This window comes from Allorhizobium sp. Av2 (genome assembly GCF_021462805.2).
GTDB classification, from domain to species: Bacteria; Pseudomonadota; Alphaproteobacteria; order Rhizobiales; family Rhizobiaceae; genus Allorhizobium; species Allorhizobium vitis_G.
In genome coordinates this window covers 2,472,797-2,703,482 of the sequence record NZ_CP192696.1, presented here as the reverse complement: position 1 = coordinate 2,703,482, position 230,686 = coordinate 2,472,797, and the positions used below count along the sequence as shown (strand labels likewise).

Below are 230,686 nucleotides of genomic sequence, written 5' to 3'. Positions count from 1 at the left end.
TGGCGAAAAATCCGCGGTGAATGGCTGGCTATCCACCTGGATACGGGCCTGAAGGCGAATATCCAGTTTGTCATGGGAAGAGCGATAGGCGAAAGTCGTAGTGGGATGCGCGAAAAAATCGGCAAAGCCGGTACGCTCATCCGGCTGCGGCTCGATGGAAATCGAACCGGCAATCAGCCTTTGCCGCTCCGGCAGCGAGATCGGCATGATGCGCAGGATGTGGCGTCCGCCAGCCGCCGCCACGTCGTAATCATAGCCCATGTGCAGTGTCAGATCGTATAGCATCGATAGGTCTCTGCTCATCCGAGATAGGTTTGCGCCAGAAGATCAGACAGCAATTCCAGTTCTTTTTCCAGATGATTGTAGATCTCAGGCGTCATCATTTCCGGCGTCATCACCGCCACGCTCGAATGCAGCCGCACGGTTTCACGCAGGAAGCGCGACATCTGGCCGTTGACCTTGGCATTGGGCAATTGTTCCACTTCGTTGTGGATCTCGTTGAGCTGGAACAGGATGGAGCGCGGGTTGAGTGGGTCGAGCGCCAGAAGATCGGTCACGGTCAGGTGGGCGGTGTTGACATTATAGCGCCGCCGATGGGTCATGACGTTGTCACCGATCTCCAGCAGCATGTCGAGCGCGCCGTCTGGTGCGTCCTGCCCCGCCATATGGCCAAGCAACCGGGTCATATGCATGCCGCGTTCCAGATAGCGGCCGATGGCGAGGAAACGCCAGCCGGTGAAGCGATACATGTTTTCATGCACCAGACCGGCAAAACCCGCCAGCTTGCGCAGCAGGATGGTCATGGCATGCGAGGCGTCGTCGCCGGGTTTGATCTTTTCGTGGAAGCGGCGTGCGGTCTTGGCGAGATCATTCAGCGCCAGCCATCCATCCGGCGAGAATCGGTCGCGGATATTGCTGGCTGAATAGACGGCGCTGTTGATATTGCCGAGCAGGCTTTCCGGCACGCCCTGGTCGGTATCGATGTCCAGCGCTTCCAAATATTCGCTGACAAAGGCCAGAAGCGGCTGTTTCGGATCAGCTGTTTCGGCAAAGCGGGCATTCCAGGCGCGCAGAATTCTGAGCGCACCTTCGGCCCGTTCGATATAGCGGCCAAGCCAGAACAGATTGTCGGCGGCGCGGCTGGGCAGGCTGCCCGGCATGTTGCGGGTAAATTGTTCTTCGGCTGGCAGCAGCGTGATCCGCTCGACCGGCTTTTCGGAAACGATCCACACATCGGCAGCGGACCCGCCAGCCTGCATGGCCATCGCCGCCACATCGCTGCCGCTGCCGATCCGCCCGAACCCGCCCGGCATGATCTGCCAGCCGTCCCTGGTGCGGGCCGCAAATACCCGCAGGCTCATCGGTCTCGGCTGTAGCCTGCCATCGACCATGGCGGGAGTGGTCGACAGCGTCACGGCTTCCTGGCCGACCAGCTTGGCGCCGTCGGTTTCCAGCCAGCTGGCAATCGAGTGCTGGGCGGTTTCCCGCAGGGTTGCGCCCAGGACCGATTGCCTGTTGTCATCGAAAAACGGCTGGCGCGAATAGGCCGGGCCGATCACCATTTTCTCGATATTGCGGGCCACATGGTCGCGTTCCTGTTTTTGCCCGCACCACCAGGTGGCAATCGAAGGCAGCAACAGGTCCTCGCCCAACATATGGCGACAGATGGTCGGCAGAAAAGCCATCAAGGCCCGGGTTTCGAGAATGCCGGAACCAAGCGCGTTGACGAAGGTAACTGCCTGATTGCGCAGTGCCTGGACCACGCCCGGCGTGCCGATATGGCTGAGCTGGTTCAGTTCCAGCGGATCGGCAAAGGCCGCATCCAGACGGCGCCACAGCACCCCGATCGGTTTCAGCCCGGCCACGGTGCGCACCATCACCTTGCCGTTGACCACAGTCAGATCCTCGCCCTCCAGCAGCATGATGCCGAGATAGCGGGCAATATAGGCATGTTCGAAATAGGTTTCATTGGCCGGGCCGGGGGACAGCACGGCGATCCGGTCATCAGGGCTTTGCTTATGGCCTTGAAGCGCATCACGAAATGCCCCGAAGAACGAGGCAAGCCGGTGGACATGGGTTTCGGCATAGATATCGGAAAAGGCTCGCGCCGTGGCTACCCGGTTTTCCAGCGCAAATCCGGCGCCGGAGGGGGCCTGCGTGCGGTCGGCCAGCACCCACCAGGCACCATCTGGCCCACGGCCGATCTCGAAGGAACAGAAATGCAGGTAATGGCCACCCGCAGGCTTTACCCCGACCAGCGGCCGCAGAAATTCACCATTGGCGGCAATCAGTGCGGGCGGAATGAAGCCTTCCTGCACCAGCCGGTTATCACTGTAGATATCGGCGACAACCTGTTCCAGCAATTCGGCCCGCTGCACCAGCCCGCGCGCCAGAACCTGCCATTCGGCATCGGCGATCAACACCGGAATATGGGAAAACGGCCAGGCCCGTTCGGTGGGACCGGCAGACCCATAGGCGCGGTAGAAGACCCCGGCATCGCGCAGATAGCGGTCGGCACGGGCAAAGCGCTCGTGCAATTGCTCTTCATCCATGCCGTTGATGGCGGCGACGAAATTCTGCCAGACCGGACGGATCTTGCCATCCCGGTCCAGCATTTCGTCGGCAGCACCGGGCAAGGCCCGGTAGCCATCGGCAAATGCCGCTCCGGGGTCCTTCTCCAGCCTGTCCATCTCAATGGCCGTACGCTTGGTCATCTCTATTCCTGCCGAAGCATGTCGTCTTCGTAAAACCGTTTCACACTTTTACGCGACATAGCTTCTTGTTGGCGCATGTCGTCTTCATAAAACCGCTGTACACTTTTATGCGACATGCTTAGATCCCGTGTGGTCGCCGCAAATCCAATGTGTGCGGAAATTCCGGCGAGACGGTTTCCGGCCACAGCGGATAAGAACCGGCTGTATGACCCCAGGGTTCGAACCGCGCAAGCCGCCTAGCCTCCGCTTCATTGCCATTCACAGGGAAAGTATCATAACTGCGACCACCGGGATGCGCGACATGATACACACAACCACCGATCGACCGCCCTGTCCATATATCATAAACGTCGAATGTTAGCGGTGTGTTTACAGGCAGCACCGGATGCAGGCCTGATGCCGGTTGCCAGGCCTTGTAGCGGACCCCGGCGACGGCGACGCCATTGGTGCCGCTGCTCTTCAGCGGCAGGCGGCGGCCATTGCAGGCAATGGTGTAACGGTCGGGATTGGCGGTCTCCAGCTTGACCTGCAAACGCTCGACGGAACTATCGACATAGCGCACCGTACCGCCGATGGCACCTTCCTCGCCCATCACATGCCAGGGCTCCAGTGCCTGGCGCAGCTCCAGCTTGCTGTCTTGGTATTCCACCTGTCCGACGAAGGGGAAGCGGAATTCCAGCTGAGCGGCAAACCATTCCGGCTTGAAATCGAAACCGTGTTCGCGCAGGTCGGACAACACTTCGAGAAAATCCTGCCAGAGATAATGCGGCAGCATGAAGCGGTCGTGCAGCGCCGTACCCCAGCGCACGAAATTTCCACCAATCGGGTTCTTCCAGAACCGCGCAATCAGCGCCCGCACCAGCAATTGCTGGGCCAGCGACATGCGGGCATTCGGCGGCATTTCAAAGCCACGGAACTCAACCAGACCCAGTCTGCCTGTTGGCCCATCCGGCGAAAACAGCTTGTCGATGCAGATTTCCGAGCGATGGGTGTTGCCGGTGACATCGGTCAGCAGGTTGCGAAACAGCCGGTCAACCAGCCAGGGCAGGGGCGGCAGAGTTCCATTGCCCGGCATGGGTATCTGGGCCAGCGCGATTTCCAGCTCATAGAGCGTATCATGGCGGGCCTCGTCAAAGCGCGGCGCCTGGCTGGTCGGGCCAATGAACATGCCCGAGAACATATAGGACAAAGCCGGATGGCGCTGCCAATGCAGGACCAGGCTTTTCAGCAGATCCGGGCGACGCAGGAACGGGCTGTCGCCGGGATTGGCGCCGCCAACCACCACGTGGTTGCCACCGCCGGTGCCGGTATGGCGGCCGTCGATCATGAACTTGTCGGCGCCAAGCCGCGTCTGGCGGGCCTCTTCATAGATGATATCGGTGGTGGCCACGCAATCCTGCCAGCTATCGGCGGGGTGGATATTCACCTCGATGACGCCTGGATCGGGCGCGACGCGAATGACATTGATGCGCTCGTCCTGCGGTGGCGCATAGCCTTCGATATGGATCGCCAGGCCAAGATTGCGCGCTGCGGTCTCGGCGGCAGCCACCAGTTCCAGATAGTCCTCGATCCGCTCCACCGGTGGCATGAAGACGCACAGCCGGCCATCGCGCGGCTCGACGCTCATGGCCGTGCGCACCGCGCCGGTGATATCCCCAGCCGATCCGGCAATATTCTGTTCGTTGCGGTCCTGCTGGCTGTCGCTGGTCTTGCGCGAGGCTTCCGACAGCGCCCGGCCTTCGCGGGCATCCGGGCCGAAATCCGGCAGCGGTGTGCGTGGGATGGACGGGTCAGCCGTGTGGATATAGGGATATTGCGAGGGCGGCACGTAGGGCAGGGTGCCGAGGGGCATACGAAAGCCAACGGGACTGTCGCCTGGAATGAGGAAGATCTTGCCGCGCCGGGTGCGCCATTTCTCGCTGATCCAGCGCCGACCGCTGGCCTTGGCGTTCCAGGCCTGGACCGGCAGGATATAGCCGGTCGGGATCGTCAAACCGCGCTCGAACACCTTGGCGATGCGGGCGCGCTCTTCCGGGCTTTCCAGCTTGGAATTGGACGGATCGACATTTTCCGGCAGGCTGCCTTCCTTGATGATCCAGGCTGCGGGATCTTCATAGGCCGGCAGGATCATGTCCGGCTCGATCTCCAGCTCGGTGGCAATGCCGGCCATCAGCGCCTGGGCCTGCTCATGGCTCACATTGGTATCGGCTGTCTCCGTGGCAATCAGCTCCGGATTATGCCAGATCGGCTTGCCGTCCTTGCGCCAGTAGAGCGAGAAGGTCCAGCGTGGCAGGCTTTCGCCCGGATACCATTTGCCCTGCCCGTAATGCAGGAAGCCGCCGGGGGCAAAGCGGGTACGCAGCTTGCGGATCAACTGATCGGCCAGCGCCCGCTTGGTCGGGCCAACCGCATCGGTATTCCATTCCGCCGACTGGAAATCGTCGATCGATACAAAGGTCGGCTCGCCGCCCATGGTCAGGCGCACGTCATGGGCCTTCAGATCACCATCGACCTTCAGGCCAAGCGCGTTCAGCGCTTCCCAGCTTTCATCGGAAAATGGCTTGGTGATGCGCGGATGCTCGGCAACCCGTGTCACCTTCATGTCGAAATCGAAATCGGTCTTGGCTTGCCCGAAATAGCCGCCGGAAATCGGCGCGGCGTTTTTGTAATGCGGCGTGGCGGCCAGCGGAATATGGCTTTCGCCGGTCATCAGGCCGGAGGTCGGGTCAAGGCCAATCCAACCGGCGCCGGGAATATAGGCTTCCGCCCAGGCATGCAGGTCGGTGAAATCCACCTTGGTGCCGGAAGGTCCATCCAGCGCTTCCAGATCGGGTTTCAGCTGGATCAGATAGCCGGAGACGAAGCGGGCGGCAAAGCCCAGATGTCGCAGGATCTGCACCAGCAGCCAGCTGGTATCGCGGCAGGAGCCGCGCGCCGAGGTCAGCGTTTCATCCGGTGTCTGTACGCCCGGCTCCAGGCGGATCACATAGCCGATTTCGCTTTGCAGGCGGGCATTGAGCCCGACGATCATATCGACCGTGCCTTGGCCCGGCGTTATGTCCAGGGTCTTGAGATAGGCGTCGAGGGCGGGGCTGTCCGGCTCCGGCTTTTTGTAGATCGCCAGATCCTCGCTGATATCCTCCGGGTATTCGAAGGGCCAGGTGACGGCCTCTTCCTCCGTGAAGAAATCGAAGGGATTGTAGATGCTCATATCGGCGGTGAGATCGACCTCGATCTTAAACTCGGTAACCGGATCGGGAAACACGAAACGGGCCAGATAATTGCCGTAAGGGTCCTGCTGGAGATTGACGAAGTGGTTTTCGGGGGTGACCTTGAGGGAGTGGCTCAGAACCTTGGTTCTGGAATGGGCCGCCGGTTTCAGGCGAATGATCTGCGGCCCCAGGCGGATCGGCGTGTCATATTTATAATGGGTGAGATGATAAATGCTTGCCTTGATCGCCATGAAACCCCTCGTCCGTGATCCGGACCTAATGCCATTCTGATTGTGCCTGATCTTGTGCAATGCACAGAAATAAAGCAAGTCAGCTTCTTGGGAATTTGGTAGGCAGTGTTTTGAGAGGCTGCAAACCGTCGCCCGAGCCACGGTTGTTGGCATCTGTGCTCAGGGATGACTCCATAGCCTCATCCTCGGGCTTGTCCCGAGGATTTGTCTTCAGCAGAGGAATGTTCGACGGTAGGGCGAGCCGCCTAGCGTGTCCAACCTCATTAAAATCCCTCAGGTCCGCCCAAATTCATCGACCAGCCGGACGATGTCGTCTTCACCCAGATAGGAGCCGGTCTGGATTTCGATCATTTCCAGCATGATCTTGCCGGGATTGCCGAGCCGATGCACCGCCCCTTGCGGAATATAGATCGACTGGTTTTCGTAAAGCATCGTCACCTTGTCGTTGATCGTCACTTCGGCGGTGCCGCGCACGCAGATCCAGTGTTCGGACCGATGGAAGTGCTTTTGCAACGACAATTTCTTTTCGGGATGGACGAACAGCCGTTTCACCTGGAACCGGTCGCCGTTGAGGATCGACGTGTAGCCGCCCCAGGGCCGAAGCGAGGTCGGGTGGGTCTCGGTGAGGTTCGCCGTCTTCTTGTTACCAGCCAGAAGCTTGACCAGATTGCCGACCTCCTGGGCCTGGTCGAGCCTGCCGACAAAGACCGCGTCTTCGCTGGCAATCACCGCGACGCCGTCCATGCCCTGTACGGCCATGTGGCTGTTGCGCGAGATAACCAGTGAATTGCGGGTGTTATGCACCGTGGCATTGCCCTTGACGACATTGCCATCGGCATCGGCCTCGCCGATCTTCCACACAGCGTCCCAGCTGCCGAGATCCGACCATTGGATGGCGGAGGGAACGATGGCGGCATTGGCGGTTTTTTCCATCACCGCATAATCGAGGGAAATCGAAGGTGCTGCGGTAAAGGCCTCGGTATTGAGCCGGATGAAATCGATATCCTTGGTGGCCTTGGCAACGGCCTCTGTCGCGGCGGCCATCACCTCTGGCGCGTAGCGTTCCAGCTCGTCGATAATGTTTGTCGCGCAAAACAGGAACATGCCGGAGTTCCAGTAGTAATTTCCGGCATCGATCAGGGCTTGCGCCTTTTGCGCATCCGGTTTTTCCACGAAACGGCTGACGGCATGGGCGCCATTGCCGAGATCGGCACCCAGTTCGATATAGCCATAGCCGGTGGCCGGTTCTGTCGGAGTAATGCCGAAAGTGACAAGCTTGCCGCGTCTTGCGGCGGTGGCCGCAGCGGTGATCGAGGCCAGATAGACGGCATCGACGGTGATGGCGTGGTCGGACGCCAGCACGAGCAGGGCCGCATCAGGCCCGAACCGGTCCGCAACGACGCGGGCGGCGACGGCAATGGCGGCTGCCGTGTTGCGTGCCACCGGCTCCAGCAGGATGCCCGAAAGCGCCACGCCCTGTTCGCGCGCCTGTTCCGCCACCAAAAAACGAAACTCCTCATTGGTCACGACCAATGGAGCTTCATAGACACTGGTATCGCTGACGCGCTGCAATGTGGACTGAAAAAGCGTTTCCTCGCCCACCACTTTCAGGAACTGCTTGGCGGCGGTGGCGCGTGACAGTGGCCACAACCGTGTGCCTTTGCCGCCTGCCATGATGACGGGGACGATTTTATCGGTCATTCTCGGTCCTTTCTGCAGAAAGCGCGCGGCCGCGATCCGGAAGGATCTGGTGGCGAAAGGCATGAAAGCGCTCCGGCCTCATAGCGGGTCTGGCGTGAAGGGGTTGTTGCATTTTTCTGCAAAACATCCAAGCGCTTCAATGGCGGCGATTGCAGAATTCCTTAAATTGGACAGGGATTGCGATCTCGATCAGGCCGGGAGTGAAAAATGGAGCTGAATGGCCCATTATTGCGGACAAGGGTTGTGCCTGTTGGCTACCGGTCGCCGTATGTCAGGCGTCGATTTTCTGAGGCCGAGCGGTTGCACCGGGCTGCATTGGTGGAAACGACCCATCCTTCAACGTCTCTGGCTTTTCCTGGTGAATGCGCAGGCGCGGCAAGGCATCGGGATAGTCCTTCTGGATGAAGTCCATCAGCTTTTCGCGCACATAGCAGCGCAGGTCGAAAGCCTTTCCGGCGCTGGCGGCCGACACCAGAATGCGGATTTCCATCACCTGATCCTTCAGGTCGGTGACGGCGAGGTTGAAGACATTTCCATCCCACAACGGCGCTGACCTGACGATATCCTCGGTTTTTCGGCGCAGGGTGGAGACCGGAACGGAATAGTCCATGTAGAGCATGACCGTGCCGATCAATGCCGCGCCTTCGCGGGTCCAGTTCTGGAAAGGCTTTTCAATGAAATAATTGAGCGGCAGGACCAGTCTTCGCCAATCCCAGAGCTTCACCACCACATAGGTGGCGGTTATTTCCTCGACATGGCCGAACTCCCCCTCGACAATCAGCGCGTCATCGATGCGGATTGGCTGGGTGATGGCCAATTGCAGCCCGGCAAACAGATTTTTCAGCATCGGCTGCAAGGCGAGACCGAGAACGATACCCGCAACACCCGCCGAAGCCAGCAGGCTGACCCCATATTGGCGCACCGCCGGAAAAGACATCAAGACAGCTGCCGCCGTAAGGGCGACGATGCCGGTGGCGGCCACCCTTTCCATGATGCGGGATTGGGTGACGTGCTTGCGGGCCAGCAGATTGTCTTCGGCATCAAGCTTGAAGCGGCGAAGATAGACGGTGACCCAGATATGCAGGGCGGTGCGGGTCATCCATCCGACAACAATGACGAAGCACAGCAGCAGAGCATGGCGCACGATGCTGGCTGCCGCATCGCTCAAAGGTGCAAGCGTGACACCGATGGAGAGCGTCCAGGTCAGGATGGCGAGCCGCAAGGGTCGTCGAGTGCGCTGCACCAGTGAGCGCCAGAAAAGATCCCGGTTTTCCGTCAGCCGTGTCAGGATGCGGAAGCCGAAGCGCTGAATTAACATGCCCGCCAGAAAAGCAAGAAGCAGGACACAAAGCGAAACAGCCCAATCCGGCATCCATGCGATGGCATGTTGCAATGTTTCAAAAATAGTCTGCATCCAAACCCATCTAGGGTGCAATGCGGTATAGAAAATAGGGAAAGGGCAAAAAAATGCCCGGGAACGGCTCTTACAGACCAGCGCGGCGATGGCGAGCGAGGCAGTAGGCGACGATGAACCGGCCTAGGGTCTTGATATGAACCAGGCTTGTCAACGCTATAAAAGGGAGGAAAATCGGATGGTGGGCGTGACAGGGATTGAACCTGTGACCCCTACGATGTCAACGTAGTGCTCTCCCGCTGAGCTACACGCCCATCCGATGGCGGGGGTAAACCATGAAACCGCCGGTTCCGTCAATAGCTATTGCGCGGTTTGGGCCAAGAATTCGGCAAGCGGCTGTATCTGCTGGCTTTTCCGGGTTTATGCGTAAGCGCTTCACTGTCGTGATCTTCCATGCGCCAGGGCTTGGCGCATGCATCATTTGCCGAGCCGCTTGCGATGCGACGCATGATGGTCGCAAATCGCTGCCGATTGGAGGAGTCCAATCTGGGTGGCTTAGGTCTTGGAACCAGGCGGTCTCAAGCGGCGGTCAGCAGCTTGTTGACCTCGTCTACCAGGTCGCGCAGGTGGAAGGGCTTGGACAGGACCTTGGCATCCTTGGGAGCCTTGGAATCGGCGTTCAGCGCCACGGCGGCAAAGCCGGTGATGAACATCACCTTCAGGTCCGGGTCGAGTTCGGTGGCGCGGCGAGCCAGCTCGATGCCGTCCATTTCCGGCATGACGATGTCGGTCAGGAGCAGCGAGAAGGGTTCTTCCCGAAGCCTGTCATAGGCGCTGGCGCCATTGTCATAGGAGGATACTTTGTATCCGGCCTTTTCCAGGGCTTTCACCAGGAAGCGGCGCATGTCGTTGTCATCTTCGGCAAGAAGTATTTTCTGAGTCATTGCTGGACCGTTACTCAACTGGGATCATGGTGTTAAGCTTTCCCAGATATTCCAGCCCGTGTAAACAGCAGGTGAAGACGGGAAAGCCGGGTGTGATTTTTCGCCACTACAGCGACCTGTCCGCGTCTTTGGCGGCGCAGACAGGTCGCTGTAGCACATTATAACTGCTGCATAAGTGCTGCATGATTCTCTTATCATGCCGTATTCGGCTTCAAGATTAATGCAGTATGGACTTCGCGGTGGGCAACTGGCAACATATGTTTCATTATGAATTGCTGATTTGGTAAAGAAGGGGTGAGATGCAGCCGGAACGCGACGATTTCGAGCTGTTTGACGTGCGCGAACCCGAACAGCATAGCATTCCCTTTGTTTACAATTCCCCCCATAGCGGCAGAGATTATCCACAGGAGTTTCTCGCCCGTTCGCGCCTGGACCGGCTTTCTATCCGCCGTTCCGAAGATCACTTCGTCGATGAGCTGTTTGCGGCGGCACCCGACCATGGCGCCCCCTTGCTCTACGCGAAATTTCCACGCGCCTATATCGATGTCAATCGTGAGCCCTATGAGCTCGACCCGAAGATGTTTTCCGGCACTCTGCCGCCTTACGTCAATGCCCATTCAGTGCGTGTTGCCGGGGGACTTGGCACCATTGCGCGGATTGTGGCCGAAAATATGGAAATCTACCGGGAGCGGTTGAGCGTGGAGGAGGGGATTGCCCGGATCGAAACGATTTACAAGCCCTATCACGCCTGCCTGCGCCGGCTGATTGCCCGCACCCATGCCCATTTCGGGGCGGCGATTCTGATCGATTGCCATTCGATGCCGGGCAATATCCGGTTGAGCGGTAGCGCCATTCGTCCTGATTTCATCATTGGTGACCGATATGGCACCAGTGCTTCGGCCGAACTGACCCATGCGGCCATGCAGGTGCTCAGCGATTTCGGATTTACGGCGGTGCGCAACAAGCCCTATGCCGGTGGCTTCATCACCGAGCATTATGGTCGCCCCGCCAGGGGCCTGCATGCTCTGCAGATTGAAATCAACCGGGCGCTGTATGTTGACGAGGCTACGTTGGAAAAACGACCGGATTTCGCCTTGCTTGCAGCCACGCTGTCGCGGTTCATTGGTCAGATGGCGGAGCTTTCCAAAGGCATTGCCACGCCCGGCCTCGGAGATGGCGCGCTCGCTGCCGAATAGCGCATCATTCTGAAAAGTGGAAGCCGGCCGAAAAGCGGAAACCGGTTCTGGATCCCCGCAGCGTACAGCGCGATAGGGCAAAAAAAACCGCGCTCGAGGCGCGGCAAGTCTAGGGAGGAAACACCCAAGGAGGGTATTTACAGTCGAAAGACTGTAAGACGTATAATATTTTGCATTGCACAAATGTCAAGTCGATTTTGACATTTTTTTAATCATGATTATTATTTAGGCATTTGCATCGCAGAAATGCTCGAATGGCGTGCAATTCGGCGCTCTGCCTGTCGTCCCAATAAATTTATGCTGGAGCGAATTCCGATCCGGCGTTTTATGCCGTAAGAAACCTGCACGTTCACCCTACCGAGGAAGCCGCATGCGCCCCGAGAAGACGTTTTTCGACAGCCTCGCCGAGGCCGCCAAGGCTGAGACACTGCCACGCTTTCGCTCACGGCTGGATGTCGTCAACAAGGATGCGGGCGGTTATGATCCCGTCACCGAAGGCGATAAGGCGGCGGAAACGGCGATCCGTCTGCTGATCGAGGCCGAGTTTCCCGATCACGGCATTCTGGGCGAGGAACATGACAATGTCGGCCTTGGCCGCGATTGTGTCTGGGTGATCGATCCGATCGATGGAACGCGGGCGTTCATTTCCGGTTTGCCCACCTGGGGAACGCTGATCGGTTTTCAGGAAAACGGTCACGCGGTGATGGGCATGATGGACCAGCCTTTTACCGGCGAGCGTTATTTTGCCGATGGGGAGAAAGCCTGGTACAGCGGGCCGGATGGCCAGCGGCAGATCGCAACGCGGGCCTGCAAGGGCCTCTCGGATGCGGTGCTTTACACCACCTCGCCGGATATTTTTCTGGAAGACGAGCGGCCGCGTTTCGATGCGGTGCGGGCCAAGGTCCAACTGACGCGCTATGGCGTGGATTGCTATGCCTACGCGCTGCTGGCGGCAGGTTTTGTCGATCTGGTGATCGAAACGGGGCTGAAGCCTTATGATGTCGGCGCGCTGATCCCGATCATCGAACAGGCTGGCGGTATTATCACCACATGGGAGGGTGAACGGCCGGAAGCGGGTGGCAAGATCATCGCCGCCAGTTCTGCGGCTGTCTACGAGCAGGCGCGGGCGATTTTGATCGATTGATCGCTACCGGTGTCCATGAATTTCCATGGCCACCGGTAGCATTCTATTGTGTCGTTGTGTTTAGCCAAGCACTGCGACTTTGCTTTCGATGGCTTGGATTTCGTTGGGAACGTCGCCCTGCTGCTCGGACATCTTTAGGCTGGCATGGAACGGACATCCGGCAAATTTCGGATCGTCCTTGTAGAGCGAAACGTAATGCTCTGGAAACGCCTTATCGAGGGCTCGGATGCCAGCTTTGATGTCTGCCTTTTCATCCTTGTTCAGCTTGTCTCGTGATTCGATATAGCTTTCTGTCGGATCGTCCATTTGGGTTTCCAGATACCAGAAAATCAGACCCATCAATTTGGGTAGAACCTCCTGCGCCATGGGATAGGCAGGTTCGATCTGCATGGTTTCAAGGGTCGTGGGCAGCGACAGGGAGCGGAGCAGCTGGTGTCCGAGCCAGTGCATTTCCTTGGGGAAAAAGCGGAAGACGAATTGTTCGTGAATCGCTGTCGTGATCAGGTTGCCGCGCTCGGGCTTAGGCCTGTCCGTCTTTTCTACCGCCTCGCAATAGGCGATCAGCCCCGCGAAATCCTCGGGATAGCCATGCAGCGGCTGATTGTTTTCGGCAACGAACAGCTTGGACATTTCCAGCCAGAACCGATGCGCTGCGATCTGTTCCTTTTCCGAAAACCCTGGCAGCCCCATGCGCAAGCGCAGGCGATGCATGGTTACCGCCGTGAAGGCACAGGTGTAGATGTAATCTTCATTGTAGGAAAACGCACCCGGATATTGCTTTGCCCAATAGGCATGCAGGTTGTTGATGCCCTCGACGGATTTCTTGGTCCGCTCATCATGCGGCCCATAAAACCACCACAGGGCATTGGCGCTGCCGGTCTGCTCGACACGGCTGGTAGAGCGATCCACCACCTTGCCGCCGTCCTCGCGCCACACCACTTGCGACCCCCATTCCGTGACGACAAAGTTCGGAAAGGTCAGTGCATAGATGAAATTCTGCATGAAGTCGTTGAGGCCATAGCTGCTCGACAGCCGCCAGATCCGCACATAGTCCTTCTCAGGATCCAGAGATTGGATTTCGTTCTGGATCCATTTCTTAGGCGCATTCATAATCTTTCTCCTCCCAGAAAAGCAAATTGGGCGCTGAAGGTCAGCACCCTTCTTCGCTTAACAATACGAATATGTACATTATTGACGTTCTGAATTCTGTCAATTCGGATCGGTCGCCAGCGATAAAAATGTCTTAAGGAATGCCAGGAGAAGGCCCGGGAAGCCGTGCGGTGTTATCAGGGACGGTTGCGGGACGCCCAAGAGGAGGGGCGTGTCAAAGACCGACGAGTTCTGCCTGGCCTTCGATCTGCATCGGGTCGCTGCCAGGAATGAAGGCATGGATGGCGGCCAGCGCCTGTTCGCGGTAGCGGTCCTGTTCCTGCAACACTTCATGACGGGCGCCGGGAATGGACAGCAATTGCGCGGCGCGGAAATGCCGGGCCAGATGTTCCTGGGCGCTAAAGGGCACGACGCCGTCCAGCATCGGGGCAAGCAACAGGGTGGGGATGGTGATCCCCGTCAGGTGAGTGGGATCGTTGACCCGCCGGATGGCTTTTGCACATTCATGCAACCAGCGGGCCGACGGCGCACTGATCGACAATTCCGGCACGGCGGCAAAAATCGCCATATTGCGGTCGAAGCGGGCGGCATCCGAGGTCAGAACATTGGTGGCGAAGGTGTGCGGCTTGCTGGCTGATGACAAGGGCCGGTTGCCGAGCCCGAGCGTTGATGCCAGCCGCGCTAGCGCAAACACTTTTGCCGCCGACAGGGCTTCGCCATGCAGACCGACAAATGGGGCCGACAGGACCAGTCGCGAAATGCGCCCGGATAGCCGTGGCGCTGCGGCAAGGGCGATCAATCCACCGGTGGAATGGGCGATCATCGAGAATGGCAGGCGGCAATCCGGCAGCACGACCTGTTCCAGGAACTGCTCCAGATCCTGCTCATAATCGGAAAAGCGCCGCACATGGCCCCAGCGTTTTTCCTTATCCCCTCTGGATTTCAAGGAATTCTGCTGGAGTGTCCAGTCAGACAGGCCCTGGCCGCGCAGATCGAAAGTGGCAACCCAAAGGCCCGCTGCGGTCAGGTCCCGGATGGTTTCGAAATATTTCTCGATGGATTCGCTGCGGCCATGCACCAGCACCACCGTGCCCTTGGCCGGGCTGATATCGCTCTTGAAGATCGCATAGCGCAGGCGAAGGCCATCGTAGCTGGTGAAGAAGCCGGCGTGATGATTGTCGGGAATGGGATTGCCGTCCACGGCATGAAGCACGCTATCCATGGCCTTGCCTTTCCAAGCACAATCTTCGGGTGTTCATACCGCATATTTGCGCGGACCGAAATCGGGTCTTGGGAAAAAAGCCGCCCATTGCTTGAAGACGATTGGGCTTCAAGGCAAATGGGCGGCAACAGGCACTGAAGACGCAGGGACGATATTCTTCAGCCACCAGGATCACTCCTGATCGGGCGACGCTAGTGCGGCCAAGGTGAACCGATGCCAAACCCGCCATTCATCAAAAATTCAGCCACAAAAAAATCGGCTGTGATGTTGCGTGCATGGTGAAGGGTCTTGAACTCGCAAATCGCCTTTCCCATCTCTCTGTTGCAGGCGCCGGAAGGGCCTGCATCATCCGGCAGACACCGCCATATCAGGGGTCTCTGTCTTGTCATTATCGCAACCGTCGCTTCTCAGGAGGACTCCATGCGTCACGTTGATTTTTCCCCGCTTTATCGCTCCACCGTCGGCTTCGATCGCCTGTTCACCATGCTGGACAGCCTGGGTCAGCCGGATCAGGCCCAGAGCTATCCGCCCTATAATATCGAGCGGACGGGCGACAATACCTACCGGATCACCATGGCCGTTGCCGGTTTTGATGAAACCGAACTCAGCATCGAGGCCCATGCGCATGTGCTGGCGGTCAAGGGTGAAAAGGCCCAGGACGATCAGGCCGAACAGACTGAGTTTCTGTATCGCGGCATTGCCAAGCGCGGGTTCGAGCGTCGTTTCCAGCTTGCCGACCATGTCGAGGTGACCAATGCCTCGCTGAAGAACGGCCTGCTGCATATCGATCTGCTGCGCAATATTCCCGAAGCCATGAAGCCCCGCCGCATCGCGATTGCCAGCGAGGCGGTCGAAGCGCCAAAGGCCATCGAGTCTCGCGTCGTCTGATCCGGGTCTGGAAGACATGAAGAAGGGCGGCTTGGGGCCGCCCTTTTGCGTTTGGGGTGTTCTCGTAGCTGTCGGTCTTGAAATGTTCACAGGATGTCGAGAAACTGGTCGACGTCCTGCTCTGTCGTGGCAAAGCTGGTGACCAGCCGGATCAAGACATTGTCTTGCCCGACCAATTCGGGCTCATCGCGGGGCACCAGCCATTCGTAGAATTTCGCGCCACGAGCCTCGGCCTGCTTGGCGGCATCCTTGCCAATCACCGCGAAGACCTCATTGCTCTCGGTATTCCAGGCCAGGCGGGCCTTGTTGTTTTTGCTGAGACCGGCGCGCATCCGGTCGGCCATGGCATTGGCGTGGCGGGCCAGATCCAACCACAGATCATCCTTGAAATAGGCTTCCAGCTGGGCGGACACAAAGCGGGTCTTGGAAAACAACTGCGCCGAACGCTTGCGGATATAGGGCATTTCCTCGGCCATGTCAGGGTTGAAGAACACGATGGCCTCCACGCACCAGCAGCCATTCTTGGTGCCGCCAAAGGAGAGAATATCGACGCCGCGCTTCCAAGTCATTTCGGCGGGTGTGGCATCAAGCGCCACCAGCGCATTGGCAAAACGGGCGCCGTCCATGTGCAGAGGCAGGGATTTGGCGCGGGCAATGGCGCTGATCGCGGAGATCTCGTCCAGTGTATAGATGGTGCCGGCCTCTGTGGCCTGCGTGATCGTCACTGCCATCGGCCGACCCTGATGGACGGAAGGCGTGTCAAAGCGTGAAACGGCGGTGTGAAGGGCTGCCGCACTCATCTTGCCGCCGCCGCCCTCAACCGGATAGAGTCGGCTGGCACTTGCCAAATATTCAGGCGCGCCACCCTCGTCGGCATTCACATGCGCGTCGAAATGGCAGAAGGTGACGCCACCGGCCCGCGCTACACTGGCCAGCGCCAGCGAATTGGCCGCCGTGCCGGTGCCAACGAAGAACACCGAGACGTCGCGCTCGAAAATCTCATTGAAATGCGCTTCGACGCGCCGGTCGAGATCGCTGGTGCCATAGGCGCTGGCATAGCCCGCCGCTTCCTTCATCAGGCTTTCGGCAATGGCGGGATGGGCTCCGGCCCAATTATCGGATGCAAAGAACATGATGGCTTCCTGATTGGCTGTAACGCTTGTTTATGGCGTGATGGAGACCCTAACGATTTTGCTGCCGTGTTCAATCCGGCCTAGTCATCCGTCGCGGGCCTGACCGATTATCACCAGCACAATTGTCTTCGTATTCACCGCTCCAGATTGGTTTCCTGCGCAAACACCTCAACGGACGAAAGAATCATGCGGCAGATCGCTAAAAAAGACAGATTCTGTCGCGTCACCACCCGGCTTTTTGAGCCGATGGCTTGCGAAGCCGATTTGTTTCTGCCATATAGATTGCAGAAATAGGTCAATGAAACTGACATATTTTCGGAAATCGAGTGGCAGGTTTTGGTTTTCTAGGCCTTTCGTCCTGGCTCTCTTGCGCTATACTCACCGGGATATCTGCTTTTGCAGCGGTCGAGAGAAGCTGTGCAGAAAGGTCAGGTTTGTGACCTGTTTTGCATACGGCAAGCGGGGCGCCTTTAAAATCTGGCCCCTGGTTTGGGCAGCGACAAGCCCCCGTCGGTATTCGATTTTGTCAAATAGCTGTGTGCCGGATCGGATAGTTTCGACCGGACGGTTCAACTGGAGGGAAAACGATGACGCAGATGATGCCATCCGAAGCAATCGTGGCGGCCGATGCGACGCAGGCGAACGCCGGTGCCGCTCCGGTAAAGCGTTATGGTCTTCCGCAAAAGCAAGGCCTCTACGATCCGCGCAATGAGCATGATGCCTGCGGCGTCGGCTTCATCGCCCATATGAAGGGTGAGAAGTCGCACCAGATCGTCCGCGACGGCCTGTTCATCCTTGAAAACCTCACCCATCGCGGTGCGGTCGGCGCCGATCCGCTGATGGGCGACGGTGCTGGCATTCTGGTGCAGATCCCGGACCGGTTCTTCCGTGAGGAAATGGCCGCCCAGGGCGTCATCCTGCCCAAGGCTGGCGAATATGCCGTCGGTCATTTCTTCTTCCCCGCCGACGAAGAGCAGATTGCCCATTTCAAGAAGGTGATCACCGATGTCTGTCTGGCCGAGGGCCAGCATCTGCTTGGCTACCGTGACGTGCCGGTCGATAATTCATCGCTGTCCAAGGCCCCGGACATTGCCGCCACCGAGCCGCGCCAGATTCAGGTGTTCATTGGTGCTGGCCGCGATGCAGCCACGCAGGACGCTTTTGAGCGCCGGCTGTTCTTGCTGCGCAAGGTGATTTCCAACCGGATCTATGACGAGTTCGGCGGCCAGGAAACCGGCTTCTATCCGGTGTCGCTGTCGTCTTCGACCATCGTCTACAAGGGCATGTTCCTCGCCTATCAGGTGGCTGCTTATTATAAGGATCTCGCCGATCCGCGCTTCGAATCGGCTGTGGCCCTGGTGCATCAGCGCTTTTCCACCAACACCTTCCCATCGTGGAAGCTGGCGCATCCTTACCGGATGGTCGCCCATAACGGCGAAATCAACACGCTGCGCGGCAATGTCAACTGGATGGCAGCCCGCCAGGCGTCGGTCTCTTCACCGCTGTTCGGCGATGATATTTCCAAGCTCTGGCCGATTTCCTACGAGGGCCAGTCGGACACCGCCTGTTTCGATAATGCGCTCGAATTCCTGATCCGTGGCGGCTATTCCATGGCGCATGCGGTGATGATGCTGATTCCGGAAGCCTGGGCTGGCAACCAGTTGATGAGCAAAGAGCGCAAGGCGTTTTACGAATATCATGCCGCGTTGATGGAGCCATGGGACGGCCCTGCCGCCGTGGCCTTCACCGATGGCCGCCAGATCGGCGCAACGCTGGACCGCAACGGCTTGCGTCCGGCCCGCTATCTGGTGACCGATGACGACCGCATCATCATGGCGTCGGAGGCCGGTACGCTGCCGGTGCCGGAAGAGAAGATCGTCAAGAAGTGGCGGTTGCAGCCGGGCAAGATGCTGCTGATCGATATGGAAAAGGGCCGGATCGTTTCCGATGAGGAAGTGAAGTCGGATCTGGCCGGAAGCCTTCCCTACCGGGAGTGGCTGGATCGGACCCAGCTCATTCTCGAAGATCTGAAGCCGGTCGAGCCCCGGGCGCTGCGGCGCGACGTGTCGCTGCTCGACCGTCAGCAGGCCTTCGGCTACACGCTGGAAGACACCCGTATCCTGATGTCGCCGATGGCGACCACCGGCCAGGAAGCCATTGGCTCGATGGGGACGGATACGCCGATTTCGGCCATGTCATCGAAGTCGAAGCTGCTTTATACCTATTTCAAGCAGAACTTCGCTCAGGTCACTAACCCGCCGATCGATCCGATCCGCGAAGAGCTGGTGATGAGCCTGGTGTCTTTCATCGGTCCGCGCCCAAACATTCTCGACCATGAGGGGGCGGCCCGCGCCAAGCGGCTGGAAGTGCGCCAGCCGATCCTGACCAATGGCGATCTCGAAAAGATCCGCTCCATCGGTCATACGGAAGACCGGTTCGACACCAAGACGCTCGACTTCACCTATGACGTCGATCGCGGCGCCGAAGGCATGCCTGACATGCTCGACCGGCTCTGTGAGCGCGCCGAAGCGGCGGTGCGTGGCGGCTATAACATCATCGTGCTGTCGGACCGGCAGATCGGCCCTGATCGTATCGCCATCCCGGCGCTGCTGGCCACGGCTGCCGTGCATCATCACCTGATCCGTAAGGGCCTGCGCACATCGGTCGGCCTGGTCGTCGAGACCGGCGAGCCGCGTGAAGTGCATCATTTCTGCTGTCTGGCGGGCTATGGCGCCGAAGCCATCAACCCCTATCTGGCCTTCGACACGCTGCTCGACATGCACAAGCATGGCGAATTCCCCAAGGAAGTCGATGCCAGCGAAGTGGTCTATCGCTATATCAAGGCGGTCGGTAAGGGCATTCTCAAGGTGATGTCCAAGATGGGCATTTCCACTTATCAGTCCTATTGCGGCGCACAGATTTTCGATGCCATCGGCCTGAATTCCCAGCTGATCGATCAGTATTTCTTCGGCACGGCTTCGAACATCGAAGGCATCGGCCTTGCCGAGATTGCCCAGGAAACAGTGGCGCGCCATCATTCCGCCTTCGGCAAGGACCCGATCCTGGCGACTTCGCTGGATATCGGCGGCGAATATGCCTACCGTCTGCGTGGTGAAAACCATGCCTGGAGCCCGGATTCGATTGCCTCGCTGCAACATGCCGTGCGTGGCAATTCTCAGGAGCGCTACCGCGAATTCGCGGAAATGGTCAATGAGAGCGCCCTGCGCATGAACACCATTCGCGGTCTGTTCAAGATCAAGAAGGCCGCCGATCAGGGACGTCAGCCGATTTCAGTGGATGAGGTCGAACCAGCGGCTGACATCGTCAAACGCTTCTCCACCGGCGCTATGTCGTTCGGCTCGATCAGCCGTGAAGCGCATACCACGCTGGCCATCGCCATGAACCGGATCGGCGGCAAGTCCAACACGGGTGAGGGCGGCGAAGAGAGCGACCGCTACCTGCCCCTGTTCAATGGTTCGCCTAACCCGGAACGCTCTGCCATCAAGCAGATCGCCTCTGGCCGGTTTGGTGTGACCACTGAATATCTTGTCAATGCCGATATGCTGCAAATCAAGGTGGCGCAGGGTGCCAAGCCCGGCGAGGGCGGACAGTTGCCAGGTCACAAGGTGGATGCGACGGTTGCCAAGACCCGACATTCCACGCCGGGCGTCGGCCTGATTTCGCCGCCGCCGCATCACGACATCTACTCCATCGAAGATCTGGCGCAGCTGATCTACGACCTGAAGAACGTCAACCCGGCTGCCGATGTCTCGGTCAAGCTGGTGTCGGAAGTCGGTGTCGGCACGGTGGCCGCAGGCGTTGCCAAGGCCCGCGCCGATCATATCACCATCTCCGGCTTCGATGGCGGCACGGGTGCCTCGCCTTTGACCTCGCTGAAGCATGCCGGTTCGCCCTGGGAAATCGGCCTGGCCGAAACCCAGCAGACATTGGTGCTGAACGGCTTGCGCTCGCGCATCGCCCTTCAGGTCGATGGCGGTCTGAAAACCGGACGCGACGTCATAATCGGCGCACTTCTGGGCGCTGACGAATTCGGCTTTGCTACCGCACCGCTGATTGCCGCTGGCTGCATTATGATGCGCAAGTGCCATCTGAACACTTGCCCGGTTGGCGTCGCCACCCAGGATCCGGTTCTGCGCAAGCGCTTCAAGGGTACGCCGGAACATGTCATCAACTACTTCTTCTTTGTCGCGGAAGAAGTGCGCGAAATCCTCGCCTCGCTGGGCTTTGCCAAGCTGGATGACATTATCGGCGCCTCAGAGCTTCTGGAAAAGAACGATATGCTGGCCCATTGGAAGGCCGAGGGTCTCGATTTCTCGAAGATCTTCCACAAGGTCGATGCGCCCAAGGAAGCCACCTACTGGACCGCGCGCCAGCATCATCCGATTGAAGATGTGCTGGACCGCAAGCTGATCGAAAAGTCGATGCCCGCGCTGGAATCCAAGCAGCCTGTGGTGTTCGAAGTCGATATCAAGAATGTTGACCGTTCAGCCGGTGCCATGCTGTCGGGTGAACTTGCCAAGCGCTGGGGCCACAAGGGCCTCAAGGACGATACTGTTCATGTGACGCTGAACGGCACGGCAGGTCAGTCCTTCGGGGCGTTTCTGTCGCGCGGCATCACCTTCGATCTGGTCGGTGACGGCAATGACTATGTCGGCAAGGGTCTGTCCGGTGGCCGGATCATCGTGCGTCCGCCGGAAAATGCGCGGATCGTTGCGGAACACTCGATCATCGTCGGTAACACCGTGCTCTACGGCGCCATTGCCGGGGAATGCTATTTCCGCGGCGTGGCGGGCGAACGGTTCGCGGTGCGCAATTCCGGCGCGATTGCGGTTGTCGAAGGTGTCGGCGATCACGGCTGCGAATACATGACGGGCGGCGTGGTTGTGGTGCTGGGCGAAACCGGCCGCAACTTCGCAGCCGGTATGTCCGGCGGTGTGGCTTACGTCCTTGATGAAAAGGGCGATTTCGCCAAGCGTTGCAACATGGCGATGGTGGAACTGGAACCGGTGCCGGAAGAAGATGACATGCTGGAAAAGCTGCATCACCATGGCGGCGACCTGATGCACAAGGGTCTGGTGGACGTGTCGGAAGACATGACCCGCCATGACGAGGAGCGGCTCTATCAACTGATCTCCAACCATCTGCATTATACCGGCTCGAACCGCGCCAAGCAGATCCTCGACAACTGGGCCGATTACCGTCCGAAATTCCGTAAGGTCATGCCGGTCGAATATCGCCGGGCGCTGGAGGAAATGGAACGGATGCGCATGGGCGTTGCCGCCGAATAGTTTTATGTTTAGCAGTCTTGTGATATGACATTGTCATATCACAAGATGGAGGTGGCCATGTTTCCGGTATCAAAGGAGCGTAAGGCAAAGATATTCATGAACGGGAGAAGCCGTGCTGTGCGGATACCAAGCGACTTCGATCTCTCCGGAGATGAAGTCGTTATCCGACAGGAGGCGGATGGCGTAATCACCATTCAACCCGCTCGTCAGAAGCGATCACCAGGCGGGTTGATAGAGTGGCTTCGACAAGCGGAACCGCTCGGCCAAGACTTTCCTGAGATAGATGATCAGCCTCTTCAGGAGATTGATCTGGATCTTCCCGAATGAGTTACCTGTTCGATACCAACGCGATTTCGGAATTCATCCGAAATCCAGATGGCAAAACCGCGAAAAAGGTGGCTGCTCTCAAAGAGGGTGAATTGAGAACGAGCCTGATCGTGGCGGCCGAACTGAGATACGGGGTAGCCAAGAAGGGCTCAGAGCGTTTGGTCCGGCTCATCGAGACAGTTTTGTCCGAATTCGAGGTTATGCCTTGGGAGGCGCCGGCCGATGTTCACTATGCTGCGCTCAGGGACAGTCTGAGCCGCCGTGGGCAACCGATAGGCGATATGGATATGCTGATTGCGGCACACGCACTCGCCTTGGATGCTGTGCTTGTGACGGATAATGAAAGAGAATTTTCCCGAGTTCCGGGATTGAAGATCGAGAATTGGCTGCGATAGCGGCGGAGAAGAAGCAGAATGCGCAAGATGCACGTCTTTGTTTCCATCATGCTTGGCTTAGCGGTTCCGACCTTTGGCTATCTAGTCAACGGTTCGATTGGACTGGAGTTCATTGTGTTGGGGGCGATTATCGGCCTCGCCTACTGGTATTGGGGGCCTCTGGGCCTACCGTTTTGAAAGGGTAAGACATGGGCAAGGTTACAGGTTTCATGGAAATCGACCGGCAGGTGGCGAAGTATCAGCCGGCCTCCGACCGCATCCGGCATTTCCGCGAATTCACTATTCCGATGTCAGAACCGGAAGTACAAAAGCAGGCGGCGCGCTGCATGGATTGCGGCATTCCCTATTGCCACGGCCCGACCGGCTGTCCGGTGCATAACCAGATCCCCGACTGGAACGATCTGGTCTATAACGGCAAGTGGGAAGAGGCGATCCGCAACCTGCATTCCACCAACAATTTTCCGGAATTTACCGGTCGCGTTTGCCCCGCGCCTTGCGAGGAAGCCTGCACGCTGAACCTTGAGGATGCGCCGGTCTCGATCAAGACCGTTGAGCAGGCCATCGCCGACAAGGCCTATGAACTGGGCTTTATCGTGCCGCAACCGGCCACGGTCCATACCGGCAAAAAGGTGGCGATCATTGGGTCTGGCCCATCAGGCATGGCAGCCGCCCAGCAGCTTGGCCGTGCCGGGCATGATGTGCATGTCTATGAGCGCGAAACCAAGCCGGGCGGTTTGCTGCGCTACGGCATTCCCGACTTTAAGATGGAGAAGAACTTCATCGACCGCCGCGTCGAACAGATGAAGGGCGAAGGCGTCACCTTCCATTGTGGCGTCAATGTCGGCGTCGATGTAACGGTGGAAAAGCTGTTGGCCGATTACGATGCCGTCCTCTATTGCGGCGGCTCGGAAACCCCACGTGAAGCTGGCATTCCCGGCGTCGATCTGCACGGCGTCTATGATGCCATGCCCTATCTGGTCCAGCAGAACCGCAGGGTCGGTCGTGAAAACATCGACAGCGTCGGCTGGCCGTCGGAGCCGATCATTGCCGGTGGCAAGCATGTCGTGGTGGTCGGTGGCGGCGATACCGCGTCTGACTGCGTCGGCACGGCTTTCCGTCAGGGCGCTGTGAAGGTTACCCAGCTCGACATCCGTCCGCGTCCGCCGCAGACCGAAGACAAGCTGGCCGTCTGGCCGTTCTGGGCCACCAAGATGCGCACCTCCTCCAGCCAAGCCGAAGGCGCTGTGCGTGAGTTCCAGGTGGGAACGCTCGGATTCGTTGGCGAAGACGGCATGCTGACCGGCGTCAAATGCTGCCAGGTGGATGACCGTCGCCAGCCGATCGCTGGTTCGGAATTCATCATCAAGGCCGATCTCGCCTTTATCGCCATCGGCTTTTCCGGCCCCTTCACCGACAGTGTCGTCAAGGAGCTCGACGGCAAGCTGGACCTCAATACCGACCGGCGCGGCTCGACCAATGTTATCGCCAATGACAAGGACTACCGCACCTCCGTCGATAAATTCTGGGCAGCCGGCGACGTGCGCCGTGGCCAGTCACTGGTGGTCTGGGCCATCCGCGAAGGCCGCCAGGCAGCGCGCGCCATCGACGAGGCGCTGATGGGTACGACGGTTCTACCGCGCTGAGATTGGCCGGTTCCGAGTTCTATAAGGGGGGGCTTTCGCCCCCCTTTTTTCGTTGGAATTTGGGAAGATCTTGCACGTTTGCAAATGGATTTCTAGGGGTAGAATACAACTTAAGAGTTTTATTTTATTCAGAAATATCTATGCTTTATTTTGCGCGTATTTAAAAAATATCGAGGAATATCAATTGTAAACTCCGTATATTTGCAGTGATTTCCGGTTTGATCCGGCATATTTACTTTTAATAAATTAATGCCTTTTAAATCTTGTATACAACCTATTGTAGCCCTCATGATGAGATGCTTTTCCTGTAGCAGCCAATCCAGATGCTTGGATCCCTGCCGACATGAGATCCCAAATGTCATTTCTCGACAATCTGAAAATTAAAACGAAGATTTTGTCTGTCGTGGTTTCAATTTGTGCATTGGGCATTGGCGCTTCTGTCATGCTGTCCCAAAGCTTGAATGCTGTTGATAAGGAGTATTCCGCTTTTATCGATCAGGACGCAGGTTCGCTTATGATGGTGGCGCGTTCAAGTCAGAGGCTGATGGCACTCGGCTATGACGCTTACCAAATCTTGGTTTATGACGATTCAAGTCTGGAAATTGTCAGGGCGAAAAAGGACTATGATGAGAGCGTCAAGCGCATTATCACCATGATCAATGAGGCAATCGCCCTTGATCCTGCGAAGGCCGACCGGCTCGCGGCAATTCGTACACGGTATGAGGCGATCATCACGATAACATCCAAAGTGATTGACCTGGATGCTAGAAAACAAGATACCGAGGCCCGCGCCGAATTAAGGCAGGCAGATAAGCTGATCGCCGAGACAGCCGATGAGACCCGCCGATGGGTGGTCGATGGTGCAAAAGAACTTTCCGATAAAAGTACGTTGATCTCGAATGAGACGCGCAATACAATTATTTCTACACTTGGCGGCCTGCTTGTCGCTTTCATTCTGGCGATTTTTGCAGCTTTGTGGATCGTCTCCCATGGCATTACCCGACCGATCGAACGGCTGCGGCTGCGCATGACGTCCCTGGCCAAGGGCGAAACGCGGGCGGAAATCGATGGCGCCGGACGCGGAGACGAACTCGGACAGATGGCCGCCGCCGTTGCGGTGTTTCGAGACAATGCACTGGACCGTGAGCGTCTTGAAGCCGAGGCCGAAGCCAGCCGTGGCTTGTCGGAAAAGGAACGGGCCGAGCGTGATGCGCAGCGGGCCAAGGATGCCGCCGACACCAAATTTGCCGTGGAGGCTCTGGCAGAGGGTCTGACGCGCCTGGCTGATGGGGATGTCAGCTATCGCATTACCGTGCCATTCGTGGCTGGCCTTGATGGGTTGCGGTCGAATTTCAACAGCTCTGTCCAGAAGTTGCAGCAAGCGCTGGTGACCGTCAGGCAGAATGCGCGTGGCATTGATGCAGGTGCCAATGAAATCCGCTCTGCCGCCGACGATCTTTCGCATCGGACGGAACAGCAGGCGGCTTCCGTGGAAGAAACGGCAGCAGCACTTGAGCAGATTACCACGACGGTCAAGGATTCGACCCGGCGCGCCGAAGAAGCTGGCATTCTGGTGTCCAAAACACGCGATGGTGCGGAACGCTCCGGCGATGTTGTGCGCAAGGCGGTTGCCGCTATGCAGGAGATCGAAAGATCCTCTGGCGAAATCAGCAATATCATTGGTGTTATCGATGAGATCGCTTTTCAGACCAATCTTCTGGCGCTGAATGCCGGTGTCGAGGCAGCCCGCGCGGGGGAAGCCGGCAAGGGTTTTGCTGTGGTGGCGCAAGAGGTACGCGAACTGGCGCAGCGCTCCGCCAATGCGGCAAAGGACATCAAGGGCCTGATCGTCTCTTCCGGGCAGCAGGTGCAGGCCGGTGTGCAGCTGGTGGCTGAAACTGGCTCTTCGCTCGAAACCATTGTTGGTGAGGTTCAGGAGATTAACCGGCATGTAACGGCGATTGTCGAGGCTGCACGCGAGCAATCGGTCGGGCTTCAGGAGATCAATACGGCAGTCAATACTATGGACCAGGGTACCCAGCAGAATGCTGCCATGGTGGAACAGACAACGGCGGCAAGCCACAGCCTGGCGAAGGAAGCGGCGACGTTGAGCGACCTGCTGTCGCGCTTCAAGCTTGAAGATCAAGGCAAGGTTGTTGCGTTCGCGCAGACGAATGACGTTTCCGCATCTCGTCCCGCACCGTCGCCTGCCCGGAAACTGACGGAAAAGCTCCGGGGCGCCTTTCATGGATCGGCTGCGGTAAAAGAGAAGGATTGGCAGGATTTTTGACGAGAACCTTTCCAGGAAGACGGATGCCCCGTCTTCCTGGAAAGAACCACTGGGCGCGTGACACGGTCTTTGACCGGTACCATTTTGGATAGTTCGATACGTCTTACGTCAGCCCTTGTGAAACCGCCTTTGGTTTTCGGAGAGGACTAACGGTTTGCATTGGCGTCTGTCAGGTTTCATCTAAACCTCACAGACGCTCGTATTATTGTTTCGGCACAGCCAAATTTATATTTGATGGGGACGCTAGCCGGTAATCGTCTACCCTGCCTTTTGGCGGTTCCGGCATGATGCCGGTCGAGACCAGAAGGTCGCGGGGCGAGGGGGGCGTTTGGGGGGCGGGCTTTTCAGCGCCGCCCAACAGGTGATCTGCGCCATCCAGCGCCGGATCGGAAATTTTCATCGGGGCAATACGGTCGGGGCCGTCAAGCTGTTCTGGCCCGGTCAGGTCGGGCAGGCTGGTCGCATCGAGCCGCACCAGCCCGGGGCTTGCCATATCGCCCAGGAATTTGCGGGCGGATTTTTCCAGGTAGAAGGCCATCTTGCGCTTGCCGGCATCGGTCATGCTGATGCCATCGGGACCGCGCAACCGGGCCTGCTGGCCGTTGATGTCGGAGCCAGTCAGCACGAAGCCGCCGTCCGCATCGACGAAACCGTCCCAGATGTCGATAAATTCACCGCCTGCCGCTTCCGCCGCCTTGCGGTAGAGCGCGTTGAACTTGATCAGGTCCGCCGACATGCCCGGCGATTTCACCGGCGGCAGGCCAACCCAGATCAGCGGGATCTTTTTTGCCGTCACCAGCTTGGCGATGGTATCGATCCGCTTTTGATATTCGGCAAACCAGGCGTCTGAGGGAAAGCGCTGGTCGCCTCCGCCAGGGGTCATCTGCTGGCGGTCATTGGCGCCAAGCTCGACGATCACCAAAGCCGGTTTGGTTTCCTCGAGCATTTTCGGCAATTGCCGCCGCCAGTCGAAATAATCGTCCCGCACCAGGCCGGAGGAGCCGTTGCTGCGGGTCTCGATGACAGTTCCGGGCGCATCGGCAAAGGCCTGCTGTAAGCCATCGCCGATGGCGCTGGCAAAGAAATCGCCGACAACAAGGATTTTCTGGGCATTGTCTATCTTGGCCGGAGCCGCCTCCTTTGGCGGGGCCGAAACCGGAACAGGACGTATCCGTGCCGGTGTGGCGGGAGCGGTGGCGGCAGGTTTCTTGCGGCTGCGCGGCCCTGCCGGACGTGGCGCGGCGGGATATTGCCGTTCATAGCGGCTGTCGTCCGAGCGGCTGCCGAACAGCATGTCGAGCAGGGTGCGGCGGCGGGGATAATCCTGTGCCAGGGCAGGGCCACCGACGCTTGTCGCAGCCACGACGATTGCAAGCGCAAAGGTCACATGTCGCCGCACGATCCGGTCTCTGTCTTCACCAGGCATAAGCAGTCATCCCGTCGCGGCCCGTCAACGGCCGATCGCTCCCCATCAATGCCGTCTGAGCATTTCCAGCAGCGGCTTTGAAGGTTCGCCATCGCCCTGCATGCCCAACCGTTGCTGGATGGCGGAAATCGCCGCTTTCGAGCCGGAGCCGAAATTGCCGTCCACTTCGCCATTATAATAGCCCAGGGCCTTCATCCGGGTCTGCAACTCGAATTTTTCCTTGATATCCAGCGTACCGTCAGGACGTGGCCATTTCTGTTGCATTCCACCATAGCCGGCGATTTCGTCGGCAAGAAGACCGACGGCCAGCGCATAGGTATCGGCTGCATTGTATTTCTTGATGGTGAAAAAGTTGGATGTCATCAGGAAGCCCGGACCATTGGCACCGGCCAGCAGCTTTAACTGCGCCCGTTCGCCCGGATTGCGGAAAGCCTTGCCGCCAGGGCGGGTGAAGCCCAGCTTCTGCCATTGGCCCAGCGTCAGCGTCTTGCCGGCATATTTGCCAGCTCCCGCAGGCACCACGGCTTCATAGCCCCAGGTCCGTCCGCTGTCCCAACCGTTCTTGGCCAGAAGATTGGCAGAAGTGGCCAGCGCATCGGGAATTGAATTCCAGATATCCTTATGGCCATTGCCATCGGCGTCCACCGCATACAGCAGATAGCTGGTCGGGATGAATTGTGTATGGCCCATGGCGCCCGCCCAGGAGCCGGTCATTTCCTTCGGGCTCACATCGCCGTTTTGCAGGATTTTCAAGGCCGCAATCAGCTGTTTACGGGCAAAACCGGCGCGCTTGGGATCGGCATAGCCAAGGGTGGCCAGGGCCTGCGGCACGTAATGCAGCCGGTCGTCCTTGGCGAGAACCGCGCCGTAATTGCTTTCCATCGACCAGATCGCCAGAAGGATATGGCGGTCGACACCGAAATATTTTTCCAGCGATGCCAGCGTGCGGCCATGCTTGGCCAGCATTTCCCGACCGATCTTCACGGTATAAGGATTGACGCGGCTATCGAGGTAATCCCAGATGTCAGACTTGAATTCCGGCTGATAGGCGGCCTTGCGCAGCACTTCGGGGTCCGGGTCCTTGATCCCGGCAAAGGCGCGGTTATAGGTTTGCGCGCTAATGCCCGAGGCGGCCGCCGTGGGATAGAAATCCCGGATCCATTTCTGGAAGCCGGCATCGGCATGGGCATGAAGCGGCGCAAGGCTCGCCATGAGGGAAAAGGCAAGCGCGCGAAGATGGCGCGAGGCGCGTTCTCTGGTCATTGGCATCGTCGTCCGTTCAGCTGGCTGTTGGCTCATCTGTCTATGCTGGTCAATGCCATCTGGTTGTGGCAGTGCGGCAATACCGGTCAGGAATTGCACGGACCTGACCGGTCTGGCTCAGTCTATGACCATAGTCTCAACAAATTCTTTACCAATTTACCAAAATCGCAAACAGAATTGTAATTTCGTTGCAATTCTTTAGTAATCGGCGTTTGTGCGATTGCGTGCATATGTGAAAAATCCTCTAGGAGGGATGTGTGGGACAACTGAAAAAAATTCGTAAAGCCGTGTTTCCGGTTGCCGGTCTTGGAACTCGTTTCCTGCCCGCCACCAAGGCCGTGCCGAAGGAAATGCTGACTGTTGTCGATAAGCCAGTCATCCAATATGTGGTGGATGAGGCCGTGGAAGCCGGGATTGAGCATTTCGTGTTCGTCACCGGGCGCGGCAAAGGGGTGATCGAGGATTATTTCGATATCCAGTATGAGCTTGAACAGACGCTGAAATCGCGCAACAAAAATGCAGAATTGACGCTGCTGTCCGAAATCCTGCCCAAGGCAGGCGCCACCAGCTTCACCCGCCAGCAGGAGCCGCTGGGTCTCGGCCATGCAGTATGGAGCGCGCGCGAAATCGTTGGCGATGAGCCTTTCGCTGTTCTGCTACCCGACATGATCATGCGCGGCGAGACCGCCTGCATGAAGGGCATGGTCGATCTCTACAACAAGGCTGGCGGCAATATCCTCGCCGTCGAGGAATGTGCGCCCGATCAGGCGCATAAATACGGCATCGTCGGTGTCGGTGAGACGCTGGATGGCGGCTTCAAAATCACTGAAATGGTGGAAAAACCAGCCAAGGGTACCGCGCCCTCGAACTTCTTCATCAATGGCCGCTATATCCTGCAACCGGAAATCTTCTCGATCCTGGAAACCCAGGAACGCGGCGCTGGCAACGAGATCCAGTTGACCGATGGCATGTTGAAACTGGCCAAGATCCAGCAATTCGCCGGCTATCACTTCAAGGGCGAAACCTTCGATACGGGCGCCAAGGACGGGTTTATCCTTGCCAATGTCGCCTTCGCTCTGTCGCGTCCCGAACTTCGTGGCTTGGTGGAAGAGCCGATGAAGGCGCTGCTGGCCGCTTTGAAGTAAGCGGTTTTTCGAACGGACTGAAACTTAAAACGCCGTGCGTCCAACGCGCGGCGTTTTCTCGTTTACCGCCTGAGTTTCAGGCCAACGCCTGCCGTTAGGGTCTTTTCGTCGGAACTGCTGTCGCTGGTGGATTTTTCCCAGGTCAGATCGGCGGTGAGATCCAGCCAGCGGTTGACTTTGTAAACCAGCCCGCCACCTGCCGTATAATACATGCCCGTACTCAGGCTGCCGCCGCGATAATTGCGCCAGGTGGTGCCGCCCGAAAGCTTGGCAATCAGGTTGTCGCGCAATTCATGGGTCACGGCGGCCGTCAGTGCATAGGCGACATCGCCGCTGACGCCTGCACTGGTGGACGGTTCGATGGAGGTGGCAAGACCCAGATCGACATTGGTGCCGCGCAACGGTGACCACGCGACATTGCCGTCAACAGTCATCGCACCCAGATCGTCCAAGCGGGCATCGTCAAAATTGGCCTGCTTATAGCCAAGGGCGATTTCGCCGCGCAGCTTTTCGCCCATGTCCGAGCTGATCCCGGCCTTGGCACCGTAGATATTGCCGGAGCGGCGATAGCCTGCGCTGTCCTCAGTCTGGTCATAACGGGTCTTGCCGGTGGAGACTTCGATAAAGGGCGTCAGTGCCGGTGAGATTTCATAGCCCAGCCGTGAAGACAGGGTGACGGCATTGCGGTTACGGTCGGAATTGGACAGCATGCTGCCATCGGAAAGCTTGGCATCGGTATAGACCCAGCGTTCGAAATCCAGCCCAAGCGAGCCTTTTAACGGACCAACCTGCCGTTCCAGCACAGCACCGGCGCTGAACTGGTTGACGCCCGATTGGACCGTGGCATCGCGCACGGCATTGGGGTCGGTGGTGCTTTCGCGGCTGAAGCCATAGCCCGCCGTCAACCGGGCGGCCATGTCATTGGCAAAATCCAGCCGCAATGCGGCATCGACGCGACCGGAAGGATCGCTGTCGCGGTCACCCGCAATGCGTTGCCGCCATTGCCCGTCACCGGTGATGACCAGTTGATGGCGTGACCAGTCGGAGGTCAGCGTGCCTTTCAGTCCGTTATCCCAATAGGTGGTGTTCTGCTTGTCGTTGCCGGTCGATTTGCGTTCGGTGCTGATGCCTTGCGACAATTCCGGTCTGAGAATCATCGTGCCGACATGAATGCCGGTGCCATCATCCTCAGTCTTGCGCAGTTGACGCCGTTCATCGACCGGCGATTCCCTGAGGTTGATGCGGTTGGCGTCCAGCGCGTCATTGGTGATACGACGGAAACTGTCGGTATCAAGCGTATCTTCGCTGGTATCCGACTTGGTTTTGGTCGTTGACGTGGCAGTGCCTGTTGCCGTCGTGTCGGTGGTTGTTGCCGCGTCGTCGGTGCTCGTTGTGGAGCCGCGCAGGGTCGCAAGGCCCGCGCTTTGCTCAGTCGATCCCGACGTCAACTGCTGGGAGAGGGCAGGACCCGCCCCAGCCGCGACCAGGCAGGCTGCCAGCAAGCCAGCGGACACCATCGGGCAAAAACCCGCGCTGTGCTGCCGATCAGGGGAATGGGTCTGGCTGTCCGTCATTGCGGCCTGTTGAAATCTGTCTTTCGGCGGTGATGCCATTACCGAAAGGTAAATTCCCATGGTTAATTATTCGTTGCGATCAACGATTTGCACAGGTCAGCTTGCCAGAAACACCGGCCAGTCGTCATTTCTTACAGACTGTAGGCAAGGGTGAATGGACAGTTAAGTTCATTAGCGCTATGGACATTGCCATGAACAAGCTGGCTGTAAAACTCGTGGAAGCAAGCGCCATCAAGGCTGCATTGCGTGTTGTCGCTACCGAACAAAGCGGGCTGGCGGCCCTGGAAGAAGCTTTGGCAGGATATCTTGCCGGGCCGTTTTGCAACGCAATCGATGTTATCGGCAAAAGCTCGGGGCGGGTGATCGTCTCTGGCGTCGGCAAAAGCGGCCATATCGGCGGCAAGATCGCGGCGACCTTTGCTTCGACAGGCACGCCGGCTTTCTTCATCCATCCGGCGGAAGCCAATCACGGCGACCTCGGGATGATTGCCCGTGACGATGTGGTCATCGCCTTGTCCTGGGGTGGTGAAAGCACCGAGTTGAACGGTATTCTGTCCTTCACTCGCCGGTTCTCCATTCCGCTGATCGCCATTACCGCTGGTGAGCAATCCACGTTGGCGCGTGAAGCCGATATCGTGCTTTTGATGCCCAAGGTACAGGAAGCCTGCCCGCACGGGTTGGCGCCCACCACCTCCACCATGATGCAGATGGCGCTGGGCGATGCCTTGGCGCTGGCGCTGCTGGAAGCACGTGGCTTCGGGCCGAACGATTTCAAGACCTTCCATCCGGGCGGCAAGCTTGGCGCGATGCTGACCCATGTCGGCGACATGATGCATATAGGCGAGGACGTGCCGCTCGTGCCGGAAGGTACCTCGGTGCCGGAAGCGATTATCATGCTGTCGCAGAAGCGTTTTGGCTGCGTCGGCGTGACCGATAGTGCCAACCGCCTGGTCGGCATCATCACCGATGGTGATATTGCCCGTAACCTCAACCGCAATCTCGGTGAGCGGATGGTGGAAGAGGTGATGACCCGTCATCCAAAGACGGTGCATACCGAAACGCTCGCCACCACTGCTATGGCAATCCTCAACCAGCACAATATTTCGGCGCTGTTTGTGACCGATGAAGACGGTGTGCCTGGCGGCATTATCCACTTCCACGACCTGTTGCGGATTGGTGTGGCCTGAGCCAGGGGCCGGTCGCTTTTCGATCTTCACACCTTGTTTTAGTGATACGACGGGCCTGAACGACACTTAAAGCTGCTGAACTTTCCGTGTCCACGGTTCGTCACCCTCGGGCTTGTCCCGAGGGTCTGCTGCTGTCGAATAAGATGTTGACATCATTAATAAAAATTATTGCTTAATAGGGCGCACGGCGCTGTAGCGTGGTTAGATGCTCGGCACAGGGCCAAGCATGACGTTGACTATGTGTCGTGCCGCCTTGGTCTGGCTTTTTCCCTGGTGCCCGTCAAACCGCATCCACGGTCAAATCGCGCCCATGGGCGGCGATGATCTTGACCTGTGTTCCGGTCTCCAGATCCGGTCCTGATACCGTCCAGAATGTATCATCCAACCTGATCCGGCCACGACCCTCGCGGATCGGTTCCTGGAGGGTAGCGGTTCTCCCAACAAGGCTTGCGGTGCGCTGGTTGAGCAGCGGTTCGTCGCTGCTTCTGGCGTCGGAGCGCAGATATTTACGCCCGATCAGGATGGCGGCGATCGAAAAGGCGCAGAACACCAGCGCTTGAACCTGCCAGGGCCAGAAGGCATCGCCCCAGAAGGCCAGCGAGAGAAGGCCGGTGGCAATGGCGCCCAGCCCGATCCAGATCATGAACATGCCGGGCATGACCAGTTCGACGGCCAGCAGTGCCAGTCCCAGCACCAGCCAGCTCCACGGTCCCCATTGATCGACCAGCGTGGCGAACATGGCGGTTTATTCCTCCGACTTGGCGAAGGGATTGATCACGGGCGTGGTGCTGACTGCGGTGGTTTTCGGAACGCTTCTGGCGGAGGTGCCAGAGGCACGAGCCGGGTTGGAACTCGCCTGTGGGGCATCGCCGCCAAACACTTCACGGGCGATGGCGCCAATGCCGCTCAGCGAACCGATCAGCGATGAGGCTTCCATCGGCATCAGCACGATTTTCGAGTTGGAGGCGGTGCCGATAGCGGTCATCGCCTCGGTATATTTCTGCGCGACGAAGTAGTTGATGGCCTGGACGTCACCGGCGGCAATTGCCGCCGAGACCAGGGCTGTCGCCTTGGCTTCCGCTTCAGCCAGACGCTCGCGGGCCTCGGCCTCGCGGTAGGCAGCTTCCCGCTGGCCTTCGGCTTGGAGAATGGCAGACTGTTTCGCGCCTTCGGCCCGCAGAATCTGGGCATTGCGGAAGCCTTCAGCTTCCAATACCAGGGCGCGTTTTTCGCGCTCGGCCTTCATCTGGCGACCCATGGCATCGACCAGATCCTTGGGCGGCTGAATATCCTTGATCTCGACGCGGGTGACCTTGATGCCCCAGGGCCGCACGGCTTCATCCACCACCCGCAGCAGGCGGTCATTGATGACTTCGCGGTTGGAGAGCAGTTCGTCGAGGTCCATCGAGCCCATGACCGAGCGGATATTGGTCATGGTCAGGTTGAGAATGGCGTTTTCCAGATTGGCGACCTGATAGGCGGCTTCGGCGGCGTTCAAGACCTGATAAAAGGCCACGGCATCGGCGGAGACGCTGGCATTGTCCTTGGTGATGACCTCCTGGGTCGGAACATCCAGCACCTGTTCCATCACATTCATCCTGGCACCGATGGTCTCGATGAAGGGAGTGATGATGTTCAGGCCCGGTTCCAGCGTGCGGGTATAGCGCCCGAAGCGTTCCACGGTATAGCGAAAGCCCTGCGGCACGGTCTTGATCCCGGCAATCAGCACCAGGATGACGAAGCCCACCAGGGCAATAACCAGAATATCGAAGCCGGACATATCTTCTCCCCACCGTCATTTTGTTGAGCTCTATGTAAGCTTGGCCCCACCCCGTTACCAGTGGCATGGATAATCTAGGGTCGTTCTCGGGGCAATTACCCGTTCAGGCGGGTTTGCAAAGCCTCACTTCTGCGCTATCAGGGCCACGGTTTTCACCACCGGTCGCAGCCTACCCGGAAAAAACAAGGACTAGAACCATGAAAATACTCGTCGTCTGCTCTGGCGGACTCGATTCCGTTTCGCTTGCCGACAAAATGGCAGCGGAGCATCAGCTGATCGGCCTGATCTCCTTCGATTACGGCCAAAGGCACAAAAAAGAACTGGATTTTGCAGCGCTTGCGGCCAAGCGGCTGGGCGTGCCGCACCAGATCATCGACATTACCGCGATTGGTGCCAGCCTGACCGGCTCGGCGCTGACAGACGATCTCGACGTTCCCGACGGCCATTATGCCGAAGAGACGATGAAGATCACCGTCGTGCCGAACCGCAATGCCATCATGCTGGCGATTGCCTTCGGTGTGGCTGCGGCCCGCAAGGCCGATGCGGTGGCCGTTGCCGTGCATGGCGGCGACCATTTCATCTACCCCGATTGCCGCCCGGGCTTCATCGATGCGTTCCAGACCATGCAGGCTCATGCGCTGGAAGGCTATGCCGATGTCAAGCTGATGGCGCCGTTCGTCACGGTTTCCAAGGCCGATATCGTAACCGAAGGGGCGAAATACGGCACGCCGTTTGACCAGACCTGGTCCTGCTACAAAGGTGGTGCGCGCCATTGTGGCCGGTGCGGCACCTGCGTGGAGCGGCGCGAAGCCTTTCATCTGGCCGGTGTTACCGATCCGACTGCCTATGAAGATCCGGATTTCTGGGTGAGCGCCACCTCCGGCTTCCAGGCCAGGGAGGTTTGAGACCATGTACCGGATCACCAAGGAGTTTCATTTTTCCGCCTCGCACCAGCTGAAAGGCCTGCCCGACGATCATCAATGCTCCCGGCTGCATGGGCATAATTATATTGTCGAGGTCGAGCTTTCGGGGGAGGACCTGAACGACCATGGCTTCCTGCGCGATTATCATGAGCTGAAAGTGCTGAAGACCTATATCGATGAGGCCTTCGATCATCGCCATCTCAATGATGTCCTGGGTCACGACAAGACCACGGCGGAATGTCTGGCCAAGCACTTCTATGATTGGTGCAAGCAGTATTTTGCCGAGACCTCTGCGGTCCGGGTCAGCGAAACCCAGAAGACCTGGGCGGAGTATCGTCCGTGACGCAGTCTCAGATCTTGGGCGATGCCGGGCTCCGGGTCAGTGAAATCTTCGGCCCGACCATTCAGGGCGAGGGGGTGCTGATCGGCCAGCCGACCGTGTTCGTGCGGATGGGCGGCTGCGATTATCGCTGTTCCTGGTGCGATAGCCTGCATGCGGTGGAAAGCCGCTTTCGCCACGAATGGCTGCCAATGAGCGTCGAGGCGATCTGGTCCGAGGTGGAAAACCTGTCCGGGGGCGTACCATTGATGGTGTCGCTGTCGGGTGGCAATCCGGCGATCCAGCCGCTGGGCGGGCTGATTGCCCACGGTCATGAGCGAGGCTACCGCTTCGCCCTGGAAACCCAGGGGTCGATTGCCCGCGACTGGTTTGCCGATCTGGATGTGCTGGTGGTGTCGCCGAAACCACCGTCGAGCGGCATGGAAACGGATTGGGATGCGCTGTCGCTCTGTCTGGAGAAAGCCGCAGCGCGGGGCGCGCAGCAAAGCCCACTCACCGTGCTGAAGTTCATCGTTTTTGATGAGGCCGACTATGCCTATGCCCGCGACGCCAGCGCCAGGCATCCGCATCTGCCGGTCTATCTCCAACCCGGCAACCATACACCCCCGCCGCCGGAAGACGATGACGCGCTGATCGATATGGACGGGATCATGACCCGGATGCATTGGCTGGTTGACCGGGTGGTCGAAGACCGCTGGTTTGCCGCCCGCGTGTTGCCGCAACTGCATGTGCTGCTCTGGGGCAATAAGCGTGGGGTGTGATTCCAGCGGTCGTTGAATAATGACCGCTGGAATTGCTCGACCTGAAATAAGCCCCCCTCATCCGAGGAGGATTATTTTATCAAAACTCTTCCCACTGATCCCGGGATTGAGCGGCAGCTGCACCGCCGCCAAAGGCCTTGGCTACGGCCTTGACCCGTTCACGGGCTGGAGAAGGAGCCGGGCTGCGGGCGGTTAGGTTTGCCGACACAGGCTGCGGAGCGCTGCGTCGAAGCTCAGGCGCAACCTTGCTTTGCTGCCCGGAAATCTTGAAGTGGCTGAGCAGGCCGACCAGGCTCTGCGCCTCATCGGAGAGTGAATGGGTAGACGCCGAGGTTTCCTCGACCATGGCGGCATTCTGCTGGGTCACCTGATCCATCTGGTTGATGGCGGCGTTGATCTCATGCAGTCCGGTTGCCTGTTCCTTGGCCGCATTGGCGATGGAATGGATATGATCGTTGATCGTCAGCACGCGGCTTTCGATCTTTGCCAGCGCCTCGCCGGTTTTTTGCACCAGCTTGACCCCGCCTTCGACCTCCTGGCCGGATTTGGTGATCAGCGCCTTGATGTCCTTGGCGGCATTGGCGGAGCGTTGCGCCAGTTCGCGCACTTCCTGGGCAACCACGGCAAAACCCTTGCCGGCTTCACCGGCACGAGCTGCTTCGACACCTGCATTCAGGGCCAGAAGATTGGTCTGGAAGGAAATCTCGTCGATCACGTTGATGATGGTAGAAATTTCCTTGGAGGCATTTTCGATCCGGCCCATGGCGTCCACGGCCTCGCGCACCACGACGGCGGACTGAGCGGCATTTTCCGTGGCTTCCGTCACGATCCGGCTGGCTTCCTGGGCACGTTCCGAGGAACTGCGCACCACGACTGTGATCTCGTCGAGTGCCGCCGAAGTTTCCTCCAGAGCGGCGGCCTGCTTTTCGGTGCGCATCGACAATTCGTTGGTGGCATTGCTCAATTGGCCAGTGCTGCCGCTGATGGCGTCCGTCTTGTGGCGGATACTGGAAATCGTGTCGCGCAGGCGCTCAAAGGTGGTGTTGACATTGGCCTGCAATTCGCCGAACGCGCCTCTGAACTGGCCTTGCATTTCCTGGCTGAGATCGCCGCTCGCGAGATTGGCGATCACCCGGCGGGTTTCCGTCACCCCGCGCTCGACGCTTGCGATCAGTTCATTGATATTGTTGGCGAAACGGTCAAGATTTGGATCGTCGTAATGTTTGTCGATCCGCTTGCTGAAATCGCCATCGGCGGCGGCTGCGACGACAACGGACATGCTGGATTGCAGGTCATCGCTTTTTGCGCGCAGGGCGGCTTCCTGGGCATTCATGCGGGCGACGTCCTGGCCATTGCGCTTGAAGGTTTCGACCGCCAAGGCCATGTCGCCGATTTCATCCTTACGGGTGGCGCCGGGCACGTCGGTTTCGAAATCGCCATTGGCGACACGCTTGATGGCCGCGGTGAGCTGAACGATCGGGCGGCTCAATTGCTTGACGCCGATATAGATCCCGAGGCTGACGCCGATCAGGATCGAGATGACCGTCACCGAGACGATCAGGATCATCATTGTTGTCTGGAAGCTGGCGACCGATGCCGTGACCGCCTGGAGTTCTTTCTTGTCGGCGCTGACGACGGCATCCACCTCGGTCTGGAAGGCTTTTCGGTTGGCGCGGTTGGCTTCGTTATTGCCCTGCTCATTGGCCGCCTGCGGACCGACTTCGGTGCCCAAACGGACTGTTTCCGTGCGGAATGTCCGGAATTCCGCTGCCTTGGCAACCATGGATTGAAAGGCTTGCAGCTGGGTTTCCGGTATCATTTTCCGCCAGCTTTGAAGCGTGGCATCCATATCATCAAGGCTTTTTGTCAGCCCCTTGCCGAACTTGTCGGCATCTTCCTTCGATTTCGCCGCGTAGATACCCCGTGATTCCATCACGACCGAAGTGATCAGGCGGTTGAGCCGCTCACCCTGGAAGGCGCGCTCGGATAGATTGAGAACCTGTGCGGTCTTGTTGTCATATCGCAATGTCACGAAAATCCCGATCGCCCCGATCAGGGATGCGGCAAAGCCGAGAATGAAGACAAGTAGATATATTTTCGCATTGATACGCATAGATTCCCCCTCCGCTGAGCCGCGGCAATCTCCTTCGATAGGCCCAATGTAGGGTGGAACAATTAATTATTGCTTTGATTTGCACCTGTGGATTACACAATTCTTAGATTGTAGATTCTTGATTTTACAATCAAGTTCACCATGAATGAACAGTGCGGTAGGCAAGGGCGGAGAAGCTCATTTCAATATGGACTCATCAAGAACGGCATTTTAAAAACAATCTGTATATTTGAAGTATGCAATAGAAATTTTAAGCGGAGTCAGTATCCCACGGTGGCTAAAACGCAGGATGCTGAAGGGGAACGGGAACTGGTTTTCCCGAAACATGTCGTGAGAATATGAAAATGCAGCCCAGTCAAAGCCATAGGATAACTTCACTTGAAGGTCTGCGAGGTATCATGGCATGGTGGGTGGTGCTGGGGCATGTTTCCTTGACATTCGGCTGGGGTTTGCCAATTGTCGACCGCAATGTCTTGGCGGTGGATGTGTTTATCATCCTGTCCGGCTTCGTGATCGCCCGTCTGATCGACCGCAAGGCTGAGCCGCTAGGACTTTATATTGCGCGTCGTGGGTTCCGGCTGTTTCCGTTATATCTGGTTGTTCTTGCTGTTTCGACATTGCTGTTGCAGGTGCAGGTGTCGGCTTGGCAAGACATTCCCTTCAATACGCCCGCCAATGCCAATCGGCTCTCTCTGGCGCAACAAAGTCTGGATTCGCTTGGTCAGCAGCTTCTCGTCCATGTTCCGCTGCTGCAGGGCCTGGTGCCGGACCAGGTGCTGGATAACGCCGCCTTTACGATCGTTGGCCAGGCCTGGAGCATTTCCATGGAATGGCAGTTTTATTTGCTGGCGCCTTTCTTTCTGTGGGCATTGGCAAAAAAGCAGCGCTGGCCATTGGGGGCTGCTGTCTTCCTTGGGCTGAGCCTTGCGACGGATCTGCTGCCGGGTGGTTTCATCGGCTATAAGCTTGACCGCTTTGCCATCGGTATATTCAGCTATATGGCCTTTGACCGCAGGCAAGAATGGCGGGGATGGCTATTGGCAACGCTGGGCGTTGCCGCGGTTGTGGTTGCCAGCGAAGGGCTTGCACAATTGCTGCCGCTTATGATTTGGGCTGGCGTCCTGCTCTCGGCAGCGGCATCCGCAAATCACGTTATCGACCTGCCAGCGCGGCTGCTGGGGTCGGCACTGCCGACCCATCTCGGGCAGATTTCCTATTCGGTCTATCTTGTCCACATGATCCCGCTCTACGTGTCAATTGACATATTGACCGACTTGGGCGTCTCAAACTCTGCCTTCCAGGCTGGAGTTCTGGTCTTCACGGTGGTCGTGACATATCTGCTGTCTCTGGTCACCTACCGCTTCATTGAGAAGCCGGGGATAGATCTTGGTGCCCGATTGACCCGGCCAGCGGTACCGCAAATCGCTTGATTCCGGCTTAAGGTTTTACGCTGCCCTGTCATACTTTCATTGCAGGCAATGCAAATATCTCAAATGCATCAGGAGCATGAGATATTTGCAAAAGGAATACGAAGGTCATTTTCAATGACACTTCGTATCAGACCCAGCCCTGCAACTCCCGGCGCACGACATTTTCCAGCACGCGCATGCCGTCCGGGCTGTCGTTCAGGCAGGGGATATGGCTGAATTTCTCACCGCCATTGTGGTGGAAGATTTCGCCCGCTTCACCGGCAATTTCCTCCAGCGTTTCCAGACAATCGGAGACGAAGCCTGGATTGATCACGGCAATGCGCTTGACACCGTCCTTTGCCAGTTTTTCCACGGTCTTGTCAGTATAGGGCTGTAGCCATTCCTCAGGCCCGAAGCGGGACTGGAAGGTGACCATCAGCTTTTCCTTCGGCCAGCCCAACCGCTCACGCAGCAGGCGTCCGGTCTTGTAGCACTGGCAATGGTAGGGATCGCCCTTCATGAAATAGGACTTCGGAATGCCGTGGAACGAGGTCAGTACCAGTTCCGGTTCCCAGTCGAGGCTGGCGAGATGGGATTCGATGGAATTGGCCAATGCATCAATATAGACAGGATCGTCGCTATATTGCGGCACGGTGCGCAGTGCCGGTTGCCAGCGCATCTTGAGCAATGCCTTGAAAGCTTCGTCATTGACAGTGGCGGTGGTGGCGGCGGCATATTGTGGATAGAGCGGAAACAGCAGAATTTTTTCGCAGCCGGCCTTTTGAAGCGCGTCCATGCGCGATTTGATCGATGGCTGGCCGTAGCGCATCGCCCAATCCACCACGACATTTGGCATATCGGTGAGCGATACGGCCATTTTCTCGGCCTGGTTGCGGGTATAGGTCCGCAGATAGCTCTCGTTCAGGTCATTGTTCCAGATCTCGGCATAGGCCTTGCCGACCTTGCCCGGACGGGTGTTCAGAACGATGCCATAGAGGATCGGGTACCAGAACAGCCGCGACCATTCGATAACCCGCTTGTCGCTGAGGAATTCCTTCAGGTAGCGGCGCATCGAGGTGTAATCGGTGCCATCAGGCGTGCCGAGATTGACGAGCAGCACGCCGACCTTGCCGAAATTGACCTTGGGATGTTCGGCAGGAAGATGGTTGACGATCGCGCTCATATTTGGACTACCTTGGTCAAGAATTTGATGCTGCTGTTACGCTTTTGGACCGAGATGAGATCACTGTCCAGAATGAAAAATGGCCCGGATCGCTCCGGGCCGGACCTTTTGTCGCATGCGGGAGGTTGGGGTCTCCCGCAACTGAAAGTTACTTTGCCGGAACGGTCAGAACTTCACCGATCTCGATATGGTCGGGATGGCGCAGCTTGTTTGCACCGGAAATCTTCTTCCAGTCCTCGCCATTGCCATAGGTGGTTTCGGCGATTTTCCACAGGCTGTCGCCCTTAACCACGGTATATTGGGTCGGCTGAGCGGCGGCAGGCGGTGCGGAAACGGCTGGAGTTACGGGAGCCGGAGCGGCGGGGGCAGGGGTTGCCGGAGCAGGTGCGGCAGGCGCTGTTGGGGCAGGAGCCGGTGCCGTGGCTTGGGCCGCCGTCGCCGTCTTCGGCTGGGCAGCAGGTGCGACATAGCCAGCTGGCGTGACTTCGCTGACGCGGCCATCGGTAAATGGCTTGTAAGGCGAATTCTTGGCCAGGAAGTCAGCTGTCACATCGGCGAGATCCGGGCCGTAATCATAGGCGTTCTGCCCGGCTGTCGCAAAGATCTTGTAGCCGTCGCCGCCGGTGCGCATGTAATTATTGGTGACGACACCGTAGAGCTTGCTGGTATCGAGCGGCACGAAGCCGTCGCCGTCCTTGACCTGCACGTCAACGATCCGGCTGCCGACCGGCTTGGAACGGTCGAAGCTGTATTTCAGACCGGCAACCTGTGAGAACCGGCCCGCGCCGTCGTCCACCTGGCTCACGCCGTTTTCAAGCGCCGCAATCACGTCGGAGCCCTTGAGCTGGAAGGTCGCAAGCGTGTTCTGGAAGGGCAGGACCGTGATGACGGAACCCATAGTGACCTTGCCGCCGCCGATCGAGGCGCGCAGGCCGCCGCCGTTCTGGATGGCGATGCTGATGCCCTGGCTGCGGGTATGATCCAGCATGGCCTCGGCCACCAGGTTGCCCATGGGGCATTCCTTGGCGCGGCAGGAGGTGGAGGCGCCATCGATAGGTCCGGCGCTTTCACCGATTTCCTTCTGGCGCAATTCCTGGATCGGACCGGCCAGTTCCTTGACCTTGGCGGTCATCGCTTCATCAGGCTTGAATTTCGAGTCGATCAGGATCGGGTCGCCCTTGGCGCTTTTCACCACACCGTTATCGTCGAAAACAACAGTGAGATCGCCGAGATATTTGCTGTAGGAGGCCGCTGTTACGACCGGCACCTTGTAGCCGCCGGGATTGTCGACCAGCGTTGGGTAGGGGCCTTCGGCCTTCGGATCACTGTTTGATAACAGCGTGTGGGAATGGCCACCGACCACGACGTCGACGTCAGGGATCTTGGCGATTTCCATGTCACGATGATAGCCGACATGGGTGAGAGCGATGATCTTGTTGACGCCTTCGGCCTTGAGTTTCTTCACTTCTGCGGTGATGGCAGCAACATCATCGGTGAATTTCACATTCGGTCCCGGCGAGGCGAGTTCGACTGTCTCAGGGGTAACGGCGCCGACAATGCCAATCTTCTGGCCGCCGATTTCCAGGATTGTGGAGGGCTTGAACTTGTCCTTCAACTTCGATTCGGCATTGACTTCCAGATTGGCGACCACGACCGGAAACTGCACCTTGTCAAGGAAGGGACCGATGGCCGTCTCACCATCGTCGAATTCGTGATTGCCAAGCGTCATGGCATCGAACTTCAGGATGTTCATCACATCCAGTTCAGCGGTGCCCTTGTATGTGGTGTAAAACAGCGATCCCTGGAAATTGTCGCCGGCATTCAGCGACAGGACATTCTTGCCAGCTAGTGCCGCGCGGGTCTGGTCGAACGCGGTCTTCAGGCGAGCGGCGCCACCGAAGCACTGGTTCTTGCTTTCCTCATCTGCCGAGCAGGTCGAATCATATTTGTTGATCGACTCGATCCGGGAGTGAAAATCGTTGATATGCAGGATGTTCAGTTCGAAATCGGCAAAGGCCGCCCCCGACGACAGGATGAGCACCGAGGCGCTCAATAGGCCAAATTTAAATCTTTTTAACATCCGTAACTCCTGATTTCATGGAACACCCGCTCTGGTTACCCCTCTTTTATGACGTTCTTATCGGGCTTTTGCGGAAGGTTGCATGTTTCCATCGTGCTTGGTTTATCGCAAGCGAAAATACGCCAGAACAGCAAAAAGCCGGCCCCATGGACCGGCTTTGCCAAGCGTGGATGCGTTGAAGCGTCAGATTTTGCGGCGTAGCGAGAAATTCGAGCCAGCATCCGTGGTGCAGTTCAGCTGTTCTGGCGAAACCAGCGCGCAATTGACACGCGACTGGGTCTTGCGCACCAATGAGGTCATGTTGATCTCCACCAGCGTCGGCGAGCTATTGGTATAGGTGCCGGAGGCCAGAAGCGCGTTTGTGTCGCTGGAGCGGGTGGCAAAGGTGCCGCCCTGGAAGGTGGAAACGATGCCGTTCGGATCGACCCAGGCGCCATCGACGCCCTGCGGCTGCGGCGCATTATACGCGACCTGGCGCGGCGGCGGCGTGCCCACGCAGGATGACACGGCAAAGGCCGCGACGAGCAGAATTGCGATGCTTTTGACCTTCATGACACTCTCCATCCGGCAGGACATTATGGCCGCCTATGTCTCTGGCCTCTTTCGGCCGCCTCGGCCAGAGAGGTCCTTTACGCTTCATATTCCCGGTTGGTAACAACCGATATCCTGAAATACCGCCAGGGCCGATCAGGTTCCATACTGGCGACCATGCCGCGAAGATCGAACGAAAGCAAGGCTTTCAACCTCTTCCCGGCCACTTGAACACAATCCTGGTATTGATGTTCCACAGGAGCATGAAAGGCGTGCCATGGCAGTCTTGATGTCGGCTTGGGGCCGCGCGGTCTTTCGATGCGCGGCACCATTACTTCAGTCTGGTGTTTCAAATCGGCAGATGGATATTGCCATCCGCCGTTCTGCTGCAGTTAGCGTACCAGGATGTTCTTGAACTGCCAGGCGTCCTTGGTGTCGAGTTCTTCCGGGAACAGGCCGGGACGACCGTCGAGCGGGGTCCAGTCGGTGTAATGGCCTTCGACCGGGCCGAGATAGGGCGACTGCACTTCCAGGCAGCGCTTGTAATCGACTTCGTCGGCCTCAACGATCCCAGCCTTCGGGTTCTCGATGGCCCAGACCATGCCAGCCAGAACGGCGGAGGTTACCTGCAAGCCAGTGGCATTCTGGTAAGGGGCGATGCGGCGGGTTTCTTCCAGCGACAGGCGCGAACCATACCAGTAGGCGTTCTTTTCGTGGCCATAGAGCAGCACGCCCAACTCATCGATGCCGTCAACCAGCTCGTTTTCGTCGAGAACATGCAGAACCGGCTGGGCGGTGCCGCCATTGCCGAACATTTCATGCAGCGACAGAACTGCGTCATTGGCCGGATGATAGGCGTAATGGCAGGTTGGGCGATAGGCGACTTCGCCATCCTTCTCGACGGTGAAGTAATCGGCAATCGAGATCGACTCGTTGTGGGTAACGAGGAAGCCGTATTGCGGGCCGGGCGTCGGGCACCAGGTGCGCACGCGGGTATTGGCGCCCGGCTGCTCCAGATAGATCGCCGCCTGGCAGCCCTTCTTGTGCTTCTTGGCATTTTTCGGCATCCAGTTTTCATGGGTACCCCAGCCAAGTTCGGCTGGCTGCAAGCCTTCGGAAATAAAGCCTTCGACCGACCAGGTGTTCCAGAACACGTTGAGCGGCTTCGGTGTCTTGGCGAGCTGGGTGTCGCGCTCGGCAATGTGAATGCCCTTGACGCCGACCTTCTTCATCAGCTTGGCCCAGCCTTCGCGGTCATCGACCGAGGGCTCTTCGAATTTCAGGCCGATCTCGTTGGCGATATTGACCAGCGCCTGCTTGACGAACCAGGAGACCATGCCCGGATTGGCGCCGCAGGTGGAAACGGCGGTGGTGCCGCCTGGGTTCTTTTTCTTTTCCTGGCGAACGGTTTCGCGCAGCGCGTAGTTAGTGCGCTCAGAGTTCTTCATGTTCTTGTCGAAATAGAAGCCCAGCCAAGGCTCGACAACGGTATCGATATAGAGCACGTCGAGCTTGCGGCACAGCTTCATCAGGTCGAGCGAGCCGGTATCGACCGACAGGTTGACGCAAAAGCCCTGGCCTTCGCCTTCGGTCAGCAGCGGCTTCAGCAGGTCCTTGTAGTTTTCCTTCGTCACATGCGCCTGGATGTGCTTGATGCCATGCTTGGCCAGCAATTCTGCCTCGTCATTGCGCGGGTCGATGACCACCATCCGGCTCTTGTCGAACTTGAAATGGCGTTCGATCAGCGGCAGGGTGCCACGGCCGATCGAGCCGAAGCCGATCATCACGATCGGGCCGGTGATCTCGCCGTAAACCGGATAGGTCTGGGTGGTCATAAAGTCTCTCCTTGGAAGGCCGTTTTGCCATAGGCGTATTGTTCACGAACGCGGTCTTGCTACGGCCGGGTTCTTTCTCTTCCTAGAGCATAATTCAGCGACAGAATAAAGACGGCGTTTCGAGAGATTGCCTCCGGGCAATGGTGACTTGCCCGAAGCTATTCGATCAGGTGGCTGACGCCGCGCGCTTGCGTTCTCGCCGGCCCAGCACGACGGCGAAGATAAAGGTGATGGTGAGGATCAGCGCTGCTACCAGCCAGAGGAGCAGCAAGCTGGCCAGATCGTAATCACTGGAAAGGCCTCGCGTGGTGCCATCGCCATAGGCGAAATTCCAGCCGCCGATATAAGCGATGCCGGTGACGAACAGCGCGGCGAGATAGATAAGAGGCAGAAGCAACGCTCGGTTCAGGGCAGGTTTATGGGTGAGATTGACCGTGGCCCCGACCTGGCCATTGCCTTTCCAGATGGTGATGGCCAGAACCGCGATGATTGGAAAATGTCCAACCAGATCCACCCGGCCGAATTCCAGCACGGCGGAGCCGAAGATCATCAGCAGTGCAAAGGCCGATAGCCGGCTGGCAACGGGGCCGCCCAACAGCAGCATGGCGGCGGCACCAAATTCAAACCAGCCGGAGAGGCTGAGAAAGACTTCTGGCGTCAACCCCATCGTCAAATAGGGCCGCGCGCACAGCAGCGTCAGCGACCAATCCGCGAAAGCCCATTTTTCCATAGAGGCCCACATCAGCGTCCAGGACATTGTTGCGCCGAGAAGGCCGATCCGGTGGGCGGTGAAGCTCGCCAGAGTCCGAACCCGAAACCTGTCAAGGCTGATGCAGATCAGGCAGACGGCAAATCCCAGAAAGAGAGGGTAATCCAGCAGGTGATAGGTCCCATATTGCCGCGCCGCGCCAACCCATAGGCCAATCAGGCCAAGCCCGGTCAGACCGGCACCCCTGCGCGAGAGGCAAAGTGCAGCCAATCCGAGCTGTATCCACTGTATGCTGGGATCCGGGGTCTTGAGCTCGGGCGTCAACCAGATCGGCTCCGGCAGCATCCAGACCCAGGACAGCCAAAACGCAACGGTGAGACGGATCAGGTCGTCGGCCTTGAAGCCAAAGGGTTGCCGTATCAAAGACAGAACCCAGCCAAGCCGGGAGTTTTTTCCTGCCGCGTCAAGCGCTACACAGGCCCAAAGCGCAGGCAGGCTCAGGGCGAGGCCAAGCAACCATGTTGGTGTCTCCATGAATTGGCCAGGTGATATAGGTTGCTCTTGAATATTAAAGGATTGAAACCACTTTATATGGGCAAAAGAACTGTTAGCGCTAACTCCAATAATAAATATTGAAGCTAATATAGTACATATTAAATTTCCTATTTTCTCGTAATAAATATTATTTTTCATATTGATTTACCTATTTAAAATAATCAATACGTATTTTTATCTATCAATTCTCTTAATATGACAATTTAAGAAATTTTACTCATGATATTTGCAATAATTATAAATTGATTTTCAATCTAAAATTTACAATTCAATTTTAGATTATAAAATTAAAATCGTAAAAACCACCAGGATCATCCATTCGATGAGGCGGTCGATCATGTTGTTGCTGTTGTTTTTTTAGTTTATGAGGATTAAGCGACAGCCTTGTGCTGTTCTTCTACCAGGTCGGCGCGGATCAGGCCACGCAGGCTGTTGCCGACGAAGATCGCTCGTCCATTCAGGCTTTCCGGTTTCAGCAGATCGGCGCGGGCCTTGCGGTCCCGGATCAGTTCGGCGCGCAGGATGCCAGGAATGAGCCCGCTGGTCAGCGGCGGGGTGATCAGCATGCCATCCAGTCCCTGCACGAAGACACTGGTGAACGTTCCCTCACAGATTTCACCACGCTCGTTCAGCAGCAGAACCTCGTCTGCTTCCTCGGTAGAAAACTCGGCGCGGGCAGCCTCATAGGGATCACGCCGCGAGGTCTTGTGGCGATAGAGCGTGTCCTCTGAATTCAGCCGGGTCTTTTGCGCAATACGAAGACGCCAGATGGTGTTTTCGCCGATGGAATCGAAGGGAACTGCCGCTGCTTCCAGCTTGCCGCGAAAGTTCATGGCGAGCCGCACTCGAAGCGGGCTATCGCCACTCACCACTTCTTTTAATGCCGCTTCGGGCTTGATCGGCTGGCGAAAACCCAGCGCATCGGCAGAGCGCGAGAGCCTGCGCAAGTGCTGGTCGAGCCTGACAAAGCCCTGGTCCGGCTCCCAGCGGAGCGTTTCAATCAGCGTGAAATCCATTGATCACCTACCGCAAAGCGCGCCTTGAGCAGACATTCCTGATATTCCTGTTCGGGCTTCGAATCAAAAACAATTCCGCCACCGACATTGAAAACCGCCCGGCGGCTTTTGAAAAGCCCCTGTTGTTCGGAGAAGTGCTGCTGCACAGCCTGTTGATCAAATAAAGTCACGGTTCTGATGGCAACGGAAAACCGCATCGGGCCTGCCGGATCGCAAAAACCGATGGCGCCGCAATAGATATCGCGCGGTCCTTGCTCCAGCCGATGAAGGATCTGCATGGCGGCGAGCTTGGGTGCGCCGGTAATCGAGCCACAGGGAAACAGCGCTTCGAGAATGTCGCCAAGGCCCATTCCGGGCAAAAGCCTGCCGCGCACATGGCTGACCAGCTGGTGCAGCGTCGGATAGGTCTCGATGTCGAACAGTTTTGGCACGGTCAGGCTGTCAGGTTCGATGATCCGGGAGATGTCGTTGCGCAGCAGATCGACGATCATCCGGTTTTCGGCCTGGGTCTTTTCGTCCGTCAGCATTGCCGCCTTGATCGCCTCGTCCTCGGCATCATCAGAGCCGCGTGCCGCCGTGCCCTTCATCGGATGGGTCTCGATGAAGCCGTCGCCATCCACCTTGAAGAACAGTTCCGGCGAGCGCGAGACGATGGCCGGACCGCCGAGCTCCACCAGCGCACCGTAAGAGACCGGCTGACGCGCGATCAGCGACCAGAAGACGTCGCGAGGGCTGCCCCGATAGGCCGCCTCGATAGGCATGGTCAGATTGGCCTGGTAGCAATCGCCCTGCCTGAGGTGCCGATGCAGGGTCTCAAACTTCTGCCGATAGGTCTCGAAATCCCAAGCTGCAACCGGGTTTCCCAGCAGGTGGGTGTTGCTTTCGGGGTGATGCGGGTTCCCCAATGGATGAGCAGGGTCGGCTGGCGCGTTGAAAATGCCAAACTGGAGGAGCGGCACGTCCCGCCCATCAGGGATCAGCGGCCTCAGCTTGTCTTCAAACACAAAGCCCGCTTCATAAGCCAGTGCCCCCGCCAGCCAGTAACCCTCCTTGCGGGCGCGTTCCAACTGAGCAAGCGCCGGCAGAACGTCACCGCCCCGCCGGGCGACGACGATGTCCACCGGATCGGTAAACACCAGCGTTTCACCGCTTTTGTCATTCCGAAACAGGATCGACGGTTGAAACGGTTCGGATTTCGCCATCGTGGCTCGATCTGTCCGTTCAGACTTTGGCGTCAAGCGCTTCCAGCTCGTCGATCAGCCCTTCGATCATCGACAGGCCCTTGGCCCAGAAGGATGGGTCGGTGGCATCCAGACCGAACGGCGCGAGAAGTTCGGAATGATGCTTGCTGCCGCCAGCCTTTAACAGGTCGAAATACTTCTGCTGGAAGCCCTGTTCGGCATTCTGGTAGACCGCATAGAGCGAATTGACCAGGCAATCGCCAAAGGCATAGGCATAGACATAGAAGGGCGAATGGATGAAATGGGGGATATAGGCCCACCAGGTTTCATACCCCTCGGACACCTTGATGGCCGGTCCAAGGCTCTCTTCCTGCACCGATAGCCACAGCTCGCCAATCTTTTCCGCCGTCAGCTCGCCCTCCTTGCGGGCGGTGTGCAGCTTGCGCTCGAATTCGTAGAAAGCGATCTGGCGCACGACCGTGTTGATCATGTCCTCGACCTTCTGGGCCAGCATGGCCTTGCGCTCCCGCGCATCACTGGCTTTTTCCAGCAGCGCCCGGAAGGTCAGCATTTCGCCGAACACCGAGGCGGTCTCGGCCAACGTCAGCGGTGTCTGGCACATCAGCGCGCCCTGTTCGCCTGCCAGAACCTGATGCACGCCATGGCCCAATTCATGGGCCAGCGTCATCACATCGCGCGGCTTGCCGAGATAGTTGACCAGGACATAGGGATGGGCAGACGGCACGGTCGGATGGGCAAAGGCGCCCGGCGCCTTGCCGGGGCGGGCGGGCGCATCGATCCAGCCGCCATCAAAGAAGCGACCGGCAATCTCTGCCATGTCAGGCGCAAAGCCGCCATAGGCCGACAGCACGGTCTGGCGGGCTTCGTCCCAGGGAATGATCCGATCGATGCTGTCGGGCAGGGGCGCGTTGCGGTCCCAGAAATTCATCTGGTCCATGCCAAGCCACTTGGCTTTCATCTTGTAATAGCGGTGCGACAGGCGCGGATAGGCATCGCGCACGGCAGCCGCCAGCGCATCGACCACCGGACGTTCGACCCGGTTGGACAGATGACGGCTATCGGCAATGTCGGCAAAGCCGCGCCAGCGATCGGAAATTTCCTTGTCCTTGGCGAGCGTATTGGTGACCAGCACGAAAATCCGGATATTGTCCTTGAAGGTCTTCGACAGCGCCATGGCTGCCTTTTCACGCACCGCTGGATCGGCTTCCTGCAACATGGTCAGAACCGGCTCCAGCGTCAGCTGCTCGCCGTCGATCTCAAAACGCAGGCTTGCCAGGGTCTCGTCGAACAGCCGGTTGAAGGCCGCCGAACCGGTCTGGGATTTTTCCAGGAACAATTGTTCCAGCTTGTCATCCAGCTGGTAGGGCTTGTCTTGCCTGAGATCAATCAGCCAGGGCTTGTAATGGGCGGTGGCCGGATCGCGGGCAATGGCGGCATCGATAACCGCATCGTCCAGCCGGTTCAGCTCCAGCGTGAAAAACAGCAGGTGGGCAGCAAGCTCCGTTAGTCTGGCCTGTACATCGCCGAAGAATTTGCCGTTTTCCGGCTTGGTCATCTCGCTATAATAATAAAGTCCGGCATAGGAGCCGATCTTGCCGAGCAGGTCTTCGAGGTCTTCGAATTCCTTCAGCGCAGCACCCAATCCCTGATCTGCGTCCTTGCTGGCGGCATCTTCCAACCGGCCCTTCCATTTGGTCTCGAAGGCCAGGCTCATCTCACTGGCCTTGGCGAGGTCGGCCTTGAAGAGATCCGAGGAGGGGGCTGGATAAAGATCGGTGAGCTGCCATTCGGGCAGCGTGCCGAGGCCTTGGTTTAGCGCTGATACGCTTGCGGATTCGGCTGCCGGAAGGCGGGTTTGGTTAACGGGGCTGAAAGGCATGATGGCACCCTTGAGGTCTTTCGGGCCGTGCCGTCACCAAAATGGAACAGGCGCCGGTCCGATGCGTTTGGCATGAGATATCCCCAGTCATAGCATGGCAAAGGCACCCGACAACAGCATATGGCAGATGTCTGTGCATTTCAGCGCTTGCCATTCTACCCGTCGATCTGGCATTTTAGGTAAAAGACGTCTGTGCCGATATTTAACAAAATCGCGGCACGGAGGAATTGGACTGTGTCGAAGGCCGGGATTCCATGGCTTTTTGCAGTCTTTTTTTTAAGGCATTGTATCGAAGCGGACAGTTTGGCGGGCTATAGATAAAATCCTAGCAAATGTTGGAACCTGTTTTTCAAAACTCCATGGCATTTTGCGGGACAAGGACGACGGTTACAGCCTTTGCTTGCGGAGGGAACCTGAAATGCGCAGCATTTTCGGGGTTTGTGGCCGGGTTCGGAAAAGGCCGAGTTCGGAAAGGCCGAATTTGGAACAGGATCGCGTTTTTGATCCTGCCGCTTACGGACATGGTCCAATGTTTCAACCGGCGCCAGACGCCATAAGGACTCGGGGAGCTAAAATTGACCGCTCATATTCTCGTTGTCGATGACGATCCGGTTCAACGCCGGTTGTTGAAGGCCGCTGTCGAAAGCCAGGGGCATGTTGCCCATCTGGCCGAGGACGGAGAGGCAGGTCTTGCCTATTTCCGTCAGCACAAGGCGGAGATTTCCGTCATCCTGCTCGATTTGATGATGCCGGGCGTATCCGGCCTCGATTTCCTGGTTGCCATCGGCGGTCAGGAGGCGGAAGTTCCTGTCATCGTCCAGACCGGCCAGGGTGGCATCGATACCGTGGTGCAGGCCATGCGGGCTGGCGCCTTCGATTTCGTCGTCAAGCCGGTCTCGCCGGAGCGGATCGCATCGGCCATCGGCAATGCGCTGCGCGTCGACCAGCGCGATGCCAAGACGCGCCCGGCACGCCGCTCGCGCACCGGGGCTGTGCATTTCTCCGATATTATTTCGGCAAGCCCGGCCATGACCCGGGTCATCGACCTGTCGCGCCGTGCGGCCCAGTCGAATATCCCTGTGGTGCTGGAAGGCGAATCGGGCGTTGGCAAGGAAATGGTCGCCCGGGCTATCCAGTCGGGCAGCGACCGTGCGTCGCGGCCTTTTGTCACGGTCAATTGCGCTGCCATTCCCGCCAATATGGTGGAAAGCATTCTGTTCGGCCATGAAAAGGGATCTTTCCCCGGTGCCACGGAACGCCATATCGGCAAATTCGCCGAGGCTGACGGCGGCACGCTGTTCCTCGACGAGATCGGCGAATTGCCGCTCGACACCCAGGTGAAGCTGCTGCGGGCCGTGCAAGAAGGCGAAATCGAGGTTATCGGCGCCCGCCAGACCCAGAAGGTCAATGTGCGGCTGATCTCGGCGACCAACAAGGATCTGATCGAAGAGGTCAAGGCTGGCCGGTTCCGCGAGGACCTTTATTACCGCCTCAACGTCTTCCCCATCACCATTCCGGCTCTGCGCCGCCGCAAGGAGGACATTCCCTTCCTGGCGCGCGCCTTTACCGAACGGTTCTCGGCGGAACAGCGTCTGACCCGTACCCTGTCGCTGGGCGCTGGCGCGCTTGCGTTGCTGACGGCCTTTGATTGGCCCGGCAATATTCGCCAGTTGGAAAATGCCATCTACCGGGCGGTGATTCTTGCCGAAGGTACGGATCTGACGGAAAGCGATTTCCCGCAGATCCTGGCACAGATCCCTGGCGGTCTGGCGCAGGACAAGTTCTGGTCGGGTCTGCCTGGCACGGCCGAAAGCCAGCCGGAACAGGTGGCGCCGCGCGGTGCAGACCGGCCGGAACTGGCCTTTATCGACCGGCTGCCAGCGCCCCGCGCCGAGGACCCACGTCCGGTGGCGTTGGACAATGTCATCATCAGCATCGACGAGAGCGGCAATGTCCGGCAATTGGCTGAGATCGAGGAGGAACTGATTCGTTTCGCGCTGAAATTCTACCGGGGCCAGATGAGCCAGGTGGCACGCAAGCTGGGAATCGGTCGCTCGACTCTCTATCGCAAGCTGAAGGATTACGGGATCGACCCGGATAATCCGCAGAAGCACGCCGCCTGAAAAAGCTGATATCCGGGTTTGTTTTAGCGCCCGGCTGAAGATTTGAACGCGCCGCGCACCTGAGAGGGTGGGCGGCGTTGTCATTTTGGGCTATAAGGACGCCGGTTTTGCTCAAAGTCTGGCCGGCTGAGTATTTCAGCCGTTACGCACAAAAGCTAAACGGATCGATAGTTGTTAACCCCCGGGTAAGGATGATTGATTACTGGTTGTCAATGGGTTGTTATGAATTGGTTCACCATATATGAATCAATTTGAACGATGTGGCAAAATTGCCATGTGGATACCGTATTTCACAGTCATGTGATAAGCGAACGATGTGACTTTCTGACGGGGACGGATTTTGCGGATATCTGGTGCATTTGTATCGCCCTCAGGGCCAGGGCGGCTTGACCGCACGGCCATGATTTGGGCGAACATATCCAAGCTGTTTCTGACAGCTCTGGTCCTGATGACGATCGCCTTTTCCGCCCTCTATGCCACGACCGGTTCGGCTTCTGCGGAAACGCGCTCGCTGAAAATCCTTTTCGTCCATACCGGCGAGAAGCAGGAAATCACCTTCAAGCGCAATGGCCGCTACGATCCCAAGGGCTTGCAGCAGCTCAACAATATTGTGCGTGACTGGCGTCGCAACGAAGCGACCAAAATGGACCCCCGCCTGTTCGACCTCGTCTGGTCGGTCTATCAAAAGGCTGGCGCCAGCGGTTATATCTATGTCGTTTCCGGTTATCGCTCGCCGGCCACCAATGCCATGCTGCGTTCGCGCTCTTCTGGCGTCGCCAAGGAAAGCCAGCACATGAATGGCACCGCGATGGATTTCTTCATCCCGGGCGTGCCGCTGAAAAGCCTGCGTGATATCGGCATGAAATTCCAGGCGGGCGGCGTGGGCTATTATCCCAATTCCGGTTCGCCTTTCGTGCATATGGATGTGGCGGGCGTCCGCTCCTGGCCGCGCGTTCCGCGCAGCGAACTGGTGCGAATGTTCCCTGATGGCAAGACCCTGCATATTCCCGCCGATGGCAAGCCGCTTCCCGGCTACCAGGTGGCGATGGAGGAATATAAGAAACGCCTGGGGTCTGAACAAATATTGATGGCGGATAATAAATCTTCGCCGCGCGGCAGGCCGCGAAATCTGATGGCTATGCTGTTTGGCAGCGGTGATGAGGACGAGGGCGACGAAGATTCAGCCCCAGCCGCACCGGTGCGGGCATCGGCTCCCGCCGCCACGCCAAGGCCTGCCGAGCTGACCAATCCAACGCCAACCAGTCCGATGCCTGTGGCCGTGGCCTCTGCGGCGCCTGATATCGCGGCTCCCGTTCCGCAATCGCGTCCTTCCCTGCGCCAAGGTGACGATAGTCTGGCTGTGGCGCTTTACTCTCCTGGCGGGCGCAATGCTGCCGAGGATGCCCTGCAGAAAGTTGCCGGCAATCCGTCGGGTGACGCTGGCGCGCCGTCAAGCGGCTATGAAGATCTGGCCGCCTACAAGGTTCCGGTGCCGACCCTGCTTGGGCCACGTGGCATGAAGGGTGATGCAGAGCCGGTGATGACCGCTTCTCTCGGATCGCCTGATGATAGCAACCCCATTGCCCAGCATATTCCGGTGCCAGCTGGCCGTCCGGCGCTTGCCGATGCCATGGCGGCCACCCTGCCGCAACAGCGTCCACAGGTGAGCGACGAGCCGTCCACGGTAGAAGAAGCCATGCTGTCTCCGGCTGCTGCCGAGGCACTGCAACAGAGCCAGGATGGCGCGCCGCTGAAGACTGTGGTGATCCCGCGTGACCGGCCAGCGCCTTCCGTTGTTCCAGCTGTTGCCGAAGTTCGGCCTGTGGCTCCCACTGAGAGACCTCAGCCGGTCGCCAATCCGGCAGTGCAGCCGAAAGCCGTCGCCGTTCTCACCCAGGGACCACTTCCGGCTCAGGGCGTGACCCAGCCGCCAGCTCAAGCTAAGGCACAGCAGCAACAGGTGGCTTCGCTTGCGCAGCCCTCTCGTACCAAGCCGAGTGCGGGCCAGTTTGGCGATGTTTTTGACCAGCCCAAATCGGCAAGCCGTGCGGGTGAAGCTTCTCTTCCTGTCAAGGGCGGACGTCCGGGACCGAGTGAGGCGGATGCGGCCAGCCGTGGCCTGACCGGCGGTACGGAATTGACCCGGACGATGATTTCGCAATGGGCGATGAACAAGAACCGCATCGAGCCGCCGGCCAAGGCTGGCCGTGGTGGCCGTGTCGTGACCCAGGCCATCACCGCACCGGTCGAGGCATCGCAGAGTGGCTTTACTCCCGGCGCCCAGGCCATCGATCCAGGCCGCTTCGGTGCGGTTCGGTAAATACATTGAGCCTTTCTCTTCGGGCAGGGCTACATAAAAAACCCGCGTAACCGCGGGTTTTTTCGTATCTGTACGTAAAGGCTTGGCTGGTTCCCGCATCTCCCGGCGCAGTTTTTCCAAGAGGAAGATGCTGTTCAGGCCCCCGAAGAGGGTAAAGAGGGGCTCTATAGCATTGGGCATGAACGTGGGTACCGGTTGTTAGGCCGGGATGGATGCGGCAAAGGTCTGTAGAACGAGCGTCAGGGTCAAGACCGTCATCAGCAGCGACACGATAATCGCCAGGGATGTTTCTTCACTGAAATAGCCGTATTTCTTGCCAAAAACATAAGCGCCAGCGCCAATGGGCTGTGCTGCCATCACAACAGCCGTGGCATACCAGATATCGATATCGGCCTTGAAGGCAAGAGCGATCATACCGAGTGTTACCAGCGGCTGTATCAGGATTTTTATCAGGACGACCGGGGTAATCCAACCGGCCATGGCGGAAAGCCGTGCTGCTGAAAATGGAATTCGGGCAAGGCCAAGACCAAGGGCAAAAAGCGCTGTTGGTCCGGCCGCCGCTGCCAGAAACCCTGCGAAGGAGGTGAGTATGGTCGGCAACGGAATCCGCAGCAGGCAAAAAAACGCTCCGGCCAAAACCGCCATCGTCAGCGGATTTTTCAAGGTCGTCGCCAAGGCGCGTCCCGCGCTGGCCAAGGGGCTGGACTGTTTTTGGCCGGTGAGGTCATGGGTGATGATCACGGTCATAATCGCTGGAATGTTATGCAATATTGTCGCAATGGCGGCAGGAACCGCGGCTTTGGGACCGAAGGCGGCAATCAGGATGGGAATGCCCATATATCCCGTTGTCCCATAACAAGCGGCCATGCCGACGATAGAGGATTGCGGTGCCGAAACCCCTTTCGCTCTGGCTAGAAACAGACCGGCAAGGTAGGCCGCAGCAATTCCGGTCAAAGTGGCCGCCATGAATGGCCACTGCGCGAGATCCGCCGGATTGGCCCGCGCCACCGCCAGAAACAGCAAGGCCGGCAGCGCGATATACAGAACATATTCATTGATCAGCTTTTCGGCTTCGGCGGCAAACTGATGCTTCCTTCCAAAACCATAACCAACGAGAATGACAAGAAAAACGGGAACAACGACCTGTAACATGAAATTTGCTCGATCTGAAAAGGACAATGGGAAAGCACGGTCAAATGGCTGGGTGATAGGCTGTAGCGATAGCAAACACAGTTGAAACATGGTGACTGGTCCACACTGCTTCCTGCCTCTGGTGGATAGTCAGAGCACCGTACGCCACTTGGGTGCACGGTGCTCCATCTCTGTCTTCTATGTTTTTTCGTGGGAAAAACCGCTGCGTATTTTTGCCGGGAATATCTTGCGCATCATGTCGTATGCTGTAATCGGCACGATGTTGTCGTTTCCCTGACGACCTCTAGGCGGCTTGCGAACGGCTCAGGCCGGTGTTCAAGTAATCGCGGGCAAGAGTGTAAACCCTGTCCGTGAACAGAACATCGTCGTTATAAAAACTTTCGATCATCCGGCATAACGAGCGATATTCGAAGGTCTTGCGCACCGTGGTCTCGTGCATCTTGTTTCCAAGAAAATCGGCAAACTCCAAAGCGCGGGCCGCCAACTCTTTTTCATCGTGGACGCCAAGATCGTTCAGGATTTTTGTCAAGGTCGGCTCGTGCAGGCCAATCCTGTTCAAAAAATAGCGCGATGCGCTGCTGGCTCCCAGGTAATCAGGGATATTGGTGACACCCATATTTTCGCAATCGGTGATCAGACCGCTGACTGGCCGGAACAAATCCGGAAGTGCCAGGAATGTGCGTTCTGCCAGGCGGGAGGTTTCCATGATGGCTTTGGTATTCAGAGCGCCAGATTTGACCAGAATGTCCTTTTCGGCAAAAATTTTATCGAGCAACTCAATTGCCGGCAGGCCGGAACGATTGCCGAATTCAGCGAAGCCGCCCTCAACCATGTTGAAGCCGTTATAGAGGGACACAAGCGTGTTCTGTAGGCCAAACCCAAGATCGTTATGGGCATGAAGGCAGAAATCGCTCACCGGATAGTCGTGCCTCAGGTTTGCAGCCAAGACCGCCATTGCCTCGGGATAAATTGTCCCGAGAGAATCATTGATTCTGATCGTTTCTATTCCGACATTCCTGGACCGATCGATCTGCGCCGTAATTCCCGCATAGGTCTTTTCATCGATTTCACTCGAGAAATTGTTCAGCAGCGAGACGCGGAAGCTGTTGAACCCAAGCGCACGAAATTGATCCACCGTCCGTTCAAACAGCCGGTTTTGCGTGTCATGGGTAATCATGCCGAAGCTGATTGTCACATGCTTGCGCAGGGATGCGGGGAATTCCGCAAATTGCTGCATCAGCGGCTGGAAGCAATTGAGAAGCAGGATGAATGAAAATTTCTGTCCGTCCAGGGCATCCTCTGCTTCAAGGCGCTCCAGAATGGTTGCCATGTCCGCGGGGTCATCCGGTCCGCTGCCGAAAATGATATCCTTTACGCCAGTCTTCAAAATGCTACGTATCAAGGGAAGCTTCTCTTCCGTTGAGACTGAGAACATGCAACGCTCAGATCCCTCCCGGAGGGTCTCATCCAGTACGCCATCAATCGAAAAGCCGGACAACCTAGTCTTATGGCCAGCTGGGAACTTCATCACCATAATCTGCTCTTCCTCTTAATGATAACCGAAATATTGTATTATTTCAAAGCTTTGCATAATTTTTTGCTGCTCAGAATTTCTATTATTTGTTGCATCTAATTCAAAATGAATTATCTTGGTAGAAAATGCGTGGGAGGCATTATGAAGCAAAGTCTGCGGTTATTGACGCTTGATCAGATCAGGGCATTTGTCTCGGTTTGCGAGCACGGCAGTTTCACCAATGCGGCGAAAGACCAGTCACGGACGCAGACCGCCGTTACCCGTCAAATTCGCGCTGCGGAAGATATTCTGGGTGAAAAGCTCTTTCATCGATGCCGTGGGCATTTCGAAGGACCGACGGAAGCGGGTGAAAAGCTGCTTCCTTTTGCCATTAAAATTCTGGCAGTTCTTGAGGATGCCTGGATGTGTCTGGAGCGTCCGGGTCTGAAAGGAACGATCAGAGTCGGTGTCATGGATGACATTGACATGAACTGGCTGCTGGAATTGATTGGCCGCTTCAAGGCGCTACATCCTGAATGCGACGTGACGGTGATTTCCGATTTTTCGACAAGGCTTGAGAAGCGGCTCGATCAACGCGAACTCGATGTTGCCATTGTCAAGACATTGATCAGGACGCAGCAGGGGGAGGTGAGCAACGCTCACAAGACGTTACGTCGTGAGCCATTGCTGTGGGCGGCGGGAGCTGGCTTTGGCTTGCGTCAGCGTGAGCCCTTGCCTCTCGTGCTGTTTCATGAGGGATGCGTCTATCGTCACCATGTCATTCAACGGCTGGAATCGGCAGGTGTCCCTTTCAGGATTGCCTATGAGGGGCAAAGCTACAGCCATTTGCGTGCTGCCGCTGCCGCAGGTCTTGGCGTAACAGCGCTTGCTGAAAGTCAAGTTGCCATGGGTGGCCTGCAAAGCCTGGTCGAGGTTGCGGGTACGCGTCTCGATCCGCTTTCTGATGTCGAAATTGCTATGAAGGCACTTCATACCCGCAAAAATCTGGCGCTATCGGGCTTCATGCGAGAAGTGATGCGATCATCCAAGCAGGATCGGCAGGCCTTTTGCACATCCGACAATCAAGTCATGACCAGATTGCAAGAGCTGGAACTGGCTTGAGGCGATAGCCTCGGCCTAACCGTCCCAGGACGTCCTCCGGCGTCACGAACCGCGTGCTGCGCCGACGGTAATTTTTCGATGGGCGGCGCAGGTGCTCCATAATTTCTTGAATCGGGACCGATTGAATGAGAAAATTATGTGGCAGATTAAGCTCCTACAGCATCGTGCGTTTGATAAAACCCACGATGCTGTAGGCAAAGGTTAGCCTTCCGGTGGGTTTTCGATCATGCCCAGCGCATGAAGATAGGTATCGAGGATCAGGTCTTCCTCCATCCGCTCCTGCTCATCCTTCTTGCGCAACGCGATGACCTTTTTCAGGATCTTGGTATCGAAGCCCATGCCCTTGGCTTCGCCATAGACGTCCTTGATATCGTCGGCGATGGTCTTCTTTTCTTCTTCAAGGCGTTCGATGCGCTCGACAAAAGCGCGAAGTTGGTCACGGGCGACGCCATGAGCATCAGACATGGGGATCTCCTTGCTGGGGATGGTCATTTGAGTGGGGGTGACGTGCCGTGAACTCCGCGCCACGTCAAGTTCTTTTGCATGACGTAAAGCCCGGCCCTTGGCGGATGGGTCAGCGGAATATCGGGTAAAACCTTGTCCAGATTGGATAATACCTTCATAGCCCCATGAAGTCTCAGGGAGGGGGCGTCAAAATTATCCGTGCCCGGTGCCATTCCCGAAGCTAGTCCTGTGGGCGAGAGGCTTCGAAATCAGCCTTCTGGGCCTCGCTCGCCTGTTTTTGATGCCGCAATTTCCATTGCTCATAGGGCATTGCATAGACATGATGGCGCGCCTCGTCGCGGGTCATCTCGACCCCCTTGGAGTCGGCTGCGTCCTGATACCAATTGGCCAGGCAATTGCGGCAGAACCCGGCCAGATTCATCAGGTCGATATTCTGCACATCGCTGCGTTCACGCAAATGCGCCAGAAGACGGCGAAAGGCCGCTGCTTCCAGTTCGGTTTGCTGTTCCTTGGTCAGTTCGCTCATCTTTTGTCCGATCATTTATCCAGGGCCGGGTAGGGCCCGGTGCGGGATGGAAATTGCCGCCATTCGTGCAGGGCAGGATCGCCGTTCAATGCGGCAAAAATCGGCTCCAGCCGGTCTGCCCAGGCGGTGATGCCCGCTTCGTCGCCGATCAGGTCCTGGCGCACTTCCAGCAGCGCATGGGGCATGCCCGACACCATGCAATGACGGTAGAGTGTATCGCCCTTCAAGGCGCCGTCATAGGGTTCATTGTCGCCGACGAGGATGTCGCCCGGCTGGCTGAGCGCGTCGATTAGTGGCCGCACGGCGCGCTCATCGCTATCCCAAAGCACGGCGGCATGCCAGGGGCGGGCCACGCCCTTCCAGGCGGGCGTATAGGAATGCAGCGAGAGCACCAGCGGTGCCTTGCCACTCGCCGAGGCAACATCGGCCAGCAACTGTTCAACAGCGCGGTGGTACGGCCGATGGAAATTTTCCACCCGATACTGCCACTCCTCCGCGCTGATTGGGTGATTGCCGGGAATGATCGCGCCATCGGAAATCTTCATGACCAGGGTCGGGTCGTCCTCGCCCCGGTTTGGGTCGATCAGCAGCCGGGAAAAACAGGACATCGCCGCCGGCACGCCGAGCCGGGCCGCCAATTGCCGGGTCAGGCCTTCCACGCCAATGTCATAGGCGATATGGCGCAGATAAGCGCTATCTGGCAGGCCAAGCGTGCCATAGCCGGCAGGCAGCCGGTTCATGGCGTGGTCAGCAAGCAGCACGAGGCCCAGGCTGTTGTCGCCGGCTATCGTCTCATAGGGTTTGAAGTCATTCATGGCTGACACATTTATGTGATGGGATTGTCTATTATGGGGGATGCGTGTGAAGCATCCTTCACCGATTATTCTAGGAGATTTCCTCTTATTCTAAGGATCCTTTGGGTCGAATTTGGACCGGCTGCCGCGCAGAAACAGGATTATCACCAGTTTTTCAAGGCTTCAGCCGTGTGGGCATTATCAAATGCACAAAAGAGGCCGTCGCACTTCAAATTTGCTGCATAATTCCTTAAATCGAGTTGGATTTAAGGAATTATGCAGCAGGCGGATTTAAAAGGATGCTTCGATGTCGCTTAACGCCTTATGATCATTCGTGTGATATCTGCTATTGCGGTTCAAGCCTGTGAGGCAAGAAGGATGTGGTTCGCTTCAAGGCGTGCTAGCGTCACCATACAGTCAAACTCATCCCTCATCATCCACGTGGGGATTACAATCGATTAGAGTTGCGTTGACTTTCTTGGTCCATAGTCGCAAGAAGGCAACACAGAAAAATGGAGTTCCGTCGGAAGCCGTGCCTCATTCCAACACACTCTCTTCCGTTACAGGTTCCGGGCGTCTTGCACGTCTCGGCCTGTTTTTGACCATTGTATTTTCACCGATTGCTTATGCCGCACCCGCGCAGGCGGATTTTCGCGTTTGCAATGGTTCGGCCAATCTCGTCGGCGTGGCCATTGGCTACCGGGCGGCGGAAGGCTGGATCAGCGAGGGCTGGTGGCAAGTGCCCGCTTCGACCTGCGCAACGCTGATCGAAGGCGAGCTGAAGTCGCGCTACTATTATCTCTACGCAGAAGATGCCGCCCGCGGTGGCCGCTGGACTGGCAATGTCAACATGTGCGTGGCGGAAAACGAGTTCAAGATCGTTGGCGTCGGGGATTGTTTCAAGCGCGGTTACCAGCAAATGGGTTTCAAGGAATATGACACGGGCCGCCAGGGGAGCTGGATGGTTCAGTTGTCCGACACGCCCGGCACGCAGGAAGGCCAGAAGCAATGAAGCGTAACCGCAAAGTCAAAATTCTCGCAACGCTTGGACCGGCTTCACAAGATGAAGCCATGATCCGCAAGCTGCATGAGGCTGGCGCCGATCTTTTCCGTATCAACATGAGCCATGCCAGCCACGATGTGATGCGCACGCTGATCCAGCGCATCCGCAGTGTCGAAGCTGCTTGCGGGCGCCCGATCGGCATTCTCGCCGATTTGCAAGGCCCCAAGCTGCGGGTCGGCAAATTTGCCAATACCTCGGTGGAATTGAAGCCTGGCCAGACATTCACCCTCGACAGCAACGAGGCTCCTGGCGATGAAAACCGGGTCTATCTGCCGCATCCGGAAATCCTGGAGGCCGTCAAGGTTGGCCATCGCCTGCTGATCGATGATGGCAAGCTGCATCTGCGTGCCGAAAAATGCGACGGCAAGACCATTGTCTGTAGCGTGGTGTCCGGCACCAAGATTTCCGACCGCAAGGGCGTCAGCCTGCCCGATACGATCCTTGCCACCGGCGTGCTGACCGACAAGGACCGCGCCGATCTGGATGCTGTTTTGGCCACCAATGACGTCGACTGGGTCGCGCTATCCTTCATCCAGCGTCCCGAGGATTTGGCCGAGGTTCGCAAGATCGCCCGCGGACGGGTCGGGTTGATGTCGAAAATCGAAAAGCCGCAAGCGCTGGAACGGATCGACGAGATCATCGAACTGTCCGACGCTTTGATGGTAGCCCGCGGCGATCTGGGCGTGGAAATGCCGCTGGAGGCCGTTCCCGGCATTCAGAAGCAGTTGATTCGTGCCTGCCGCCGTGAAGGCAAGCCGGTGGTCGTGGCCACACAGATGCTGGAGTCGATGATTTCAGCGCCAGTTCCGACCCGTGCCGAAGTCTCCGACGTGGCGACAGCCGTGTTCGAAGGTGCCGATGCCATCATGTTGTCGGCTGAATCTGCTTCCGGCCAGTATCCGGTCGAAGCGGTCTCGACCATGGCGTCGATTGCCCGCACCATCGAGCGTGAACCGCACTATCCCGGCATTATCTATGCCCAGCGCCCGCAGCCGGAAGCAACCGGCGCCGACGCGATTTCGCTGGCAGCCCGCCAGATTGCCGAGACCCTGAAGCTGACGGCCATCGTCTGTTACACGTCGTCAGGCAATACCGGGCTTCGTGCTTCGCGTGAGCGTCCTGAAGTGCCGATCCTGGCGCTATCGCCGGTGGTTCAGACGGCCCGCCGTCTGTCGCTGGTCTGGGGCCTGCATTGCGTCGTTTCCGAAGAACCGACCGATCTGGATGACATGGTCAACAGGGCCTGCCGCATTGTGGTTTCGGAAGAGTTTGGCAAGCCGGGCGACCGGGTGATCATTTCCGCTGGTGTGCCGTTGGGAACGCCAGGCGCCACCAATATGCTGCGCATCGCCTATATCGGTCCGGATGGCCTGTCCGGCGTCTGACATTGCTAAGCCCGCAAGGCGAAGATGCGGATGCATCCTCGCCTTGAAGGCCCTATGTCGTAGCGGTATTTGAAAAGAGAATGTGAAGGGTCACTTTCAGCGACCATTCTGACCGTCCATGTATCCGAAAAATTCTAGCGCCGCTTGTCAGGGATGACGGGCGGCGTTTTTCGTGACATGCGCTGCCCGGGTCTGATTTAGCGGACTGAGACCTGCGGTTCGGTCTGGGTAAAATCCGATGGGAACAGCCGCAGATGGCGTGTCCTGAGTTTTCTAAAATCCAGGGCGGATGCCGTCATGGTTTGAGTCTACGGTACCATTCCATTGTGAAATTTCATTCGATTTGCGGAATTATACAGGATTGCCTAATATTAGGAACTTGGAAATATCGCCCCGTAATATCGATAGCGCAAAATAATAAAGCCGCCTTGGGAGGGGCGACTTTATTACTTATAAATTATTTAATGACTCAGAAATATAAATAGACTATAAATTCGTCTTTGATAATATTGTCGTTTTAAATTGGTTTGTTACTATGCCTATAGTTTTGCGCCAATTTGATTGTGATGTCAAGAACACAATCCTCTTGGTTGTAGATAGCCAATGTCGGTGGTTATCGAGCTCTTAAGTAGCTGTCAATTTTATCAGTTTGTTGACATTTCAAGAGCGTCACCAATTTTCCGGGCCAAAGACCCAAGATCACGGTCGTGGCCGGCTATTTTTTCAATGGCTGCAACCGCCAGATCTGTGACGCAATAATCCGGCTTGTGGCCTAAATGTCGTACCCAGACCAACTCGGCACCTGCAATGTCGCGGGCAAGACCGATTGAGTGAATATCGGCCAGAACGATGCCGTCACTGTCACCGGTGACGATCACGGTGGGCGTCCGTATTTCCGGGTAGCGGGGCGCCATGCGGGTGACGTAGGCGTGCAAGCCGCAAACGTCGATTGCGTTGTAGCGGAAGGTGCTGGGCCGCAGAACGAGGGCAGGCGTGGTGCGGGCCATATAGTCGTCAGGACGTCGATTGGGAGCAAACACGGCCTTGGTGGCCGCATCCATCTTGGCAAGCCCTGCCAGTGGCGCAAGGGTGCGGGCAAAGAGGGGGCCGATGATTGGTGTTGCCGTCAGATGATAATGCCAATCGACCCCACCGGGCCATGGATGGGTGGCAGGGGCCAGAAAAAGCAAACCCGCCGCCTTTTCTGGATGGAGAACAGCAAAACTTGCCGCAATAGCACCGCCAAAGGAATGGCCCACGATAATGGCCCGCGACAGGCCAATGGCATCCATGGCTTCGGCAATGGCGTTGGCCTGGCCATCGGGCGTGTCGTTTTCCGGTCCGCCACGCGGTGAATAGCCATGGCCCGGCCGATCCACGAAGATCAGATCCGCGCGTCCCTCAAGCGCCGGACGAAAGGCCTCGGCCTGATCGCGCAGATTGCCACTGGCGCCATGAATGAACAGCAGCGGCGGCAGATCGGCGCTTTCAGATGCCGGAATATGCAGGAGGTTGAGATGGGTGTCTCTTATCGGGACGGGCGTGCCGATATTCGGATTGTCATCCGTGATCTGTCTTATTTTGACTGTGGAAAACACCCAGGCTACAATCAGAGGTGTAGTGATGATGGCAAGGATCAGAATTGCAGGCATGGCATACGGGTTCCTGCTGCGTCATTGCGTAAAGCGGATTAGCGATCCGATAAAATGACGCAGAAAATTTAATCAGCGACGGCCTCTCTCATCCGCATAACAAGGCACCGGGCGCGGGGAACGTAAAAGGTAAGATAGTCTTCAGATTTCCCGAAGCCACCGGTCAATTGCCGCAAAATTGGGATTAAGCATCCGCAATGGGTCATGATTACGTCCGGGCGCCTGCCAGTTTCTCGGAAAGCTCGGTCACGGTCTTCTGGGCGGCGCGGTCGGCGGGGTAGATGGCGAGGTAGCGTTGCCAGGCTTCCAGCGCCTTTTGATCGCTACCGGTCTCGGCCAGAATATTGGCGAGCATTTCCAGCGCGCCGAAATGGCGCGGTTCGATGGCCAAGACGTGATTAAGGTCGGAAATCGCCTTGCGGTAATTGCCCTGGCTATAATGCAGGCTGGCACGGTGACCCCAGCCATTGGCATAATCGGGCTCCAACACGATCGCCTGATCGAGGAAGTCCAGCGCTGCGGCGTTCTTCTTGTCCTTGATCGCCTTGTCGGCCCATTGCATCAGCAGATTGACGGTTGGGCTACCGGAATTCGACCAATCCGCCATCACGGCAGCGGCAATCGCCTTGGCTGCTTCCGGCTGGCGTTCGCGTTTCAGCTGGATCAGCAATTCGTCCGCCGGTTTGCCAGACAGCGCGGCTGTGTCGCTGCGGTCTTCCAGGCGTTCGACCCCGCCCTGCTGCGGAGACGGGCCTTGCTGCTGAGAAGAAGGCGGCTGGTCATCCTTGTCCGCTCTTGGCTCACCCGTCTGAGGATGGTTCGGCGCAGGTTGAAGGTCCGGCGTGAAGGGCAGGGCAGGCGGCATAGGCTGGCTGGGTGCAGCACCTGGCCCGTTCTGCGCAAAAGTCCTGTCCTGTGCAAAAGCCAAGGCAGCAGGCCCGGCGAGGGCGCTGGCAGACAGAATACAGGCTGTGAGAATCAGGTGAGTGAACAAACGAACAGAGCGCATGCAGGTAATCTACCGTGCATGCGCTCTGTTTCAAACCGAATTCTGCGATTGACCGAAGTCCACACATCACAGCGAGGTGATGCTGCTCTCCCGCAGGAGAGATTTCGATCAGCCCTGACGCGCCTTGAAACGCGGGTTCTGCTTGTTGATGATGTAAACGCGGCCTTTGCGGCGAACCAGACGGTTGTCGCGGTGACGTGCCTTAAGCGCTTTCAGCGAATTCTTGATCTTCATTTTTAGATCCGCATGGTTGCCAGGGAACCGTCTGGTTCCGCCGGGATGTATATCGACGAAAAACGCACCGCTGGGCGCGCTGTTTCAGGGTTGGTGGCACATACCCCGGCTTAACCCGGCATGTCAACCGGAAAACCGGGCATTTTGCCCGTTGATGGCAGGTTATTCCCGGTTCATGACCTCGGTGACATGTCCCATTTTGCGGCCGGGCCGTGCTTCGGCCTTGCCATAGAGATGGACGAGCACAGCCGGCTTCGCCAGCCAATCTGGAACAGCCTCAATGTCGGCGCCGATCAGATTGGTCATGACGCAATCGCCGTGGCGGGCCGGATCGCCCAGCGGCAAGCCGGCGACGGCGCGGATATGCTGTTCGAATTGCGAGATCACACAGGCGGCCTCCGTCCAATGACCGGAATTGTGGACCCGCGGGGCCATTTCATTGGCGATCAGGCTGCCATCGGCCATCAGGAACAGCTCGAGACCCACCACGCCGACATAGTCGAGGCCGTTCAGCAGCTTTTCCGCAGCGCTTTTGGCCGCAGCTGTTGTCTGCGGCGAAATCGACGCAGGCACGGTGGAGGTGTGCAGAATGCCGTCGCGGTGAATATTTTCGGCCGGATCGTAGCAGGCGATTTCGCCTGATGTCGAACGGGCGGCGATGATCGAGATTTCCCGCGCAAACGGCACGAAGCCTTCGAGAATCAGCGGCACGGCGCCAAGCGCCTGATAGCCGCCGCTGGCCTCGTCCCCCTTGCGATAGACCCGCTGGCCCTTGCCGTCATAGCCGAAGCGCCGGGTTTTCAGCACGCCTTCGCCACCGAATTCGGCCAATGCCTGCTCCAGGTCCGCCTGGCTGTCGACGGTGCGGAACGGGGCAGTGGGAATGCCATTGTCGTTGAGGAAGCGTTTTTCACTCACCCTATCCTGGGAGACGGCGAGTGCCTTGGCTGGGGGATAGACCGGCACGCTGCGCGCCAGGGCTTCGGCGGCGGCGACCGGCACGTTTTCAAATTCATAGGTGACCACGTCGCAACTGGCGGCCAGTTCGGCAAGGGCTGCCTCGTCAGCGTAATCGGCGATGATCTGCCGGTTGGCAACCTGGGCGGCCGGACAGTCGGCCTGCGGTTCCAGCACGATGGTCTTCAGCCCCAGCCTTGCTGCGGCCATGGCAAGCATGCGGCCAAGCTGGCCGCCGCCGATAATTCCAATGGTCTTCACGCGTGTGATCCGTACAGTTTATAAGCCTCAGGGAGCTTCGTCGGTGGGATAGTCGGCAACGGCGGCAGTCTGGTTGTCGGTCCAGTCGTCCAGCCGGTCGGCGAGATCGGCATCCTGCAACGCCAGCACCCGTGCCGCCAGCAGGGCGGCATTGACGGCGCCAGCCCGGCCGATGGCGAGCGTACCGACCGGAATGCCGGCTGGCATCTGCACGATGGAATAGAGACTGTCGAGGCCGGACATGGTTTTCGATTGGACTGGCACGCCGAAAACCGGAAGCGCCGTCATCGAGGCGACCATGCCGGGCAGGTGGGCGGCGCCGCCAGCTCCGGCGATAATCACCTGAAAGCCTTCGTCGCGGGCACCCTTGGAAAAGGCGACCATGCGGTCGGGGGTGCGATGGGCCGAGACGATGCGCGCCTCGTAGCTGACGCCAAGTGCGTCCAGGGTATCGGCAGCGTTCTTCATGGTTTCCCAGTCGGACTGGCTTCCCATGATGATGGCGACGGGCGGTCTTTCATCCTGCATCGGCGGCACCCTTTTCTCAGGCAATGATATCGGGAATGAGCTGATCTTCCAGTTTGGTCAGCCTGTCCTTGATGGCAAGCTTTTTCTTCTTCATCCGCTGGATCCGCAAGGCATCGCAGCCGACCTGAACCATGGCGTTGATCGCAGCATCATAATCCTCGTGTTCCTGACGAAGGCGTGCGAGTCGAAGCCTTGTATCCGCGTCGTCCTGATCCGGCATCTTTTGTCCCCATCTTGTCGCTAGCTGCATCTATTTCTGATGCATGGTGGAATGGCGCAAGCTCCTATCACCAAACGTCGGTAACGGGAAGTTAGCCGTTTCGCATAATTTTGCCCGCCATGCGCCTCGGCAGCGCTTCAGCAAATTCTCCTGCGTTTTGAGAAGCCTAGGTCCGATGTATGGATGCGGGCAACGGTGACGGCCTGTGCCAACATGAAATTGCCCTCATAAATTCAGGTTTTCGCCTTAGACATCGGCAAGGGATCGTGTCACACTGCTGTCGTAAACCAAGAAGCTCCAGCGATGGATGCTGGAGGTTGAAAAGGAAGGATAGAATCAAATGACCATTCAGGCTCATATTGAATCGCTTGCCAAGAAGCATGGAGTTTTGGAGGAGAAACTACATGCCGCCCTTTCCTCTCCCTCGACCGACGACAAGGAAATTCTGGAACTCAAGCGCCTCAAATTGCGCCTCAAGGATGAAATGGAGCGCCTGAAGTCAACACGACATTAAAGGCTGGATGATGCCCCCTTAAATCGGGCCCGATTTAAGGATTTCATAAAGCCAACAGGCCCTTTGCATCGTTAGGCGGCGGATTATTTGTTTCATTTGCGTTGTGCGTTTACAAAACGCACGGCCATTTAGCGTTACCGCCGCTGTCTTGATACTCTTTCCATGATCCAGGAGCGCCAAAACATTGTTGCTCTTGACCGAATCCAGGCTCCGAAGCGCCGAATGCCTTCGGGGCCTTTTTCTTGAGCTGTTTTCGCAAGTCGAATCATGCGGTGCTATAAAAGATTGGGAACGCCAGAGGCGCTGTGGCGAACGAAATATTCGCGCCGGTCATGACGATATTGGCACGGATTTATTGTCACGCCGGTCCCTGTGCGAACCGATCCCACCGTCAGTTCCAGAACTGGTCCAGCCACAGATTCAGCCGGTTGAAGCCGGAATTGTTGACCGAATAGATCCGCTTGGTGCCCTGGGTGGCGACTGTCACCAGATTGCAATCCAGCAGCGCCTTCAAATGTTGTGAGACGGCCGGCCGGCTGATCGGCAGGCCCTTGGCCAGATCGTTCACCGTGCGGGGTGCGCGGCGCAACTCTTCCAGCAAATGGCGTCGGTTGGGATCGGCAATAGCCGAGAATGGATCGATTGTCGTCATATGCGCAAGCTATGATACATCCTGCCATCCGGCAAGCGCAATTGTGCGATGCGAAAATGCAATTTTATCGGGATTTTGATTGTCGTCAATTTTGCAATCCCCTTCTGTCGCAAATGTCTAATCCCAAGTCTCGAGATGCTTGCAAAAGCAATAGGATGTCCCATCTTCAAAGGCTCACCCTATTACAGGAAAAACAAACCGTCCCAAAACAGTTTCAATCCGGCGATCAGCGTCATGGCATAGATCAGCGGATAGAAGGTCTGCGCCTTCATGCGCCGCACCACCATGGCTCCGGCCATGGTGGACAGCAGCGCCACCGGCAGCAGGCTGAGAGACAGGGTGAAATTGCTGAGATCCAGCTGGCCGAGCGCCATATAAGGAATGACCTTGATGGCATTGAGACAGGCAAAAAACCGCACGCTGGTGCCTGTATAGGTTTTTGGATCGAGCTTTAACGGCAGGGCATAGATTTCAAACGGCGGGCCGCCGGCATGCGCGACAAAGCTGCCATAACCGGCCAGCGTGCCCCAACCCGTGGCAGCCACGGCGCGCTGCGGTTTTGCCGGTCTTGCATCATGGCCTTCGCCGCGCAATCGTCGCTGGAAATAGCGCCCGGCAAACACCACCGTAATGGCACCGAGCACGAGCCGCATGGCATCGGCCGGGATGAGGGCGGATGTCGCCCAACCAAAGGCGATCCCAGCGATGGCGCCGGGCAGAAGCAGGAAAAACGTGCGCCAGTCGCCATGGTGGCGCCAGGCGTGCAGCGCGACCAGATCCATGACCAGCAGGATCGGCAGGAAAATCGCCGCAGCCGTCATCGGCGGTACGACGAGCGCCAGGATCGGCACGCCAAGCAGACTGAAAGCGCCGCCCAGGCCGCCCTTGGACAGGCCGACCAGCACGACGGCGGGAATGGCGGCAAGCAGGAATGAGAGATCTGGCAGCATGAATGTTTGAATTTCCGCGATGGTGTCTTGGGGTGCTGGTATCTTTAGGGATGGGTATCTTCCCCAGAAGGCGGCGGCTGTCTCTGACAGTTGGTGTTGATCCTTTCGTCAGTCCGGTCTATCGACTTCCTGCAAACATGGCGAGATCCTTTCGCCGCAGAGAGAGTGCCAACAAAAACGAGAGCAACAGAGGCTTCGGCATCATTCTTTAAATCACAATCCGTTTAAAGAGAAAATCATGCCGCAGGCATGACGTGCTACAGCACCTTATATGCCCTATATAAAGGGTGCAGGGCGCTTTGGCCCGGATCGCCTCCCTTGCTCTTGCCATGAAGAAGACGGAAATCGCCATGTCCAAGTCGTCAAAGTCGCCCAAGTTCCAAAGCCGCTGCCGGCTCGTTCTTATCACGCCGCAGATTGCCGATGTGCAGATGCTTGCCACGACTGTCGGCAATGCCTTGAAGGGTGGCGATGTCGCCTCGGTGATCATCCCGCAATATGATTTCGATGACGACACGTTCCAGGCCCAGGCCGAAGCGGTCGTGCCATTGGTGCAGGCGGCGGGTGCCGCTGCCATCATCGCCGACAATAGCCGGGTTGCCGGTCGCGCCAAGGCCGATGGCCTGCATATCAGCGGCGATGTCGAGGCGCTGGCCGAGGCGGTGGAAAAATTCACCCCGAAGATGATTGTCGGCTCCGGTGCGGCCCGCGACCGGCACCATGCGTTGGAGGCTGGCGATGCCAACCCCGACTACATGTTCTTTGGCAAGCTGGACGGCGATATCAAGCCGGAAGCGCATTCGAAAAACCTGGCCTTGGGCGAATGGTGGTCGTCGATGGTGGAAATCCCCTGCATCGTCATGGGCGGCGCAGATCCGCAATCGGCCCTTGCCGTCGCTGAAACCGGTGCCGAATTTGCGGCCCTCTCCAGGGCGGTATTTGACGATCCAGAGGCAGCCGACACCGTGGTTGCTCAGGTAAATGCTTTGCTTGACGAAAAAGCGCCACGGTTTGAGGATTGAACGCCTCAATGATCCTTGCCTTGCCCCGTCTTGCCCTAACCCGTTTGGCCAAATTCCGGTTGCTGTCTGGACGATCCGTCTGTGCCAGCCTGGTTTTGGCGCTGGCATGTCCGACGGTCATGGACATCGGTGCTTATGCGCAGGTTGCGCCTGCTGCATCCTCGCCCCCGGCGGCTGAGCCTGACGTGAAGACGGGTGAAGGCAAATCAGGTGAGGCGGGCAATCAGACCGCCCCTGAGACACCATCGGAAAAGACTGGGGAGCAAAAGCGAGGCCCAAAGCCGGGGAGCGAAATCGAGGTGCCGGTCGTTCGTGACGATAAAACGGCTCCCGAAAAGACCTCTGGCTCTGACGAGACAAATGGTTTTGTCAGGCCGAGCGGGCTCTCCGGTCCGGTATCCGGTGAGGACGCTGGCAAGGTACAGCGGCCGGGTATCAAGGATGCGGGACCGGCTGGCGGCATTACGCTGATGGAGCGCATGGGCATTCCGCTACCGGATCTTCCGCCGGAAAAGCCCTATACCGGCAAGGTCGATCTTGCCTATGGCGCGTTCCAGCGCGGGCTGTTTGCCACTGCTTTCGACTATGCCCTGCCGCTTGCCGAGAAGGGCGACCCTGCCGCGCAGACATTGATCGCCGAGTTGATGACCCGTGGTTTGGCGGTCAAGCGCGACATGAAAGGAGCGGCCTTCTGGTACGCCAAGGCCGCTGCGGGTGGCGATCCAGCGGCAATGTTCAAATATGCGCTGATGTTGATCGAAGGGCGCTATGTGACGGCTGACCGAAAGCTGGCCGATGACTATATGCGTCGGGCAGCGGAAGCGGGCAATGCCTCGGCCCAGTTCAATTGGGCGCAATTGCTGGTTTCTGAAAATCCCGGCAAGAAGGGATTGCTGCTGGCACTGCCTTTCTACGAGCAATCGGCGGAACAGGGCATCGCGGATGCGCAATATGCCGTCGCCCAGATCTACCGCAACCTGCCGGACGTGCCGGCGGAAAAGCGACAACTGGCGCGCGAATGGCTGGTGCGGGCGGCGCGTGCCGGTTTCGATACCGCCGAGCTTGATATCGGCATCTGGTTGATCAACGGCATTGCCGGGCCGCAGGATCTGGAACAGGGCTTCAAATGGTTGCGGATTGCCGCCAATCGCGGCAATGTCGCTGCCCAGAACCGGCTGGCGCATGTGTATGTGGCGGCGCTCGGCACCCGTCCCGATCCGGTCGAGGCGGCGAAATGGTATGTGCTGTCGCGTCGGGCGGGTCTTGCTGATCCGGCGCTTGAGGATTTCTATCTCGGCCTGCCGGACAGCCAGCAGAAACAGGCAATCGAAGCGGCCAACAAATACCGGACCGGCCAGCACAGATTGGGCCGCCCGGTATCGAAGGCGCAAGGCTCCACGCCCGGCAAAAATGGGGCGAGGGACGAGGTCAGCGACATCATCAGCAAGGCTGCAAAGCCGGTTGCGTCACCGCCCATCGATCCGACCGGGCTTCCGGGTGTCTCCGTGCCGCCAATCGGGGGGCAGATGCAAAATGGCGTCCCCAAAAATGATGCAGACAAGGATGAAAATCCGGGCGACGGCACTGATGTGCCGGATCAGTCGCCAGCCGCCCCCTGAATCGCGCAGGGACTTGAATTGCGCCAGATTTTGTGGTCTTGAACCGCTCAATCTTTGCACGCCGCTAAAAGGGCCGCGCCCGACCTCCATCCGGGTGATGGCGTATGACGGCCTGCTGCATCATTCAGTCTAAGGAAACCGCTATGGCTCGCTCAGCCCTTCTCAATGTCATGGTCCAGGCCGCCGTCAAGGCCGGGAAATCCCTGTCGCGCGATTTTGGCGAAGTGCAGAACTTGCAGGTTTCGGTGAAAGGCCCCGGCGATTTCGTGTCCCAGGCCGATATGAAGGCTGAAAAACTGGTGCGCGAAGACCTGCTGAAAGCTCGCCCCACCTATGGTTTCCTCGGGGAGGAGGGCGAAGAGATCAAGGGGACCGATGGTGCGCATCGCTGGATCGTCGATCCTCTGGATGGCACCACCAACTTTCTGCACGGCATTCCGCAATTTGCCGTCTCCATCGCCCTGGAGCGCAATGGCGAAATCGTCGCAGGCGTGATCTTCAACCCTGCTACCGACGAACTTTACACCACCGAAAAGGGTGGCGGTGCCTTTCTTAACGATCGCCGCATTCGCGTTGGCGCCCGCAAGGCGCTGTCGGATTGCGTGATTGGTTGCGGCATGCCGCATCTGGGTAAGGGCAATCACGGCAAGGCGCTGTTGGAACTGCGCCATGTGATGGGCGAAGTGGCTGGCGTCCGCCGCATGGGGGCAGCGGCCCTGGACCTCGCCTATGTCGCCTGCGGCCGGTTCGACGGTTTCTGGGAAACCGGCTTGCATGCCTGGGATATCGCCGCTGGCCTGTTGCTGATCCGCGAAGCGGGCGGCTTCGTCAGCGATATGTCGGGCGGAACCGATAGTCTTGAGCGTGGTGACATTGTCGCGGGCAATGAATATATCCAGAAGGCGCTGCTGGAAGTGGTCAAGCGGCCCTTGCCGAAGGCTTGATCGGCTCAAGCGCCAGCATGGCTTTTTCGGCGCTTTCGCAAAAGCGCCGGTTTTCGCTTCAATTCGACATGAATTTGAACTAGCCTCCGTCCACTTCATGCTGCCTGGGTCGAGCCTTTCACAGGCTTGACCCGTGGTTTGCGAAAGGGATCGACCGCTTGCCTGTAATGGAGACGTGCTGCCAATGACGGATGTGGATGTGGACGCCCCGGACGCTGAACCGGCCCGTTACGGCTCGAAACTGTCAAGCCCGGCACCCATTATTCTGACGATGCTGATCTTTCTGATCCTCATCGGGTTCATTGCGGCCATTCTGTTTCGGCAGGCCGAACAGGCATTTTACACCAATCCGGGGCTGAATGGCCTCATTCTCGGGGTGTTGGCCGTCGGCATCATCCTGATTTTCGCCCATGTGGTCGGGCTGATTTCGGAAGTGCGCTGGTTCAATCATTTTCAGCGGTCCGGCACTGCCGATAAGTCCGGACGCGAGCCAAAATTGCTGGCGCCGATGCGCTCCCTGCTGGGTAATCGTCGCTCAACCGGCCTGTCAACGACGCTGCTGCGTTCCATCCTTGATTCCATCGCCACAAGGCTGGACGAAGCGCGCGATACCTCCCGCTATCTGATCGGCCTTCTGGTGTTTCTCGGCCTGCTCGGCACCTTCTGGGGCCTGATCGGCACGATCAGCTCGATCAGCAATGTCATCCAGACATTGGATGCCGGTTCCGGTGGGCAGGGCAGCGATGTGCTGCAAACCCTGAAAAATGGGCTTTCCGCGCCGCTTGCTGGCATGGGCACGGCGTTTTCCTCGTCGCTGCTGGGCCTGTCCGGCTCGCTGATCCTCGGCTTTCTCGATTTGCAGGCTGGCCGCGCCCAGAACCGGTTCTATACGGAACTGGAAAACTGGCTGTCTTCCGTCACCGATACCGGTTCCGATCAACCCGTACCGGCGGGCGTTTCCGGTCACGACATTGAGCGGTTGCTGGAGCAGATGAAAAAGATTGCCCAGCAGCCTGCCTCCGGCTCCGACCGTTCGGCAGCAGCACTGAGCGGTTTGTCGGACGGTATCCAGGGCCTGGTCAAGAACATGCGCAATGAGCAACAAATGCTGCGTGACTGGATCGAAGCCCAGCAGGAAGACACCCGCGCCATGCGCAAGGCGCTGGACCGGCTGAACGACAAGCTCGGGAGCAAGTAAGCCATGGCCCTGGGGCGCAATCGCAGGCGGGATCGCGGCGCCGACTATTGGCCGGGCTTTGTCGATGCTTTATCGACGCTGCTGATCGCCATCATGTTCCTGCTCACCGTTTTCGTGGTGGCGCAATTCGTGCTCAGCCGGGAAATTTCCGGCAAGGACGAGGTGTTGAACCGGCTGAACAACCAGATTGCCGAACTGACGCAAATGCTGGCGTTGGAAAAAGGCGGCAAGCAGGACCTGGAAGACGCGCTGGCCAATCTGCAATCCTCGCTGGATACGTCCGAGAAGGAACGCAGCCGTTTGCAATCGCTGCTCGACACAGGCGCCGGAAATTCTGCCCAGGCCCAGGCGAAGATTGGCGAGTTGAGCGGCAAGCTCGATGAGCAGCAGCAGGTCAGTGCCCGCGCCATGAGCCAGATCGACCTGTTGAACCAGCAAATCGCCGCACTTCGCGCCCAAATTGCTGCGGTCGAACAGGCCTTGCAGGCCTCTGAGGCCAAGGACCAGAATTCACAGGCGAAAATCGCCGATCTCGGACGGCGGCTGAATGTGGCGCTGGCCCAGAAGGTCCAGGAACTCAATCGCTATCGCTCCGACTTTTTCGGACGCCTGCGTGAAATCCTGTCGGATCGGCAGAATATCCGCATTGTCGGCGACCGTTTCGTGTTCCAGTCAGAAGTGCTGTTTCCCTCCGGCGGGGCGGATATGAACCCGCAAGGCCAGGAGGAAATGGTCAAGCTCGCCAATGCGTTGATTGATCTCGCCAAGGAAATTCCCCCCGATATCAACTGGGTGTTGCGCGTCGATGGCCATACGGACAATGTCCAGCTGTCAGGCAATGGCCGCTACCCGGACAATTGGGCGCTGTCGGCTGCCCGCGCTGTCTCGGTGGTCAAGTTCCTGATTTCCAAGGGCGTCCCCTCCGATCGTCTGGCTGCTGCCGGTTTCGGTGAATTCCAACCGATTGCGCCCGGCGATACGCCTGAAGCCCGCGCCCAGAACCGACGGATTGAGTTGAAGCTGACGGAGCGGTGAGACGGGCGTATTGATGGGTGTGGCTCTTATAGGACGCAAAGGCTTTTATATGCCGCTTAACCCCCCTCTGCCTTGCCAGGCATCTCCCCCTCATGGGGGGAGATCGGCAGGAAGCACTTGCCGCACATCTTTTTAGCGACCGAATATGCTGGAAATAAAACGGTTTCTGTAGGGTAAGTGGTTTTCATATATCAATCTCCCCCCTTGAGGTGGGGTGAGACGGGAAAATTGTACGAAGAGCACAACCTCCCTCACGCTTGCTCTATTTTGACGTTCGCGTAAAAGTAAGTAAATTTTTCTGCCGAGGAGAGAATGGCAGCGAAATATGCTTGGGAGGGCGTGATGAACGAGTTCGATGTGATCGTGGTTGGCGCAGGGCTGGCGGGATTGGTTGCGGCAACCGAGGCGGCGGGGCGGGGCTTGACGGTCTGTGTCGTTGATCAGGAGGGCGAGCAGAACCTAGGCGGGCAGGCTTTCTGGTCGCTGGGCGGCTTGTTCTTCATCGACAGTCCTGAGCAACGCTTGATGCGGGTGCGTGACAGCCTGGCGCTGGCTGAGCAGGACTGGTTCGGCTCGGCGGGCTTTGACCGGCCGGAGGATCATTGGCCGCGGCGTTGGGCGCAGGCCTATTTGCACTTTGCGGCAGGCGAGAAACGGGCATGGCTGCATCAACTTGGCATGCGCTGGTTTCCGGTGGTCGGTTGGGCGGAGCGTGGCGGGCAGCTAGCCGATGGCCATGGAAATTCGGTTCCGCGCTTTCATGTGACCTGGGGGACAGGGCCAGGCGTGCTGGAACCGTTTCTCAACCTGGCAAAGACGCTGGCCGAGGCCGGGCGCATCACCTTCCGCTTTCGCCATCAGGTCGATGCGCTGGAGCGCCGGGATGGGCGGGTGACGGGCGTGTCAGGCACAGTGCTGGCCAATGATGCCGTTTTGCGGGGCGAAAAGAGCAACCGTGAGCCGCTTGGCGATTTCACCTATTCCGCCCAGGCCGTCATCGTTGCCTCCGGCGGCATTGGTGGCAACCATCAACTTGTGCGGCAGAACTGGCCGGTCGATCGGCTAGGGCAGCCGCCTGCCACCATGGTTTGTGGCGTACCTGCCCATGTCGATGGGCGGATGATCGCCATTACCGAACAGGCGGGCGGCAGTGTCATCAACCGCGACCGCATGTGGCATTATACCGAGGGTGTGAAGAATCACGACCCGATCTGGCCAGATCATGGCATTCGTATCCTGCCCGGCCCATCCTCCTTCTGGTGCGATGCGGATGGCCATCGGCTGCCATCGCCCGCCATGCCGGGTTTCGATACGCTCGGCACGCTGAAAATCCTGCGCGAGCGGGGCAGCGATTACAGCTGGTTCATCCTGACCGAGGCGATCATCAAGAAGGAATTCGCGCTGTCGGGTTCGGAGCAAAACCCGGATCTGACCGGTCGCAATATCCGCCTTCTGCTGAAACGGCTTGGCAAACGCCCGACTGGTCCGGTCCTGGCCTTCATGGAGCGGGGTGAGGATTTTGCCGTCAGCACCGATCTGGAGGAGCTGGTGGCAAAGATGAACGCGATCAGCGGTGAAAGCCGGTTGGACCCTGCCCATCTCCGCCGTCAGATTGAGGCGCGGGACCGGGAGATCAGCAACACTTTCAGCAAGGATGCGCAAATCACCGCCATCAGAGGCGCACGTCACTATCTCGGCGATAAACTGATGCGCACTGCGTCACCGCATTGGCTGCTCGATCCCGCCAAGGGGCCGTTGATCGCTGTGCGCCTGCATATCCTGACCCGCAAGACGCTGGGCGGCTTGCAGACAGACCTTGAGGGTCGGGTGCTGGAAATGTCCGGTGAGCCGGTGCCGGGCCTTTATGCGGCAGGCGAGGTCTCAGGCTTCGGCGGTGGCGGAATGCATGGCTATAATGCGCTGGAAGGCACGTTTCTCGGCGGCTGCCTGTTTTCCGGTCGGGTGGCGGGCCGCAATGTTCTCGCGGCCCGCCCGTCCTGATGGGTTACTTCGCTTCTGCCAGGAAATCCTGCGCTCCGCTCTGGAATTGCAGCCGGGCCAGCCGGGCATAGATGCCGCCCTGCTGGATCAGGCTTTGGTGGGTGCCCTGTTCCACCACCTTGCCATCATCGATGACAAGAATCCGGTCGGCTTTCAGCACGGTGGCGAGCCTGTGGGCAATGACGATGGTGGTGCGCGATTTCATCAGCTCATCCAGGGCTTTCTGCACCAGCGTTTCGCTTTCTGCATCCAGCGCCGAGGTGGCCTCGTCCAGCAGCAGGACCGGCGCATCCTTCAGGATGGCGCGGGCAATGGCGATGCGTTGACGCTGGCCGCCTGAAAGCGTGATACCGCGTTCACCAACCTGTGTGTCATAGCCACGCTCCAGCCGGTCGATGAATTCCGTAGCCTGGGCGGCGCGGGCCGCATTGATAACGGCCTCGCGGCTGGCATCGGGGCAGCTGAAGGCAATATTATCATGGATCGTGCCGGAAAAGATCGTCACGTCCTGGGGTACGATGGCAATGCTGCCGCGCAATGCTTCTGTTGACACCTCGCGCAGATCACTGCCATCCAGACAGATGCGCCCGCTTGTCGGATCGTAGAAGCGCAGGATCAGCGAGAAGATCGTGCTTTTGCCTGCGCCGGACGGGCCGACGATCGCCACGGTTTCCCCGGCATCGACGGCAAAGCTCAGGCCTTTAACGGCGGAGCGTCCCGGGCGGCTGGGATAGGAAAACTCGACATTCTCAAACCACACTTCGCCGCGCGCAGGGGTGGGCAAGGGTTTTGGATGGTCTGGCGATTGCACGGCAGAGACCTCGGCCAGCAGCTCCGTCAGCCGTTCGGCGGCCCCGCCGGCCTGCATCAATTCGCCCCAGACCTCGGACAATTGGCCAAGCGATGAGGCGGCAATGACGGAATAGAGCAGGAATTGGCCCAGGGTTCCCGCCGACATCGTCCCGCCCAACACGCTTTGGGCGCCATACCAGAGCACGCCGACAATGCTGCCGAACACCAGCGTGATGGCAACCCCGGTCAGGATCGCCCGCGAGCGTGTGGCGATGCGGGCGGCCTGGAAAGCCTGTTCGACGGCAGCGCCGTAACGGGCGCTGGCAGCGGCCTCGCCGTTGAAGGCCTGGACCGTGCGGGCAGCCCCGATGCTTTCGCCAGCAAAGGCAGCGGCTTCCGCCAGCCTGTCCTGGGCAAGGCGGGAGCGGCGGCGCACCGAGCGGCCAAAGGCAATGAGCGGAAAGACGATGACGGGAATGGCGGCCAGCACCATGATCGACAGTTTCGGACTGGTATAGATCATCATGCCCATGGCGCCGAAACACATGATGATATTGCGCAATGCCACCGAGGCGCTGGCGCCGACGGCCGATTTGATCTGGGTGGCATCGGCTGTCAGCCGCGAGACGATTTCGCCGGATTGGTTGACGTCGAAAAACGCAGGCGACAGGCGGCTGACATGATCGAACACTTCGCGGCGGATATCCGAGACGATCCGCTCGCCAATGGTGATGACATAATAATAGCGCAGCGCGCTGGAAGCGGCCATGATCAGCGCCAGAACGATCAGCATGGCAAAATACTTGTTGATGAAACCGGCATCGGCAGAGGCCATGCCGTGGTCGATCATCCGGCGCACGGCCAGCGGCAGCGCCAGCGTGGTGACGGCGGCGAGAGCCAGAAACACCAGGGCGGCCAATGCCATGCCGCGATACCGCATCAGGTAAGGGTTGAGCCTGGCGAGAGGCTTCAGACTACGGCTCGATTTTGCCTGGCGTTCTTGGTTTTCCGACACTGATCCCTACTCCGCCCCTGCCATCCCAGCTTATGCGCTGGGGGCCTTGTTATCCTTGCGACCTTCATGTATAGGCAGCCCATCAAATTGGGAAGCCCGCGACATTACCAGTCTCCGGCTTCATGTATTGAATTGGGTCGGCTGACGCAATTGCGGCAAATAGACCCCCCGGCACATCAGGAAGACCGTCATGAAGGCTAACATTCATCCCGAATACCACAAGATCAAGGTCGTCATGACCGATGGTACCGAGTACGAAACATTTTCGACCTGGGGCACCGAAGGTCAGGTCATGAACCTCGACATCGACTCCAAGTCTCACCCGGCCTGGACCGGCGGCAACCAGCAGCTCATGGACCGCGGCGGCCGTCTCTCCAAGTTCAACAAGCGTTTCGGCGGCCTCGGCCTCTAAGTCATCGTTTGCATGTCTTCCAAAAAAGCCCGGTCCTAAACCGGGCTTTTTTGTTTTGTACGGCGCGTTAATGCCTTTTCTGATTATGCATCCGCAATCCTGCATACCAACACGAAAAACCCGGCTCTGCAGGGCAGGGCCGGGTTTTAAAAATCCGAGATTACCACGCAGAACTCATCCGTCTGCATGGTGTCTAAGCAAAGATGCTCAGTTGGCGTTGAAGGCCGTGCGCAGCAGGTTCAACTGGGCCTGGACGCTGTTCTCATTGTCCGGCACAATGGATGTGTCATTCGGGCGATAGATTTCGCGGTCCAGCAGGGCAATCCGGTTCTGCAGGCGCAGCGAGCGTTCGATCAGGTCGCGGAAGGATTCCGGCAGATCATTCCAGCCTGGCGCGTTGCGGTCGACATTGAAGCCATCCAGACGGACTTTGCTCTTTTCGGAAATCACCTGATCGCGCGACATTTCGCCATTATTGACGGCGCGCTGCAACAGGAGCCAGGAAGCCATCTGCATCAGGCGCGTGGTCAGGCGCATGGATTCAGCTGCATAGAGCACGGAGGCCATGCGGGGCAGAACCTTTGCAGCCGAACGGCCGGGGCCGTCAAGATATGCGGCGGTTTCTTCGACCAGCCCCATGCCTTCTGCATAGGTCGCCTTGAACTGCGACGACGAAGCCGCGCGCCCGGCAAAGCTGACCGTATTCAATCCAAGTTCCGACATCGACATTTTCCCTGTCTTACGCATCACTTATTGACGTAGCGCGGCGGTTAACGAAGTCCAGCGCCAATTCCATGGGCGAACGATGCTACCAATACCCCAAATGCGCAAGTCGTTTCTTAAGAAAGGGTTAATTCCCACAGTTTTAGGTAAAGTCGAAAGGCATAAAAAAAGAGCCGCAAAAGCGGCTCTCAAGGTAAAACAGGGAGAAAAATCAGACCAAATCGCCGATTGGTGAAACCGTCTGAATCCAGAAGAACCGGACAGGTTATACATTCGCATAAAATGCTTAATATTAGGTTAATACTGCATCGCGATAGATCAAAACGGCGATGCTTGCCGCCGCATGAGAGGGTTTCCGGCCCGATCTTTACCATAATCAGCAGCTGTAATATTTTGAACCATAGCCTGCTACTTTAAAGGGCGAAACAGCGATTCAGCTGCCGCTTTTCCAGCCATCTTGCTGGATTTTTCCGTTTCGAGACGGACGATTTCCTGTTTTAGCAAAGTGATTCGCATCTCCAGTTCGCTTGCCGACAGGAGAGAAAGGTCGCAGCCGATCTCGTGTTCCGGCGGTTTGCGCGGGCGGTCCGGGTCTTCCATCATGGCTCATGCCTCCTTGTTTGCTGGCTCTTCACCACTGATGTCCATGCGTTCAGCTCTTGGGTCAAGTGTTGCCGATTGCGGGGTGGCCATCATGGTCGAGACCGGGCCATGGCCTGTGGAAAAATTCTCTTTTTCCTCGGATGTGAGTGTGGGGCGCAACCGGCTGCGGAAAATTGCATAGGCAACCAGCAGAGCATGGGCGGTGGCGGTGACCCCAAACAATGCATAGGGACCGAACAGCGTCATGACAGGACCGCCGATGGTCGGGCCGATAATCGTACCGATGCCAAACAGCAGCAGCAGGCCGCCGGACACTTTGACGAAATCGCCACTGTCGGCAAAGTCATTGGCATGGGCGACAGCAATTGGATAGAGCGAATTTGCCGCCGCCCCATAGAGCGCCACCAGCGGGATCAGGATAACGGCGGCCTGTGGCCGTACCACCAGAAGCAGCAGGGCGGCCATCAGGGCGACCGCAGCAATGCCAGCCAGAACATAGCGCCGATCCGTATGGTCGGACAGGCGGCCAGCCGGAAACTGGGCCGCCGCACCGGCAAAGATCGTAATGCTCAACATGCTGGCAATCATCACATCCGGCAGGCCGACGCGGGCGCCGAACACCGCCACCAGGGTGCCGTAAGCGCCGTTGGCAATGCCGATCAGCAGAATACCGACAAAGGACACCGGCGAATTTCGATAGAGTTTCGGCAGATCCAGCTTGACGGATTTCAACGGCTGCGGCGAGGCGGCGTTGGACATGGTGGTGGGCAGCATGGCCAGGCAATAGAGAATGCCGCAGATCATGAACAGCGTCGGTGTGTGAATATTGCCGAAAGCCACCATCATCTGGCCGCCGACCACCCCGAACAGGGTGACGGAAATGTAGAAGGAAAAGATCGAGCCACGGCTCTCGTTGCTGGCCCTCTCGTTCAGCCAGCTTTCGATGATCATCGAGGTGCCGGCGGTGCAAAAGCCGGTCAGCGTTCGCAGGGCGACCCATGAATATTGCTCGACGACCAGGCCGGTGATCAGCGAAATGATGGCGATAACGGCGATGAAGCAGGAAAAGGCCCGGACATGGCCGACCCGCATCACCAGCTTGGGTGCAATGAAACAGCCAAGCACAAAGCCCGCCGCCCAGGACGTGCCGAGCAGGCCGAGCACTTCATTGGAATAGCCTTCAAAGGAGCCGCGCACAGGCAGAAGCAGCCCGTGCAGGCCATTGCCAAGGAACAGAAAAAGCGTGCCAAGCAAGAGGGAGAGAACAGGAAGCAGGTTTCGGGTCATGCAAAATCACTTCGGAACGGGTCGAGGCGAAGGCCAAGCGTGGCAGGTCGCGGAATGCGTGGGGCCATTATTCCCCGGAATGGGGTCGATTTATGAATTATGGCAAACTGTCGTTACTGTGACGTTACAGCAGGTGATTTTCCAGCTATTTATGGGGTATGGCGCAAACCGCCAGATGATGGCCAAGCAAAGCCTGCTTCCCTTTGCCCGCTGATATCAGTATGACCGAGGACAAGCGCTTCATTCCTGCTAAAATGCGTTGGCTTCGTAGAGGTAGCGACCAAAGACATGAACAAGGCAATATCGGCCTTTCTGATCCTGGCCATGGCCGTGCAACTGATCCGGCCGCTCGGCTTGCCATTCCTTCGAAAGCGTAGCGACTTCTGGAAGCTTGCCGTGCTGGCCTTTATCATCTGGACTGTCACGCTGCTGGTGCGGCCTTAAGCTGTAGCGCGAGCTTTAGGATTGCTTTTCATGCTTGAGGTCTGTGGTTTATCGTAAAACCGCTGCAATTTTTTGCGCTGCCGACAGCGCCGTGTACCCACTATGGTGGATGACTGCATTCAGAATTTCTTGGGGCAGATGAAGGCGAGATATTGAGCCATAAGTCCAGTGTTTTCAATTGCGGGCATATAGGCCGTCACCTCGCATGATGCGCGACTTCCCTCGGCAGCATCGCATTGGGCAATCCCACCATTGCTGCTGCGTGGAAGCGCCTGATCCAATCGCTCCAGATCTGCCTTGGCAAGATGAGCTCTAAATTGGTCCAGCAGTTCGAGTTGATCTGCTGGCGCGGTATCGGTCGCCTTGGCTTGCGCGCAGGTGGTTGGTGGGGCAGGGAAGTCCGGCGTTTGTGCCGCAGCCAATATTATTGCCATCACAAAAAGCATCGCCTCTCCTCCAAAGCAGGACCGCCCATAAGCGAATGGAAATGAATTTTTATGGCCTTAATTTGCTGCTGGCCCGATACGAAGCATCATTCTCAATGATTTTTCCTATTTCGCTTTCTGGTTTGAGGCCTGCACCATGGCCATCAATACATCCGTTTGGGCGATCATGCCGATCAGCTTTGCCTGGGCGTTGATGACAGGCAAATGATGCAGGGCCGCTTCGGCAAAGGTCACGATGGCTTCGGACAGCGGTGCGTCGGGCGTGACGGTGCGCACCGGTGTGGTCATGATGTCCTTGACCGTGCCGTTTGGCGCAGAGGCGCCTTGCAAGGCCAGCGCCAACCGTCGGCCAAGACCGATCACCGGCTTGCCCCGTGACCAGCTTGCCTTGTCCAGCAGGTCGGTCTGGGTGACGATGCCGAGAATGGTGGCGTCTTCGGCGGTCACAGCTAAGGCCTTGACCCGGCTTTGGCGCAGGCGGTGCAGCGCCTCGCTCAGGGTTGTATCCGGGGAGAGGGCGGCAATACCGGCAATCATCACCGCGCCGCAGGTCGTATGGCTGCTGCGACGGCGATAGGCACGCAACTCGGTGCGGCGCAGGATATCCTCCAGATCGTCGCGGTCGATGTCGAGAAAGGCATCGTAATCCTTCAGGACGTCATCGAGATCGCGGCGCTGGAAGCCTGCGGTATCAGCAATGCCGGGCGTTTGCGGCAAAGCAGGCTTGGCGCGATGCGGATAACGACGGCCTGCAAGCCGGTTATAGAGCAGCGCGCTGGCCAGAAGCAGCAGGGAGTTGCCAGCCACCGGCCAAAGCACGAAGCCATAGCCCAGCGCATGAATGCCCGGACCGCCGAGCACGGCAGTCAGCGCGATGGCGCCGCTTGGCGGATGCAGGCAGCGCAACGCAATCATCGCGGCAATCGCACCGCCAATGGCGAGCGCGCTGGCAAGCAGCAGATCCGGCACCCATTGCGCTACGGTCACACCAATCAGTGCGGCGCAAAGATTGCCTCCCAGGATCGACCAGGGTTGGGCAAGCGGACTGGTGGGGACAGCAAACAGCAGCACGGCGGAGGCTCCCATCGGTGCGATCAGCACCGGCAGGCTTGCAGCTTGCTCCGGCCAAAAATATCCCAGCAAAAAGGCACTGATGACGCCGGTCACCAGAATGCCCAGCGCCGCGCCGAGGGCGGAGCGGGCCTGTTCTGAAGAACTGATCGGCGTTACGTCCGGGATCAGATGCTTCCATACGTCCCGCAGAGCTGATTGCATTGCTGATTTTCCGTTTCTGTATGGCGTGGATCAACGATCGATGCTGAGCGTGCCCTGCATGACGGTCACAGCGTGGCCTGAAATCTCGGTTCGGATGACGTTGCCGCCCACTTTCTGGATGGTGACAGTTATCAGGCTGCGGCGGCCCATTTCAACACCCTGTTCGATCACCAGCGTCTGGTCAAGATCGGCTTCCGGTGCCTGCTGTGCCAGATAGGCGGCAAGCGCCGCTGAGGCGCTGCCGGTGGCCGGATCTTCCGCAACATTGTCGAAAGGCGAGAACATCCGGGCGCGGACATGGTTTTCCGACATCCGGCAATAGAGAAAGGTCGCGCCATCGGTTTCCTGGTCGGCATGGATTTCGACCAGACGGGCGAGAGCGGCAAGATCAGGCTTGCTGCGGCCAAGGGCGGCGAGATCGGTCAACTCCGCTGCGATGAATGTCAATCCGACGGAAATAAAGGCCGGAGCATGGTTTGCTGTTTGAATGTCACTCTCAGCCAAAGACATGGCGGCGGCCAGATCAGTTGTTGCCACAGGGCCGCTGACGAAAAGAGGCTGGGGTGCCCGAATGCTGGCATTCACCAGACCATTGTCATTGCGGCTCAACTGAACGGCGACGAGGCCAGCTTTTTCCTCAAAGCGCAGATCGTCGCCAAGGGATTGGCCGAACAAGGTCGATTGGCCCGCAAGGGCGATGGCTGTGCCAACATTGGGATGACCGGCAAAGGGTATTTCCATGACAGGCGTGAAGATCCGCACCTGCGCCGTATTGGCCGCGTCTGTCGGAGGCAGGACGAAGGTGGTTTCAGAATAGCCGAATTCAGCGGCAATGGCCTGCATCGTCACATCCGACAGCCCGCGCGCATCGAGAATAACCGCCAGAGGATTGCCGCGAAACCGCTCAACGGTAAAGACGTCGAGAGTGATGAAAGGAATGGAGATCATGGCTGGCCTTCTTGCAGGTGATACGTGATGAACAACCGTGATCTCGATAGCAGTGGCGTCGCCGAAATGAAGATGAAATCCTGTCAGGGTGACAAGAAAAAAGCCCCACCGGGTGCGGTGGGGCTTCAAGATGCAGGATAAAATGCGTTCGATGCTTGCCCTCAGGCGGCCTTTTCCAGGTCCTGTTTCCAGGTGCCAGTCGCGGCCAGGCTGTTCATGCGGGCGCGGTGGGTGAAGGCGCGCTGACCGGCGGCGACGTTTTCGCTGCGGCCGCCCCACGTTTTAATGGCGCTATCCTGAAGGGCGCGGCCATAGGAATAGGTCAGGGTCCAGGGCAGGTCATAACCGGCATTCATCGCGGAGAGATGCGCGGTTGCTTCCTCTGTGCTCTGGCCGCCGGACAGGAAGGCGATGCCGGGAACGGAGGAAGGAACCGTGGCCTTCAGCACCTTGACGGTCGCAGCTGCAACTTCTTCGACAGAGGCCTTGCGGGCATTCTTGCCGTCGATGATCATGTTGGGCTTCAGGATCATGCCTTCGAGATTGACGCGGGCGTCGTAGAGATCCTGGAACACGGTGCGCAGCACCCATTCCGTCACTTCGGCACATTTGGCGATATCGTGGGTGCCTGGAGCGCCATCCATCAGCACTTCCGGTTCAACGATCGGCACAATACCTGCTTCCTGGCAAAGGGCAGCATAGTAGGCGAGCGCCTGGCTATTGGCCTTGATCGAGCCCCAAGTCGGCAGGCCATCGGCAATGGCGATAACGCCGCGCCACTTGGCAAAGCGGGCACCTGCCTTGTAGTAATTGGCGAGACGCTCACGCAGGCCGTCCAGGCCTTCTGTCAGCGTTTCACCAGGAAAACCGGCCATTGGCTTGGCGCCGGTATCGACCTTGATACCTGGGATGGAGCCTGCGGCCTTGATGATGTCAACGAAAGGCGTGCCATCGGCAGCCTTCTGGTACAGCGTCTCTTCATAGAGAATGACGCCGGAAATGTATTTCTTCATCGCCTCGTCGGAGCGAAACAGCATTTCGCGGTAGTCGCGGCGGCTGGTTTCGGTGGATTCGAGGCCAATCGTGGCGAAACGCTTCTTGATGGTGGACGTGGACTCGTCCGCTGCCAGAAGGCCCTTGCCATCGGCCATCATCTTGACGGCGATGTCTTCAAGTCTCTCACTCATGTCCTAATGCTCCCAAAAACGTTACCACTGGTTATCGCGTAACAGATGTTGTTCAGGAGGAAAATGGGGCCTTAAGTCATTGAAACGATTGAAATCGTTTCAATCGTTTTAAAATTCAATCTTTTTTAAAAGAAATTCAGGTGCGGCATTTGTTCCATGCCGCACCTCACTTTTTTCGTCGGTTGTTAAGCCGGGTGGGTCAATACGGCAACGCCGGGCAGTTCCTTGCCTTCCATCCATTCCAGGAAAGCGCCGCCTGCGGTCGAAACATAGGAAAAGTCATCAACAACGCCAGCATGGTTGAGCGCCGAGACCGTGTCGCCGCCACCAGCTACCGACACCAGCTTGCCAGCCTTGCTGCGCTCTGCGGCGTGCTTTGCGGCAGAGACGGTGGCGGTATCGAAGGGGGGGATTTCAAAGGCGCCGAGCGGGCCGTTCCAAACCAGCGTTGCCGCTTTGGTGATCCAGTCATTGACGACCGCCACTGATTTCGGACCCACATCCAGCATCATTGCGTCAGCGGGAATGGCCGAGACATTGACGGTCTCATTGGCGGCATTGGCCTTGAACTCGCGAGCGACGACGCCGTCGACCGGCAGCACGATGGTGCAGCCAGCGGTTTCAGCTTCGATCATGATCTGCTTGGCGGTTTCTGCCAGATCGTGTTCGCACAGCGATTTGCCGACAGAAATTCCTTGGGCGGCGATGAATGTATTGGCCATGCCACCGCCGATGACAAGTGCATCGACCTTCTTGACCAGGTTCATCAGCAGGTCGATCTTGGAGGAAACCTTGGCGCCGCCGACAATGGCGACCACCGGATGGGTCGGCTTGCCGAGGCCCTTTTCCAGTGCTTCCAGTTCGGCCTGCATGGTACGCCCTGCATAGGCGGGCAGAATATGGGCAAGCCCTTCCGTGGAGGCATGGGCGCGGTGGGCAGCGGAAAAGGCGTCATTAACATAGATGTCGCCGTTCTTGGCGAGTTCCGCAGTAAAGTCGGCGTCGTTCTTTTCCTCGCCCTTGTGGAAGCGGGTGTTTTCCAGAAGCAGGATATCGCCGTTGTTCAGGGCGGCAACGGCCCTTTCGGCCGGTTCGCCAACGCAGTCTTCGCCAAACGCGACCGCCTGATCCAGCACTTCTTCGACGGCGGAAATGATCTGCGACAGCGACATATCGGCAACCGGCTCGCCCTTGGGACGACCGAAATGGGCGAGCAGAATAACCTTGGCGCCCTTGGCCGACAGTTCCTTGATGGTCGGGGCGACGCGCTCGATGCGGGTTGCATCCGTCACCTTGCCGCCGGAGACGGGCACGTTCAGGTCGACGCGCAACAGTACGCGCTTGCCGGCGATATCGGTGAGATCGTCAAGTGTCTTGAAAGCAGGCATGGTGAGTTTCCCGTGTTGACTGTCGTTACGGTGTTGCGCGGGACCTTACACCGGTCTCGGCAAGAGGCAAGATTGATCGGGCTGTTGCCCGGCGCAATCAGGATATGAAGCCGAAGGCTTCAAGCCCAGAAAGCGGGTATGGTCTCAGTGAGTCGCGGGCCGATGCGCAAAGGAGCGATCTTTTCGGCAAGGCCTGTACTGTCGGAAATCTCGACGCCGACGCCGCAGATCGTCGCCGGGCCGTGCGCTGCTTCAAACCGGCCCTTGGGCATTTTCGAAATGAAGCGGTTCAGCGGCTCTTCCTTTTCCATGCCGAGCGACGAATCATAATCGCCGCACATGCCGGCATCCGACATATAGGCGGTGCCGCCATTGAGAATCTGGTGGTCGGCGGTCGGCACATGGGTATGGGTGCCGACCACGAAACTGGCGCGGCCATCAACGAAATGGCCGAAACACTGTTTTTCGCTGGTGGCCTCGGCATGGAAGTCGAAGATGATGGCGTCGGCCTGTTCCTTCAACGGGCAGGCGGCGAGAATGGTTTCCGCCGATTTGAAGGGATCATCGAGTTCGGGATGCATGAACACCCGGCCCATGATATTGGCGACCAGAACGCGCGCACCGTTGCGGGCATAATAGAGACCGGACCCTTTGCCGGGTGTCCCCGCCGGATAATTGGCCGGGCGCAGGAACTGGTCGTGACGACCTGAAAAGGTGATCGCTTCCTTCTGGTCCCAGACGTGGTTGCCCGTGGTGACGACATCTGCGCCGGCATTGATGGTTTCGAGGAAAATATCCTCGGTAATCCCGAAGCCGCCAGCGGCATTTTCACCATTGACGATGACGAAATCCAGTTTCAGGTCGGAGACCAGGCCGGGCAGCTTTTCCCAAACCGCCGTGCGGCCTGTCTTGCCAACCATATCGCCCAGAAAAAGCAGCCGCATTCCTTAAATCCAGTCAGGTCTTGAAGTTCTTGTATCCACTTTCCGTCAAAATGGCATGCAAAGCGACGTCATGGGGTTCGAAAGGCACATCTGCCACTTCCTGACAGTCAAATGCAATGCCGATCAGAAGCGGATCAAGGCCTTTCTGATGCAAACGGGCAATCGCCCGGTCGTAATGGCCTGCTCCATAGCCGATCCGGTTGCCATGCCGGTCGAAGGCGGCCAGCGGAATCAGCAGGACCTGTGGATCGACCACCGGCGCATCGGGGCCGGGACCGCGTGTGCCAAAACCGGTATCGATCAGCGGGTCGTCCGTGCGCCATTGCCGGAAGCAGATGGTCTGGCGGTCCAGAACCACGGGCAGGCAGAGATCGGCACCGCGCTGGCGCAACATCTCCATTAACGGTTGCGTGTCTACTTCGGAGCGGATCGGCAGGAAGCCGGAAACCATGGCGCTTGGGGCAATCTCGATGGCGCCGGCGCCGTGATGGACAATTGTGGCCGAATGATCGGCGCGAATGTGAGCGGGAATAGCGTCCCGACGGGCAAGGCTTTGTTGGCGCAAATGGTTTTTTGTACTGTCCAAGGGCATGTGTTCTCTCTTTGTTAGCAGTTGTTTAACCATAATCGCTCTTTGTTTTGCAAGAGCAGGTCACGATGGAACAATTTGTGTTTTAGTTACAGTTAATTTAGTCTTGTATTTATGTTGTTGTATAATCAAAGAATTGCACTTTTCTGCCGATAGATGCGCGCTGCAAGCGTCCCGCATTGGTGCTATTTCCCTTGGAATGGGACGTAAAGGCCTTGGCGGTGAAGGGCTGGAGAAAGGTTTGTGACAATCTTGCCTTAACACTCGTCAAATATTTTAGGCTCAAGGGGCCATAAATATTTGAGGGTTTGGCAATGAAATTTCTATCCCGTTTCGGGCTGGTCGGGACGATCACTGTGGTGACGACCCTGATATTGGTTGTATCTCTGGGCGCTGTTGCCTGGACGATTTCGCGGCAGGTTCATGAGCGCGTGACGCAGCAGGCCATCGACAGCCAGAACAGCAGCCTGCGGGTCGCGGCCACGTTGCTGGAGCGCGATGTGCCTGGTGTGAAGGTCAGCTGGGGTCGGGATGGCAATGTTGAACGCATTTCGGCGCAGACGCTGCCGGCGCAATTTGCCAATCATGACACGATCGATTCCATTGGCCGGATGACGGGCCAGACGGCGACGCTGTTTACCCTGGACGAAGCGACCAAGGGTTACATTCGTCGCACAACCAATATCATCAAGCCGGATGGCCAGCGCGCCGTCGGCACGCCACTCGATCCAACGGGTGCAGTCTATTCGGCCCTCATCAAGGGTGAGACGTATCGTGGTCAGGCCGCCATTCTCGGCACGGATTACTATACGATCTACAAGCCCATCATCAGTTCCTCCGGCTCGGTCATCGGCATTCTCTACGCCGGTGTGCGTGTTGCTGAAATTGCCGGTATCAGCGATCAGATGGCGCAGGCCGTGGCGATTACGGCGGGTATCGCTTTGCTGGTCTCTCTCCTGCTGATGGTGTTCATCACCCGTAAGACCATGCGCCCGATTCCGGAGCTGACAGCGGCGGCATCCAGTCTTGCCGATGGTCGGACCGATGTTGAAGTTCCGCATCAGAGCTTGCGCAACGAGATTGGCGCTCTGGCCCGGGCGCTGGAAGTTTTCCGCGAAGATGCGCTCAAGAAGCTGCAACTGGAACAGGACGCCAACGAAACGCGGGCGCGCAACGACCTGGAACGGGCCGAGCGTGAGGCTGAAAAGGATGCGGATGCCGCCAATATCCGAAACTGTGCCGATATGCTGGCGGTTGCCATGAACCGCCTGAGCACCGGCGACCTGACGACGCGGATTGACCAGTCGTTTATCCCTGAACTTGAACCGCTCCGGGTCGATTTCAACAATTCGGTCAACAATCTCAGCCTGGCCTTCGCGCGTTTGCGCAATGAGGCCATGTCGGTTGAGGCCAGCGGCAATGAAATGCGCAGCGCCGCAGGCGCGCTTGCCAGCCGCACCGAGCAGCAGGCAGCCTCGCTGGAAGAGACCTCGGCAGCGCTTGAACAGGTCACCGGCACGGTGCGCAGCGCCGCCGACCGTGCCCAACAGGCCGCGGCCCTTGCTGCCGATGCCCAGGTCAGTACCGAAGGCTCTTCCCAGGTGGTGGCCGATGCAGTTTCGGCCATGGGCCGGATCGAACAGGCCTCGAGCGAAATTTCCAAGATCATCAATGTGATCGATGAAATCGCTTTCCAGACCAATCTTCTGGCATTGAATGCCGGTGTCGAGGCCGCAAGGGCTGGCGAAGCGGGCAAGGGCTTTGCCGTGGTTGCTCAGGAAGTGCGCGAACTGGCCCAGCGCTCCGCCAATGCCGCCAAGGATATCAAGGCGTTGATCAGCAAATCCGGCACGGAAGTGGCTGGTGGCGTCAAGCTGGTGCGCGAAACCGGCGATGCGCTTGGCGCGATTTCCCAACAGGTGTCGATGATCAATGGTCTGATTGCCGAGATTGCCACGTCCTCGCGTGAACAGAGCACCGGCTTGCAGGAGATCAACACCTCCGTCAACCATATGGACCAGTTCACCCAGAAAAACGCCGCCATGGTGGAAGAAACCACCGCTGTCACCCACAAACTCGCTGAAAGCGCCACCACATTGGTCAGCCTGATTGCCGAGTTCAAGGTGCCGGGTGAGGCCGCATCCTGGGCGCCAAGCCAACAGCCAGCACCTGCACCACGGGCACCTGCCGCCAAGCCTTTGGCCGCATCGCGCATCAAGCCTGCCCAGCCCACCTCCCGCCCGGTCGGTTCTCCGGCGCGCTCGATGATGGGCAAGCTGGCCAGCGCCTTCACCGGCGGTTCTTCAGCCACCGCGGCCTCAAGCGCCTCCGGTGGTAATAATTGGGAAGAATTTTAAGCAGTAGCGGCAGCTTCCATCGTTTCGACAGGATGGAAGCTGCCGCGATATTTCTTTCCCTTTAGACTTAGCTCTTGGCGCGACGCATCAGCGCGGCCATGGCGTCGGCATGGGGCGTTTGTTGCCCGCCAAGTCCATCCAGCACGCCTTGCCGGTCGATGTCGGTTCGGTTCTGGCTGGCCTTCAGCTTGCCCTCCAGACTGGACATTTGCACTTCGATCCCGACGATGCCGCGCATCTGGGCTGCGACGAAATTGTCCGGTGCGTCATCGACAGCCCATGGGCGAGGACCGGAGGCTTCCATCTGATTGGTCAGTAACCGGACTTGCGCCAGCAGCCAGGCGGGGTCCTGATGGGCTTTTGCCATGCCTTTGACCTGCACGGTCTGGTAATTCCAGGTCGGCACGACTTTGCCGGTCTCCTGCTTGCTGGGATACCAATTGGGGGAGATGTAATGATCAGAGCCCATGAAAGCGACGAGAACCTCGTCTCCTGCGTCGATGGCCTGCCATTGCGGATTGGCGCGCGCCATATGGGCCAGCAGCCGGTCCGGCTGCGTGTCGTTACCGCGCAACAGGAAGAAGGGCAGGGGATTGGCGATCAATCCGCCGCTTCCAGAAGTGATCAGCAGGGCAAGCGGCTGTGCCATGATGAACTGGCAAAGCGCTTCGTGGTCGGTCTGGCGAAAATGAGGTGGCTGGTACATGGCTGTTTCCGAGAATTATGCAGCAGTACCATGCATTGTGCCGCGCCCGCCGCTTTGAAAGCAAGCCGTTTTAAACGAAGCGATAGCTGCGTCAAACCTGTCTGAAACTGATGAAAGGGAAAAGTGCGGTCCACGCAACCGATGGATTTTTGCGATCCTGGGAGCCTACAAAGTAGGTGGGCGCCGTATGTCCGAACCCACGGGTCCGAACAGGGACAGCTCCCTCAAGATCGGGTATGGCCCCAGGGATTGTGTGTTCCTGTCGAGAGGCGCAGACCGCATAACTGATATAGGCGCATTCCGGTCCTTGCGCCAGTGGTGCTGGCGGTTGCAGCCATGTTTATTTCAGTGGTGCTGGTTTTCAGTTGGGCTGGCCGCAGCCTGCGGCTTTTCGGTCAGTTTGCGGGTCAGGCCGTTGAGGCGCTCGGTCAATTCCGTGATGGCGGCGAGGATGTCGTCTTCACGGCCGATAGCGCCGGCTGAGGTGGCTTCGGCGGAGGCAATCCGGCGTTTCAGCTCGGACAATTCGTCCATGACCATGATGCCCGCCATCACGGTAACGCGCAGGTCGCCGATTTCACCGAACTGGCTTTTGAGGTGGCTGACATAACGGTCGAACTGGCTGGCCAGATCGGTCAGGTGGTTTTCCTGTCCTTCCTCGCAGGCCATGCGATAGGCTTTTCCATCGATGGTGACCGTGACTTGTGCCATGTCTGTCGAATGATCCCTGAGTGAGGCGAGGCTGGCCTAACGGTCCAGTACGGCCCTGATGGTTTCCATTGCGGTGACTAGGCGGCGCGAGACTTCGCGATTGACCTCTTCCAGCCGGTTGGCCCGAAATTGCGATTGGTCAAGTTCCTGGGCAAGACGGGCGCGGTCGATATGGACGCGCTTCACCTCCTGCTCCACCTCGCCATTGGCGCGTTGCAGTTCCAGTCGCATGTCTATGGCATTTTCCAGGCCGGAAATGGCCTGTTTCAATGCGCCGAGCGCAGCTTCCGCTTTATCCGTCGCCATCTCTCTCTGCCCCGGCTGATGAAGTTTTCAGGCTCTGTTCGAACCGGAAAGCCTCCAGATGCTCTTGGTCGTCCCAGATATTCTTGCTCGTCTTTGTCGTTTTGGAAAACCGGCCTCATTTTTCCCTGACAAACTCCAAAAGGCAAGCCGAATCGACCCTTTGGCCCCCATCCTTCTCATGCGACATTAGTCATTGCCTGTAGCTGGCGTCAACAAACCCCGGCTTTTCACTGTGTCATGCTTGTGGACGAGTAGACCCGCTGCCGTCCATGGCGCGCATCAATACGAGACAATGATCAATATTAAGGCAAAAACTGAAATAATGCCTTCCACGCAATCACCCGGCCTCAATTTATTGACTTGCCCGTCCTAGATGTTAAGGATCACCCACTTTCTGACGTTCGCCCGAACGGCGTTCGTCCATCGAGACCCGGAACAGGCGGAACAGTCATGATTTCTCCCGAAAAGCACAACCGGATGGCCAATGCGATCCGATTTTTGTCCATGGATGCGGTCGAAAAGGCCAATTCCGGCCATCCTGGCATGCCAATGGGCATGGCCGATGTCGCGACGGTGCTGTTTACCCGCTTTTTGAATTTTGATCCCAAGGCGCCGACATGGGCCAATCGCGACCGTTTCGTGCTGTCGGCTGGCCACGGCTCTATGCTGCTCTATTCGCTGCTCTATTTGACCGGCTATGAAGATATCAGCATCGACGACATCAAAAATTTCCGTCAGATCGGCTCCAAAACTGCGGGTCACCCGGAATATGGCCATTTGTCAGGCATCGAGACGACGACCGGCCCGCTCGGCCAGGGCATCGCCAATGCCGTCGGCATGGCGATTGCTGAAAAGAAGCTGGCGTCCGAATTCGGCAGCGATCTGATGCATCACCACACCTATGCCATCGTTGGCGATGGCTGCCTGATGGAAGGCATCAGCCAGGAAGCGATTTCGCTGGCTGGCCATCTGAAGCTCAACAAGCTGATCGTGCTCTGGGACGATAACGGCATTTCCATCGACGGCGCGATTTCGCTGGCCGACAGCACCGACCAGCATGGCCGGTTCCGCGCTTCGGGCTGGAACACGATGGCTGTTGACGGTCACGACCCGGAAGCGATTTCGGCTGCACTGTCCGCCGCCCAGCTGTCCGAAAAGCCAACGATGATCGCCTGCAAGACGGTGATCGGTTTTGGTTCTCCCAACAAGGCGGGCACCCATAAGGTGCACGGTTCGCCGCTCGGTGCCGACGAAATTGCCGCCACCCGCAAGGCGCTGGGCTGGGCCGACGAGCCTTTCCACGTGCCTGCCGATGTGCTGGACGCCTGGCGCGAAGCCGGTGCGCGTGGTGCCTCCACACGTGCCGAATGGGAAAAAGTTCTGGAAGGCTCCGATCACAAGGCCGAGTTCACCCGCCGCTTCGCTGGCAAGCTGCCTGAAGGCTTCGATGCTGCCATCGACGCCTATAAGAAGAAGCTGGCCGAGAGCAAGCCGACCCTTGCCACCCGCAAATCCTCCGAGGATGCGCTGGAAGTGATCAATGGCGTGGTGATCGAGACGCTCGGCGGTTCCGCCGACCTGACCGGCTCCAACAACACCAAGACCAGCCAGACTGCGTCGATCACCCCGACCGATTTCTCGGGCCGTTACGTGCATTGGGGCATTCGTGAGCATGGCATGGCGGCGGCGATGAACGGCATCGCCCTGCATGGCGGTCTCATTCCTTATTCCGGCGGCTTCCTGATCTTCTCGGATTATTGCCGTCCGTCGATCCGTCTGGCCTCCTTGATGGGTATTCGCGTCATTCACGTTCTGACCCATGATTCCATCGGTCTTGGCGAAGATGGCCCGACCCACCAGCCGGTTGAGCAGATGGCTGCATTGCGCGCCATCCCCAACCTGATGATGTTCCGCCCGGCCGATGCCACCGAAGTGGCGGAATGCTGGCAGATCGCCTTGACCCATACGGATCGTCCGTCCGGCATTGCGCTGACCCGTCAGAACCTGATCGCGGCCCGCACCGAATATTCGGCGGAAAATCTGTCGGCCAAGGGCGGCTATGAGCTGCTCGGCGCTGCCGATGCCAAGGTGTCGATCTTTGCCACCGGTTCGGAAGTCGAACTGGCGATCCAGGCGCGCGCGGCGCTCGCCGCCAAGGGCATTGCCGCTCGCGTCGTTTCCGTGCCGTGCTTCGAACTGTTCTTTGAACAGCCAGAGGAATACCGCAACGCGGTGATCGGCACGGCTCCGGTCAAGATCGGCGTTGAAGCGGCGATCCGTCAGGGCTGGGATGAGATCATCGGCTCGCACGGCACCTTTATCGGCATGAAGTCCTTCGGTGCTTCCGGCCCCTACAAGGAATTGTACAAGCATTTCGGCATCACCGTCGAAGCGATTGTCGAAGCGGCTGAAGCCAAGCTTTCCTGAAGAGGCATTAAAAGCGGGTCTGGCGGGCCCGCTTCTCTTCGGGCTTGCCTGAACGCCTTGACCACATGAGTGCCTTTACCCAATGCCTGGGGCTGCCCAAGGCGAGAACCACTTGGCCATCGTCGCGCCGTTCCAGACCATCACCGCTCCGGGGGCGACCCAGCAGCCCGGAGCCATCCGACAAGCGGGAGTTAAGCAATGACTGTGAAAGTTGCCATTAACGGCTTTGGCCGTATCGGCCGCAATGTGCTGCGCGGTATCATCGAATCCGGTCGGACCGACATTGAGGTCGTGGCCATCAACGATCTTGGCCCGGTCGAAACCAATGCGCATCTGCTGCGCTATGACAGCGTCCATGGCCGTTTCCCCTCGACCGTCAAGGTCGAAGGCGACAGCATCATCATCGATGGCCGCGCGCCGATCAAGGTGACCGCGGTTCGCGATCCCAAGGATCTGCCCTGGAGCAATGTCGATATCGCGCTGGAATGCACCGGCATTTTCACCGCCAAGGAAAAGGCATCGCTGCACCTGGCCAATGGCTCGAAGCGCGTGCTGGTCTCGGCGCCTGCTGACGGTGCCGACAAGACCATCGTTTATGGCGTCAACCACAACACGCTGACCAAGGACGACCTGGTCGTTTCCAACGCGTCCTGCACCACCAATTGCCTGGCGCCGGTTGCCTACGTGCTGCAAAAGCTCGTCGGTATCGAAAGCGGCTACATGACCACCATCCATTCCTACACCGGCGACCAGCCGACGCTGGATACGATGCACAAGGACCTGCACCGCGCCCGCGCTGCTGCGCTGTCGATGATCCCGACCTCGACCGGTGCCGCCAAGGCCGTTGGCCTGGTTCTGCCGGAACTGAAGGGCAAGCTGGACGGTTCTGCCATCCGCGTTCCGACCCCGAACGTCTCGGTTGTTGACCTGAAGTTCATCCCCGGTCGCACGGTCACCAAGGAAGAAATCAACGCCGCCATCAAGGCAGCGTCGGAAGGCGAGTTGAAGGGCATTCTCGGCTATACCGAAGAGCCGCTGGTTTCCATCGACTTCAACCACGACAGCCATTCCTCGACCTTCTCCGGCGACCAGACCAAGGTCATGGACGGCGGCAAGCTGGTACGCATCCTGTCGTGGTACGACAACGAATGGGGCTTCTCCAACCGCATGGCCGACACCGCCGTCGCCATGGGCAAGCTGATCTAAGCAGCCAGAATTACCGCTGGCGGGCTGCAAATGGCAATTTCTGCGCTTACCTAGGCTCACGTACTTGAGTACGCTCCGGTTCTCGAAATCACCATTTTCGCCACGCCATCGGCAATTCTAAAGCTGACCTCGCAGTTGCTTAACGACATAAGAGAAGCGGATCGGGAAACCGGTCCGCTTTTTTGCTGAGAAATCCGCGGTCGCAGCATCCTCGGGAGCGTAACCACCTCCGGCCTCAATTTCTTCCTACAGCAAGCCTTTGGCGCGCAAATCAGGGGCGAAGGTGGCGAGCGACATAACGAGGGTCAGAGGCTTGCCTTGAAGGGGCTCTGCCCCAAAAGAGGCGTACCAGTCGGCGGCGCGCTGGCTTTTGGCGTCGATCACCAGCAGAATGCCGCCGCCTTCACTGGCGAGCCGCAAACAGCGCAGGGCGGCAGCAGCAAGCAATTGCCCTCCCAGCCCTTGCCGCGCCATGGTTTGATCTGTTGCCAGTCGGGCAAGCCGGAAACCGGGTACGTCGTGCCGTGCCAGTCCCCTGGTCATTGCCACAGGCACGGTCTCATGCGCAACAGACGCTGGCGCTACGGTGTAAAAGCCAAGGATGCGATTCGGTATTGCATTGTCTATTGCGCAGAAGGTCTTGGCCGCATTCTGCTCGTGGCCTTGCCGTGCAAAGCGTTGCAGAAATGCGTTCATTGGTCCATCGCCGCAATCGAAGGAAGCCCGATCATGAGATTTCTGGATCGCTTCCTCATGCCATGGCGGAATGCTCATAGAGTGTCCGGCAGCGCTTCGATTGCCGCCCGCAGCTTGGCATTGGGCTTTGGTGGGTTTTCCAGCAGGTTGAGGATGCGCAGATAGTCGTGCTCCGATACCGTGACGGCCTCCGCTTCCGCAATCACCGCTTCCGCTTCTCGCAGGGCGGATTGGGTCACGAAATTGGTCAGGTCGGTATTGCGCAATATCGCTGCCCGCATCAGCTTGGATTTCGCCGTTGCTGCAATACGCAAGCTCATCCGCTCGTTATCTTCGACCACTGCTCTTGGCATGAAAGCCTCCATTCGTCCCATTCCTAACGTATGGGAAGTCCAGTCTTAAGTCAATCGTACGGCTTCAATACGTACAACTAGGATTACGTAAAGTATGTGACGCTGCTATTTTATCCGTGGCTTACCCCCCTCTGTCCTGCCAGACATCTCCCCCTCAAGGAGGGAGATCGGATAGGCGTTGGCGTCCATGCCTCAGAAAAGGCCGTGATTTCCGAAGCCTTCTACAGGCGATAGAAAGCGAGCGGCCATCCCCGGGCCGATCTCCCCCCTTGAGGGGGAGATGCCTGGCAAGGCAGAGGGGGGCAAACCTCACGGCAAAACCTTTCCACCGTGACGATACCGAATGCAGCCATTTTCTGACATATATTCAACAGGCTAACCCTCTACCATTCTTCCTGATGATTTCAACGGAAGTCCCTCAAAATCCGCTTCCCCTCTCCACCCGTTATACGCTAAACCAGTTGCGGGACCAGTTGTAACGCGCTGGTCCTGGAGTATCGAAACTCCTCAAACAGCGGCCGGTGTCGGTCGTTAAATGACACCCCTCAGCCATAGGTTTGTGGCTGAGGCGGTGGACTATGTCTATACGGTCCACTCTCCATCCTTCTATGGTCGGGGAGGCCTTGGTGCATGTCCAGAGCTTCGGCTTAAAGGCCAAGGCAGTCGTCTGTTTGCGGCTTTCGAACTCCCCGATCACCAGAGGGCAAAATCCTCCGGTGATCGCTTGGCTCACAAGTGCGGGAGGAATGGACGATGGCCGATTATAATGTCTGGGCCGATATTTTCGATACATGGCAATCCATGGCCGATTGGGTGAAGGCGATAGCCATCATCATGCCACCGGTTTTCGCAATGGGCGTGCTGGCCCTGCTGCTGCGCTACCGGCTGGCGCTGCGGCGAGACCTGCCACGCCCGGTCGCCTTCGACCTGCTGGAACCGCAGCCGGATGACCCGCCAGCCAGCATCGACAGCACCATCCTCGAAGCCACCACCGACCTTCAACACCGCCTGGAAGAAGCCCGCCGCAGGCTGATGCCCCCGGACGACCCGGCGCGCAGCAACCTGGAAACCCGCCAAAAAATCGAGCAAATCATCCTGGAAGAATACCACCGCAAATCCGATCCGGCTGATGCGCTGGCTCGGGTGCGGCGGTTTTTGAGGGAGGAGGGGGGTGGGCTGGGTGATCGTCCTGAGTTGGGGGATTGAGGCGTCGAGTTGGCCTGCGGAATCAAGTGCTTTATCGGATATCTGAGATGCACGATGCAAAGGGTTTTCGTTTGTCTTTTCGGGAAAATCGGGTTCCACTTTTCCCTGCCAAACTCTAGCGCTTACCCCGGTGCCGTGCGGTCAGCGGCCAAGTGAGAGCAACGAACGCCATGCCAACGCCAATTAGGACGAATGCGGCACTCAAATTCCAGTGCTTTGCAACAAAGCCAATGGTAGCGGGGCCGACAAGCATTCCAGAATAACCGATCGTGGTGATCGCTGCGATCGCTTGGCTCGGTGGCATCAGGGTTTGCTGCCCAGCGGCGGTGAACAGCACCGGCACGATATTAGAAGCCCCAAGGCCCACCAGCAGGAAACCGAAAAAAGCCAACGGTTGATTAGGAGCTAGGACTGTGAGCGTAAACCCTAGCGCGGCGAGCAGGCCACCACTCACCACGACCTTCATGCTACCGAGCGATCTGACGATCCAGTCGCCCGTCAGGCGACCGGCTGTCATTGCGAGAGCGAACATCGTATATCCAAAGCCGGCCTGAGCCGGATCGACCAGGTGGGTGCCAATGAGGAAGAGCGCGCTCCAGTCGAGGACCGCACCCTCGCCAAGAAAAACCAGGAAACATAGTAGGCCGATGAATGCGACGATACCGCGCGGCAGGGTGAATAGCGGTGTGTGCTCGGTTTCTTGATTTCCATAGGGCAGTAGGCCCTGGGTGGACAGCGCCAGCAGGACGAGCAGCAGCGCGCTGAACATTAACGTTGCTACCCATGGCGAGGTACCGGCCCCAAGCAGAAGGCTCATGCCGCCTGCGCCGACAATGCCACCCACGCTGAAGAGACCGTGGAAGCCGGACATCATGTTGCGCTTGCTATCCTTCTCGACCATGACCGCCTGGATGTTGATCGCGACATCCACAGCCCCGATGCTCGCCCCAAACAGCGCCAGTACGATCGCCATGCCCGGGATCGAGTCAACAACAGCGAGCAATGGCAGCACGAGGGCAAGAACCAGTGTACTCGCTAGGATGACGGCCCGGCACCCGAAGCGACCCGCCAGAATCCCGACCATTGGCATGGCAACGATGGAGCCAAGGCCTAAGCATAACAGCAGCAGGCCAAGTGTGCCGTCATCGACCCCAATTCGGGCCTTGGCAATAGGCACCAAAGGTGCCCAGTTCGCCATAGCTGACCCAGCAATGAGGAATCCAGCACGGGTAGCCCATTGCTGCCGTCCTCCAGAGAGAGGGCGTTCGGTACGGGTCTGTGATTGAGGCATTCAAAGTGCTCCGGAATACATAAAGTTAGATTGCGCGAAGGACACGCAGCGTTCTTTGCGCTCCACTCTTTACAGAACAAGGAACAATGTGCAAGAACGTGCAACAATGTTAATGAAGAGAATAGACCAGTGCTGACAGAAGAAAGACTCGACCGCATCCGAGAGCAGTTGACGACTAGCGGAAAGGTTTTGGCCAGCGAACTTGCCATACAGTTTGAAGTCTCGGAGGACACGGTTCGCAGAGATTTGCGAGAGCTGGCCAAGCTGGGATTTTGCCGTCGTGTGTATGGCGGTGCCTTATTGCCCACACCCGATCTAGGCACCCTGGCCACTCGGACAGCTCTGCATCAGGACCGAAAATCAAATCTGGCGCGGACTGCGGCGGGGTTGATCGAAGATGGTCAGACGATTTTTATCGACGCCGGATCAACTAACCTTGCTATAGCTAATGCGCTTAATCCAAACCAGACGCTGACGATTGTCACAAATGCACCCGTGATCGCCACTGCGTTATCTGACAGGCCGAACTACACCATCATTGTCCTGGGCGGAATGTATGATCAGGGCAAGGGCGCATGCCTCGGGCCGCAGGCGATGCGAGAAGCCGCGCAGATCTTTGCCGACATCTTCGTCATTGGCGCATGTGGCGTGGACAGCACTGTGGGTATCACGGCGCTCGACGCCGGCGAGGCCGAACTCAAACGAACTATGGTCACCCAGAGCAGCATACTGCTTGTCGCCGTTACGGCGGAAAAGATTGCTACGGTCGCGCCGTTCAAGGTTGCAGACGCGTCGATGATTGATCATCTGATCGTGGAGCATGACAATTTCGATGCCGGAGATTTTGCGCGGGCTGATGTTCAGGTGCATGTCGCCTCTGATTCTGCGCCTGCGGCGGCTTAAAACGCTCAGGCCGCCCGACTCGCTCCGGTCGTAACATTCACCCTCCGTAGAGAAGATTTTGAAAGCCCCATGCGAATTGCTCATGCTGCACTTTGGACCCGCAACCTCGATGCAACTGCCAAGTTTTTCGAGAGATATTTTGGTGCAACCTTTGGAGAATCTTACCATAGTAAAAATCGAGTTGGCTTCGTTTCACGTTTCGTGCGCCTGCCCGATGGAAATGACCAGATAGAGCTTATGACTGGACCATGGGTCTCGGATGCCTCGGATGAAAGTATTGGTTGGGATCATATCGCGATTTCTTTGGGAAGCGAGAATGCGGTCCTCACCTTGGCAGAAAGGTGCAAACGGGATGGCTGCCTGAAATCAGGACCCAGATGGACAGGTGACGGATTTTACGAAGCTGTCATTGTGATGCCGGATGGGGGTTCTGTGGAAATCACCGTTTGAATTTTGTTCACGACGTGCGCGGAAGACCACCTTTGGCGAAAAGGTCCAAGATGCTCTGATTCACTCATGTCCGCTTCGAGCAGCGGTCGTTATGACGGCCATGACCGAATGGGAAGTGCTAAGCGACCGCTCCTCTGACCATACTGGTCGCACTTGCCCACCAATCCTCGCCCCAGCAGGGCAAATCCTGCTCAAGCACTCCGCGCTAAAATCTCGTCCACTGCCATCCCGCCCGCACAATACAAACCGCAAAAATTTTTATGCGTGGCTTACCCCCCTCTGCCTTGCCAGGCATCTCCCCCTCAAGGGGGGAGATTGGTAAGCGGTTGGCTTGTCATGTCGCATTTACGCTTTGAAGATATCGGAAATCGCAACGTTATCCGTTGAAACGGGCAGTTACATCTGTCCGATCTCCCTCCTTGAGGGGGAGATGTCCGGCAGGACAGAGGGGGGTATGCGGCAAACAAAAACGCTTGTGTCGTTTACCGTAGCCCCGCCCGCCATTTTCCCCGGTATCGCCATAATTCGTTTTGTAATTTCGCCCCAGTCTGATCAATAGTATTACCGAGGAAATTCAAGGCGATTCTGCCGCCATTGCCTCCCGCTCCGTCTGTCTCGACTGTCTGGCTTTTGGCATCAGAGGTCTGTGGTCCGGCGTCGTGGTGCGCAGGCCGTTGCTGGTGGAGCGTGTCTTCGGGCTGAGTATCGTGCCAGACGGGGGCGAAAGGCCAGACGGGGGCGAAAGGCCAGACGGGGGCGAAGGCCAGAAAGGGGCGAAAGGTTGGAACATTTCTACATCGTCACGCTGGTTCTGACGGCGCTGATCCTGTTTGCGGCTTTTTCCAGCCTGATCGCCTTTCGCTTTGGCGCGCCGCTGTTGCTGTTGTTTCTGGTGATTGGGTTGATGGCCGGGGTCGATGGTCTCGGCATTCATTTCGACAATCATTCCGTTGCCTATACCATCGGCTCGCTGGCGCTGGCGGTTATCCTGTTTGATTCCGGCTATACGACCTCGCTGCAATCCTTCAAACAGGCGGCAGGGCCGTCGATCATGTTGGCGACGGTCGGGGTTTTGTTGACGGCGGGGTTGTTCGGTCTGCTGGCCTGCTGGCTGTTGAAATTGTCGCTGCTGGAAGGCATGCTGCTTGGCTCTATCGTCGCCTCCACCGATGCGGCGGCGGTGTTCTTCCTGTTGCGCATTGGTGGCATCAATATCCGCGACAAGGTGCGCTCCTCGCTGGAAGTGGAATCCGGCACCAACGATCCGATGGCTATCTTTCTCACCCTGGCGCTGGTGCAGATGGTGTCCACCGGCAAGGATCACACCGGTCTCGACTGGAGCCTGCTGCGGATGTTCGTCGAGCAGATGGGCATGGGCCTGGCGCTGGGGCTGATCGGCGGGGCGATGATGGCGATGATCGTCAAGAAGATCCCGATTGATCGCGGCCTGTTGCCGATCATCGTGCTGGCCATGTCGATGGTGATCTTTTCCTATACCGGCGCCATCGGCGGCAGCGGCTTTCTGGCCGTCTATGTCGCGGGCATCTATGCCGGTAACCGCAAGATCCCCGGCAGCGCTTCCATTGCCCGTTTTCAGGAGGGCATGACCTGGCTGGCGCAGATCATCATGTTCCTGGTGCTCGGCCTTCTGGCCACACCCTCGCATTTCATCAAGATCCTGTTTCCGGCGGTGGTTCTGGGCCTGTTTCTGGTGTTTATCGCCCGGCCCGCAGCGGTCTGGCTGTGTCTTATTCCCTTCGATTATACCCATCAGGAAAAGCGGTTCATTTCCTGGGTCGGCTTGCGCGGCGCGGTCTCCATCCTGCTCGGCATTCTGCCGATCCTCGGTGATCTCAAGGGTGGCGAAGTCTATTTCAACACCGCCTTCATCGTGGTGATGATTTCGCTGCTGCTTCAGGGCTGGACCATCAAGCCGATGGCCAAACGGCTCGGCCTGATCATTCCGCCGCGCATCGGCGCCATCGACAAGGTGGAGCTGGACCTGCCGGGTGCCGCCCATCACGAGCTGCTGTCCTACCGCGTCGTGGCGGGCAGCCCGGTGCTCAGTGGCGCGCGCATTCCGCGCTGGGCCATGCCATCGCTTGTCATCCGCGACGGTAAATCCATGCGCTACCAATATGCAGGACGACTTCGGGAAAACGATCAGGTCTATCTGTTCATTGCGCCTGGCTATCCGCGGCTGCTTGACCGGTTGTTTGCCAGCAAGGCACCTGTCGATGATGACGATAGCGAATTCTTCGGTACTTTCACCATTTCACCCTCGCGTCCCGCCGCCGAACTGGATGCGGCCTATGGACCCGGGCTTTTGAACGAGGCCGACCGGCAAAAAACCGTTGGTGAACTGATGGAAGCGCGCCTCGGCGGCAAGGCCGAATATGCCGACCGGGTCCGTCTCGGTCATATCATCCTGATCGTCCGAGACATCGGCGAAACCGGCCATATTTCCTCGGTCGGCGTCTCCATGGAAGCTGTCGCGCCAACCGATAACGCGCCCGCCTTCCTCAGCCTGACCGGCACCGCCCATTGGCTGGCGGGCCTTCGCCATAAGCTGCGAGCGGCTGTGCAAAAGTAGCGGCCAAGACCGACCCCGATGCCGGATCGCATGGGGCCGGTCACATTTCAGCATAAATTCCATGCGGCGCTTTTATACGGCGCATTCTTCGGCTACTTTGGTGTGCATATGCAACGCTGGCAGGAGCTGAGGCGGGCATGATGACGCGAATGCTGGTGATTTTCGGTATTCTTGCTGTTCTTCCGGGCTTTGCCCTGGCGCAAGACAATAGCGCTGCCGCACGGCCTCCCGTTAGCCGCCCTCCCGTCAGCCAATGCCAATTGGTTGCCAAGCAGCTTCCCGGGGCTCGATTTTCTCACGCTGAATATGCCAGCGCTCGTCCAGACAAGGGGCCTCTTCACCTCGCGGCCCTGGCGGAAAACGTCACCATCACCTTTCTAGGTCATTCCACCTTCGAAATCGAAACGCCGCAGGGCCTGACGATCGACACCGACTACAGCGGTTATCTGCGCTCCGCGCGGACACCGGATGTGGTGACGATGAACAAGGCCCATTCCAGCCATTATACGCTGTCGCCCGACCCCGGCATCGCCCAGGTTCTGCATGGCTGGAACGATGCGCAGCCGGGGGAGCCGGTTCACCACAATCTTATCGTGGGCGATGCCTATATCCGCAACGTTCCCACCGATATCCGCAATTGGGGCGGTGATTTCGAGCCGAATGGCAATTCGATCTTCATTTTCGAGGTCGCCGGGCTGTGTATTGGCCATCTCGGCCATCTGCATCATGAATTGACGGACAAACAATTTGCCGCCATTGGCCGGCTGGATGTGGTGATGGTACCTGTCGATGGCGGTTTGACGCTCGGCAGCGACAGTATGAGCCGAATGGTAAAACGGCTGCGCTCGGCACTGATCTTGCCCATGCACCGGCGCGGGCCTATCGTCAATGATTTTGTTGGGCTATTCGGTCCAGGTTTTGATGTCAGGATTGTGGAAACCAATGCCGTGACCGTTTCCATGCGCAGCCTGCCAAAAAAACCGCTGATCCTGGTGCTCAGCGGCTTCTAGACGGTACATAAAGTCCGTTAGGCAAAGGTCAGATGGTGGTGCTGCCCCACATCCGGTAGTTTTTCGCCGTCAATATTGGCCTTGGCGATTTCCCAGCCGAATTTCAGTGGATTGCCGGTCGAGGCCCAGACTTCGGCATCGTCGATATGCAGGGCAAGCATGGTGAGGTCGGGGTCTTTCTTGCCGTTGTGATACCAGGCCTCGACCACCGAACTCCAATATTCATCGATCTTGCTCGGATCGCGGCGCACATCGATAACGCCGGACAGGCTGGCATGGTAATCGTGGTTTTTGCCGACCACGCAGAAATGCGCCCGGCTGCCAGGGCGGATATTCTGGACAAAATCTGAATCCGTCCGGGTGAAAAACCACACTGTATTGGTTTTCGGATCTCCGTAAGGTGCCATCGGCTGCATATGCATGGTGGAGCCTTCCAGGCCGAGCATGCCGGCGTGAATGGCTTCGATTTCCTCCCAAAGCTGGCGGGCGGGCTCTTCGCGGGCTTGCGTGAGATTGACCATTGGCTTTCCTCTCTTCTCGCTGGTGTTCTTCAGCAGGGCAACGGAAGGAAAGCCTTATTGTTCCAGGGCAGAAGGGCTCTTCGCACCTACGCCCCCCTTGAATGGCAAGCCACAGGGCCTTATAAGGGCGCCAATTCGCGGCTGCATGAGCAAGCGAGCTCAATCCGGTTCGAAATCATGCAGCAAAGAGAGAGCGTTAAAGCGCGCCTGACGGATCACGACTGATGCCGCAGGATGCCACAAAACAGATGTCGCAGGGGTGCCATGGCCGGCCATTCACAGTTTAAAAACATCATGCATCGCAAGGGCAAGCAGGATTCCGTGCGATCGAAAATGTTCTCCAAGCTCGCCCGTGAAATCACGGTGGCGGCCAAGGCCGGCTTGCCTGATCCGACCATGAATGCCCGCCTGCGTCTGGCCATCCAGAATGCCAAGGCGCAATCGATGCCGAAAGACAATATCGAGCGCGCCGTCAAAAAGGCATCGGGCGTTGATGGTGAAAACTATGAGGAAGTGCGCTACGAGGGCTACGGCCCGGGCGGCGTCGCCGTCATCGTCGAAGCTCTGACCGATAACCGCAACCGCACAGCCTCCAATGTTCGCTCGACCTTTTCCAAGGCTGGTGGGGCACTGGGGGAAACCGGATCGGTTTCCTTCTCCTTCGATAAGGTTGGCGAAATCGTCTACAAGGCCAGTGTCGGCGATGCCGATGCGGTGATGGAAGCTGCCATCGAAGCCGGTGCGGAAGATGTCCTCAGCGACGAAGACGGTCACACGATCATCTGCGGCTTCGAGGATATGAACGACGTCTCCAAGGCGCTGGAAGCGACGCTTGGCGAGGCCGAATCCGTTAAGGCCGTCTGGAAGCCGCAAAACACCGTGCCTGTCGATGAGGACAAGGCGCAGTCGCTGATGAAGTTGATCGAGACGCTGGAAGACGATGACGATGTGCAGAACGTCTATTCGAATTTCGAGGTCTCGGAAGAGGTGATGGCAAGGCTTTCGGCCTGATGCTATTCGTGCTGCGCCGCTGAAAGCGGAGCAATGAACGCAATGCAAAAAGCCCGGCTATGGATTAGCCGGGCTTTTTCCGTTGCAATGATGAGGTTTTACGCCGCTTCGCGGCTATTGGCGATCACGCCGATCAGGTCGTTGACGATGCGCTCGATCTGGCTGCGGTCGTCGCCTTCGGCCATGACACGGATCAGCGGTTCGGTGCCGGACGGGCGGATGACAAGACGGCCGTTGCGGGCCAGTTCGTTTTCTGCATCGGCAATGGCCTGACGCACGAAACTGTCTTCCAACGGCTTGCCGCCGGAAATGCGGACATTGCGCAGCAATTGCGGCACGGGATCGAAACGGTGGCAGATCTGGCTGACCGTCTTGCCGGTGCGCTTCACCGCTGCGAGGATTTGCAGGGCGGCAACCAGACCGTCGCCGGTCGTGCCGAAATCCGACAGCACGATATGGCCCGACTGTTCGCCACCAATATTATAATGGTTTTGGCGCATATGCTCGACCACATGGCGGTCGCCGACCTTGGTGCGGGCCAGCGTCAGGCCCTTGCCACCCAGAAAGCGCTCCAGACCGAGATTGGACATCACTGTGGCGACAATGCCGCCGCCTTTCAGGGTCTGGTCATTGGCCCAGCTTTCGGCAATCACCGCCATCAACTGATCGCCATCGACGATTGCCCCGGTTTCATCGATGATGATCACCCGGTCTGCATCGCCATCGAGCGCGATGCCGATATCGGCGCGCACCTCATGGACTTTCTTTTGCAACGCAGCCGTATGGGTGGAGCCGCATTCCAGATTGATATTGAGGCCATTCGGTTCGTTGCCGATGGTCACCACTTCAGCACCCAATTCCCAAAGGGCCGTGGGCGCGACCTTATAGGCGGCGCCATTGGCGCAATCGATGGCAATCCGAAGCCCGCTCAACGTGACATCGCGCGGCAATGTGCGTTTGACGAATTCGATATAGCGATAGATGTCGCCATCGACGCGCTTGGCCCGACCGATATCCTCTGCTCTGGCCAAGGGGAGGGGTGCTTCCTGGTTCAGCAGGGCTTCGATTTCAGCTTCCAGCTCATCGGACAGCTTGTAACCATCGGGGCCGAACAATTTGATGCCGTTATCGGCAAAGGGATTATGCGAGGCGGAGACCATGACACCGATATCGGCGCGCAGCGAGCGGGTCAGCATGGCCACAGCCGGCGTCGGGATCGGGCCAAGCAAAAACACATCCAGGCCCGCGGCGGTAAAGCCAGCCACCAGCGCCGTTTCCAGCATATAACCGGAGAGGCGGGTATCCTTGCCAATCACCACGCGGTGACGATGCTGGCCGCGCCGGAGGATAGTACCGACGGCAATGCCGACCTTCATGGCGAGATCCGGCGTCATGGGAAAGACATTCGACTGTCCGCGAATACCATCGGTTCCGAAATAACGTCGTGTCATGATGTCTCCTGAGGTCCAAAGCTTTTTCGCCGTCTTTAGCTCGCGAAATGCTCTTTTCTTTGTTTTTACCTATCGCATTTACCGGCAATGCCTATGTGCGCAGGCCGTCCGCCGTTCTTTCATCGCTCATCGCATGTTTTAACGGCGCATTCACTTAAATTACCGTCAACATTGATTATAACCCGTTACCACATAAAAAAACCGCCCATTCAAAGGGCGGTTTTTCGTTCTGTGACCAATATCAAGGTCTTTTTACGAGACTTGGCGGATCAATGCGCCTGGGGTTCCAGTCCGGCTTCCGGTTCGCCACCCTTGGGTGCGTCCTTTTTACCGGTAGAGGGAACCGCAGAGCTGCGGGTTGGTCCATCTTCGCCACTGTCGCGGGTTGGCTTTTCGCCCCGGATCAGCGCCTTGATTTCTTCACCCGACAGAGTTTCATATTCCAGCAGACCTTCGGCCAGAATAACGAAGGCATCATGCTTCTCGGTGATGATCCGACGAGCCTCGGTATAGGCTTCGTCAATCAGGCGGCGCACTTCGGTGTCGATCTTCTGCGCGGTTGATTCCGAGACATTCTTGCTCTGCGAGACGGAATGACCGAGGAACACTTCTTGCTGGTTTTCACCATAGGCAACCTGACCGAGAATATCGGAAAAGCCCCATTGGGTTACCATCGCGCGGGCAAGCTTGGTGGCCTGCTCGATGTCTGAAGACGCGCCAGAGGTGATGTTTTCCTTGCCGAAGGTGATTTCTTCGGCAACACGGCCACCCATCATGATCACCAGACGTGACACCATCCACTTGTAGCTCATGGAGTAGCGGTCGCCTTCCGGCAATTGCATGACCATGCCAAGGGCGCGGCCACGCGGAATGATGGTTGCCTTGTGCAGTGGGTCGGCGACCGGCACGTTCAGCGCTGTAATCGCATGGCCAGCCTCATGATAGGCGGTCAGCTTCTTTTCGGCTTCGGTCATGGCGGAGGAGCGGCGTTCCGCACCCATCATGATCTTGTCCTTGGCATCTTCGAATTCAGCCATGGTGACGACGCGCTTGTTGCGACGTGCTGCCATCAGAGCGGCTTCGTTAACAAGGTTCATCAGATCCGCACCGGAGAAACCGGGCGTGCCACGGGCCAGAACCTTGAGATCGACATTCGGAGCCAGCGGCACGTTGCGGGCATGCACCTTGAGAATGCGCTCGCGGCCAATGATATCGGGGTTCGGCACGACGACCTGGCGGTCAAAACGGCCTGGACGCAGCAGGGCTGGATCGAGAACGTCCGGACGGTTGGTGGCGGCAATCAGGATAATGCCCTCATTGGCCTCAAAGCCGTCCATTTCGACCAGAAGCTGGTTCAGCGTCTGTTCGCGCTCGTCATTACCACCGCCAAGACCCGCACCACGATGGCGACCGACAGCGTCGATTTCATCGATGAAGATGATGCAGGGTGCATTCTTCTTCGCTTGTTCGAACATGTCACGCACGCGGCTTGCGCCGACGCCGACAAACATTTCAACGAAGTCCGAACCGGAAATGGTGAAGAACGGCACATTGGCCTCGCCTGCGACCGAACGGGCCAACAGGGTTTTACCGGTGCCGGGAGGACCGACCAGCAACACGCCGCGCGGAATTTTGCCGCCCAGACGCTGGAATTTCTGCGGATCGCGCAGAAATTCAACGATTTCCTCGAGATCCTGCTTGGCTTCGTCCACGCCTGCCACGTCTTCAAAGGTAACGCGGCCATGCGCTTCGGTCAAAAGCTTGGCCTTGGACTTGCCAAAGCCCATCGCACCGCGCGAACCGCCCTGCATCTGACGCATGAAAAACAGCCAGACGCCAAGAATGAGCAGCATGGGCAGCAGCGTGCCGAGATAGCTGAGGAAGCCGGAAGACCCGTCGGATTCGGGACGAGCAACGATCATCACATTCTTGGTCTGCAGTTTTTCAAGCAGATTGTCATCCACGACCGGGGCATAGGTCTGGAAGGCGGCGCCGTTTTCGCCATAGCTGCCAATGATACGGTTGCCGGTGACGGTAACGTCGCGAACGCGGCCCGAATCAACTTCACGCAAGAATTGCGAATAGGGAATCTCGCGGGAACTTGTTTGCGACGGAGACGTCTGGAACATGCTGAACAGCGCGACCAATAGCAAAGCTATGATCGCCCACAGCGCGAGATTTCTAAAATTTGGGTTCATCGAACTCCCCAGAAAAAATGTTCGGCGCATGAAAACGCCGTATCGTCGGACAGTAACATAGGTTTCCTGAAGCGCCTTGCCAAGGCAAAGCGCGGCCCCGACTTCGTTTTCCGTCAATAAGATTTAAAAACAGGGTGATAAAAAGCCTGGTGCGTCGAAAAGACCCGCCAAAGCCACGGCGAGCGGCCAGTCGAACCCCGGGAGAAACCCCTGGTAGGGCGCAATAATAGGTATGGCTCGCAGGTTTGGACCGATCCCGGGGAGAGATTGGCGGGCCAGCGCCGCCAATGAAACGGGCAGGGGCGAGGCGGGCAGGTCGGTGGCCTTTTGATCTGTTTCGGTTCCACCCGGCTGCACCGGGCTTTCCATCCGGTCGATATTGCTGATTTTCCAGCGGCCGTCCCACAGCACGGTCTCACCTGGTTTCACACGACCATGCGGCAGATTGCGCCCTTCACGGACCAGATAGATGCCATGGCGATGACGATGCGCAAGACAGCGGCCCAGTGTCAGTCTGGCACCAGGCGGCTGTTCGCAAAGGGCGATAAGCCGCACAAGCGCGTCCTGCCCCGGTCCATGCGGCTGGCCTCCAACGGTTGCAATCAACGCCTGCAAAGCATGGCAAAGGATCGCCCGGTGCGCCTCAAACAGGGCGTTATCGATATCAACGAGCCCCGGCAGAGGCATGGTGGCATGGGTGGAGACCAGCGTGGCGGCCTGTTGCGACAGAGACAGGCGCTCGTTGTGTGGCATGCCGATCTGCGGAGCCGTTGTGAGGCGGGCTCGGATCCGGGCACGCTCATAGGCGATGTTGTCATTGCTGGGATCATCGATCCAGCCAAGTTGACGAGACTGCAAGAATGCACGGATTGCCTGGCGGCGCGAGCGCAGGAGCGGTCGGGTGATCCAGATAGAATTTTCAAATAGGACAGAGCAGGCCATGCCCGCAAGGCCGGTCGCCTCAGGATTTCGGCTGCGTTCCGCGCGCATGGCGATGGTTTCGATCTGATCGTCGGCGGTATGGCCGGTCAGGATGGCGGCAGCGCCGATCTCCTTGGCGATCTCGGCGAGCAGCCGGTAGCGGGCGGCCCGGGCGGCGGCGGAAACCCCTGATTTCGGCTTGTCGCCTGCCCAACGGCGGATCTCATGGGGAATGCCGAGCCTTGCGCAAAGCGCTGCAACCGTTTCGGCTTCTGCGGCGGAGCCATCGCGAAGACCGTGATCGATGGTGGCGGCGTGAAGGGTGACGGGTTTTGCTGGCATGGCGTGCAGCTGTTCATGCAACGCAAGTAGCAGGCCGGTCGAATCGCTGCCGCCTGAAATCGCCACCAGAAGGCGCAGGGGGTGGTTTATTCTGTCAAGGAAAGCGGCAATGGCGGCGTCAGGAGGGACGGCGGATAGAGTGTCCGTCATGAAATCGCCCAGTCGGTCGTGGCCCGGAAGCTGTGTGTCCAAACCGGTGTCGGGCGGCATCAGCAAGCCAGGCGCTTCTGCTCGCTGGCGGCCTTGTTCTGGACGGCCTTGGAGGCGTCGGGATAGCGCTTGTTCACCTCGCGCAAGGTGGCGCAGGCGGTGTCCTTATTATCGAGAGCAGCCAGCGACATGCCGAGTTTCAGCAGCATTTCCGGGGCCTTGGGTGATTTTCCATAGCCTTGATAGGCTTTGAGGAAGGTCTCAGCCGAATCCTTGTAGCGGGCCTGCGAATATTGCGCTTCGCCCAGCCAGAAATTGGCGTCGGCGGCCTTGCCGCTTTTCGGATAACGGCTGATGAAATCGCGGAATTCGCCTTCCGCCGCCTTGTAGTCACCCGATAGCACATGGCTATAGGCAATCTGGTAGAGATCCTGCTCGCCGCCGAGCGACGCGGTTTTGGTCCCGCCCTGGCCGGTGGGGGCCGTACCCGGCAGGGTGCTGGCGTTGGAACCTGCCGAACCATTGACGCTGGCGCCGACCGGATTGCCGCTGTTGTCCATTTCGATTGAGCCAAGCGTCATTTCACCGGGGGCCGCGGAGCGACCGCCGCCAGCCGGGTTTGTTGCCTGGCTGCCAGCGGTTTCGCCGATAATCTGGCCGACGCCGTCACCGCCCCCAGTTGGCTGGCGCGCCGCTACCGACGGGCTGGCCTGGCCGGGGGAGCCTGCGTCACTTCTTTTTTTTTCCAGCTCCTGGAATCGGAATTCATTGTCTTCCTGCGCCTTGCGGATGGTTTCCTGCATTTGCAGCAGCTGGTAGCTCATGTCCTCGATTCGGCCGTTCAACTGGCGGATCTGGTCCTGCAATTGCTGGACTTGAACGATGTCACTGCCCTGCTGCTGGACCTGCTGCACTGGCATGTCGCTGACTGGCGCTGGTGGCGTGTTCTGACGTTCGAACAGCGAAAAGGCCAAGGCACTGCTGCCCGCTTGGACTCCGAGGATTGGGGGGGCGAGAATTGCAGTCATTCCCACCATCCCGGCCACGACAAGTCTCTTCATCGATGTGGTTCCTGTTTTGTTTGTTATCGCCCGATTGATGTGCGCCCGTCAGGCTTTGCTGTCGAATATCGACCGTCAAGCCTGCGATGTCTGCCAATAAAGCTTTTCTCTGTTCTTTGCAAAAAGCAACCGAGTTCGGCCAAAGTGTGAAGAAAACAAAAGGGCGGCCCGAAGACCGCCCTGTTTCTGTCATGAATGCAGGCACGATTTCGTGAATTACATTCCAGCGCCGCCGAGAACAGTCACGGCACGGCGGTTCTGCGACCAGCAGGAAATATCGTCGCAGGTGGCGACAGGACGTTCCTTGCCGTAGGAAATAGTCTTGATACGGTTGGCCGGAATGCCGCGCGACACGAGATAAGCCTTGGTGGAGGCGGCACGACGCGCGCCGAGAGCCAGGTTGTATTCGCGAGTGCCGCGTTCGTCGGCATGGCCTTCGACTGTGATCGGATACTGCGAATAACGCTGCAACCATTGAGCCTGGCGGTCCAGCGTCTGCTGGGCGTCGGCGCGGATCGAGGTTGAGTCGGTATCGAAGAAGATCCGGTCGCCGACATTGACGGTGAAGTCCTGGGTGGAGCCGGGTGTTGCAGCACCTGCGCCGCCAAGGCCAAGCTCGGACGCGCTGTTGGGCATGTTCTTCTTGGAAGCGCAGCCAGCCAGCGCCAGCGTCATGGCGAGAGCGAGAATGGCGGGGTTGCTGGCAAGCTTTTGCATGCGGCTCATTACCGGGGTTACAGTGCGGCTCATGGCCGATCTCCTTGCAAGTAGTGTGGGGCAGTCATTGTGCAGTGATGGTGGGCAGCCGGTTGGGCGGTCCGTGTGAGCAGTGCCGATTGACGCTGGTGTCAATCGTGGTTGCCGAACTCTAATCAATCCTGGTTAACCAGAAGCAAACGGTCATGGTTAATCTTTACTTAATTCACGACCGGTCATCAAATGCAATCGCCTTCCGGCGGGGGCCGGAAGGCGATGACCATGCTATTCGAGAAGCGGCGACCATGCCGGGTCGGACGCAAAGCTCGGTGTTTTGACCAATTGCTCGTTATAGCCTGTCAGATCGATGGAATAGAGCTGCGGCCCGCCGGAGCCCGCCGCCTGGCGGAAGAACATCAGCACGCGGCCGTTCGGCGCCCAGGTCGGGCCTTCATTATGGAAGCCGGTGGTCAGAAGTCGTTCGCCTGAACCATCCGGCTTCATCACTCCGATCGAGAATTTTCCGCCCGATTGCTTGGTAAAGGCGATCAAGTCTCCGCGGGGCGACCAGACCGGGGTGGAGTAGGAGCCTTCGCCAAAGGAAATGCGGGTCTGGCCAGAACCGTCTGAATTCATCACGTAAAGCTGCTGGCGTCCGCCACGGTCGCTCTCAAACGCGATCCGGCGTCCGTCCGGCGCATAGGACGGCGAGGTATCGATGGCCGCCGTGCTGGTCAGCCGCGTGGTGGTGCGCGAGCGCAGGTCCATCGTGTAGATGTTACTATTGGCGTCCTGTTGCAGGCTCATAATCACCCGCTGACCGTCCGGCGAGAAGCGCGGCGAGAAGGTCATGCCGGGGAAATTGCCGACCACTTCGCGCTGTCCGGTTTCCAGTTGCAGCAGGTAAACGCGCGGCTGGTTGCCCTCGAAGGACATATAGGTGACTTCCTGGCGGTTCGGCGAAAAGCGCGGCGTCAGCACCAGATTGGCGGTGTTGGTCAACATGCGGACGTTTTCGCCATCCTGGTCCATGATGGCCAGCTGGCGCTTGCGGTCGGTCTTGGTGCCGCTTTCGGCCACGAAGACGATGCGGGTATCGAAATAGCCTTTTTCACCGGTGATGCGCTCATAGATCGCGTCGGCGATGATATGGGCGACGCGACGCCAGTTTTCAGGCTGGGTATAGAACTGCTGGCCGCTCATCTGCTGGCCCGCATAGGTGTCCCACAGGCGGAATTCGGCGCGCAAGCGGCCATCGCCTTCCTGGGTAATGCGACCAACCACCAGGGCCTGGGCGTTCAGCACCGTCCAGTTCTGCATGTTGGGCGCCTGATCGGGATTGATCTGCTTGTCGATAAAGGCGCCGTGATTGACCGGGGCGAACAGACCGGAGCGTTTGAGGTCCGCCTCGACCACCGCCGAGATCTTCGCGCCGATGCCATTGGCCGACAGGAAATCGGGAATGGCGATCGGCATCGGCTCGACATTGCCCTTATTGATGTTGATCTCGACCAGCGCCATGGCCGGCGTGGCAAAGGCGCCCGCCATGCCGACGAGGACGATCAGGATACGCAGGAGTGAGAATGTCTTCATAAGGGCAAGCCTTTCAGCTTCTACATGAATTCGTGTGGGCATGAATTCGCTTTTACATGAATTCGCTTGGATCGAAGTTGACGACAACCTCGGACCAGGCATCGTATTTTTCAACGGGCAGGTTCTTGAACGGCACGGATTTCAGAATGGCGCGGCGCGCGCTTGAGATCATCACCTGCTGGGCGCTAGGCGATCCGCCGGTGGCCGTCACTTCCGGCTCGCCGATCAGATTGCCGCTCTCGTCCAGTTTGAAATGAGCGCGGATCACCATGCCCTGGGCATCGCCCATGCCTGACAGCACCGACCAGTTGTTCTGGATTGCACCGCGCAGGGCGTCCATTTCACTTTGGCTGAGTGTCGAGCCGCCCGTGGTCTTCTTGCCGCCCAGCGCCGCCTGTTCGGTGGAGCGCTTGGCACCGCCACCGGCAGCATCGGTCTTGTTGAGGAGCGCGGCGATCTCATCGGCATTGAAATCGCTTTCCTTGGACGATTTCGCCTTGGCCGCCTGCTGGTTCTTGTCAGCCTTCTTCACATCAGGTGCCTTGGCGGCCTCGGTCTTCGGCTTGGCTTCCGTTGGCTTTGGCTCAGGCGTCTTGGTCTCCGCAGGCTTTGGCGGCTCCGGCTTCGGCTTGGACGCAGGCAGGGGAACGCTGGTCGGCAGCGGAATGTCTTCTGCCTTGGCGACTTCCTGCGGCTTTGCTTCCGGCTTCGGCTCTGGTTTGGCCTCCGGCTTTGGCGGTTCTGGCTTCGGTGGTTCCGGCTTTGGCTCGGGCGTCGGGGTCGGCACGTCCTTCGGCACCGGCACGGCTTCCTTGGAAGGGGCTACCGCCGTCTCTTCCTTGGCAATTTCCTTGACGTCATTGGTTTCGTTGTCCTGCGTCGGCAAGACCTTGTCGACCTTTTCAGGAGCTGCTGCCGTTTCCTGCTGCGACGGTTTTTTCGACGGCGTCGGCGGGGTCTTCATGTCGACTTCGTTGTCGCCCATGTTTTCCGCGTTCTGAACGGTGCTCGGCTTCTTGGTCGGGGTGGGTGCCGATTTTTCGCGCTTCGGCGCTTTTTTATCACCCTGCTGAATTTGCGTCAGTTCCGAGATCGGCACGATATCGACGGGCAGGGCCTCGACATCGGCGACTTGCATGGGCGCAGGCGCGCTAATCGTCACCAGCGCCATGGCCAGCAGCGTTGCGTGCAAAATCGCAGATGTGACGAGACTGCCTTTCATTTCGAAAGATCACTTGTCCTGTTCTTGCAGGGTCACAAGGCCGATATTCTTGTAGCCAGCCGAAGAAATGCGCGCCATGACCTTCATGACCGTGCCATAGGCAGCAGCCGTGTCGCCGCGTACATAGATGCGTTCATTGTAACCCGTGGTGGCGATAGCCTGGAGCTTGGGAACGATTTCCTCAAGCGGGATCGGGCTTTCCTGCAAATAGATTTCGCCAGCCGGATTGACTGAAATGGTGATCGGCTGCGTATCGGAATTCATGGCGCTGGCCTGGGTTTCCGGCAGGTCAATCGGCACGCCAACCGTCATCATTGGTGCCGCAACCATGAAGATGATCAACAGCACCAGCATGACGTCGACGAGCGGCGTGACGTTGATTTCGCTGACGGGACCGCGTTTGCCGCCCCGGCGCCTGCTGCCGCGACGGCCACCGCCGCCTCCATTTGCTCCTACCGACATGCCCATCTGATCAATTCCTTTCGCCGACCTTGCCCAGTCGTTCTAGACTGGAGCCTTATTCCGCCGCCTGGCGAGGCTGGAGCTTCTCATCGATCTGTCGCGACAGTATGGCGGAAAACTCGTCGGCAAAGCCTTCCATGCGCGAGGACAGCTTGCCCGCTTCGCCGGAAAACTTATTGTAGGCGATTACGGCTGGAATAGCGGCGACCAGACCGATGGCTGTTGCCAGCAGCGCCTCGGCAATACCGGGGGCAACGACCGCCAGATTGGTGGATTTCGAACCGGCAATCGCCTGGAACGAGGTCATGATACCGATAACCGTGCCGAACAGGCCGATAAAGGGACCAGCCGAACCGATAGTGGCCAGCGAGCCAAGACGGGCTTCGAAATGTTCGGCCTCGCGTGCCATGGTGACATCCATTGAGCGGTCGATACGCATCTGCAAGCCGATGGGCGAACGCGCGCCGCGCTCAAAGCTCTTCTTCCACTCCCGCATGGCGGAGACGAAAATAGCCGCAAGCCCGGTATTGTTGCGCTCGGCCAGCGTGCGATACAATTCTTCCAGCGACTGGCCGGACCAGAACACCTGTTCGAACTGGTCGAACTGGCGGCGTGCCTTGGCAAAGCTGACATATTTGTCGATGACGATTGCCCAGGTCCAGACGGAGGCGCCCAGAAGCCCGATCATCACGATTTTCACGACCCAGCCGGCCTGCATGAACAGGGCCCAAAGGCTCACGTCGTGGCTTGCGGCTGCCAATCCTACTTGTTCCATCGCTACCGTTCCCAAAATCCAGACGCCCGGACGTAAAGAGACCGGGCGGATTTACAGCGTTGTTTGCGCATCACGCGGGCTTGCGCAAACAACGCTGTAACAAATTCGTTTTTCTATGCAATCATATCTGCACTACCAGGCAGTGTGATCGATCATGCACTTGTATGACTGATGTGCAGATAGGCGCGGTGGCGTTTCATCAACGCGATCCGCCATCCCCAAAGCACCCAGCTTGCCTTTTTGCCGCTAAATTTGGTCAAAGGAAGGCGTGCGGCGCACAAAGCACTGCAAGGTTAGTAAGACATCATTATTGTTAACGATAGGTTATCATAGCCTGTCCAATAATCGCCGCTGGCCGCCTGCGAATGGCAATTTCTGTGCTTGCCTGATGCGTCAACATTTTAGAACGAAAACCGCTTCGGCTCTCGAAATCACCATTTTCGCCAGGCCAGCAGCAATTCTTGACCGGACTGTCAGCCAGGGGTGAAGCCGAGGAACTTCTCGGCAATCGTCTCGGGGAGACGGCGCGGGCGTCCAAATTTGTTAACGACGGCAATCACCACTTTTGCTTCAATCAACCGGCGGTCACCACTGTTGATGGTTTGCCGCAGCACCATCTTGGCGCCTCCGGCCTTTTCGGTGATGGTCTCGATAACAAGGATATCATCCATCCGCGCCGGGCTTTTGAAATCCAGCTCCATGCGATGCACAACGAAAACCAGCCCTTCCTCGTCGGCATTGATCAACTCGCTCTGTTCGCAGCCCAGGCAGCGCAGGTAATCGGTGCGTCCGCGCTCAAGAAAATGCAGATAGCGGGCGTGATAGACCAGACCGGAAAAATCCGTGTCTTCATAATAGACCCGCTGGATGAGACGATGGCCGCCTTCGATCAGTTGGCCACTCAGGGAAAATTCAGGGTTCATAGTTTGCCTTTTCAATGACCGAGATCGGCTTCGGTCCAACCCAGCTTTCGCATATCATCGGCTCGGTCGCGGAAATCCGTTGCCGTTATGAACTCGTCGAGCTGGGGCGGCTTGACACTGGTTCCAGCCAGCATGGCATGGACCTGACCGCGATGATGGGTTTGATGGTGGAACAGATGGAAGAGAAGATCGTCACACCGTTCAATTTGCAGCCTCGTCTCGCGATGTACTGTGACGTCTTTGGCAAGCGCGTCAGCGGTGAGGGCATCGCATAGACTTAGAAGACGCTGATCAACAGCGGATTGGGCCTTGTGCAAGGCGTCGACCGTTTCAAAAGGCTCTTCATTGTCAAAGGCCGCCGGACCAAGCGTGCCACCTTCCAAGGCATCCACATAGAACCAATCGACGGTCAAAATGTGATTGAGGGTTGCCTTAATGGAGGGGAAGAAGCTGGTGCGCGGCGCTTCAAACTCACCCGGTTGAAGCTGCGCGTAGGCACCCAGCAATCTCGCATTGGCCAAGGTATTGTTGCGGGCCATCTTGCGAAAGATACGGCAGGGATCAATGGTCATTGCTGTCCTCATCCACAATCAAGTGTTCTGCACGCTCTGGCAACTGCCCCATATAATTGCCCAGAAAGGCTGGCCGGATATCAAAAGCTGCAAAACCCGCTGCCGTTGCTGGCACCCAGCGAAAGAGCACCTCGGTGGGACCATCCATCACGCGATGGACAATATCATCGAGATGGAAGGGCAGGGGCACATCCATGCCCAGGAGATAGTAAAACCCTAGTTCGTGGGCGCGGTAATCATCAAAAGAAAAGAAAACCTCAGTCGTGAAAAGCAGGCGCTCGACGCGCACCGTGCGGTCGATTTCCTCCTGCATTTCGCGGATAATCGTCTGCTCGCTGCTTTCACCAATTTCGGCTCGGCCTCCCGGCAAGGCCCAATAGCTTTCATTGACGCTTCTTTGCACCAGCAGATGATCGTTTTGCAGGATCACGCCCGCCACCCGAAAGGTAAACAATTGCGGCTTTTTATCCAGCCGGATCATGTGGCGTTCAACGGTCATTTGTCGTCCAGATTGCTATCGTTCCACGCCAGATGGCGTGAGGTTCGGGGCAGGTTTTCAATCTCGTCGGCAATGAAATAGGGTGGAATATCCAGTGCGGTCAACGCCTCTTTGGTGGCGCGTGCCCATTTGAATTCCAGCGCGTTCTTTCCATCCTGGATGCGGTGAATGATGTCCTTCTCGTGGAAGGGCAGGGTGTCTGGCAGGTGCATCAGATAATAATAGCCCAGTTCGTGCCAGTCGCGGCCTTCGTAGTGGAAGAAGTTTTCGACGCTCCACAACAGCCTGTCGATCCTGGCCTCGACACCGAGTTCCTCGGCCATTTCCCTCTTCAATGTTTCCTGCGAGGTCTCGCCGATTTCGGCGCGTCCTCCGGGAAAGGTCCAGAATTTTTCATGCACGGCGCGATGCACCAGCACATGGCCGTTGCGAAAAGCCAAGCCCGCAATGCGCATCTGGAAGATGCGGCTCTGCTGTTTGATGCGGATGCGGTTGTCCGGTTGTTTAGCCAAGATCGATCACCACTATTTCCGGCGGTGAGCCGAACCGGATCGGTGCGACAGAACAGCCAAGCCCGCCCGAGACGATGATATTGCGGCCATTTTCCTCGCGATGGCCATAAACATAGCGCGAGCCGAACCGCGATGGAACGACCGGCGTCCAGCCGAATAGATTGACCTGTCCGCCATGGGTATGGCCCGAAAGCGTCAGCGAGACCCGATCCGGCACGCTTGGAAAAATATCCGGTTCATGGGCCAGCAGGATGACCGGGGCATTGTCCGTCACTTTGGCCAGCGTGCCCGGCAGGTCGTCGAGGCCGCGCATCCGGTGATTGCCGGTGAGATAGGCCCATTGGTCTTCCAGTCCGGCCACCCAGAAAGGCTGAGCTTCCGACCCCAATCGCACGGCGCTGTTGGACATGGCATTGATACCGACGCTGCGCAGCGCCCGATGGGCCATGGTTTCCGGCAGACGTTGAAGCTGCGCCTCGGTATCCTGCCACCAGTCGTGATTGCCGCAGACGGCATGCACGCCATAGGGGGCTTTCAAGACGGAGAGCGCCTTGGACCATTGCTCCGGCGGCACCACGCCGGTTACCAGTTTCATGCCAGACATGTAATCGCCCAGCAGCAGGATCACATCGCCGCCCAGCGTATTGGCATAGTCGCAGATCCTGGCGATCCGCTCGGCCGGCATCCAGGGCTCACAGGCATGGAAATCGGCGAGCGCGACAATCCGCAGGCTTTGGCCCTTCGGCCAGCCGGGCGGGGAGAGTTTATAGCGGGTGGTTTCCAGCCGCAGCAACGGCTCCACCGCCCCGGCATAGCCGCCAAGCGACAGAATGCCGGCGGCGGTGCCTGCCAGCAGCTTGAAAAACGTCCGTCTGGTTATCAATCGTCATCCTCAAGGGTCAGGCGGAACTGCGCGGCCTCCATGTCTTTCGGCGGCATCAGGCCCAGATGTTTCCAGGCAATCGCGGTCAGAACGCGGCCACGCGGCGTGCGCTGGATGAAACCCTGCTGGATCATATAGGGCTCGATAATATCCTCGATGGCGTCGCGTGGTTCGGACAGGCCAGCGGCAATGGTTTCAATGCCGACTGGTCCCCCACCAAAATTGACGGCAATCATGGTCAAATAACGGGTGTCGAGCTGATCAAGGCCCATATTGTCCACTAACAACCGCGTGAGCGCTTCATCGGCGATCTCGCGGGTGACGGCAGGGGCGCGGGCGACTTCGGCAAAATCGCGCACCCGGCGGAGCAACCGGCCTGCAATGCGCGGCGTGCCACGGGCGCGCCTTGCAATTTCGCGCGCCCCGTCATCGGTCATGCCAAGCCCCATCAGACGCGCGCCGCGCCGCACGATCAGTTCCAGCTCCTCGACCGTATAGAAGGACAGCCGCACCGGAATGCCGAACCGGTCGCGCAACGGCGTGGTCAACAGGCCAAGCCGAGTGGTGGCGGCGACCAGGGTGAATTTGGAAAGGTCGATTTTCACCGAGCGTGCCGCTGGGCCTTCGCCGATGATCAGGTCGAGCTGGAAATCCTCCATAGCCGGATAGAGAATTTCCTCCACCGCCGGGCTCAAACGATGGATTTCGTCGATAAACAGCACGTCGCGCTCTTCGAGATTGGTGAGGAGGGCGGCGAGATCACCGGCCTTGGCGATGACGGGACCGGAGGTCGAGCGGAAATTGACACCCAGTTCCTTGGCCATGATCTGCGCCAGCGTCGTCTTGCCGAGGCCCGGCGGGCCGACGAACAGCACATGATCCAGCGCTTCGCCCCGGTTCTTGGCGGCTTCGATGAAGATCTTCAGATTGGCGCGGGCCTCCGCCTGGCCGGTAAAGTCGTCCAGCGTCTGCGGCCGCAGCGCGGAATCGACGTCTTCGCCGCGCTTTTCCGGGGTGAGGACAGGGTTTTGAGCGCTCATGCGAGGAGTTCCATATGGGGGACGGTTCGTGCGGCTTTCCTGTCGAATGTCATGGTCGTCCGGCACCCAAACTCCCTGTTCTTGAGAGCAATGAAAATATCGGCAAATTCCTCGCTGCTGCGATCCATTTCATCCAATGTCAGTTCTATGAGATTTTCGTCTTCAAGCACAAGATTTTCAGAATCGAGAAATCCGGACAGGATGATCCTCAATTCTTCTTTTGACATCTTGACCTTTCGGCGCGCCGTCCAGATGAATTCCAGCAAAACCGCGCTATTGACGAAGCCGGGTTGGTCCTGTGTCAGGCTGTCGGCCAGCGCAAGCGCCTGTTTTGTTTGAATGTCATCGTCCTGCATGGTGAGACGCAGCAGAATATTGGTGTCGATGCCGATCATTCTCGGCCCATCACGTGGTCCACGATGGCGTCGCCGATCGCCTCATCCATCTCTTCGATCGTCAGGGTGGGCATGCCGGGACGATGCAGGATACCAGCCAGATCGATCAATCGCTTGTTCTTGGCTTTCAGCGTGACTTCGCCGTTTTTCACCACGTAGCGAATCCGGTCGCCGGGCTTCAGCTTCAACAGCTCCCTGATTTCGGCTGGGACCGTGGTTTGACCTTTGGAGGTCATCGTTGCGTAGAAGACGTTCATGCGGACCCTCCTGGTCTGACCGGCTAAAAAATTCCTTACTTTTCCACAATAGTAAGGAATACCGCCAAAAGCAAGGAAATCACCGCGATAGCTCCTTCAAGCCCAGCCGGATCAGTTTGGCGCTGTCTGCGCCTTCACCGCCATTTTTCAACGCGGCGGCGATGGCATTGGCGGCCTGATCACGGGAATAGCCGAGATTGGTCAGGGCTGACACCGCATCGGAAACCGGGGCAGAGGCAACGCCTTCGCCCAGTTCCTGCTTGAGGCCGATGGCGCTTCCCGCATCCCCGGTGAAGGCTGGGGCCTTGTTCTTCAATTCGGTAACGAGACGCAGCGCCACTTTCGGGCCGACGCCGGGGGCTCTGGCAATGGCGGGTTTGTCCTGAAGGGCGATGGCATTGGCGAGTTCGGAAGGGGTGAGCGTTGCCAAAATCGCCAGCGCCACCTTGGCCCCGACGCCCTGCACGCTTTGCAGCAGATTAAACCATTCCCGCTCCAGCGCGCTCATGAAGCCGAACAATTTCAGCTGGTCCTCGCGCACATAGGTCTCGATGAACAGCACGATGGCTTCACCGGGAGACCCCAGCCGCGCCAGGGTGCGAGACGAACAATGAGCGACGTAACAGACGCCGTGCACATCGACCAGCACATGGTCGTCGCCGATCTCGTCAATGGTGCCTTTGAGCTTGCCAATCATATGCCATATCCAATGAAAAAAGTGATTATCCCGCCAGCGCCCGGCGCATCCGTTCACCACCACGATTATGGGCGTGACAGATGGCGATGGCCAAGGCATCGGCCGCATCATTGCCCTTGAATTCGGCCTTTGGCATCAGGATCTTCAGCATCATATGGATCTGCTGCTTATCACCATGGCCAACGCCGATCACCGACTTTTTTACCGCATTCGGGGCATATTCCGCCACCGGCAATCCGGCACGGGCAGGCACCAGCATGGCAATTCCACGCGCCTGGCCAAGCTTCAGTGTCGCTACCGCGTCCTTATTGACGAAAGTCTGTTCCACCGCTGCTTCATCCGGCTGGTGGAGATGCACCACATCGGCCAGCCCATCATGCAGCTGGCACAGTCTGGAGGCCAGATCCATATCGCCATCGGAGGTCACCGTACCGGACGCGATGAAGCGCAACGAATTGCCCAACGTCTCGATAACGCCCCAGCCGGTGCGGCGCAGGCCCGGATCGATGCCGATAATACGAATCGCGCTTGTCATGGAAAAATCCTAATCCTTTTCAAGCCAGATGTGCCAGCAAAAAGTGAACAAAACAAAAACATTCGCTGTGGATTGGGCGTCGGCGTGCTCACCTTCCCAAAGCCTGTTCCGCAAAGATGTGATCGAACCTTTCCTGTGAAGGCCTCTGGTATTGGCATTAGGACTACATAAATAAAGTGATATCCTCTCATCTGGAGCGCGCTTTATGACTTCTGGAAAAACCGTGCCGATTTCCATTCTTGACCTGTCGCCCATCGCAGAAGGGCAGAGCGTGTCGGATGCGCTTTCGGCCTCGCGGCGCATGGCCGTTGCGGCTGAAGAGCATGGTTACACGCGGTTCTGGCTGGCCGAACATCACGGCATGCCGGGCATTGCCAGCGCGGCGACCTCAATTGTCATTGCCCATGTCGGGGCGGCAACCAAACGGATTCGCATTGGCTCCGGCGGCATCATGCTGCCCAATCATTCGCCGATGGTGATTGCCGAGCAATTCGGCACGCTTTCGGCGCTGTTTCCGGGCCGGGTCGATCTGGGTCTCGGACGGGCGCCCGGCACCGATATGCGCACGGCCCGCGCCCTACGTCGCAATATGGAAGCGGGCGTGGATAACTTCCCCCAGGATATTCAGGAGCTGCAATTGCTGCTGGGACCGCCGGTTGGCGATGGCAGCCTGATGGCGGTTCCCGGTGTGAATAGCGATGTGGCAGTGTGGTTGCTTGGCTCCAGTCTTTATAGCGCCCATCTGGCGGCGGCGCTGGGTCTGCCCTATGCCTTTGCGTCGCATTTCGCTCCCGATCAACTGTTTGAGGCGATCTCGATCTACCGTGATCGCTTCCAGCCATCCGAGACCCTCGACAAGCCCTATATGATCGTCGGTGTGATGGGGGCTATCGCTGAAACCGATCAGGAGGCGCGGCGGCTGTTTACCTCCGCCCAGCAGCAATTCATCAACCTGCGGCGCAATGTGCGCAGCCAGTTTCCTCGCCCGGTCGAGACCATGGAAGGGCTGTGGAGTGAGATGGAACGCTTCGGCGTCGAGCATACGCTGCAACATGCCGTGGTTGGCGGCCCGGCGACAGCGGCAGAAAAGCTGTCCCGCTTCCTGAAAAATACCGGGGCAGATGAAGTGATTGTCTCCATGCCAATCCACGATATCGAGGCACGGTTGACATCGGTTCGGCTGTTTGCCGATTTGCAGCGTCAGGCCTGCGAGGCGGCGTGACGGGCTGAAAAACGGCGAAATGCGATCCCGGCATGGTTAAGCAACAGGCTTAATGAGGTCTTAACCTTTGCCCTTCATTATCCAAGGTTGAAACCTGGGGCGTGGCCCCGTTATCCTTTGATTTTGGGGCCTTTCTCATGAAAAGACATCTATTGGCATTGTTTGCCGCCGGCATTCTGGCCGGTCCGGTAAGCGCCGCCGACGTCTATCAGCCAGAACCGCCACCGCAGGACGCTCCCGAAGTGCGGGTTGCCGATACGTCCGGCTGGTATCTGCGTGGCGATATCGGCTATTCCTTCAACCAGTTGCGTGGCGCCAAATTCTACCAGGGCTCCAATGCCAATCAGGCCAATTTCGACCGGCATGATCTTGATAACAGCTACACGCTGGGCGCCGGTGTCGGATACCAGATCAATAGTCATCTGCGCACCGATGTGACCTTCGACTATCTCGGCAAGTCGGATTTCACCGGCTCGACCCGTGGGTCCTGCGGTGTGTCAAGCGCTTGTACCTCGCGTGACCTGTCCTCCTTGCAGGCCTATACGCTGATGGCCAATGCCTATGTGGATCTCGGCACCTACGCCTCGTTCACGCCCTATGTCGGCGCGGGTATCGGCGGCTCCTACGTCAAATGGGATAAGCTGAAAAACACCTCCTGCGCCGATGACGGCAGTGGTTGCGATGGCAGCGAAGAGCATGGGGGCCGGGGTAGCTGGCGCTTTGCCTATCAGCTGATGGTTGGCACCTCCATCGATCTCACCTGTGACTGGAAGGCCGATATCGGCTATCGCTTCCGCCAGACGACGGGTGGTAGCATGTTCGGCTATAAGGCCAATGGCGGTCCCGGCAGTGACAAGGGCTTTTACAGCCACGACCTGCATGTCGGCGCTCGCTACCAGTTCGGCGGCTGCCCGACGCCAGTTGCCTATGAACCGCCTCCTCTCGTCTATAAGTGACCGGGCTTAACGGCTGTGCATGCCTGCTGGTCTGGAGAAGACCGGCTCGATTTTGAAAAGCCGCCGTGCGTTCGAAAGGACGCACGGCTTTTTGTTGTCATCCATAACCTTCTGCCCCCTTGCATTTCCAGCAATGTCCCATAAAGCTAACGGCACAGGAACGGCTGCTTGGCGAAGAATCTCGTCCGTCAATGGGCTTTTCTGCCCGGATTTACATCACCACTGTCAATCTTCTTGAACGGTCAAAATGAAAATACTCGCTTCCTTCCTGGTATGGCCGGGCGTGTTTGTGTTCGGGCTGACGGGCTCCTATTTCGCTTTTTCCAGTTCTCATCCGCTGCTTGGCTTCGTTGCCGTCTATCTCTGCGCTTTCGGTCTTCTGGCGCTCAGCGAACGGTTCCTGCCATATGAGCCGACCTGGCTGGAAGGCGATGGCGAGACCGTCAACGATGTCGCCCATACGCTGTTGACCAAGGGCCTTGTCGAGTTTCTATCGGGTCTAACGGTGATTTTCCCGATGGCCGCCGCCCACGTGCTGCAACCGCTGACGGCGCTGGAATTCCACCTTTGGCCAACAGGCTTGCCCATGGCCTTGCAAGTCGTTCTGGGGCTTGTTGTTGCTGAATTCGGTCTTTACTGGGCGCATCGGATTGCTCATGAACGGCTGTTCTTCTGGCGGTTCCATGCGCTGCATCACAGCGTTGTCAGGCTTTGGGTGGTTAATACCGGGCGTTTCCATGTGATGGATTCGTTGTTCAAGGTGGCACTCAGCCAATTGCCACTCTACCTGCTTGGTGCGCCCGTCGCTGTCTTTCTCTGGGTCGGTGCGGCCACCGCGTTCATCGGCATCCTCACCCATTGCAATGTTGCGGTGCGCACTGGCATTCTCGACTATGTGTTCAGCACGCCGCGTCTGCATCGCTGGCACCATTCGAAGATTTTATGCGAAGGCAACACCAATTACGGCGAGAACCTGGTGCTCTTCGATCAGATCTTCGGGACCTATTACAATCCCGAACATGGACCCAGCACCAATATCGGCATCAGCGGCATGGTAGCCAAGGGCTTTGTTGGCCAATTGGTCCAGCCCTTCACGGTAAAGGGCCAGCGGCAGATTCTCGGAGCTCGGCCGGTCGAGGAGGGCGCGCTCGCATCCCCCGATGTCGTTGCTCAGAACTCGCGCTTGACCAACGCTCTGTCCACTGACAGCGCACCGCCACCGAAGGCTGCATAAAACAGCGCACCGCCGGTCCAGAACAGCGAGGCAAGTTCGGCTTTGGTCTGCACCTGTTCCAGGAAGGTGGTGCCGCCATCGGCAAGCCGCTTGACGGCCTCTGGGGTGAACAATGTGGCGCCGCTTTTAAGGGCATCAATGCCCTCTTGCGTCAAGAATGCATGCCCGTAGGGGAACTTGACGTGAAACCACAGGGTGATGGCCAACATGATGCCATTGGCGAGCGCGACTGGCCGTGTGAAAAGCCCGATCATGATCAGGAAGCCGCCAAAAAACTGCATGGCAGCCAACATCGGTGACCAGAGCCAGCCGGGATAGAATCCAAGATTCTGCACGAAACCGATTTGTGCCATGGGCGCCATGATTTTCGGATAGCCCTCAATGACAAGCATGGCGCCGATGGCGACCCGGAAAGCGGTGAAGGCCAGGGGTTCGGCAAATCCCTGATAGAATTTTTCCATGACCGGCAGGAACAGCCGGGTTTTCGCCGATTTGCCGGGTGTGGAATACAGTGTTTCCATTGTCATAGCCAACCTCAATAGTTTCATATTGCGTATAGGCTGATGTTGCATGGGTCCGGCTGGTGGCTATTGATCTCGGTCAATAAAGTTCACGCAATCCGGGCGTGATCACCGCCTGTTGCGCGTCTTTCGGGCAGAAACCCAGCCTTTCGACGGCCCCGCTTTGTGGAGGATTTGAGGCGGCGGATTGTCGCTGTCGGGCCGATAAAAGTTGCTTGACGAAAATCGTGAACTCGATTAGCAACGACGGCGGGACACCTCTCCCCAACGAGAGACGTTTTGGCCCGCAATCACTTGCATTATTGATATTGATTTAACTCACTATTTTGAGTTTGTGCACATTCGCTGTGTCAGCTTTTGTGTCAGAAGTCAGAACGTTTGTTATCGTCTCATCGCGCATTGCGTGGCCGTACGTGCGGAACACCAGCTGTGCATCTGCCCATCCGCCAAGCTTGGCAACTGTGATCGGGTCAACGCCTCGGTGTAGCAGCGTTGTGGCAAAGCCGTGACGGCATGAATGATATGTGAGGTAAGGAATACCGGTGCGCTTGAACACCTTGTTCCATTGCGGCTTCATGGTATGGCGCGACGAATATTTGAAGACTTTTTCGGCTGGGTCGCGGCTGCCTTCGATTTTCAACAGGGCGGCAATCAGTTCTGGCGGTAGGTGTGCCTGGCGCTCCTTTCCGACCTTGGTTTGCTTGATCAATGCCTTGAGGTTGAGCAAATCAACATCTGCCCATGTGAGGTTTGTTGCCTCGGTCACGCGCGCGCCGGTCAGGAACATAAAACAGCAGGCCGCGCCAAGGTGCGGGTTGGCGTGGGCCATGAACTGCTTGACCCACTCCCACGTCGCTGGCTCTTTAATTTTGGTCTCGGTTTTAAACCGTTTGACTTTGATCGGGTGGCACATGTCCAGCGCGGCGGCGTGGTTTATGATTGCCTGAGTTGGCACAATGACGTTGCGATTGCGCGTTGCGCCCGCTGCTTTCGGGTACAGCGTTATAGCTGCCTGCTGCACCTTGCCGGATGTGATCTTATTGACCGGCGCATCTTCCCAAAAGTCTACCATCTCTTGCACAAACCGGGCGGTTTTGCCTGCTTGCAGGTAAAGCTCTGCCGCCCGATTGAATTTTAATCGACCAAACCCACGCTCTTTGCGGTCGGTTTCTTGCCGGAGAATTTCAGACTGCTTCTCGATGATGAAGCGCTTCGCTTCGTTTTTGTCCGCTGTTCCGGTTGTTCCACGGAATCGCTCACCCTCGATTGTGCCTCGGTAGTGGTAGTACCCGCCTCTGAGGTATAACGTGAGTGACACGGGCGGCTTGCCTCCATGATTGTGTTGATGTCTTTATCGGTCAATGTCATGCGATTGCCAAGTATGCTGCAAGCCCCAATCTTACGGGCAAACTCGCGCAACTTGCGCGGTGACCACTTGAGATGGCTGGCGACTTGCTCCGGGCTGTAGACGTTGGGCAGGGTCATAGCGGGATCTCCTCGCATGCAAATTCTCGGCTCGACCGCTTCGCCTGTTCGCGCCGAAGGGCGTTTTGTTTCTTGGTGACAAGCTCCAGATGATCGGAGTGAGGACGCACGCAAAGCCGGTTGCGGCATACGTGATCGATTTCCTTCTTTCCGGGGATATAGCCGAATTCGTTGGTCCACATGACAAGATGGACAGCAACCGTCTGACCACTGAGCGACATGCGCGGATAGCCCGCGCCGCGTCCTTCATTGCCGGAGGTCGGGCCTGACCAGATCCAGCAACCTGTTTGGAGGTTTTTAATCACGCGAGACATAATCCGTTCGCGGATCTCTTCGCGGCGGCTTGCGTCAGGCATCGGAAGTTGCCTCGGGTGATTTGTGGCACAATGATGATAGAATGGCACGATCATGCAAGCCGGATTCGATAGACGAACATATGGTTGTGTCGCATCCTGAATTTGGAAAGAGGGGTGCCGGAGTCGCTGCCTCGAACTTCGAAACAGAGGCAGCGGCTTTATGAGTTGTGACGAGGGTCTTTAGCCGCTCGTTTTCGGCTTTGAGTGCGGCAACGCTTTCCCAGGCGGCAAAAGGATCGCCCGGCTCACCAACCTCGGCTGCGATTTTGAACAACTCGTCGCGATAGCCGGCGAGGTTGGCATATTTCTGAGAGAAATGCAGAACCATCCCGTTCAACCGCTCGATTTCGGCGTCACGGCGCTCGATGTCATCAAGGGCGATGGTCCATGCATTGGCTGTGGCGATGAACAGCATGGAGTTGTCGCATGCGCCTGCGAAGATCTTGGCGAGTGCCCGTTGTTTGCCTGGAAGCCAGCTGGGCCAAATCTTTTCCTGGAGGATGGCGGCAATGGCGCGGGCCGGCCGGATGGCGTCTTCGCGGAGCGGGACTGCGCCCTTGATTGCTTCGGTCTCACGCATCACGTTTTCCCTTGATAATGCGAATTGCCTGGATGAAGCCGGGTCGGGTGCGCAGAGCCTTTTGCTCTGCCTTAAGACTGTTGTCGGCTGTGGTGATTACGGTATGGCCATCACGGAAGCGAACGCTGAAGAGCGGCTTGCGCGCTGTTTGTGGGGATTGGGTTGTCATGCCAGCGCCTTCGGGTATTGGGCGGAATCCTGCCCGGTTGCCTCATATGGGATGGGAGAAGGTGGCCCCCGGGCTACTTGGACGAGCGAAATCAGATGTTCAGGCGACTTCGGTCAGTCGGATACGCTCGGCGACCGCCGGCGCGTTGCGCAACTGGCTATCCTTGCAGATCCCGGCGCTCAAAAGGTCTTTCTCGGTCTGCGGGCCGCGCTCCTGATAGAGCTGAAACATCTTTTCGCGGTCACGCTTGTCTTCGGCGGTAACGGTGGACGTCTGCTGCATGATTTTCCATCCTTGGCTTGAGGATGCGGCGATCCTCTATTCGTCTGGTTGACGCCGCCGGATGGTAAGGCTTGTGGGGGTGGGGGTGTCATCCGGCGGCCTCTCTGCATGTCCACCAAGACAAAGTGGATGAATTCAGCATAATAAGGGATATATCCCTTAGTCAAGAGAAATAAGGGATATATCCCTTTTTCCAATACCGTTCAGAAAGGTTGCAACGCAGTCTTTCGCATAGAGTGGTCAGTTTGGAGACGGTGGCATTAATCTTGGTACTTGGGTGTTGGCTTTATGCTCAACGCGGCGATCATGATGCCGAACGTGCAATCGGCAATTCATCAGCAGCTTACTGCTGTGTATTTGGTCGGCGGAGCGATAGTTTTAGTCTAGGTATTGCGATAGCCGCGCATTTAATGCGGCGTGTTGCGCCATTCATTAATAGCTGAAGCTAAGTCATGTGCGTTTCTAATATGCCAAATGCGTACACCGTCTGCGACGGCAAGTTGCTTAGAAATATTGTCTCGAAATTCGGCACTTTTTCTCAGGCTTCGTGCCGCAAATTTATATTGCTCCCATGGCAGGTCGATATTGCCAGCGGGAAGCTCAGGACGAGTTCTCCCTATATTTTGGAGTGGCCGAAGGGCCAAGCGCCAAGCTCGTAACCATGCAGAAGGGTCCAGCCACATGACGCTATCGGCATATTTGATCGCGTGAGGAAGCAAACTCGGACCGCCTTCCAAAATCCAGGCGTTTTTTTGAACCACTCGCAGTAACTCTGCATCGATCTCCGATTTGGGACGCTGTTTCCAATTGTTAGTTAGCTTGATTGCGTCAAACGAAATAACTGGCACATCTGGTCGTGCTGCTGCCAGTTGTGCCGCAATATAGCTTTTGCCGGCTCCGTTCGGACCGGTGACAATCAATCTTTTCAACGTCATTGTCCTGACCAAGGATGCGGATGATAATAAAAAATTCTTGTTACCTTGCAATGATGCTTAGCTCAAAAATAAGGTTGCTTTAGTGTCACTGGCGGACCAGTTACAAAATATCCACCTTAAATCCGCTTTCCTAGCTTTAGGATAAGTCTGTTATAACACGAACCACTTGGCCGAGCACAAAGGTTTCCGCATCAATGCTCATTGCCTCGTGTTGGGGATTGGTTGAATATGGTTCTAACCTATCAGGATTTGACATAAACCGCTTGAAGGTAGCTGTTTCATCTTTTCGAAAGATATAAAATTTGCGCGGCAACAGTTCTTTCGCAGATGCATTGACAATAATCGTAGTACCTTCCGGTGCAACGCGGTTCATGGAATCGCCTTGTACGGTAAGTGCGAAATATGCCGCTGGCTTTAGGCCATGAACTGAAATTCGCTCTGCGCTGGCTTGATGTTCTATGAAGCCCGTCTCAGCAAAAGGGCTAGCTGCGACCCAGCTTATGAGCGGAATCTGGATCGGCTCCTGTCCAGCATCAGAATTTTTCTCTCCGAAAGCCAGCCAGCCCGCTGATACATTCAGGACATGTGCTATTTTTTGGATACTATCTAACCTTGGCAGAACGGCTTTACCAGGTCTCGTCCAGTCTCGAACCAAATCAGGACCATGACCCGATAGCAATGACACCTTGCGCATCGAGAGATCCAACTCTTCCGCGCGTTTTTTTACCCTCGCAATAATTTCGGCCGTTTGTAAGCTTTCCATAGGGGAAATATCCCCTGTTGCCCTTAACCAAGAAAGAGGGACATGTCCGGTTGACATATAAGGGATATATCCCGTATTTGTGTTTGTATGATACATTTGGATTCATTTTTTTCGTTGGTGGAGACATTCTGCAGGGTAATAGGCCGTGCAGAAGCAACACTGTCGGGAAAAGTGTTTTCGGATGGTAAGCGGATTGCGGCGCTTAGACGCGGTTCAGACATAGGGGTACGGCGTCTGTGCCGTACAATTGAATGGTTTTTTGATCATTGGTCCAAAGCTGCCTCGTGGCCTGAAGGCATTTATCGCCCCCTACCTCAATATGCGGAGGCCACGCGATGATGTTGTCGTTAGGTCATCCCTTGAGCTTCCAATCGCGCTGGCTCTCCTCCCGGCTGCGCGCGGCCCGCACCAGGTTGTTTGGCGTCCGATCTGGTGCGGGCAAGTTTCGGTTTGCATGCGGTCCTCCCTGAGTATCTGACGGCCCATTCCTCACATTTTTGATCAATTCCCACCACGGGAAAAACGCCGGAGATTTCCCGGCGCGGGAAAGGTTTTGTCTTATGCACACAAGCGCTTGGTTTCATCGCATCAAAGCGGCTCAACGTGACCTGATTAGGCTGACCGGCGGTATCGAGCGGGCCTCGGAGATCTCGTCGGTGTCTGCCAGCCATATCGGAAGGATGAACAATCCGCGTGATACGGACCTGATGCCGATTTCGGTTGTCTATGCGCTGGAGAGCGAATGCGGGGTGCCGGTCGTGACCTCGGCGATGGCGGAATTGAGCGGGCGGCGGTTGACCGACCCGGCAAGCGACAAGGCCGTGGATCAAGGTGTCGTCGTTGCCTATTCGGAGATGGTGCGCCGGGCTGGCGATCTGATTTCCGGTGGTGCGGTGGCGATCTCCGACATGGTGGTGACACCTGCGGAAGCCACCAAGATGGACCGGGATGCTGCGGAATTGGAAGTCGGTCTTGCAGCACTTCGCAAGGCGCTGGCCGGCGTGAAGGCGAGGGGCGGCGATAAGCTTGGCCTGCGGATCGTGGGAGATCAGCCATGATCGACGCAACCTTGACCCCGCTATTCGAGCGGCCCTTGAGTGCGCGGGCACGGGCCTTCCTGCGCAAGCTCAAAATCCATGGTGGTCAGCTGATCGTGCCTGATGGCCCTGACCGGCTGTTGGCGAATGACTGCCGTGCCTGCGGCTATGTGTTGATCCGCGAGGATCACAAGACGGTGCTGCTGACCGGTCTGGGGCAGGCCTATCTTGATCGTCTGATGAGGGCGAACTGATGGCCGGTTATGCCTCCGTGAAGTATCCCAAGCCCGGTTCCGCCGGGCTTTCCCTTATTCTCGCAGCGATTCGCGATGGCGAGGTTGTCACCAAGGACGTGGCGCAGGTGATTGCGGCGAACAAGGTGGCAGCCGAAGGCTGCGGCTATCTGATCCGCGATCAGAAGGACGGCAATCGCTGGTATCCGACGGACCGCGCCCGGCAAATGCTTGTCGCGCTGGGCCTCTGTGAAGCTTCACCATCGTCCCAGCCCAAAACCAAGGTGGCAACGGAACGGCGGATTGACAGTATCCGCGCCGAACACCGGCTGCGGACCCTGAATGAGACGACCGTTCTAGCGCTGATGGACAACATCCGCGACTACGGGCTGGAAACGCCGATCACCGTCTATGGCGATGTTGACGACGCTGAGGTGGATCTCGGTGCGGGTGGCCACCGCCTGGAGGCCTGCAAGCGGCTGGGGCTAGAGTTCATTCTCTGCTTTCACAAACGGGGCGACGATCTCGACCGCCAGCTCTGCGAGATTGACGAGAACCTGATCCGCGCCGATCTGACACCATCCGACCGGGCGTTGTTCCTGCATCGTCGCAAAGAAATCTATCTGGTTAAGTTTCCTGAGACGGCAAATGGCGCTGTTGGAAATGGCCGCCCGAAGGTTCGCCACATTGGCGACGCTACTGAGGTCAAACGCTTTACGGCTGCCACTGCCAAAGCAACCGGACAGAAAGAGCGCACCATTCAGCGCGATGTCGAGCGCGGCGAAAAGATTTCCCGAACCGCATTGCAGATGTTGCGCGGCACCCGGCACGACAAGGGCGTGACGCTCGACCAGTTGAAGCGGCTGGAAACGGCAGAGGCGCAGGAGCGCTTTGCCCGCGATCTGATTGCCGCAGACAAGGCGGTGACGGCTGAATCCAAGGCGATCCGCACCACCAACCAAAAGCATAGCCGGGATATGCGGCTGCATCTGGTCAGCGCCATTGCCGAGCATGGCCGACGCAAAGGTGGTGACGTGCCGCGTGGAGCATACGCTATCGGCTATGCCGACCCGCCGTGGCAGCAAGAGGCCTGGAGCGATGAGACCGGGCAAGACAAAGGCCTCAAATATCCCGCCATGCCGGTGGAGGAGATCAAGGCGCTCTGCGCAGGCGAGAGATCGCCCTTCACCATGGATGCGCTGTTGTTCCTGTGGGTCACCGCCAACCGGTTGCCCGATGGCATCGACGTGCTGCGGGCCTGGGGCTTTGACTATGTCACCTGCATGGCCTGGGACAAGATGCATATCGGCATGGGCCGATGGGTGCGAGATCGTCATGAACTGCTGTTGGTCGGCAAACGCGGCAAGGTCTCACTCGCACCATTGCCCGGCACCCAGCCGGACAGCCTCTATGCCGAGCCGAAAACCGAGCATAGCCGCAAGCCTGTGTGGTTTGCCGAACAGATCGACCGGCTGTGGCCGCAACTGCCGAAACTAGAACTGTTTCAGCGCAAGGAGAGCCTTGCCGAGGGCGACGTGCGGCTTGGCGGCAAATGGGACTTCTGGGGCTTTGAGGCCACGGAGGTCTCGCAGACCTCGCAGGCCACGCAGGACCCCGATGCCACGCAGGTCCCGCAGACCTCGCAGGTCTCGCAGACCGCGCCGGTCTCGGAAGGGGGTGGCGCATGACGGCGGAGGCCTTGCAAAGACGGCACAGGGAGGTCGCCACCGTAAACCGGCTTCGTGGATCGGCCGAGCGGCTGCAAAGGGACGCCTGGACGCTGGAAGCGACGCGGGACGGCCTGCGCCTGATCGTCCAGCGGCCGGATGGTGAGCTGGCGCACATTGCCACCATCCACCGCAATGCCCTGCATGATGAGCGGGATTTGCTCTGCGGTGCGCTCGATCATTTGCGGATGTTTTTGCATTTGTTCGACCGGGCGGCTGTCGCGGTGCGCGATCTGCGGGGTGAGTTGGAGGCGCAAGAGCGCAAACCGGCCTCGGCGCCAAAGATGCCGAACCACGCGGCGCAAGCCTCCATTCTGCTGTCCCACGCAGCCTTTCAACGGTTTCTGAGCGATACCGGCGGCGGGCGCGTGGTTGACGACAAAGACAGTGCCGACGCGGCTCTGAAGGATCGCCTCGGCATCACCAGCAAAAAACAGATCAATGAAGATGACCGCGTTAGGGCGGCCTGGCTCTCGCTGTTTGGCGAGTACGAGGCGTGGCTGCGCGGCGGGGGTGAAGCATGACCAGTCGTGACTTTCCAGAGGTCTCTATTCCCTATGGCAAGCGCACCGCAAAGGCGATGCGGATCGCCTGCGGGTGCTGCGACGTCGTTTCCTACTTCCCGCATCACACCGGGATCATCGTCAAGCCGTCCCTCGCGGCCATCCAGCATTTCCAGACCAAAGGATGGGTCGTTGGCAGCAGTCCGAAAGAGGACTTTTGCCCAAAACATGCCAGCCCGTCCAAGCGCAAAGGAGCGACGATCATGGCCGAGAACACAGCACCGGTTGCAGACAAGCCGCGTGACATGAGCCGCGAGGATCGCGCCATCATCTTTGACAAGCTCAATGAGGTCTATGGCAAGGATGCCTATAAAGCGCCCTGGACAGACAGCATGGTTGCCAAGGATCTCGGTGTGCCGCGCGATTGGGTGTCCGTCACACGCGACGCAATGTTCGGCCCGGCCGGCTCCAATCCGCTGTTTGATGATTTTCTGCTGGAAAGCGCCCGGATGGAAAGCCAGTTCCGCACCTATGCCAGTGCTTGCGAAGCGGCAACACAGGCAGTGGACGCGCAGAAGGCGGCCCAGGCGGCGCTGTCCAAGCAGATGGACGCCTATCGCGCCCTGGCACGCAAGGTTGAGCGGGAGATCGGCCGATGACGGCACTTCTTCCAATCGTCGAGCAGCTTTGCGATTGCCAGACGGACGCGGAGCGAGCGGATTGGCTGCTCAGGGTGCCGCAAGGTGTCATTTGCCGCGACAACGCTGTCATCCGCATGGTGTTGCGCACGGCAGGCTTTCTGATCGGCGTCGAATACATTGATGCCGAGTTGGCAGCGCTCAACTCCACCCGCACCGAGCAGGGCTGCTGGCGCGATAGCGTGTTGCTGTCCATCGGGGCGACGAGAGCCGCGCTGCTGGATGTTGTGTGCAAAGGCGGTGGGCAGTGAGCGGCGAAGCGACAATCCGGCGGGGCGTGCGCAATGCGCGCTATGCCGCCATTCCCAACCATGTGTTTGAAGATGCCAGGCTCTCCATGGAGGCCCGCTGGTTGCTGTCCTATCTGCTGTCGAAGCCCGACAATTGGACCGTGGTGATCGGAGACATCGTCCGCAAGGGCAATTGCGGACGCGACAAGGCCCGCAAGATGATCGCGGAGCTGGTGGAGACAGGCTATGCGGAGCGGGAGCAGACCCGTGCCGATGGCTAGTTCGGCGCAACGGTTCTTGTCATCTTTGACGAGCCACGCCAGGCGGTCCCGGATGCCTCCAATAACACCGATGCCTCCGACGTCTCTGACACCACCGGTGTCTCCGACACCGCTGATGCTTCCGGCAACGCCGATGCCTCCGCCAAATCCGCCGGCTCTGACGGTTCCGATGCGGCATCAGAAAGTGTTGCATTTCTACCGCAGACTGAAACGCCGTCGCCGGCAAAACCGTCGCCGGCAAAACCGTCGCCGGTTTTACCGTCGCCGGTAAAATCGGCACCTAGTAATAACTTAGATCTAGCAAAGACTGACTCTTACCAAGGGGAGGGAGTTTGCGAACTGGTTTCGCAAGGCAATGCGGTTCCCGCTGCGGACGACAAGGCAGCCAAGCGCACCGAGCGAGCCCGGATCGGTCGGCAGTTTGACGCCTGGTACAAACTCTGGCCCAAGCCCGGCAGTCCCGAATTTGCCCGCAATGCCTGGTTTGCGCTGTCGGCTGAGGAGCGGGACGCCTGCATTGAGCGAACACCAGCCTATCTCGCCTGGGCAAAGCGCGACGACCTGACAGCGCCCGCCGTTTACCTCAAGGCACGGGCATGGACAGACCTGCCTGACCATCTGGGTGAGACGCAGGAGCCAGCGCGCGTCGTCGCCAAGCCGTGCGGCAAGCTTTGGATGGGACGGCGCTTGGAGGCTCTGCTGTCAGACCCGACCGGCCCGTTCTTCATCACGGCTTTCGATGAGCGGCGGATTGCCTCCGGTGCGATCAGCCGGGAAGCGCTGATCTGGGAAAAGCGCCGGGAGCACGGCTGGCCGTTGGTGGTCAAAATGCAAGACCGCGCCCTTCGTGGCGAACAGTTTGTGACCTCGGCGGATCTGTTGCCGCTGGTGGCCGGCTTTGTCGGGGTCAAGCCAGACAGCGAGCTGTTTGCCGCTTGGCGGCGGCTCCATGAGCGGCGGGGATGGATGTTTATCGATGGACGGTGCGAGTGGAATTACTTTCCGCCGGTCGACCCAGGAGAGCCCGATCTCGATGCGGCGGTCGAGGCCGCCCTTCGGCACTTCAAAATCAGCCTCAGCGAGGGACGCACCCATGATGCAGCATAACGGCAAACTTCTGAATAGCGTCTCGAACGAAAGGCTTGCGAAGCTGACGGACGCCAAAGCCCTTGAGGCCAAACGCCAGCGCCAGATCGCCATGGCCAGGCGTGACCGCCCTGACTTCGACCAACTGGCCCGCTGGGTGGTGGCCAGCTGCAAGATCGGCATGGAACAGGTGATCCGAGATTCCCTTGGACAGCAGGGTATTGAATGCTGGTGCCCCTGCGAGCGGCTGAGACTACCGCCCAGGCGCGGCAAGCCAGCGATCATCGTCCAGCGGGCGCTATTTCGTGGATACCTGTTCGTGCAGGTGATCCCGGACAATGAAGCCTATGTCGGTCTCATGCTGGCATCCAAGCTGCGGAGCCTGATGGGACGGGATGGCAAGCCCTACCTGATGCCGGAACCCTTGATGCGGCAGCTGCTCCTATCGGCCAAGACTGCGGAGAGGAAGCATATGGAGGCGGGCGACGTGCCACCGATGCCGGATGTGCTGGGCAAGCAGGTAACGATCCGCTCCGGCCCGTTTGCCGACTTCGTGGTGACGGTGCGCAAAGTGCTGTCCAAGCGTGGTCAGGTGGTGGTTGACGTGCCGCTGTTTGGTGGGATGAGCGAGATCACCATGGGCATTGATGCCATTGCGACCTGAGGTCATCGCCTGAGAGGTGGAGACCCCTCGGACGATGGTCAGATGGCCCGGGGCAGGGGGGTAGGTTAGCCTTGAACCCGATCCGCCTCCCGCACCGGCGTCAGTCATTTCTGTGTAGCGAGTGGAAATTGGAGACAAAAAGCCACAGCTGGAAAGGGCTCCCTCATAGTTGCGTTCGAGCTCGGTGTTAATAGGGAAGTTTTGTAGCGATACCCGTGAATCAGCGTCGGAGGTTTGCCCCTATGCTCGATCTCGTAAAGGTCCTGATTTATTGCGATGACATGGAGATCGCACGGGGTCATGATCGGCGCCGATGATGACCCCGTTCTCGTTGCAAGTTTGCGATGAAAATCAGGTGCTTATTGCCTTTTCAAGCGGGGTCAACCTTCGGTGCTGTTTCACAGTCAGCACTCGTACCTGAGCAATGATCCTAAATGCACGACACCATCAAACTCGACAACAACTTGCTTATATTTAACGGTGAAACCGTTTTTTGACCAAAATTTCAGTGCTGCATGATTATCGTTGAGTACACAGGCATCGATCTGATGAATGCCGCGCGATCTTGCTATGGCTTTGATAAAGCCTAGAGTTTTACTTCCAAGAGCATGACGTCTTTTGTCGTGGTCAACAACAAAATAGTAAACATTCCAAGCGTGCACCTTTGTTATGCGCTCTAGAATTACTGCATTGGCGATAATATCGTCAGATATGATTGCTGAGCAAAAAAATGAATTGGTGTATTCACATGAAAAACCAGAATTTTTTAGAGCGAAATCTAAGGCGCTGACAAGAAAACTACGTTGGCTTTCGTGTTTATGATCCTTTATCAGCTTTTTTGCGTGCAGTTCTGTAGATCTCAACCGGGTCAACGAGAAATTGATATTACCGCAAATGCTCGACAATGGATCCGATCTCCTGCTGAAATGGCACCTTGTCTATTAGGGATATCTTTATTAATCTAATGATCTCTTCTGAATGAGCTTTTTCGTGATCTACTTGCTTATAAAGCCAGTGCGCATCGTCCTCTGAGTCGATCAGTCCAAACTCGTTTTGATGAACAAGTGATATGTCGATGTCGGTTTTCATCGCGAAAAAAAAGCTCCGGTTGCTTCGGTCAACTATGTCAAACATCTCCCTGACCACTGTAGCGGATGGCGGTAAGGGATCAGGAGAACCAGAGCCTTGCAAGGAAGCTATATAATCATCGCGAGGGTTTGCTTGGAGGGTTTCGAAATACAAAACATCGCTTACATCTAATATATAGGGAGCATGCGCAAGCATCGTGAAAAGATTGTCCCACATCTTATATACGGCGTAGAAATCATCATTTTCCGGCACTGCAATGTGTTTTGAGAGCACGGGTTGGAACACGTCGAACGACGAGGGGCATACGTCTTGATCAAAGCTTAAAGGCCTTGTAACTCGAGATCGAGAAAAGCCCATGCTAAACAGTTCGTCTAGGAGCTTGTTTACCTCTTCGGGGACCTTCAAAGGCACAAGACTGTATCCAAGTGGAAAGTACATGGGAGACCTCAGAAAATAGTCCAGTTCGGGGGAGCGGAACCGCCCTGTGGTAAGCAAAGAACCGAGCCAGCGCCTTTTTGTGGGGACCAAAAGCACTGACAGTTTTTCGGGTTTTGAGCCCTAATGTAAACATTGATATGGTCCCCTGGACAGGGATGGTGCGGAGCGCTCGGCGGCACACGGTCAAGACGTCCCCCAATTGTACCGACCGGTGGCACGCATGGCGGACAGCACGATGCACATACTCCTCGTTTGGCTCTCTCGATAGCGCCGCTTACGGCCTCTTCGATCTCATCTGCGTTGTAAACCGCTGCTACCACCACAGTCGCTGCAGTTGCCCCGAACAAGAGATACCAAAGGCCAGCCCCTATCTCTGGTACCAAAAATAACGCACCTGCCATATTACACCTCTCTCGGTAGCATTGATCTTAGCAAAGTTATGCGCTGATCTGCGGAATAATGTGACTGGGCGCTCATGTAACGATGCACTTTCCCTTCGTTTAGAAAACTGCTTCCATTCGCAAGTAATGACACGATAAAAGCAATGTTGGCAGTTTTCTCGACACCCGAAATTTTGCAAAAATCGATGCCTGACGCTACTTTATCTCGATCTAAATCGGGAAATTTCCTATTGATGGAATCTTCTACGTTTCGGTACACAACCTCCAAATCATCTCGATCAAACTCCCTTTCTACCGCGACGCGGATCTCCATAACCTTTTTTGCACCCACGCTGACGGAAGCTTCGTGGGAGGAGGAGAAACCTGCAAGTTGCCCTATCGTCCCAACCCTTCTGTCATACGATACTGCATTCAGGCCCAGAAACTGACCTTCGCTCCCTTCACTTAAGGAATAAACGCGGAGTTGTTCTCCAGCGGCACGGTCTCCGACGCCAGCATATCCGTCAGAGAAAAAAGCGAGAACAGGACCGAAGAAGGTTTGAATTTCTTGATCGTTAGCTGCACGTAACCAAATATCGAGTACGTGAGGATCGAAAAATCGAAAAGCTACGATGCGACCATCGCTAGCAAATTTAACTCGAGTGAAGTAACGCAGATGGCGTCTGATCTTAAGGGCTAGGGCGTTGTCCTCATGCTTTAGGTTCTCGGAAACGAACATGGCTGTCTTCTCCTGAACCTTTAGGGCTGATTGATCCCCGACTTTACGATACATCGCTTCAGCGCGTTGAGAAGATACGCGGAGCACGATACCCCATCCGGCCCCCCAGCCACTGTCACAGATCCAATCAGTGAAATCATCTTCCGGTTCAAGCTTTACTAGATACGGGCTACTTGCTAGGCGCTCCTGTGTAGCTAAACCGTTATATAAACTGCAAAATGTTAGTTTAGTGGCAGCTAGGCGAGGTAGTAGGTCCGGCACCCATTGCCCGTCCAAAAGCGCCCAAACAGAGATATCTTCACTAGAGTTATGCCAGAAATTCGCCTTTAAAAAGGAGTTTAAATTCGCTCTGTTTCTACCACTATTATCGTCTGTTAGCGCATTGTTTGCGTTCATAAGAAACCTCTGAATCAGGCTGCGCCTTGCTGTAGCGGACATACTTCTGCGAACGGTTTTCTGGTGCGCTGTGGTATCCCTGGCGTGTTCGGTAGAGGTGTTCCCCCCTGGACAAGTACAGGCTCATATAGGATTGGGCCTGGACCAATGGTGAGTTGAGCCCCGCCGCCATTCACAATTGTAGAGTTTCCAGCTTTGACCGTGATGTTCCCCGATTTGTCCATCTGGAACCGGGTACCTCCGACCTGGATTACAAATTTGGATCCAGCGCGGATTTCGAAGGCGTCTCCAACATCAATGGAATACGATCCGCTTATTGTCGTCTCGTTTGAAGCACCGACGTTTAGCTTATAATTTTTTCCAGTCGAAAATTCAGTATCTTCTCCTACGGTTAATCCATAAAACTTGCCTACTCTTGAAAGAAACGAACTGCCTACATTAACGATCTTACTCACGCCAATTTGCTCAGCCTGAGCTACACCTACTGACGTCGATTGGAATGCACCGACTATGGTGTTCATGATACCGGGCATGGGGAAGAGGTTGGCAGCGTCCTGGCCGACCCCTGTTCCAGATCCGGCCAGTGCCGTGCCAGCATCCGCCCGTGGGCTCGTGCCGGAAACGATTCCTTCTCGGGCGGAAAGGCCGCCGGCGCCAAGAAAGCCCAATGTCGAGGATGCGAGCGTTGTTGCAAAACTGGCGATGCCGGGGCCGCCGCCGCCCGCTATTTGACCTGCTTGCGAGAGCAACGCTGCTGTCTGGCCGGACAGCGCCTGGACACCGGCCATGGCCAGCATGGCCATCGGCCCGGTACCGCCGACCACTGTGTTTACCGATCCGCCGATCTCATGCTTCTGGTTGCCAGCCACTTCTACGGCGCGGTTACCGCCGATGGATGCCACCTCATGGCGGTCGATGCGCTTGGTGCGGTCGTTCAGCACGCGTGTTGTCTGATCCTTCTGGGCATGAAAGAACATGTTCTCCTTGCCGTTCTCATCCTCGAATGTCATTTCGTTGAAGCCGCTGCCTTTGTGGGTGTTGGAGCGCAGCACCATCCGGGTCTTATTGGCCGGAAGATCATAAGGCACAGCATTCTTCGGATTGGGCACCACGCCCGTTACCAACGGCCGATCCGGATCGCCGTCGATGAAGGCAACCATCACCTCCATGCCGATCCGTGGGATGATTTGCCCACCCCATTGCCCGCCGGCCCAGTTTTGGGCGACGCGTACCCAGCAGGTATCACTGCCATCCTTCTTGGCTCGCCGGTCCCAGGGATACCAGACCTTGATGCGGCCATACTGGTCGGTGTGGATCTCTTCACCGGAGGGTCCGGCGACGATTGCCACCTGCGCACCCTCGATGCGGGGGCGTTTCGTGTCGCGATGCGGGGTTAACGGCACGCGTGACGGGATAGCCTCGAACTCATTGCGATATTCTGGTTCGTTCTCCGTCGTTTCATAGGAGCGATCAACGACCCAATGGGTAATCCGGGTCATCACATGCTCTTCGTATTTGTGTTCCGGATGCGGCTCCTCATAGGGCGTGAACCGTCGTCCGGCTTCCAGAAAACGCACATTGGATTTGCCCGTCACCCGCTCATGATCGGCTTCTGTTGCTTGCATGCGGAAGGTCTCCGCCTGTTCGGCTTCCTTCACATCGCTAATGCGGGCCGGATATTCATAAAGCTCACGCTGTTTGGCGCCCGGCATCTGGATCAGTGACGGCGTGACATTCAGCGGTACAGTGCTGGGCGTCTCGAAATTCCAGTCCGCACCGGCACGCTGGCCAGGGACGTAGGAGAACTGCCGCATCCATTCGTTGATGTGATTGCGGTCCGATGAGCCTTGGGCTAACCTGACTTTATCTTCTCCCTCTGCCGCAGCCGATGGCTTGCTCCAGGCCACCTTGCTGTCGCTGACCTTCAGGCGGTGAACGCCTTTCTCATGTTCAAACCAGTAGAACAGCCCTTCTTGCTCGAAGCGGCGCAGCAGGTAGTCGAGATCCGTTTCATTCCACTGGACAGAAAACTCGCGCGATGGCGGTGTCTTGTGCAGAGGGGCATAGGCGGCACTGGGAAGACCGTGTTCAGAGAGTAATGTTTCCATCACCTGGATGGCCGTCATATTCTGCCAGATCCGGCAATCGGAACGGCGCGACAGTAGCCATAGTTGCGGACGGATGGTCAGGGTATAGGACCGCAATCCACGGGTCACCGGCGGTCCCTCGGACAGATTGGTCACCAGTCCATTGAACGGCCGACGAACGCCGTCACCGTCCAGTTCGCCCTGGCGGATTTCGAGCGATACATCGACCAACTTTCCGATTAGCTCATCGGGCTTGACCGCCTCACGCTTGGCGCGCACCGACAAGGTGATCTCGAAAAGCCGATTGACGCCTTCGTCAACCATCATCCGTTCAGGCAGCAGCTGGTCTTCACCCAAGGGTGACGAGACCTTCAGCACACGGCTTGCTTGAATGAAATCGGTGGGTGACAGAACGTCGTCCATGCGGAATGCTCCTCCACTTATCGCGTCATCAAAAACAAAATTAATATTGGTGAAGTGCGAAAAGTATCCCAATCGCGCCATTCCCATGGCGAGATTAGGCCGCTTACCGCAAAGGTCAAGGTTAACGGTTGTATTTTATTGAAACCATATCGTCAGGCGATAGAATTATTGAGAACCGCGCGGATAGCAGACCGCTGGGCATGGCGTGGTCGACTGGCTCAGGCCTTTTGCTCTGTATTGACTTTCGGTTTTGGGAGATTGGTGTGTTAATCGGCGCCGGATGTTGACCCTATGATCGGTCCCTAAGGCCCTGATTTATTCAGATGACATGGAGATCCGATGGGATCACTATCGGCCCCATTGATGACTTCGCCTCCGTTGCTAGTTTGCAATCGCAATCAGTTATTTAATCCCTGTTCGAATGAGGTCAGCCGTCGGTTCTGTTTCACAGATAGCAGCCGTGACGCTGCTTCCCATGCGATGCCTTCTTTGGGGCAGGGGCTATGGGTGGTTTAATGTACGGCATGAAGGCGCACAGCTGCCGAAGCCTTTGATTTGCTATCGGCTGGGAGCAGCCATCGAACTTTTGGTGATGGTAACGCATGAGACTTGGTGGCCTTATTCAAATACGATGGGAATCAGCGATATAAGAAGAAGGATCGCCATCACCACGTTGAATGTTCTCACGGCACGGCGTGATGTCAGAAAACGCCGAACGGAAACGCCGAGTGCCGCCCACGCGACAACGCTGACGAAGGTCATCCCACCGAATACGAGTGCAAAAATGGCTGCAAGCTGGACAGGGCCCATCTCTTTCATAGTGCCGTAGGTGACGACAGCGCTGCCCACCATGATCCACAGCTTTGGATTAATAAACTGGAAGAATGCGCCTTGTATGAAGGACAGCGGCGCAGCCGCTCCTTGATGTTCCTTCTCTAAATCATTTGGTAGAGGTGCAGCGCTGCCGATCTTCCAAGCAAGCCATAGAAGATAAGCAACGCCGGCCCATTTTAGTGCTGCAATTACGTACGGGTCGGTAATTGCCGATATGCCGAAGGTTGTGACAGCAAGCATGATTGAGGCAACTCCGAAGGCAATTCCGAGCATCACTGGCATTGTTCGAGCAAGTCCGTGCATTGCCCCAGAAGCCGCCACTATCGTGTTGTTCGGTCCAGGCGTCGCCGCCATAGCAAATGCGAAACCTGTCATTCCCGCAAGCCAGCCCCAATCCATTCCGGTCTCCTTTTCACTATGAAGAGGATCATATGGCAGGATGCGTTCTATTGGGTTGCGAAGATTGCTCGAAAACATAATGTTTTGGCATTCAGCGTTAGAAAGGGCTTCTTTAAATGAATTCCATGCCAATTAGATTAGACGATATCGACCGGCGCATTTTAAAAGCGCTGCAACGCAATGGGCGAATTCAGAATGTGGAGTTAGCAAAAGAGGTTGGCTTGTCCCCATCCCCCTGCCTTCGCCGCGTGAAGTTATTGGAAGAAGCCGGTATCATCTCCCGTTATGTTGCCGTACTTGATCAGATGAAAATCGGCCTGACACTCTCCATGTTCGCGCGCGTCTGGCTGACCTCACAAGACGCGGAAACCATAGACTTGTTCATCGCCGCCATGAGCAAATTGCCCGAGGTGGTAGAATGCTACATCATGCTAGGCGAGAGTGACGCATTGTTGCGGGTCGTCGTTTCAGATCTGGACGGTTATCGCCGTTTTCAGTCTACGCACCTGACTCGAAAGAATGGCATTCAGAACGTAAAAACAGACGTGCCCAGCGAAGTCGTCAAGCAGACGTTCGCTCTACCTGTGTAAAGGCACTGCGAAATGGCTACATCTCGCTATAGGGCTCGTTTCGGACTTGAGTAGCCATTTCGATAATGGTTTGGCACCCGAGTGATTCCCTTCGATCATAGGATTTATAGCCCATGCACACCGTTCGGATCGCAGCTGCGCAGACGCCGGAATTCCGGGGGGATATCGACGCTTCTCTAAGATATGCCGACCAAGTCGTTACCCAAGCAGCGGCACACGGTGTCCAACTAATCTGTTTCCCCGAGTGCTTCCTACAAGGATACCTGCTCAACGAGGCGGAGGCCCGACGATCTGCAATAGACCTTGCTTCTTTAGAATTTCAGTCGCTCCTCGCTCTACTTCCTTCAACGGATATGATCATCATATCCGGGCTGATTGAACGAAGTTGCGGCAGCCTGTTTAATAGCGCGGTGATCATTCAGAATGGTGCATTGATGGGACGCTATCGGAAAAAGAACCTTCTCAAATCAGAGAGTTTCTTTGCATCTGATGCTGAAATGCCGATGTTCGAAGTCGATGGCCTTAGGTTCGGCGTGAACATTTGTTATGATACGAATTCTCCGGCTATGGCTAAGATGATCGCCGATCAAGGCGGAGAATTAATTGTCTGCCTGGCAAACAACATGATGCCCCGTGAACGGGCAGAACAGTATCTTCACGTACACAACGCTGTCCGCGGTGAGAGATGTTTAGAGCAAGGTATCTGGCTTGTTTCATCGGACATTTTTGGTGAGCGTGATGGTCGGGTATCTTGGGGCCCAACTGCCGTGATCGATCCAGGCGGTCAGGTGACAGCCCAACTGCCGCTGGACGAAGCTGGCCTATTAATATTCGATGTTCCAGTTTCTTCAATGCAACGATTACAATGAGGGCGCATTGCCGTTCGGTATCTTGGGGCAGGGAAGATATTGACGGCTCCTAAGACTGCTATCGCGAAAAGCAGACATCCCAGATACTGACTGTGTCGCAAAGCTTGGGGCTACGGCTTCACTGTTGCGGCTACGCGTTGTTCAGCTTGCTTCACTGCTTGTTGTCGGCCGATCTGCAACATCGCGATGCTGGCCAGCACAAGGATAATGGCGGCGAGTTCCGGGACACCAACTCTTTCGCCGTTGGCCCAGCCGATCAGCAACGCGACATTTGGCGTGATATAGGTCGCGCCCGAAGCAGCGACCGCACCCAGCTCTTGGAGCAGGTAATAATAGATCAGGAAGGCCATCCCGGTTCCGAGGACACCGAGCCCGATCGCGACGCCAGCCGCTGCGTGCCAGTTTTGCAGAATGCTGCTTGTTCCCGTTCGATCGACGACGAGCAAGAGTACCACCAAGGCAAGCCCGGTTTGCCAGGTGGCGAGCGCGAGGGGTGGCAGATTGTAAGGTGATAGAAAGCGGCGAACGTAAACGTAGGAGACACCGAGAATCGTGGTTGCCGCCAGCATCCACGACACCCCCGCCAAGTCGATAGTTCTATCCGTACCCTCCCAAGGCCGCGCTATAAGAACGATGCCAGCGAAGCCCACAAGAACACCGGCCAGCATCAAAGCGTTTGGCTTTTCGGTGCGAAGGAACAGAAGGGTGGCGATCGTCGTGAATAAGGAGATCGAACCGCCGAGGATACCGGCAATACCAGAGGGAAGCAGCGCCGTGCCTTCCGCGATCGCGAAATAATAGAAGGCCGTTGCCAGCACCGCCATGACGAGGAAATGCGGCAAGTGGCGCACTTGAGCTTGGTGGATCACACCTTTGCGCCATGCAACGAAGGCAAGCGGCAAGAAGCCGAAGAATACCCGCAGAAGGGTGATTTGCGCCGGTGTGATCAGTTCCGTTGCCCATTTCATGTAGATGAAGTTCGAACCCCAGAAGAGGCCAAGCAGAGCAAAAACCAGACAGGTTAGCCGCATGCCTTTATTTCCTTTCCGGGAAACTATCACGGTGCATAGGCCTGCTTCCCGAAGCAGAGCTAGCCGATTGTGGATATGCCTTAATCTGGCGACAAGCTTTCGCGCTCGCAGGCCGGTGGCTTGATGATGGCAAGCATTATGCCGCCTAGCGCAATGATCGCTGAACCTGCTGCTACACCCAAGGTTGGCTTTTCGCCAAAAAACAAAAAACCGATCAGACCGGCGAAGATCAGCCAAGTGTAATCGACCGGGCCGACGATCGATAGTGATGCGAGGCGATAACCCTGGACGATGCAATATTGCGCCGTCACTGCGATCGGCCCGAGCAGGAGGAACGACATCGCATTTTCGATAGAGAGCGGTACCCATTGCGTGGCGGCGGGGCCAGCCATCAGCAGGATGCCGAACGCGTTGACATAGAGTAGCACCGTCATTGCGCGATCGGAGTGTGAGAGCATCTTGATCATCAGCCCTTCGACGGCTAGCAATGCAGCGCCGAGAACTGCAATGCCGGCCGGGAAAACATAAGCCAGATGGAACCCGGTAAACGCGCCGCGCGATGCCATAACGATCGCAGCCCCGGCGCAACAGACCGCGACGGCGCCGAGATGCCGACTGGTGAGCTGTTCCTTCAACACTAGAACCCCGAGAGGGATGACAAACACGACATAGAGCAGACCGATCGCTGTGGCGTCTACGATCGGCATGTTTGCGGATGCGTAGATCAGTGCTCCCCCGCCCGAAGCTCCGAATATGGCTCGCATAAAATGGGAGAGCGGTTTAGCGCTTCGACAGGCTGACAGTCTTTCCCGTCGCGCCGCCACGGCCAGCAGCAGCGTTGCCAGGCCACCGATGTAACGGAGGAACAGGATTTGAAATGGAGTTGCGGTTCCATCAGCAAATTTCCCCGATGCGAAAATCAAAGAAAATAATGCTGTCCCGATGGTGACCCACATGATCGCTTTGGTATTGGTATAAAGGCGGAATGAGCTCATCACATGTCCTGAAGGGTTTACCTTTCGCTTGTGGTGGATTTCCGTCTGGTTTTCAAACGAGGAATTTGAGGGGAGCTTGAGAAAAACTCATGCAGATCGGCCGCCGTATCTCACTCAACGCCGTTAGAGTGTTCGCCACTGTGGCTCGCACCGGGAGCTTGACCGCAGCCGGCGCTGAACTCGGCGTTACACCTAGTGCCGTGAGCCATCAGCTGAAAAAGTTGGAGGAAGAGCTCGGCGTGAGTTTCTTTCGCCGAGGAAACAATTCTGTTTCGCTAACTGACGCAGGCGAGCGGTTTTATCAGGAGGTCGCGCCAGCCGTCGCGCTCATCGAGCGGTCGGCCGATGCCCTGTATCGTCAGGAGACCGAAATCAGCGTCCAGGCATCAACGTCCCTCGCAGTGCGCTGGCTCATCCCCGCGCTGGACCGCTTTCGGGATCTATGCCCTGACGTTAGAGTCCAGGTTGAAACGGGCTCTGCGCCGGGCTTTCCTGTCCTCCCCATCTCCGATGTCAGCATTCGATATTTTCGCGCCAATGAAGATGCTGAAGGATGGAAACTGCTTGGACGTGATTTGAGCCGCCCTATGATCTCTCCAAGCCTGCTTGCAGCAAATGCCGAGGCTCGGAAGGTCACAATTCAGGATATACCGGCGCTTCAATGTGCGTCCAACAATTGGGACTGGAAGCTATGGTGCGAGACATCGGGCGTTTCTCCGGCAGACCTTTCCTTCTCCCATCAGTTCGACACGGACGATGCGGCGCTTCATGCTTGCGTGGCTGGACTTGGCATGGTGCTGGCGCCATCAATCCTCACAGCCAGAGAAATACAATCCGGTGCACTTGTCGGACTGCCCGGATATGAACCGGTCGAGATAGGATCATATCGATACCAGCGCCGGTTGGACTCGCGAGTGGTTCGGCAGTTCTGTAGCTGGATCGACACCGAGGCGCGCAACCTCGAATGAGCCCTATCGCAAATAGCCCGCGGATTGTCTGAAAACTTGGCTCAGGAAATTTCGTTAGAAGATGTTTCTAGGGCTGCGTCTGTTCCTTTATCTTCCGCGACGCAGGCGTGGCAAAATATATTTTCTTGCAGACTCAAATTCTACGATGCCGAAATCATTGTGGGTTTTTGGACAGTTGGCAGGAGTTCCTCGACAAATAAAGGTCGCAGAAGGTTAAGACCGGACGCCAAAGTTGGCAGTTTAGGCGGCGGCGAAATGGATGTTCGCTGTCTCTGGCTAAAAATCTATGGGGCGTTACAATTATCTAACGTTGCTCCATTTCGATTTCGTCGGCCAACGCAGGTAGCGTGTAATGAAAATTCTGATCGTATCAACGTCTCACGGCAGTCTCGGACAGACCGGTCTTCCAACGGGATTGGGTCTTGAGACGCTTGCAGGTCCTTACTACCGCTTTTTGGAAGCTGGGGCAGAGGTTGTGATCGCGTCACCTTTAGGCGGCACTCCACCGATAGATCCGCTAAGCGTTGGCGAAGAGACGTCAACAGAGGAGACCCACCGGTTCAGTGGTGATGTAGCAGCGCTTGCGCATTTTGAAAATTCTGCATTGCTGGAAACAGTCCACGCTGAGGACATAGACGCGTTATTTTTCGCTGGGGGCCACGGAGGAATGTGGGACTTTGCCGACAATACGGACGTCGCAACATTGATTGGCCGATGCCTTTCTCTCGGCAAGCCGGTAGCCGCGATCTGCCATGGTCCAGCAGCGTTCTGCGGGGTCATCGATGCCAGCGGGAGGCCCATTATCGAGGGAAGCCGGATCACCGGTTTAAGCAATTCGGAGGAAATAGCCCTCGGCCGCGACCATACCGTTCCTTTTCTGCTTGAGGATCGGCTGAAGTCTCTTGGAGGGGACTACCAGGCAGGACCAGATTTCAAGTCTTTTGTTGTGAGAGATCGGCTGTTGATCACGGGTCAGAACATGCGATCGGCGAAAGCGGTGGCTGAGGCCCTTCTCGAATTTTTCAGATAGTCCGCAGAGAAAGGTTCACCCGATGGTCAGACCCTGCTGGCTAGCTGGCGGCGACGCAAAAGGGGCCGACTGCGGACGGTCCGGTTATGGGAACCCATCGCGAAAAGCCGCCGTCGTTGAAGATGGCGACGATGTGATTGTCGGCGGGATGCTCGACTCGGTTAACGACTGATCTTGCCCCGTTCGGTATCTTTGTCCGCCAGCAGCAATTGGTCTCTCAGCGGTCGGTCAGTCCTCAAGTTGGCCAAGAATTTAATGTCGGAGCGTTCACTCAGCCCGACTAATCCAAACTCCTCGTCTTCCCTCCTCCATGCGATCGGCTTCGTGAGTTGGGATGGCAGTGGCTCCGGCAAGAGCGGCGCATGATGTTGAAAAATCAGCTCAGTAGCTTGTTGGCGGTCGGCAGGTTCCAAATCTGACAGGCCCCTATGGAGCTGGGAGACGGCGTCGTGAAATTCCTGATGGTACCCGGTGCGAAAGTTCACAGGCGTGTCCTGCTCCAGCCTTGTCAGTCGGTCGAGAGCCCGATTGATCCTGCCTGGTGTTTCTGTTCGGCGTTGGCGAGCTATGATCTCATCCCTAATTTCTGCCTCAGACATGAACCGTGAGTTGAACTCGCCAGCGAACTTTCGGGCATCCTCTATTACTAAACCAAGACCCTGCTTGAAGTCTGGATAGGTAGCGATTGCACCATACGCAGTGATGAACCCGCCCCACGCAACGACAATCACTCTGGTTATCAGACTGCCGGTCTGAAAAACGACTTCAAGCTCAACATCCACGGGAAACACGGACCGGGCGATTTCGTAGGCAAGCTCTTCAGCCGCTCGCCCCCGGTCGTTGATCTCGGCCTCAGTGAAGTTGGCTTTAGTGTGAAGATAGGCTTGCGCAATGGTAGTCAAAATGGCCCCCCGCCAACGCTAATGATCCGATAGGTGTATTCCACTACGCGATACAGCAAAATCAGCGTCGGGGGAATGTGAGCGGCGTTGCAGCCCAGATCTTCCAAAGTCAGGAACCCACCCCAAATGATTTCTCCCCTTCGCCTGTGGCGAAAGGACGGGTTCCGACAGCATCGGGGCCGAGAGCGGACTGTCGGCTTCTAAGATGGGCTAACCCGTGACAAGCCGTTCTAGCTCTGCATGCCGGGCAAGTTTGCTTGTCCAGCTTTAAACCCCATTTCGGTTGCCATGTAAGCGCCAATTACTCTGGCGAAGGCCAAACGTTAAACCTGTCTGACGCTTGACTCTTGTTGTGATCCTGGGCGGGGCGTCGACTCTCTGTGAAATCCGCCTTGGAGGTCCTACTTGTCTTTCTTACCAGTGATCGCGGAAACTATCTGGACGACCATGTTCACAATCTGTGGGTCGATTTGGGAAGCATCAAGCGACGAAAAAGTCGATGTACGGTCTATATTCCAATATTGGAAAACTTCTCGAATTTCCGCGCTATTTGTCTGACTGCCATATGCCCGTAGGAAAAATTTCCCGAATTGAATCGCATGGATGCGGTCCGAAGACTTAAGGGATTCGCTCATGTAGGATTTGCCCAGCGAATAAGCGTAGCGGGCAAGGGCTGCCAAAATCGCTATAGCAATCACGTTGAGTAACGATATCGATATTGTGCGAGCATAATCGGGCGTCGTGGCCGTAGATATGATGACGGAATACGCGAGGTAAGCTGTTGTTAACAGGCCAAAAACGAGGCTCGCGTAGCCAATCAAATACCAGCGTTGGGCTGCCACTTTATGCGCTTTTTCATACTGCTGCTGCGTCTTGATCGCCTCATCAACAAACTCGGCAAGATTGCCCTGGACAGCTTGGGCGAGTTCTTCCTGCTGTTCCTCCTGAGCCGCCCGCCGACCTTCAAACGCTGAAATTGCGACATCTACATCGGCCACCAAATCGGTGGCTGGTCGATTTCGCGCGAAAATGACCTGAATATCCTGCACGATTGTCGGAAGAGCCAGCTCGCCTAACACTATTGGAAGAATGAGCATCTTACCTGACGTCTCGGCGTATGCGCGCGCGGTGCCAAGCTCCATCATTGGAAACTGCGAGTGCATTGTGCTCTCGGAAATTAGGATGATAAAGACCTCAGCGGCCTTCAACCCTTGGTTCAGTTCCAGTCGCCAATTGATACCCGGCGTTAGCCGCGCGCCTTCGATAGTAATTTCATGTCCAGCGGCGCGCAGACTTGTCATTAGTTCTTGCGCAAACTTGTCGTCCCGCATCGTATAGGACACGTAAATTTTGGACATGTTCCCCCCGGTTCAAAGCGATGAATTTACACAACTTAGAAGATAAGGGAAGCTCGTTCGGGTGCGACGAGAGAGTTGGAGCGGCTCACACGCCACGCTAAAAGCGAATGCTTTGATTGCTAGTAACCCCTGAGGAGGAGGCGACGGTAAATCTCATGGAGGTTGTGGCCGAAGCTAAGTCCCAACGTAGATATTGTGATCGAGGGGAATGTGAGGCAACGAGGCTTCGAGAAAAGGGCGCGCTGTTTGAGTGAGCCGAAAACCTGCTGGGGCGGCCACGATAGTCCGCCTTTATCGCACAGCCATAGACGTCAGTGCGCCAACCGGACGATTGATAACTTAGCTCGGAATGACCACGGACATTCGATCATCCTCGCCAGTAGTATGTCGGCTTTCGAGAGATACCAACGACATGCCAAACGAACGCAATGAAGGCGCAAAGCGGAAATGTTCTCCGCTCTGGCCTGGTGACGAGTACGGGGCGGGATGCTGACTGTCCGATTTCAGCGGAATGGCGGCATAGCTACCTATCATCTACCGACCCTCAATGCAGCCATTAAGGAAGTGGTTAATCTCAGCCCGGAAGATGTACGCTGAGTGTAGGGGCTCGCTCTATCTCTGCACAACCGAAGGGGAAACAGTGTGGAGCTTCAAGGTACGCCATCATGTTTGAGTCCGGATGATTGTCTATCGGCTCAATGCACAATCCAGTCAATATTGCTACAAATCAAGATCGTCGCTTATTCGCCGCACCATACCGGCGCAGCTCGGATCGCTTCGTCGAGAGCTGCCGACGTCACTTCCAGTGCCCGTTTCGTAGTGATCTCGCACTCCCATACCACCATCGGTCGCCAGCCAAGCTTGTCAATCTCATCGATCACCCGCTTGTCCCTAGCCTTGTTCCGTTCGAACTTCGCTAGCCAAAACTCCGAATTGGATTTCGGCATGTTGGCAATACCGCATCCATGGCCATGCCAGAAGCATCCGTGGACGAAAAGTGCAACCTTGTGCCAAGGGAATATGATATCCGGCCTACCGGGCAGACCAGGCCGCCAAGGCGATACCTGAGGCCCCAAGCATGCAGGGACTGTCTAAGAATTATTTACGGTTTCGTATCCTTCGAGCGAATCCTCGACATCCTTTCGGAGCGCTCTGCGGCATTCAAGAAATCTACCATAAGCACCCTGTCAAAAAGGCTGGAAATAGATGCTGGCTCTGACGAATAAGATTACGACAAAACTTTGTCGAGAAGTGTTCCGCACTCTCGCGCGCCCCTGATTTTCACGTATAAGGATTGTATGTCGATCAAAGAAACCTTCAGAATCAGTTCGCATCTCAAGGACATCATCGGGCGTGACCTCGTGACGAACGAGTTCATTGCGATCTTCGAACTTGTGAAGAACTCCTTCGACGCAGGGGCGACGCGGGTCGACATCGAGTTCGACCCATCAGAGCGCACCATCGCAATCGTCGATGACGGCGTCGGGATGACTCAGGACGACATCAGGAAGAAATGGTTGTTCGTCGCGTATTCGGAGAAGGCGCATTCAGAGCCGGAATCGTATCGCGACAAGATCAGAACGGCAGGCCAGTACGCCGGCAGCAAGGGCATCGGTCGCTTCGCCTGCGACACACTCGGAGAGAAGCTTTCGCTCTATTCTCGAGTGAGGGACCAAGACAAGGTGGAGATGCTTTCGATCGACTGGACCCGGTTCGAGCAGAGCAGCCAAAAGGAGTTCAAGGACGTCACCGTGGAAATCGACCGGGTCGCGGCCTTTCCAGAAATCGCCAATGCGGCGACGCCCAGCGAGCATGGCACTGTTCTGCTGATAAGGGACACGCGCCACGAGTGGGATGCTGACCGTATGAAAAGGCTCCGGAGGGACCTGGCAAAGCTTATCGACCCGTTTGGCACCACGACCAGCGTCACGGTCTCGACGTGGCTACTGGACGGAACCGACGTCCGGATCAAAGACGTCGATGGACCGGTGGGAAATCAGATCGCCGACCTTCTACGGGAGAAGACGAGCAGGATCGAGGTCACGATCGAGAGTGGCCAGATACATACGACCCTTTTTGACCGAGGGCGGAAAATCTACGAGATCCAGGAACGTTCACCCTACGAGGAACTGGAGGGTTGCAAGGTCGAAGGCCAGATCTTCTTTCTTAACCGGTCGGCGAAAAAGACGTTCACGGGCCGAATGGGAGTTCGCCCGGTCGAGTTCGGTAGCGTCTTCTTGTTCCTAAACCGTTTCAGGATCTCCCCGATCGGCGACGAGTTGGACGACACGCTCGGTTTAAACCGGCGAAAACAGCAGGGCACATCACGCTATCTGGGCACGCGCGACATCATCGGCCGTGTAGACGTGACGGCCAGGCCGAAAGTCTTCCGCGAAGTTTCGAGCCGCGATGCCGGCCTGGTCGAGGACGCTCGTAGCCGGGCTCTCTATGAGGCGATCCTGAAACACATGGTTTTCCGCCTGGAGCGCTACGTGGTCGGGGTGAACTGGCAAGATTCCTTCGATCAAGATCGCGACACGGCCGAAGGTCTTGAAACCGATCGAGCGCGCGATCGAATTCTTTCGATCATCGGGGCACTCGCTCGCTCGAAGGACGTGGAAGTTATTTATTACGACAAGGAGATCGTCCGGATAGCGGACGACCCCGACCAGATCACAGACGGCGCACTGAAGGCGATGTCCGACCTGGCGGAGCGCCGGGGCGACGCCTCGCTCCTGAACCAAATCGAGGATGCACGGCGGCGAATCGAAGAATTGAAATCCTCGCGCCTAGAGGCCCGCCAGCAAGCCGAACGGGCCATTGAAGAGCGGGTCCGAGCCGATGCAATGATCGCAAGACTGGAACAACAGGCGCGCTTTCTTGGCAGCAGCCGAGACGTGGACGTAGAGCGGGTGCAACTGCTAATGCACCAAGCCATCATCCACCTCGGCCACATTCGGTCGGCGATTACGAACGCCGCTCATGAAATCCGGAACGTTCTTTCGATTGCTTCGGCCACGGGAGAAGTGGATAGCGAGGACGTAGCCGACCTGCTTGCAACGGTCCGACAGTCGGCACGACGAGCATCGGCATCTATTGCAGGAGCCAACCTGTCGAGCGACAGGCTCGGCGCGGTGCTTTCCTTCGCACCTAACATCCGCATCGACCTCCAGACCGACAAAATGAGCGGCGACCTCCTTCGTTTCCTCGACGAATACTTCAGTGTGCGTGTCTCGGGAGTTCCCGGAATGCCGAAGGCCATCTTCGACGCTGCGGACCAGACGCTCCTGCGCGAGTTCTCTCCCGTCGACATAGCTGTGCTGGTCGACAACCTGATGGATAACGCCCGGAAGGCAAAGGCAACTAGGGTGGACTTCAGCGCCTCGCCTAAGGGATCCAAAGCGATAGCCATCAATGTCAGCGACGACGGGCTAGGGATCGATCCCGATCGGGTGGATGTCGCCAAGCTGTTCGAACGAGGCTACTCGGGCTCGGTGACCGGCACCGGACTGGGCCTCTACAGCGTGCGGCAGATTCTGGCGGAGATGAATGGAACTATTACGCTCGTGGGTGACGGAACCCGAGCGGACTTTGAAATTGTGATCCCAAGGGAGGACGCATGAACCTCGATCTCGGCATCCTCTGGATCGAGGATTCGTTCAGTGCAGAGGAAGAAGCCAGCCTTAAACGCCGCGTCGCCGACGCGGGCTTCGTGGCGCGCATCCAAGTCATTTCAAACGGAGGCGAGATCGAGGAACTGGCGCGGCTTCACAGCCTCTACCATCGCTTCGACTTGATCCTCCTCGACTATCGCCTAAAAAACGAGAATGGGGACGAGCTTGCTACCTCCGTCAGGAGGCTATTCCCTTCCGTAACGATCCTCTTCTATTCTGGAAGCGTGGAGGAGGCCGAACTTCGCCGAATGATCGCAGCCAAGGAGGTTGAAGGCGTCTACTGCAGCCACCGTAGCCGTTTCATCGAACGGACCGGCACGTTAATCGACCAGACTGCGCGGGCGCTAGACCGGCTCTCCGGCATGCGGGGACTTGCGATGAAGGTCGTTGCAGAATGCGACGACCTGATGAAAAACGCTGTACTGGGAATGACGCGACGCGAACCGAAATGCGCCGAAAAAGTCGCGGAGATGGACAACGACGTTTTCAGTTTTATGACCGAGATGAAAGTGAAGTATGAGGCGGCGCGGCCGGCTGGGATGCAGGAACGCATCGACACCCGCGCCATCGACAGCACAAAACTCTTCAAGCATTTTCGACGCCTCACTCAGGTAGCTGCCGCGAATCCAGCGGCGTTCGGCCTCGACGGCGATCAGGTAGACCGTCTGCGCGAGCTCAGAAAATTGAGCGCTCAGTACGACAAGGTGGTCTTGAACAAGCGCAACATTCTGGGGCACGTCACCGAGGTTGAAGGCGCCGAAGGTTGGGTGCTACAAGGCAGCGACGAGATCAGCGTCAACGATTTCGCGGAGATCAGGCGAGGATTTGCCGCGCACATCGACGCTATCCGCGAAATGAGTGATCTGGTTCTGCTGCTGGACCGCAAGTAGGCCGATCAATGTCTCCCCCAGCGCCTCAGCGAGGAGCGGCGGCACGGCGTTCCCCACCTGGGTATAGCGGGGGCACGCATCCTTCCGACGAGATCCGCCCGTCGTGTATGGCCCACAGAACGAGAACCAGTCCGGAAACGACTGCAGCCGTGCGTGTTCACGAACGGTCATGGAGCGAGGCTCCGAGTAATGTATCAGATCGTCGGGCAAGGTGCTGATCGTCGGAGCGATGTCGTTCGGATCTAGTGCAGTGGTGCTCCGTTTCTTGATACCGAGGCGAGCCCGATCCTGCGGTCGCAGGCATACGCCGCGCTCGCAGTTGTCGAGGATTTCCTGCATACGCCGAACGGAGGCCTCTCCGTGGCGAGGCAATCGCAGATCTTCCGGCTGGCCTCGGCTACCTAGCCGCATGAGCGCCTGGTACGGCGTCTTCGCCTTCGCCGCCCTTTTCAGGGCAAAAAAGCCCTTGTGTCCCCATTCCCTGTCTGCCCGTAGGTCTGAGAGGCCCTCAAGGTCCGACAATGCCGCTTTGCTGTCAGTGGTTCCAGGCCCGAGACCGCGTTTCTGGAGGAACGCCCTTCGGGCAACTTTCAGCCTCTGGATTGGGTCTATGCCAGGAAGCGTGCCCTTGAGGGCTGCGACGAGGACAAAACGCGGACGACGCTGAGGGACTCCCCAGTCAGCAGATCTGACGACGTCAGTCCAGCAGTCGTATCCTAGACGAACCAACTCACCGATTGCGTAGTCGCGGTAGGTGCCGCCAGCGCGATGCTTCATCGACTGAAACCCGACTACATTTTCAAGCAAAACCAGACGCGGTCGCAGAACGTGCACGTATTCAAGGTACACGTCTACCATCTTGCTCCGTGGATCGTCAGGACGCCGGAGGCCGTTCATGCTGAAGCCCTGGCATGGAGGACCTCCTGCGACAAGATCCACGGATCCCTTGAGTTCGGCAAGTTTGTCGCGATGGAAACGGAGGAGCTCCTCGGCTTTCCAAGGCTGCTTTTCAAGCCACGAAGGCCACAGATGCCGGTCGCCATTGCGATCAAGGAGGTTAAGCTTATATGTCGAGAAGGGATCCGCATGCGCTTCCACGCCCAGCAACGTAGAAAACCCCGCAGTTCCGAGGCCGAGCGACAGGCCGCCGCATCCGGCGAATAGATCAACGCAGGTAGGAATCATTGTTCGAGCATCTCATACTAGCACCCGATTGTCCAGGACGAAGCTCGCCGGAACAGTACGAAGTCAATGACTTAAGTAGCAGGTCATCGTTTCTCGATGGTTAATATGCGATCCCGTAGGCCACTTGCATGTTCCACCCCGCGTCCCTGTTGTTCAAGCTTGCCATGCATGAGTTACGCGAAAGAGCCGTGACCGATTCTGGCGCGAAGAAGATATGACAACGCGGCGGTGGTTTGTCCGCTTTCGGGTGCGGGCTATGATGACTACTACGACTGACATGAGGGCGCAAAGCGGAAGCAATTTTGGCCGCAATGCGCCTTCATTCTGGACGTTGGTCGAAGTGGAAGCCGATCACGAAAGCGGAGACTGCCGATCGTCGTTGGGAAGGTCGACTCCCCTATCAAACTGCTATTGCGCGCGAGACAGGAAGTAGGCCAGCTCAGTCGGTGGATGTTACAAAACGAGCACTAGCGGGCAGTGATCTGAAACCTCCGGGTCATGGACTACATCGAAGCCTCGGACCGCTGCTTCCCGACTGACGAGCATGTAATCTGCGAACCGGCTTGCTTTCTTGTAATGCGATGTCCGTGTGCTTTGGAAGCCACGCCTTGTTACCAGTTCGCTCAATCCACCAGCGCCCAAAACCGCAAGCGTCTCGCTGTTAGGTTCGACGTTGAAGTCGCCGCAAACCACCATCAGGTCTCCCGGTTGCGAGACCTGCCGGGAGAGATCAAGTAGCCGCTGCGCCTGGTCAAATCGTTCTGGGGTGTCCATCTTGCCGTTCAGATCGCGCAGGCCGTGCATGTGCGTCACGCTGACAGATCGGCTTGCGTCGTAGTCGTAGACTCTAATCCCGTGGGCGTTGCGGGATCGTGGGTGTTCGCCATAGCCCACGTGCGAATAATCCTTATGCACGAAGCCTTGGGCCTGACCGATAATCGGCAATGAATGATGCACAAAGGTTGCCAGCCCCCACTGAGAGGGAATTGACTGATCACCGTCCCACAGAACACCTTGCGCTGCCGGGCAGAAAATAGCCACGTGATCGGGCAAGACAGATGCGACATCACGGAAAAAGTTGGCGCGCTGCGGCAAGACGTGATCGTCGTCGCGATAGGTCAACCAGTCTTTTTCGGATGCAGGACTGTGAACAACTTCCTGAAGGCAAAGAACATCGGGCGCAGTGGTTGCGACATAGGGCAGCAATTCCTTATGCAATTTTCCACCCCATCCATTCAGGCACATTATCTTCATAGGCTTACCCTTCGAATTCGGCATACCCGATTTTCGCTGCTTTGACGGAGGATCGCAAGTTGGACTCTTTTGGGCTGTGCGTCCGACGGCGGGTAAGCGCCTCCATTTCAGACGTTGGTCCGAATTTACTTACTATCTGAAAGCCGACATGGGATGTGTTCGTTATCCACTCGCGTCCGAAGCGCACGGTCCAATCGGGAAACTTTGCTCAGTATCAGACTGCGCCTAATCCATTCCCTGTGCCAGCATCTGCGCAACTTCCGAGGTGCTGGCTTGGGAAAAAGAGACTGCAGACAAGGTCATCCGCCGATATGTGGAGCGCCAGACAGCCACGCTGGAAATGATCGGTCCGATGAACTATCCTGCCGCGAAAGAGAAAATGTCTTGCTCGGCTACTTTAGACACTGTTCGCGCACTGCGGTGCAGATTGCCACGAACAAGTTGGAATAGTTTACCCGCATACTGTCAGCCATCGCCGCGTTCAGTTGTTGCTCGAGGCCGGTGACGATGCCCCTCTGCTTGTCAATTTCCTTGATCGCCAGCGCCTTCAGGTTACCGGCTGACTCCATTGTTGATGAAAACGCGGCCCATGCCGCGACTGCCGCGACCGACCCGCGTGCCGCTGGACCGCAGGCCGCGATCCCCCCGCCGTTGATCACCGCCGAAGCGCATGCTGCTGTCGTGGAGATCGCGTAGACCGTCGACACCACTGTTGCGGAACCCAGCACTAGGGCTTTTACCTGTGTGGCGTCGATTTCGGCGGCCAGCGAAGTCTCAAGTTGCTGTAGCGAAGCGCTCGCATCAACGAGTGATGATCGTATCATATCCTCGGATTCATAAATCCCTCGATCCATGGAAACAAAGAGGCGCTCTCGAAACCGCTCGGCATCCACGCAGGACATCGAATTCACGAATACGAGGTTCTTGTGAGCGCTGTCTGCGGCGATGTAGGTCACGAACTTTGCAGGGTCCACGTCGAATCCCTGGAGGCATAGAGCTTCACTTTGGGCAAGCGCACTCCAAGACGATACGACACCGCCAAGGAGAAAAACTGAGAATAGGTGAACTTTCAACCGCTACCCCCTTGTCTCTTCAATTGCCTTGGCGAGTTCCCCGTTCTTGATCCGGATCACAGTCCAATAGCCGAGCGCTCCCGTGGGGGGGATATCGAGGTGTGCCTGGGCAGCTCGGACGGCCTTCTTCGTCTGCCATCCGATGATGCCATCGACCGGACCCTTGTAGAGAGCCAGGCGCTTGAGCTCAAGTTGGATAAGAACGACCTCCTCCGCCGAATACTTCATGCCGACAATACAACCCGTGTTGCCGGTCGACACGTCTACATAGGACTCCGATCGCCGAGCGCATCCTCCGTTGATAAACCCCGAGATCTGTAACTTTCGATCGACGACCGAACTTGTGCCATCAAGTCCGAGCTCCCGGCCTCGAATGGTATAGGTCAAAGTGACGTTCCCGATTGGGACGTCGGTTGTCCTGCCGCTGAGCAGGAATGCTGCAACTTCGCCGCTGACGGGAACGGAAAGCGACATGTCTCTGCCGAACCGCAATGTAGTCGTGAAAGGCGTAACGATATGCCGCTCGCCGACGATCGTCACCTCAAACCGGGCGAGACGAGGCTCTAGATAGTGTAGCTTGACATCCGGGTATTCGGCGCGGATTGCAGCGGTGACGTCTTCCTCGCTCATCAACTCATCCAGGACCGGCCGCAGGGTTAGGGTCACGCTATTGAACTGCTTGTCGGCGGGCGATTTTTTATAAACAAAGCCCACGCTCTCCTGATCGACTTGGAGCGACGTGGGAGCTAGAAAAAAGTTTCCCATGTCATCCTTATAAACCGCGAACTTGACCGCATTCTTGAATGGAACGGGCTCATAGAAGGCTACCGAGGGCAAAACGGTGGGGGGAAGTTGTGTCGGCGTCTGGGAAAACGCCAAGTTGCTCCATAACACCGCAAGAGCAAACAAAAGGAGCTGAGCCTCGCGTTCGAATGTTCGCATCGACTACTCCTCCAATGCTTCGCAGCCGATGGTCGATCCCTGCTCGAGGGTCACGAATATCGTAGAGTTAGCCTCGCTACAGAAATCGCCAAAGGCGAGCGTGCCCTGATAGTAGTCGCGGACTGATGAGGCCCCTTCACTTTGACTCGGTATGTCTATTTCCATGTAACCGGAGAGATCGTGGACAAGCGATTGTGTACCAGCCACTTCCTTGACGAAAATCGGCGCAGACTTCACATAGCGCTCTACAACAGCCCTTAGCGCTCGCTGCGGAACGCGGAAGTCCTCCGCGTATTTGTCTCTCAGCGAGGAAAACACCTGTTCGACCGCGCCATCCACGGGCAGTTCCCCAAATGTCCTCAGATCGCGTCGGAACTCATCGATCCAGCGAGGATCGATCAAGTCGTCGAAGTCATGATGCACGTTCGTTTCATAGAGGAAAATTACCCCCCATTCGCGCTTTCCATGTAGCAGGTCGCGCACGTCACTCATCTGCAAACCGGTAAAGGAGAACTCGATCGACCTATTTGCGCCGATTACGATTGAACCAACCGACTTCGATGACGACCGCAGCTCTCCATCAGAGGCTATCTGATACAGATTCGCAGCAGAAACAACGTCCGGCCACGCCGCGAAGGTTTTGACACCTTCTTTTTTCATCTGTCCCAGGGCGGCTTCCTGGCCTTTCGACAGCTCCCACTTAATGGTCGGGGCAACTGTCAGTTCGAGCTCTCCGAAAGAGCCCTGCCTAACGAATATGTTGACCACCATGGTGCCATTGCCATTCCGCACGATGGTTGGGACAAGCGGTAAGAACAGGAGATCCTTCTTCTTATCTACCGAGACGAGAATACTGTCAGCCCTCTTTTCAACTGCCGCATGAGCAGCGAAAGGGAGGAATGCGAATCCAACCGCCAACGCTATGGTTAGCCCGATGTGTTTTCTATTTGCTTGCGCCATGTCATTTACCCTGCAAGCAATCGAACTTGAACTGTGAGATCGACGCGAGAGCATTGTTCAGAGCGATCTTTCTGAGCTCTAGATCCGGCAACAAGCCGATTGACTGATAGAGGCTCGCCCGCTCGATTTGGGTCTTTGTCTCGCAAGTATTTTTGATCTCATCGTAGCGCTGCTTTGCTCCGGCGAGATCGTTTGCCTCGATGCAACCAGGTCCTTTTACTCCTTGTGCGACAAACAGCTTCGGATATTTGGCGCACATTCCCTGGAAGGCCATTCCAATCGAAAATGATTTCTTCCCAATGACCTGTCGGTCGATCGTAAACGTAAAGTCCTTTTCCTCCTGGAGTCGGGTGTAGGACCACGCGCCCGAGAAGGACCATCCAAAAAATGAGCCACTTGTTGAGGGCGCACCTTGCGGTGCGTTTGCGGTCAGGGTCGGCTTAAATATTCCCTCACCGTTGATCTGAGCCTTTACAAGCGTATTGTAGATGGTCTCAAAGGCATCCGAATCGCTTTCAAATCCACCCTCGATGATATTCATGGTGACCGCACCGGTCTCCTTCAACTTCTGAATGTCCACTGAGTGTCGCCCTTTGAAAGCAAACCATCCACCTCCAGCAGATTCGGTTGTACGTTCGTATAATCGGCTCCAGTTTACCTTGATCTCTGCCTTCAATCTGCTGCGTATCCCGGATACGACGTAACGATACCGCACTCCGAAGTTGGAAGCGTCTTCGCCGCCATTGGTTGCAAAGACCGCTCCAGCGTCAGGCGTTAAGGAAACGGCGAAGACCTGATACGCTCCAACCTGTGCTCCGAGTGTTGTCGATGCGATTGAAGGGTCTTTGATGATCGTCGTACTGTCATCGCCTGCGATGACCACACCATCGAGGTCTTCGACCGTAACCTGCCTAGCCGGCGTTGCGGCTTCAGCCGTTCCGGTGGGAACATTCGGATCAGCAGTAGCCTTCACCAGTTCAGTCCGCACGATCTGCGTCCTCACACTCGCGGCGGCGGTTTTGTCGAACAATGCCGACCCCAAGATCAAGTCCATATAGGCGGCATCCGGAGCGATTACCGCGATTCTGGCATTGGGGTTAGCTTTCTTGATCGCTTCCCACTCTGCAGGAAGCAGCTCATCGTCGATGATTGCCCTGACTGATAGATTTATGACTGCACCCAAACCACCTGAAATGCTGGGAAGCTTGATCCCGTACGTAAGCACGGAAAACACTGGCGTAGTCTTGTCATCGAGAACCGCGTATTCGAGTGAGGTTGGGGGTGCCCAGTACAGATTGTCGTCAGTATTATCGCGATACAAAGTAATCGACTTGGGCTCTGGTAAACCCACGGTCCGCGTAAAATCAGGAATTGCCCACGCGTTTGAAACTCCTGCCAAGAGTATCGAAATGGGTATACTCCTTCGGAGGAGTAGATTTTTCCATTTTGCCACAATTACCCCCTACCGAAGGCAATTATTGCATCGCCTTGCGACCTCAAATGATTCAGATTATTATTTGTATTCTCGAATGCACCTTGTGCGCGTTTTTTTGAAAGTACATCCTATTTTTGGAATACGCAATTACTAAATTAAAATAGCTATGATCTAGTATCGCGCGGGCAGAAGAAGCCAGTGCAGCGTTCTACTTGGAAGGTTCGCTCGTTTATGGCTGCGTCGCACCAAAATCGTAATACAAGATAGCCGGCCCAATTCTCAGCCTTTCACCCAGGGGGTGGCGCATCGTGCGACAACTTATCGCCTTGCCCGCTCGATGATTGGCAGCTTCGAGGTCCATACATATCAAAGCTGCCGATCCGCTATCGGCCCCATAACAGCCGGAGGGTAACGCGCCTTCCAGTCAGTCATACGCGTTGCGTTAAGCGTTTCACTTAAACGGATATCTCAAGCGTGTCATCAAGCGCCATACGACAACCCTAATATAGGCGCTCGAACCGCCCGCTTTGCGGCTTCTTGGTCGGGGAGGGGCCAAAGAAATTCCCATGCGTGTTTGTCTCAGGCGCAATGGCGAAAGAAAAGTTGTCCTAGCTACTTTTGGTTTGCCTTGGATCAAGGCGAAATCAGCGCCTCTCGCTCTTGCCTGGACCGAACCATGCGTTGACGGGCCGCGGCAAGAATTTCCGGGCGCGCCCGCGTCGGCAATCCGGCATCAAAGGGCGGAGCCGGGGCGTATTCTAGCGAAAGCTGGATCGTCTCCGCCTCATCCTGCCCCATTAATTCCGCGATGACCGAGAGGCCGAAATCGATCCCGGATGTGACACCGCCGGCAGTGATCAGATTGCCGTCGCGAACCACGCGCGCCTCGACTGCGGTCGCCCCAAACCGTGGGAGAAAGTCCATCGCGTTCCAATGCGTCGCCGCGCGTTTTCCAGCCAGCAGGCCGGCTTGGCCCAGGACCAGCGTTCCCGTGCAGACAGAGGTGACGAAGCGCGCCGTCTTCGCTTGCGCCTGCACGAAGTCGAGCGTTTCTTCGTCTTTCAGAAGCGGGTTCACGCCGCCACCGCCCGGCACGCAGATGACATCGAACGCAGGCGCCTCTTCAAAGGTCAGGTCGGGCGTGAGCCACAGGCCCGTCGAAGCCCGAACAGGCGCCGTGTTTTTCCAGACCAGATCGACCCGCGCATCGCGTGCAGAGCCGAAAACCTCGTAGGGGCCAGTCAGATCGAGTTGCTGAACATTGGGAAAGCAAAGAATACCGAAGCGGATGGACACTATTTTTTCTCCTGTCTTGACCCCGAGACCATGACAGGAAATGATTTGGCATGAATGCCAATTGTCCCTCGTTTCATGCCAAACGCCATGCTGATGCCAACCACGATTTTGCGTCGGATTGAAATCCTTGTCTTTCCAGATGCCCAAGTGCTCGACGTGACAGGTCCTGCACAGGTCTTCGCGTCGGCCAATGAGATGGCGCGCAGAAGCGCCCACCCCCAAAAGGGACCCCTGTACGATATCGCCTTGGTCGCGGAAATGGCGGAGGTGACCTGCAATTCGGGGATTGCACTGCGGTGTGCTCTCCTTTCGGAAGAACGGTCGGTGCCCGACACCGCCATCGCTGTCGGCGGCAGCGGGGTCAACGTCGCATGCAGCCGTCCGGTCTTGATCGACTGGGTTCGTGACCGCGCGATCCATGCACGGCGCATGGCGTCGGTTTGCAGCGGTGCGTTTCTGCTGGCGGAGGCCGGCTTGCTGGATGGCCGCCGCGCCGTAACACATTGGCATCGCTATGACGAATTCGCCGGGCGGTTTCCGCAGGTCCGCCTCGAACGCGACCCGATCTTTTTGCGCGATGGTAAGATCTGGACCTCGGCGGGCGTGACGGCTGGGATAGACCTCGCTTTGGCGATGGTTGAAGAGGATCACGGCCGCGCACTTGCGCTCGCCGTCGCCCGCGAATTGGTGGTATTTCTCAAGCGGCCCGGCGGCCAGTCGCAATTCAGCGCGCCGCTGAGACTCCAGACCGCGGACGACAGGTTCGCCGATCTTCACGCTTGGATCTCGGCCAATCTGACCCGTTCGCTGACGCTACATACGCTGGCGGATCGGGCGGGAATGAGCCTTCGATCTTTCGCCCGCCATTACCGACAACGGACGGGCCGCACACCCGCCGACGCGGTTGAGATCATCCGGCTGGAACGGGCGCAAGGGCTGCTGGAGACCGGATTTTCCGTCGAAGCCGCCGCTCGCAAATGCGGTTTCGGGTCCCCGGAGACCATGCGGCGGGTGTTTCTGCGCAGGTTGGGCGTCGGGCCCAAGGACTGGCAGGAGCGGTTTCACGAGTGATAATACTCACGGCGATATCGTTGCGTCTCCACTTGCATGTCGGCTCCAAACACGTTGCGCGCAAAACTTGACAGTCAGTTTCCGGCCTCCAAGCGGTAAGTGGCCGTCGCAGCAATCCGCCACGAAACTTTAACTTTTGCGACAAAGTTTCGCGACGGCCGCTTCCCATGTTTCAGCCAGGAGGCAATCGACGACTTTACAGAATTACGAGATATTTCATGGCCAGAAGGGTGCGCCGTCTAGCCCTGCGGTTTCAGGCAAGCCACAGATCAGGTTAGCGTTCTGCACGGCCTGACCAGCCGCTCCCTTGCCGAGATTGTCGACCACGCCCATCGCAATCACCAGATTGCGCTCGGGATCTGCGGCATAGCTGACGAACGAGAGATTCGAGCCGGTCGCCCATTTGGTCTGCGGCGGCCTGTCGGTCACGCGCACGAAGGCCCGATCGGCATAGAAGTGGCGGGCTGCGTCGAGGCATTGTTCCGTGGTAGCTTGGCCGCGGCAGTAGATGGTGACGAGGATACCGCGCGTCATAGGGATCAGGTGAGGTGTGAACACTAACCCCTCCGCGCTGCCGCCGCTCAGCCGCTCGATAGTGCTGGCGATCTCGGGCATGTGGACATGTTTGAGCAGGCCGTAGGGAATGAGATTTTCGTTGCTTTCGGCATAGCCGAATTTGCTATCGCCGCCGCCCCGTCCAGCACCTGAAATGCCGGTCTTGGCGTCAATCACAATATTGCCGGGTTCTATCAGTCTGTTGACCAGCAGCGGCGCCAAGGCGGCCAACGTTGCCGCAGGAAAGCAACCGGGATTGGCCACACGCGTCTGTCCCTCGATCCGATCCGGCCAGATGTCGGCCAAGCCGTAGGCCCAGTTCTCGGTATAGCGGTGGTCACCGCCGATATCCACGATCTTCACCTCACCAGAAACGCGCGCCAGAGCCTTAGCCGAAGTGCCTGTGGGCAGTGACGCGAACAGCACGTCGAGTTTCGGTAGAGTCGCGGGGTCCCATTTTTCGATCACCAGGTCGGCGAGCCGGGCAGGCACACCGGGGAAGCGTTCCACCAAACGGCTACCAGCACTGCCCTCGCCCGCCGCATAGACCAGTTCGAAAGATGGGTGACCCGCGATTAGGCGCATCGCCTCGCCGCCGCCAAAACCACTAATGCCGACAATGCCAGCGCGAATGTTCATGATGCTGTCCTTCTGAAATGCGGATAAAACAAAACCCCCGAAGCCGAAGGCTGCGGAGGTTCAGGAAAGCGGGCCGGAGCCGCTCCGGTGTATGAGACCTATGTTGAGGCAGTCACCACACAGACGGACGCTGTTCGACGCGCAGCCCAAAAGCCACCGCTTGGGTGCAGCGGCGTCGGCGTCGATCACAAAGGTTCTTGTTCCTGAACATGACTTTCATCACTGACGGTACCACTATTAATAGTCAAGACTGAATGTCTGTAGCTCGATTGGCATCCATCCTCATCGCTCCGTGCGATACGAGCGCGGCGTTCATCATGCCCCCACTCTCTTCATCAACAGTGAACGCGTATGCGGCAACACCAATGTAGCGATCAGCCATCGCACCGGCCATTTTCTCCGCAGAAGCGACACTTGATGCTTGGCACATGTCGCCCGGCACAATGCTAACCCGGTTCTTCTTGAACTGCACGACGATGATTTTTTCAGCTTCGGATATATCTACGGCCTCTCGTTTGTTCTTCAAACGTTCTAATTTTGACAAAGAGTCAAGGTCTCATGTGCCCGCTATAGAACCAAGGGTGGAAGCTAGTCAGGTCGTTACAATTTGTCGCCGCTGCCCCAAATACACGCGACGAAAACCAGAAGTGGGCGTGTCATTTTTTGAAATGAAACGGCTATTTTTCACGTCCTTTTCAGTGACACGAAAGCTTGTAATTGCTATCCGTTTTCGAAGCTTCCCAAGCTGAATAACAATCTGGCGCTATCAGTCTTGATTTCTCTGATGGTTACACTCGTAGCAAGACGGTCGTAACTCAGAGAGGCGCATTGGTCGTCAAGGTTGCGCCTATAATGCGATATTTTGGAGATTTATTTGCGCGTTTTGCAATGGTGCGAGACCCCATAACATCAGAACGAATCGGCACTTTTTGTGTCAGATTTTGTGTCAGTGCCACTCACTTGTTTTGGTTATGTTCGCGCAAGGTTCTGCGCGAAATTACGAGGGGTTTGAATTTTTTCTTGCAAGGCAAAAGGGTTTTGATTATAGCCGACGGCGGGACACCTCTCCCCAACGAGAGGCCATATACCTGGAAGGGTAGTTTGCTATGGTTGATATTACTGCACCCGCCGTACGTACGGAAAACGCTAATTTTTCGTCTGGCCCCTGCTCGAAGCGCCCCGGTTGGGCACTCGATGCTCTCAGCGATGCCCCGCTCGGTCGTTCGCACCGCGCCAAGGTTGGCAAAGACAAGCTGAAGCTGGCCATTGACCTTACCCGTGAAATTCTCAACGTTCCCGCTGATTACCGCATTGGTATCGTTCCCGCATCCGACACCGGCGCTGTTGAAATGGCGCTCTGGTCCTTGCTGGGTGAGCGCGGCGTGGACATGCTGTCCTGGGAAAGCTTTGGCGCTGGCTGGGTGACCGATGTGGTCAAGCAGCTCAAGCTTGCTGACGTTCGCAAGTTCAATGCCGATTACGGCTTGCTGCCGAACCTCGCAGATGTCGATTTTGACCGCGACGTGGTCTTTACCTGGAACGGTACCACCTCTGGCGTTCGCGTTCCCAATGCTGATTTCATCCCGGCTGACCGCAAGGGTCTAACCATCTGCGATGCGACCTCTGCCGCATTTGCGCAAGCGATGGATTTTTCCAAGCTCGACGTTGTGACCTTCTCCTGGCAGAAGGTTCTGGGCGGCGAGGGCGGTCACGGCATGTTGATCCTCAGCCCCCGCGCTGTTGAGCGTCTTCAGACTTACGCACCGGCTTGGCCGCTGCCGAAAATTTTCCGTCTGACCTCTGGCGGCAAGCTGATTGAAGGCATCTTCAAGGGCGAAACCATCAATACTCCGTCGATGCTTTGCGTTGAAGACTATCTGGATGCGCTAAACTGGGCGAAGTCGATCGGCGGTCTGGACGCGCTGATTGCCCGTGCTGATGCCAATGCCAAGGTGATCTTCGATTTCGTCGCCGCCAATGACTGGATTGCCAACCTCGCACAGGTTGACGAGACCCGCTCCAACACATCGGTATGCCTGACCATTGCTGATCCTGAGGTTCTGGCGCTGCCCGCTGAAGAGCAGGCCGCTTTTGCCAAGGGCATTGCAACGCTTCTGGAAAAGCAGGGCGTGGCCTATGACATCGGTGCTTACCGCGATGCGCCTGCTGGCCTTCGCATCTGGGCTGGTGCCACCATTGAGACCGCCGACATGCAGGCTTTGATGCCTTGGCTGACCTGGGCTTACCAGACCCAGAAGGCAACGCTTGCCAAGGCTGCTGCTTAAGCTGTTATTCGGCCTCGCTATGAAGCGAGGCCCACTTCCCCATTCATGCTCGTTATACACGAACTCTTTTAGGAGGCCTCGTCATGGCACCTCGCGTTCTCGTCTCTGATGAATTGTCAGAAACCGCCGTCCAGATTTTCCGCGATCGCGGCGTTGAAGTGGATTTCCAGCCGCAACTCGGCAAGGATAAAGACAAACTGGCTGAAATCATCGGCAATTACGATGGTTTGGCCATCCGTTCGGCCACCAAGGCCACGGAAAAGCTGATTGCTGCTGCCACTAATCTCAAGGTTATCGGCCGCGCCGGTATCGGCGTCGATAACGTTGATATTCCGGCTGCCTCGCGCCGTGGTATCATTGTGATGAACACGCCGTTCGGCAATTCCATCACCACGGCTGAACACGCCATTGCGCTGATGTTCGCCGTTGCCCGCCAGCTGCCTGCTGCTGATGCCTCCACGCAGGCTGGCAAGTGGGAAAAGTCGAAGTTCATGGGTGTTGAAATCACCGGCAAGGTGCTGGGTGTGATCGGCGCTGGCAACATTGGCGGTATCGTCTGCAAGAAGGCCATCGGCCTAGGCATGCATGTCATCGCTTACGACCCCTTCCTGTCGGCAGAACGCGCCCAGGAAATGGGCGTGAAGAAGGTTGAGCTGGACGAGCTGCTGGCCCAGGCCGATTTCATCACCCTGCACGTGCCAATGACCGATAAGACTCGCGGCATTCTCGGCAAGGAAAATCTTGCCAAGACCAAGCCCGGCGTTCGCATCATCAACTGCGCCCGTGGTGGTCTGGTGGATGAGGCCGCTTTGGCCGAAGCCATCAAGTCTGGCCATGTTGCCGGGGCCGGTTTCGACGTGTTCGAAGTCGAGCCTGCCAAGGAAAGCCCGCTGTTTGGCTTGCCAAACGTGGTTTGCACCCCGCATCTGGGCGCATCCACCACCGAAGCACAGGAAAATGTTGCTTTGCAGGTTGCCGAGCAGATGTCGGACTATCTGGTTAACGGCGCCGTTTCCAACGCCATCAACATGCCTTCGATCACCGCCGAAGAAGCACCGCTTTTGAAGCCCTTCATCCGGTTGGCTGATGTTCTCGGCGCTTTCGTCGGCCAGGTCACCGATGGCGCGATCAAGGAAATCGAAATCCTCTATGATGGCCAGACGGCCACCATGAACACCAAGGCGCTGACGTCTGCGCTGCTGGCCGGGTTGATCCGGGCACAGGTTTCGGATGTCAACATGGTGTCCGCACCGATCATGATCAAGGAAAAGGGCATTGTCCTGTCTGAAGTCAAGCGCGACAAGACCGGCGTTTACGATGGCTATATCAAGCTGACGGTGACGACTGAGCGCCAGACCCGCTCGATTACAGGAACAGTGTTCTCGGATGGCAAGCCACGCTTCATCCAGATTAAGGGCATCAATCTCGACGCCGATGTTGGTCCGCACATGATCTACATTTCCAACACTGACGTTCCCGGCATGATCGGCTTCATGGGGACCACGCTCGGCAATGCTGGCGTTAATATCGCCAACTTCCAGCTGGGCCGAGAAAAAGAATCCGGCGACGCGATTGCGCTGCTGTATGTCGATGGCCCGGTCGAACAGGCTGTGCTTGATCAACTGACCGCCAATGCGGCAATCAAGCAGGCTCGGCTTCTGACGTTTGCAGTCGAATAAGCTTCTTCACATTCCAAAAGTGAAACCGGCGAGGGGGCATTCTCGCCGGTTTTTGCATTTTTTACAATTTATGATTACATTTATGTTGTCTTTTAAATCAATATAGATTTTAGATTCCGATGACTGTCAGAGATTTTTGAGTGTTTCTTATTTTCAATCTTAAGGATCTATCATGCAATATCATGACAACGACGTCTTCTTTTCGCTTGCCGGAGGCTATCGGCTTATCAGCGGTTCCTATCTGATTAATGAGTTTTCGATAACGGATGGCCAGGATCCGGATAAGCATATTCATAACGGTTTACTGGTGACGTGTGGCGCTGATGGTAAATTCACGTTCAATGTTGGCCGCAAAGGGTCGGAAACCGTTGCCAAGTGGTTTAATTCTCGTATTCCAGCCAACTCAACGACATTCGGTCATGCGGCAGGCGATCTGAATTTTGCATTTTTGGGCCAGTTGACACTGACGCTCACCAGTGGATCGCTTGGGGATCGTCAGCAGAGCTTTGTCTTTAACGACATTGCTCTTGCCCAGGGACATAGCGGCGCATCGAACAACTGGTGGTTTGGCGGTAAAACAGCGGCCTCTATCGGTAATAATCAGGTAAATGTTTCGGGAAGTGGCATTGCCGATATCCATTCTCCATTCACGTTCCTGCGCGGTGGCAATTCCGTCAGCGGTGTCGATGTTACGCCCGGCGTTCTGATCCCTACACAGGATTGGCTGGCGCATGTTGCTGCGGACACCCCCTTGAAACAGATCGTGATGCCGGGAAGCCATGACGCGGGCATGTCCCAGTTGTCGCATTGCAATCCGTTTGTCGGTGCGGAAGGTCCGACCAAGACTCAGGAACTTTCTGTCGGTGGGCAGCTTGCCAGCGGTTCGCGCTATTTTGATATCCGTGTCGATTATGATCACAGTGAGCTTGTAACCTATCACAGGTCCGGTGCGTTGGGCTGCAATGGTCAGTCACTGAAATCTGTTTTGGATGAAGCTAAGAGCTTTCTAAAGGCCCATCCGACGGAATTTGCTATTTTGAAGTTTTCGCATATTCGCGATTATGATGGTCATAATCCGGCCGATACCCGCAAACGTATCAACGATTTGCTGAATTCCTATCAGGATATTTTATATAGCAATGGTGCGGCGACAATTAATATTGTCAATATAACCCTTGCGGCGGTCCGTGGCAAAATCATTGCCGTTTTTGACTATGGCGATTTTATCGATCCGGCCACCGGTCGTTTCCGTTACGAAGACGGCAATTCGGCTGTCAGTGGTGCCAATCTGACGGTCTATGATAATTACGCCAACACCAGCGACTACCAAACTATGCAACAGGATCAGCTTGCCAAATGGCGTGCTCATGGGGGACTCGGGCAGAATTTTCTGTTTTTGTTGTCTTGGACGCTGACCTCTGGCGGATTGGTCTCAGTTAAATCCCTGGCTGCTGAGGCTAATGGCCATTTGCCTGCCGTTCTTTCAAAACAAATCGTTAGCCTTGGCTGGAGTAAGCCAAATATCGTCTACATTGATTTTATTGATGAATATCTGAGTTCGAGTATTATTCAATATAACTTCTTATAGCGGTTGTCGTCCTCTCTCGGCCGGTGGGTTGAGAGAGGACATTCCCGCTTGTGTTTAAACTGATGAATGTCAAACTGTCGCATGACGTGTTGCCGCATTGATAAAGTGGTCAATCGGTCTACCTAGTCTTTTATCGATGTCCTAATGCCGTTTGGCCTGTGGACGGAAAGAGGTGGGGTCATGTTTGATCAATTCGATGCCGTTCTTCTCGCGCGTATGCAATTTGCCTTCACGGTTTCCTTCCACATTATCTTTCCAGCCTTTTCCATCGGGCTGGCCAGCTATCTGGCGGTGCTGAATGGCTTGTATCTCTGGACCAAAAAACAGGTCTATTTTGAGCTGTTCAATTTCTGGAAGACGATCTTTGCCGTTGCCTTCGGCATGGGCGTGGTGTCGGGCATTGTGATGTCCTACCAGTTCGGCACCAATTGGTCGGTGTTTTCGGATAAGGCCGGACCGGTGATTGGGCCGTTGATGGGCTATGAGGTGTTGACGGCTTTCTTCCTGGAGGCGGGTTTCCTGGGTGTGATGCTGTTCGGCTTGCAACGGGTCGGGCCGAAGCTACATTTCTTCGCCACCTGCATGGTGGCTTTCGGCACGCTGATTTCGGCAACCTGGATTCTCGCCGTCAATTCCTGGATGCAGACGCCTGCCGGTTTCGGCATGAACGATAAAGGCCAGTTCATTCCGCTCGACTGGTGGGCGGTGATCTTCAATCCGTCCTTTCCCTATCGGCTGGTGCATATGGTGTTGGCCGCCTATCTCACCACGGCGCTGGTGGTCGGTGCGGTGGGCGCCTGGCATCTGCTGCGCAAGACCGCGCCGCGCCGCGCTGGCAAGATGTTTTCAATGGCGATGGGCATGGTCGCCGTGGTTGCGCCAATCCAGATCCTGGCCGGTGATGCCCATGGGCTGAACACGCTGGAACATCAGCCGGTGAAGATCATGGCGATGGAAGGTCATTATGATAGCCATCCCGATGGCGCGCCGCTCATCCTGTTCGGCATTCCCAATCCCGCCGAAAAACGGGTGGATTATGCCATTGAGGTCCCCAAACTCTCCAGCCTGATCCTCAAGCACGACCTCAATGCGCCAATGGCCGGACTGGATACGGTGCCGGATGAGCTGGAACCGCCGGTCGCGGTGATTTTCTGGTCGTTCCGCGTCATGGTTGGCCTGGGCTTTGCCATGCTGGGGCTGGGTCTCTGGAGCCTGTGGGCGCGCTATCGCCGCACACTCTATAGCAATGACTGGCTGCATCGCGCGGCTTTTGCCATGGGACCCGCGGGCTTCATCGCGGTGCTGAGCGGCTGGATTACCACCGAGGTGGGGCGCCAGCCCTATACGATCTACGGTCATTTGCTGACCGCGCAGTCCCATTCGCCAATTGCAGCCCCTGCGGTTGCGGCATCGCTGATCGCTTTCATCGTCGTCTATTTCTTCGTGTTCGGGGCCGGAACCTTCTACATTCTTCGGCTGATGGCGCGGCTGCCACGCGATCCGACGCCGGAAATCGGCGATGCACCGCTGCGCAGCGCCGGGATCACGCCGGGGCCAGCCCACCACACCCAAGGCAAAGGAGGCTCCCATGCCCTTTGATTATGCGTTCCTCTGGGCCGCGATCATCGCCTTTGCGGTGCTGGCCTATGTCATCCTTGACGGTTTCGATCTGGGTGTCGGTCTGTTGTTTCCGTTCTTCAAGAGCGAGCACGACCGCGACCAGATGATGAATTCGGTGGCGCCCGTCTGGGATGGCAACGAGACCTGGCTGGTCCTGGGTGGCGGCGGGTTGATGGCGGTGTTTCCGCTGGCCTATGCCACCATCCTGCCGGCGCTTTACATGCCGATCATTCTCATGCTGCTCGGCCTGATCTTTCGCGGCGTGGCCTTTGAATACCGCTGGCGTACACGGCGCTGGAAAGGCGTTTGGGATATCGGTTTTACCGGTGGTTCGCTGGTGGCTGGCTTTTCGCAAGGTGTGGCGCTGGGCGCTTTGGTGCAGGGCATTCCGGTCGTTGACCGCGCCTATGCTGGTGGGTGGTGGGACTGGCTGACACCGTTTTCGATTGCAACAGGCGTCGCCCTGGTGTTCGGCTATACGCTGCTGGGCGCCACCTGGCTGGTGTTCAAGACGGTTGGGCCACTGCGCGCCCAGGCACAACGCTATGCGCTTGCCGCCGCCGTGCTGACGGTGGGGGCCATGGGCGTGTTCAGCCTGTGGACACCGTGGTTGAAGCCGCATTATCTTGACCGCTGGTTCACCTTTCCGACGGCGGTGTTTTCCGTCATCGTGCCAATTCTGGTGCTCGGTTGCCTCTATCTGGTGTTCAAGGGGCTGCGCGACGGTAAGGATTGGCTGCCCTTCGTGGCGTCGCTTGCGCTGTTCGTGCTTGGCTATGTTGGCATCGGCATCAGTTTCTATCCCTATATCGTCCCCACCTCGGTGACGATCTGGGAAGCGGCTGCGCCCGATACCAGCCTGAAATTCCTGTTGGTCGGGGCGGCTATTCTTGTGCCGATCATTCTGATCTATACGACCTATGCCTATTGGGTTTTCAGAGGCAAGATCGATCCGGAAGAAGGGTATCATTGATGGCGCAAGACATTGGGACAGAACCGAAATCCCTGAAACAGAAGATCCTGTGGTTTGCGATTTTCTGGATTGTTGGCGTGGCGGTGGTGGGCGCGGTCGCCGCCTCCATCCGGCTGGTGCTGATGCAATCATAGGGTTAGCCCGTTTTTTGCGATCCGGCCCTTAACATCAAGCAAGTCCATCGCCATATGGGCAAGGAAGGCTCATTTGGGCGCAACAGCCCGAAAGGGCAGGTTTGGAGAGAGGACGTCATGGGAAGAGCAGGCAGGATCATCGGCATCGTGGCAATCGGAGTGGCAGTAACCCTGTCAGCAGTCGATTTCGCGGAGGCCCGCCGGGCCGGAAGCTCCAGCAGTTTTGGCAGCCGTGGCGAGCGCACCTTTAGCGCCCCGCCCGCCACCAGCACGGCCCCAACGACGGCAGCCCCCATTCAGCGGAGCATGACGCCGAATAACGGCGCGACGACGCCCGGCATGCAGCAGCCCGCTTCGCGTGGCCTGTTCGGCGGCATGGCCGGTGGTTTGATGGGCGGCCTTTTGATGGGCGGTCTGTTCGGCATGTTGCTCGGCGGCGGCTTCGGCGGTGCGGCTGGCATGTTCGGCATGTTGTTCCAACTGCTGCTGATTGGCGGCTTGATCATGTTGGCCATGCGGTTCTTCAACCGCAATCGCACGGCATCCTCCTATGCCGGTCCGGCTTCGCGCAATGATATGTCGCAGCCGGGGAATGCTCCCCAAGGTTCGTTCGGGGGATCGCCTGGCGGTTTCGGTGGCTTCTCCATTCCGAAAATGGGATCTGGCGCTGCACTCGGTGCCACCCGCCCGGCCGTTTCAAAGGCTGGTAGCGATGATGTCGGCATCGGCCCCAAGGATCTGGAGATTTTCGAGAGCCTGCTGAAAGACATGCAGAAGGCCTATGCGGAAGAAGACTATTCGGCCCTGCGCCGGATCACCACGCCGGAAGCCATGTCCTATCTTGCCGAAGAGCTTGGTGAACATGCGACCAAGGGCGTCAAGAACGAGGTGCGCGATGTCCACCTCCTGCAGGGTGACCTGGCAGAAGCCTGGCGCGAAGGCACTATCGATTATGCCACCGTCGCCATGCGCTATGAAGCCATCGATGTTATGCGTGATCGCGCCACCGGCGCTGTGGTGGATGGCGACCCTGACCATCCGCAGCAGTCGGTCGAAGTCTGGACCTTCGTGCGCCGTCCCGGTTCTGGCTGGAGCATTTCGGCAATCCAGTCAGCCTGAGACGAACGAGCAAGCGGCACTCACCAAGAATGATGAACAGCCTCCGGTCGCAAGATCGGGGGCTTTTTCATGCGCTGTATTTGACTGTCCTGCTCTCCGAGCAATACTTCTGGGAATTAGGCAGATGATATAAAAGGCTGAAGCGAGCCCGTATGTGCGGCTAGAGCATCGTACAGAAAATCTGAACCAGCACTATGCTCTAAGTTTTTGTTTACGCATCGGGTTTATCCGAAAACCGGTTCCCACTTTTCGGTCCGATGCTTTCGGCGCACGGCACAGGGCGTTCGTCAGTACAATCTTTCCATGGAATCAATTGTTCGTTTGCGCCACCTCTTCCTGACTCACCTCGGGGGAGATCGGCAACGGATGGGCTTGTCATGTCACATTCACGCTTTAAAGATATCGGAAATCGCAATGTTGTCCGTTGAAGCGAACGGCTACGCCTGTCCGATCTCCCCCCCCATGAGAGGGAGATACCCGGCAGGGTAGATGGGGGTAAGCGGTATATAAAACGTTTGCGTCGTGTTACTATTTTACACGCATTGCGGCCCCGAACGTATTCTCTTCAGAACGCTTGCGCAGATAACACTGCGCCTCACGGGCAGCGGCGCAGCTGCTGCTCGTAAACGGCGGTGATGGCAGCAAAGCGTTTGGCGCCGGCCAAGGCCTCAGGCCGGGCGCGGTAAGCGCCTCGCCGGTAACCGTCCTGGCCGGAATGGTAGGCCAGATAGATGTTATAGGGACTGCTGAAGGGGATGCCGTTGCGCAGGTGGCTTTGGTAGTGATACCAGCCGATGAAGCGTACGGCGTCGCCGAAATTGGTGCGCCGGGCAAGGTAACGACCCGTTTCACGCTGATAGCGGTCCCAGGTGCCGTCCAATGCCTGCGAATAGCCATAGGCAGTCGAGATCCGCTTCCATGGAATGAAGCCGAGAATGTAGCGCCTGGGTGGCCGGGCGCGGGCACGGAAGCTGGATTCGGTATAGATGGTGGCCAGCAGAATTGGTACCGGAACGCCGTATTCGCGCTCCACCGAGCGGGCGGCGCGTTTCCAGTTTTCAAAGGCCCCGTCCTTCTGCTCGAAGATCGCGCAGGCGTTGCGGATCTGGCTGGGCGGCCGGGCGCAGCTTGCCAAAGCCAGCAAGAGGGCGATGATGAGGATTCTACGCATTACAATAATACCTCTTCTATCACCCCTCATTGTATTCGCTAAAATTTAACGAAAAGTTTTCATTTCATTTGCCGGGGATAGTCATGGGTTTTGGCCTGCAACCTTTGTTGTTGCAGCATGAGACAGTCGGCCTCCTCGTCTTAATATTTCGTTAACACTTCGATCACTAAAGCTTGCGGCAACAACCACGCTGCCCGTCTTGCAGACGATGCGAGGACGCGGCACAAAACGACTGATCGGATTATTTCGCCCTAAATCAATCCTGATTTAAGAAATGATACGGTAGGATGGGTTTGACGAGGTAAACGGCTATGAAAACCACAGATGACCAATGTCCCGGCAAGGGTAGCGTCCCTGCCGCAAATCCAAACTTACGACGTGTCGGAACGCTCTTGTCGATGTTTGGCATCGCCTTGGCGGCGTCTTCCTGCGTGGCTGGTATCGATCCCAACTCAACAGGGTCGATTTCCAAGAATAAGCCGCTGGCGGCAAAGACACAGGCTGTGGAAAAGGGCGCGCCCGAAGTGGCGATGCTGAAGCTCTCTGGCCTGACGGCGCCGATCACGGGCAATCGTCATCGCATCGAACCGGCCTCGGCTTTCCAGACCCTGTTGTACCCCACCGCCGGCAAGCTTGGTGAAAATAGCCTGGCAATCGAAATCGGGCTTGCCGACAGCGACCGTTTTCGCCAGACGGCGATGAATGATGAAGCGCCCGGGTCGATCAAGAAACTGTTTCCCGGTGTCAAAATGGTGACCGACACCGCCATTCATCAGAACGGCTATGGGCAATTCGGGGTTGCCACCGGCACGCTCGGCAAGAGCGGCGGCGCCTGCGTCTATGCCTGGCAGGCGGTGAAAGACCCGCGCGCCTTCAAGACTGCGGTCAGCCTGTCCGATAAATCCGAACTGGAACTGCCGGTGCGGGTGACGCTTCGCTATTGCGACGCCAAGGCGAAGCCGGAGCAATTGGCAGATCTGATGCGGACCCTGTCGATCCGCTCAGTCACCAGCCGCAATCTTGATCTGTTGCGATAATCCAACGCCGCCTGGGATGCAGGCGGCGCGATAGGCTTGTTGATAGCCTTACCAGCTTTTTGAAATCTTCAGCGTTACCGTGCGGCCTTCGCCGTAGCCGCAGGTCAGCGTGCCCTGGCAGCCGGAGACATATTGCTTGTCGAACAGGTTGGTGACGGAGAGCGCTGCACCCCAGTCGTCTTTCTTGTAGCGGATGGCGGCATCGAACAGCACCGCGTCAGGCACTTTTTTGGTATTGGCGTAATCGGCCCAGCTTTCGCCCTGGTAGCGAATGCCACCGCCCAGGCTGAAGCCCTCGAGTTTTCCGGCCAGAACGGTGGTGGGTATCGCGTAATCCAGCCAGGCCGAGGCCAGCATTTTCGGAACGAGATAGGGTGAATTGCCGATCAGCGATGTATCGGCATGTTCGAGGATTTCCAGATCCTGATAGGTGAAGGAGGCCAGCGCCTTCCAATCGGCATTCAGCTCCACCTTGCCTTCCAGTTCGAATCCGCGCGAGCGCACCTCGCCGATCTGGGTGGAGAGAAAGGTGAGCGGATCGGTCACGGTCCAGTTCTTCTTGTCAATCTGGAAGACCGAGGCGGTGATCATGCCCGGAAAGAAGCTCGGCTCGTATTTGATACCGGCTTCATACTGCTCGCCTTTTTCCGCCTTCAGCGGATCGCCCTGGGTAACGCCGATCTGCGGGTTGAAGAAGCTGGCGACGCTGACATAGGGCGTCAACCCATTGTCGAATTGATAGGCGAGGCCCGCCCGACCGCTTGCCGCACTCTCACTGCTGTCATAGTCGGCATTGCTGGCGGTGCGGTCGTTGGACGTCGTATAGACATAGTCGTAACGGCCGTTCAGCGTGGCGATAAAGCCGCCACCGAAATGGATCTGATCCTGCACATAGCCGCCGATCTGGTTCTGGCGCAGGATCTGGTTGAGATAGACCGAATTGGCGGGCTGGGTGGTGCCATAGACCGGATCGGTGGCGCTGATCGGCGTATCGGTGGTGCTGGCCTGTACCTGGTCGAGCTGGTAGAATTTGTAATCCACACCCAATGTTACGTCATGCTTCAGCGCGCCGGTCTCGACCTCGCCGTTCAGGTGATTGTCGATGGCAAAGGAATTTACCTCGGTATGGTGGCTGAAGCCGAGCCGTGTCAGGTAGGCATCGCTGCTTGTCGGTTCCGAGAGATAATTGCTGCCGGTGGCCGGGTCGTAATAGCCATAGGTATAGGGCGTGTTCTCGGCCTTGTTGAGGTAGGAATAACGGGCGGTTTGCGAAAACGTCCAGCCGTTTTCCAGTTCGTGGCTGAAATCCGTACCCACCATGGTCTGGCGCGAATAGCTGTAGTCGCTCCCCGGCTCACCATAATAGGCGTCCCGGTCGATCCGTCCGAAGGAGGCTTTCTCCACCGTGCCGACATAGGGCAGGAAGCCATTGGTGCCGGAGGTCTGGTCGAGATAGGAATAATAGGCATAGACATTCAGCTTGGTGCCGTCATCCGGAGCCCAGGTAATTTGCGGCATGATCACGCCACGGAAATCATGGGCGTAATCGGCAGACTTGTCGCCACCGGCGATCTTGCCGGTGACCCGGTAGCTGACATCGCTGTCCTTGATAGTGTCGCCGGTATCGAAGGTCAGGAAGGCATTGCCATAATTGTTGATACCAACTTCGGTGGTGAGAAATTTTTCCCCCGTCGGACGCTTGCCGACCATGTTGACGATGCCGCCCGGATTGGAGCCGCCATAGAGAACGGAGGCCGGGCCTTTCAGCACTTCCACCCGCTCCAGCACGACAGGGTCCACCAGAAACCCGCCGAAACCGTAGCTCCACAGGTTCAGGCCATCGAGGAAACTGCCGGTCTGGGTGGCCTCGAAGCCACGGATATACATCCAGTTGGTGTCGCCATCGGCACCGAATGGCTGGGTATAGACGCCAGATGTATAGCGCAGCGCCTCATCAACCTTGTTGGTGACGCCGCGATCCGCCATTTCGGCGGTGCCGATCACCGAGACCGATTGCGGCACTTGCGTGATCGGCGTATCGGATTTGGAGCCTGTCGAGGTGCGCTTGGCGACATAGCCATCAACCGGGCCAGTTGCGGTTTCGCTCTTGCCTTCGACGGTGATGGTCGACAATTGCGTGGTGGCGTCCTGCGCATGGACAAGGCCCGGCAGGCATAGCGTCTGTAGGGCAATCCCTGCCAGCAAGGCGGCGCGATGCCGGTTTGAGCGATCTTGCCCATCTGTTTTCCGTGCCTGAACCAATGCCGTCCCCATGTCATCACCCCATTGCCAATGCCCCGCCGGGCATGAATTTCAAATGATGACTGATTAATTCATGTATTTCCGTCGTGCTTGTCTGAAGCATGGAAGGCTTGAACGGATTTGGGCAAACCGTGTCCCGCCGCACAGAATTTTAACGGGTATTGCACAGCGATTGCCGAACCGGGCAGGGTGAACTCCCCAGCCAACTCAATTGAGCCGGACCCGTCGCCATTCGGACGGCGACAGACCGACGGCGCGGCGAAAGCTGCGGGCAAAGTGGGCGGCATCGGCAAAGCCGGTTTCAGCCGCGATCACTGTCAGCGGCACGGCGGGGTCGCGCAGCCGTTGCTTGACCGTTTCGATCCGCGCCTTCATCTGCCATTGATGCGGCGACAGGCCGGTAGAGGCTTTGAAAGCGTGGCTGAAATAGGTGGGTGACAGGCCCGCCAGTCCGGCCAATTCCTCTAGCCTGATGGTGCGCAGGCAATGGGCCTCGATGAAATCGCAAACCCGGCGCAGTTGCCAGGCGGCCAGCTTGCTGCGCTTCCGGTGGGGCAGTTGGCGCGCAGGGGTTGGGTGAATGTTCAGCACGTCGATCAGCAGAGCGCTGACCAGCCCATCGCCGTAGAGGTCGTGCAGGGGCTGCGGATTGGCGACATCGGCGGCGATCAGTTCGGCCAGGGCCAGCAGCCGGGGATCATCAAGGAGGTAGCGTGGCTGGTGCAAAGCCGCCAGCCCGGCATCCTCGCCCAACCGGCGCAGCAAGATGTCGGCATCGAAATGCAGATCCAGATGCCGCAGGCTTTTGACGCCGGTGATCGCGGTTGACATTTCCAGCCCGGCTGGAATGAAATGGGCCGCCCTGGCAATCGCTCCGGAAATCTGCTTGCCACCGCCTTCAGCCATGCTGAGATCGGCCCCATCCTCGCCTGCGGCGTCCAATAGAATGAACAGGCGCGGATCGTTGCTGACATACTGGCCGCCCGCATCACTTTGACAATCCACCGACCAGAGATCGGCGACCATGCCGTTCCAGTAACGCCGGTGCAGGCCGGAGGAGACGGATAGTCCGTCGATCTTGCTGATCATGCGGGGCAGGTAGGACATTGGCCAATCCGGGACAAGTGACGTGCGGGCGATGGGCAAAACTGTGTTGAAAACACACTTGCGAACCGGCAAGACTGTGTATAGTTGATTTTTATTATCATGTTTTATCCATCCAGTTCAAGCTTGGTGGCACCTTGTATTAGAGGATCTTTGATGGCGAGCGAACATCGTAACATCCAGGCTGCTGATAAGGCAGGGATGATTTTCGAAACGCAGGCGCTTGGTTTCACCGTCGATGGCCGGGCCTTGTTGCGGGATGTGTCAATCGGTTTTCGCAAGGGTGAGATTTCCGGCCTGGTCGGCCATAACGGCTCGGGCAAATCCACATTGCTGAAGCTTCTCGCCCGCCAGCAAAGCCTGACATCCGGGACGATCCATTTTGCCGGGGCGGATGCCGGTGCGCTTGGCGCGCGCGATTTTGCCCGCAAGGTTGCCTATCTGCCGCAGGACGTCACGGCGGCCCATGGCATGACGGTGCGCGAACTGGTGGCCTGCGGACGCTATCCCTGGCATGGCGCGCTTGGCCGGTTTACCGAGGTTGATAAGGCCAAGGTGGAAGAGGCGCTGGATCTCACCCATGTCCTGCCCATGGCGGACCGCATGGTGGATACGCTGTCGGGCGGTGAGCGTCAGCGGGCCTGGATCGCCATGCTGGTGGCGCAGGATAGCGAATGCCTGCTGCTGGATGAGCCGACCTCGGCGCTCGACATCGCCCATCAGATGGAGGTGCTGGCGCTGGTGCGCCGCTTGTCGCAGGAAAAGGGGCTGAGCGTCATCATCGTCCTGCATGACATCAACATGGCCAGCCGTTTCTGCGACCGGCTCTATGCGCTGAAGGCCGGGCAATTGATTGCCGAGGGCTCACCCACGGCCCTGATGACCCGCGAGACGCTGAACGCCATCTACGGCGTCGATATGGACGTCACCCGCCATCCGGCCCTGGAGATCCCGCTCGCCTATGTCTGCTGATCCTTTCCTGCCGCTCAGCCGCCGCCATCTTTTGGCCGGAGGTGTGAGCCTGTTCATGGCGTCTGCTGCCCGGGCTGAGAGTGCTACGCCTGCCCGGGTTGTCTGCCTGGATTACGGCCTTGCCTCGACGCTGCTGGCCTTCGGGGTCACGCCTCTGGCGGTCGCGTCTCTGGCCGATTGGGACAAATGGGTGGAAGAACCGCGTATGCCGGATGGTGTGATCGATCTCGGCTCGTCCTGGGAGGTCAATTTCGAACTGCTGATTGCCCTGAAGCCCGATCTGATCCTGTCGACCGCCTTTAACGATCCGCTGAAACCGCGACTGGAAGCCTTGGCACCGCTGTTTCGCGCCAGCGTCTATGCGCCTGACACCACCGATATCCTGACGGCCTCTTACAGTGCGACGCGGGATCTCGCCAAGGTCATGCGGCTGGAGGCGAGGGCCGAGGCCTTTTTGGCCGAGGCCGATGCGTTTTTCGATGCCTGCCGCGCCCGCCTTGCCCGGCTCAATGCACCGCCGGTGGCGCTGGTCAATTTCATGGATGCCCGCCATGTGCGGGTCTATACGGCGCCTGGCCTCTATCACGATGTTCTCCAGCGGCTGGGCCTCACCAATGCCTGGCAAAAGCCCGGCAATTACTGGGGTTTCGAGCTGATCGGCATCGAGACCCTGGCGACGATCGCCGATCCGCGCGCCCGGCTGATCGCTTTCGAGCCTGTTCCCGCCGATGTCATGCCGACCTTGGCGAAAAGCCCGCTCTGGCAGGCCTTGCCGATGGCAAAGCCGGAGCGCTTCGCCGTCCTGCCCTCGACCCTGATGTTCGGGATGGTGGTCGAAGCCATGCGCTTCGCGCGCCTGCTGACCGATTACCTGGACAGTCAAGCATGAATATTCTGTTCTCTTCCAGACCGTCCTATCTCGGTCCGCTCCTCGTCACCCTGCTGCTCGCCGGTCTTGGGGGCCTGATGGCCTGGCACGGCATTGCGCCGGTGCTGGCGCGGCCTGAAAATGCGGGTTACGATATCGACTATGCCGTGCTTTACAACGCCACCCTGCCGCGCATGGCGATGGCGTTGATTTGCGGGGGCGCACTATCCTTGTCGGGCGCGCTGTTCCAGCAGGTGCTGCGCAATCCGCTGGCCTCGCCAACCACGCTTGGGGTTTCAGCCGGGGCGAATCTCGCCATCGTCCTGGCGCTGTTGCTGTCGCCGGGCCTGCTGGGGTTTGGCCGTGACATGGTGGCGCTGGCCGGAAGCGCTATTGCGGCGGGCCTCGTGCTGCTGATGGGGCTGAGGCGCGGATTTTCACCGTTTTCGCTGGTTATGTCCGGGCTGGTGGTCAGCCTGTGGTGCGGGGCGCTGTCGAGCGTGCTGGTGCTGCTCAATGAGCGCTATCTGGTCTCCCTGTTCATCTGGGGTGCGGGATCGCTCGCCCAGCAAAGCTGGGCCTTGCCGCTCGCGCTTCTGCCCAAGGTCGGGCTGGTGGCCGTCGCCGCCGCGCTGCTGCTGCGGCCGCTGGCGCTGGTGGAACTGGGCGAGGCGGGAGCCACCGCGCTCGGCGTCAAGACCGGTCATCTGCGGGCGGCGGCTATCGCGCTTGCCGTGCTGCTGGCGGCCTTCGTCACCAGTGCGGTCGGGGTCATCGGCTTTATCGGTCTCGTTGCGCCAACGCTTGCCCGGCTGACCGGAGCGCGGCGCTCCGGCGCCCTTTTGGTCTGGTCCACGTTGATCGGCGCGGCCTTGCTGTTCTTTGCCGATAGTGCATTGCTGCTGCTTGCCGATCAATTCAGCGATATGCTGCCGACCGGGGCCGTCACCGCCTTGTTCGGTTCGCCGCTGCTGCTGGTGCTGCTGCCACTGTTGAAAACCCGGCATCGGATCATGGTCGAGCGGGTGCCGAAGCCTCGGCACTTCGCCTCGACGCGGACGGTCCTGATCGTCGGGCTGATCGGTGGCGTGATGCTGATTGCCATGGCGCTGCTGTTCGGGCGCAGTACCGTCGGCGATTGGGCTTTTCTGTCCCCCTCGCTTTACAGCGAAATTCTGCCTGTGCGCTTTCCTCGGGTGTTGGCGGCCTTTGCTTCTGGCGCCATGCTGGCGGTGGCCGGGTTGATCCTGCAACGGCTGACCGGCAATGAAATGGCCAGTCCGGAAGTGTTGGGCATCAGCGCCGGAGCAACCTTCGGGGTCACGGTAGCGGTGTTCTTTCTGGCGGCGCCAAGTCTTGGCACCCAGCTCGGTTTTGCTGCGGCGGGCTCGCTGACCGTGCTGGCAGTGATTTTCCTGTTTGCCGCTCGGGCTGGTTTTGCGCCGGAGCGGGTGCTGCTGGCAGGTATTGCGCTCAGCGCCATGGTCGATGCCGTGGTCGGTGTGCTGGCGGCGAGCGGCGATCCCCGCGCCACCTTCCTGATGCGCTGGATGAGTGGCTCGACCTATAATGTCACGATGACGAGTGCCATCACGGTGACGATCATCGCCGTGGCTCTGGTGGTGGTTGTCGCCCTGCTGCGCCGCTGGCTGGACCTGCTGCCGCTGGGGCCGTCTGCTGCGGGCGCACTCGGCGTGCCGCTCGCAACGGCCAGGCTTTTACTGCTGCTGTTGGCAGGCGCACTCAGCGGTGCGGCTACCCTGACGGTCGGCCCCTTGAGTTTCGTCGGCCTGATGGCGCCGCATCTGGCCCGAGAGGCCGGATTGCTGCGCGCTGGGCCGCAACTGACCGGTGCCGTGTTAATCGGTGGCGTGCTGATGATGATGGCCGACTGGATTGGCCGGACATTGGTCCACCCTTACGAAATCGCCGCTGGCCTAGTCTCGGCGCTGATCGGCGCGCCGGTGCTGATCCTGCTGATGCGCCGGAGGGCGTGAAGGGCTTTACCTGCCTTTACCCGCAGATTTCCAGGAAGCCAGCAAGGGAATAAGCGAGCAAAGGGTCAATTGCGCCTTCAAGATCACCGCCAGTGATCGCGCCGCCTGTTAATCCGTCTATACGAGCAACGCCAGAGAATACCGACACCATCAATGCCGCGGTAAACATGAACGCCCGCGCCACACTATGTCGCGGCGCTTGTGGCAAAGCAGCATTAAGCGCCTCGATGAACAGCTGGGCAGTCTCGTCCATGTGTGACTGGAGAAGCGGCAAGTGCCGGTTCGATTGGCTGATCTGCGCGATTAGCCTTGCATAGCTCGCCCATCCATTTTCGCTACTGGTTGCAAGCTCCAGATAGGGCCGCACGAAGGCCGATAGAATTTCGGCAACGATGTCACGTCCCATCCCAGTTGGGACCTTGCTGAGCGCGTCTTGACGGCATGTGTTGAGAACCACCATCCGGCGGGCAATCACGGCTTCGAACAACGCCTCCTTGGTTCCGAAATGGTAGTGGAGGAGGTTAAGCCGCACATCGGCTTTATCGGTGATCGCTCTGATCGACACCGCATCGTACCCGAGGTCAGCAAATAAAGCTTCCGCTGCGTCCAGAATACGTGTCGCAGTGATGCTCTTCACGGACATGTGACAATCTCCTATATTGATTAGGTCGTTCGACCTACCTAATTATCGAATGCGCAGATCAATGTCTGCGGAAACGTAATTGCAACAAGGATTAGAGCCCATGTCAGTCGGTGACAATGAACAATTCAAGACGAACCGGAGAACGATAATGGCTGCCATGGGCGGACTGATGGGCGCTCTTGCGGCTTCTTCCACGGCGGTGGCCGCAGCAAAGCCCGCCCGAAAGATCGTTGATATTTCGATGGTGATCGAAAACGACGTGCCGTCCGATCCCCCGGGTCTTGACCCCAAGATCACCTATCACGGCCACAAGGAAATGGCGTCGCAGATGGCGGCCTATTTCCCCGGCCTCAAGCCGGAGGATCTTCCCGATGGCGAGGGTTGGGCCATCGAGGAGATCCGGCTGACGACGCATAATGGCACCCATCTGGATGCCCCCTATCACTACCACTCCACGATGGACGGCGGAAAACGCGCCATCACCATAGACGAAGTGCCGCTCGACTGGTGCTGCCGCCCCGGTGTCAAGCTGGACTTCCGCCATTTGGCCGATGGTCATGTTGTAACCGCCGCTGAAGTGGAGGCCGAACTGGCGCGAATTGGTCATGAGCTGCAACCGCTTGATATCGTTCTGGTCAACACCTCGGCGGCGGCCCATTACGGCAATCTCAGCTATCTCTCCAGCGGTTGTGGGATGGGTCGCGATGCGACACTCTACCTGTTGGAGCGCGGGGTCCGTGTCACCGGTACGGATGCGTGGAGTTGGGATGCGCCATTCAAGTATACCGCTGAGCGCTATGAGCAGACCCATGACACGAGCCTGATCTGGGAGGGGCACCTTGCCGGCATGACCATCGGCTATTGCCATATGGAAAAACTGCAAAAGCTCGAAACCCTGCCCTCGACAGGTTTCGAAGTCTCGTGCTTTCCCATTAAAATCCGTGGCGCTTCCGCAGGCTGGACTCGCGCGGTTGCCTTTATTCAGGAGTGACGATGGCCCAACCAGTTTCGAAATCGCCTCTCGCTGACTGGATCCAGGGCACGTGGTCCCTGGAAACTTTTACCAGCATGGATGACGCGGGCACTGTCGTGGACGTGATGGGCCCAAACGTCAGTGGATACATATCCTATGCGGCCGATGGCTGGATGTCGGTGCAGATCATGGCGGCAGACCGCAAGCTCTATGATTTTCCAGAGATATCGGGTGGAAAGGACGATCAATTGATTGCCGCAGCCACGAGCTATTTTGCCTATGCAGGTCGCTATGCGATCGATCCACAGACGGCAATCGTTATCCATCATCTGCAATTCAGCTTGTTGCCCAACTGGGTTGGCGGGCATCAGACGCGGTACATAGAGCGCTCATCCGACAATGTGCTCATTCTCAGCGGCGACCCGACCCCACTCGACGGTAAGCAACAGGTGGCACGGCTGCGATGGCAACGCGTCAGATCGATCAATTGAGAGGACGGTAGCCTCTCGACGCTGGACGAGTACAGCGTCTTTGCCGGACTGAATGACGAAGTGCAATTTAAATGCTTAAGCACATCCGCGACGCTTGCGGATTATCAGGCGTCCTGACCTGAGGAGGCAAGCGTTCGCTTCTCCTGGGCAAATTGGGACCTGGACTCTATCAGGGTCAAGTTGAACCAGACAAACTCTACAACGCCATTCGCCATATATGGCGCACGGCGCTGTAGTTTGCTGTGCTCTGGTGAGGCTTGCCGTTACCAGGTATATTTAAGCGTCCCCAGCACTGTACGGCGGTCGCCGTAGTAGGAGCTGCCGTAATAGGTGGTGGTGACGTATTTCTTGTCAAACAGGTTCTTGGCATTGATGGCGAAGGTGACGTTTTCGGTCACCTTGTAGCTCGCCATCGCATCGACCACGGTATAGGCATCGACCTTCACGGTATTGGCCGAATCGCCGTAGCTGGATCCGACATACCGGACACCGCCGCCCAGCGTCAGGTCGCCGCGCCAGCCATCGCCGGGAATGGTATAATCGACCCAGGCCGAGGCGGTGTTCCTCGGAACACGCTCAGGCCGGTTGCCTGCATTGCCGCCGGTACCGTCTTCCTTGATCTCGGCATCCCAGTAGGAATAGGCAAGCGTCATGTTCCAGCGGTCGTTGAGCGCCACCTTGCCCTCCACTTCCACGCCGCGCACCCCGACCTTGCCGATCTGGCGCTGTAGTATGGGGGTGACGTTGGAGGGAACATTGGTTTGGGTTATGTCGAACAGGGCGACCGTAAACAGGGCGTCGAAACTGTCGGGCTTGTATTTCAAGCCGATTTCATACTGTTCGCCTTCCTGCGGCTTCAGTGAGCCGCTAACGGAATAGCCATTGGCGGTTGGTGTCACCAGCGGCTGGAAGGACGTGGAGTAATTGGCATAGGCAGCAAGTTCCGGCGTGATCTTGTAGCTCAAGCCAATCCGTTTGGTGAAGGCTTCTGAGGTATTATTATCTGATGAGCCCGCTTTGGAAAAGTAGTCGCTATTTGTGCCGGGGCTTAGGTAATCCGCGGTAGTATTGACATAGTCATAGCGCCCGCCGAGCGTCAGGATCCAGCGGTCATCCAGCGTCAACTGTTCCTGCGCGTAGATACCGAGCGCCTTCTGCTTGACCTTCCAATCGAGATAGGGATCGAGAGACACACAGGAGCGACCGCAGAACACCGGATCGTTCATGTCGATGCCTGGGGCCGAGCCATAGCCAATAACTTCATGGGTGCTGTCATAGGAATAGTCGACACCCAGCAAAGTCTTGCTGTCGAGGCGATCCGTGCTGGTGTCATATTCCAGCTGGTTGTCGATGGCGAAGCGATCCGCCACGCCGTCCACGGCATAGGCCGTCCGATTGGCGCTCGAATCCGTGCTGGCGCCATAGACTGTCTCATAGTCCAGGTCCACATGCGAGTAACGGGCATTCTGCCGGAAAGTCAGACCCTCGGTGATCTCGTGGCGAAACTCGTAGCCGACATCCTTCTGGATGGTGTCGAATTTGTTGAAGTCCGGCTCGCCGTAGAACCGGGTCGTGTCGACGTCAAGACCAGCAGGGAAGCCCAGGGCCGGTGTGGTGTTGCGCTTGTTGTAGTCGGTGAGGAAGGTCAGCGAGGTGCTCTCGTCCGGGCTGATGGTCAGAGCCGGTGCGACGTAGATGCGGTCATCGTTGGAATAATCCGAGCCCAGGTCGGCATTCTGCCATTTGGCGGTGACGCGGTAGGTAAAGACACCTTCCTTGTCGAGCGGCCCACCAAAATCTGTGCCTGTTTCGATATGGTTGTCGCCGAAGGTGGTATAAACCTCGGCATGGAATGTGTCGGTCGGATGCTTGGTGACGGCATTGATCATCCCGCCCGGACCGTTGAGGCCGAACAAGGTGGAAGTCGAGCCTTTCAGCACTTCCACCCGTTCCAGGCCGTAGGGCTCGGTGCGGGCTGCGGTAAACCAGGCGGGAATGCGCGCACTCAGGCCATCGCGATAGATGCCGAGTGTCGTCGTGTCGAAGCCGCGAATACGATAATAGTCGTAGCGATCGTCGGAGCCGAATTCATCGACAACCACACCGGACGTATAGGCTACGGCTGCCTGCATGTCGCTGACGCCGCGCGTTTCCATTTCCTTCATGGTGACAACGGAGACAGCCAGGGGAATGTCGATGATCGGTGTATCGGTCTTGCTGCCGACAGTCGTCTCCTTGGCGACGATATTGGCATCCGGGCCGGTGGCCGAGGCTTTGCCCTGAACGGTAATGGTCGAGAGCTCCGTATCTTTCTCTTGCGACCAGGCTTGCGAGGCGGCGGCAATCAGCGCCAGGCCGGCAATACTGCCGAGCAGCAATTGTCCATGTCTGGACATCGTCCGGTTCGCAGCCTGCGCGCGTCCACCGGCCCCCTTCGTCATTTTCGTCATGCTCCGCCTTCCTTCATGCTGTCGGCGTGAGGAGATATCCCGTCTCCGTCACAGGCGGACAATATGAACTATACAAACGGAGTCAACTTTAAAATTGGCAAATCCACGAAGGTTTTATTTGTTTAAAAATGCCTTTAAAAGATATGGCTTTTAGAAGTTTTCAGGGAAAACCTAGAGTCTGTCTGGCTCAATCTGAACCTGACAGACTCTCAGTGAAGTAGATGCCGGGATGGAAAAAGGTCAGCAAAATAAAACCAGTCATGACTGATATTTAAAGGTCTGGTTTTTTGAAGAATGGTAGCGGGAGGCGGACTTGAACCGCCGACCTTGGGGTTATGAATCCCACGCTCTAACCACCTGAGCTATCCCGCCGCACCTCAAGGACTTTTGCTTGTCGAGAAAGCTGTCCGAAGCGATGGGCGGCTTATAAGGCGAGCGTCGTTGCAAAGTCAAGCAGGCAAAATGCAAAAAAGGACCGCCGGGGGCAGTCCTCTTGCAATAAGCGGCTTTTACCTTGGGACAACAAGCGGTTAGGCAGCTTGTGCGCCCGCCAGAAGCGCCTTCAGGAAGGTCTCGGCTTCGGCCTGGCGTTCCGAGCGTTCGATAAAGCCGCCGCCATAGACGCGGGCGTCAGCACCTTCGCCCGAATAGAGCACGCAGGCCTGGCCCGGCGCAACGCCAGCTTCCCCCATGTCGAGGTCAACATAAATGCCGGTTTCATCGGCATGCAGATGGGCCGGAGCAGGGGGACGGGTGGAGCGCACCTTGGCAAAACAGGCAAAACCGCCGCTTGCCTCATCCTCGATGGCGCGGTCGCCCAGCCAGTTGATGTCGCGCAGATAGACGCGGCGGGTTTCCAGCGCTTCACGCGGCCCGACGATGACCCGGCGCGACCGGGCGTCCAGATAAACGACGTAAAGCGGCTCGCCGGTGGCGACGCCGAGGCCTTTGCGTTGGCCGATCGTGTAGTGCAGGATGCCTTCATGCTGGCCCAGAACCCGACCATCGAGATGGACGATATCGCCGCTCAATGCCGCGTTTGGCTTCAGCTTGTTGATGATATCGGCATATTTGCCCTGTGGCACGAAACAGATATCCTGGCTGTCGGCCTTTTGTGCGACGACGAGGCCCATGTCCTCGGCCAGTTTGCGGGTCTCGGCCTTGGACAGGCCGCCCAGCGGAAAGCGCAGATAATCGATCTGTTCCTGGGTGGTGGCAAACAGGAAGTAACTCTGGTCGCGTTCGCTATCAATCGGGCGAAACAGGGCGCGGTGGCCCGGATCGTTCGGCAGGGGCGTGGCGCGTGAACGTATATAGTGGCCGGTGGCCAGCGCGTCGGCCCCAAGCTCGCGGGCGGTGGCCAGAAGATCGGCGAATTTGACCGTCTGGTTGCAGGCCACGCAGGGGATCGGCGTTTCACCGGCGATATAGCTGTCCATGAACGGATTGATCACGGTGTCGCGAAAGCGCTGTTCGTAATCCAGCACATAGTGGGGAATGCCCAGCGTCTCGCAGACCCGGCGCGCATCGTCGATGTCCTGACCGGCGCAACAGGACCCAGCCCGGTGCACGGCGGCACCATGATCGTAAAGCTGGAGCGTAATGCCCAACACGTCATAGCCTTCGCGTTTCAACACTCCGGCCACGACAGAACTGTCGACGCCGCCTGACATGGCGACGACAACGCGGGTATCTTCCGGTCTCTTGTCAAAATCCAGCGTATTCACGGGGCGCGTCATTTCTCAAATGTCTGCGAGAAGACCGTTCTCGGCTGCTGCTGGCGGGCCTTGAGCACCGCCATGGGCAGGAAGAAGCGGATCATTCACAATGCAGCTTGCACGATGCAGCTTGGCTTATCATTCTATCAGCCAATTCCCGCCCGATATAGAAACAATTGGCCGTGCAATCAAGACCGGTGTTTTCATGTCCGTTATGGTGGGGCTTCTGCCGCTCAGATAGCATCCAGCTCGGCCCGGTGCCGCTGCATGGCGAGAAAACGCGCATAGTCACGGTCGTAAATCTCTTTCATATCCGGGTTCGGCACTACAAGCCGCCCTGGTTCAGCCATCGCCGCGCCTGCCTCAGCAAGGCCGGGATAAAGCCCGGCGGCGCTGGCGGCATTGATGGCGGTGCCAATCAACACGGCATCGGTGCCGTCGGCCACCACCAGTTCGCAGCCGGTTGCCGCGGCGTAAAGCTCGACCAGAAGCGGGTTTTTGACATGACCGCCGGTCAGATGCAGGCGCAGCGGGCCTATACCGTCCTTGCCGAGCGTCTCGACGATCTGGCGCAGGCCAAGCACAATGCCGACGCAGGCGCGCCAATAGAGGCGGCAGAGGCCGTCAAACGAAGCATCCAGCGTCAGGCCGGAGATGGTTCCGGTCAGGTTTGGGTCGGCGAAGGGCGAACGGTTGCCGTGAAAATCCGGCAGGACGTTGATTTTCTGTCCGAAAGACGCGCCTTCCTCGGCGCGCAATGCAGCGATCCGGTCAATAATGCGGCGATGATTGTCGATGCTCGGCTCGCCGCCCTCCGCATGGCTGCGCACAATATGGTTGAGAAGCGCGCCGGTTGCCGATTGTCCGGCCTCCACCAGCCAGAGATCGGGGAAAATCGCCCCGAAATAAGGCCCCCAGAGGCTGAAACCGTAAAAGGGCTGGGGCCTGAGCGCAATCAGGCAGCTGGACGTGCCGCCGATCATCGCGACATGGTTGAGGTCAGGGTCGGAGAGATCCGTCGATCCCAGCACGCCAAGCGCGCCTGCATAGGCATCGACCATGCCGGCGGCAACGGGAATTCCGGCCATAAGCCCCAGCGCGTCTGCGGCTTTCGTGCTGAGCGCACCGACACTTTTGCCGACAGCAACCGCCTCTTGGGGCAAGCCTGCGCGGGCCACCAGATCATCCAGCCCGACGTGATCCAGAAAATCCTGCTGCCAGCCGGGTTTGCTGTGGCCGAAAAACGTCCATTTCGATGTCAGGGTGCAGAGCGAACGCGCCGGGCTGCCCGTCGCCTTCCAGGTGAGGAAATCAGCGAGATCGAAGGCGGAGCCGAGCCTTTGCCAGAGATCCGGGCGATGACGCTTCAGCCACATCAGCTTGGGGATTTCCGCTTCCGGCGATATCACCCCGCCATTGTGGTGCAGCACAGGATGGTCGATGCGGCTGCATTCTTCGGCTTCAGCCGTGGCGCGGTGATCCAGCCAGGCAATGGTGTCGAAACCATCTTGCCCATTCAGGCAGAGTGGCTGGCCGCTGCTGTCAAGCAGTACCAGCGAGCAAGTGGCGTCGAAACCGATACCGGCAATGGCTGCAGGACCGATACCGGCCTCGGCAAGGGCTGCCTTGACCGCGAAGCAGCAGGCCTCCCAGATATCCTGGGAATTGTGTTCGCCACGCTCATCGCTTGGGCGTGAAAGCAGGATCGGGTGTTCGCGCCGGGCCAGCAAGCGACCGGTGCGCGTCACGACACCGGCACGCGCACTGCCGGTGCCGACATCCACCGCAATCAGATGATCTCGCATGATGAATTTGTTTCCGCCCTAATGCTTTCAGTCCGTCCCAAAATGGCCGCTGACGGGCTGCAAAAGGCAATTTCTGCGCTGAGCTTGATGCATTCGCATTTCCGGACGAAAAACCACTTCGTACTTTTTCTGGAAATGCTTGTGCTCACGTCCTTGAGTACGCTCCGCTCTGGTTCTCGAAATCACCATTTTCGCCACGCCAACAGCAATTTTGGAACAAACTGTCATAAAACAAACTGAACCAGATTGGCCATGACGTCAAATTTGGCGTCTGGCTTCAGGGCGTCAATGCTGCCGTGGTAGCTTTCGCCTGTCGCATGGCCGCCGCCGGTGAAGGCTAAGGCGCGCATACCAGCGGCGCGGGCGGCGGTGAGGCCTGCGGGGCTATCTTCCACCACCACGCAATGGTGTGGATCGATCCCCATTTTCTCGGCGGCATAGAGGAACAGATCCGGAGCGGGCTTGCCGTTCTTGACCATGGTGGCGCTGAAAATATGCGGTTCGAAACGCTCGATCAGGCCGGTGACGCTGAGAGATAGGGCGATGCGATCCGGCTGACTTGAGGAGGCCACGCACCAGCCAACGCCCGCCTTGCCCAAATCGTCGAGCGCGGTATGCAGACCGGAAATCGGCTTCAAATCCTGCCGAAAGCGTCGATACAGATGGGTGCGCAGGCTGGTGAGAAAGGTGTCGCCAATGGCGAACGAAAACTCCTCGTGGGCCACCTCCACTACCGTTGCCATGCTGCGGCCAAGGAAATTGCGATAGACGTAATCCTCGTCAATCGCCACACCGGCTTTTTCAAATTCGGCCACCATGACCTCGACCGAGATCGGCTCGCTATCGACAAGCACGCCGTCGCAGTCGAAAATCACCAGCTTGGTGGCCGGGTCATGCATCATCTTATCCTTTATGCCGCTGCAAGATGCCCATCGATGTAGCTTTGCAGGGTCTGTGCTGTGCCATGGGTGCGAAGGCTTGAGAGTGCCTTTGCAAAGCGCGTCTTGAACAGCTCATTTTGCCCCACGGTGCCGAAAATATCGTCCAGCGTCAGGAATAGCAGCGGATCTTGTCGTGACGCAATGGCGGTTTTTTGCAGACGATCAGCGTTGGCATCGTTGAACACAATCGGCTTGCCGCTATCGGATATGCCCTCGAAATAATGGCACCAAAGGGCGGACACCAAGGCCAGTCCGGTAACATCCAAACCCTTGGCGAGACGATCCGCTGTCGATGGCAGAATGAATTTTGGCTGACGGTTGGATCCATCCTGCGCCAAGCGCGGAATGGTATCGCCGATTTTAGGGTTGGAGAAGCGGCTCTCGATCAGCGTTGCATAATCCTGCAAGCTGGTGTTGGGCACGGGCGGCACTACCGGGATGATTTCATCATGGGTCAGCTTGGCAAGAAAAGCGCGGATCAGCGGATTTTCCATGGCTTCATGGACAAAGTGAATGTCCATCAGCGCGGCTGGATAGGCAATGGCCGCATGGCCGCCATTGAGAATGCGCAGTTTCATCAACTCATAGGGTGCGACATCTTCCACGAAGGTCACGCCAACCTCTTCAAAGGCAGGGCGACCGAGCGGGAATTTGTCCTCCAGCACCCATTGCTTGAATTCCTCGCAAAACACTGGCCATGCATCATCAATGCCGTAGGTGTCGCGGGTGATGTCGATTTCGCGTGGGCCGGTGGCGGGGGTGATACGGTCCACCATGGAATTGGGGAAGGCGACGTGGTGGTGAATCCACTCGGCAAAATCGGGATCGGAGAGTTTGGCAAGGCCAATCACGGTGGCTTCCGTGACCTCGCCATTGCCGGGGATGTTGTCGCAGCACATCACGGTAAAGGGTGGGATATTGGCGGCGCGGCGGGCCTTGAGGCCTGCGATGATCAGGCCAAACACGGTTTTGGGCTGATCGGGGTTTTGTGCATCGGCCATAATGGCCGGGTGTTTGGGGTCAAAATGCCCGGTGGCGGGATCGATGAAATAGCCGCCTTCGGTGATGGTCATGGAGACAATGCGAATGGCGGGGTCTGCAAGCTTGGCGATGATGCCGTCAAAATCCGGTGCCGCGATCATATCCACCATCGGCCCGGTGACGGTGGCGGCACTCTTGGCCACATCCTGTTCCACCACCGTGGTCAGGTAGTCTTGGCCTGCCAGCTTGTCTTTCATCGTGGCGTCAGAGGGAAGCACGCCCGCGCCGACAATGGCGAAATCGAGGTCCTTGCCGAGGTTGAACAGCTCATGCAGGTAAACCGCTTGATGAGCGCGGTGGAAATTGCCAACGCCGAAATGGACAATGCCTGATGTGAGGGCCTCGCGGGCGTAGGTTGGAATGGCAGCCTTGGCGGCGGCGTCGGGCAGGGTGGAAAGGGAGAGTTTTATGGTCATTGGGTTAGGTCCTGAATGAATTTTGGGAAATGGGTGGGGGCTAGGCCGGGGTACCCCCCTCTGTCCTGCCGGACATCTCCCCCTCAAGGGGGGAGATCGATGTGTGGACATGCCGAGCCCTATTTTTGATTTTGTAGCTTAGAGCCGATGCGGCATTGTAATGAGGGTGAGGGGCGTGCTCCAAGTGGATCTCCCCCCTTGAGGGGGAGATGCCCGGCAGGGCAGAGGGGGGTGAATCCCACGCACGACACATTATGTCACTCGCACCATCACTCATCTCAGCTCATCCAATTGCCGCCATCGACGTTGTACGTCTGGGCCACCACATAATCGGCCTCACTTGACGCCAGAAAAATCGCCATCCCCGTGAGGTCCTGTGCAGTCCCCATGCGCCCAAACGGAACAGCCTCACCCACCAGCTTTTTCTTCTCGCCGGGGGCGCGGTTCTCATGTTTGGCAAACAGCGCATCGACTCCATCCCAATGCTCGCCATCGACCACGCCGGGGGCAATGGCGTTGACATTGATGCCATGCTTGATCAGGTCTAACCCTGCCGATTGGGTGAGCGAAATAATCGCCGCCTTGGTGGCGCAATAGACCGCAACCAGCGCTTCACCGCGCCGTCCGGCTTGGCTTGCCATATTGATAATCTTGCCGCCCTTGCCACGGGCAATCATCGACTTTGCCGCCGCTTGCAGCATGAAGAGTGAGCCAGCCACGTTGATGGAAAACAGCCGATCATAGCTCTCGCGTGTGATGTCCACGATGGGCGCAAGATCAAACAGGGCGGCGTTGTTGATGAGAATGTCGAGGCCGCCAGTTTTCTCTTCTACGGCCTTGATGGCGGCATCAATGGAGGCCTGATTGGTCACATCCAGATGCACGGCATAGGCTTTTTCGCCAATGGCTTTGGCGGTTTCCAATGCCCGTTCCATATTAATGTCGGCAATGGCAACCGTGGCACCCTCACGCACATAGGCTTCCGCAAAGGCGCGGCCAATGCCACGAGCCGAGCCGGTAATCAGGGCGGATTTTCCGTCTAACCTGCCAGTCATGCTGACGCCTCCTTCTCATTTAGGCCCTGCTCATTGAAACGATGCAGGCGGCTCTCATCCGGGGTGATGAACACCGTGTCGCCATGGCGGGCAGTGAAATCGCCATCCGCGCGGGCGGTGAGGTGGCCAAGGCCTTCAACATCGACATGCAAATGGGTGTCGGAGCCAAGATGTTCGGCAATCGTCACCTTGCCTTTCCACGCGCCATCGGTGGTGGAAAGTGTGACATGTTCCGGGCGCACGCCGATGGTTGTGGCTCCATATTTGGCAGCGGTCTCGCCGGAAATCAGGTTCATTTTCGGAGAGCCAATAAAGCCTGCGACAAACAGATTTGCGGGTCGGTGGTAGAGATCCATCGGCGAGCCGACCTGTTCGATATTGCCCTTGTTCAGCACCACAATCTTGTCGGCCATGGTCATGGCTTCGACCTGATCGTGGGTGACGTAGATCGATGTCGCGCCCAGCTTCTGGTGCAATTCGGTGATCTCCAGCCGCATGTTGACGCGCAACGCCGCATCCAGATTGGACAGCGGCTCATCAAACAAAAAGCACGAGGGTGAGCGCACAATCGCTCGGCCAATCGCCACGCGCTGGCGTTGGCCGCCGGAAAGCTGGCGCGGCTTACGGTCGAGATAATCCGTGAGGTTTAGGATGCGGGCGGCATCCGTGACCTTCTTGTCAATCTCGCCCTTATCCATGCCCGCCATTTTCAGCGGAAAGCCAATGTTGGAGCGTACGCTCATATGCGGGTAAAGCGCATAGGACTGGAACACCATGGCAAGGCCGCGTTCAGACGGTTTGCGGTCTGTGGCGTCGGTGCCATCAATGAAAATCTTGCCGCCGGATGTGTCCTCCAGTCCGGCAATCAGCCGCAGCAGGGTGGATTTGCCGCAGCCGGAGGGACCAACAAACACAACGAATTCGCCATTGTTGATCTCCAGATCAATACCGGGAATAACCTTATGCTCGGCAAAGGCTTTCGAGACGTTTTTAAGCTGAATACTGCCCATGGAAAAATTCCTTTTACTTGACCGCGCCAAAAGTCAGTCCGCGCACCAGCTGTTTCTGGCTGAACCATCCGAGCACAACGATTGGAGCAATCGCCATGGTGGAGGCAGCCGAGAGCTTGGCGTAAAACAGGCCTTCGGGGCTGGAATAGGAGGCGATGAAAGTGGTCAGCGGTGCCGCCACTGATGTGGTGAGGTTGAGGGTCCAAAACGCCTCGTTCCACGACAGAATGATGTTGAGCAGCATGGTCGAGGCAATGCCCGGCACCGCCATCGGCGTCAGCACATAGATGATTTCTTTGATCAGGGATGCGCCATCCATGCGAGCGGCTTCGAGAATTTCGCCGGGAATTTCTTTAAAGTAAGTGTAGAGCATCCAGATGATGATCGGCAGGTTGATCATGGTCAGCACGCCGACCAGACCGATGCGGCTATCGAGCAATCCGCCATCGCGAAACAGCAGATAGATCGGGATCAGCGCGCCCACGGGCGGCATCATCTTGGTGGAGAGCATCCACATCAACACATCCTTGGTGCGCTTGGTGGGTGAAAACGCCATGGCCCATGCGGACGGAATGGCAATGGCCAGCCCCAGAAGCGTGGAGCCAAAGGAGATGATCACCGAGTTCATGAAGTGGGCAAAATAATCCGAGCGGCCCTGCACCTCGACATAGTTTTCCGTGGTCCAATGGAAGAACAAAAACACCGGAGGCGAGGCGATGGCATCGCCCTCGCTTTTGAAACTGGTGAGGAAGGTCCACAGGATCGGGAAGAACAGCAACAGGCCAATCGCCCATGCAATGAGGGTAAAGGTCAGCTTACGCTTGGTTGAAATTGCGCGTGCCATTGATCAGCTCTCCAGGTTCTTGCCGATGAGGCGGATCAGGAAAAGGGCAACGATATTGGCCAGCACCACAGCCACGATGCCACCTGCGGAGGCTCCGCCAATGTCAAATTGCAGCAGGGCCTGATTGTAGATCAGATAGGTCAGGTTGGTGCTGTCGGTGCCGGGTCCGCCATTGGTGGTGACGAGAATTTCGGCAAATACCGAGAGCAGGAAGATCGTCTCAATCAGCACCACCACGGTGATGGCGCGGGCCATATGCGGCAGGGTGATATAGATGAATTTCGAGATCGGCCCCGCGCCATCCATCTCGGCGGCTTCCTTTTGCTCTTCGTCTAGGGATTGCAGGGCGGTGAGCAGGATCAGCGTTGCAAACGGCAGCCATTGCCAAGCAACAATGATGATGATCGACAACAGCGGAATGGTGGCCAGCCAATCCAGCGGCTCCAGCCCGACTGCGCGAAAGGCGAAGGCAAACAAGCCATTGACAGGGTTCATCAGCATGTTTTTCCACACCAAGGCGGCCACGGTTGGCATGATGAAAAACGGCGAAATCACCAGAATGCGGACAATGCCTTGGCCAAACATCGGCTGATCCAGCAGCAGCGCCAGCGCAATGCCGCCAATGATGGAAATGGCCAGCACGCCACCCACCAGTATCAGCGTGTTGGTCAGCGCTGCAAAGAAGGCCGGATCGGTGAGGAAATATTCGTAATTCAGCAGGCCGACGAAGTCATGCACGCCGGGCATCAGCAGATTATAGTTCAGAGTTGAGAAATAGATGGTCATGGCCAGCGGCACAATCATCCATGCAAACAGCAGGATAACCGAAGGGGCCATCATCCATCGGGCCGAGGAATGGGTATGGGTCGTCGCCATGTCTGCCGCGCCTCTTGGGGTGTTGGGGTTTTAGTTGTTTCGGTGGAGTGGGTGCACATCTGACCCAGATACAATGTAACGCAGTGCCAGCCGCCCCCTCATCCGGCTGCCGCCACCTTCTCCCCCCACTTTACATAGGGAATGGGGAGAAGAAGGATGGAGCCGCAGCGTTTCGGTTTTCCTCTCCCCAGCGGGGAGAGGTCCGCCGAGCGTAGCGGAGGCGGGGTGAGGGGGCCGCTTGCACTGACGTACATTGTGGGCGAGATGGCGGGGGTAACCCCCGCACTCACCCCTTACTTCTTTGGATAACCCGCCTTCTTCATCTCACGCTCGGTCAAGGTCTGCGCCGTCTTCAACGCCTGATCCACCGTGGTCTGACCGGCAAGAGCCGCCGAGAATTGCTGGCCAACGGCGGTGCCGATGCCCTGAAACTCTGGGATAGCCACATATTGCACGCCCTCATAAGGCACGGGCTTGACGGTGGGGTGCTTGGGGTCTGCTGCGTTGATGCTATCAAGCGTCATTTTCGCAAAAGGTGCGGCCTTCTGGTAATCAGCATTGGCATAAAGCGAGGTGCGGGTGCCCGGAGGAACATTGGCCCAGCCATCCTTTTCGGCCACCAGCTTCAGGTAATCCTTGCTGGTTGCCCAGGCGATGAACTTTTCAGCCGCTTCCACCTTCTTGGACCCAGCCGGAATGGCGAGGTTCCAAGACCACAGCCAGTTGCCGCGCTTGCCAAGTCCATTATCCGGCGCCAGCGCAAAGCCGACCTGATCAGCCACCTTGGATTCCTTCGGGTTGGTCACGAAGGATGCTGCCACGGTGGCATCAATCCACATGCCGCATTTGCCGGTCTGGAACAAAGCGAGGTTTTCATTAAAGCCGTTGGATGAGGCACCGGGAGGGCCGTTCTTCTTCATCAGGTCCACATAGAACTGAAGGGTCTTTTTCCATTCGGGCTGATCAAACTGTGGCTTCCACTGCTCATCAAACCAGCGGGCACCAAACGAGTTGGACATGGCGGAGAGGAAAGCGATATTTTCGCCCCAGCCAGCCTTGCCACGCAGGCAGATGCCGTAGACTTCCTTAGACTTGTCAGTGATTTTGTCGGCGGCTTCCTTGATGAAGTCCCAAGTGGGGGCTTCCGGCATTTTCAGGCCTGCTTTTTCAAACAGATCCTTTCGATACATCACCATCGAGCTTTCAGCATAAAACGGTGCGGCATAGAGCTTGCCATCGACGGTGAGGCCCGAGCGCACTGGCGGCAGAAGATCGGCGGCGTCGTAATCCTTGTCGGCACTCAGCTTGTCCAGGGGTGCCAGCCAACCTTGCTTGCCCCAGATGGGGGCTTCGTAAATACCTATCGTCATCACGTCATACTGGCCACCCTTGGTGGCCACATCGGTGGTAACCTTCTGGCGCAGCACGTTTTCTTCCAGCGTCACCCACTTCACATCAATGCCGGGGTTCTTGGCTGTAAAATCATCCGTCAGCTTTTGCATGCGGATCATGTCGCCATTGTTGACGGTGGCAATCGTCAGCGTTTCGGCAGAGGCCACGCCAGCCATGGCGAAGACCGAGCACGCGCCCAGCAATAGTGTTTTCAATGTCATTTCTTCCTCCCAGAAGACCAAGTGGAACCCGGAGGCCCCTTGAGGGTCTGCCGACGGGCCACTGGTAAATCAACCGATAGACCTTGATCTTACTCGCGATCTAATGAGCATTCGCTTTACTCATGGGCAAATACTCACATTATGCCACGAAATGTCAATCGCAATTCGTTGCTGCACTGCCGAAGTCAGCTGCGAATCCACGCGCAGTAAACCGATCAATGCCGTTGAGGGGGCGGAAACTAAAGGGATTTTGAATATTTTAAATTTATCAGCCACTTGAGATTGATTTTCGTCATCTGGCTGTTGGTGTCGGTAGCAGCGGGTTGATAAACAGTCGCGATCAAAAAATACCGTGGGCCGGAGCGTGAAGCCATCTTAACAGGTCAAATTCCATTAAATTAAATTTATTTAAGTTATCTAATTTAGCATAGTATTTTTATATAACATATTAATAAATATTTTTTAATAATTTTCAAAATTCAATAATAGTTAATATACAATCGATTGTTATTATTATTTTTTGATAAATAAATTGACTCTTGATAATATTATATTACCCTTTCGAATTGTGTTGTTTTCGCTGGGGGGCGATGAGCATGATTTTCGTGGGGTATTTCTTCAATCGGCTTGTTTTGCCGATGGCTTTTCTTGTCTTTTTGTCTGTATCGTCGCACGCCATGGATGTTGGCGAGGCGCGTCATCTTTTGCAGCGGGTTGCCTTTGGTGCTAGTCCTGCTGAAGTTGCCGCCTTGGTTGAACTGACGCGCGAAGAGGCGGTTGATCACTTTCTCGACAGTCTTGATCATCCGGAGTTTCCAGAGCCGCCGCCGTTTGTTTCCCGGCCAAGGCCGGATTACTGGGCGAGTGGCTGGGAAAGCCGCGACATGATCTTGCAGCATGTGGCGGAACGCGATCAGATGCAGGCGGTGTGGATCAGTCATATGATTGCCACTCCTACGCCTTTTGCTGAAAGACTGGCGTTGTTCTGGCATGGTCACTTCGTATCGCGCTTTGATCCTGGCCGGGTTAGTGCGCCGCTCTTCGATCAAATCGCGCTGTTTCGCCGGGAAGGTGGCGGTAATTTTCGGGTCTTGCTACGGGATGTCCTGCGCGATCCGATGATGCTGACCAGCCTGGACAATGTCTGGAACACCAGCAGCCATCCCAATGAAAACCTGGCGCGTGAACTGATGGAATTGTTCACGCTTGGCATTGGACACTATGACCAGCGTGATGTGCGTGAAGTTTCCCGGGTCCTGGCTGGGCATGGCGTGGATTTCGAAGGTGGCTGGCGCTATCGCTTCGCTGTCGATCAGGCTGATACCGGGGAAAAGATCGTTTTGGGCCAGCCTATTGCGGCGGGCAGTCAGGATCAGATCGACCGCCTCACCGATATTCTCCTGGCACAGCCGCAAACCGCCGAGTTTATTGCCGGTAAATTTTATGCGGCCTTCGTTTCGATCCGCCCGAACCCTGAGGCCACCAATCGGCTTGCGGGTGTCTTGCGCGATCATGATTACGAGCTGCGTCCTTTCTTGCGCGCCTTGTTGCTCAGCCCGGAGTTCTGGAGCCCTGCCAACAGGGGGGATCTGGTCAAATCGCCGATCGACCTCGTCGTCGGATTTTGCCGCAGCTTCGGTCTGAACCCGCCGGACGCGATGGTTTTGGTAACCTATCTCGACAAGCTTGGGCAGACACCGTTTATGGCACCCTCCGTTGCCGGTTGGCGCGAGGGGACGTCCTGGCTGAACATGAAGACCCTGGTGCTTCGGCGGCTTGTGGTCTCCAGGCTTTGGGATGCGCTGCGGGTTGCTGATCGCACCCCCAAGCAAGGCGATCTCGCCGTCCGTTTCAGCTCGGAATTCATCATGGTGCCGACCGTCTTTACCGTGCGTGTCAATGGGGCTGAGGTTGCCACCGTCAGGCAAACCATTGGACTGGACCTGCAAAAGCAGCGCAACCAGGGCGATAATGGCGGTTTGAAACCGATGTGGGAAACCGCAATCATCCCGGCAAAAAACCTGCCCGCGGAGATCCGCAGTGTCGAGATAACTCATGTTTCCAACGATCCTGACAGCCGCCTGTTCGTCAATTGGGTCGAGGTTGCGGGACGTCGCTATCCGCCGCAGCTCAGCCGCTGGAGTCCGTCGGATGCGCCTTGTGCGGGTGCACCGCGTGGCATGTTCTACTGCAATGTCGGTCTGGTGTTCGATATAGCGCCTTTCGATACGCAGCAGGCGACGATCGATGATCTGCGGGCCGATCATAACAGTCACATTGAATATACTACGGCGCGGTTGCAACGAGAGGAAGTTCGGGATGCCCCGCCGCCTCTTGAGCAGGCATTCGATATGATGATGGCGCGTGTTGGCGAGGGTTCTGTCAGCCGTGAGAACCTTGCCGGGCAATGGCTTCTGGGGCGGCCTGTCTTGTCTGCCCGGGCGGAAAAGCCAGCACTCGTTCCGTCCGTTGCCCAGCCTGTCGCTCAACCGATTGCCATGATGATGCAGCCTGCCGGTAATACCGGCACTGCTGAACGAGGTGCGGCGCTGATCGATCTTCTCAGGTCGATGACGACAGATCCGCAATACAACCTTAAGTAATTTTTTCACCATTATAATTCGGGGGAATGAATGGCTATGTTTAACAGGCATGGGTTGTCGCGCCGTGAATTTGCGACATGGATGGGTCGGTGTCTTGCTGTGGGCTCAATGCCGGTGTGGGGCCCCCAGTGGGCGCCCTTGTGGGCCAGGCAGGCTTTGGCGGCTGCCGGACCGGGGGCTGCTGGTTCTGCCCGCCGGGTGATTTTACTCGAACTTTTCGGTGGCAACGATGCCCTGAATACACTGGTGCCTTTCAAAGACCCGGTCTACCGGCATTTGCGCCCAACCATCGGCCTGAAAGGGGATGAGATCCTTCCACTCAATACGGAGCTGGGCTTCAATGCGGCCTGGCGACAGATGGCGGATCTTTATCACAATGGCGAAATCGCCATCATCCAGGATGTCGGCTATCCCGATAACAATCTTTCGCATTTTCAATCGGCGGAAATTTGGGCAGGCGGGTCCAGAAAAGGCATTTCCAGTGGCGGTTGGGTCAGCCAGGTCTTGCAGGCGAACCGGAAGGATGCAGGACCCTTCGATGCAGATGGCGTGGTGTTTTCAGGCAATCAGGACCTGCTTGAGGGCGATGGGATGCGCATCCTGACGGTCGATAACAAGGATGCATTGCGCAGCGGGTCTCCGAGCGCGATGGCTGGAACCGACAAGACGGACGATCACGCCGCGCTCGCCTATCTGACCCGCCTTATGGCCGACCAGCAGGAGGTTATCGGGCGTGTTGCCGCCAGATTGAAGGGTGATAACCGGTTCGAGGCACGGTTTACGCGCGATTATTACATGGACCCGATTGATGCCCAGACGGCTCTTTTGCTCTGGATGGTTGAACAGGATGTGAAGTCGCCACTGTTCAAGATCAGCATCGGCGGCTTCGATCAGCATTCCAATCTGCGGGGCGAACACGAGCGTCTGCTGGCGAAGGTTCAGAGCACGCTGATGGGCCTGCGTCGCGGGCTGAAGGAGATCGGTGTCTGGAACGATACGCTTGTCATTGCCCATTCGGAATTTGGCCGCCGACCGGGTGAAAATGCCTCTGGCGGGACAGACCATGGCTCTTGCAGTCCTGTTATCATGATGGGGGGCGGGATCAAGCCTGGGCTTTATGGCAGCCGCAGTGATCTGGAAAAGCTCGATGCGGAAGGCAATCCGGTTTTCACCACCGATTTTCGCAGTATCTATGCGTCGGTGATCGGCAATTTCTGGCGATTCCCAACCAATCCGATTGCCGCGCAGGGCTTTGCGCCCTTGGCCTTGTTCTAGAGGCTGTCGGGCTCAGTATGACCCTGACAGCCTCCAAAGACTGATCCGAATAATTTAAGGATATTGCTGTGACATTGTTCTCTCCAGTTGCACCTGACGGTGCAGCCGGACAGGCTGCCGCTTTGCGTGCGCCTGTCTTGCTGCAGGATGGCTCTCTCAGAACTTTTGGGTTTGATGATCAACCCTTCGATCAGGCCTCGTCCGAGGGTAGGGAAATTCTTGCTTGCCTCACACTTTTCAACGAGCCTGCCGAGGCGGTGGCGGCGACATTGGCCTGCCTTGCCGCCAATCAGGCTGTGCTGCTCAGCCGAAACGGCCCTATACAACGGCTGGAAGTGGCCATCGTGCTGGATGGCCGCGACCGCGTTCACCCAGAGACCGAGGCACTCTTCAACCGGCTTGGCTTCGATCTCGATTGGGGCTTTGATCCTGAGGCTGGGACTATCGGTCGGCAGGGAGAGGATGAGGTGCGGGTTCGCGTTCAGACCCGGCATATTCCGGTGGATCGGCTGACGGGGGGCAGCGGAAACCCTCTCTGCGTGCATCTGGCGGTGAAGGACCGCAACAGGGGCAAGCTGGATAGTCATGCCTTCTTCTTTCGAGACCTTGCGGAACGCCTGCGGCCAGATTTTGTCTTGCAGATCGATGCCGGGTCCCGGCCTGCTGACGATTGCCTGCCGGCATTGCTGGCGCAAATGCAACGCGAGCCGGACTGTGCAGCCCTTGCCACCAATATCGTCATGCAAGACGCGGCCTTGACCGATTGGCTGCAAAGCTGGCAACAGGCGGATTTTCTCTGGCAGAAACTATCCGATTGGCCGATTGGCAACGGTTTGGGCTATCTCGAAGTCGTGCCGGGGCAGGCCAGCCTGTTCAGAATGTCGGCCTTGAGACGTGGTGAAAACGGCGATCCAATGGCGGCCTATTTTCGCGGTCTCTCCAGGCCGAAGAGCCTGATGGAGGCCAATCTGTTTCTCGCCGAGGATCGGATCATCGGCGCGGAAATCGTCAAAAGCCATCCTGCCTGCACCATCCGCTATCATCATGATGCCAATCTTGTCACCGATGGCTGCGCGACGGTTGGCGAATTGCTGCGCCAGCGCCGCCGCTGGACAAACAGTACGCTTGTGGCGCGCCTGACAGCCGTCGGCAGCCTTGCCGCTCTGCTGTGGCATGGTCGCCTGACGCCTGCGCGCTGGTGTTCGATGGCGCTGGCGCTGGCCTGGACCCTGCTGCAATTGCTGGAACAATGGTTCATCCCGGCGTCACTCGCCCTGCTTGTCTCCCTGACGTCAGGGCTTTGGCAAGGCGAGGCCAGAAATGGCGTTGCGGGCAATGGTTTGGCATGGGGAATGGCAGCGGGTGTGTTGCTGTTCTGGCTTTATTGTCTGGTCAGCATGAAGGCGAGGGAGGAGGGGGAATCTTTCAGCCGTAGGCTGCATGGCTGCTTGCATGGCCTTGGCCTGGGCATTCTTCTGACATGCACGGTTCTGGGGTTTGTGATCTGCCTTGTTGAGGTCGGTCCTGTCATTCAAGGCGTGATCCTGACGGTTGCCCTTATCCTTGGAACGGCGGTCTGGCGCCATTCGTCCCACGGGATGTCGGATCTGTTGAGAGTGTTCGTGATCTATATTCCGTCCGCTCCCGTCGCCAGCTTCTATCTGCTGAGTTATGCGCTTGCCAATTTCCACGATGTCAGTTGGGGCACCAAGGGCTTGGTCAATGACAGCAGGACTGCCATTCCGGCTGGCTGGCCCCGGATGCGGTTACGGCTTTTGGCCCTTTGGGTCGTGAGCAATACGGGCTTGGTCTGGCTGGTCATGGGTGGCATGCCGGGCGGGGCAATCAGCGTCCTGCACTATGCCTGCCTGCCGGTCGTCGGGCAGATCGCCCTTGCGTCCTTGCTGCTGGTATCGGCGCGCTATCGAAACGCCGTTTCACCGTCTCCAGAGGTCACAGTTCGAGCAGATAGCGTGCCGCATCTTCATCGATGATCAGCGCGTTGACATGGCCACCGCGGGCGGCGGCGCGGATGGCGGCGTGTTTGCGTTTGCCGCGCGCCATGCCGATGACGACAGAGGTTTGGCGTGACGGGATCGCCATACTGGCGACACGGCTATTGACCGGGTCGTCCAACAGCTTGCCCTTGGCGTCGAAAATCCAGCCGCAGATTTCACCGGTGGCACCAGCGGCCAGAAGATTGCGCATTTCGGCTTCCTTCAGGAACCCGTCCTGAAGCAAGGGCGCGCTCAGCGTCATCTCACCGATGCCGACGAATGTCACATCGGATTGGCTGCCAAGCGCGATGGTCGGGGCGACCAGCGGCTGACGGTGCAAAAGGTCGCGTTCCTCTGCGCTGGAAACGATGACCGGTAGTGGCATCGGAAAATGCCGGGCTTTCACCGCATCGGCCATGGAAAAGATCACGTTGAAATAGGCCGCCGATCCATCCGGACTGATATTGCCGGTCAGCGAGACGATCTTGTGCTGCGGACAGTCCATCTGCGGCAATTGGTCGATCATAGCACGTAACGTCCGGCCTGTACCCATGGCGATGGTCAGCGGGTCCGGTCGTTTCAGCCAGCGCTCCAGTTCGGCAGCACCCGCCTCGGCAATGCCTGTCGCGGTGGCGTCCGAGCCGGGATCGGTCGGCACGACCTCGACCTGCTTCAGGCCATAGGCCTGTTTCACCGCATCGGCCAGTTCCAGGCAGACGGCAATCGGGTGGTCGAGGCGGACCTTGACCAGTTTTTCGGCAACCGCCAGCGACACCAGCCGCTGGGCGCTCTGGCGGGAAATATTCATCGCCGCGGCGATTTCGTCCTGCGTGCGACCGGCCACATAATAGAGCCAGCCGGCGCGGGCGGCGTCGTCCAGCCTGGCGTTGGAACCTGCTTTGCGTGCCATTAAAAACCTCTTCCCTTGGTGGATGAGGTAGAGGCAAAGGGGATGGGCTGTCAATTGTTTCAGTCCGATACCGGCAGGATCGGTCTTGAACCGCATCTGCAATGAGGGCTATGAAAGTCTGATAACAGCAATGGAGATTGGCCGATGCCCGCACCCGTCAATGGTTTCAAGCAAGCCCTGCGGCAGGAGGCTGTTCTCTACGGCCTGTGGGTGGCGCTGGCCTCTGCGCATGGGGCCGAGCTTTGTGCCGGTGCCGGGTATGACTGGGTGCTGATCGATGGCGAGCATGGGCCAAATGACATTCCGCTGCTTGCCGCCCAGCTTGCCGCCTCCGCCCGTCAATCCGCCCATCAGGTGGTGCGTTTAGCCGTGGGCGAAGCCTGGTTGATCAAGCAGGCGCTGGATATCGGCGCGCAGACGCTGCTGATCCCGATGGTCGATACGCCGGAGCAGGCCTTGGCTGCTGCAAAAGCCTGCCGCTACCCGCCCTTGGGCATTCGCGGCATGGGGGCCGGGCTTGGCCGGGCCTCCGACTTTGGCCGGATCGGCGATTATGTGGCAAGTGCCAATGACCAGATCTGCCTGATCGTGCAGATCGAAAGCCGATTGGCGATGGCCAATCTGGAGGCGATCCTTGCGACTGATGGCGTCGATGCTTTTCTGATCGGGCCTGCGGATCTCGCCGCCGATCTCGGTTTTCCGGGCCGAGCCGATGTGCCGGAGGTTTACGCAGCGGTGGAGGATATTCTGCGCCGGGCCAAGGCGCTGAGCAAGCCCGCCGGAATCATGTCAACCGATCCTGTGATGATCGATCTTGCCCGAAGCAACGGGGCGCGCTTCATCGCCACCCAAAGCGATGTCGGCCTGCTGGTTGCCGCTGCCGCCAACCATTTGCGCAGCGTCAAAGGCGAGGCAGGACCAGAGGCGACTGGCGGTTATTGACAGTCCTGACAGTGAGGAGAGACTGATGGCGCAATCGACGCTTCGCCTGGAAGACAGCTGGAAGGCCGTGGTCGGCGAGGAATTCGAGCAACCCTATATGCACAGCCTCAAGCAGTTTCTGGTCGAGGAAAAGCAGCAGGGCAAGCCGATTTTTCCCAAAGGGCCAGAGTATTTCCGGGCGCTGGATCTGACCCCCATCGACAAGGTGCGGGTGGTGATCCTGGGCCAGGACCCCTATCACGGCGCGGGGCAGGCGCATGGCCTTTGCTTTTCCGTGCGGCCCGGGGTGCGCATTCCGCCGTCGCTGGTCAATATCTACAAGGAATTGCAGGCCGATCTCGGCATTGCCCCGGTGCGGCATGGCTTTCTCGAACATTGGGCACGCCAGGGCGTGCTGCTGCTCAACAGCGTGTTGACGGTGGAAGAGGGCAGGGCGGGATCGCATCAAGGCAAGGGCTGGGAAAAGTTCACCGACCGGGTCATCCATGCCGTGGCCGAAAGCCGCGAGCATGTGGTTTTCATTCTCTGGGGTGCCTATGCGCAGAAAAAGGCGGCTTTCGTCGATCCGGCCCGGCATCTGGTGCTGAAATCCGTGCATCCATCACCGCTCTCCGCCCATAACGGCTTTTTCGGCTCAAAACCGTTTTCAAAGGCCAATGCCTATCTGGAGGCGCATGCAGAGGCGCCCATCGACTGGCAGCTTCCAGCCGATCCTGGACAGGGGTAGGCGTAAATCGGCTTGCAGCTCTGCCATCTTTATCGATAGTCTTGCCGAACAGTCTATCCAAGAATCGCCGCTGACGGGCTGCAAAAGGCAATTTCTGCGCTTCCAGTGCTCACGTACGTTAAGTACGCTCCGCTCCGGTTCTCGAAATCACCATTTTCGCCACGTCAACAGCAATTCTTGAACAGACTGTAAACACACACCGGAGGCACTATGAGCAATCATCTGAAATTCTTCATCGATGGCGAATGGGTTGATCCGGTTCACCCCGCCACGCTTGAGGTGATCGATCCATCAACGGAAGAGGCCTATACGTCGATTTCTGTCGGCTCCAAGGCCGATGTCGATAAGGCGGTGGCGGCAGCCAAGCGGGCTTTCACCAGTTTTTCGCTGTGGTCGGTGGAAGAGCGGTTGGCGCTGCTGAAACGCATGCTTGCCGAATACAACAACCGGTTTGAGGATATTGCCAAGGCTGTCAGCCAGGAAATGGGCGCGCCGCTCAGCTTTGCGCTGGAAAGCCAGGCCTGGGCCGGACGCGCCCATATGGAAGCGACGATTGCCGGGCTGGAGACGTTCAAGTTTTCCGAGCAGCGCGGTGGCACCATGGTGGTCAAGGAGCCGATCGGCGTTTGCGCGCTGATCACGCCTTGGAACTGGCCGCTGAACCAGATCGTCTGCAAGGTCGCGCCCGCCATCGCTGCTGGCTGCACCGTGGTGCTGAAACCCTCCGAGATCGCCCCGATCAGCGGCATTATTTTCTCCGAGGTCATGGAAGCCGCCGGAACGCCGAAGGGCGTCTACAATATGGTCAGCGGCAATGGCCCGGATGTCGGCCAAGTGATGGCTGGTCATCCCGATGTCGACATGGTGTCCTTCACCGGCTCAACCCGGGCTGGGATTATCGTTGCCAAGACGGCAGCGGAAACGGTGAAGCGCGTCGCCCAGGAACTGGGTGGCAAATCCGCCAATATCATTCTGCCCGATGCCGATTTCGAAACGGCGGTGCGCAAGGGCGTGCAGGGATGTTTCGGCAATTCCGGCCAGTCCTGCGATGCGCCGACAAGAATGCTGGTACCCGCTGACCGCCATGACGAGGCGCTGACCTATGCGAAGTCAGAGGCCGAAAGTTTCGTGACCGGCGATCCGCGCAGCGAAGACACCAAGCTTGGCCCTGTTGTCAGTCAGATCCAGTATGACAAGATCCAGGGGCTGATCGAAGCGGGTATCAAGGACGGAGCGACGCTGGTGACCGGCGGGCCGGGGCGTCCGGAAGGGCTGAACCGTGGCTATTACATTCGCCCGACCATCTTCGGCAACGTCTCCAACGACATGACCATCGCCCGCGAAGAAATCTTCGGCCCGGTGCTGTCGATTCTGCCCTACAAAGACGAGGGCGAGGCGGTCGAGATCGCCAATGACACGGTCTATGGGCTGGCGGCCTATGTGCAATCGACCGATATTGAGCATGCCCGCGACGTGGCAAAGAAAATGCGGGCCGGGTCGGTCTATCTCAACTACCCGGATTGGGACACGTTCGCGCCATTCGGCGGCTATAAACAATCCGGCAATGGGCGCGAATATGCCGATTGGGCCATTCACGATTTCCTCGAGATCAAGGGCATCGTCGGCTGGGACGCATGAAGAAGACCTTCAACCCGCCCTCGGTGCGCAGACCCTTCGGCAATTACAATCACGGCCTGCTGGTGCCTGCGGGTGCCAGCCTGCTGGTGACATCCGGCCAGCTCGGGATCGGTGTCGATGACAGTATTCCCAATGATCTCGAAAGCCAGGCGGTTTTGTGCTTCGAGGCGATCGGCGCCATCCTGGCCGAGGCGGGCATGAGTTATGCGGATGTGATCCGCATCGCCGGGTTTGTCACCCGCCGAGAGGATTTTGCATCCTATATGCAGGTGCGTGATCGTTATACGTTGGAACCAAAACCGGTTTCAACGCTTCTTATCGTCACCGGATTTACCCGACCGGAATTTCTGGTCGAAGTAGAAGTGACGGCAGCCAAATCATTCTGAGGTTTTTTCCGGCTTTATTTTATCAAGCCGGAATATTTTCATGTTTATAGGTCGAAGATAAAAGACCTGAACATTTCTTTACATTCCAAAAATTAAGCGTTTCTAGCGTCTAATCTCATATTGAAACATTTATGCAATATGAACGATAGATGAATGACGTGTTCAACGGATGTTATTTAAAATATTCGGAACAAATAGTTTCCTTCTCCGTTATCCCGTCAGATAATCGGAAAGAAGGAATATTCGGATGAAAACCAAAATTGCTCTTATTGTCGCTGCCGCCCTTGCTGGCTCGATTGCAACCTCGGCTATGGCGCAGAACGCCACTGTGACCGGCGCAGCAGGTGGTGCGGTTACCGGTGCTGTTGTTGGTGGTCCAGTTGGTGCAGCCGTTGGCGGCGTTGTCGGCGCAGTTGCTGGCACAGCCATCGATCCGCCGCCGCCGCGCGTTGTTACTTATGTTCGCCAGCAGCCAATGCCAGCGCAGCCTTACGTGACCGATCAGCAAATCGTCGTCGGTCAGCATTTACCGCGCCAGATTGTGATCACCCCGATCCCGGAAGATCCGACTTACGCCTATGCAATCGTCAATAATGAGCGTGTTATCGTCGATCCGCAGTCCTATACGGTCATTGATATCATTCAGTAACGACTTTTTTTTTCTCTCCAGTCATCTTGCCCCACCAGCCTCGTGCTCGTGGGGCTTTTTTTTGATCGGAGCAGGGTGCTCTCGCTCTTTGCCTTTACGCATTTCCGAACGGAAAACCGGTTTCCCCTTTTCTTGGAAATGCTCTGTAGGTTAAATTACGCGGCAGGCCGCTATGGTGTAAAACATACCCTGAAATAGTAGAGATCAGTTTAGCAATTCCCAGCGACAGACGGATGGAAATCTCTATTTTCGACAATCGACATCTTATCGATCCTAGTGCCCTGACGCATTCACTTCGTTCATGCTTTCGTGCACTCGGTTTTTGTTTTAACGCATTTCCGGACGCAAAACCGCTGCGCACTTTTGCTGGAAATGCTCTAGGGGGACCATCTGTGAAGAGAATAATCGCCGTTGCCGTGCTGACCTTCCTTCTGCCAAGCTTGTCTTTTGCCGATACGCTGCTGTTTCCAAGCGATAATCCGGTGGCACGCATCACTATTCCGGCCAGTTGGGAACCGAAGGAAACCGAAACCGGCATTGATGCGACCTCCGAGGATGCCGCCATCTACATTGCCATCGACGTCGCCAATGCCAAGACGACCGACAAGGTGATTGATGACGCTATCGCTTTCTTGCAGGAGAACGGCGTCAAGATCGACGGCTCGACCCAGAAGCAGTTGGACGAAGTCATCAACGGCATGGACATGACCAATTTCGACTGGACCGGCGTCGATGAAGACGGCGCCGTCAATGTCGGCCTGTCGCTGCTCTCACCCCGTCCCGGCAAGCTGCTGGTCATCACCTATTGGGGAACGAAGGGCAAACAGGAAAAGCATGGCGCCGAATTGCAGGAGATCATCTCCTCGCTGAAGGCTGCTCATTAGAGGATCGAACCAAAAGTTAACAATCGTTTTTCGAATAAATCCGATGCGCAAACAAAACAAGACAGACACTACAGCGCCGTGCGCAATACAAGGCGCACGGCGCTGTAACTCTTTATATCGGCTCGATAATTCCCTCTTTAAATTTGAGCCGGTTAGGCAATCATGCACTGAGGCGTAGATGCGCGGCTTGTGTTTTCCGTGTCTGCCGCGGCAGGCTGAAGTGCTCGACCATTCGTTTCAACTGCTGGGCTTGCGACGCCATGGCCGATGACGCGGCGGTCGTTTGCTCCACCATGGCGGCATTTTGCTGTGTGGTCTGATCCATCTGGCTTACGGCGCTGTTGATGTCTTTGAGACCCGACGATTGATCTTTGGCCGATGCAGCAATGGAGCCGATGAGAATGCCTATTTCCTGAATATTGCTGCTGATCGACTGGAGTGTGCTGCCGGTATTGCGCACCAGACGCACGCCGTTATCGACCTCGGAGGAGGATGCCGCGATCAGTTGCTTGATCTCGCGGGCGGCCTGCGCGCTGCGCTGGGCCAGTTCGCGCACTTCTTGGGCCACAACGGCAAAACCCTTGCCTGCTTCTCCGGCACGCGCTGCTTCAACACCGGCATTGAGCGCTAAAAGATTGGTCTGAAATGCGATTTCATCGATGACGGAAATGATGCTGGAGATTTTGCCGGAGCTTTCTTCGATACGGCGCATTGCATCTTCGGCTTCGGTCACGACGGTGCTGGATTGAACGGCATTTTCAGTCGCCTTATTTGCCATGGCATGGGCTTTGAGCGTGTTGTCCGTCGATTGCTGGATATTGGAGGTGAGGACGTCGAGAGAGGCTGCCGTTTCCTCCAGCGTCGCCGCCTGACTTTCGGTTCGGCGGGAGAGATCATTGGCACCGGAGGCGATTTCCCGGCTGTTGTCGTCAATAATCACAACGGTATCGACAACGCTGGACAAAACATGGCCGAATTGCTGGATCGTGTCGTTCAAATGATGACGCAGTCCTTCGAACTGTTGATCGAAAGGTTCATCGAGCCGAAAATTCAGCTCCCCCTTTGCCAAACGGGTGAGGGCCTGCTCCAGGCCAAGGGTTGCCTGTTTCAGCTTGGCATTCGCGTCTTTTTCAGCCGTTTCAAAGGTGAGGATGCGTTCTTCAGCGGCTTGTGTCTGCATTTTAAGATTATCCATGCGAAGCGCTTCGCTTGCGGCCTGCGCTTCCTGGGCCTTCAGCGTCAGGTCTTCCGCCTTGCGTGTAGACGACGTCAGAATGTGGATCAAAATAGCGAGGGCGGCGGTCTCGAAAATCAGAATGGCGGCATGCAGAATGACGCGGGAAAAATCGGATGAACCGGGAAAAACGGCGAAGGGAACAACAAAATAAAAGGCGGTATGGTGGATGGCGACCACCAGCGAAAAGGCGATAATGGCGGGCAGATAAATCCACATCGCGGAAATCGCAAGCACCGCAAAGAAATACATGTGCATGTCGATTTGCAGCGAGGACCCGCGAAATTCGTAAACCAGCATGGCAACGAGTACTGCATTGGCGATTGCGGTCGCCATCATGGTTTGACTGCCGGTTTTGTCCTGCCGCCAGAAGAACAGGCACAGGAGGGCCATGGCCAAAGATATACCGATGTCAAGCAGCGCCTGTGATTGTTCATGAAGGATTGCGGCTATGGCGACAAGGGCTGCATTGATCCAGACCATAGTTATGATGCCCGGCGCAATCTTCCGCCGTAAATCCAGCAAAGCGTTCATTCTGGTTTGGTCCCCGTGTTGTAGTGGCGGATTTGACGAATGTGCTATGGTTTACTTAAAGAAAGTTGTATGCAGCGAAAATTCCAGAAAATTTCACGTTTTTCGTGTGGCGCTCTTTTTATCTGCCTGTGCTGGCTATGGTGAGGCAGGTGTTCTGCAACGGGCTGCCCAGAACAACCAAGGCGCCAGCCGATCTTAACCGGGTGGCAAAGTCAGGGTGTTGTGAATAGGCGATGGCAACCCAACTCATGGTGCCTTGTTGAACAAAGGCGCCGTCCGCCGATGCAATGATTGCCATGGTTGCCGCTGGCGACGAAAAAGGTGGAGCGACTACAAGCAGGTATGAACCGCGCGGCCACAGAATGGCGGACATCATGGCCATGACAGCAAAGAAGAAAAATAGTGCTGTGGGTAGAAAAGATTTTACTTTCGCAATAACCGGATTCTTAGAAGCCGAAGATGCATCTGCATCTTCGAGCCGCCGTGCCGATATTATAATATTGCTCATGTGCTTTAATCGCTAATCGGTTTTCAGATATTTCAAACTCAGTTTATTGTTAATTCAATCTAATTTATTATCTTTTAACATTGCTCGCATCATCTGCGGCATCATCTCTGCACTTGATGAAACGCACGATGCGGCAGGCTGAGACTGCTATCAAAACCGCTCCATCACGCCCCCCACCTTATCCAGAAAGGCGGCGCGGCTTTGTTGCGTGCAATTGTTCATATCGTAATGGGCAAGAAATTTTACCGGCGCGCCGAGCTTGATCTGAGCGCGGATCACACGGGTGACGGATTTCTTTGGCGGGTTGCCCGCAAGAAATGCTCGTAACGGGGTTGCGCCATAGGTCATCACCGCCGCCAGTTTGCGGATATGGCGCAGCGTTGGCGTCAGTTTTCCATCGATCAGTTCGAACGTGACCCCCGGCAGCCAGACACGGTCGAAATAGCCGCTCAGCATGGCGGGAAAGCTGAAATTCCACACGGGAGTGACGATAACAAGCCCTTCAGCCGCCTTCAACCGCTCGACATAGGATTTCACCGGCTCGATATTGTCTGGATAATCATGATAGATCCGCCGCTCTTCAGCCGAAAGAACCGGGTCGAAATCCTCATCATACAAATTGCAGCCATCGACCTCATGGCCGGCTTTCTCCAGGCTTTGGCAGGTCTTGTAGTAGAGCGCCCGGTTGAAGCTTTCAGCCAAGGGATGAGAGTGAAGAACGAGCACGCGCATGCAAAAGTCCCTGGTTTGCACCCGCCGGTTCCCCGGAGGGTTCTGTCAAAAACATCCGCGTCGTTTGTCCCGATGCCTTCTTCCACCTGCTGGCTGGAGGAAAGGTCATGTTCATTGCATGATCAGGGACAAGCCCCGCCAGGAGTACCTTCGGACTGTGAAGACGGCCTCATGCCGTCAAGCCGTTGCGTTCTAAATCATCTCCGGTTGAAAGTGCAAGGATTTCAATCGTCTCCCATCGATTGTAATCCGGGAAACAGATAGTTGCGCCCGGCGGAAAAGTCGAAATCGGGATTTTCCCAGGCGATCATCTTGCCGGGATTGAGCAGGCCCTTGGGGTCGGTTTCCTGTTTGAAGGCCAGTTGCACCGTATCGGTCTGCTTCATGCCGCCTTCTTCCAGCGTATAGCGATGCGGGTTGAAGATCGGGCAGCCGTTGTCTTCGTGGATGCGGATGATCTCCTCCAGCCGCTCCTTGGTGGTGTAGCGCACCAGCGGCAGGCCGGAGCATTGGATGGCGCCATCAAAGCGCATGAATTCCAGGTGGCCGATCACCTCATCACCAAAAATTTCGGTCATCTTCCCGACCTTTTCGACATGATCCGGCCCTGGATATTGCACTTGCAGATAGGTGATCGAAGGATCGACCTTCAGCGCACGCAGCGTCGTATGGTTCCAGGCCAGTTCATAGGCATGGGGAATGCCCTTCATGCTCTCCACGGTGTCGGAGCGGAAGCGTAGGTCGGCCTTCATTTTCTCGGCATAGGCAAGAAACGGTCCCATGGAATGCGGGGCGACCATCAGCACGACCACCGATTGGCCTTCCTTCAGCCAGGGCTTGTGACGGGTGAAATAGTCGTAAGGTACGGGAGCGGCGATGGGTGCCACTTCCTTCAACAGAATACCGTTGCGGTGGCTGAGCGCATCGGCAAAGCGAACGGCGTCCATGTAGTCGTCATAGCCGACGATGACGTCCACCCAGTCATAGGCAGGGGCCAGCGGCATTTCCACTTCGGTGATGATGCCATTGGTGCCATAGGCGTGGCTGACTTTTTGCAAATCCCAGGCGGATAGTTCCAGTACGCGTGGTTCCGCCTCCATGGTGACGACCCGCAGTTTCAGGATATTGCCGAGATCGCGCAGGCCACCCCAGGTGATCGAGCCGACTCCGCCCGAGCCGCCAGCGACAAAGCCGCCGATGGAAGCAGTCTGGGCAGTTGAGGGGTGGAAACGCAGTTCCTGATCGGAATGGGCGCGTGTCTGGCGATCCAGTTCGGCGATAACGATGCCCGGTTCGCAGATCACCCGGCCTGGGTGAATCTCTTTCACCTTGTTCATGTTGATCAGGTTCAGCACGATGCCGCCGGAGAGCGGCATGGCCTGACCATAATTGCCAGTACCTGCGCCGCGTGGTGTCACCGGCACGCCATGGGCATAGGCCACTCTCAGCGTGCGGATCACCTCTTCTTCGCTGACCGGAGAAACCACGAGGTCCGCCGTGACATGGTCCAGCTCGGCCTTCAGGATTGGCGAGTACCAGTAGAAATCCCGGGACTTCTGCTTGACCAGCGCCGGATTGTCCTCGACGGCGATCCCGGCCAGTTCAGCTTTGATTTTTGCGTAATCGGGCATTGTTCAATCTTCCATCACATGGTCAAGGTCGCGGTAGTCAGGCACCTGCGCGTCGATAGCCTGACCGGAGCGCAAAACGATGCGGTCAGCCTGCGGACGCGATAAAAGCTCGCTCCAGGTTCTCGCCGAAAACATCACCAGATCCGCCTTGGCACCGACCTTGATGCGGCCATGGTCGGGGCGACCAAGAATATCGGCGGGGCTGCGGGTGACAATCCGGGCCGTGCTGTCCAGCGGGTGATCGAGATGGATGATCCTGACCGCTTCGCGCAGCACTTCCACACAATCGAGATCGCCATAGGCGTAGAACGGATCGCGTGTATTGTCGGAGGAAACTGCCGTCTGAACACCTGCCGCCGCCAGTTCATGAAACAGGGTGACGCCGCGTTGGCGGGGTGTGCGGCCAGCATGCCGGTCCTGCAAATACATGTTGCACATCGGCAGTGACACGACGGCAAGCCCGGCTTCCGCAACCTTGTCGATGGTGGCCTTGGCGATATCGTTGCTCTGCTGGGTCAGCGAACAGCAATGACCAACCACCACCGAACCTTGAAAACCATTGCGCAGCTTGGCTTCGGCAATGGATTTCAAGGTCAGCACGGAAGCGTCCTGCGTCTCATCGACATGCAGGTCAATGTCGAGGCCGTGATCGCTCGCGGCGCGAAACAACAGGTCCAGCCGGTGGTCCAGATCCGGCGAGACCTGAGTGACGCCGCCGAGAATGCCCTTGTGCGCAACAAGCACCTCCAGCAGATCCCTAAAAAACGCCTGATCGGTGATGTCGTCGAAGGGGAAAAGGGCGACCGCCTGAAGGTCGATCCGCCCCGCCCACTCCTTGCGTATCTGCGAAAACACCTCAAAGGAAATCCGGTGCTGGGGGGCGCTGCTGTCAAGATGGGTACGGATCAGGCTGGTGCCATGCGCATAGGCGCAGCGCAGCGAAAATTCCATCCGCGCCCGCACATCGTCCGCCGACCAATTTGCCTCGCGGTCGTCCTTCACGGCGCTCAATGCGCCGATGAAATCACCTGTTGGATTGGGCTGACGTGGCCAGATATGGCCCTTGTCGAGATGGGTATGCATGTCGGTAAAGGTCGGCCAGACCATGGCGTCGCGCAGATCGATGATCGGCTGGTCCGCGCCGGTCTTGTCATCAGATGCGGTGCCGGCCTTAATAATGGCTTCGACCTTGCCGTGGTTAATAATCAGATCGGCGCTGACCAGCCCTTCGCGGACCGGTCCAGCGGGAACGTCATCCACCGCTTCAACGGGTAGGGTGGCGCGCGTCAGGGCAAACCGCCCGGTTTGCGGAATGTCGGCAAACAATCTGGTCATCAGTTTTCTCGCTTGATGCTGCTTTCATGCCAGCGATGCAGCGCCAACCATGAGATGAAGGAGGTGATGGCGAAAATCACCACGCCGAGACAGGACAACAGGAACAGGGCGGCAAACAGCCGGGGAATGTTCAGTCGGAATTGCGATTCCAGCAGCCGGAAGGCAAGTCCGGAGCCCGCACCGGCCGAACCCGCCGCAAACTCCGCCACCACGGCGGCAATCAGCGCCAATCCGCCACCGATCTTCAGACCGGTCATGAAATAGGGCAGCGAGGCGGGCAGCTTCAGATAAAGCAGGGTTTGCAGCCGCGAGGCGCCGTAGAGATCGAACAGGTTGAGGAGATTATGATCGACGCTTTTCAAGCCCTGCACCATGTTGGAGAGGATCGGGAAAAAGGCAACCAGAAAGGCGCAGATCAGCAGCGCCACCTGCGTTGACGGTGCATAGATCAGGATCAGCGGCGAGATGGCGACGACAGGCGTGACCTGAAGGATGACCGCAATTGGGTAGAAAGCCGTTTCAATCCATTTCGACTGGACGAGAAATACCGCAATGCCGACACCACCGACCAGTGCCAGAACCAGCGCCATCAGAGTGATCTTCGTCGTCACCCAGAGCGCCGGTCCCAGAATGCCCCAATCCGTATAGAGCGCTTTGGCGACCACCAAGGGTCCGGGCAGGATATATTGGGGTACTTCGGACAGAATGACGCTGACATGCCAGATCAGGATCAGTATGGCCACGACGGCAAGGGGGATTATTACCCGGAGAGTGGTTTCTCCATGGCGGGCAAACACGCCTTGTTTTGGCATGGCCAGGCTTTCAGCGTCGGCTGGTGTTTCAATCTCCGGGGTCATCCGTGATGCTCCAATCCCGCCTTGGATGGGCCGCCGTCGAGAGGAAAGCCGATGGCTTCCAATAGGACATTCGAGGCCTTTTCGCAGACCTGCCGGTATTCTTCCGAGGTTCGGTAATGGGCGTCGCGTTCCAGGCTGGTGGCAATGGTGAAATCCGCATGCACCCGGCCGGGCCTTGCCTTCATCACCACGATGCGATTGGAGAGATAAGCGGCCTCGAACACCGAATGAGTCACGAAGATCACGGTAATGCCGGTCTCGCGCCACAGCCGCAGCACGTCGTCGTTCAGTTTTTGCCGGGTGATTTCGTCAAGGGCAGCAAACGGCTCGTCCATCAGCAGCAGTTTCGGCTTGGTCACCAGGGCGCGGGCAATCGACACCCGCATTTTCATGCCGCCGGAAAGCTGGCGCGGATAGGCATCCGCGAAATCCTTCAGTCCCACCGTGTCAAGGGTTTCGAGAACGGTCGAGGTTGCAGCTGCCTTGGAAATCCCTTGCAGACGCAGTGGCAGATAGACATTGCCGAACACCGTCTGCCAGGGCAGCAGGGTCGGTTCCTGGAAGACGAAGCTGATATCGCCTTCCGGCAGGCCCTTGGCATTGATGCGGGAACTGGGCCAGTCGACCGTGCCGCTGGAGATGCCGCCGAGACCGGCAATAATCCGCAGCGCCGTCGATTTGCCGCAGCCGGAGGGGCCAAGCAGGCTGACGAATTCACCCGCGTCGACGGTGAGTGACATGTTGGACAGCGCCACCGTGCCGCTGGAAAACACTTTGGACACGCCTGTTAGCATGACAAGGGCGCGCTGGCGGTTTTCAGTGCGAGGCTTTTGCAGTGGTTCAGTCGGGGTCATTCCGGGGCCTGTCGTTAAGGGCCTAAAGTTTGTCTTGGGGGAAAGAGTTTGCCTTGGAAAAAGAGAAACCCGATTTTCCCGAAAAGACAAACGCAAACAAGAGAACAGAGTGTCTGTCTGGCTCGATTTGAGCCTGACAAACACGGATAAGGACGAAGGATCTGTCCTCCTTATCCACACGCTGTGGCGGCGCCTCTATCCGGTGCGCCGCCCTGTCTTTGCTTCTTCAGCTTTACTTTTTCAGGTTAAGGCCAACGCCCTTGCAGACGAACTTGGTTGTGTAGGCCTTGTTGTAATCCAGCTTGGCATCGACAACGCCGATCTGAACCATGGTATCGAAGAATTTCTTGTAATGCTCATCGGTCATGCAGCCGATGCCCTTTTCCAGGGTCGGGCCGGAATCGACGATGCCATATTCCTTCATTTTCTCGATGGAAAAGGCGATCTGGCTATCGGTGATCTCAGGATTATCCTTTTTGATCAGTTCATTGGCCGCTTTGTTGTCACCGTAGAGATATTTGTACCAGCCCTCGGAGGAGGCATCGATAAAGCGCTGCACCACATCAGGCTTCTTATCGACCATGGTCTGGGTGGTGGTAATCATCGTCGCATAGGGCGTGTAGCCATTGTCGGCCAGCAGGAACAGTTTCGGCTTGAAGCCGCCCTGCTTTTCGATCTCGTAAGGCTCAGACGTGATATAGCCTTGCTGGGCGGATTTCTTGTTGGCGAGGAACGGTGCCGGGTTGAACGTATAGGGCTTGTATTGCTCGTCCTTGAAGCCCGGATAGTTCTTCTTCATCCACTCGAAATAGGTGGTGTAGCCTTCCTTGCCCATGAAGATCGTGTCGAGCTTGGCGAGATCGCCAAATTTCTCGATCCCCTGGTCAGGATGGGCAATCAGCACCTGCGGGTCCTTCTGGAACATGGCCGCGACGTCGATCAACGGAATGCCCTGCTTGATGGCATCCAATTGTTGAAGCGGGCTGCCCATGTAGAAATCGACCTTGCCGGCGATCAGCAATGCCTGGTTTGCCGCATTCGGGCCACCCTGGACGATCTTCACCTTCAAACCGTATTTTTCATAGGTGCCATCGGCCACGGCCTGGTAAAAGCCGCCATGCTCGGCCTGGGCCAGCCAATTGGTGCCGTAGCTGACCTCGTCCAGCGCCATGGCCGGGCTGCCAAGGCCAAGGGCCAGTGCGGTCGCGGCCAAAGTGTTGACAATTGTCTTGTGCAGTATGGTTTTCGTCATGTGTGTTTTCCCCTGATCCCTCGGATCGCGTGCTGCCGCCCGATGTCCCATGCCGCTGAAATGGCTCCGCTCAAAATGGCTCCACTGAAATGGCCCGCCGCGTTTTATGCATTTGAGCGGTTGCCTTGCGGCTTGAAAAGCATCAAATTTCGTCCGCTTCGATGCCTTAATGGCATCGCTTGCTCGCTCTGTATGTGAAATGTTCAATCTGCCTAAAAAATGGACTGGTGTGTTACGCCATGCTTCACTCCCGTAAGCTGCTTTATATAGACGAGATTGCCCGTTGCGGTTCAATTCGTAAAGCCGCCGCTAGACTTAACGTTGCATCTTCCGCTGTCAACCGGCAGATTCTGGCACTGGAAGATGAGCTGGGTGTTCCCCTGTTCGAGCGTCTGCCGCGCGGCTTGCGACTGACGGCGGCGGGGGAACTGTGTGTCGAGCACATCCGTGAAGTTCTGAAGGGCTATGAACGTCTGGAAGCCCGTATCCGCAGCCTGAAAATGCCGCAGGTGGGAAAGGTATCGCTGGTCGCCACGGTGGGGCTGGCCGCCGGTCCCCTGCCGGAAATCATTGCCCGGTTTCTGGACGCGCATCCGCGCATCAAGGTGCATTTGCGCAATGACAGCGGCTCCACCACCCTCAATCCGGTGCTGACGGGCGAAGTGGATATCGGGCTGGGCTTCAACATCCCGGCAACGCCAGGTATTCGCACCATCGCCAATTTTGATATCCCTGTCGGCGCGGTTTTACCGCCCGGTCATCGGCTGGCGCGTGAAAAAGGCCCGATCAATCTGGTCGATGTGGTGCAGGAAAAACTGGTGCTGGCTGAGCCTGGCACCAGCCTGCGCAATGTCATCAATCTGGCGCTTGCCAATCTGCCGCTGCCGGTCGAGCCGCTGCTGGAAACCAATGCCTCCGAATTGCTGAAGCAATTGGTCAAATGCGGCACGGCGCTGACCCTGCTCAACCCCCTGGATGTGATTGTCGAATGCCGCAAGGGCGAACTGGTGTTTCGACCGCTGGCCGAGCCGCATTGCCGCCATCAGCCGATGAAACTGTTTGCCCGGGCGCGGGCGCCGCTCGATGCGGCGACTAGCCTGTTCGTTGAATATCTGGTTCAGGAAATCCAGGCCCTGGTGATGGAATTGCAGGGCAGGGGATATCTTGCCGCGGACCGTTCTTATTCCGGGGAGTAAAGCGCCGACAGCGGATAGTCCCTGACGTCACGCAACAGCTGGATGAAGCCGGAAACCTGATGACGGCAGATCGCTTCACCCTTTTCCGCTGTCCCTTTCGAGGCATCGCCGACCACGCCAGCCGGATTGAGGTCATGGGCGATCCAGGCCAGCGAGTGGGGGGGTAAGGGCTGGAGAAAATCCGAGCGTTCCTTCATCCATTCCGCCTTGGAGACGAAGTTTTCGGCCTTGTCCATCCGCACCAGTTCGGGGCGGAAATGCAGCATCAGCGAGGTTTCCACTTCGCCGCCATGAATGCCATAGCGGTTTTCATGATCGGAAATCATGCCATCGGGGTTACCGAACCGGCTCCATTGGGTGGACACCACTGCCATCTTGTGGCGGACGCGCAATTCGCGCCCGACAATGCTCATGATATCGACATTGCCACCATGGGAATTGACGATGACCAGCTTGCGCAGGCCCGCTTCCGCCACCTTGGCACCGATGGCGGTCCATGCCGCAATCAGCAGATCCGCGCTGAGTGAGAGCGTGCCGGGGCCATAAACATGTTCATTGGCCTTGCCGATTTCCTGAGTGGGAAGAACCAGGAAGTCCAGGTCATACGGGCGCTGGCGCTTCAGCTCTGTCAACATGCCATTGGCAATCGCCACATCGGTTGCAATTGGCAGATGTGGCCCATGCTGCTCGGTGGAGGCAATCGGCAAAACGGCGATGGTGCTGCCAGGTGACAGGCTGGCGAAATCATAGGTGTTCAATTCATTCCAGTAAAATGGCTTGGTCATGATGCTTCCCCATTGATTGGCTAAAATCGATCAAAGTTGATATTGGATCAGATAGAACTTTCGATCTTTTTGTAATCGCTCGTCTTTTTACGAAAGCTGGGATCCATTTTTCTCTCATAGTCCTAGGGATAAGCTCTGTTCATGTCGCGGAAAAGCATCGATTTGCGCGCGCCGCGATGCTGAAAAGCGCGCGATTCGAACCGATGTTAACCTTAATGGTTGGTAATTATCACGATTAGCCCTGCGCGTGGTTGAGAAGCGCTTGTGACAGGCGTAAAACGGTTGCGGGAAGCTGGAACCATTATGATAAAGTTGTTGCGTAAATTTCTCGACGTCGGATCGGAAACCGGTGTGGCTGGCATGCGTAGTCGTGTGGATATCGATCCCAAGGCGTTTTCCGCGATCTATGCGGTGGGGGATGTGCATGGTTGCTATGCTGAGTTGCTGGAAGCGGAATGCCGTATCCTGCACGATGCCGGCAGTATCGATGGTCCCAAGCTGATTGTCATGCTGGGTGACTATGTCGATCGTGGGCCGTCCTCGCGCCGGGTGATCGACCACCTGATGGCACCGCTGGCACCCGGTTTCGAGCGGGTATCGCTGTGCGGCAATCATGACGATGTATTCTGCCATTTTCTCGACGATCCCTCGGCTGGACGGCGCTGGCTGGATTTCGGCGCGGCGGCCACGCTTTATTCCTATGGCATCGACATCGACCACGCCTTGCACCAGGCCGGCAGTTTCAAGGGGCTCTCCTCGGAATTGGCACGGGCCATTCCTGAAAGCCATTATGCCTGGCTGAAATCCCTGCCGGTCATGCTCAAGGTGGGGCAATTTCTGTTCGTGCACGCAGGCCTGAAGCCGGGCGTCGCGCTGGAAGCCCAGGCCGATGAAGATCTGATGTGGATTCGGGAGCCCTTTCTGGGGCGTGGCCCGGAGCTGCCCTATACGGTTGTACATGGACATACCCCGACCGATGCGGTCACCTTCGGCAAGAACCGGATCGGCATAGATACCGGTGCCTATGCCTCAGGACGCCTCGCCGTTTTGCGGATTGCCGATGGACATACGAGCCTGATCTAGAGTTTGCCCTTAGCGGGCAGTGGTTTGCGGTTTGCCCCATTCGGCCAGCGCGATGCCTCCAATCACCAGGCTGAGCGCCAGCATGTGAAAGCCTTCCAGCTTTTCACCGACCACGGCGATCGACAGGATGGTGCCGAACACCGGCACAAGATTGATGAACAGGCCAGCCCGGTTGGCACCGATCATGTTGACCCCTGATATATAGAGTGTTTGTGACACCAGGGATGGCAGCAGGCCGCAAAACAGAATCAGTGCCCAGCCGGTGGCATCGGGCGCGATCAGGCTGCCATTGCTGGCTTCCCAGGCGACCAGCGGCAGCGAGGCCAGCGCCGCGCCGAAGGCAAGAGCGGCCATCAGTGTCTTCCAGTGCAGTTCCGGCTTCCAGCGCAGCGCCACGGTGAAAATCGCATAGCACAGCACGGCCAGCAGCATCAGCGTATCGCCGAAGTTTAGCCGTAGCGACAAAAGCGCCATCAGGTCGCCATGGCCTGCCGTCAGCGCCACGCCGATAAAGCTGATCACGAAGCCGGCAATCTGGATGGCGGAGGCGGCGATTCGAAAGAGCAGGAAGTTCAACAGGAAGATCAGCACGGGAATGCCACCCTGTTCGATGGCGCCATTGACGGCAGAGGTGTATTTCAGCGCCGAATAGAGAAAGCCGTTAAAGCCGGTATAGCCGATTGCACCGAGCGCCAGCAGCAGGGGGATATGACGGCGCACCACCGGCCAATCCGCCTTGATCTGACGGGAGGAAACCGCCAGCAGCAGCGTCAAGGCCAGCGACCAGCGACCAAGATTCAGTATCATCGGGCTGATATGGCCAACGGCCAGCTTACCCGCCACGGCATTGCCGCCCCAGAACAAGGTTGTCAGCACCAGATAGGCATAGGCTCTGATTTGCATCTGATCGTTCAACCTCTGCGCGTCGCCAATTTCGATGCATTGTGACTACTGCATAATTCCTGAAACCGGAATCGATTTCAGGAATTATGCAATCGTAAAATTGTGTTGCACCGTCATATGTCTCTGCCATGCAAAAAGCCGGATTAACGCGCATAAACGTGTCGCTTTCCGCAAAACAACACAGTATAGATGCGCGGGTTTGGGGACGCGCAGGCGCGAAAACGCGCTGCCTTGACTGGAAACCTGTTCAGGACGATCTGCTTCAGGGAAAACGGCGGCGCGCAGCAGACAGAACGTGTGACGGCTTACGGCTTTATCAACCGCCAGCGCTGTCGCGAGGCGAAGGTACGCTTGAGGCGTAAAGACAGGATTTTGAAATGACGAATGTCGTGGTGGTTGGCTCCCAATGGGGTGACGAAGGCAAAGGCAAGATCGTGGACTGGCTGTCCGAGCGCGCTGACGTGGTCGTGCGCTTCCAGGGTGGCCATAATGCCGGTCATACGCTGGTCATCGACGGCATTTCCTATAAATTATCGTTGCTGCCCTCGGGTGTTGTGCGCCCCGGCAAGATGGCGGTGATCGGCAATGGTGTCGTGGTCGATCCGCATGCGCTGATCGCCGAAATCGCCAAGCTG

The 230,686-nt window shown here is 57.5% G+C and carries 207 protein-coding genes, 2 tRNA genes, 1 other RNA gene and 2 pseudogenes (2 of these 212 cut by a window edge); 84 read left to right on the top strand and 128 right to left on the bottom strand.

The genetic code is table 11. The features are described from left to right. The 7 genes from FS819_RS12860 to cpdR1 form a co-directional block, all read right to left on the bottom strand. On the bottom strand, positions 1–285 hold the beginning of the coding sequence (locus FS819_RS12860) for a transglutaminase family protein (RefSeq protein ID WP_070166821.1). Its footprint begins 594 nt before the window's first position; 285 of the gene's 879 nt are visible here — the first part of the coding sequence; it begins with the start codon at positions 283–285; the stop codon falls past the left edge of the window. A 14-nt stretch (positions 286–299) separates the two neighbouring features. Beyond that, positions 300–2,690: a circularly permuted type 2 ATP-grasp protein gene (locus FS819_RS12855; RefSeq protein ID WP_156551020.1), complete on the bottom strand. Its 2,391-nt coding sequence runs from the start codon at positions 2,688–2,690 to the stop codon at positions 300–302. Positions 2,691–2,832: 142 nt separating this feature from the next. After that, complete coding sequence (locus tag FS819_RS12850) at positions 2,833–6,177, bottom strand: transglutaminase family protein (protein ID WP_156550996.1); 3,345 nt, start codon at positions 6,175–6,177, stop codon at positions 2,833–2,835. A gap of 273 nt (positions 6,178–6,450) precedes the next feature. Further along, a complete protein-coding gene (locus tag FS819_RS12845) occupies positions 6,451–7,878 on the bottom strand; it encodes a mannose-1-phosphate guanylyltransferase/mannose-6-phosphate isomerase (protein WP_156550995.1) in 1,428 nt (475 codons plus the stop codon). A gap of 271 nt (positions 7,879–8,149) precedes the next feature. Next, entirely contained in the window at positions 8,150–9,292 is a 1,143-nt protein-coding gene (locus FS819_RS12840; protein WP_156550994.1) for a mechanosensitive ion channel family protein, read from the bottom strand. Between the two features lie 179 nt (positions 9,293–9,471). Continuing rightward, positions 9,472–9,546 (bottom strand) — tRNA-Val (locus FS819_RS12835). 264 nt (positions 9,547–9,810) lie between these two features. Then, positions 9,811–10,176, bottom strand: coding sequence for a response regulator CpdR1 (gene cpdR1 / locus FS819_RS12830; RefSeq protein ID WP_015917105.1), 366 nt, complete (start codon positions 10,174–10,176; stop codon positions 9,811–9,813). A 299-nt stretch (positions 10,177–10,475) separates the two neighbouring features. On the opposite strand from cpdR1, the gene FS819_RS12825 reads away from it, so the two are divergent. Together FS819_RS12825 and hisN are read left to right on the top strand one after the other, a co-directional pair. Continuing rightward, positions 10,476–11,372 carry an N-formylglutamate amidohydrolase gene (locus FS819_RS12825; RefSeq protein ID WP_060718278.1) on the top strand — a complete coding sequence of 299 codons (897 nt, stop codon included), beginning with the start codon at positions 10,476–10,478 and terminating at the stop codon, positions 11,370–11,372. Between the two features lie 370 nt (positions 11,373–11,742). Further along, positions 11,743–12,516, top strand: coding sequence for a histidinol-phosphatase (gene hisN, locus FS819_RS12820; protein ID WP_156550993.1), 774 nt, complete (start codon positions 11,743–11,745; stop codon positions 12,514–12,516). Between the two features lie 60 nt (positions 12,517–12,576). On the opposite strand, the gene FS819_RS12815 is transcribed toward hisN, so the two are convergent. Both FS819_RS12815 and FS819_RS12810 read right to left on the bottom strand, forming a co-directional pair. After that, the gene (locus FS819_RS12815; RefSeq protein ID WP_156550992.1) at positions 12,577–13,626 is read right to left on the bottom strand and encodes a hypothetical protein; all 1,050 of its coding nucleotides are present in this window, start codon (positions 13,624–13,626) and stop codon (positions 12,577–12,579) included. Positions 13,627–13,840: 214 nt separating this feature from the next. Next, on the bottom strand, positions 13,841–14,848 hold the full coding sequence (locus tag FS819_RS12810) for an alpha/beta fold hydrolase (protein WP_156550991.1): 1,008 nt from the start codon (positions 14,846–14,848) through the stop codon (positions 13,841–13,843). A 420-nt stretch (positions 14,849–15,268) separates the two neighbouring features. Here FS819_RS12810 and FS819_RS12805 point away from each other — a divergent pair, with 420 nt between their 5' ends. Continuing rightward, positions 15,269–15,736: an Hsp20 family protein gene (locus tag FS819_RS12805; RefSeq protein ID WP_156550990.1), complete on the top strand. Its 468-nt coding sequence runs from the start codon at positions 15,269–15,271 to the stop codon at positions 15,734–15,736. A gap of 86 nt (positions 15,737–15,822) precedes the next feature. Here FS819_RS12805 and FS819_RS12800 read toward each other — a convergent pair whose 3' ends face one another. Further along, a complete protein-coding gene (locus FS819_RS12800; RefSeq protein WP_156550989.1) occupies positions 15,823–16,869 on the bottom strand; it encodes a threonine aldolase family protein in 1,047 nt (348 codons plus the stop codon). A 587-nt stretch (positions 16,870–17,456) separates the two neighbouring features. Between FS819_RS12800 and gltB the strand changes: the two genes are divergently transcribed. From gltB to FS819_RS12770, 6 genes are all read left to right on the top strand, one after another. Next, the gene (gltB, locus tag FS819_RS12795; RefSeq protein ID WP_156550988.1) at positions 17,457–22,178 is read left to right on the top strand and encodes a glutamate synthase large subunit; all 4,722 of its coding nucleotides are present in this window, start codon (positions 17,457–17,459) and stop codon (positions 22,176–22,178) included. A 57-nt stretch (positions 22,179–22,235) separates the two neighbouring features. Beyond that, positions 22,236–22,505 (top strand): antitoxin, encoded by a 270-nt coding sequence (locus FS819_RS12790; protein ID WP_234624502.1) that lies wholly within the window; start codon positions 22,236–22,238, stop codon positions 22,503–22,505. After that, complete coding sequence (locus FS819_RS12785; protein ID WP_070153594.1) at positions 22,502–22,900, top strand: type II toxin-antitoxin system VapC family toxin; 399 nt, start codon at positions 22,502–22,504, stop codon at positions 22,898–22,900. Before FS819_RS12790 ends, FS819_RS12785 begins: the two co-directional genes overlap by 4 nt. Positions 22,901–22,918: 18 nt before the next feature. Continuing rightward, complete coding sequence (locus FS819_RS12780; RefSeq protein ID WP_156533758.1) at positions 22,919–23,077, top strand: hypothetical protein; 159 nt, start codon at positions 22,919–22,921, stop codon at positions 23,075–23,077. An 11-nt stretch (positions 23,078–23,088) separates the two neighbouring features. Next, the gene (locus FS819_RS12775; protein WP_060718272.1) at positions 23,089–24,543 is read left to right on the top strand and encodes a glutamate synthase subunit beta; all 1,455 of its coding nucleotides are present in this window, start codon (positions 23,089–23,091) and stop codon (positions 24,541–24,543) included. A gap of 355 nt (positions 24,544–24,898) precedes the next feature. Next, positions 24,899–26,833 carry a HAMP domain-containing methyl-accepting chemotaxis protein gene (locus FS819_RS12770; protein ID WP_156550987.1) on the top strand — a complete coding sequence of 645 codons (1,935 nt, stop codon included), beginning with the start codon at positions 24,899–24,901 and terminating at the stop codon, positions 26,831–26,833. A gap of 202 nt (positions 26,834–27,035) precedes the next feature. Here FS819_RS12770 and FS819_RS12765 read toward each other — a convergent pair whose 3' ends face one another. Both FS819_RS12765 and FS819_RS12760 read right to left on the bottom strand, forming a co-directional pair. After that, entirely contained in the window at positions 27,036–28,259 is a 1,224-nt protein-coding gene (locus tag FS819_RS12765) for an SGNH/GDSL hydrolase family protein (RefSeq protein WP_156550986.1), read from the bottom strand. A gap of 45 nt (positions 28,260–28,304) precedes the next feature. After that, the gene (locus tag FS819_RS12760) at positions 28,305–29,522 is read right to left on the bottom strand and encodes a lytic murein transglycosylase (RefSeq protein WP_156551019.1); all 1,218 of its coding nucleotides are present in this window, start codon (positions 29,520–29,522) and stop codon (positions 28,305–28,307) included. 257 nt (positions 29,523–29,779) lie between these two features. On the opposite strand from FS819_RS12760, the gene galU reads away from it, so the two are divergent. After that, positions 29,780–30,667 (top strand): UTP--glucose-1-phosphate uridylyltransferase GalU, encoded by an 888-nt coding sequence (galU, locus tag FS819_RS12755; RefSeq protein ID WP_070166787.1) that lies wholly within the window; start codon positions 29,780–29,782, stop codon positions 30,665–30,667. A gap of 62 nt (positions 30,668–30,729) precedes the next feature. Here galU and FS819_RS12750 read toward each other — a convergent pair whose 3' ends face one another. Then, entirely contained in the window at positions 30,730–32,241 is a 1,512-nt protein-coding gene (locus FS819_RS12750) for an outer membrane beta-barrel protein (RefSeq protein ID WP_197433977.1), read from the bottom strand. A gap of 191 nt (positions 32,242–32,432) precedes the next feature. Here FS819_RS12750 and FS819_RS12745 point away from each other — a divergent pair, with 191 nt between their 5' ends. Then, positions 32,433–33,428 (top strand): KpsF/GutQ family sugar-phosphate isomerase, encoded by a 996-nt coding sequence (locus FS819_RS12745; protein WP_070166997.1) that lies wholly within the window; start codon positions 32,433–32,435, stop codon positions 33,426–33,428. A gap of 280 nt (positions 33,429–33,708) precedes the next feature. Here FS819_RS12745 and FS819_RS12740 read toward each other — a convergent pair whose 3' ends face one another. Together FS819_RS12740 and FS819_RS12735 are read right to left on the bottom strand one after the other, a co-directional pair. Further along, positions 33,709–34,167, bottom strand: a complete 459-nt coding sequence (locus tag FS819_RS12740; protein ID WP_156550984.1) for an NfeD family protein — start codon at positions 34,165–34,167, stop codon at positions 33,709–33,711. A gap of 6 nt (positions 34,168–34,173) precedes the next feature. Continuing rightward, on the bottom strand, positions 34,174–35,208 hold the full coding sequence (locus FS819_RS12735) for an SPFH domain-containing protein (RefSeq protein WP_156550983.1): 1,035 nt from the start codon (positions 35,206–35,208) through the stop codon (positions 34,174–34,176). Positions 35,209–35,405: 197 nt separating this feature from the next. Here FS819_RS12735 and queC point away from each other — a divergent pair, with 197 nt between their 5' ends. From queC to queE, 3 genes are read left to right on the top strand one after another with little or no spacing between them, the layout of a single operon-like run. Further along, complete coding sequence (gene queC / locus FS819_RS12730; protein ID WP_156550982.1) at positions 35,406–36,113, top strand: 7-cyano-7-deazaguanine synthase QueC; 708 nt, start codon at positions 35,406–35,408, stop codon at positions 36,111–36,113. 4 nt (positions 36,114–36,117) lie between these two features. Further along, positions 36,118–36,474, top strand: coding sequence for a 6-carboxytetrahydropterin synthase QueD (gene queD, locus FS819_RS12725; RefSeq protein ID WP_156550981.1), 357 nt, complete (start codon positions 36,118–36,120; stop codon positions 36,472–36,474). Beyond that, positions 36,471–37,232: a 7-carboxy-7-deazaguanine synthase QueE gene (gene queE, locus FS819_RS12720; protein WP_234624503.1), complete on the top strand. Its 762-nt coding sequence runs from the start codon at positions 36,471–36,473 to the stop codon at positions 37,230–37,232. Before queD ends, queE begins: the two co-directional genes overlap by 4 nt. A gap of 79 nt (positions 37,233–37,311) precedes the next feature. Here queE and FS819_RS12715 read toward each other — a convergent pair whose 3' ends face one another. Beyond that, the gene (locus tag FS819_RS12715; RefSeq protein ID WP_156629703.1) at positions 37,312–39,345 is read right to left on the bottom strand and encodes a methyl-accepting chemotaxis protein; all 2,034 of its coding nucleotides are present in this window, start codon (positions 39,343–39,345) and stop codon (positions 37,312–37,314) included. 398 nt (positions 39,346–39,743) lie between these two features. On the opposite strand from FS819_RS12715, the gene FS819_RS12710 reads away from it, so the two are divergent. Further along, complete coding sequence (locus FS819_RS12710) at positions 39,744–40,775, top strand: acyltransferase family protein (protein WP_197433978.1); 1,032 nt, start codon at positions 39,744–39,746, stop codon at positions 40,773–40,775. A gap of 127 nt (positions 40,776–40,902) precedes the next feature. Here the strand turns inward: FS819_RS12710 and hemH are convergent, their stop codons facing one another. From hemH to FS819_RS12670, 8 genes are all read right to left on the bottom strand, one after another. Then, on the bottom strand, positions 40,903–41,937 hold the full coding sequence (gene hemH / locus FS819_RS12705; RefSeq protein WP_156550978.1) for a ferrochelatase: 1,035 nt from the start codon (positions 41,935–41,937) through the stop codon (positions 40,903–40,905). Positions 41,938–42,085: 148 nt separating this feature from the next. Next, positions 42,086–44,017 (bottom strand): 5'-nucleotidase C-terminal domain-containing protein, encoded by a 1,932-nt coding sequence (locus FS819_RS12700; RefSeq protein WP_156629704.1) that lies wholly within the window; start codon positions 44,015–44,017, stop codon positions 42,086–42,088. Positions 44,018–44,200: 183 nt separating this feature from the next. Next, positions 44,201–44,569 (bottom strand): outer membrane lipoprotein Omp10, encoded by a 369-nt coding sequence (gene omp10 / locus FS819_RS12695; RefSeq protein WP_197433979.1) that lies wholly within the window; start codon positions 44,567–44,569, stop codon positions 44,201–44,203. A 371-nt stretch (positions 44,570–44,940) separates the two neighbouring features. Next, positions 44,941–46,383, bottom strand: a complete 1,443-nt coding sequence (locus FS819_RS12690) for a homospermidine synthase (protein ID WP_156550975.1) — start codon at positions 46,381–46,383, stop codon at positions 44,941–44,943. A 166-nt stretch (positions 46,384–46,549) separates the two neighbouring features. Further along, positions 46,550–47,626 carry a hypothetical protein gene (locus tag FS819_RS12685; protein ID WP_156550974.1) on the bottom strand — a complete coding sequence of 359 codons (1,077 nt, stop codon included), beginning with the start codon at positions 47,624–47,626 and terminating at the stop codon, positions 46,550–46,552. 392 nt (positions 47,627–48,018) lie between these two features. Then, positions 48,019–48,663 carry an aminotransferase class IV family protein gene (locus FS819_RS12680; protein WP_156629705.1) on the bottom strand — a complete coding sequence of 215 codons (645 nt, stop codon included), beginning with the start codon at positions 48,661–48,663 and terminating at the stop codon, positions 48,019–48,021. After that, a complete protein-coding gene (locus FS819_RS12675; RefSeq protein ID WP_156550972.1) occupies positions 48,648–49,865 on the bottom strand; it encodes an aminodeoxychorismate synthase component I in 1,218 nt (405 codons plus the stop codon). Before FS819_RS12675 ends, FS819_RS12680 begins: the two co-directional genes overlap by 16 nt. Positions 49,866–49,884: 19 nt before the next feature. Beyond that, the gene (locus FS819_RS12670) at positions 49,885–51,744 is read right to left on the bottom strand and encodes a M3 family oligoendopeptidase (RefSeq protein WP_156550971.1); all 1,860 of its coding nucleotides are present in this window, start codon (positions 51,742–51,744) and stop codon (positions 49,885–49,887) included. Positions 51,745–52,319: 575 nt separating this feature from the next. Between FS819_RS12670 and FS819_RS12665 the strand changes: the two genes are divergently transcribed. Next, on the top strand, positions 52,320–53,867 hold the full coding sequence (locus tag FS819_RS12665) for a sigma-54-dependent transcriptional regulator (RefSeq protein WP_156550970.1): 1,548 nt from the start codon (positions 52,320–52,322) through the stop codon (positions 53,865–53,867). Between the two features lie 400 nt (positions 53,868–54,267). Then, the gene (locus FS819_RS12660) at positions 54,268–56,187 is read left to right on the top strand and encodes a peptidoglycan L,D-endopeptidase MepK (RefSeq protein ID WP_234624504.1); all 1,920 of its coding nucleotides are present in this window, start codon (positions 54,268–54,270) and stop codon (positions 56,185–56,187) included. 198 nt (positions 56,188–56,385) lie between these two features. Here the strand turns inward: FS819_RS12660 and FS819_RS12655 are convergent, their stop codons facing one another. Further along, entirely contained in the window at positions 56,386–57,339 is a 954-nt protein-coding gene (locus FS819_RS12655) for an AEC family transporter (RefSeq protein ID WP_156550969.1), read from the bottom strand. Positions 57,340–57,622: 283 nt separating this feature from the next. Continuing rightward, positions 57,623–58,774, bottom strand: a complete 1,152-nt coding sequence (locus FS819_RS12650; protein ID WP_197433980.1) for a hydroxymethylglutaryl-CoA lyase-like TIM-barrel protein — start codon at positions 58,772–58,774, stop codon at positions 57,623–57,625. 240 nt (positions 58,775–59,014) lie between these two features. Here FS819_RS12650 and FS819_RS12645 point away from each other — a divergent pair, with 240 nt between their 5' ends. Further along, positions 59,015–59,974, top strand: coding sequence for a LysR substrate-binding domain-containing protein (locus tag FS819_RS12645; RefSeq protein ID WP_197433981.1), 960 nt, complete (start codon positions 59,015–59,017; stop codon positions 59,972–59,974). 201 nt (positions 59,975–60,175) lie between these two features. On the opposite strand, the gene FS819_RS12640 is transcribed toward FS819_RS12645, so the two are convergent. From FS819_RS12640 to FS819_RS12630, 3 genes are all read right to left on the bottom strand, one after another. Beyond that, positions 60,176–60,439, bottom strand: a complete 264-nt coding sequence (locus FS819_RS12640) for a DUF2312 domain-containing protein (protein WP_015917069.1) — start codon at positions 60,437–60,439, stop codon at positions 60,176–60,178. Between the two features lie 220 nt (positions 60,440–60,659). Next, entirely contained in the window at positions 60,660–60,965 is a 306-nt protein-coding gene (locus FS819_RS12635; RefSeq protein WP_156550966.1) for a DUF1244 domain-containing protein, read from the bottom strand. An 11-nt stretch (positions 60,966–60,976) separates the two neighbouring features. After that, positions 60,977–61,780 carry an N-formylglutamate amidohydrolase gene (locus FS819_RS12630; RefSeq protein ID WP_156550965.1) on the bottom strand — a complete coding sequence of 268 codons (804 nt, stop codon included), beginning with the start codon at positions 61,778–61,780 and terminating at the stop codon, positions 60,977–60,979. Between the two features lie 511 nt (positions 61,781–62,291). Here FS819_RS12630 and FS819_RS12625 point away from each other — a divergent pair. Together FS819_RS12625 and pyk are read left to right on the top strand one after the other, a co-directional pair. Next, positions 62,292–62,771: a DUF1036 domain-containing protein gene (locus tag FS819_RS12625; protein WP_041697052.1), complete on the top strand. Its 480-nt coding sequence runs from the start codon at positions 62,292–62,294 to the stop codon at positions 62,769–62,771. Then, a complete protein-coding gene (gene pyk / locus FS819_RS12620) occupies positions 62,768–64,207 on the top strand; it encodes a pyruvate kinase (RefSeq protein WP_156550964.1) in 1,440 nt (479 codons plus the stop codon). The genes FS819_RS12625 and pyk overlap by 4 nt, the downstream gene beginning before the upstream one ends. 644 nt (positions 64,208–64,851) lie before the next feature. Here pyk and FS819_RS12615 read toward each other — a convergent pair. From FS819_RS12615 to FS819_RS12590, 6 genes are all read right to left on the bottom strand, one after another. Then, positions 64,852–65,859, bottom strand: a complete 1,008-nt coding sequence (locus FS819_RS12615; RefSeq protein ID WP_156550963.1) for an alpha/beta fold hydrolase — start codon at positions 65,857–65,859, stop codon at positions 64,852–64,854. Positions 65,860–66,067: 208 nt separating this feature from the next. Further along, complete coding sequence (locus tag FS819_RS12610) at positions 66,068–66,724, bottom strand: tetratricopeptide repeat protein (RefSeq protein WP_156551015.1); 657 nt, start codon at positions 66,722–66,724, stop codon at positions 66,068–66,070. Between the two features lie 252 nt (positions 66,725–66,976). Beyond that, the gene (gene ykgO, locus FS819_RS12605; protein ID WP_003497670.1) at positions 66,977–67,102 is read right to left on the bottom strand and encodes a type B 50S ribosomal protein L36; all 126 of its coding nucleotides are present in this window, start codon (positions 67,100–67,102) and stop codon (positions 66,977–66,979) included. Positions 67,103–67,264: 162 nt separating this feature from the next. Then, the gene (locus FS819_RS12600) at positions 67,265–68,278 is read right to left on the bottom strand and encodes a 5-(carboxyamino)imidazole ribonucleotide synthase (RefSeq protein ID WP_234624529.1); all 1,014 of its coding nucleotides are present in this window, start codon (positions 68,276–68,278) and stop codon (positions 67,265–67,267) included. A 69-nt stretch (positions 68,279–68,347) separates the two neighbouring features. Next, positions 68,348–68,848 carry a 5-(carboxyamino)imidazole ribonucleotide mutase gene (gene purE, locus FS819_RS12595; protein WP_015917061.1) on the bottom strand — a complete coding sequence of 167 codons (501 nt, stop codon included), beginning with the start codon at positions 68,846–68,848 and terminating at the stop codon, positions 68,348–68,350. Between the two features lie 16 nt (positions 68,849–68,864). Beyond that, positions 68,865–69,068, bottom strand: coding sequence for a YdcH family protein (locus FS819_RS12590; RefSeq protein WP_156535978.1), 204 nt, complete (start codon positions 69,066–69,068; stop codon positions 68,865–68,867). Positions 69,069–69,408: 340 nt separating this feature from the next. Between FS819_RS12590 and FS819_RS12585 the strand changes: the two genes are divergently transcribed. Beyond that, positions 69,409–69,582, top strand: coding sequence for a YdcH family protein (locus FS819_RS12585; protein WP_015917059.1), 174 nt, complete (start codon positions 69,409–69,411; stop codon positions 69,580–69,582). A gap of 391 nt (positions 69,583–69,973) precedes the next feature. Here FS819_RS12585 and FS819_RS12580 read toward each other — a convergent pair whose 3' ends face one another. Further along, a complete protein-coding gene (locus FS819_RS12580) occupies positions 69,974–70,234 on the bottom strand; it encodes an ArsR/SmtB family transcription factor (protein ID WP_060718245.1) in 261 nt (86 codons plus the stop codon). Positions 70,235–70,416: 182 nt separating this feature from the next. Further along, complete coding sequence (locus FS819_RS12575; protein WP_070166735.1) at positions 70,417–71,184, bottom strand: sulfite exporter TauE/SafE family protein; 768 nt, start codon at positions 71,182–71,184, stop codon at positions 70,417–70,419. 350 nt (positions 71,185–71,534) lie between these two features. On the opposite strand from FS819_RS12575, the gene FS819_RS12570 reads away from it, so the two are divergent. The 6 genes and pseudogenes from FS819_RS12570 to FS819_RS12545 all read left to right on the top strand — a co-directional run bounded on the left by FS819_RS12570 (position 71,535) and on the right by FS819_RS12545 (position 79,003). Further along, the gene (locus FS819_RS12570) at positions 71,535–72,206 is read left to right on the top strand and encodes a thiamine phosphate synthase (RefSeq protein ID WP_156550962.1); all 672 of its coding nucleotides are present in this window, start codon (positions 71,535–71,537) and stop codon (positions 72,204–72,206) included. Positions 72,207–72,505: 299 nt separating this feature from the next. After that, positions 72,506–73,555, top strand: a pseudogene (locus FS819_RS12565) (tetratricopeptide repeat protein); the annotation flags it as partial. 413 nt (positions 73,556–73,968) lie between these two features. Continuing rightward, positions 73,969–74,769, top strand: a complete 801-nt coding sequence (locus FS819_RS12560; RefSeq protein WP_156550961.1) for an inositol monophosphatase family protein — start codon at positions 73,969–73,971, stop codon at positions 74,767–74,769. Positions 74,770–74,953: 184 nt separating this feature from the next. Then, positions 74,954–75,967 carry a hypothetical protein gene (locus tag FS819_RS12555; RefSeq protein WP_015917053.1) on the top strand — a complete coding sequence of 338 codons (1,014 nt, stop codon included), beginning with the start codon at positions 74,954–74,956 and terminating at the stop codon, positions 75,965–75,967. A gap of 3 nt (positions 75,968–75,970) precedes the next feature. Then, positions 75,971–77,002 carry a peptidoglycan -binding protein gene (locus FS819_RS12550; RefSeq protein ID WP_156550960.1) on the top strand — a complete coding sequence of 344 codons (1,032 nt, stop codon included), beginning with the start codon at positions 75,971–75,973 and terminating at the stop codon, positions 77,000–77,002. A gap of 342 nt (positions 77,003–77,344) precedes the next feature. Next, complete coding sequence (locus FS819_RS12545; RefSeq protein ID WP_156550959.1) at positions 77,345–79,003, top strand: FAD-binding dehydrogenase; 1,659 nt, start codon at positions 77,345–77,347, stop codon at positions 79,001–79,003. Between the two features lie 4 nt (positions 79,004–79,007). On the opposite strand, the gene FS819_RS12540 is transcribed toward FS819_RS12545, so the two are convergent. After that, positions 79,008–80,810 carry an ABC transporter transmembrane domain-containing protein gene (locus FS819_RS12540; RefSeq protein ID WP_234624505.1) on the bottom strand — a complete coding sequence of 601 codons (1,803 nt, stop codon included), beginning with the start codon at positions 80,808–80,810 and terminating at the stop codon, positions 79,008–79,010. Positions 80,811–81,000: 190 nt separating this feature from the next. On the opposite strand from FS819_RS12540, the gene rpmE reads away from it, so the two are divergent. Then, the gene (rpmE, locus tag FS819_RS12535) at positions 81,001–81,222 is read left to right on the top strand and encodes a 50S ribosomal protein L31 (RefSeq protein WP_015917049.1); all 222 of its coding nucleotides are present in this window, start codon (positions 81,001–81,003) and stop codon (positions 81,220–81,222) included. Positions 81,223–81,429: 207 nt separating this feature from the next. On the opposite strand, the gene rcdA is transcribed toward rpmE, so the two are convergent. The 3 genes from rcdA to FS819_RS12520 all read right to left on the bottom strand — a co-directional run bounded on the left by rcdA (position 81,430) and on the right by FS819_RS12520 (position 83,835). After that, positions 81,430–81,945, bottom strand: a complete 516-nt coding sequence (gene rcdA / locus FS819_RS12530; RefSeq protein ID WP_015917048.1) for a protease adaptor protein RcdA — start codon at positions 81,943–81,945, stop codon at positions 81,430–81,432. Between the two features lie 408 nt (positions 81,946–82,353). After that, positions 82,354–82,548 carry a DUF1192 domain-containing protein gene (locus FS819_RS12525; protein ID WP_156550958.1) on the bottom strand — a complete coding sequence of 65 codons (195 nt, stop codon included), beginning with the start codon at positions 82,546–82,548 and terminating at the stop codon, positions 82,354–82,356. Positions 82,549–82,551: 3 nt separating this feature from the next. Next, positions 82,552–83,835, bottom strand: a complete 1,284-nt coding sequence (locus tag FS819_RS12520; protein ID WP_156550957.1) for an MFS transporter — start codon at positions 83,833–83,835, stop codon at positions 82,552–82,554. Between FS819_RS12520 and FS819_RS12515 the strand changes: the two genes are divergently transcribed. Continuing rightward, positions 83,834–84,049 carry a hypothetical protein gene (locus tag FS819_RS12515; RefSeq protein WP_156550956.1) on the top strand — a complete coding sequence of 72 codons (216 nt, stop codon included), beginning with the start codon at positions 83,834–83,836 and terminating at the stop codon, positions 84,047–84,049. The two genes, FS819_RS12520 and FS819_RS12515, sit on opposite strands and share 2 nt — an antisense overlap. 74 nt (positions 84,050–84,123) lie before the next feature. Next, positions 84,124–84,279, top strand: coding sequence for a hypothetical protein (locus FS819_RS12510; RefSeq protein WP_015917045.1), 156 nt, complete (start codon positions 84,124–84,126; stop codon positions 84,277–84,279). 119 nt (positions 84,280–84,398) lie between these two features. Here FS819_RS12510 and FS819_RS12505 read toward each other — a convergent pair whose 3' ends face one another. The 7 genes from FS819_RS12505 to FS819_RS12475 form a co-directional block, all read right to left on the bottom strand. Continuing rightward, the gene (locus tag FS819_RS12505) at positions 84,399–84,725 is read right to left on the bottom strand and encodes a hypothetical protein (RefSeq protein ID WP_156550955.1); all 327 of its coding nucleotides are present in this window, start codon (positions 84,723–84,725) and stop codon (positions 84,399–84,401) included. Between the two features lie 105 nt (positions 84,726–84,830). Further along, positions 84,831–85,988: an HPP family protein gene (locus FS819_RS12500; protein ID WP_197434015.1), complete on the bottom strand. Its 1,158-nt coding sequence runs from the start codon at positions 85,986–85,988 to the stop codon at positions 84,831–84,833. A 42-nt stretch (positions 85,989–86,030) separates the two neighbouring features. After that, positions 86,031–86,948 carry a PhzF family phenazine biosynthesis protein gene (locus FS819_RS12495; RefSeq protein WP_156550953.1) on the bottom strand — a complete coding sequence of 306 codons (918 nt, stop codon included), beginning with the start codon at positions 86,946–86,948 and terminating at the stop codon, positions 86,031–86,033. Positions 86,949–87,109: 161 nt separating this feature from the next. Continuing rightward, entirely contained in the window at positions 87,110–88,135 is a 1,026-nt protein-coding gene (locus FS819_RS12490; RefSeq protein WP_156550952.1) for a class I fructose-bisphosphate aldolase, read from the bottom strand. Between the two features lie 185 nt (positions 88,136–88,320). Further along, on the bottom strand, positions 88,321–89,523 hold the full coding sequence (locus FS819_RS12485; RefSeq protein WP_156550951.1) for a phosphoglycerate kinase: 1,203 nt from the start codon (positions 89,521–89,523) through the stop codon (positions 88,321–88,323). Between the two features lie 119 nt (positions 89,524–89,642). Further along, the gene (locus tag FS819_RS12480) at positions 89,643–90,467 is read right to left on the bottom strand and encodes a TIGR00282 family metallophosphoesterase (RefSeq protein ID WP_015917040.1); all 825 of its coding nucleotides are present in this window, start codon (positions 90,465–90,467) and stop codon (positions 89,643–89,645) included. A gap of 13 nt (positions 90,468–90,480) precedes the next feature. After that, positions 90,481–91,059 carry a 5-formyltetrahydrofolate cyclo-ligase gene (locus FS819_RS12475; protein ID WP_156535967.1) on the bottom strand — a complete coding sequence of 193 codons (579 nt, stop codon included), beginning with the start codon at positions 91,057–91,059 and terminating at the stop codon, positions 90,481–90,483. Positions 91,060–91,370: 311 nt separating this feature from the next. On the opposite strand from FS819_RS12475, the gene FS819_RS12470 reads away from it, so the two are divergent. Then, positions 91,371–93,413 carry a methyl-accepting chemotaxis protein gene (locus FS819_RS12470; RefSeq protein WP_156550950.1) on the top strand — a complete coding sequence of 681 codons (2,043 nt, stop codon included), beginning with the start codon at positions 91,371–91,373 and terminating at the stop codon, positions 93,411–93,413. 67 nt (positions 93,414–93,480) lie between these two features. On the opposite strand, the gene FS819_RS12465 is transcribed toward FS819_RS12470, so the two are convergent. The 4 genes from FS819_RS12465 to FS819_RS12450 all read right to left on the bottom strand — a co-directional run bounded on the left by FS819_RS12465 (position 93,481) and on the right by FS819_RS12450 (position 95,136). Next, on the bottom strand, positions 93,481–94,119 hold the full coding sequence (locus FS819_RS12465; protein WP_156550949.1) for an FMN-binding negative transcriptional regulator: 639 nt from the start codon (positions 94,117–94,119) through the stop codon (positions 93,481–93,483). A 123-nt stretch (positions 94,120–94,242) separates the two neighbouring features. Then, positions 94,243–94,400, bottom strand: a non-coding RNA gene (ssrS, locus tag FS819_RS12460) — 6S RNA. Positions 94,401–94,464: 64 nt separating this feature from the next. Beyond that, positions 94,465–94,830: a cell division protein ZapA gene (locus tag FS819_RS12455; RefSeq protein ID WP_070166708.1), complete on the bottom strand. Its 366-nt coding sequence runs from the start codon at positions 94,828–94,830 to the stop codon at positions 94,465–94,467. A gap of 36 nt (positions 94,831–94,866) precedes the next feature. Next, positions 94,867–95,136 carry a DUF4164 domain-containing protein gene (locus tag FS819_RS12450; protein ID WP_015917035.1) on the bottom strand — a complete coding sequence of 90 codons (270 nt, stop codon included), beginning with the start codon at positions 95,134–95,136 and terminating at the stop codon, positions 94,867–94,869. Between the two features lie 450 nt (positions 95,137–95,586). Here FS819_RS12450 and tkt point away from each other — a divergent pair, with 450 nt between their 5' ends. Then, positions 95,587–97,563 (top strand): transketolase, encoded by a 1,977-nt coding sequence (gene tkt / locus FS819_RS12445; RefSeq protein WP_156550948.1) that lies wholly within the window; start codon positions 95,587–95,589, stop codon positions 97,561–97,563. A 198-nt stretch (positions 97,564–97,761) separates the two neighbouring features. Next, positions 97,762–98,769 (top strand): type I glyceraldehyde-3-phosphate dehydrogenase, encoded by a 1,008-nt coding sequence (gene gap, locus FS819_RS12440; protein ID WP_060718227.1) that lies wholly within the window; start codon positions 97,762–97,764, stop codon positions 98,767–98,769. A 246-nt stretch (positions 98,770–99,015) separates the two neighbouring features. Here gap and FS819_RS12435 read toward each other — a convergent pair whose 3' ends face one another. Further along, on the bottom strand, positions 99,016–99,543 hold the full coding sequence (locus FS819_RS12435; protein ID WP_156550947.1) for a GNAT family N-acetyltransferase: 528 nt from the start codon (positions 99,541–99,543) through the stop codon (positions 99,016–99,018). Then, positions 99,540–99,818 carry a type II toxin-antitoxin system TacA family antitoxin gene (locus tag FS819_RS12430; RefSeq protein WP_156550946.1) on the bottom strand — a complete coding sequence of 93 codons (279 nt, stop codon included), beginning with the start codon at positions 99,816–99,818 and terminating at the stop codon, positions 99,540–99,542. The genes FS819_RS12435 and FS819_RS12430 overlap by 4 nt, the downstream gene beginning before the upstream one ends. Before the next feature lie 753 nt (positions 99,819–100,571). On the opposite strand from FS819_RS12430, the gene FS819_RS12425 reads away from it, so the two are divergent. Then, entirely contained in the window at positions 100,572–101,024 is a 453-nt protein-coding gene (locus tag FS819_RS12425) for a protein kinase (RefSeq protein ID WP_156550945.1), read from the top strand. 115 nt (positions 101,025–101,139) lie between these two features. Here FS819_RS12425 and FS819_RS12420 read toward each other — a convergent pair whose 3' ends face one another. Further along, a complete protein-coding gene (locus FS819_RS12420; RefSeq protein WP_234624506.1) occupies positions 101,140–102,222 on the bottom strand; it encodes an MFS transporter in 1,083 nt (360 codons plus the stop codon). Between the two features lie 222 nt (positions 102,223–102,444). Here FS819_RS12420 and FS819_RS12415 point away from each other — a divergent pair, with 222 nt between their 5' ends. The 4 genes from FS819_RS12415 to FS819_RS12400 all read left to right on the top strand — a co-directional run bounded on the left by FS819_RS12415 (position 102,445) and on the right by FS819_RS12400 (position 107,271). Continuing rightward, positions 102,445–103,218, top strand: coding sequence for a DeoR/GlpR family DNA-binding transcription regulator (locus tag FS819_RS12415; protein WP_197433983.1), 774 nt, complete (start codon positions 102,445–102,447; stop codon positions 103,216–103,218). Positions 103,219–103,287: 69 nt separating this feature from the next. After that, positions 103,288–103,668: a VOC family protein gene (locus FS819_RS12410; RefSeq protein WP_156550942.1), complete on the top strand. Its 381-nt coding sequence runs from the start codon at positions 103,288–103,290 to the stop codon at positions 103,666–103,668. 781 nt (positions 103,669–104,449) lie between these two features. Beyond that, positions 104,450–106,261 carry a potassium/proton antiporter gene (locus FS819_RS12405; protein ID WP_041697043.1) on the top strand — a complete coding sequence of 604 codons (1,812 nt, stop codon included), beginning with the start codon at positions 104,450–104,452 and terminating at the stop codon, positions 106,259–106,261. Positions 106,262–106,398: 137 nt separating this feature from the next. Beyond that, positions 106,399–107,271: an MBL fold metallo-hydrolase gene (locus FS819_RS12400; protein WP_156550941.1), complete on the top strand. Its 873-nt coding sequence runs from the start codon at positions 106,399–106,401 to the stop codon at positions 107,269–107,271. Positions 107,272–107,288: 17 nt separating this feature from the next. Here FS819_RS12400 and FS819_RS12395 read toward each other — a convergent pair whose 3' ends face one another. Next, positions 107,289–107,792 (bottom strand): pyridoxamine 5'-phosphate oxidase family protein, encoded by a 504-nt coding sequence (locus FS819_RS12395; RefSeq protein ID WP_156535958.1) that lies wholly within the window; start codon positions 107,790–107,792, stop codon positions 107,289–107,291. Positions 107,793–108,056: 264 nt separating this feature from the next. Between FS819_RS12395 and FS819_RS12390 the strand changes: the two genes are divergently transcribed. After that, complete coding sequence (locus FS819_RS12390) at positions 108,057–108,803, top strand: YebC/PmpR family DNA-binding transcriptional regulator (protein ID WP_156550940.1); 747 nt, start codon at positions 108,057–108,059, stop codon at positions 108,801–108,803. 98 nt (positions 108,804–108,901) lie between these two features. On the opposite strand, the gene glmM is transcribed toward FS819_RS12390, so the two are convergent. From glmM to ruvC, 19 genes are all read right to left on the bottom strand, one after another. Then, positions 108,902–110,254 (bottom strand): phosphoglucosamine mutase, encoded by a 1,353-nt coding sequence (gene glmM / locus FS819_RS12385; RefSeq protein ID WP_156550939.1) that lies wholly within the window; start codon positions 110,252–110,254, stop codon positions 108,902–108,904. 269 nt (positions 110,255–110,523) lie between these two features. Continuing rightward, the gene (gene ftsH / locus FS819_RS12380) at positions 110,524–112,452 is read right to left on the bottom strand and encodes an ATP-dependent zinc metalloprotease FtsH (RefSeq protein ID WP_041698195.1); all 1,929 of its coding nucleotides are present in this window, start codon (positions 112,450–112,452) and stop codon (positions 110,524–110,526) included. 123 nt (positions 112,453–112,575) lie between these two features. Then, positions 112,576–113,865: a tRNA lysidine(34) synthetase TilS gene (gene tilS, locus FS819_RS12375; RefSeq protein ID WP_197433984.1), complete on the bottom strand. Its 1,290-nt coding sequence runs from the start codon at positions 113,863–113,865 to the stop codon at positions 112,576–112,578. Between the two features lie 59 nt (positions 113,866–113,924). Continuing rightward, positions 113,925–114,926 carry a tol-pal system protein YbgF gene (gene ybgF / locus FS819_RS12370; protein WP_156550937.1) on the bottom strand — a complete coding sequence of 334 codons (1,002 nt, stop codon included), beginning with the start codon at positions 114,924–114,926 and terminating at the stop codon, positions 113,925–113,927. Positions 114,927–115,142: 216 nt separating this feature from the next. Then, complete coding sequence (pal, locus tag FS819_RS12365) at positions 115,143–115,676, bottom strand: peptidoglycan-associated lipoprotein Pal (protein ID WP_060718216.1); 534 nt, start codon at positions 115,674–115,676, stop codon at positions 115,143–115,145. Between the two features lie 231 nt (positions 115,677–115,907). After that, a complete protein-coding gene (gene tolB, locus FS819_RS12360) occupies positions 115,908–117,215 on the bottom strand; it encodes a Tol-Pal system beta propeller repeat protein TolB (RefSeq protein ID WP_156550936.1) in 1,308 nt (435 codons plus the stop codon). Positions 117,216–117,267: 52 nt separating this feature from the next. Further along, complete coding sequence (gene tolA / locus FS819_RS12355) at positions 117,268–118,437, bottom strand: cell envelope integrity protein TolA (protein ID WP_015917020.1); 1,170 nt, start codon at positions 118,435–118,437, stop codon at positions 117,268–117,270. A gap of 9 nt (positions 118,438–118,446) precedes the next feature. Then, on the bottom strand, positions 118,447–118,905 hold the full coding sequence (gene tolR, locus FS819_RS12350) for a protein TolR (protein WP_015917019.1): 459 nt from the start codon (positions 118,903–118,905) through the stop codon (positions 118,447–118,449). Positions 118,906–118,954: 49 nt separating this feature from the next. Beyond that, positions 118,955–119,674 (bottom strand): protein TolQ, encoded by a 720-nt coding sequence (gene tolQ, locus FS819_RS12345; RefSeq protein WP_015917018.1) that lies wholly within the window; start codon positions 119,672–119,674, stop codon positions 118,955–118,957. Between the two features lie 473 nt (positions 119,675–120,147). Next, complete coding sequence (gene ybgC / locus FS819_RS12340) at positions 120,148–120,597, bottom strand: tol-pal system-associated acyl-CoA thioesterase (protein ID WP_156550935.1); 450 nt, start codon at positions 120,595–120,597, stop codon at positions 120,148–120,150. 11 nt (positions 120,598–120,608) lie between these two features. Continuing rightward, complete coding sequence (locus FS819_RS12335; RefSeq protein ID WP_156550934.1) at positions 120,609–121,169, bottom strand: DinB family protein; 561 nt, start codon at positions 121,167–121,169, stop codon at positions 120,609–120,611. Then, positions 121,159–121,668 (bottom strand): NUDIX hydrolase, encoded by a 510-nt coding sequence (locus FS819_RS12330; protein ID WP_156550933.1) that lies wholly within the window; start codon positions 121,666–121,668, stop codon positions 121,159–121,161. The genes FS819_RS12335 and FS819_RS12330 overlap by 11 nt, the downstream gene beginning before the upstream one ends. Next, positions 121,665–122,123 (bottom strand): NUDIX hydrolase, encoded by a 459-nt coding sequence (locus FS819_RS12325; RefSeq protein ID WP_234624530.1) that lies wholly within the window; start codon positions 122,121–122,123, stop codon positions 121,665–121,667. Before FS819_RS12325 ends, FS819_RS12330 begins: the two co-directional genes overlap by 4 nt. Before the next feature lie 49 nt (positions 122,124–122,172). Then, on the bottom strand, positions 122,173–123,063 hold the full coding sequence (locus FS819_RS12320; RefSeq protein ID WP_156550932.1) for a metallophosphoesterase: 891 nt from the start codon (positions 123,061–123,063) through the stop codon (positions 122,173–122,175). Continuing rightward, complete coding sequence (gene ruvB / locus FS819_RS12315; RefSeq protein WP_015917012.1) at positions 123,060–124,103, bottom strand: Holliday junction branch migration DNA helicase RuvB; 1,044 nt, start codon at positions 124,101–124,103, stop codon at positions 123,060–123,062. Before ruvB ends, FS819_RS12320 begins: the two co-directional genes overlap by 4 nt. Further along, positions 124,100–124,498, bottom strand: a complete 399-nt coding sequence (locus FS819_RS12310) for a type II toxin-antitoxin system VapC family toxin (protein WP_156535949.1) — start codon at positions 124,496–124,498, stop codon at positions 124,100–124,102. The genes ruvB and FS819_RS12310 overlap by 4 nt, the downstream gene beginning before the upstream one ends. Then, positions 124,495–124,755, bottom strand: a complete 261-nt coding sequence (locus tag FS819_RS12305) for an AbrB/MazE/SpoVT family DNA-binding domain-containing protein (RefSeq protein ID WP_060718209.1) — start codon at positions 124,753–124,755, stop codon at positions 124,495–124,497. The genes FS819_RS12310 and FS819_RS12305 overlap by 4 nt, the downstream gene beginning before the upstream one ends. Before the next feature lie 79 nt (positions 124,756–124,834). Further along, positions 124,835–125,452, bottom strand: a complete 618-nt coding sequence (gene ruvA / locus FS819_RS12300; RefSeq protein ID WP_015917010.1) for a Holliday junction branch migration protein RuvA — start codon at positions 125,450–125,452, stop codon at positions 124,835–124,837. Positions 125,453–125,477: 25 nt separating this feature from the next. After that, positions 125,478–125,987 (bottom strand): crossover junction endodeoxyribonuclease RuvC, encoded by a 510-nt coding sequence (ruvC, locus tag FS819_RS12295; protein ID WP_156550931.1) that lies wholly within the window; start codon positions 125,985–125,987, stop codon positions 125,478–125,480. A 205-nt stretch (positions 125,988–126,192) separates the two neighbouring features. Here ruvC and FS819_RS12290 point away from each other — a divergent pair, with 205 nt between their 5' ends. From FS819_RS12290 to olsE, 3 genes are all read left to right on the top strand, one after another. After that, positions 126,193–127,209, top strand: coding sequence for an LLM class flavin-dependent oxidoreductase (locus FS819_RS12290; RefSeq protein ID WP_156550930.1), 1,017 nt, complete (start codon positions 126,193–126,195; stop codon positions 127,207–127,209). Between the two features lie 137 nt (positions 127,210–127,346). Beyond that, complete coding sequence (locus tag FS819_RS12285) at positions 127,347–128,165, top strand: outer membrane protein (protein WP_156550929.1); 819 nt, start codon at positions 127,347–127,349, stop codon at positions 128,163–128,165. Between the two features lie 247 nt (positions 128,166–128,412). After that, positions 128,413–129,399 (top strand): ornithine lipid hydroxylase OlsE, encoded by a 987-nt coding sequence (gene olsE, locus FS819_RS12280; protein WP_156550928.1) that lies wholly within the window; start codon positions 128,413–128,415, stop codon positions 129,397–129,399. Here olsE and FS819_RS12275 read toward each other — a convergent pair. The 8 genes from FS819_RS12275 to FS819_RS12240 form a co-directional block, all read right to left on the bottom strand. Next, positions 129,336–129,926: a DoxX family protein gene (locus tag FS819_RS12275; protein ID WP_156550927.1), complete on the bottom strand. Its 591-nt coding sequence runs from the start codon at positions 129,924–129,926 to the stop codon at positions 129,336–129,338. The genes olsE and FS819_RS12275 overlap by 64 nt on opposite strands. Before the next feature lie 307 nt (positions 129,927–130,233). Further along, positions 130,234–131,238 carry a tyrosine-type recombinase/integrase gene (locus tag FS819_RS12270; protein WP_234624507.1) on the bottom strand — a complete coding sequence of 335 codons (1,005 nt, stop codon included), beginning with the start codon at positions 131,236–131,238 and terminating at the stop codon, positions 130,234–130,236. A 163-nt stretch (positions 131,239–131,401) separates the two neighbouring features. Beyond that, positions 131,402–131,761, bottom strand: a complete 360-nt coding sequence (locus FS819_RS12265; RefSeq protein ID WP_156550926.1) for an HNH endonuclease signature motif containing protein — start codon at positions 131,759–131,761, stop codon at positions 131,402–131,404. Then, positions 131,754–132,341: a hypothetical protein gene (locus FS819_RS12260; protein WP_156550925.1), complete on the bottom strand. Its 588-nt coding sequence runs from the start codon at positions 132,339–132,341 to the stop codon at positions 131,754–131,756. Before FS819_RS12260 ends, FS819_RS12265 begins: the two co-directional genes overlap by 8 nt. Next, a complete protein-coding gene (locus FS819_RS12255; protein WP_156550924.1) occupies positions 132,334–132,510 on the bottom strand; it encodes a hypothetical protein in 177 nt (58 codons plus the stop codon). The genes FS819_RS12260 and FS819_RS12255 overlap by 8 nt, the downstream gene beginning before the upstream one ends. A 99-nt stretch (positions 132,511–132,609) precedes the next feature. Next, positions 132,610–132,792: a hypothetical protein gene (locus tag FS819_RS12250; RefSeq protein ID WP_156550923.1), complete on the bottom strand. Its 183-nt coding sequence runs from the start codon at positions 132,790–132,792 to the stop codon at positions 132,610–132,612. A gap of 407 nt (positions 132,793–133,199) precedes the next feature. Next, on the bottom strand, positions 133,200–133,721 hold the full coding sequence (locus tag FS819_RS12245; RefSeq protein WP_156550922.1) for a P-loop NTPase family protein: 522 nt from the start codon (positions 133,719–133,721) through the stop codon (positions 133,200–133,202). 142 nt (positions 133,722–133,863) lie between these two features. Next, complete coding sequence (locus FS819_RS12240) at positions 133,864–134,490, bottom strand: LexA family transcriptional regulator (protein ID WP_197433985.1); 627 nt, start codon at positions 134,488–134,490, stop codon at positions 133,864–133,866. Between the two features lie 560 nt (positions 134,491–135,050). Between FS819_RS12240 and FS819_RS12235 the strand changes: the two genes are divergently transcribed. The 10 genes and pseudogenes from FS819_RS12235 (at position 135,051) to FS819_RS12190 (ending at position 140,949) form a co-directional block, all read left to right on the top strand. Then, complete coding sequence (locus FS819_RS12235; RefSeq protein ID WP_156550920.1) at positions 135,051–135,548, top strand: hypothetical protein; 498 nt, start codon at positions 135,051–135,053, stop codon at positions 135,546–135,548. Beyond that, complete coding sequence (locus FS819_RS12230) at positions 135,545–135,781, top strand: hypothetical protein (protein WP_156550919.1); 237 nt, start codon at positions 135,545–135,547, stop codon at positions 135,779–135,781. Before FS819_RS12235 ends, FS819_RS12230 begins: the two co-directional genes overlap by 4 nt. Further along, complete coding sequence (locus FS819_RS12225; protein ID WP_156550918.1) at positions 135,781–137,448, top strand: MT-A70 family methyltransferase; 1,668 nt, start codon at positions 135,781–135,783, stop codon at positions 137,446–137,448. The genes FS819_RS12230 and FS819_RS12225 overlap by 1 nt, the downstream gene beginning before the upstream one ends. Beyond that, positions 137,445–138,011 (top strand): hypothetical protein, encoded by a 567-nt coding sequence (locus FS819_RS12220; RefSeq protein ID WP_156550917.1) that lies wholly within the window; start codon positions 137,445–137,447, stop codon positions 138,009–138,011. The genes FS819_RS12225 and FS819_RS12220 overlap by 4 nt, the downstream gene beginning before the upstream one ends. Next, positions 138,008–138,649 carry a hypothetical protein gene (locus FS819_RS12215; protein ID WP_197433986.1) on the top strand — a complete coding sequence of 214 codons (642 nt, stop codon included), beginning with the start codon at positions 138,008–138,010 and terminating at the stop codon, positions 138,647–138,649. Before FS819_RS12220 ends, FS819_RS12215 begins: the two co-directional genes overlap by 4 nt. Then, complete coding sequence (locus tag FS819_RS12210; RefSeq protein WP_156550916.1) at positions 138,646–138,939, top strand: hypothetical protein; 294 nt, start codon at positions 138,646–138,648, stop codon at positions 138,937–138,939. The genes FS819_RS12215 and FS819_RS12210 overlap by 4 nt, the downstream gene beginning before the upstream one ends. Next, positions 138,936–139,199, top strand: a complete 264-nt coding sequence (locus tag FS819_RS12205) for a helix-turn-helix domain-containing protein (protein ID WP_234624508.1) — start codon at positions 138,936–138,938, stop codon at positions 139,197–139,199. Before FS819_RS12210 ends, FS819_RS12205 begins: the two co-directional genes overlap by 4 nt. A 21-nt stretch (positions 139,200–139,220) precedes the next feature. After that, positions 139,221–139,733: pseudogene (locus FS819_RS12200) on the top strand (helix-turn-helix domain-containing protein); the annotation flags it as partial. 141 nt (positions 139,734–139,874) lie between these two features. Beyond that, the gene (locus FS819_RS12195) at positions 139,875–140,306 is read left to right on the top strand and encodes a hypothetical protein (RefSeq protein ID WP_234624509.1); all 432 of its coding nucleotides are present in this window, start codon (positions 139,875–139,877) and stop codon (positions 140,304–140,306) included. Continuing rightward, positions 140,293–140,949, top strand: a complete 657-nt coding sequence (locus tag FS819_RS12190; protein ID WP_156550915.1) for a transcription termination/antitermination NusG family protein — start codon at positions 140,293–140,295, stop codon at positions 140,947–140,949. The genes FS819_RS12195 and FS819_RS12190 overlap by 14 nt, the downstream gene beginning before the upstream one ends. Before the next feature lie 404 nt (positions 140,950–141,353). On the opposite strand, the gene FS819_RS12185 is transcribed toward FS819_RS12190, so the two are convergent. From FS819_RS12185 to FS819_RS12165, 5 genes are all read right to left on the bottom strand, one after another. Next, positions 141,354–141,854, bottom strand: a complete 501-nt coding sequence (locus FS819_RS12185) for a GNAT family N-acetyltransferase (protein ID WP_156550914.1) — start codon at positions 141,852–141,854, stop codon at positions 141,354–141,356. After that, complete coding sequence (locus tag FS819_RS12180; RefSeq protein ID WP_156550913.1) at positions 141,835–142,476, bottom strand: hypothetical protein; 642 nt, start codon at positions 142,474–142,476, stop codon at positions 141,835–141,837. Before FS819_RS12180 ends, FS819_RS12185 begins: the two co-directional genes overlap by 20 nt. A gap of 402 nt (positions 142,477–142,878) precedes the next feature. Next, positions 142,879–143,991 carry a DUF4123 domain-containing protein gene (locus tag FS819_RS12175; RefSeq protein WP_197433987.1) on the bottom strand — a complete coding sequence of 371 codons (1,113 nt, stop codon included), beginning with the start codon at positions 143,989–143,991 and terminating at the stop codon, positions 142,879–142,881. Positions 143,992–144,005: 14 nt separating this feature from the next. Continuing rightward, positions 144,006–146,501 carry a type VI secretion system tip protein TssI/VgrG gene (gene tssI, locus FS819_RS12170; RefSeq protein ID WP_234624510.1) on the bottom strand — a complete coding sequence of 832 codons (2,496 nt, stop codon included), beginning with the start codon at positions 146,499–146,501 and terminating at the stop codon, positions 144,006–144,008. 618 nt (positions 146,502–147,119) lie between these two features. Beyond that, positions 147,120–147,734, bottom strand: a complete 615-nt coding sequence (locus tag FS819_RS12165; protein ID WP_197433988.1) for a LysE family translocator — start codon at positions 147,732–147,734, stop codon at positions 147,120–147,122. 125 nt (positions 147,735–147,859) lie between these two features. On the opposite strand from FS819_RS12165, the gene FS819_RS12160 reads away from it, so the two are divergent. Together FS819_RS12160 and FS819_RS12155 are read left to right on the top strand one after the other, a co-directional pair. Beyond that, the gene (locus FS819_RS12160; RefSeq protein ID WP_156551011.1) at positions 147,860–148,324 is read left to right on the top strand and encodes an Lrp/AsnC family transcriptional regulator; all 465 of its coding nucleotides are present in this window, start codon (positions 147,860–147,862) and stop codon (positions 148,322–148,324) included. A 113-nt stretch (positions 148,325–148,437) separates the two neighbouring features. Further along, positions 148,438–149,193, top strand: a complete 756-nt coding sequence (locus FS819_RS12155) for a carbon-nitrogen hydrolase family protein (RefSeq protein ID WP_156550910.1) — start codon at positions 148,438–148,440, stop codon at positions 149,191–149,193. Positions 149,194–149,303: 110 nt separating this feature from the next. On the opposite strand, the gene FS819_RS12150 is transcribed toward FS819_RS12155, so the two are convergent. Then, positions 149,304–150,161, bottom strand: a complete 858-nt coding sequence (locus tag FS819_RS12150; RefSeq protein ID WP_234624511.1) for a DMT family transporter — start codon at positions 150,159–150,161, stop codon at positions 149,304–149,306. A 143-nt stretch (positions 150,162–150,304) separates the two neighbouring features. Then, a complete protein-coding gene (locus tag FS819_RS12145) occupies positions 150,305–151,219 on the bottom strand; it encodes a DMT family transporter (RefSeq protein ID WP_156550908.1) in 915 nt (304 codons plus the stop codon). Between the two features lie 89 nt (positions 151,220–151,308). Here FS819_RS12145 and FS819_RS12140 point away from each other — a divergent pair, with 89 nt between their 5' ends. Continuing rightward, entirely contained in the window at positions 151,309–152,187 is an 879-nt protein-coding gene (locus FS819_RS12140) for a LysR family transcriptional regulator (protein WP_156550907.1), read from the top strand. Between the two features lie 352 nt (positions 152,188–152,539). Beyond that, positions 152,540–153,217, top strand: coding sequence for a type 1 glutamine amidotransferase domain-containing protein (locus FS819_RS12135; protein ID WP_156550906.1), 678 nt, complete (start codon positions 152,540–152,542; stop codon positions 153,215–153,217). 161 nt (positions 153,218–153,378) lie between these two features. Here FS819_RS12135 and FS819_RS12130 read toward each other — a convergent pair whose 3' ends face one another. From FS819_RS12130 to FS819_RS12120, 3 genes are all read right to left on the bottom strand, one after another. Continuing rightward, on the bottom strand, positions 153,379–154,119 hold the full coding sequence (locus FS819_RS12130; protein ID WP_156550905.1) for a hypothetical protein: 741 nt from the start codon (positions 154,117–154,119) through the stop codon (positions 153,379–153,381). Between the two features lie 401 nt (positions 154,120–154,520). Next, positions 154,521–155,477: a toll/interleukin-1 receptor domain-containing protein gene (locus FS819_RS12125; RefSeq protein ID WP_156629706.1), complete on the bottom strand. Its 957-nt coding sequence runs from the start codon at positions 155,475–155,477 to the stop codon at positions 154,521–154,523. 740 nt (positions 155,478–156,217) lie between these two features. Then, positions 156,218–156,553, bottom strand: coding sequence for a very short patch repair endonuclease (locus FS819_RS12120; RefSeq protein ID WP_234624512.1), 336 nt, complete (start codon positions 156,551–156,553; stop codon positions 156,218–156,220). Between the two features lie 222 nt (positions 156,554–156,775). Between FS819_RS12120 and FS819_RS12115 the strand changes: the two genes are divergently transcribed. Together FS819_RS12115 and FS819_RS12110 are read left to right on the top strand one after the other, a co-directional pair. Beyond that, positions 156,776–159,100: a sensor histidine kinase gene (locus FS819_RS12115; RefSeq protein ID WP_156547031.1), complete on the top strand. Its 2,325-nt coding sequence runs from the start codon at positions 156,776–156,778 to the stop codon at positions 159,098–159,100. After that, a complete protein-coding gene (locus FS819_RS12110) occupies positions 159,097–160,041 on the top strand; it encodes a response regulator (RefSeq protein WP_156629707.1) in 945 nt (314 codons plus the stop codon). The genes FS819_RS12115 and FS819_RS12110 overlap by 4 nt, the downstream gene beginning before the upstream one ends. Here the strand turns inward: FS819_RS12110 and FS819_RS12105 are convergent. From FS819_RS12105 to FS819_RS12075, 7 genes are all read right to left on the bottom strand, one after another. Then, positions 159,922–161,226: a DNA cytosine methyltransferase gene (locus FS819_RS12105; protein ID WP_156547026.1), complete on the bottom strand. Its 1,305-nt coding sequence runs from the start codon at positions 161,224–161,226 to the stop codon at positions 159,922–159,924. The two genes, FS819_RS12110 and FS819_RS12105, sit on opposite strands and share 120 nt — an antisense overlap. Positions 161,227–161,679: 453 nt before the next feature. Further along, the gene (locus FS819_RS12100; RefSeq protein ID WP_156547024.1) at positions 161,680–162,480 is read right to left on the bottom strand and encodes an endonuclease/exonuclease/phosphatase family protein; all 801 of its coding nucleotides are present in this window, start codon (positions 162,478–162,480) and stop codon (positions 161,680–161,682) included. Between the two features lie 392 nt (positions 162,481–162,872). Continuing rightward, positions 162,873–163,436, bottom strand: a complete 564-nt coding sequence (locus FS819_RS12095) for a hypothetical protein (RefSeq protein WP_156547022.1) — start codon at positions 163,434–163,436, stop codon at positions 162,873–162,875. 120 nt (positions 163,437–163,556) lie between these two features. Next, complete coding sequence (locus FS819_RS12090) at positions 163,557–164,495, bottom strand: peptidoglycan-binding domain-containing protein (RefSeq protein WP_156547020.1); 939 nt, start codon at positions 164,493–164,495, stop codon at positions 163,557–163,559. A 3-nt stretch (positions 164,496–164,498) separates the two neighbouring features. Then, positions 164,499–165,455, bottom strand: coding sequence for a hypothetical protein (locus FS819_RS12085; RefSeq protein ID WP_156547018.1), 957 nt, complete (start codon positions 165,453–165,455; stop codon positions 164,499–164,501). A gap of 1 nt (position 165,456) precedes the next feature. Beyond that, complete coding sequence (locus FS819_RS12080; RefSeq protein ID WP_156547016.1) at positions 165,457–166,908, bottom strand: hypothetical protein; 1,452 nt, start codon at positions 166,906–166,908, stop codon at positions 165,457–165,459. Positions 166,909–167,523: 615 nt separating this feature from the next. Next, a complete protein-coding gene (locus tag FS819_RS12075) occupies positions 167,524–168,186 on the bottom strand; it encodes a DJ-1/PfpI family protein (RefSeq protein WP_234624513.1) in 663 nt (220 codons plus the stop codon). A 54-nt stretch (positions 168,187–168,240) separates the two neighbouring features. Here FS819_RS12075 and FS819_RS12070 point away from each other — a divergent pair, with 54 nt between their 5' ends. Further along, positions 168,241–169,257: a GlxA family transcriptional regulator gene (locus tag FS819_RS12070; RefSeq protein ID WP_234624514.1), complete on the top strand. Its 1,017-nt coding sequence runs from the start codon at positions 168,241–168,243 to the stop codon at positions 169,255–169,257. A 216-nt stretch (positions 169,258–169,473) separates the two neighbouring features. Here FS819_RS12070 and argC read toward each other — a convergent pair whose 3' ends face one another. Together argC and FS819_RS12060 are read right to left on the bottom strand one after the other, a co-directional pair. After that, the gene (gene argC, locus FS819_RS12065; RefSeq protein ID WP_156547014.1) at positions 169,474–170,451 is read right to left on the bottom strand and encodes an N-acetyl-gamma-glutamyl-phosphate reductase; all 978 of its coding nucleotides are present in this window, start codon (positions 170,449–170,451) and stop codon (positions 169,474–169,476) included. A gap of 244 nt (positions 170,452–170,695) precedes the next feature. After that, positions 170,696–170,950 (bottom strand): hypothetical protein, encoded by a 255-nt coding sequence (locus FS819_RS12060; protein ID WP_234624531.1) that lies wholly within the window; start codon positions 170,948–170,950, stop codon positions 170,696–170,698. Between the two features lie 607 nt (positions 170,951–171,557). On the opposite strand from FS819_RS12060, the gene FS819_RS12055 reads away from it, so the two are divergent. The 7 genes from FS819_RS12055 (at position 171,558) to FS819_RS12025 (ending at position 179,849) form a co-directional block, all read left to right on the top strand. Next, entirely contained in the window at positions 171,558–172,736 is a 1,179-nt protein-coding gene (locus FS819_RS12055) for a phosphoserine transaminase (RefSeq protein ID WP_156547012.1), read from the top strand. Positions 172,737–172,819: 83 nt separating this feature from the next. After that, complete coding sequence (gene serA, locus FS819_RS12050; protein ID WP_156547010.1) at positions 172,820–174,415, top strand: phosphoglycerate dehydrogenase; 1,596 nt, start codon at positions 172,820–172,822, stop codon at positions 174,413–174,415. Between the two features lie 172 nt (positions 174,416–174,587). Next, positions 174,588–176,003, top strand: a complete 1,416-nt coding sequence (locus FS819_RS12045) for a PI-PLC domain-containing protein (protein WP_156547008.1) — start codon at positions 174,588–174,590, stop codon at positions 176,001–176,003. A 180-nt stretch (positions 176,004–176,183) separates the two neighbouring features. After that, positions 176,184–177,602: a cytochrome ubiquinol oxidase subunit I gene (locus FS819_RS12040; protein ID WP_156547007.1), complete on the top strand. Its 1,419-nt coding sequence runs from the start codon at positions 176,184–176,186 to the stop codon at positions 177,600–177,602. Then, positions 177,592–178,596 carry a cytochrome d ubiquinol oxidase subunit II gene (cydB, locus tag FS819_RS12035; RefSeq protein WP_070166681.1) on the top strand — a complete coding sequence of 335 codons (1,005 nt, stop codon included), beginning with the start codon at positions 177,592–177,594 and terminating at the stop codon, positions 178,594–178,596. Before FS819_RS12040 ends, cydB begins: the two co-directional genes overlap by 11 nt. Continuing rightward, a complete protein-coding gene (locus FS819_RS12030) occupies positions 178,596–178,730 on the top strand; it encodes a DUF2474 domain-containing protein (RefSeq protein ID WP_139190353.1) in 135 nt (44 codons plus the stop codon). Before cydB ends, FS819_RS12030 begins: the two co-directional genes overlap by 1 nt. Positions 178,731–178,847: 117 nt before the next feature. Continuing rightward, positions 178,848–179,849 (top strand): Tim44 domain-containing protein, encoded by a 1,002-nt coding sequence (locus FS819_RS12025; RefSeq protein WP_156547005.1) that lies wholly within the window; start codon positions 178,848–178,850, stop codon positions 179,847–179,849. Between the two features lie 595 nt (positions 179,850–180,444). Here the strand turns inward: FS819_RS12025 and FS819_RS12020 are convergent. Next, a complete protein-coding gene (locus tag FS819_RS12020; protein ID WP_070149850.1) occupies positions 180,445–181,020 on the bottom strand; it encodes a transglycosylase SLT domain-containing protein in 576 nt (191 codons plus the stop codon). Between the two features lie 311 nt (positions 181,021–181,331). On the opposite strand from FS819_RS12020, the gene bcsN reads away from it, so the two are divergent. After that, positions 181,332–182,057 carry a cellulose biosynthesis protein BcsN gene (gene bcsN, locus FS819_RS12015; RefSeq protein WP_156546993.1) on the top strand — a complete coding sequence of 242 codons (726 nt, stop codon included), beginning with the start codon at positions 181,332–181,334 and terminating at the stop codon, positions 182,055–182,057. Between the two features lie 48 nt (positions 182,058–182,105). Here bcsN and FS819_RS12010 read toward each other — a convergent pair whose 3' ends face one another. Together FS819_RS12010 and FS819_RS12005 are read right to left on the bottom strand one after the other, a co-directional pair. Next, positions 182,106–184,331 (bottom strand): TonB-dependent siderophore receptor, encoded by a 2,226-nt coding sequence (locus FS819_RS12010; RefSeq protein ID WP_234624515.1) that lies wholly within the window; start codon positions 184,329–184,331, stop codon positions 182,106–182,108. A 195-nt stretch (positions 184,332–184,526) separates the two neighbouring features. Continuing rightward, positions 184,527–185,426: a helix-turn-helix transcriptional regulator gene (locus FS819_RS12005; protein ID WP_197433990.1), complete on the bottom strand. Its 900-nt coding sequence runs from the start codon at positions 185,424–185,426 to the stop codon at positions 184,527–184,529. Between the two features lie 153 nt (positions 185,427–185,579). Between FS819_RS12005 and FS819_RS12000 the strand changes: the two genes are divergently transcribed. Genes FS819_RS12000 through fhuB form a run of 3 tightly spaced genes read left to right on the top strand, consistent with a single transcriptional unit; the run spans position 185,580 to position 189,260 of the window. Further along, positions 185,580–186,395: an ATP-binding cassette domain-containing protein gene (locus FS819_RS12000; protein WP_156546992.1), complete on the top strand. Its 816-nt coding sequence runs from the start codon at positions 185,580–185,582 to the stop codon at positions 186,393–186,395. A gap of 7 nt (positions 186,396–186,402) precedes the next feature. Continuing rightward, positions 186,403–187,284, top strand: coding sequence for an ABC transporter substrate-binding protein (locus FS819_RS11995; RefSeq protein WP_409050022.1), 882 nt, complete (start codon positions 186,403–186,405; stop codon positions 187,282–187,284). Next, entirely contained in the window at positions 187,281–189,260 is a 1,980-nt protein-coding gene (gene fhuB, locus FS819_RS11990) for a Fe(3+)-hydroxamate ABC transporter permease FhuB (protein WP_156546990.1), read from the top strand. The genes FS819_RS11995 and fhuB overlap by 4 nt, the downstream gene beginning before the upstream one ends. Positions 189,261–189,276: 16 nt before the next feature. Here the strand turns inward: fhuB and FS819_RS11985 are convergent, their stop codons facing one another. Further along, positions 189,277–189,903, bottom strand: coding sequence for a TetR/AcrR family transcriptional regulator (locus FS819_RS11985; RefSeq protein WP_156546988.1), 627 nt, complete (start codon positions 189,901–189,903; stop codon positions 189,277–189,279). A gap of 157 nt (positions 189,904–190,060) precedes the next feature. Between FS819_RS11985 and FS819_RS11980 the strand changes: the two genes are divergently transcribed. Beyond that, complete coding sequence (locus FS819_RS11980; RefSeq protein WP_234624532.1) at positions 190,061–190,894, top strand: cyclase family protein; 834 nt, start codon at positions 190,061–190,063, stop codon at positions 190,892–190,894. Between the two features lie 2 nt (positions 190,895–190,896). Further along, the gene (locus FS819_RS11975; protein ID WP_156546985.1) at positions 190,897–191,367 is read left to right on the top strand and encodes a lipocalin-like domain-containing protein; all 471 of its coding nucleotides are present in this window, start codon (positions 190,897–190,899) and stop codon (positions 191,365–191,367) included. A gap of 263 nt (positions 191,368–191,630) precedes the next feature. Here the strand turns inward: FS819_RS11975 and FS819_RS11970 are convergent, their stop codons facing one another. From FS819_RS11970 to FS819_RS11920, 11 genes are all read right to left on the bottom strand, one after another. Further along, a complete protein-coding gene (locus tag FS819_RS11970; RefSeq protein ID WP_409050021.1) occupies positions 191,631–193,808 on the bottom strand; it encodes a TonB-dependent siderophore receptor in 2,178 nt (725 codons plus the stop codon). Positions 193,809–194,112: 304 nt separating this feature from the next. Beyond that, positions 194,113–194,189: transfer RNA gene (locus tag FS819_RS11965), tRNA-Met, on the bottom strand. 158 nt (positions 194,190–194,347) lie between these two features. Beyond that, positions 194,348–195,544 (bottom strand): tRNA 2-thiouridine(34) synthase MnmA, encoded by a 1,197-nt coding sequence (mnmA, locus tag FS819_RS11960; RefSeq protein ID WP_174111885.1) that lies wholly within the window; start codon positions 195,542–195,544, stop codon positions 194,348–194,350. Positions 195,545–195,768: 224 nt separating this feature from the next. After that, positions 195,769–197,340 (bottom strand): FGGY-family carbohydrate kinase, encoded by a 1,572-nt coding sequence (locus FS819_RS11955; protein WP_156546979.1) that lies wholly within the window; start codon positions 197,338–197,340, stop codon positions 195,769–195,771. A 224-nt stretch (positions 197,341–197,564) separates the two neighbouring features. Further along, positions 197,565–198,239 carry an HAD family hydrolase gene (locus FS819_RS11950; RefSeq protein ID WP_156546977.1) on the bottom strand — a complete coding sequence of 225 codons (675 nt, stop codon included), beginning with the start codon at positions 198,237–198,239 and terminating at the stop codon, positions 197,565–197,567. A gap of 11 nt (positions 198,240–198,250) precedes the next feature. Continuing rightward, on the bottom strand, positions 198,251–199,738 hold the full coding sequence (locus FS819_RS11945; protein WP_156546975.1) for a mannitol dehydrogenase family protein: 1,488 nt from the start codon (positions 199,736–199,738) through the stop codon (positions 198,251–198,253). A gap of 278 nt (positions 199,739–200,016) precedes the next feature. Then, positions 200,017–200,793 (bottom strand): L-iditol 2-dehydrogenase, encoded by a 777-nt coding sequence (locus tag FS819_RS11940; protein ID WP_156546973.1) that lies wholly within the window; start codon positions 200,791–200,793, stop codon positions 200,017–200,019. Next, positions 200,790–201,803 carry an ABC transporter ATP-binding protein gene (locus FS819_RS11935; protein WP_156546971.1) on the bottom strand — a complete coding sequence of 338 codons (1,014 nt, stop codon included), beginning with the start codon at positions 201,801–201,803 and terminating at the stop codon, positions 200,790–200,792. Before FS819_RS11935 ends, FS819_RS11940 begins: the two co-directional genes overlap by 4 nt. Before the next feature lie 13 nt (positions 201,804–201,816). Next, on the bottom strand, positions 201,817–202,647 hold the full coding sequence (locus tag FS819_RS11930) for a carbohydrate ABC transporter permease (protein WP_156546969.1): 831 nt from the start codon (positions 202,645–202,647) through the stop codon (positions 201,817–201,819). A gap of 3 nt (positions 202,648–202,650) precedes the next feature. Then, positions 202,651–203,523 carry a carbohydrate ABC transporter permease gene (locus FS819_RS11925; RefSeq protein WP_070166617.1) on the bottom strand — a complete coding sequence of 291 codons (873 nt, stop codon included), beginning with the start codon at positions 203,521–203,523 and terminating at the stop codon, positions 202,651–202,653. Positions 203,524–203,816: 293 nt separating this feature from the next. After that, positions 203,817–205,136, bottom strand: a complete 1,320-nt coding sequence (locus FS819_RS11920) for an ABC transporter substrate-binding protein (protein ID WP_156546967.1) — start codon at positions 205,134–205,136, stop codon at positions 203,817–203,819. A 590-nt stretch (positions 205,137–205,726) separates the two neighbouring features. On the opposite strand from FS819_RS11920, the gene FS819_RS11915 reads away from it, so the two are divergent. The 3 genes from FS819_RS11915 (at position 205,727) to FS819_RS11905 (ending at position 211,008) form a co-directional block, all read left to right on the top strand. Beyond that, the gene (locus FS819_RS11915) at positions 205,727–207,739 is read left to right on the top strand and encodes a DUF1800 domain-containing protein (RefSeq protein WP_234889300.1); all 2,013 of its coding nucleotides are present in this window, start codon (positions 205,727–205,729) and stop codon (positions 207,737–207,739) included. 30 nt (positions 207,740–207,769) lie between these two features. Then, the gene (locus FS819_RS11910) at positions 207,770–209,014 is read left to right on the top strand and encodes a DUF1501 domain-containing protein (RefSeq protein ID WP_156546965.1); all 1,245 of its coding nucleotides are present in this window, start codon (positions 207,770–207,772) and stop codon (positions 209,012–209,014) included. A 68-nt stretch (positions 209,015–209,082) separates the two neighbouring features. Then, on the top strand, positions 209,083–211,008 hold the full coding sequence (locus tag FS819_RS11905) for a glycosyltransferase family 2 protein (RefSeq protein ID WP_156546963.1): 1,926 nt from the start codon (positions 209,083–209,085) through the stop codon (positions 211,006–211,008). On the opposite strand, the gene FS819_RS11900 is transcribed toward FS819_RS11905, so the two are convergent. Beyond that, complete coding sequence (locus FS819_RS11900; RefSeq protein WP_156546961.1) at positions 210,968–211,921, bottom strand: sugar-binding transcriptional regulator; 954 nt, start codon at positions 211,919–211,921, stop codon at positions 210,968–210,970. The two genes, FS819_RS11905 and FS819_RS11900, sit on opposite strands and share 41 nt — an antisense overlap. A 144-nt stretch (positions 211,922–212,065) precedes the next feature. On the opposite strand from FS819_RS11900, the gene FS819_RS11895 reads away from it, so the two are divergent. The 6 genes from FS819_RS11895 to FS819_RS11870 all read left to right on the top strand — a co-directional run bounded on the left by FS819_RS11895 (position 212,066) and on the right by FS819_RS11870 (position 217,147). After that, positions 212,066–212,863: an HpcH/HpaI aldolase family protein gene (locus FS819_RS11895; protein ID WP_156546959.1), complete on the top strand. Its 798-nt coding sequence runs from the start codon at positions 212,066–212,068 to the stop codon at positions 212,861–212,863. A gap of 25 nt (positions 212,864–212,888) precedes the next feature. Beyond that, on the top strand, positions 212,889–213,590 hold the full coding sequence (gene ung / locus FS819_RS11890) for a uracil-DNA glycosylase (protein WP_156546957.1): 702 nt from the start codon (positions 212,889–212,891) through the stop codon (positions 213,588–213,590). Between the two features lie 210 nt (positions 213,591–213,800). After that, positions 213,801–215,228, top strand: coding sequence for an aldehyde dehydrogenase family protein (locus tag FS819_RS11885; RefSeq protein WP_156546954.1), 1,428 nt, complete (start codon positions 213,801–213,803; stop codon positions 215,226–215,228). Next, the gene (locus tag FS819_RS11880; RefSeq protein ID WP_156546952.1) at positions 215,225–215,614 is read left to right on the top strand and encodes a RidA family protein; all 390 of its coding nucleotides are present in this window, start codon (positions 215,225–215,227) and stop codon (positions 215,612–215,614) included. The genes FS819_RS11885 and FS819_RS11880 overlap by 4 nt, the downstream gene beginning before the upstream one ends. A gap of 247 nt (positions 215,615–215,861) precedes the next feature. Next, the gene (locus FS819_RS11875) at positions 215,862–216,263 is read left to right on the top strand and encodes a DUF1236 domain-containing protein (protein WP_015916973.1); all 402 of its coding nucleotides are present in this window, start codon (positions 215,862–215,864) and stop codon (positions 216,261–216,263) included. 392 nt (positions 216,264–216,655) lie between these two features. Next, positions 216,656–217,147: a histidine kinase gene (locus FS819_RS11870; protein WP_234624517.1), complete on the top strand. Its 492-nt coding sequence runs from the start codon at positions 216,656–216,658 to the stop codon at positions 217,145–217,147. 160 nt (positions 217,148–217,307) lie between these two features. Here the strand turns inward: FS819_RS11870 and FS819_RS11865 are convergent, their stop codons facing one another. The 8 genes from FS819_RS11865 to FS819_RS11830 form a co-directional block, all read right to left on the bottom strand. After that, on the bottom strand, positions 217,308–218,915 hold the full coding sequence (locus FS819_RS11865) for a methyl-accepting chemotaxis protein (RefSeq protein ID WP_156546950.1): 1,608 nt from the start codon (positions 218,913–218,915) through the stop codon (positions 217,308–217,310). A 118-nt stretch (positions 218,916–219,033) separates the two neighbouring features. Continuing rightward, positions 219,034–219,423, bottom strand: a complete 390-nt coding sequence (locus tag FS819_RS11860) for a hypothetical protein (protein ID WP_156546948.1) — start codon at positions 219,421–219,423, stop codon at positions 219,034–219,036. A 150-nt stretch (positions 219,424–219,573) separates the two neighbouring features. Continuing rightward, positions 219,574–220,155 (bottom strand): NAD(P)H-dependent oxidoreductase, encoded by a 582-nt coding sequence (locus FS819_RS11855; RefSeq protein ID WP_156546947.1) that lies wholly within the window; start codon positions 220,153–220,155, stop codon positions 219,574–219,576. Between the two features lie 224 nt (positions 220,156–220,379). After that, a complete protein-coding gene (locus FS819_RS11850; RefSeq protein WP_156546945.1) occupies positions 220,380–221,786 on the bottom strand; it encodes an FAD-binding oxidoreductase in 1,407 nt (468 codons plus the stop codon). Between the two features lie 3 nt (positions 221,787–221,789). Continuing rightward, a complete protein-coding gene (locus tag FS819_RS11845) occupies positions 221,790–223,121 on the bottom strand; it encodes a cytosine deaminase (RefSeq protein WP_156546943.1) in 1,332 nt (443 codons plus the stop codon). After that, a complete protein-coding gene (locus FS819_RS11840; RefSeq protein ID WP_234624533.1) occupies positions 223,121–223,933 on the bottom strand; it encodes an ABC transporter permease in 813 nt (270 codons plus the stop codon). The genes FS819_RS11845 and FS819_RS11840 overlap by 1 nt, the downstream gene beginning before the upstream one ends. Positions 223,934–223,974: 41 nt before the next feature. Next, positions 223,975–224,832, bottom strand: coding sequence for an ABC transporter ATP-binding protein (locus FS819_RS11835; protein WP_156546940.1), 858 nt, complete (start codon positions 224,830–224,832; stop codon positions 223,975–223,977). Between the two features lie 232 nt (positions 224,833–225,064). Continuing rightward, positions 225,065–226,084 carry an ABC transporter substrate-binding protein gene (locus tag FS819_RS11830; protein WP_156546938.1) on the bottom strand — a complete coding sequence of 340 codons (1,020 nt, stop codon included), beginning with the start codon at positions 226,082–226,084 and terminating at the stop codon, positions 225,065–225,067. A 239-nt stretch (positions 226,085–226,323) separates the two neighbouring features. On the opposite strand from FS819_RS11830, the gene FS819_RS11825 reads away from it, so the two are divergent. Then, complete coding sequence (locus FS819_RS11825) at positions 226,324–227,280, top strand: LysR family transcriptional regulator (protein ID WP_156546936.1); 957 nt, start codon at positions 226,324–226,326, stop codon at positions 227,278–227,280. Here FS819_RS11825 and FS819_RS11820 read toward each other — a convergent pair. Next, complete coding sequence (locus FS819_RS11820; RefSeq protein WP_156546935.1) at positions 227,265–228,065, bottom strand: creatininase family protein; 801 nt, start codon at positions 228,063–228,065, stop codon at positions 227,265–227,267. The two genes, FS819_RS11825 and FS819_RS11820, sit on opposite strands and share 16 nt — an antisense overlap. A 303-nt stretch (positions 228,066–228,368) precedes the next feature. Here FS819_RS11820 and FS819_RS11815 point away from each other — a divergent pair, with 303 nt between their 5' ends. Beyond that, the gene (locus FS819_RS11815) at positions 228,369–229,148 is read left to right on the top strand and encodes a metallophosphoesterase family protein (RefSeq protein WP_087728957.1); all 780 of its coding nucleotides are present in this window, start codon (positions 228,369–228,371) and stop codon (positions 229,146–229,148) included. Positions 229,149–229,157: 9 nt separating this feature from the next. Here the strand turns inward: FS819_RS11815 and FS819_RS11810 are convergent, their stop codons facing one another. Continuing rightward, entirely contained in the window at positions 229,158–230,051 is an 894-nt protein-coding gene (locus tag FS819_RS11810; RefSeq protein WP_156546933.1) for a DMT family transporter, read from the bottom strand. A 377-nt stretch (positions 230,052–230,428) separates the two neighbouring features. Here FS819_RS11810 and FS819_RS11805 point away from each other — a divergent pair, with 377 nt between their 5' ends. Next, positions 230,429–230,686: the 5' portion of an adenylosuccinate synthase gene (locus FS819_RS11805; protein WP_156546931.1), read on the top strand. The gene runs 1,041 nt beyond the window's last position; only the first 258 of its 1,299 coding nucleotides appear in the window; its start codon is at positions 230,429–230,431; its stop codon lies beyond the right edge, outside the window.

Coding starts and splice junctions, on each gene's coding strand:
- FS819_RS12780 (WP_156533758.1), top strand. CDS start 22,919: ATGCGCAAGATGCACGTCTTTGTTTCCATCATGCTTGGCTTAGCGGTT.
- FS819_RS11970 (WP_409050021.1), bottom strand. CDS start 193,808: ATGACGAAGGGGGCCGGTGGACGCGCGCAGGCTGCGAACCGGACGATG.
- tolQ (WP_015917018.1), bottom strand. CDS start 119,674: ATGGAACAAGTAGGATTGGCAGCCGCAAGCCACGACGTGAGCCTTTGG.
- FS819_RS11835 (WP_156546940.1), bottom strand. CDS start 224,832: ATGACCCCGACTGAACCACTGCAAAAGCCTCGCACTGAAAACCGCCAG.
- FS819_RS12775 (WP_060718272.1), top strand. CDS start 23,089: ATGGGCAAGGTTACAGGTTTCATGGAAATCGACCGGCAGGTGGCGAAG.
- FS819_RS12180 (WP_156550913.1), bottom strand. CDS start 142,476: ATGTACTTTCCACTTGGATACAGTCTTGTGCCTTTGAAGGTCCCCGAA.
- FS819_RS12635 (WP_156550966.1), bottom strand. CDS start 60,965: ATGAGCGAACTGACCAAGGAACAGCAAACCGAACTGGAAGCAGCGGCC.
- FS819_RS11820 (WP_156546935.1), bottom strand. CDS start 228,065: ATGACCAAGCCATTTTACTGGAATGAATTGAACACCTATGATTTCGCC.
- glmM (WP_156550939.1), bottom strand. CDS start 110,254: ATGACACGACGTTATTTCGGAACCGATGGTATTCGCGGACAGTCGAAT.
- FS819_RS12230 (WP_156550919.1), top strand. CDS start 135,545: ATGATCGACGCAACCTTGACCCCGCTATTCGAGCGGCCCTTGAGTGCG.
- ruvB (WP_015917012.1), bottom strand. CDS start 124,103: ATGAGCGCTCAAAACCCTGTCCTCACCCCGGAAAAGCGCGGCGAAGAC.
- FS819_RS12335 (WP_156550934.1), bottom strand. CDS start 121,169: ATGACCATTGATCCCTGCCGTATCTTTCGCAAGATGGCCCGCAACAAT.
- FS819_RS12590 (WP_156535978.1), bottom strand. CDS start 69,068: ATGCCGGATCAGGACGACGCGGATACAAGGCTTCGACTCGCACGCCTT.
- FS819_RS12750 (WP_197433977.1), bottom strand. CDS start 32,241: ATGACGGACAGCCAGACCCATTCCCCTGATCGGCAGCACAGCGCGGGT.
- tssI (WP_234624510.1), bottom strand. CDS start 146,501: ATGGACGACGTTCTGTCACCCACCGATTTCATTCAAGCAAGCCGTGTG.
- FS819_RS12275 (WP_156550927.1), bottom strand. CDS start 129,926: ATGACAATGGAAACACTGTATTCCACACCCGGCAAATCGGCGAAAACC.
- FS819_RS12735 (WP_156550983.1), bottom strand. CDS start 35,208: ATGTCCGGCTTCGATATTCTGGTTATTGCCCTGGTGGGCTTCGTCATC.
- FS819_RS12555 (WP_015917053.1), top strand. CDS start 74,954: ATGACGGATGTGGATGTGGACGCCCCGGACGCTGAACCGGCCCGTTAC.
- FS819_RS12680 (WP_156629705.1), bottom strand. CDS start 48,663: ATGGATTTCACGCTGATTGAAACGCTCCGCTGGGAGCCGGACCAGGGC.
- rcdA (WP_015917048.1), bottom strand. CDS start 81,945: ATGTCGGAACTTGGATTGAATACGGTCAGCTTTGCCGGGCGCGCGGCT.
- FS819_RS12125 (WP_156629706.1), bottom strand. CDS start 155,477: ATGTCCAAAATTTACGTGTCCTATACGATGCGGGACGACAAGTTTGCG.
- FS819_RS11950 (WP_156546977.1), bottom strand. CDS start 198,239: ATGCATGACCCGGCCACCAAGCTGGTGATTTTCGACTGCGACGGCGTG.
- FS819_RS12005 (WP_197433990.1), bottom strand. CDS start 185,426: ATGTCCTACCTGCCCCGCATGATCAGCAAGATCGACGGACTATCCGTC.
- FS819_RS11850 (WP_156546945.1), bottom strand. CDS start 221,786: ATGCCCGATTACGCAAAAATCAAAGCTGAACTGGCCGGGATCGCCGTC.
- FS819_RS12630 (WP_156550965.1), bottom strand. CDS start 61,780: ATGAATGACTTCAAACCCTATGAGACGATAGCCGGCGACAACAGCCTG.
- FS819_RS12765 (WP_156550986.1), bottom strand. CDS start 28,259: ATGCCTGGTGAAGACAGAGACCGGATCGTGCGGCGACATGTGACCTTT.
- FS819_RS12395 (WP_156535958.1), bottom strand. CDS start 107,792: ATGGTCAATCTCACGCAAGCCCGCGAAGAGCCCGCCCGCCAGCTTTGG.
- FS819_RS11845 (WP_156546943.1), bottom strand. CDS start 223,121: ATGACCAGATTGTTTGCCGACATTCCGCAAACCGGGCGGTTTGCCCTG.
- FS819_RS12450 (WP_015917035.1), bottom strand. CDS start 95,136: ATGGCGACGGATAAAGCGGAAGCTGCGCTCGGCGCATTGAAACAGGCC.
- hemH (WP_156550978.1), bottom strand. CDS start 41,937: ATGAGCGCGATCGTCAACCATCTTCCTGCCGAACATCCCAAGGTCAAT.
- pal (WP_060718216.1), bottom strand. CDS start 115,676: ATGAGCCGCACTGTAACCCCGGTAATGAGCCGCATGCAAAAGCTTGCC.
- FS819_RS12455 (WP_070166708.1), bottom strand. CDS start 94,830: ATGGCACAAGTCACGGTCACCATCGATGGAAAAGCCTATCGCATGGCC.
- gltB (WP_156550988.1), top strand. CDS start 17,457: ATGACGCAGATGATGCCATCCGAAGCAATCGTGGCGGCCGATGCGACG.
- FS819_RS11915 (WP_234889300.1), top strand. CDS start 205,727: ATGAGCATGATTTTCGTGGGGTATTTCTTCAATCGGCTTGTTTTGCCG.
- FS819_RS11925 (WP_070166617.1), bottom strand. CDS start 203,523: ATGGCGACGACCCATACCCATTCCTCGGCCCGATGGATGATGGCCCCT.
- FS819_RS12390 (WP_156550940.1), top strand. CDS start 108,057: ATGGCCGGCCATTCACAGTTTAAAAACATCATGCATCGCAAGGGCAAG.
- FS819_RS12025 (WP_156547005.1), top strand. CDS start 178,848: ATGGGAAGAGCAGGCAGGATCATCGGCATCGTGGCAATCGGAGTGGCA.
- FS819_RS12425 (WP_156550945.1), top strand. CDS start 100,572: ATGGCCGATTATAATGTCTGGGCCGATATTTTCGATACATGGCAATCC.
- FS819_RS12070 (WP_234624514.1), top strand. CDS start 168,241: ATGCCAATTGTCCCTCGTTTCATGCCAAACGCCATGCTGATGCCAACC.
- ung (WP_156546957.1), top strand. CDS start 212,889: ATGGCGCAATCGACGCTTCGCCTGGAAGACAGCTGGAAGGCCGTGGTC.
- FS819_RS12640 (WP_015917069.1), bottom strand. CDS start 60,439: ATGTCTGATGCTCATGGCGTCGCCCGTGACCAACTTCGCGCTTTTGTC.
- FS819_RS12145 (WP_156550908.1), bottom strand. CDS start 151,219: ATGAGCTCATTCCGCCTTTATACCAATACCAAAGCGATCATGTGGGTC.
- FS819_RS12790 (WP_234624502.1), top strand. CDS start 22,236: ATGTTTCCGGTATCAAAGGAGCGTAAGGCAAAGATATTCATGAACGGG.
- FS819_RS12020 (WP_070149850.1), bottom strand. CDS start 181,020: ATGCGTAGAATCCTCATCATCGCCCTCTTGCTGGCTTTGGCAAGCTGC.
- FS819_RS12615 (WP_156550963.1), bottom strand. CDS start 65,859: ATGCCTGCAATTCTGATCCTTGCCATCATCACTACACCTCTGATTGTA.
- FS819_RS11875 (WP_015916973.1), top strand. CDS start 215,862: ATGAAAACCAAAATTGCTCTTATTGTCGCTGCCGCCCTTGCTGGCTCG.
- FS819_RS11815 (WP_087728957.1), top strand. CDS start 228,369: ATGATAAAGTTGTTGCGTAAATTTCTCGACGTCGGATCGGAAACCGGT.
- FS819_RS12710 (WP_197433978.1), top strand. CDS start 39,744: ATGGCATGGTGGGTGGTGCTGGGGCATGTTTCCTTGACATTCGGCTGG.
- FS819_RS12740 (WP_156550984.1), bottom strand. CDS start 34,167: ATGTTCGCCACGCTGGTCGATCAATGGGGACCGTGGAGCTGGCTGGTG.
- tolA (WP_015917020.1), bottom strand. CDS start 118,437: ATGAAAGGCAGTCTCGTCACATCTGCGATTTTGCACGCAACGCTGCTG.
- FS819_RS12475 (WP_156535967.1), bottom strand. CDS start 91,059: ATGCCCTTGGACAGTACAAAAAACCATTTGCGCCAACAAAGCCTTGCC.
- FS819_RS12670 (WP_156550971.1), bottom strand. CDS start 51,744: ATGCCTTTCAGCCCCGTTAACCAAACCCGCCTTCCGGCAGCCGAATCC.
- tolB (WP_156550936.1), bottom strand. CDS start 117,215: ATGAAGACATTCTCACTCCTGCGTATCCTGATCGTCCTCGTCGGCATG.
- FS819_RS12485 (WP_156550951.1), bottom strand. CDS start 89,523: ATGCCTGCTTTCAAGACACTTGACGATCTCACCGATATCGCCGGCAAG.
- FS819_RS11855 (WP_156546947.1), bottom strand. CDS start 220,155: ATGCGCGTGCTCGTTCTTCACTCTCATCCCTTGGCTGAAAGCTTCAAC.
- FS819_RS12465 (WP_156550949.1), bottom strand. CDS start 94,119: ATGTACCAGCCACCTCATTTTCGCCAGACCGACCACGAAGCGCTTTGC.
- ftsH (WP_041698195.1), bottom strand. CDS start 112,452: ATGAACCCAAATTTTAGAAATCTCGCGCTGTGGGCGATCATAGCTTTG.
- FS819_RS12655 (WP_156550969.1), bottom strand. CDS start 57,339: ATGTTACAGGTCGTTGTTCCCGTTTTTCTTGTCATTCTCGTTGGTTAT.
- FS819_RS11840 (WP_234624533.1), bottom strand. CDS start 223,933: ATGCCAAAACAAGGCGTGTTTGCCCGCCATGGAGAAACCACTCTCCGG.
- FS819_RS11880 (WP_156546952.1), top strand. CDS start 215,225: ATGAAGAAGACCTTCAACCCGCCCTCGGTGCGCAGACCCTTCGGCAAT.
- FS819_RS12305 (WP_060718209.1), bottom strand. CDS start 124,755: ATGAACGTCTTCTACGCAACGATGACCTCCAAAGGTCAAACCACGGTC.
- queD (WP_156550981.1), top strand. CDS start 36,118: ATGTACCGGATCACCAAGGAGTTTCATTTTTCCGCCTCGCACCAGCTG.
- FS819_RS12700 (WP_156629704.1), bottom strand. CDS start 44,017: ATGTTAAAAAGATTTAAATTTGGCCTATTGAGCGCCTCGGTGCTCATC.
- FS819_RS12715 (WP_156629703.1), bottom strand. CDS start 39,345: ATGCGTATCAATGCGAAAATATATCTACTTGTCTTCATTCTCGGCTTT.
- fhuB (WP_156546990.1), top strand. CDS start 187,281: ATGAATATTCTGTTCTCTTCCAGACCGTCCTATCTCGGTCCGCTCCTC.
- FS819_RS12550 (WP_156550960.1), top strand. CDS start 75,971: ATGGCCCTGGGGCGCAATCGCAGGCGGGATCGCGGCGCCGACTATTGG.
- FS819_RS12420 (WP_234624506.1), bottom strand. CDS start 102,222: ATGGCGAACTGGGCACCTTTGGTGCCTATTGCCAAGGCCCGAATTGGG.
- FS819_RS11935 (WP_156546971.1), bottom strand. CDS start 201,803: ATGGGCAGTATTCAGCTTAAAAACGTCTCGAAAGCCTTTGCCGAGCAT.
- ruvA (WP_015917010.1), bottom strand. CDS start 125,452: ATGATTGGCAAGCTCAAAGGCACCATTGACGAGATCGGCGACGACCAT.
- FS819_RS12575 (WP_070166735.1), bottom strand. CDS start 71,184: ATGCTGCCAGATCTCTCATTCCTGCTTGCCGCCATTCCCGCCGTCGTG.
- FS819_RS12800 (WP_156550989.1), bottom strand. CDS start 16,869: ATGTTCTTTGCATCCGATAATTGGGCCGGAGCCCATCCCGCCATTGCC.
- FS819_RS12325 (WP_234624530.1), bottom strand. CDS start 122,123: ATGCGCATTGCGGGCTTGGCTTTTCGCAACGGCCATGTGCTGGTGCAT.
- FS819_RS12225 (WP_156550918.1), top strand. CDS start 135,781: ATGGCCGGTTATGCCTCCGTGAAGTATCCCAAGCCCGGTTCCGCCGGG.
- FS819_RS12040 (WP_156547007.1), top strand. CDS start 176,184: ATGTTTGATCAATTCGATGCCGTTCTTCTCGCGCGTATGCAATTTGCC.
- argC (WP_156547014.1), bottom strand. CDS start 170,451: ATGAACATTCGCGCTGGCATTGTCGGCATTAGTGGTTTTGGCGGCGGC.
- FS819_RS12100 (WP_156547024.1), bottom strand. CDS start 162,480: ATGAAGATAATGTGCCTGAATGGATGGGGTGGAAAATTGCATAAGGAA.
- tilS (WP_197433984.1), bottom strand. CDS start 113,865: ATGACGGACACTCTATCCGCCGTCCCTCCTGACGCCGCCATTGCCGCT.
- FS819_RS12825 (WP_060718278.1), top strand. CDS start 10,476: ATGCAGCCGGAACGCGACGATTTCGAGCTGTTTGACGTGCGCGAACCC.
- FS819_RS12685 (WP_156550974.1), bottom strand. CDS start 47,626: ATGGAGACACCAACATGGTTGCTTGGCCTCGCCCTGAGCCTGCCTGCG.
- FS819_RS12195 (WP_234624509.1), top strand. CDS start 139,875: ATGGGACGGCGCTTGGAGGCTCTGCTGTCAGACCCGACCGGCCCGTTC.
- tolR (WP_015917019.1), bottom strand. CDS start 118,905: ATGGGCATGTCGGTAGGAGCAAATGGAGGCGGCGGTGGCCGTCGCGGC.
- FS819_RS12430 (WP_156550946.1), bottom strand. CDS start 99,818: ATGCCAAGAGCAGTGGTCGAAGATAACGAGCGGATGAGCTTGCGTATT.
- FS819_RS12090 (WP_156547020.1), bottom strand. CDS start 164,495: ATGCGAACATTCGAACGCGAGGCTCAGCTCCTTTTGTTTGCTCTTGCG.
- FS819_RS11860 (WP_156546948.1), bottom strand. CDS start 219,423: ATGAGCAATATTATAATATCGGCACGGCGGCTCGAAGATGCAGATGCA.
- FS819_RS12805 (WP_156550990.1), top strand. CDS start 15,269: ATGCGTCACGTTGATTTTTCCCCGCTTTATCGCTCCACCGTCGGCTTC.
- FS819_RS12505 (WP_156550955.1), bottom strand. CDS start 84,725: ATGCTTTTTGTGATGGCAATAATATTGGCTGCGGCACAAACGCCGGAC.
- FS819_RS12105 (WP_156547026.1), bottom strand. CDS start 161,226: ATGATTCCTACCTGCGTTGATCTATTCGCCGGATGCGGCGGCCTGTCG.
- FS819_RS12140 (WP_156550907.1), top strand. CDS start 151,309: ATGCAGATCGGCCGCCGTATCTCACTCAACGCCGTTAGAGTGTTCGCC.
- FS819_RS12580 (WP_060718245.1), bottom strand. CDS start 70,234: ATGACGACAATCGATCCATTCTCGGCTATTGCCGATCCCAACCGACGC.
- FS819_RS12850 (WP_156550996.1), bottom strand. CDS start 6,177: ATGGCGATCAAGGCAAGCATTTATCATCTCACCCATTATAAATATGAC.
- FS819_RS12150 (WP_234624511.1), bottom strand. CDS start 150,161: ATGAAATGGGCAACGGAACTGATCACACCGGCGCAAATCACCCTTCTG.
- tkt (WP_156550948.1), top strand. CDS start 95,587: ATGATTTCTCCCGAAAAGCACAACCGGATGGCCAATGCGATCCGATTT.
- FS819_RS12515 (WP_156550956.1), top strand. CDS start 83,834: ATGCAAAATCACTTCGGAACGGGTCGAGGCGAAGGCCAAGCGTGGCAG.
- FS819_RS11975 (WP_156546985.1), top strand. CDS start 190,897: ATGGCCCAACCAGTTTCGAAATCGCCTCTCGCTGACTGGATCCAGGGC.
- FS819_RS12190 (WP_156550915.1), top strand. CDS start 140,293: ATGATGCAGCATAACGGCAAACTTCTGAATAGCGTCTCGAACGAAAGG.
- FS819_RS12585 (WP_015917059.1), top strand. CDS start 69,409: ATGACCATTCAGGCTCATATTGAATCGCTTGCCAAGAAGCATGGAGTT.
- cydB (WP_070166681.1), top strand. CDS start 177,592: ATGCCCTTTGATTATGCGTTCCTCTGGGCCGCGATCATCGCCTTTGCG.
- FS819_RS12690 (WP_156550975.1), bottom strand. CDS start 46,383: ATGACCACCCAGACCTATCCGGTTTACGGCGAGATCACCGGCCCGATC.
- purE (WP_015917061.1), bottom strand. CDS start 68,848: ATGCAGGATGAAAGACCGCCCGTCGCCATCATCATGGGAAGCCAGTCC.
- FS819_RS11980 (WP_234624532.1), top strand. CDS start 190,061: ATGGGCGGACTGATGGGCGCTCTTGCGGCTTCTTCCACGGCGGTGGCC.
- FS819_RS12010 (WP_234624515.1), bottom strand. CDS start 184,331: ATGGGGACGGCATTGGTTCAGGCACGGAAAACAGATGGGCAAGATCGC.
- FS819_RS12085 (WP_156547018.1), bottom strand. CDS start 165,455: ATGGCGCAAGCAAATAGAAAACACATCGGGCTAACCATAGCGTTGGCG.
- FS819_RS12815 (WP_156550992.1), bottom strand. CDS start 13,626: ATGAATGCGCCTAAGAAATGGATCCAGAACGAAATCCAATCTCTGGAT.
- FS819_RS11825 (WP_156546936.1), top strand. CDS start 226,324: ATGCTTCACTCCCGTAAGCTGCTTTATATAGACGAGATTGCCCGTTGC.
- pyk (WP_156550964.1), top strand. CDS start 62,768: ATGAAGCGTAACCGCAAAGTCAAAATTCTCGCAACGCTTGGACCGGCT.
- FS819_RS12220 (WP_156550917.1), top strand. CDS start 137,445: ATGACGGCGGAGGCCTTGCAAAGACGGCACAGGGAGGTCGCCACCGTA.
- FS819_RS12215 (WP_197433986.1), top strand. CDS start 138,008: ATGACCAGTCGTGACTTTCCAGAGGTCTCTATTCCCTATGGCAAGCGC.
- FS819_RS12745 (WP_070166997.1), top strand. CDS start 32,433: ATGAACAAGCTGGCTGTAAAACTCGTGGAAGCAAGCGCCATCAAGGCT.
- FS819_RS12045 (WP_156547008.1), top strand. CDS start 174,588: ATGCAATATCATGACAACGACGTCTTCTTTTCGCTTGCCGGAGGCTAT.
- FS819_RS11920 (WP_156546967.1), bottom strand. CDS start 205,136: ATGACATTGAAAACACTATTGCTGGGCGCGTGCTCGGTCTTCGCCATG.
- FS819_RS11945 (WP_156546975.1), bottom strand. CDS start 199,738: ATGACCATAAAACTCTCCCTTTCCACCCTGCCCGACGCCGCCGCCAAG.
- FS819_RS12490 (WP_156550952.1), bottom strand. CDS start 88,135: ATGAGTGAGAGACTTGAAGACATCGCCGTCAAGATGATGGCCGATGGC.
- FS819_RS11940 (WP_156546973.1), bottom strand. CDS start 200,793: ATGACTGGCAGGTTAGACGGAAAATCCGCCCTGATTACCGGCTCGGCT.
- bcsN (WP_156546993.1), top strand. CDS start 181,332: ATGAAAACCACAGATGACCAATGTCCCGGCAAGGGTAGCGTCCCTGCC.
- olsE (WP_156550928.1), top strand. CDS start 128,413: ATGAAAATACTCGCTTCCTTCCTGGTATGGCCGGGCGTGTTTGTGTTC.
- FS819_RS12400 (WP_156550941.1), top strand. CDS start 106,399: ATGATGACGCGAATGCTGGTGATTTTCGGTATTCTTGCTGTTCTTCCG.
- FS819_RS12675 (WP_156550972.1), bottom strand. CDS start 49,865: ATGGCGAAATCCGAACCGTTTCAACCGTCGATCCTGTTTCGGAATGAC.
- FS819_RS12855 (WP_156551020.1), bottom strand. CDS start 2,690: ATGGACAGGCTGGAGAAGGACCCCGGAGCGGCATTTGCCGATGGCTAC.
- FS819_RS11930 (WP_156546969.1), bottom strand. CDS start 202,647: ATGGCACGCGCAATTTCAACCAAGCGTAAGCTGACCTTTACCCTCATT.
- FS819_RS11900 (WP_156546961.1), bottom strand. CDS start 211,921: ATGGCACGCAAAGCAGGTTCCAACGCCAGGCTGGACGACGCCGCCCGC.
- FS819_RS11955 (WP_156546979.1), bottom strand. CDS start 197,340: ATGCGAGATCATCTGATTGCGGTGGATGTCGGCACCGGCAGTGCGCGT.
- FS819_RS12770 (WP_156550987.1), top strand. CDS start 24,899: ATGTCATTTCTCGACAATCTGAAAATTAAAACGAAGATTTTGTCTGTC.
- FS819_RS12260 (WP_156550925.1), bottom strand. CDS start 132,341: ATGCGTGAGACCGAAGCAATCAAGGGCGCAGTCCCGCTCCGCGAAGAC.
- FS819_RS12785 (WP_070153594.1), top strand. CDS start 22,502: ATGAGTTACCTGTTCGATACCAACGCGATTTCGGAATTCATCCGAAAT.
- ybgF (WP_156550937.1), bottom strand. CDS start 114,926: ATGAAGAGACTTGTCGTGGCCGGGATGGTGGGAATGACTGCAATTCTC.
- serA (WP_156547010.1), top strand. CDS start 172,820: ATGGCACCTCGCGTTCTCGTCTCTGATGAATTGTCAGAAACCGCCGTC.
- FS819_RS12265 (WP_156550926.1), bottom strand. CDS start 131,761: ATGCCTGACGCAAGCCGCCGCGAAGAGATCCGCGAACGGATTATGTCT.
- FS819_RS12480 (WP_015917040.1), bottom strand. CDS start 90,467: ATGCGGCTGCTTTTTCTGGGCGATATGGTTGGCAAGACAGGCCGCACG.
- FS819_RS12165 (WP_197433988.1), bottom strand. CDS start 147,734: ATGGATTGGGGCTGGCTTGCGGGAATGACAGGTTTCGCATTTGCTATG.
- omp10 (WP_197433979.1), bottom strand. CDS start 44,569: ATGAAGGTCAAAAGCATCGCAATTCTGCTCGTCGCGGCCTTTGCCGTG.
- rpmE (WP_015917049.1), top strand. CDS start 81,001: ATGAAGGCTAACATTCATCCCGAATACCACAAGATCAAGGTCGTCATG.
- FS819_RS12495 (WP_156550953.1), bottom strand. CDS start 86,948: ATGATCTCCATTCCTTTCATCACTCTCGACGTCTTTACCGTTGAGCGG.
- FS819_RS12845 (WP_156550995.1), bottom strand. CDS start 7,878: ATGACCGATAAAATCGTCCCCGTCATCATGGCAGGCGGCAAAGGCACA.
- FS819_RS12810 (WP_156550991.1), bottom strand. CDS start 14,848: ATGGATAGCGTGCTTCATGCCGTGGACGGCAATCCCATTCCCGACAAT.
- FS819_RS11865 (WP_156546950.1), bottom strand. CDS start 218,915: ATGAACGCTTTGCTGGATTTACGGCGGAAGATTGCGCCGGGCATCATA.
- FS819_RS12235 (WP_156550920.1), top strand. CDS start 135,051: ATGCACACAAGCGCTTGGTTTCATCGCATCAAAGCGGCTCAACGTGAC.
- FS819_RS12285 (WP_156550929.1), top strand. CDS start 127,347: ATGAAAAGACATCTATTGGCATTGTTTGCCGCCGGCATTCTGGCCGGT.
- FS819_RS12840 (WP_156550994.1), bottom strand. CDS start 9,292: ATGCAGACTATTTTTGAAACATTGCAACATGCCATCGCATGGATGCCG.
- FS819_RS11910 (WP_156546965.1), top strand. CDS start 207,770: ATGGCTATGTTTAACAGGCATGGGTTGTCGCGCCGTGAATTTGCGACA.
- FS819_RS12160 (WP_156551011.1), top strand. CDS start 147,860: ATGCCAATTAGATTAGACGATATCGACCGGCGCATTTTAAAAGCGCTG.
- FS819_RS12470 (WP_156550950.1), top strand. CDS start 91,371: ATGAAATTTCTATCCCGTTTCGGGCTGGTCGGGACGATCACTGTGGTG.
- FS819_RS11830 (WP_156546938.1), bottom strand. CDS start 226,084: ATGACGAAAACCATACTGCACAAGACAATTGTCAACACTTTGGCCGCG.
- FS819_RS12545 (WP_156550959.1), top strand. CDS start 77,345: ATGAACGAGTTCGATGTGATCGTGGTTGGCGCAGGGCTGGCGGGATTG.
- FS819_RS12570 (WP_156550962.1), top strand. CDS start 71,535: ATGTCCAAGTCGTCAAAGTCGCCCAAGTTCCAAAGCCGCTGCCGGCTC.
- queC (WP_156550982.1), top strand. CDS start 35,406: ATGAAAATACTCGTCGTCTGCTCTGGCGGACTCGATTCCGTTTCGCTT.
- FS819_RS11985 (WP_156546988.1), bottom strand. CDS start 189,903: ATGTCCGTGAAGAGCATCACTGCGACACGTATTCTGGACGCAGCGGAA.
- ykgO (WP_003497670.1), bottom strand. CDS start 67,102: ATGAAGATCAAGAATTCGCTGAAAGCGCTTAAGGCACGTCACCGCGAC.
- FS819_RS12055 (WP_156547012.1), top strand. CDS start 171,558: ATGGTTGATATTACTGCACCCGCCGTACGTACGGAAAACGCTAATTTT.
- FS819_RS12290 (WP_156550930.1), top strand. CDS start 126,193: ATGACTTCTGGAAAAACCGTGCCGATTTCCATTCTTGACCTGTCGCCC.
- FS819_RS11885 (WP_156546954.1), top strand. CDS start 213,801: ATGAGCAATCATCTGAAATTCTTCATCGATGGCGAATGGGTTGATCCG.
- FS819_RS12650 (WP_197433980.1), bottom strand. CDS start 58,774: ATGTTCTCAGTCTCAACGGAAGAGAAGCTTCCCTTGATACGTAGCATT.
- FS819_RS12175 (WP_197433987.1), bottom strand. CDS start 143,991: ATGAACGCAAACAATGCGCTAACAGACGATAATAGTGGTAGAAACAGA.
- FS819_RS12240 (WP_197433985.1), bottom strand. CDS start 134,490: ATGGAAAGCTTACAAACGGCCGAAATTATTGCGAGGGTAAAAAAACGC.
- FS819_RS12330 (WP_156550933.1), bottom strand. CDS start 121,668: ATGACCGTTGAACGCCACATGATCCGGCTGGATAAAAAGCCGCAATTG.
- FS819_RS12255 (WP_156550924.1), bottom strand. CDS start 132,510: ATGACAACCCAATCCCCACAAACAGCGCGCAAGCCGCTCTTCAGCGTT.
- gap (WP_060718227.1), top strand. CDS start 97,762: ATGACTGTGAAAGTTGCCATTAACGGCTTTGGCCGTATCGGCCGCAAT.
- FS819_RS12110 (WP_156629707.1), top strand. CDS start 159,097: ATGAACCTCGATCTCGGCATCCTCTGGATCGAGGATTCGTTCAGTGCA.
- ybgC (WP_156550935.1), bottom strand. CDS start 120,597: ATGAACCCTGAATTTTCCCTGAGTGGCCAACTGATCGAAGGCGGCCAT.
- cpdR1 (WP_015917105.1), bottom strand. CDS start 10,176: ATGACTCAGAAAATACTTCTTGCCGAAGATGACAACGACATGCGCCGC.
- FS819_RS12660 (WP_234624504.1), top strand. CDS start 54,268: ATGATTTGGGCGAACATATCCAAGCTGTTTCTGACAGCTCTGGTCCTG.
- FS819_RS12000 (WP_156546992.1), top strand. CDS start 185,580: ATGGCGAGCGAACATCGTAACATCCAGGCTGCTGATAAGGCAGGGATG.
- FS819_RS12435 (WP_156550947.1), bottom strand. CDS start 99,543: ATGAGCATTCCGCCATGGCATGAGGAAGCGATCCAGAAATCTCATGAT.
- FS819_RS12510 (WP_015917045.1), top strand. CDS start 84,124: ATGAACAAGGCAATATCGGCCTTTCTGATCCTGGCCATGGCCGTGCAA.
- FS819_RS12520 (WP_156550957.1), bottom strand. CDS start 83,835: ATGACCCGAAACCTGCTTCCTGTTCTCTCCCTCTTGCTTGGCACGCTT.
- FS819_RS12310 (WP_156535949.1), bottom strand. CDS start 124,498: ATGATCGGCATCGACACCAATATTCTGCTGCGTCTCACCATGCAGGAC.
- FS819_RS11810 (WP_156546933.1), bottom strand. CDS start 230,051: ATGCAAATCAGAGCCTATGCCTATCTGGTGCTGACAACCTTGTTCTGG.
- FS819_RS12115 (WP_156547031.1), top strand. CDS start 156,776: ATGTCGATCAAAGAAACCTTCAGAATCAGTTCGCATCTCAAGGACATC.
- FS819_RS12030 (WP_139190353.1), top strand. CDS start 178,596: ATGGCGCAAGACATTGGGACAGAACCGAAATCCCTGAAACAGAAGATC.
- FS819_RS12410 (WP_156550942.1), top strand. CDS start 103,288: ATGCGAATTGCTCATGCTGCACTTTGGACCCGCAACCTCGATGCAACT.
- FS819_RS12560 (WP_156550961.1), top strand. CDS start 73,969: ATGGCTCGCTCAGCCCTTCTCAATGTCATGGTCCAGGCCGCCGTCAAG.
- ruvC (WP_156550931.1), bottom strand. CDS start 125,987: ATGACAAGCGCGATTCGTATTATCGGCATCGATCCGGGCCTGCGCCGC.
- FS819_RS12600 (WP_234624529.1), bottom strand. CDS start 68,278: ATGCTTGCCATGGCCGCAGCAAGGCTGGGGCTGAAGACCATCGTGCTG.
- FS819_RS12250 (WP_156550923.1), bottom strand. CDS start 132,792: ATGCAGCAGACGTCCACCGTTACCGCCGAAGACAAGCGTGACCGCGAA.
- FS819_RS12525 (WP_156550958.1), bottom strand. CDS start 82,548: ATGATGGAAGACCCGGACCGCCCGCGCAAACCGCCGGAACACGAGATC.
- FS819_RS12760 (WP_156551019.1), bottom strand. CDS start 29,522: ATGACCAGAGAACGCGCCTCGCGCCATCTTCGCGCGCTTGCCTTTTCC.
- FS819_RS12135 (WP_156550906.1), top strand. CDS start 152,540: ATGAAAATTCTGATCGTATCAACGTCTCACGGCAGTCTCGGACAGACC.
- FS819_RS11895 (WP_156546959.1), top strand. CDS start 212,066: ATGCCCGCACCCGTCAATGGTTTCAAGCAAGCCCTGCGGCAGGAGGCT.
- FS819_RS12155 (WP_156550910.1), top strand. CDS start 148,438: ATGCACACCGTTCGGATCGCAGCTGCGCAGACGCCGGAATTCCGGGGG.
- hisN (WP_156550993.1), top strand. CDS start 11,743: ATGCGCCCCGAGAAGACGTTTTTCGACAGCCTCGCCGAGGCCGCCAAG.
- FS819_RS12645 (WP_197433981.1), top strand. CDS start 59,015: ATGAAGCAAAGTCTGCGGTTATTGACGCTTGATCAGATCAGGGCATTT.
- FS819_RS12610 (WP_156551015.1), bottom strand. CDS start 66,724: ATGCCGCCTGCCCTGCCCTTCACGCCGGACCTTCAACCTGCGCCGAAC.
- FS819_RS12210 (WP_156550916.1), top strand. CDS start 138,646: ATGACGGCACTTCTTCCAATCGTCGAGCAGCTTTGCGATTGCCAGACG.